Annotated in this window: 224 protein-coding genes, 1 tRNA gene, 9 pseudogenes and 1 riboswitch; of the genes and pseudogenes, 98 read left to right on the top strand and 136 right to left on the bottom strand. The window is 70.0% G+C overall.

Annotated features, from left to right (window positions below; genetic code table 11):
• Positions 1-42 precede the first annotated feature (42 nt).
• The 6 genes from J7E88_RS13660 to J7E88_RS13635 form a co-directional block, all read right to left on the bottom strand.
• Positions 43-732 (bottom strand): hypothetical protein, encoded by a 690-nt coding sequence (locus J7E88_RS13660; protein ID WP_215180592.1) that lies wholly within the window; start codon positions 730-732, stop codon positions 43-45.
• 86 nt (positions 733-818) lie between these two features.
• Entirely contained in the window at positions 819-2,891 is a 2,073-nt protein-coding gene (locus J7E88_RS13655; RefSeq protein ID WP_251022563.1) for an RICIN domain-containing protein, read from the bottom strand.
• 353 nt (positions 2,892-3,244) lie between these two features.
• A complete protein-coding gene (locus tag J7E88_RS13650) occupies positions 3,245-3,895 on the bottom strand; it encodes a hypothetical protein (RefSeq protein ID WP_215180590.1) in 651 nt (216 codons plus the stop codon).
• 10 nt (positions 3,896-3,905) lie between these two features.
• The gene (locus J7E88_RS13645; protein ID WP_215180588.1) at positions 3,906-4,292 is read right to left on the bottom strand and encodes a hypothetical protein; all 387 of its coding nucleotides are present in this window, start codon (positions 4,290-4,292) and stop codon (positions 3,906-3,908) included.
• Entirely contained in the window at positions 4,292-4,540 is a 249-nt protein-coding gene (locus tag J7E88_RS13640; RefSeq protein ID WP_215180586.1) for a DUF397 domain-containing protein, read from the bottom strand. Before J7E88_RS13640 ends, J7E88_RS13645 begins: the two co-directional genes overlap by 1 nt.
• Positions 4,515-5,357 (bottom strand): helix-turn-helix transcriptional regulator, encoded by an 843-nt coding sequence (locus J7E88_RS13635; protein WP_215180584.1) that lies wholly within the window; start codon positions 5,355-5,357, stop codon positions 4,515-4,517. The genes J7E88_RS13640 and J7E88_RS13635 overlap by 26 nt, the downstream gene beginning before the upstream one ends.
• A gap of 91 nt (positions 5,358-5,448) precedes the next feature.
• On the opposite strand from J7E88_RS13635, the gene J7E88_RS13630 reads away from it, so the two are divergent.
• Complete coding sequence (locus tag J7E88_RS13630) at positions 5,449-5,880, top strand: ATP-binding protein (RefSeq protein ID WP_308307492.1); 432 nt, start codon at positions 5,449-5,451, stop codon at positions 5,878-5,880.
• Positions 5,881-5,935: 55 nt separating this feature from the next.
• On the opposite strand, the gene J7E88_RS13625 is transcribed toward J7E88_RS13630, so the two are convergent.
• Complete coding sequence (locus tag J7E88_RS13625) at positions 5,936-7,951, bottom strand: bifunctional glycosyltransferase 87/phosphatase PAP2 family protein (RefSeq protein WP_215180582.1); 2,016 nt, start codon at positions 7,949-7,951, stop codon at positions 5,936-5,938.
• A 222-nt stretch (positions 7,952-8,173) separates the two neighbouring features.
• Between J7E88_RS13625 and J7E88_RS13620 the strand changes: the two genes are divergently transcribed.
• From J7E88_RS13620 to J7E88_RS13605, 4 genes are all read left to right on the top strand, one after another.
• The gene (locus J7E88_RS13620) at positions 8,174-9,298 is read left to right on the top strand and encodes a DUF2330 domain-containing protein (RefSeq protein WP_215180580.1); all 1,125 of its coding nucleotides are present in this window, start codon (positions 8,174-8,176) and stop codon (positions 9,296-9,298) included.
• Positions 9,299-9,312: 14 nt separating this feature from the next.
• A complete protein-coding gene (locus J7E88_RS13615) occupies positions 9,313-10,008 on the top strand; it encodes an O-methyltransferase (RefSeq protein WP_215180578.1) in 696 nt (231 codons plus the stop codon).
• 354 nt (positions 10,009-10,362) lie between these two features.
• Positions 10,363-10,686, top strand: coding sequence for an antibiotic biosynthesis monooxygenase (locus J7E88_RS13610; protein ID WP_215180576.1), 324 nt, complete (start codon positions 10,363-10,365; stop codon positions 10,684-10,686).
• Positions 10,687-10,792: 106 nt separating this feature from the next.
• Positions 10,793-11,272 (top strand): GNAT family N-acetyltransferase, encoded by a 480-nt coding sequence (locus J7E88_RS13605; protein ID WP_215180574.1) that lies wholly within the window; start codon positions 10,793-10,795, stop codon positions 11,270-11,272.
• A 16-nt stretch (positions 11,273-11,288) separates the two neighbouring features.
• Here the strand turns inward: J7E88_RS13605 and J7E88_RS13600 are convergent, their stop codons facing one another.
• Positions 11,289-13,361 (bottom strand): MFS transporter, encoded by a 2,073-nt coding sequence (locus tag J7E88_RS13600; protein WP_215180572.1) that lies wholly within the window; start codon positions 13,359-13,361, stop codon positions 11,289-11,291.
• 153 nt (positions 13,362-13,514) lie between these two features.
• Here J7E88_RS13600 and J7E88_RS36790 point away from each other — a divergent pair, with 153 nt between their 5' ends.
• Both J7E88_RS36790 and J7E88_RS13590 read left to right on the top strand, forming a co-directional pair.
• Complete coding sequence (locus J7E88_RS36790; protein ID WP_215180570.1) at positions 13,515-15,245, top strand: peptidoglycan-binding protein; 1,731 nt, start codon at positions 13,515-13,517, stop codon at positions 15,243-15,245.
• 137 nt (positions 15,246-15,382) lie between these two features.
• Positions 15,383-16,078: an HAD-IA family hydrolase gene (locus J7E88_RS13590; RefSeq protein WP_215180568.1), complete on the top strand. Its 696-nt coding sequence runs from the start codon at positions 15,383-15,385 to the stop codon at positions 16,076-16,078.
• A gap of 134 nt (positions 16,079-16,212) precedes the next feature.
• On the opposite strand, the gene J7E88_RS13585 is transcribed toward J7E88_RS13590, so the two are convergent.
• Positions 16,213-16,797: a TMEM165/GDT1 family protein gene (locus tag J7E88_RS13585; protein ID WP_215180566.1), complete on the bottom strand. Its 585-nt coding sequence runs from the start codon at positions 16,795-16,797 to the stop codon at positions 16,213-16,215.
• Between the two features lie 340 nt (positions 16,798-17,137).
• Complete coding sequence (locus tag J7E88_RS13580; RefSeq protein ID WP_215180564.1) at positions 17,138-17,899, bottom strand: ABC transporter permease; 762 nt, start codon at positions 17,897-17,899, stop codon at positions 17,138-17,140.
• A 194-nt stretch (positions 17,900-18,093) separates the two neighbouring features.
• On the opposite strand from J7E88_RS13580, the gene J7E88_RS13575 reads away from it, so the two are divergent.
• The 5 genes from J7E88_RS13575 (at position 18,094) to J7E88_RS13555 (ending at position 24,274) form a co-directional block, all read left to right on the top strand.
• Entirely contained in the window at positions 18,094-18,747 is a 654-nt protein-coding gene (locus J7E88_RS13575; protein WP_215180562.1) for an HNH endonuclease family protein, read from the top strand.
• A 169-nt stretch (positions 18,748-18,916) separates the two neighbouring features.
• Complete coding sequence (locus J7E88_RS13570) at positions 18,917-20,596, top strand: alkaline phosphatase D family protein (RefSeq protein ID WP_215180560.1); 1,680 nt, start codon at positions 18,917-18,919, stop codon at positions 20,594-20,596.
• A 120-nt stretch (positions 20,597-20,716) separates the two neighbouring features.
• Complete coding sequence (locus J7E88_RS13565; protein ID WP_215180558.1) at positions 20,717-22,819, top strand: FAD/NAD(P)-binding protein; 2,103 nt, start codon at positions 20,717-20,719, stop codon at positions 22,817-22,819.
• 56 nt (positions 22,820-22,875) lie between these two features.
• Positions 22,876-23,343, top strand: a complete 468-nt coding sequence (locus J7E88_RS13560) for a DoxX family protein (protein WP_215180556.1) — start codon at positions 22,876-22,878, stop codon at positions 23,341-23,343.
• A 289-nt stretch (positions 23,344-23,632) separates the two neighbouring features.
• Positions 23,633-24,274, top strand: coding sequence for a VTT domain-containing protein (locus tag J7E88_RS13555; RefSeq protein ID WP_308307491.1), 642 nt, complete (start codon positions 23,633-23,635; stop codon positions 24,272-24,274).
• Between the two features lie 69 nt (positions 24,275-24,343).
• Here the strand turns inward: J7E88_RS13555 and J7E88_RS13550 are convergent, their stop codons facing one another.
• Complete coding sequence (locus tag J7E88_RS13550) at positions 24,344-24,583, bottom strand: DUF2277 domain-containing protein (RefSeq protein WP_215180554.1); 240 nt, start codon at positions 24,581-24,583, stop codon at positions 24,344-24,346.
• 596 nt (positions 24,584-25,179) lie between these two features.
• On the opposite strand from J7E88_RS13550, the gene cbiE reads away from it, so the two are divergent.
• Positions 25,180-26,415: a precorrin-6y C5,15-methyltransferase (decarboxylating) subunit CbiE gene (cbiE, locus tag J7E88_RS13545; protein ID WP_215180552.1), complete on the top strand. Its 1,236-nt coding sequence runs from the start codon at positions 25,180-25,182 to the stop codon at positions 26,413-26,415.
• The gene (gene cobM, locus J7E88_RS13540; protein ID WP_215180550.1) at positions 26,412-27,161 is read left to right on the top strand and encodes a precorrin-4 C(11)-methyltransferase; all 750 of its coding nucleotides are present in this window, start codon (positions 26,412-26,414) and stop codon (positions 27,159-27,161) included. The genes cbiE and cobM overlap by 4 nt, the downstream gene beginning before the upstream one ends.
• Positions 27,162-28,058: 897 nt before the next feature.
• On the opposite strand, the gene J7E88_RS13535 is transcribed toward cobM, so the two are convergent.
• Positions 28,059-29,177, bottom strand: coding sequence for a cobalt-precorrin-5B (C(1))-methyltransferase (locus J7E88_RS13535; protein ID WP_215180548.1), 1,119 nt, complete (start codon positions 29,175-29,177; stop codon positions 28,059-28,061).
• 12 nt (positions 29,178-29,189) lie between these two features.
• Between J7E88_RS13535 and J7E88_RS13530 the strand changes: the two genes are divergently transcribed.
• Positions 29,190-29,912, top strand: a complete 723-nt coding sequence (locus J7E88_RS13530; protein ID WP_215180546.1) for a cobalt-precorrin-6A reductase — start codon at positions 29,190-29,192, stop codon at positions 29,910-29,912.
• 197 nt (positions 29,913-30,109) lie between these two features.
• Here the strand turns inward: J7E88_RS13530 and J7E88_RS13525 are convergent, their stop codons facing one another.
• The 3 genes from J7E88_RS13525 to J7E88_RS37415 are packed head-to-tail and all read right to left on the bottom strand — an operon-like array spanning position 30,110 to position 34,379.
• Entirely contained in the window at positions 30,110-31,609 is a 1,500-nt protein-coding gene (locus J7E88_RS13525; RefSeq protein WP_215180544.1) for a precorrin-2 C(20)-methyltransferase, read from the bottom strand.
• Entirely contained in the window at positions 31,609-32,235 is a 627-nt protein-coding gene (locus J7E88_RS13520; protein WP_215181489.1) for a precorrin-8X methylmutase, read from the bottom strand. The genes J7E88_RS13525 and J7E88_RS13520 overlap by 1 nt, the downstream gene beginning before the upstream one ends.
• A gap of 11 nt (positions 32,236-32,246) precedes the next feature.
• Positions 32,247-34,379, bottom strand: a complete 2,133-nt coding sequence (locus tag J7E88_RS37415) for a hypothetical protein (protein ID WP_374196273.1) — start codon at positions 34,377-34,379, stop codon at positions 32,247-32,249.
• 113 nt (positions 34,380-34,492) lie between these two features.
• Positions 34,493-34,583: riboswitch (cobalamin riboswitch) on the top strand.
• Between the two features lie 55 nt (positions 34,584-34,638).
• Here J7E88_RS37415 and cobN point away from each other — a divergent pair.
• Positions 34,639-38,271 carry a cobaltochelatase subunit CobN gene (cobN, locus tag J7E88_RS13505; protein ID WP_215180542.1) on the top strand — a complete coding sequence of 1,211 codons (3,633 nt, stop codon included), beginning with the start codon at positions 34,639-34,641 and terminating at the stop codon, positions 38,269-38,271.
• 57 nt (positions 38,272-38,328) lie between these two features.
• Positions 38,329-38,475 (top strand): annotated as a pseudogene (locus J7E88_RS13500) (VOC family protein); the annotation flags it as partial.
• Between the two features lie 116 nt (positions 38,476-38,591).
• Here J7E88_RS13500 and J7E88_RS13495 read toward each other — a convergent pair.
• Together J7E88_RS13495 and J7E88_RS13490 are read right to left on the bottom strand one after the other, a co-directional pair.
• Positions 38,592-38,888, bottom strand: a complete 297-nt coding sequence (locus J7E88_RS13495; protein ID WP_215180540.1) for a DUF3303 family protein — start codon at positions 38,886-38,888, stop codon at positions 38,592-38,594.
• Positions 38,889-39,289: 401 nt separating this feature from the next.
• The gene (locus J7E88_RS13490; protein WP_251022561.1) at positions 39,290-39,790 is read right to left on the bottom strand and encodes a hypothetical protein; all 501 of its coding nucleotides are present in this window, start codon (positions 39,788-39,790) and stop codon (positions 39,290-39,292) included.
• A 941-nt stretch (positions 39,791-40,731) separates the two neighbouring features.
• On the opposite strand from J7E88_RS13490, the gene J7E88_RS13485 reads away from it, so the two are divergent.
• Positions 40,732-41,259, top strand: a complete 528-nt coding sequence (locus J7E88_RS13485) for a hypothetical protein (protein ID WP_215180536.1) — start codon at positions 40,732-40,734, stop codon at positions 41,257-41,259.
• A gap of 484 nt (positions 41,260-41,743) precedes the next feature.
• Here the strand turns inward: J7E88_RS13485 and J7E88_RS13480 are convergent, their stop codons facing one another.
• Positions 41,744-42,724, bottom strand: coding sequence for an asparaginase (locus tag J7E88_RS13480; protein WP_215180534.1), 981 nt, complete (start codon positions 42,722-42,724; stop codon positions 41,744-41,746).
• Positions 42,725-43,582: 858 nt separating this feature from the next.
• Here J7E88_RS13480 and J7E88_RS13475 point away from each other — a divergent pair.
• The 4 genes and pseudogenes from J7E88_RS13475 to J7E88_RS13460 all read left to right on the top strand — a co-directional run bounded on the left by J7E88_RS13475 (position 43,583) and on the right by J7E88_RS13460 (position 46,750).
• Complete coding sequence (locus J7E88_RS13475; protein ID WP_215181485.1) at positions 43,583-44,764, top strand: serine hydrolase; 1,182 nt, start codon at positions 43,583-43,585, stop codon at positions 44,762-44,764.
• A 483-nt stretch (positions 44,765-45,247) separates the two neighbouring features.
• Positions 45,248-45,545, top strand: a pseudogene (locus tag J7E88_RS13470) (hypothetical protein).
• Positions 45,546-45,686: 141 nt separating this feature from the next.
• A pseudogene (locus J7E88_RS13465) lies at positions 45,687-46,226 on the top strand (winged helix-turn-helix domain-containing protein).
• Positions 46,223-46,750, top strand: coding sequence for a transposase (locus J7E88_RS13460; RefSeq protein ID WP_251022560.1), 528 nt, complete (start codon positions 46,223-46,225; stop codon positions 46,748-46,750). Before J7E88_RS13465 ends, J7E88_RS13460 begins: the two are co-directional and overlap by 4 nt.
• A 22-nt stretch (positions 46,751-46,772) precedes the next feature.
• On the opposite strand, the gene J7E88_RS13455 is transcribed toward J7E88_RS13460, so the two are convergent.
• On the bottom strand, positions 46,773-47,186 hold the full coding sequence (locus tag J7E88_RS13455) for a hypothetical protein (RefSeq protein WP_215180532.1): 414 nt from the start codon (positions 47,184-47,186) through the stop codon (positions 46,773-46,775).
• A gap of 771 nt (positions 47,187-47,957) precedes the next feature.
• Here J7E88_RS13455 and J7E88_RS35830 point away from each other — a divergent pair.
• A complete protein-coding gene (locus J7E88_RS35830; protein ID WP_251022559.1) occupies positions 47,958-48,422 on the top strand; it encodes a hypothetical protein in 465 nt (154 codons plus the stop codon).
• Between the two features lie 171 nt (positions 48,423-48,593).
• Here the strand turns inward: J7E88_RS35830 and J7E88_RS13445 are convergent, their stop codons facing one another.
• The 5 genes from J7E88_RS13445 to J7E88_RS13425 form a co-directional block, all read right to left on the bottom strand.
• Positions 48,594-50,375, bottom strand: a complete 1,782-nt coding sequence (locus tag J7E88_RS13445) for an ATP-dependent endonuclease (protein WP_215180530.1) — start codon at positions 50,373-50,375, stop codon at positions 48,594-48,596.
• Between the two features lie 452 nt (positions 50,376-50,827).
• A complete protein-coding gene (lepB, locus tag J7E88_RS13440; protein WP_215180528.1) occupies positions 50,828-51,493 on the bottom strand; it encodes a signal peptidase I in 666 nt (221 codons plus the stop codon).
• Between the two features lie 705 nt (positions 51,494-52,198).
• On the bottom strand, positions 52,199-52,432 hold the full coding sequence (locus J7E88_RS13435; protein ID WP_251022558.1) for a hypothetical protein: 234 nt from the start codon (positions 52,430-52,432) through the stop codon (positions 52,199-52,201).
• Between the two features lie 150 nt (positions 52,433-52,582).
• Positions 52,583-53,032 (bottom strand): hypothetical protein, encoded by a 450-nt coding sequence (locus tag J7E88_RS13430; RefSeq protein WP_215180526.1) that lies wholly within the window; start codon positions 53,030-53,032, stop codon positions 52,583-52,585.
• 244 nt (positions 53,033-53,276) lie between these two features.
• Complete coding sequence (locus J7E88_RS13425; protein ID WP_215180524.1) at positions 53,277-53,624, bottom strand: DUF4145 domain-containing protein; 348 nt, start codon at positions 53,622-53,624, stop codon at positions 53,277-53,279.
• 508 nt (positions 53,625-54,132) lie between these two features.
• Between J7E88_RS13425 and J7E88_RS37040 the strand changes: the two are divergent.
• The 5 genes and pseudogenes from J7E88_RS37040 to J7E88_RS13410 form a co-directional block, all read left to right on the top strand.
• A pseudogene (locus J7E88_RS37040) lies at positions 54,133-54,413 on the top strand (N-acetyltransferase); the annotation flags it as partial.
• 201 nt (positions 54,414-54,614) lie between these two features.
• The gene (locus J7E88_RS37035) at positions 54,615-55,094 is read left to right on the top strand and encodes a hypothetical protein (RefSeq protein WP_308307490.1); all 480 of its coding nucleotides are present in this window, start codon (positions 54,615-54,617) and stop codon (positions 55,092-55,094) included.
• A 540-nt stretch (positions 55,095-55,634) separates the two neighbouring features.
• Positions 55,635-55,766, top strand: coding sequence for a hypothetical protein (locus tag J7E88_RS36780; RefSeq protein ID WP_285427543.1), 132 nt, complete (start codon positions 55,635-55,637; stop codon positions 55,764-55,766).
• Positions 55,763-56,032, top strand: coding sequence for a hypothetical protein (locus tag J7E88_RS13415; protein WP_215180522.1), 270 nt, complete (start codon positions 55,763-55,765; stop codon positions 56,030-56,032). The genes J7E88_RS36780 and J7E88_RS13415 overlap by 4 nt, the downstream gene beginning before the upstream one ends.
• A 156-nt stretch (positions 56,033-56,188) precedes the next feature.
• Positions 56,189-56,527, top strand: coding sequence for a DUF397 domain-containing protein (locus J7E88_RS13410; RefSeq protein WP_215180520.1), 339 nt, complete (start codon positions 56,189-56,191; stop codon positions 56,525-56,527).
• Positions 56,528-56,773: 246 nt separating this feature from the next.
• On the opposite strand, the gene J7E88_RS13405 is transcribed toward J7E88_RS13410, so the two are convergent.
• The 4 genes from J7E88_RS13405 to J7E88_RS13390 all read right to left on the bottom strand — a co-directional run bounded on the left by J7E88_RS13405 (position 56,774) and on the right by J7E88_RS13390 (position 61,424).
• Positions 56,774-57,013: a helix-turn-helix domain-containing protein gene (locus J7E88_RS13405; protein ID WP_215180518.1), complete on the bottom strand. Its 240-nt coding sequence runs from the start codon at positions 57,011-57,013 to the stop codon at positions 56,774-56,776.
• Positions 57,014-58,004: 991 nt separating this feature from the next.
• Positions 58,005-59,159, bottom strand: a complete 1,155-nt coding sequence (locus J7E88_RS13400) for a YncE family protein (RefSeq protein ID WP_308307489.1) — start codon at positions 59,157-59,159, stop codon at positions 58,005-58,007.
• A gap of 934 nt (positions 59,160-60,093) precedes the next feature.
• Complete coding sequence (locus J7E88_RS13395; protein ID WP_215180516.1) at positions 60,094-60,627, bottom strand: GNAT family N-acetyltransferase; 534 nt, start codon at positions 60,625-60,627, stop codon at positions 60,094-60,096.
• 23 nt (positions 60,628-60,650) lie between these two features.
• The gene (locus J7E88_RS13390; RefSeq protein ID WP_215180513.1) at positions 60,651-61,424 is read right to left on the bottom strand and encodes a GntR family transcriptional regulator; all 774 of its coding nucleotides are present in this window, start codon (positions 61,422-61,424) and stop codon (positions 60,651-60,653) included.
• A 165-nt stretch (positions 61,425-61,589) separates the two neighbouring features.
• Between J7E88_RS13390 and J7E88_RS13385 the strand changes: the two genes are divergently transcribed.
• The 12 genes from J7E88_RS13385 (at position 61,590) to J7E88_RS13330 (ending at position 69,830) form a co-directional block, all read left to right on the top strand.
• The gene (locus J7E88_RS13385; RefSeq protein ID WP_215180512.1) at positions 61,590-61,931 is read left to right on the top strand and encodes a hypothetical protein; all 342 of its coding nucleotides are present in this window, start codon (positions 61,590-61,592) and stop codon (positions 61,929-61,931) included.
• Between the two features lie 8 nt (positions 61,932-61,939).
• A complete protein-coding gene (locus J7E88_RS13380; protein WP_215181479.1) occupies positions 61,940-63,295 on the top strand; it encodes an FtsK/SpoIIIE domain-containing protein in 1,356 nt (451 codons plus the stop codon).
• Between the two features lie 81 nt (positions 63,296-63,376).
• Positions 63,377-63,559 (top strand): hypothetical protein, encoded by a 183-nt coding sequence (locus J7E88_RS13375; RefSeq protein WP_215180511.1) that lies wholly within the window; start codon positions 63,377-63,379, stop codon positions 63,557-63,559.
• A 79-nt stretch (positions 63,560-63,638) separates the two neighbouring features.
• On the top strand, positions 63,639-64,322 hold the full coding sequence (locus tag J7E88_RS13370) for a DUF2637 domain-containing protein (RefSeq protein WP_215180509.1): 684 nt from the start codon (positions 63,639-63,641) through the stop codon (positions 64,320-64,322).
• A 6-nt stretch (positions 64,323-64,328) separates the two neighbouring features.
• Positions 64,329-64,523, top strand: a complete 195-nt coding sequence (locus J7E88_RS13365) for a hypothetical protein (protein WP_215180507.1) — start codon at positions 64,329-64,331, stop codon at positions 64,521-64,523.
• A gap of 24 nt (positions 64,524-64,547) precedes the next feature.
• Positions 64,548-64,856 carry a hypothetical protein gene (locus J7E88_RS13360; protein WP_215180505.1) on the top strand — a complete coding sequence of 103 codons (309 nt, stop codon included), beginning with the start codon at positions 64,548-64,550 and terminating at the stop codon, positions 64,854-64,856.
• A gap of 90 nt (positions 64,857-64,946) precedes the next feature.
• Complete coding sequence (locus J7E88_RS13355) at positions 64,947-65,183, top strand: hypothetical protein (protein WP_215181593.1); 237 nt, start codon at positions 64,947-64,949, stop codon at positions 65,181-65,183.
• The gene (locus J7E88_RS13350) at positions 65,180-66,691 is read left to right on the top strand and encodes a DNA cytosine methyltransferase (RefSeq protein ID WP_215180503.1); all 1,512 of its coding nucleotides are present in this window, start codon (positions 65,180-65,182) and stop codon (positions 66,689-66,691) included. Before J7E88_RS13355 ends, J7E88_RS13350 begins: the two co-directional genes overlap by 4 nt.
• Positions 66,691-67,128 carry an ASCH domain-containing protein gene (locus J7E88_RS13345; RefSeq protein WP_215180501.1) on the top strand — a complete coding sequence of 146 codons (438 nt, stop codon included), beginning with the start codon at positions 66,691-66,693 and terminating at the stop codon, positions 67,126-67,128. Before J7E88_RS13350 ends, J7E88_RS13345 begins: the two co-directional genes overlap by 1 nt.
• Positions 67,121-68,488, top strand: coding sequence for a replication initiator protein RepSA (gene repSA / locus J7E88_RS13340; RefSeq protein WP_215180499.1), 1,368 nt, complete (start codon positions 67,121-67,123; stop codon positions 68,486-68,488). The genes J7E88_RS13345 and repSA overlap by 8 nt, the downstream gene beginning before the upstream one ends.
• Entirely contained in the window at positions 68,485-68,694 is a 210-nt protein-coding gene (locus J7E88_RS13335; protein ID WP_215180497.1) for an excisionase family DNA-binding protein, read from the top strand. The genes repSA and J7E88_RS13335 overlap by 4 nt, the downstream gene beginning before the upstream one ends.
• Complete coding sequence (locus tag J7E88_RS13330) at positions 68,694-69,830, top strand: site-specific integrase (RefSeq protein ID WP_215180495.1); 1,137 nt, start codon at positions 68,694-68,696, stop codon at positions 69,828-69,830. The genes J7E88_RS13335 and J7E88_RS13330 overlap by 1 nt, the downstream gene beginning before the upstream one ends.
• 100 nt (positions 69,831-69,930) lie before the next feature.
• Here the strand turns inward: J7E88_RS13330 and J7E88_RS13325 are convergent.
• Positions 69,931-70,005 (bottom strand) — tRNA-Val (locus tag J7E88_RS13325).
• A 186-nt stretch (positions 70,006-70,191) separates the two neighbouring features.
• Between J7E88_RS13325 and J7E88_RS13320 the strand changes: the two genes are divergently transcribed.
• From J7E88_RS13320 to J7E88_RS13305, 4 genes are all read left to right on the top strand, one after another.
• The gene (locus J7E88_RS13320; protein WP_215180493.1) at positions 70,192-70,980 is read left to right on the top strand and encodes a DUF4097 family beta strand repeat-containing protein; all 789 of its coding nucleotides are present in this window, start codon (positions 70,192-70,194) and stop codon (positions 70,978-70,980) included.
• A 75-nt stretch (positions 70,981-71,055) separates the two neighbouring features.
• Positions 71,056-72,444, top strand: coding sequence for a hypothetical protein (locus tag J7E88_RS13315; protein ID WP_215180491.1), 1,389 nt, complete (start codon positions 71,056-71,058; stop codon positions 72,442-72,444).
• Between the two features lie 113 nt (positions 72,445-72,557).
• Entirely contained in the window at positions 72,558-73,148 is a 591-nt protein-coding gene (locus J7E88_RS13310) for a DUF4383 domain-containing protein (RefSeq protein WP_215180489.1), read from the top strand.
• 9 nt (positions 73,149-73,157) lie between these two features.
• Positions 73,158-73,382, top strand: coding sequence for a zinc ribbon domain-containing protein (locus J7E88_RS13305; RefSeq protein WP_215180487.1), 225 nt, complete (start codon positions 73,158-73,160; stop codon positions 73,380-73,382).
• A gap of 399 nt (positions 73,383-73,781) precedes the next feature.
• Here the strand turns inward: J7E88_RS13305 and J7E88_RS13300 are convergent, their stop codons facing one another.
• From J7E88_RS13300 to J7E88_RS13290, 3 genes are read right to left on the bottom strand one after another with little or no spacing between them, the layout of a single operon-like run.
• Positions 73,782-74,585, bottom strand: a complete 804-nt coding sequence (locus tag J7E88_RS13300) for an HAD family hydrolase (RefSeq protein ID WP_215180485.1) — start codon at positions 74,583-74,585, stop codon at positions 73,782-73,784.
• Positions 74,582-77,041 (bottom strand): phosphoribosyltransferase, encoded by a 2,460-nt coding sequence (locus tag J7E88_RS13295; RefSeq protein WP_215180483.1) that lies wholly within the window; start codon positions 77,039-77,041, stop codon positions 74,582-74,584. Before J7E88_RS13295 ends, J7E88_RS13300 begins: the two co-directional genes overlap by 4 nt.
• Complete coding sequence (locus J7E88_RS13290) at positions 77,041-78,204, bottom strand: HpcH/HpaI aldolase/citrate lyase family protein (protein ID WP_215180482.1); 1,164 nt, start codon at positions 78,202-78,204, stop codon at positions 77,041-77,043. The genes J7E88_RS13295 and J7E88_RS13290 overlap by 1 nt, the downstream gene beginning before the upstream one ends.
• 211 nt (positions 78,205-78,415) lie before the next feature.
• Between J7E88_RS13290 and J7E88_RS13285 the strand changes: the two genes are divergently transcribed.
• Positions 78,416-79,246 (top strand): TerD family protein, encoded by an 831-nt coding sequence (locus tag J7E88_RS13285; protein ID WP_215180480.1) that lies wholly within the window; start codon positions 78,416-78,418, stop codon positions 79,244-79,246.
• A 52-nt stretch (positions 79,247-79,298) separates the two neighbouring features.
• On the opposite strand, the gene J7E88_RS13280 is transcribed toward J7E88_RS13285, so the two are convergent.
• The 6 genes from J7E88_RS13280 to J7E88_RS13255 all read right to left on the bottom strand — a co-directional run bounded on the left by J7E88_RS13280 (position 79,299) and on the right by J7E88_RS13255 (position 83,806).
• Complete coding sequence (locus J7E88_RS13280) at positions 79,299-80,036, bottom strand: Tellurium resistance (RefSeq protein ID WP_215180478.1); 738 nt, start codon at positions 80,034-80,036, stop codon at positions 79,299-79,301.
• 110 nt (positions 80,037-80,146) lie between these two features.
• The gene (locus J7E88_RS13275) at positions 80,147-81,295 is read right to left on the bottom strand and encodes a DUF475 domain-containing protein (RefSeq protein ID WP_215180476.1); all 1,149 of its coding nucleotides are present in this window, start codon (positions 81,293-81,295) and stop codon (positions 80,147-80,149) included.
• 71 nt (positions 81,296-81,366) lie between these two features.
• Entirely contained in the window at positions 81,367-81,942 is a 576-nt protein-coding gene (locus J7E88_RS13270) for a TerD family protein (RefSeq protein WP_215180474.1), read from the bottom strand.
• 93 nt (positions 81,943-82,035) lie between these two features.
• Positions 82,036-82,611 carry a TerD family protein gene (locus J7E88_RS13265; protein ID WP_215180472.1) on the bottom strand — a complete coding sequence of 192 codons (576 nt, stop codon included), beginning with the start codon at positions 82,609-82,611 and terminating at the stop codon, positions 82,036-82,038.
• Between the two features lie 159 nt (positions 82,612-82,770).
• Positions 82,771-83,229: a peroxiredoxin gene (locus J7E88_RS13260; RefSeq protein WP_215180470.1), complete on the bottom strand. Its 459-nt coding sequence runs from the start codon at positions 83,227-83,229 to the stop codon at positions 82,771-82,773.
• Between the two features lie 136 nt (positions 83,230-83,365).
• Positions 83,366-83,806: a DUF3052 domain-containing protein gene (locus J7E88_RS13255; RefSeq protein ID WP_215180468.1), complete on the bottom strand. Its 441-nt coding sequence runs from the start codon at positions 83,804-83,806 to the stop codon at positions 83,366-83,368.
• Between the two features lie 473 nt (positions 83,807-84,279).
• Between J7E88_RS13255 and aceE the strand changes: the two genes are divergently transcribed.
• Positions 84,280-87,027: a pyruvate dehydrogenase (acetyl-transferring), homodimeric type gene (gene aceE / locus J7E88_RS13250; RefSeq protein ID WP_215180466.1), complete on the top strand. Its 2,748-nt coding sequence runs from the start codon at positions 84,280-84,282 to the stop codon at positions 87,025-87,027.
• A gap of 62 nt (positions 87,028-87,089) precedes the next feature.
• Complete coding sequence (locus J7E88_RS13245) at positions 87,090-87,947, top strand: potassium channel family protein (protein WP_215180464.1); 858 nt, start codon at positions 87,090-87,092, stop codon at positions 87,945-87,947.
• Between the two features lie 131 nt (positions 87,948-88,078).
• Here J7E88_RS13245 and J7E88_RS13240 read toward each other — a convergent pair whose 3' ends face one another.
• Positions 88,079-88,450 carry a peptidase inhibitor family I36 protein gene (locus tag J7E88_RS13240; protein WP_215180462.1) on the bottom strand — a complete coding sequence of 124 codons (372 nt, stop codon included), beginning with the start codon at positions 88,448-88,450 and terminating at the stop codon, positions 88,079-88,081.
• A gap of 166 nt (positions 88,451-88,616) precedes the next feature.
• Positions 88,617-90,239 carry an MFS transporter gene (locus J7E88_RS13235; protein ID WP_215180460.1) on the bottom strand — a complete coding sequence of 541 codons (1,623 nt, stop codon included), beginning with the start codon at positions 90,237-90,239 and terminating at the stop codon, positions 88,617-88,619.
• 116 nt (positions 90,240-90,355) lie between these two features.
• On the opposite strand from J7E88_RS13235, the gene J7E88_RS13230 reads away from it, so the two are divergent.
• The 3 genes from J7E88_RS13230 (at position 90,356) to J7E88_RS13220 (ending at position 93,974) form a co-directional block, all read left to right on the top strand.
• Positions 90,356-91,018, top strand: coding sequence for a TetR/AcrR family transcriptional regulator (locus tag J7E88_RS13230; RefSeq protein WP_215180458.1), 663 nt, complete (start codon positions 90,356-90,358; stop codon positions 91,016-91,018).
• 811 nt (positions 91,019-91,829) lie between these two features.
• The gene (locus J7E88_RS13225; protein ID WP_215180456.1) at positions 91,830-93,050 is read left to right on the top strand and encodes an alpha/beta hydrolase; all 1,221 of its coding nucleotides are present in this window, start codon (positions 91,830-91,832) and stop codon (positions 93,048-93,050) included.
• 66 nt (positions 93,051-93,116) lie between these two features.
• Positions 93,117-93,974 (top strand): DUF4429 domain-containing protein, encoded by an 858-nt coding sequence (locus tag J7E88_RS13220; protein WP_215180454.1) that lies wholly within the window; start codon positions 93,117-93,119, stop codon positions 93,972-93,974.
• A gap of 22 nt (positions 93,975-93,996) precedes the next feature.
• Here the strand turns inward: J7E88_RS13220 and J7E88_RS13215 are convergent, their stop codons facing one another.
• Together J7E88_RS13215 and J7E88_RS13210 are read right to left on the bottom strand one after the other, a co-directional pair.
• Positions 93,997-95,010: an aldo/keto reductase gene (locus tag J7E88_RS13215; protein WP_215180452.1), complete on the bottom strand. Its 1,014-nt coding sequence runs from the start codon at positions 95,008-95,010 to the stop codon at positions 93,997-93,999.
• A 5-nt stretch (positions 95,011-95,015) separates the two neighbouring features.
• Positions 95,016-95,471 (bottom strand): MerR family transcriptional regulator, encoded by a 456-nt coding sequence (locus J7E88_RS13210; protein WP_215180450.1) that lies wholly within the window; start codon positions 95,469-95,471, stop codon positions 95,016-95,018.
• An 87-nt stretch (positions 95,472-95,558) separates the two neighbouring features.
• On the opposite strand from J7E88_RS13210, the gene J7E88_RS13205 reads away from it, so the two are divergent.
• Together J7E88_RS13205 and J7E88_RS13200 are read left to right on the top strand one after the other, a co-directional pair.
• The gene (locus J7E88_RS13205) at positions 95,559-96,023 is read left to right on the top strand and encodes a GNAT family N-acetyltransferase (protein WP_215180448.1); all 465 of its coding nucleotides are present in this window, start codon (positions 95,559-95,561) and stop codon (positions 96,021-96,023) included.
• A 20-nt stretch (positions 96,024-96,043) separates the two neighbouring features.
• Positions 96,044-96,859 carry a serine hydrolase gene (locus tag J7E88_RS13200; protein ID WP_215180446.1) on the top strand — a complete coding sequence of 272 codons (816 nt, stop codon included), beginning with the start codon at positions 96,044-96,046 and terminating at the stop codon, positions 96,857-96,859.
• A gap of 95 nt (positions 96,860-96,954) precedes the next feature.
• Here the strand turns inward: J7E88_RS13200 and J7E88_RS13195 are convergent, their stop codons facing one another.
• Positions 96,955-97,629, bottom strand: a complete 675-nt coding sequence (locus J7E88_RS13195) for a pirin family protein (RefSeq protein ID WP_308307488.1) — start codon at positions 97,627-97,629, stop codon at positions 96,955-96,957.
• A gap of 91 nt (positions 97,630-97,720) precedes the next feature.
• Here J7E88_RS13195 and J7E88_RS13190 point away from each other — a divergent pair, with 91 nt between their 5' ends.
• From J7E88_RS13190 to J7E88_RS13170, 5 genes are all read left to right on the top strand, one after another.
• Positions 97,721-98,905, top strand: a complete 1,185-nt coding sequence (locus tag J7E88_RS13190; protein WP_215180444.1) for a CdaR family transcriptional regulator — start codon at positions 97,721-97,723, stop codon at positions 98,903-98,905.
• A gap of 89 nt (positions 98,906-98,994) precedes the next feature.
• The gene (locus J7E88_RS13185; RefSeq protein WP_215180442.1) at positions 98,995-99,912 is read left to right on the top strand and encodes an ACP S-malonyltransferase; all 918 of its coding nucleotides are present in this window, start codon (positions 98,995-98,997) and stop codon (positions 99,910-99,912) included.
• A 16-nt stretch (positions 99,913-99,928) separates the two neighbouring features.
• Positions 99,929-100,930, top strand: coding sequence for a ketoacyl-ACP synthase III (locus tag J7E88_RS13180; RefSeq protein ID WP_215180440.1), 1,002 nt, complete (start codon positions 99,929-99,931; stop codon positions 100,928-100,930).
• Between the two features lie 66 nt (positions 100,931-100,996).
• The gene (locus J7E88_RS13175) at positions 100,997-101,245 is read left to right on the top strand and encodes an acyl carrier protein (RefSeq protein WP_215180438.1); all 249 of its coding nucleotides are present in this window, start codon (positions 100,997-100,999) and stop codon (positions 101,243-101,245) included.
• 76 nt (positions 101,246-101,321) lie between these two features.
• Positions 101,322-102,584, top strand: coding sequence for a beta-ketoacyl synthase (locus J7E88_RS13170; protein ID WP_215180437.1), 1,263 nt, complete (start codon positions 101,322-101,324; stop codon positions 102,582-102,584).
• Positions 102,585-103,018: 434 nt separating this feature from the next.
• Here the strand turns inward: J7E88_RS13170 and J7E88_RS13165 are convergent, their stop codons facing one another.
• Positions 103,019-103,513, bottom strand: coding sequence for a DUF3145 domain-containing protein (locus J7E88_RS13165; protein ID WP_215180435.1), 495 nt, complete (start codon positions 103,511-103,513; stop codon positions 103,019-103,021).
• A gap of 260 nt (positions 103,514-103,773) precedes the next feature.
• Between J7E88_RS13165 and J7E88_RS13160 the strand changes: the two genes are divergently transcribed.
• Entirely contained in the window at positions 103,774-104,688 is a 915-nt protein-coding gene (locus J7E88_RS13160; RefSeq protein WP_251022553.1) for a GDSL-type esterase/lipase family protein, read from the top strand.
• A 687-nt stretch (positions 104,689-105,375) separates the two neighbouring features.
• On the opposite strand, the gene J7E88_RS13155 is transcribed toward J7E88_RS13160, so the two are convergent.
• Positions 105,376-105,987 carry a LysE family translocator gene (locus tag J7E88_RS13155; protein ID WP_215180433.1) on the bottom strand — a complete coding sequence of 204 codons (612 nt, stop codon included), beginning with the start codon at positions 105,985-105,987 and terminating at the stop codon, positions 105,376-105,378.
• A gap of 83 nt (positions 105,988-106,070) precedes the next feature.
• On the opposite strand from J7E88_RS13155, the gene J7E88_RS13150 reads away from it, so the two are divergent.
• Positions 106,071-106,790 carry a carbon-nitrogen hydrolase family protein gene (locus J7E88_RS13150; RefSeq protein WP_215180431.1) on the top strand — a complete coding sequence of 240 codons (720 nt, stop codon included), beginning with the start codon at positions 106,071-106,073 and terminating at the stop codon, positions 106,788-106,790.
• 63 nt (positions 106,791-106,853) lie between these two features.
• Here the strand turns inward: J7E88_RS13150 and J7E88_RS13145 are convergent, their stop codons facing one another.
• On the bottom strand, positions 106,854-107,663 hold the full coding sequence (locus tag J7E88_RS13145; protein ID WP_215180429.1) for an EI24 domain-containing protein: 810 nt from the start codon (positions 107,661-107,663) through the stop codon (positions 106,854-106,856).
• A gap of 107 nt (positions 107,664-107,770) precedes the next feature.
• Here J7E88_RS13145 and J7E88_RS13140 point away from each other — a divergent pair, with 107 nt between their 5' ends.
• Positions 107,771-110,314 (top strand): M14 family zinc carboxypeptidase, encoded by a 2,544-nt coding sequence (locus J7E88_RS13140; RefSeq protein ID WP_215180426.1) that lies wholly within the window; start codon positions 107,771-107,773, stop codon positions 110,312-110,314.
• A gap of 75 nt (positions 110,315-110,389) precedes the next feature.
• Here J7E88_RS13140 and J7E88_RS13135 read toward each other — a convergent pair whose 3' ends face one another.
• Positions 110,390-110,812 (bottom strand): organic hydroperoxide resistance protein, encoded by a 423-nt coding sequence (locus J7E88_RS13135; protein ID WP_215180424.1) that lies wholly within the window; start codon positions 110,810-110,812, stop codon positions 110,390-110,392.
• 78 nt (positions 110,813-110,890) lie between these two features.
• Complete coding sequence (locus J7E88_RS13130; protein WP_215180422.1) at positions 110,891-111,907, bottom strand: NADP-dependent oxidoreductase; 1,017 nt, start codon at positions 111,905-111,907, stop codon at positions 110,891-110,893.
• 90 nt (positions 111,908-111,997) lie between these two features.
• Between J7E88_RS13130 and J7E88_RS13125 the strand changes: the two genes are divergently transcribed.
• The gene (locus J7E88_RS13125) at positions 111,998-112,447 is read left to right on the top strand and encodes a MarR family winged helix-turn-helix transcriptional regulator (RefSeq protein WP_215180421.1); all 450 of its coding nucleotides are present in this window, start codon (positions 111,998-112,000) and stop codon (positions 112,445-112,447) included.
• 109 nt (positions 112,448-112,556) lie between these two features.
• On the opposite strand, the gene J7E88_RS13120 is transcribed toward J7E88_RS13125, so the two are convergent.
• The gene (locus tag J7E88_RS13120; protein WP_215180419.1) at positions 112,557-113,309 is read right to left on the bottom strand and encodes a hypothetical protein; all 753 of its coding nucleotides are present in this window, start codon (positions 113,307-113,309) and stop codon (positions 112,557-112,559) included.
• 131 nt (positions 113,310-113,440) lie between these two features.
• On the opposite strand from J7E88_RS13120, the gene J7E88_RS13115 reads away from it, so the two are divergent.
• Together J7E88_RS13115 and J7E88_RS13110 are read left to right on the top strand one after the other, a co-directional pair.
• Positions 113,441-113,998: a hypothetical protein gene (locus J7E88_RS13115; protein ID WP_215180417.1), complete on the top strand. Its 558-nt coding sequence runs from the start codon at positions 113,441-113,443 to the stop codon at positions 113,996-113,998.
• A gap of 300 nt (positions 113,999-114,298) precedes the next feature.
• Positions 114,299-115,327: pseudogene (locus J7E88_RS13110) on the top strand (rod shape-determining protein); the annotation flags it as partial.
• A 452-nt stretch (positions 115,328-115,779) separates the two neighbouring features.
• Here the strand turns inward: J7E88_RS13110 and J7E88_RS13105 are convergent.
• On the bottom strand, positions 115,780-116,232 hold the full coding sequence (locus tag J7E88_RS13105; RefSeq protein WP_215180415.1) for an Lrp/AsnC family transcriptional regulator: 453 nt from the start codon (positions 116,230-116,232) through the stop codon (positions 115,780-115,782).
• Positions 116,233-116,301: 69 nt separating this feature from the next.
• On the opposite strand from J7E88_RS13105, the gene J7E88_RS36775 reads away from it, so the two are divergent.
• From J7E88_RS36775 to J7E88_RS13090, 3 genes are all read left to right on the top strand, one after another.
• A complete protein-coding gene (locus J7E88_RS36775) occupies positions 116,302-117,195 on the top strand; it encodes a hypothetical protein (RefSeq protein WP_215180413.1) in 894 nt (297 codons plus the stop codon).
• A 132-nt stretch (positions 117,196-117,327) separates the two neighbouring features.
• Positions 117,328-118,791 carry an acyl-CoA synthetase gene (locus J7E88_RS13095; protein WP_215180411.1) on the top strand — a complete coding sequence of 488 codons (1,464 nt, stop codon included), beginning with the start codon at positions 117,328-117,330 and terminating at the stop codon, positions 118,789-118,791.
• Positions 118,784-120,127: a carboxyl transferase domain-containing protein gene (locus tag J7E88_RS13090; protein ID WP_215180409.1), complete on the top strand. Its 1,344-nt coding sequence runs from the start codon at positions 118,784-118,786 to the stop codon at positions 120,125-120,127. The genes J7E88_RS13095 and J7E88_RS13090 overlap by 8 nt, the downstream gene beginning before the upstream one ends.
• 495 nt (positions 120,128-120,622) lie before the next feature.
• Here J7E88_RS13090 and J7E88_RS13085 read toward each other — a convergent pair whose 3' ends face one another.
• On the bottom strand, positions 120,623-122,554 hold the full coding sequence (locus J7E88_RS13085; RefSeq protein WP_215180407.1) for a ricin-type beta-trefoil lectin domain protein: 1,932 nt from the start codon (positions 122,552-122,554) through the stop codon (positions 120,623-120,625).
• A gap of 537 nt (positions 122,555-123,091) precedes the next feature.
• Here J7E88_RS13085 and J7E88_RS13080 point away from each other — a divergent pair.
• The 7 genes from J7E88_RS13080 to J7E88_RS13050 all read left to right on the top strand — a co-directional run bounded on the left by J7E88_RS13080 (position 123,092) and on the right by J7E88_RS13050 (position 131,119).
• A complete protein-coding gene (locus J7E88_RS13080) occupies positions 123,092-123,508 on the top strand; it encodes a VOC family protein (protein ID WP_215180405.1) in 417 nt (138 codons plus the stop codon).
• Between the two features lie 768 nt (positions 123,509-124,276).
• Entirely contained in the window at positions 124,277-125,485 is a 1,209-nt protein-coding gene (locus J7E88_RS13075) for an IS110 family transposase (protein WP_215180403.1), read from the top strand.
• Positions 125,486-126,180: 695 nt separating this feature from the next.
• Positions 126,181-126,612 (top strand): MauE/DoxX family redox-associated membrane protein, encoded by a 432-nt coding sequence (locus J7E88_RS13070; RefSeq protein WP_251022552.1) that lies wholly within the window; start codon positions 126,181-126,183, stop codon positions 126,610-126,612.
• A gap of 330 nt (positions 126,613-126,942) precedes the next feature.
• A complete protein-coding gene (locus J7E88_RS13065) occupies positions 126,943-128,526 on the top strand; it encodes a radical SAM protein (RefSeq protein ID WP_215180401.1) in 1,584 nt (527 codons plus the stop codon).
• Positions 128,523-129,341, top strand: coding sequence for a class I SAM-dependent methyltransferase (locus J7E88_RS13060; RefSeq protein ID WP_215180399.1), 819 nt, complete (start codon positions 128,523-128,525; stop codon positions 129,339-129,341). The genes J7E88_RS13065 and J7E88_RS13060 overlap by 4 nt, the downstream gene beginning before the upstream one ends.
• A 93-nt stretch (positions 129,342-129,434) precedes the next feature.
• Positions 129,435-130,091, top strand: coding sequence for a hypothetical protein (locus J7E88_RS13055; RefSeq protein WP_215180397.1), 657 nt, complete (start codon positions 129,435-129,437; stop codon positions 130,089-130,091).
• Positions 130,092-130,270: 179 nt separating this feature from the next.
• On the top strand, positions 130,271-131,119 hold the full coding sequence (locus J7E88_RS13050; protein WP_215180395.1) for a GNAT family N-acetyltransferase: 849 nt from the start codon (positions 130,271-130,273) through the stop codon (positions 131,117-131,119).
• A gap of 572 nt (positions 131,120-131,691) precedes the next feature.
• On the opposite strand, the gene J7E88_RS13045 is transcribed toward J7E88_RS13050, so the two are convergent.
• Positions 131,692-134,280 carry a tetratricopeptide repeat protein gene (locus J7E88_RS13045; protein WP_215180393.1) on the bottom strand — a complete coding sequence of 863 codons (2,589 nt, stop codon included), beginning with the start codon at positions 134,278-134,280 and terminating at the stop codon, positions 131,692-131,694.
• Between the two features lie 32 nt (positions 134,281-134,312).
• Positions 134,313-134,684 carry a hypothetical protein gene (locus J7E88_RS13040; protein ID WP_251022551.1) on the bottom strand — a complete coding sequence of 124 codons (372 nt, stop codon included), beginning with the start codon at positions 134,682-134,684 and terminating at the stop codon, positions 134,313-134,315.
• A gap of 894 nt (positions 134,685-135,578) precedes the next feature.
• Here J7E88_RS13040 and J7E88_RS13035 point away from each other — a divergent pair.
• Together J7E88_RS13035 and J7E88_RS13030 are read left to right on the top strand one after the other, a co-directional pair.
• A pseudogene (locus J7E88_RS13035) lies at positions 135,579-136,435 on the top strand (transposase).
• 629 nt (positions 136,436-137,064) lie between these two features.
• Positions 137,065-138,843 carry a hypothetical protein gene (locus J7E88_RS13030; protein WP_215180390.1) on the top strand — a complete coding sequence of 593 codons (1,779 nt, stop codon included), beginning with the start codon at positions 137,065-137,067 and terminating at the stop codon, positions 138,841-138,843.
• Positions 138,844-138,899: 56 nt separating this feature from the next.
• Here J7E88_RS13030 and J7E88_RS13025 read toward each other — a convergent pair whose 3' ends face one another.
• The 50 genes from J7E88_RS13025 to J7E88_RS12780 form a co-directional block, all read right to left on the bottom strand.
• Positions 138,900-139,499: a hypothetical protein gene (locus J7E88_RS13025; RefSeq protein ID WP_215180388.1), complete on the bottom strand. Its 600-nt coding sequence runs from the start codon at positions 139,497-139,499 to the stop codon at positions 138,900-138,902.
• A 1,555-nt stretch (positions 139,500-141,054) separates the two neighbouring features.
• Positions 141,055-141,573, bottom strand: coding sequence for a hypothetical protein (locus J7E88_RS13020; protein ID WP_215180386.1), 519 nt, complete (start codon positions 141,571-141,573; stop codon positions 141,055-141,057).
• Between the two features lie 5 nt (positions 141,574-141,578).
• Entirely contained in the window at positions 141,579-142,160 is a 582-nt protein-coding gene (locus J7E88_RS13015; RefSeq protein WP_215180385.1) for a DUF6349 family protein, read from the bottom strand.
• A gap of 79 nt (positions 142,161-142,239) precedes the next feature.
• A complete protein-coding gene (locus J7E88_RS13010; RefSeq protein ID WP_215180383.1) occupies positions 142,240-143,325 on the bottom strand; it encodes a DUF4192 domain-containing protein in 1,086 nt (361 codons plus the stop codon).
• On the bottom strand, positions 143,322-143,879 hold the full coding sequence (locus J7E88_RS13005; protein WP_215180381.1) for a hypothetical protein: 558 nt from the start codon (positions 143,877-143,879) through the stop codon (positions 143,322-143,324). The genes J7E88_RS13010 and J7E88_RS13005 overlap by 4 nt, the downstream gene beginning before the upstream one ends.
• Positions 143,876-144,913 (bottom strand): N-6 DNA methylase, encoded by a 1,038-nt coding sequence (locus J7E88_RS37030; protein ID WP_215180379.1) that lies wholly within the window; start codon positions 144,911-144,913, stop codon positions 143,876-143,878. Before J7E88_RS37030 ends, J7E88_RS13005 begins: the two co-directional genes overlap by 4 nt.
• Positions 144,914-144,994: 81 nt before the next feature.
• Entirely contained in the window at positions 144,995-145,294 is a 300-nt protein-coding gene (locus tag J7E88_RS12995; protein ID WP_215180377.1) for a hypothetical protein, read from the bottom strand.
• Between the two features lie 67 nt (positions 145,295-145,361).
• Positions 145,362-145,991 carry a hypothetical protein gene (locus J7E88_RS12990; RefSeq protein WP_215180375.1) on the bottom strand — a complete coding sequence of 210 codons (630 nt, stop codon included), beginning with the start codon at positions 145,989-145,991 and terminating at the stop codon, positions 145,362-145,364.
• 88 nt (positions 145,992-146,079) lie between these two features.
• The gene (locus tag J7E88_RS12985; RefSeq protein WP_215180374.1) at positions 146,080-146,367 is read right to left on the bottom strand and encodes a hypothetical protein; all 288 of its coding nucleotides are present in this window, start codon (positions 146,365-146,367) and stop codon (positions 146,080-146,082) included.
• A gap of 121 nt (positions 146,368-146,488) precedes the next feature.
• Positions 146,489-147,118: a hypothetical protein gene (locus tag J7E88_RS12980; RefSeq protein ID WP_251022550.1), complete on the bottom strand. Its 630-nt coding sequence runs from the start codon at positions 147,116-147,118 to the stop codon at positions 146,489-146,491.
• Positions 147,115-147,264, bottom strand: coding sequence for a hypothetical protein (locus tag J7E88_RS12975; RefSeq protein WP_215180372.1), 150 nt, complete (start codon positions 147,262-147,264; stop codon positions 147,115-147,117). Before J7E88_RS12975 ends, J7E88_RS12980 begins: the two co-directional genes overlap by 4 nt.
• Positions 147,261-147,857 carry a hypothetical protein gene (locus J7E88_RS12970; protein WP_215180370.1) on the bottom strand — a complete coding sequence of 199 codons (597 nt, stop codon included), beginning with the start codon at positions 147,855-147,857 and terminating at the stop codon, positions 147,261-147,263. The genes J7E88_RS12975 and J7E88_RS12970 overlap by 4 nt, the downstream gene beginning before the upstream one ends.
• Before the next feature lie 60 nt (positions 147,858-147,917).
• On the bottom strand, positions 147,918-148,250 hold the full coding sequence (locus tag J7E88_RS12965) for an HU family DNA-binding protein (RefSeq protein ID WP_215180368.1): 333 nt from the start codon (positions 148,248-148,250) through the stop codon (positions 147,918-147,920).
• Positions 148,251-148,435: 185 nt separating this feature from the next.
• Entirely contained in the window at positions 148,436-149,230 is a 795-nt protein-coding gene (locus J7E88_RS12960) for a hypothetical protein (protein ID WP_215180365.1), read from the bottom strand.
• Between the two features lie 33 nt (positions 149,231-149,263).
• On the bottom strand, positions 149,264-149,671 hold the full coding sequence (locus J7E88_RS12955; RefSeq protein WP_215180363.1) for a hypothetical protein: 408 nt from the start codon (positions 149,669-149,671) through the stop codon (positions 149,264-149,266).
• 23 nt (positions 149,672-149,694) lie between these two features.
• Complete coding sequence (locus J7E88_RS12950) at positions 149,695-150,417, bottom strand: hypothetical protein (protein ID WP_215180361.1); 723 nt, start codon at positions 150,415-150,417, stop codon at positions 149,695-149,697.
• 29 nt (positions 150,418-150,446) lie between these two features.
• A complete protein-coding gene (locus J7E88_RS12945) occupies positions 150,447-151,946 on the bottom strand; it encodes a DNA cytosine methyltransferase (protein ID WP_215180359.1) in 1,500 nt (499 codons plus the stop codon).
• Between the two features lie 210 nt (positions 151,947-152,156).
• The gene (locus J7E88_RS12940) at positions 152,157-152,762 is read right to left on the bottom strand and encodes a hypothetical protein (RefSeq protein WP_215180357.1); all 606 of its coding nucleotides are present in this window, start codon (positions 152,760-152,762) and stop codon (positions 152,157-152,159) included.
• 83 nt (positions 152,763-152,845) lie between these two features.
• Complete coding sequence (locus tag J7E88_RS12935; protein WP_215180355.1) at positions 152,846-153,124, bottom strand: hypothetical protein; 279 nt, start codon at positions 153,122-153,124, stop codon at positions 152,846-152,848.
• Positions 153,125-153,222: 98 nt separating this feature from the next.
• A complete protein-coding gene (locus tag J7E88_RS12930; RefSeq protein WP_215180353.1) occupies positions 153,223-154,131 on the bottom strand; it encodes a helix-turn-helix domain-containing protein in 909 nt (302 codons plus the stop codon).
• Between the two features lie 11 nt (positions 154,132-154,142).
• On the bottom strand, positions 154,143-154,454 hold the full coding sequence (locus J7E88_RS12925) for a hypothetical protein (protein WP_215180351.1): 312 nt from the start codon (positions 154,452-154,454) through the stop codon (positions 154,143-154,145).
• Between the two features lie 157 nt (positions 154,455-154,611).
• A complete protein-coding gene (locus J7E88_RS12920) occupies positions 154,612-155,745 on the bottom strand; it encodes a PD-(D/E)XK nuclease family protein (RefSeq protein ID WP_251022548.1) in 1,134 nt (377 codons plus the stop codon).
• Positions 155,746-155,814: 69 nt separating this feature from the next.
• Positions 155,815-156,789 (bottom strand): recombinase RecT, encoded by a 975-nt coding sequence (locus tag J7E88_RS12915; protein WP_215180349.1) that lies wholly within the window; start codon positions 156,787-156,789, stop codon positions 155,815-155,817.
• A 20-nt stretch (positions 156,790-156,809) separates the two neighbouring features.
• Positions 156,810-157,154, bottom strand: a complete 345-nt coding sequence (locus J7E88_RS12910) for a hypothetical protein (protein ID WP_215094035.1) — start codon at positions 157,152-157,154, stop codon at positions 156,810-156,812.
• Positions 157,155-157,258: 104 nt separating this feature from the next.
• Entirely contained in the window at positions 157,259-157,465 is a 207-nt protein-coding gene (locus tag J7E88_RS12905; protein WP_215180347.1) for a hypothetical protein, read from the bottom strand.
• An 87-nt stretch (positions 157,466-157,552) separates the two neighbouring features.
• On the bottom strand, positions 157,553-158,122 hold the full coding sequence (locus J7E88_RS12900; RefSeq protein ID WP_215180345.1) for a hypothetical protein: 570 nt from the start codon (positions 158,120-158,122) through the stop codon (positions 157,553-157,555).
• Positions 158,123-158,290: 168 nt separating this feature from the next.
• Positions 158,291-158,728: a hypothetical protein gene (locus J7E88_RS12895; RefSeq protein WP_215094029.1), complete on the bottom strand. Its 438-nt coding sequence runs from the start codon at positions 158,726-158,728 to the stop codon at positions 158,291-158,293.
• Positions 158,729-158,839: 111 nt separating this feature from the next.
• Entirely contained in the window at positions 158,840-159,085 is a 246-nt protein-coding gene (locus J7E88_RS12890; protein ID WP_215094027.1) for a hypothetical protein, read from the bottom strand.
• A gap of 26 nt (positions 159,086-159,111) precedes the next feature.
• A complete protein-coding gene (locus tag J7E88_RS12885) occupies positions 159,112-160,287 on the bottom strand; it encodes a peptidoglycan-binding protein (protein ID WP_308307487.1) in 1,176 nt (391 codons plus the stop codon).
• A 181-nt stretch (positions 160,288-160,468) separates the two neighbouring features.
• Positions 160,469-160,909: a hypothetical protein gene (locus tag J7E88_RS12880; protein WP_215180341.1), complete on the bottom strand. Its 441-nt coding sequence runs from the start codon at positions 160,907-160,909 to the stop codon at positions 160,469-160,471.
• Positions 160,909-162,012 carry a hypothetical protein gene (locus J7E88_RS12875; RefSeq protein WP_215180339.1) on the bottom strand — a complete coding sequence of 368 codons (1,104 nt, stop codon included), beginning with the start codon at positions 162,010-162,012 and terminating at the stop codon, positions 160,909-160,911. Before J7E88_RS12875 ends, J7E88_RS12880 begins: the two co-directional genes overlap by 1 nt.
• Entirely contained in the window at positions 162,012-162,941 is a 930-nt protein-coding gene (locus tag J7E88_RS12870; RefSeq protein ID WP_215180337.1) for a hypothetical protein, read from the bottom strand. Before J7E88_RS12870 ends, J7E88_RS12875 begins: the two co-directional genes overlap by 1 nt.
• Positions 162,942-162,952: 11 nt before the next feature.
• The gene (locus J7E88_RS12865) at positions 162,953-163,894 is read right to left on the bottom strand and encodes a phage tail domain-containing protein (protein ID WP_215180335.1); all 942 of its coding nucleotides are present in this window, start codon (positions 163,892-163,894) and stop codon (positions 162,953-162,955) included.
• On the bottom strand, positions 163,894-168,162 hold the full coding sequence (locus tag J7E88_RS12860) for a phage tail tape measure protein (RefSeq protein ID WP_215180333.1): 4,269 nt from the start codon (positions 168,160-168,162) through the stop codon (positions 163,894-163,896). Before J7E88_RS12860 ends, J7E88_RS12865 begins: the two co-directional genes overlap by 1 nt.
• Positions 168,163-168,195: 33 nt before the next feature.
• Positions 168,196-168,594, bottom strand: coding sequence for a hypothetical protein (locus J7E88_RS12855; protein WP_215180331.1), 399 nt, complete (start codon positions 168,592-168,594; stop codon positions 168,196-168,198).
• The gene (locus J7E88_RS12850) at positions 168,537-169,091 is read right to left on the bottom strand and encodes a hypothetical protein (protein WP_215180329.1); all 555 of its coding nucleotides are present in this window, start codon (positions 169,089-169,091) and stop codon (positions 168,537-168,539) included. Before J7E88_RS12850 ends, J7E88_RS12855 begins: the two co-directional genes overlap by 58 nt.
• Before the next feature lie 2 nt (positions 169,092-169,093).
• Positions 169,094-169,738 (bottom strand): hypothetical protein, encoded by a 645-nt coding sequence (locus J7E88_RS12845; RefSeq protein WP_215180327.1) that lies wholly within the window; start codon positions 169,736-169,738, stop codon positions 169,094-169,096.
• A gap of 131 nt (positions 169,739-169,869) precedes the next feature.
• Positions 169,870-170,313 (bottom strand): hypothetical protein, encoded by a 444-nt coding sequence (locus J7E88_RS12840; protein WP_215180325.1) that lies wholly within the window; start codon positions 170,311-170,313, stop codon positions 169,870-169,872.
• A complete protein-coding gene (locus tag J7E88_RS12835; RefSeq protein WP_215180324.1) occupies positions 170,310-170,738 on the bottom strand; it encodes an HK97 gp10 family phage protein in 429 nt (142 codons plus the stop codon). The genes J7E88_RS12840 and J7E88_RS12835 overlap by 4 nt, the downstream gene beginning before the upstream one ends.
• Entirely contained in the window at positions 170,738-171,169 is a 432-nt protein-coding gene (locus tag J7E88_RS12830) for a DUF6093 family protein (RefSeq protein ID WP_215180322.1), read from the bottom strand. The genes J7E88_RS12835 and J7E88_RS12830 overlap by 1 nt, the downstream gene beginning before the upstream one ends.
• Positions 171,159-171,530: a hypothetical protein gene (locus tag J7E88_RS12825; RefSeq protein WP_215180320.1), complete on the bottom strand. Its 372-nt coding sequence runs from the start codon at positions 171,528-171,530 to the stop codon at positions 171,159-171,161. The genes J7E88_RS12830 and J7E88_RS12825 overlap by 11 nt, the downstream gene beginning before the upstream one ends.
• A 130-nt stretch (positions 171,531-171,660) precedes the next feature.
• Positions 171,661-173,556 carry an ABC transporter ATP-binding protein gene (locus J7E88_RS12820; protein WP_215180318.1) on the bottom strand — a complete coding sequence of 632 codons (1,896 nt, stop codon included), beginning with the start codon at positions 173,554-173,556 and terminating at the stop codon, positions 171,661-171,663.
• A gap of 314 nt (positions 173,557-173,870) precedes the next feature.
• Positions 173,871-174,611: a methyltransferase domain-containing protein gene (locus tag J7E88_RS12815; protein WP_215180316.1), complete on the bottom strand. Its 741-nt coding sequence runs from the start codon at positions 174,609-174,611 to the stop codon at positions 173,871-173,873.
• Positions 174,612-174,627: 16 nt separating this feature from the next.
• Positions 174,628-176,019 carry a hypothetical protein gene (locus J7E88_RS12810; RefSeq protein ID WP_215180314.1) on the bottom strand — a complete coding sequence of 464 codons (1,392 nt, stop codon included), beginning with the start codon at positions 176,017-176,019 and terminating at the stop codon, positions 174,628-174,630.
• Complete coding sequence (locus J7E88_RS12805) at positions 176,019-176,786, bottom strand: hypothetical protein (protein ID WP_215180312.1); 768 nt, start codon at positions 176,784-176,786, stop codon at positions 176,019-176,021. The genes J7E88_RS12810 and J7E88_RS12805 overlap by 1 nt, the downstream gene beginning before the upstream one ends.
• Positions 176,787-176,822: 36 nt before the next feature.
• Positions 176,823-177,407 (bottom strand): CYTH domain-containing protein, encoded by a 585-nt coding sequence (locus J7E88_RS12800; RefSeq protein WP_215180310.1) that lies wholly within the window; start codon positions 177,405-177,407, stop codon positions 176,823-176,825.
• A gap of 158 nt (positions 177,408-177,565) precedes the next feature.
• Positions 177,566-177,865: a hypothetical protein gene (locus J7E88_RS12795; protein WP_215180308.1), complete on the bottom strand. Its 300-nt coding sequence runs from the start codon at positions 177,863-177,865 to the stop codon at positions 177,566-177,568.
• A 73-nt stretch (positions 177,866-177,938) separates the two neighbouring features.
• Positions 177,939-178,448, bottom strand: a complete 510-nt coding sequence (locus J7E88_RS12790) for a nucleoside-diphosphate kinase (protein WP_215180306.1) — start codon at positions 178,446-178,448, stop codon at positions 177,939-177,941.
• Positions 178,449-178,549: 101 nt separating this feature from the next.
• Positions 178,550-178,921 (bottom strand): hypothetical protein, encoded by a 372-nt coding sequence (locus tag J7E88_RS12785; protein ID WP_215180304.1) that lies wholly within the window; start codon positions 178,919-178,921, stop codon positions 178,550-178,552.
• Positions 178,918-179,217 (bottom strand): hypothetical protein, encoded by a 300-nt coding sequence (locus J7E88_RS12780; RefSeq protein WP_215180302.1) that lies wholly within the window; start codon positions 179,215-179,217, stop codon positions 178,918-178,920. Before J7E88_RS12780 ends, J7E88_RS12785 begins: the two co-directional genes overlap by 4 nt.
• Positions 179,218-179,610: 393 nt before the next feature.
• Here J7E88_RS12780 and J7E88_RS12775 point away from each other — a divergent pair, with 393 nt between their 5' ends.
• On the top strand, positions 179,611-180,273 hold the full coding sequence (locus tag J7E88_RS12775) for an NUDIX hydrolase (protein ID WP_215180300.1): 663 nt from the start codon (positions 179,611-179,613) through the stop codon (positions 180,271-180,273).
• Positions 180,270-180,689: an NUDIX hydrolase gene (locus tag J7E88_RS12770; protein ID WP_215180298.1), complete on the top strand. Its 420-nt coding sequence runs from the start codon at positions 180,270-180,272 to the stop codon at positions 180,687-180,689. Before J7E88_RS12775 ends, J7E88_RS12770 begins: the two co-directional genes overlap by 4 nt.
• A gap of 80 nt (positions 180,690-180,769) precedes the next feature.
• On the opposite strand, the gene J7E88_RS35800 is transcribed toward J7E88_RS12770, so the two are convergent.
• The 5 genes from J7E88_RS35800 to J7E88_RS12750 all read right to left on the bottom strand — a co-directional run bounded on the left by J7E88_RS35800 (position 180,770) and on the right by J7E88_RS12750 (position 183,159).
• Positions 180,770-180,976, bottom strand: a complete 207-nt coding sequence (locus J7E88_RS35800) for a DUF5999 family protein (protein ID WP_251022607.1) — start codon at positions 180,974-180,976, stop codon at positions 180,770-180,772.
• Between the two features lie 211 nt (positions 180,977-181,187).
• Positions 181,188-181,778, bottom strand: a complete 591-nt coding sequence (locus J7E88_RS12765; RefSeq protein ID WP_215180296.1) for a DUF6624 domain-containing protein — start codon at positions 181,776-181,778, stop codon at positions 181,188-181,190.
• 57 nt (positions 181,779-181,835) lie between these two features.
• Positions 181,836-182,225: a hypothetical protein gene (locus J7E88_RS12760; RefSeq protein WP_215180295.1), complete on the bottom strand. Its 390-nt coding sequence runs from the start codon at positions 182,223-182,225 to the stop codon at positions 181,836-181,838.
• Positions 182,222-182,761 (bottom strand): hypothetical protein, encoded by a 540-nt coding sequence (locus tag J7E88_RS12755; RefSeq protein ID WP_215180293.1) that lies wholly within the window; start codon positions 182,759-182,761, stop codon positions 182,222-182,224. Before J7E88_RS12755 ends, J7E88_RS12760 begins: the two co-directional genes overlap by 4 nt.
• Positions 182,758-183,159, bottom strand: a complete 402-nt coding sequence (locus J7E88_RS12750) for an ATP-binding protein (protein WP_251022547.1) — start codon at positions 183,157-183,159, stop codon at positions 182,758-182,760. The genes J7E88_RS12755 and J7E88_RS12750 overlap by 4 nt, the downstream gene beginning before the upstream one ends.
• Before the next feature lie 215 nt (positions 183,160-183,374).
• Here J7E88_RS12750 and J7E88_RS12745 point away from each other — a divergent pair, with 215 nt between their 5' ends.
• The 4 genes and pseudogenes from J7E88_RS12745 to J7E88_RS35795 all read left to right on the top strand — a co-directional run.
• Positions 183,375-184,268 (top strand): helix-turn-helix transcriptional regulator, encoded by an 894-nt coding sequence (locus J7E88_RS12745; protein ID WP_308307486.1) that lies wholly within the window; start codon positions 183,375-183,377, stop codon positions 184,266-184,268.
• A gap of 12 nt (positions 184,269-184,280) precedes the next feature.
• On the top strand, positions 184,281-184,484 hold the full coding sequence (locus J7E88_RS12740; protein WP_215180287.1) for a DUF397 domain-containing protein: 204 nt from the start codon (positions 184,281-184,283) through the stop codon (positions 184,482-184,484).
• 1 nt (position 184,485) lies between these two features.
• The gene (locus J7E88_RS12735; RefSeq protein ID WP_215180285.1) at positions 184,486-184,719 is read left to right on the top strand and encodes a DUF397 domain-containing protein; all 234 of its coding nucleotides are present in this window, start codon (positions 184,486-184,488) and stop codon (positions 184,717-184,719) included.
• 80 nt (positions 184,720-184,799) lie between these two features.
• Positions 184,800-184,955, top strand: a pseudogene (locus tag J7E88_RS35795) (DUF397 domain-containing protein); the annotation flags it as partial.
• An 83-nt stretch (positions 184,956-185,038) separates the two neighbouring features.
• Here the strand turns inward: J7E88_RS35795 and J7E88_RS12725 are convergent.
• From J7E88_RS12725 to J7E88_RS12665, 14 genes and pseudogenes are all read right to left on the bottom strand, one after another.
• On the bottom strand, positions 185,039-185,650 hold the full coding sequence (locus J7E88_RS12725; RefSeq protein ID WP_215180283.1) for a hypothetical protein: 612 nt from the start codon (positions 185,648-185,650) through the stop codon (positions 185,039-185,041).
• A gap of 44 nt (positions 185,651-185,694) precedes the next feature.
• On the bottom strand, positions 185,695-187,023 hold the full coding sequence (hisS, locus tag J7E88_RS12720) for a histidine--tRNA ligase (RefSeq protein WP_215180280.1): 1,329 nt from the start codon (positions 187,021-187,023) through the stop codon (positions 185,695-185,697).
• An 88-nt stretch (positions 187,024-187,111) separates the two neighbouring features.
• Positions 187,112-187,441: a hypothetical protein gene (locus tag J7E88_RS12715; RefSeq protein ID WP_215180279.1), complete on the bottom strand. Its 330-nt coding sequence runs from the start codon at positions 187,439-187,441 to the stop codon at positions 187,112-187,114.
• Between the two features lie 78 nt (positions 187,442-187,519).
• Positions 187,520-187,804, bottom strand: coding sequence for a hypothetical protein (locus tag J7E88_RS12710; RefSeq protein WP_215180277.1), 285 nt, complete (start codon positions 187,802-187,804; stop codon positions 187,520-187,522).
• Positions 187,804-188,853 carry a major capsid protein gene (locus J7E88_RS12705; protein WP_215180275.1) on the bottom strand — a complete coding sequence of 350 codons (1,050 nt, stop codon included), beginning with the start codon at positions 188,851-188,853 and terminating at the stop codon, positions 187,804-187,806. The genes J7E88_RS12710 and J7E88_RS12705 overlap by 1 nt, the downstream gene beginning before the upstream one ends.
• Positions 188,854-188,868: 15 nt before the next feature.
• The gene (locus tag J7E88_RS12700) at positions 188,869-189,285 is read right to left on the bottom strand and encodes a head decoration protein (protein WP_215180273.1); all 417 of its coding nucleotides are present in this window, start codon (positions 189,283-189,285) and stop codon (positions 188,869-188,871) included.
• 102 nt (positions 189,286-189,387) lie between these two features.
• Positions 189,388-190,098 carry a hypothetical protein gene (locus tag J7E88_RS12695; protein ID WP_215180271.1) on the bottom strand — a complete coding sequence of 237 codons (711 nt, stop codon included), beginning with the start codon at positions 190,096-190,098 and terminating at the stop codon, positions 189,388-189,390.
• Between the two features lie 229 nt (positions 190,099-190,327).
• Complete coding sequence (locus J7E88_RS12690; RefSeq protein ID WP_215180269.1) at positions 190,328-191,179, bottom strand: relaxase domain-containing protein; 852 nt, start codon at positions 191,177-191,179, stop codon at positions 190,328-190,330.
• 96 nt (positions 191,180-191,275) lie between these two features.
• On the bottom strand, positions 191,276-193,000 hold the full coding sequence (locus J7E88_RS12685; protein WP_215180267.1) for a phage portal protein: 1,725 nt from the start codon (positions 192,998-193,000) through the stop codon (positions 191,276-191,278).
• Positions 193,001-193,590: 590 nt separating this feature from the next.
• A complete protein-coding gene (locus tag J7E88_RS12680) occupies positions 193,591-195,084 on the bottom strand; it encodes a terminase large subunit domain-containing protein (RefSeq protein ID WP_215180265.1) in 1,494 nt (497 codons plus the stop codon).
• Entirely contained in the window at positions 195,081-195,617 is a 537-nt protein-coding gene (locus tag J7E88_RS12675; RefSeq protein WP_215180263.1) for a hypothetical protein, read from the bottom strand. Before J7E88_RS12675 ends, J7E88_RS12680 begins: the two co-directional genes overlap by 4 nt.
• Positions 195,618-196,232: 615 nt before the next feature.
• Positions 196,233-197,105 (bottom strand): MFS transporter, encoded by an 873-nt coding sequence (locus J7E88_RS12670; RefSeq protein WP_251022546.1) that lies wholly within the window; start codon positions 197,103-197,105, stop codon positions 196,233-196,235.
• 86 nt (positions 197,106-197,191) lie between these two features.
• Positions 197,192-197,350: pseudogene (locus tag J7E88_RS37410) on the bottom strand (MFS transporter); the annotation flags it as partial.
• A gap of 330 nt (positions 197,351-197,680) precedes the next feature.
• Entirely contained in the window at positions 197,681-199,183 is a 1,503-nt protein-coding gene (locus J7E88_RS12665) for a SulP family inorganic anion transporter (RefSeq protein WP_215180261.1), read from the bottom strand.
• Positions 199,184-199,586: 403 nt separating this feature from the next.
• Between J7E88_RS12665 and J7E88_RS12660 the strand changes: the two genes are divergently transcribed.
• Positions 199,587-199,988, top strand: a complete 402-nt coding sequence (locus J7E88_RS12660; RefSeq protein ID WP_215181473.1) for a MerR family transcriptional regulator — start codon at positions 199,587-199,589, stop codon at positions 199,986-199,988.
• A gap of 54 nt (positions 199,989-200,042) precedes the next feature.
• On the opposite strand, the gene J7E88_RS12655 is transcribed toward J7E88_RS12660, so the two are convergent.
• From J7E88_RS12655 to J7E88_RS12620, 8 genes are all read right to left on the bottom strand, one after another.
• The gene (locus J7E88_RS12655) at positions 200,043-200,441 is read right to left on the bottom strand and encodes a VOC family protein (RefSeq protein WP_215180253.1); all 399 of its coding nucleotides are present in this window, start codon (positions 200,439-200,441) and stop codon (positions 200,043-200,045) included.
• Between the two features lie 161 nt (positions 200,442-200,602).
• Complete coding sequence (locus J7E88_RS12650; RefSeq protein WP_215180251.1) at positions 200,603-200,842, bottom strand: hypothetical protein; 240 nt, start codon at positions 200,840-200,842, stop codon at positions 200,603-200,605.
• Positions 200,843-200,897: 55 nt separating this feature from the next.
• Positions 200,898-201,134 (bottom strand): hypothetical protein, encoded by a 237-nt coding sequence (locus J7E88_RS12645; protein ID WP_215180249.1) that lies wholly within the window; start codon positions 201,132-201,134, stop codon positions 200,898-200,900.
• Between the two features lie 18 nt (positions 201,135-201,152).
• Complete coding sequence (locus J7E88_RS12640) at positions 201,153-201,359, bottom strand: hypothetical protein (RefSeq protein ID WP_215180247.1); 207 nt, start codon at positions 201,357-201,359, stop codon at positions 201,153-201,155.
• Between the two features lie 421 nt (positions 201,360-201,780).
• Entirely contained in the window at positions 201,781-202,533 is a 753-nt protein-coding gene (locus J7E88_RS12635; RefSeq protein ID WP_215180245.1) for a hypothetical protein, read from the bottom strand.
• A 408-nt stretch (positions 202,534-202,941) separates the two neighbouring features.
• Entirely contained in the window at positions 202,942-203,730 is a 789-nt protein-coding gene (locus J7E88_RS12630) for a hypothetical protein (protein ID WP_215180243.1), read from the bottom strand.
• Between the two features lie 279 nt (positions 203,731-204,009).
• The gene (locus tag J7E88_RS12625; RefSeq protein WP_215180241.1) at positions 204,010-205,611 is read right to left on the bottom strand and encodes a peptide chain release factor 3; all 1,602 of its coding nucleotides are present in this window, start codon (positions 205,609-205,611) and stop codon (positions 204,010-204,012) included.
• The gene (locus J7E88_RS12620) at positions 205,608-206,051 is read right to left on the bottom strand and encodes a MerR family transcriptional regulator (RefSeq protein WP_215180239.1); all 444 of its coding nucleotides are present in this window, start codon (positions 206,049-206,051) and stop codon (positions 205,608-205,610) included. The genes J7E88_RS12625 and J7E88_RS12620 overlap by 4 nt, the downstream gene beginning before the upstream one ends.
• A 250-nt stretch (positions 206,052-206,301) precedes the next feature.
• Between J7E88_RS12620 and J7E88_RS12615 the strand changes: the two are divergent.
• The 5 genes and pseudogenes from J7E88_RS12615 to J7E88_RS36770 all read left to right on the top strand — a co-directional run.
• A pseudogene (locus J7E88_RS12615) lies at positions 206,302-206,475 on the top strand (6-phosphofructokinase); the annotation flags it as partial.
• Between the two features lie 207 nt (positions 206,476-206,682).
• On the top strand, positions 206,683-207,189 hold the full coding sequence (locus J7E88_RS12610; protein WP_215180237.1) for an antibiotic biosynthesis monooxygenase: 507 nt from the start codon (positions 206,683-206,685) through the stop codon (positions 207,187-207,189).
• A gap of 144 nt (positions 207,190-207,333) precedes the next feature.
• Positions 207,334-209,019: a ribonuclease J gene (locus J7E88_RS12605; RefSeq protein WP_215180235.1), complete on the top strand. Its 1,686-nt coding sequence runs from the start codon at positions 207,334-207,336 to the stop codon at positions 209,017-209,019.
• Between the two features lie 66 nt (positions 209,020-209,085).
• Complete coding sequence (locus J7E88_RS12600) at positions 209,086-209,802, top strand: spermidine synthase (protein WP_215180233.1); 717 nt, start codon at positions 209,086-209,088, stop codon at positions 209,800-209,802.
• 205 nt (positions 209,803-210,007) lie between these two features.
• Positions 210,008-210,130 (top strand): hypothetical protein, encoded by a 123-nt coding sequence (locus J7E88_RS36770; RefSeq protein ID WP_285427542.1) that lies wholly within the window; start codon positions 210,008-210,010, stop codon positions 210,128-210,130.
• A gap of 18 nt (positions 210,131-210,148) precedes the next feature.
• On the opposite strand, the gene J7E88_RS12595 is transcribed toward J7E88_RS36770, so the two are convergent.
• Positions 210,149-210,496: a hypothetical protein gene (locus tag J7E88_RS12595; RefSeq protein ID WP_215180231.1), complete on the bottom strand. Its 348-nt coding sequence runs from the start codon at positions 210,494-210,496 to the stop codon at positions 210,149-210,151.
• Positions 210,497-210,587: 91 nt separating this feature from the next.
• Between J7E88_RS12595 and J7E88_RS12590 the strand changes: the two genes are divergently transcribed.
• Positions 210,588-211,004, top strand: a complete 417-nt coding sequence (locus tag J7E88_RS12590; RefSeq protein ID WP_215180229.1) for a heavy metal-responsive transcriptional regulator — start codon at positions 210,588-210,590, stop codon at positions 211,002-211,004.
• A gap of 86 nt (positions 211,005-211,090) precedes the next feature.
• Positions 211,091-211,411, top strand: a complete 321-nt coding sequence (locus J7E88_RS12585; protein WP_215180227.1) for a DUF427 domain-containing protein — start codon at positions 211,091-211,093, stop codon at positions 211,409-211,411.
• A 9-nt stretch (positions 211,412-211,420) separates the two neighbouring features.
• On the opposite strand, the gene J7E88_RS12580 is transcribed toward J7E88_RS12585, so the two are convergent.
• Positions 211,421-212,092, bottom strand: coding sequence for a CDP-alcohol phosphatidyltransferase family protein (locus J7E88_RS12580; protein ID WP_215180225.1), 672 nt, complete (start codon positions 212,090-212,092; stop codon positions 211,421-211,423).
• 145 nt (positions 212,093-212,237) lie between these two features.
• On the opposite strand from J7E88_RS12580, the gene J7E88_RS12575 reads away from it, so the two are divergent.
• Positions 212,238-212,807 carry an SRPBCC family protein gene (locus J7E88_RS12575; RefSeq protein ID WP_215180223.1) on the top strand — a complete coding sequence of 190 codons (570 nt, stop codon included), beginning with the start codon at positions 212,238-212,240 and terminating at the stop codon, positions 212,805-212,807.
• A gap of 88 nt (positions 212,808-212,895) precedes the next feature.
• Positions 212,896-213,183, top strand: coding sequence for a hypothetical protein (locus tag J7E88_RS12570; protein WP_215180222.1), 288 nt, complete (start codon positions 212,896-212,898; stop codon positions 213,181-213,183).
• A gap of 85 nt (positions 213,184-213,268) precedes the next feature.
• Here the strand turns inward: J7E88_RS12570 and J7E88_RS12565 are convergent, their stop codons facing one another.
• Genes J7E88_RS12565 through J7E88_RS12555 form a run of 3 tightly spaced genes read right to left on the bottom strand, consistent with a single transcriptional unit; the run spans position 213,269 to position 216,413 of the window.
• The gene (locus J7E88_RS12565) at positions 213,269-214,639 is read right to left on the bottom strand and encodes an NAD(P)/FAD-dependent oxidoreductase (protein ID WP_215180220.1); all 1,371 of its coding nucleotides are present in this window, start codon (positions 214,637-214,639) and stop codon (positions 213,269-213,271) included.
• 41 nt (positions 214,640-214,680) lie between these two features.
• Positions 214,681-215,382 carry a hypothetical protein gene (locus tag J7E88_RS12560; RefSeq protein ID WP_215180218.1) on the bottom strand — a complete coding sequence of 234 codons (702 nt, stop codon included), beginning with the start codon at positions 215,380-215,382 and terminating at the stop codon, positions 214,681-214,683.
• Positions 215,379-216,413 carry a DUF3179 domain-containing protein gene (locus tag J7E88_RS12555; RefSeq protein ID WP_308307485.1) on the bottom strand — a complete coding sequence of 345 codons (1,035 nt, stop codon included), beginning with the start codon at positions 216,411-216,413 and terminating at the stop codon, positions 215,379-215,381. Before J7E88_RS12555 ends, J7E88_RS12560 begins: the two co-directional genes overlap by 4 nt.
• Positions 216,414-216,557: 144 nt before the next feature.
• Between J7E88_RS12555 and J7E88_RS12550 the strand changes: the two genes are divergently transcribed.
• The 7 genes from J7E88_RS12550 (at position 216,558) to J7E88_RS12520 (ending at position 222,679) form a co-directional block, all read left to right on the top strand.
• Positions 216,558-217,013: a MauE/DoxX family redox-associated membrane protein gene (locus J7E88_RS12550; protein ID WP_215180216.1), complete on the top strand. Its 456-nt coding sequence runs from the start codon at positions 216,558-216,560 to the stop codon at positions 217,011-217,013.
• A complete protein-coding gene (locus J7E88_RS12545) occupies positions 216,997-217,305 on the top strand; it encodes a mercury transporter (protein ID WP_215180213.1) in 309 nt (102 codons plus the stop codon). Before J7E88_RS12550 ends, J7E88_RS12545 begins: the two co-directional genes overlap by 17 nt.
• A 31-nt stretch (positions 217,306-217,336) precedes the next feature.
• Positions 217,337-218,920, top strand: a complete 1,584-nt coding sequence (locus J7E88_RS12540; RefSeq protein ID WP_215180211.1) for a radical SAM protein — start codon at positions 217,337-217,339, stop codon at positions 218,918-218,920.
• Positions 218,917-219,735 (top strand): class I SAM-dependent methyltransferase, encoded by an 819-nt coding sequence (locus tag J7E88_RS12535; protein WP_215180209.1) that lies wholly within the window; start codon positions 218,917-218,919, stop codon positions 219,733-219,735. Before J7E88_RS12540 ends, J7E88_RS12535 begins: the two co-directional genes overlap by 4 nt.
• 112 nt (positions 219,736-219,847) lie before the next feature.
• Positions 219,848-220,333 carry a hypothetical protein gene (locus J7E88_RS12530; protein ID WP_215180207.1) on the top strand — a complete coding sequence of 162 codons (486 nt, stop codon included), beginning with the start codon at positions 219,848-219,850 and terminating at the stop codon, positions 220,331-220,333.
• A gap of 86 nt (positions 220,334-220,419) precedes the next feature.
• Positions 220,420-221,232 (top strand): Crp/Fnr family transcriptional regulator, encoded by an 813-nt coding sequence (locus J7E88_RS12525; RefSeq protein ID WP_215180205.1) that lies wholly within the window; start codon positions 220,420-220,422, stop codon positions 221,230-221,232.
• A 472-nt stretch (positions 221,233-221,704) separates the two neighbouring features.
• Positions 221,705-222,679, top strand: a complete 975-nt coding sequence (locus tag J7E88_RS12520; protein ID WP_215180203.1) for an L-threonylcarbamoyladenylate synthase — start codon at positions 221,705-221,707, stop codon at positions 222,677-222,679.
• A 111-nt stretch (positions 222,680-222,790) separates the two neighbouring features.
• Here J7E88_RS12520 and J7E88_RS12515 read toward each other — a convergent pair whose 3' ends face one another.
• A complete protein-coding gene (locus tag J7E88_RS12515) occupies positions 222,791-223,432 on the bottom strand; it encodes a carbonic anhydrase (RefSeq protein WP_215180201.1) in 642 nt (213 codons plus the stop codon).
• Positions 223,433-224,255 lie beyond the last annotated feature (823 nt).

Genomic DNA, 224,255 nt, shown 5'->3' with positions numbered 1-224,255 from the left:
ATCCCCCGCGCCCCGCCCTCGTCCCCCGCCGGGGCCCACAGGTCAGCGGGCGCCCCGCGCCCCGGCGCGGCGGATGCGCCAGACGACGCCGGCACCGGCCGCACATGCCAACAGGGCTCCCCCTGCCACCAGGAGGGTGCCGGTTCCCCCTGTACCGGAACGGGCGGCTGCGCCAGGGGAGGCAGCCGCGGTGGTCCGCCCCCTGCCGTCGCGTCCCGCGGACTCGGCGGGCGTGCCGGACTCGGGCTGTGCCGTACCTTCTCCGGCCGTGGGCCGCACCGTGCCGGGTCCGGCCGTGGGGCGTACCGTGCCCGGTCCGGCCGTGGGCGAGGCAGGGGTCCCGGGAGAGACCGTGATCTCCTCCTCGTCCCGGCCGAGCCCCGGATGGCCCGCCTCCACAGTGACCTTCCAGCGCCCGGGGGGCAGCGCCTCCGCGGTGGAGTAACCGATCGCCGAGGCGGGGTCGCGGACGAGCTTCCAGGGGCCGAGGGACCTGCTCCCGTCGGCGCTGACCGCGTTCACCGTGGCGGCGACCCGCTCGTCCACCGGGTCGTCGTCGTTCTCCCAGGTGACGGTCGTCCGCACGCGACCGAAGTCGTGTCCGGTGATCTCCACCTTCAGGGTGTCACCGTGGGCCAGGGCGCCGGTGGCGGTGGTCAGGGACAGGGCCGCGCCCGCCAACGCGGTGGCGACGGCCGGGACGAGGGCTCGGCGCATGACGATGTCCTCCATGGATGAGATGTGGGGAGTGGAATGGGGACGGCCGGCGGGCCACAGGCCCGCCGGCCGTCATCGGAACTGATGCGGGGTCCTCAGGCTCAGGCGGCCTTCTGGACCGTCCACACCTGGGCCGGCGCGCCCGCCGCGTGCTGCAGCTCGATCAGCCACGACCCGTAGTACGGGCGGTTGCTGACGCCGAGGACGTAGCGGCTGTCACCGGCCGTCACCGTCACACCGTTGCCGCTCTGGGCGATCCTCCACCGCTGGGCAGCGGTGTCGGCGCACGGCTGCTGCGCCACATACATGCCGGCGGAGGGGGTGCCGCCGACCTGGAGGCACTTGCCGGATACGGCGGAACGGATACGGGAGTAGCCGTTGCCCGCGCTGTCGAAGTACCACTGCTGCTGGGCGTATCCGTTGCGCTGCGAGCCGACGAGGACGGTGCCGTCGCCGCTCCTGCCGCCCCAGATCTCGGCGGCGTTCCCGGTCGCGCCGTTGGTCAGCAGATGGCGGGTGTTGGGCGTGGGGGTCGTCCCACCGCCGTCACCACCGCCCGAGGTGCGGAACGAGGCCGCCTTGCCCCGACCGCTGTCGCGGCCCGAGGAGTCACGCACCGAGACGGAGACGGTGTAGTTCGTTCCCGGCTTCAGGTTGTAGACACGGGCGCTGGTCCCCTGCACCCAGCCGATGGCCTGGTCGTTCAGGAAGATCTGGTACCAGGCCGCACCGCTGACCGCGCTCCAGCTCGCGACTGCCGAGTCCGGGCCGATCTGTCCGACGGTGACGGCGGGCCCGGTGCCGGAGCCGTTCGTCGGGGTGGGCTTGGGCGTCGGGGTCGTCGGCGTCGGACTGGGGTTCGGGTTGGGGCCGCTGGTGTTGCCCTTGATCAGGAACTGGTTGTCCGCCATGTTCCAGTGCGTGGCGAGATAGCTGCCCTGCCTGGGGTTGGTGTGGAAGTAGTCGTCGTGGTTGCAGTCCAGACGGTTCTCGTACTCCTGGCCCTGGCAGACGTAACGCATCTTCGGGTAGTACGGGGTGTCCGAGTAACACATGACGTCGTACTCGTCCGTGCAGTGCGCACCGCGGCTGGTGTTGGGTGCGCTGTTGTTCACCGCGCCGAGGTTGTGGCCCAGTTCGTGCGCCGCGGTGTGTCCGCCCCAGCAACCGGTGTCGGTACGGCCGTACGACGGGCCGAAGTTGCTGAGGTTGTTCTGACCGGGACGCTCGTCCCCGGCGAAGCTGCCGATGCCGCAATAGACCTGCGTGTCCGCGAAGATCATGTACTTGCGGTCACGGCGGTCGAGGCCCTTGGCCGCGAGCGCCCGGTTCGTGGCGCTGAACTCGGACAGCGCGGAGGCCGGGAGCTCGATGTTGAGCACGGTCGGCGTGCAGTCGGCGGCCGTCACATAGCGGATGTTCCGCACACCGCCGGTGTCCTTGGCGCTTTCCGAGTAGATGAGGTCCGCGTCGGCGGCCCACTTGCGGAACGACGGGAAGTACTGCGCGTACCGGTCTCGTCCGGGGGCGTGCACGTACACCACCTGGACACGGTTGCCGCTGTTGCCGTCGCCGTCGCAGCGCACGGTCTGCCCGGCGGGCCCGTTCGCCGCGGGGGTCTGCGAGTCGGAACTCCCGGCAGCGGGAGGGCTGCTCGCCTCACTGGCCGGGGTCGCGCCGTCGAGTGCGGGTGCGGCGGTGCGCGGAAGCTCTCCCCCGGAAGGCTTCGTGCTCTCCGTCTTGGTCGGATCCTCCGCGGGTGCGGCGGCCTTCACCGCGGGCGGGGTGTCCTTCTTGATGTCGACGCCCTTCGGAGGGGCGTCAGGGCCATGAGTGCAGTGACCGCCGGTTGTGCGGTACACACCCGCGCACGGATCCCCCTCGTGCGCGGGCTTCAGCCCTTCGTAGACCATGCCCCGCTTGGGCTCGCTCTTGGGCACTTCCTTGAGCGGCTCGGGGTCCTTGTCGCGAGCCGGCTCCTTGGCCGGCTCCGGGGTCGCTGCGAGCGCCTCCCCCTGGGCGAGCGACAGCGGTCGGGTTGCGTCCGACCCCGGCTGTGTCGCCTGGTAGGCCACTCCGGCCATGACCGCCATGACGGCGACCGCGGCCGTGCCGAGTATGAGTCGACGGGACTTGCGACGCGCAGGCTTCTTGAGTCTTCTGCGTCTGGACAAACTGCACCTCTTCCTTGGTCAGGGGATGGGTGCGCGAAAGCTTGCCAGACCAAAAGAGCGGAAAATTCAGACAATTGGGATCGACTTTTCCGAAGTCGTTCTGTTATCAACGCTCTTGAATTGATGATCAGTCAACTTGCCTCGCACGCAAGGGAGTTACGCGCGTTGAGCCACTGTGGTCTAGTCCCATTTAAGGATGTCGTAATCTGATCGAAATATGGGTCGACCCTTTTTGAATTTCTGTCAACTCGGTTTCTCACGCGGCGAATTGATGCGATCACAAACAGTGCGGCCCCCTTCCCGTCGAGGGAAGGAGGCCGCCGTCCTCGCGATTACGCGGAATAACCGATCCGCTACTGCTCCGGAACTATCTGCGTGAGTGTCCACGTCCCGTGCGCCCGCACCTGGTAGAAACCCGGCCCGGGCCAACGCAACTCGACGTCCCCGTCGCCATTGCCCTCGGCGAGCTTCACCCACTCCTTCAGGTCCCAGTCCAGCGCCTGCAGCAGGAACGCGCCCCGCCCCCGGTGCCGCAGCACCCCCGGCCCCGGCTCCCCGAGGTAGCGCACGACGTCGAAGCCCCGTCCCTCCGTGTACGCGTCGAACCCGGGCACCAGGTCGACCAGCTCCGTACGGGCCTCCCAGGCCACCTGGGCCCGGTCCCGGAACGTCAGCTGGAAGCGGACCACTTGGTGGTCCCCGGCCCGCGCGAGTGGCACGCGGGCCTCGACGGGCCGCTCGCCACCGGTGAGCGTGTAGCCCCTCTCCCGCTTGCCGGGAGCGTGGCGCGGCAGGGTCACATGGGCGGGCTCGGCCGTGCGGAAGACCAGCACAGCCGGCTTTCGTACGACCGGCAGTCTCACCGTGTGGCGGCCGCCGCCCCCGCCTTTGCCACTCACATGCCGCTCGGCGACCCGGGGTTCCTGGTCCCTGCGCGCGGGGGCGACCCGCTCCCTGCGCGGGGCGATCGGCGCTCGGCGAGCCGTACGGCGTCGGCGGCGCACACCGCGATCGTCAGCACCGCGCCGTCGTCGGGCGCCCAGCGGACCTCGGCCGTGGACGGCCCGTGACGGCGGTCGAAGAAGCACAGCGGCAGCCTCGGGGGCAGCGGCCGGCCGGCCAGGCTCGCGTCCAGACACGCGAGCGCGTGGCGCCCCCGTCCAGCGCCCGCAGCGCATCGAGCGCGTCCTCCCGGTCCCGGTCGCCGACGAACGCCCGCTTGGCCTCGTCGTACGCGTCGAGCGCGCGCTCGAGATCGGCGCGCATCTCATCGGTGGCGTCGGGCTGTCCGGGTGCGAAGGGGTGCTCATCGAGGGCGACTCCGAACGCGGTGATCTCCGCCTCGATCTCGGCGAGTTCACGCTCCCGGCGGCGTCGCCCGCGCCCGAAGAGCTCCCGCATCACCGCAAGGAGTCGACGAACGCGGCGAACGCGACGGGGGTGAGGTGAAGGGCCGGGCGCGTGATGTCCTTGGAGTCGCGCACGACGACGGCGTGGGTGAGCGGCGCGCATTCGACGCACTCGCCGCCCTTGTCGTCGCTGTAGCTGGACTTGCGCCAGGCGGCGCCGCCGAGGGGCGCGCACTCGACGCACTCGCCCCCCTTGTCGTCGCTGTAACTCGACTTACGCCACCGCGTCTTGCTTCCCATAGCGTTCCTCCATCACGTGGCGAATCAGTTCAGCCGAGTCCTCGACGGAGAGTGCGGCGGCTTGCAGGCGAGCGTAACGGAGGGACAGCTCCTCGACCTGCTGCGCGTCGATGGAGGAATGACCGGACCGGTAATCCTCCATGTAGGCCATGTCCGGGTCACGGTGGAAGCGGAACACCGTGAACGCCCCGGAGAATCCGGCGTACGCACCTGCGTCGAACTGCAGGATCTGGACGTTGGCCCGTGAGCCCTCCCGGTAGGTCAACAGATGGGCCAGTTGAGCATGCATGACCGCCGTGCCTCCGAGCCGCTGGTACAGCACCGCTTCACTCATCACGATCCACAACAGCGGCGGCCTGTCTCGGTCCAGGATTCGCTGGCGCGCCACCCTCGCCGCCGCCTTCTCCTCGACGCCGGCAGTGGTCATGACGCCCAGGACGGCGTGCGCGTAGGCCTCCGTCTGCAGGAGCCCATGCACGAGCTGCGGCTGAAAGGCATAAATCTGCCGTGCAGTGGCTTCGATCTCTGCGTATCCCTGGAACCACACCGGCAGCTGGTACCGCAGTACCAGCGGCAGCAGCCGGATGAGCGCGCCCCCCGCCCCGAGCGCGGCATCCACCCGTTCGGTGAACTCACGCGTCGGGAGCTTCCGGGCCGTCTCCACCTGGCCCACCAGCGAGCCCGTGTAGTTGACGATTCCGCCGAGCTGTTTCTGCGTCAGGCCCGCCGTCTCGCGGTAGCGGCGCAGCTCGTAGCCGTAGTAGTCGAGCGGCGAGGCGCTCGGATCGAGTGCGTTGATGTGTCGGACGTCGGGCATGGCGGGACCCCCTTGCTCAACTGCCGCAACCGAAAAGCACGTTGCGTACGTTCGGTAGCCCAGCGTAGTCGTCGCAGGCCACGCTCGTGGCGTGAACGAAGACATTCCCCAGTACGGTATGCGCCTCACCGCAGGCGCCCACTCCGCGCGGCACGTCCGGCGGATCGTCCGCTGTTACCTGACGCTGTGGAAACTGCGCGAGCTCGCAGACTCCGTCGAACTCGCGGTCACCGAGCTGCTGGCCAATGTGGTGCGGCATGTGCCGGGGCGGCACTGCGCGTTGCTGATCATGCGGCATCCCGGCGGCGTACGCGTCGAGGTGTCGGACGGCGTCGACCGGCTGCCCGTCCTGCGGCACGCAGGTGAGGACGACGAGGGCGGCCGCGGGCTGGCGCTGCTCGACGCCGTCGTCGACAAGTGGGGCGTGGACAGCCGGAGGCAGGGCGGCAAGACGGTCTGGTTCGAGGTCGCCCCGGCCGTCGCTCAAGTGGCGGAACCGGCCGAGGTGTCGGACGATGGCTGAACGCGACGATCCACACCCCGGTGGGTGCGGCACACCTGTCCCGCACCCACCGGGATCACGCACGTGTGGTGGCGACTTCCTTGGTCTCGGCCGCCCGTGCGGGGGGCACCGCATGCGCCGGGATCTGGAGCTCGCGGCGTCCGGCGAGGACATAGGTGAGGCCGAAGCCCGCGCCGACGACGGCCGCGCCGCCCACCGCGTCCAGCACCCAGTGGTTGGCGGTGGCGACGATGGCGCACACCGTGAACAGCGGATGCAGGAGCGCGAGGAGCTTCATCCACAGCCTGGGCGCGAGCACCAGCACGACCAGGCCGCACCACAGCGACCAGCCGAAGTGCAGCGACGGCATGGCCGCGTACTGGTTGGTGACGGCCGTCATCGCACCGTAGTCGGGATGGGCCAGATCCTGCGGTCCGTGCACGGTGTCGATGAAGCCCATGCCCGGCATCAGGCGCGGCGGCGCGAGCGGGTACATCCAGAATCCCAGCAGGGCGAGCACGGTCGCGAAGGCCAGCGAGGAACGGGCCCAGCGGTAGTCGGACGGGCGGCGGACGTACAGGACCGCGAGGATGCCCAGCGGGACCACGAAGTGGAAGGACGTGTAGTAGAAGTCGAAGAAGGCTTCGGCCCAGTCCGTCCGTACGACCGCCTGGTTGACCCGGTGTTCGATGTCTATGCCGAGGGCGCTCTCGACGGAGTGGATCTGCCGGGCGTGCGACTCCGCCGCGTCCACGCTGCCGGTCGCGGCGGCGCGGATGTGCGAGTACACCGAGTAGCCGGCCCGTGTCACCAACAGTTCGAGAAGGAGGTTCGGTCGGCTCAGGACCCGCCGCCAGAAGGGCAGCAGCGGCACGTGGCGCAGGCGCGCGGGGACCGGCCGGGCGTATCGGGTGGGCACGGGGCGGCGGAAGTACGGCGATTCGAGCGACAGGAACGGCACCGCGCAGGCCGCCGCGACCGCGGCGATGAGCAGCGCGTTGTCGCGGATCGGGTGCAGCACCGTCATGTTGGGCAGGAGCATCGTGCCGGGGAGCGTCATCACCAGAACGACGAGAACCGGCCACAGCAGGCGGTCGCCGGCGCGGTTGCCGACCCGGCCGACGACGGCGAGGAGCACCCACAGCAGTTGGTGCTGCCAGGCGGTCGGGGAGACGGCGACGGCGACGCAGCCGGTCAGCGCGACGGCCAGGAGGAGCTGGCCGTCACGGGCGTGGCGAACGGCACGGCGCAGGCCTAGTAACGCGACGGCGGCGGCGAGCAACAGATAGAGGGCGATCTCCAGCGGGCCCTCGAGACCGAAGCGGAGCAGTGCGCCGTGCAAGGACTGGTTGGCCATGCTGTCCGGGCGGCCGCCGAGCCCCGCGCCGGCGACGTGGTGCACCCAGTACGTCCACGAGTCGCCGGGCAGCGCTGCCCAGGCGAGCACGGAGAGGGCGGCGAAGGCGCCTGTGGCGCTCGCGGCGGCTTGCCGGCGGCCGGTGAACCACAGCAGTGGCGCGAAGAGCAGGACGGTGGGCTGGAGGGCCGCGCCGAAGCCGATGAGCAGGCCGGACGATCTCTCACCGCGCGCGGTGAAGCAGCCGAGGAGGACGAGCAGGACGGGGATGATGCTGGTCTGGCCCAGGTGGAAGCTGTTGCGCACAGGCAGGGACAGCATCAGCAGGCTGATGGCGACGGGGGCGGCGAGCAGGGTGCTGCGGCGCGACACGGGCACGGGCAGGGCGCGGGAGACGACGAGGCCGAGGGCGACGACGAGCAGCAGTGTGCCGAAGGTCCAGGCGATGCCGAGGCTCTGCTCGGCGGAGTGGGCGAACGGTTTGAGCACGAGGCCGGCGAACGGTGTGCCGGTGAACCGGTCGGTGTCGTAGAGCCCGCCCGTCACGTGCAGCACCCCACTGGGGCCGATCCAGGTCTCCAGGTCGGTGAGCCGATCGCCGGGCGGCTGCCGCAGCACCGCCGCCGTCTGCCGTACGGCGAGGACGGCGGCGACGAGCCACAGCGCCGCCCTGGCCGCGCCGACCCTCGAACCCGTCGCCGTGCTGCCGGGCACGCTGCCTTCCGCGTTCGCCACGTCGCGCCGCGCCTCCCCACCGTTGTGTCGTCCCGGTCCTGCTCTGTGCTCCTGCTCCACTGGGCGTCGCTACGGCGACGCACTGCCCCGTTGGAGAGACTCAGGCAACCCCCTCTTCGCCTGACTGTCACCCCGTTGCTGTCAGATTCTTGCTGTCCGGCCGCACCCAGAAGGCTCTGACCAGCCGGAACCGCCGAGGCACCCGACATCGTCACAGGAGGTATGCGGGGGAACATACAAGAACGCGGGGCACACGCGCGCACGTTCGTCATCCTGTCGGCGCTGCTCATGCTCCAGCTGGGGACACTGATCGCACCGGCGCACGCCTGCGGCTGCGGGGCGATGGTGCCCGATCCGAACGCGCGCATCGCCGTGGGCCGGGAGACCTCGGTCGTCGACTGGGACGGCAGCACCGAGCAGATCGTCATGCGCTTCACGGTCACGTCGGACACGCCGCGGGCGGCGTGGATCATGCCGGTGCCGGGGCGGGCCACCGTGGAGCTCGCCGACGGCGCGCTCTTCGACGAGCTGGTGCGGATCGCCGCGCCCGAGCACCGCGAGCGGCACTACTTCTGGCCCCGGGGCGGTGACTGGCCGTTCGACGACGTGGACGGGGCGGGCGCGCCGCCCCCGGACGCGGCGGCCGGAGGCGGCGTGGGCGTGGTCGGCCGCGAACGGCTCGGGGACTTCGACGTCGCCCGGCTGACGGCAACCGACCCGGCCGCGCTCGGCGACTGGCTGGACGAGAACGGCTTCGAGATGCCGGCCGGCCTCGACGAGGACCTGCGGCCGTACGTCGAGCGGGGCTGGGAGTACGTGGCCGTACGACTCGCGCCGCGCGAGAAGGGCGCGGTGCTGACGGGCACGCTCAACCCCCTGCGGCTGCGGTTCGCGAGCGACGAACTCGTCTATCCGATGCGGCTGTCCAGGCGGGCGGAGACCTCCCAGTCCCTCGGTCTGTTCGTGCTGGCCGAGCACCGCATGGAGCCGCGCTCGGCGATCGGCGGCAGCGAGCCGGAGGTGACATACGCGGGGAAGGTGACTTCCGCCGAAGGTGAGCTGGGCCGCCTCACCGGCGGGAAGGAACGCTTCCTCACCGTGCTCGACCAGGAGTTTCCCGACCCGGCCCGGATCGACGGGGACCACGAGCTGCGGGCGACCGCCGAGGACACACCCTTTCGGCGGGTGGTGTGGGAGGACGAGTTGCTGACGCTCGGCGGCGTACCGGCGTGGGTGCTGACGCTGGGCTCGGCCACGGCGGCCGCCGCGCTGTGGGCGGTACGGGCCCGGCGGCGCAGGCGGATCGTGCCTCCTGCGCCGATCCATGTGCCGCCGCCGGCCGCCTGAAATAGCGTGGCCGTATGACTGAGGACGCTGCTGAGGACCATGCGCAGGACCGGTGGAACGCCGTCGACCACTACATCGACGACCTTCTCGTCCCCGAGGACGACGCGCTGACGTCGGCGCTCTCGGCGAGCGAGGCGGCCGGGCTCCCGGCGATCAGCGTCGCCCCGAACCAGGGCAAGCTGCTGCATCTGCTGGCCCGGATCCAGGGCGCGCGCACTGCGCTGGAGATCGGCACGCTGGGCGGCTACAGCACGATCTGGCTGGCCCGCGCGCTGCCCGCCGACGGTCGGCTGATCTCAATCGAATACGACCCGGCCCACGCGGACGTGGCCCGCGCCAACCTGGCCCGGGCGGGCTGCGAAAAGGTCGCCGAAGTCAGGACGGGCGCGGCCCTGGACCTGCTGCCCCGCCTGGCGGCGGAACCGGGCGCGGGCCCGTTCGACCTGGTCTTCATCGACGCCGACAAGGCCAACAACGCGCGGTACGTGGAATGGGCACTGCGCCTGACGCGCCCGGGGAGCGTGATCGTGGTGGACAACGTGGTCCGCGGCGGCCGGGTCGTGGACGCGTCGGCCGACGACCCGGCGACCAACGGGACGCGCGAGATGTACCGGCTGGTGTCGGAGGAGCCGCGGTTGGACGCGACGGTGGTGCAGACGGTGGGCACGAAGGGCTGGGACGGGCTGCTGGTGGCGCGGGTGGTGAGCTGACGTTCCCGTAACCGGAGGCTCCGCCCCCGGCCCCCGCACCCCGGCGCCCTGCGGGCGCGGGCGTCGTGGCTTCGCGCGCGTCGCCCCGCCCGGGGCGTCGGCGCGTACGCCGGGTGCCGGGCACGGCCCTCGCACCCCGGCGCCCTGCGGGCGGTGGCGTCGGGTCGGCGAGGGCGAGCGCGGCACGGAGGCGCGGGCGGAGCCCCGACAAGCGCGTCACCCACAAGCAGCCCCGTCGACGATCGAGGCACGGGGCTCGGAGTGGAGCCCCGACGAGTGCGTCGCGCACAAGCGCCGCGGGGCCCGGGGCACGCCCGGCACGGCGGCATCGGTGTCGTGCGGCAGGATGGGCGCATGAGCATCGTGAAGATCAACGTCCTCTCCGTCCCCGCCGAGCAGCGCGAGACCCTTGAGAAGCGCTTCGCCTCCCGCGCCGGTGCCGTCGAGTCGTCCGACGGGTTCGAGTGGTTCGAGCTGCTGCGGCCCGTCGAGGGCACCGACCAGTACCTCGTGTACACCCGCTGGCGCGACGAGGAGTCGTTCCAGGCGTGGATGGAGGGCCCCATGAAGGCGGCCCACCAGGGTGGTGGCGAGGGCGGCGAGCGTCCCAGGCCGGCCGCGAGCGGGTCCACCGTGTGGTCCTTCGAGGTGATCCAGCAGGCCGCTCCCAAGGTCTGACACCCGCCGGCCGCGGGCCCGGGCCCGTGAGCGCCGGGGGCGTCGGCGCTGCTCCGGCGCCGTAATTCGCTGGCGGGACGGGCCCGTCCGGGGATACAGAGTCCCTATGACCGAGTGGACCCTCGCCCCCGAGGCCGTCGACACCGACGACGCCTACGCCCTGCGCCGCGCCTACTACGGCGATGTCGCCGGCAGCTACTGGAAGCGCGCGGCGACCGAGGCCGAGATCGACGAGGGGCTGGCCGGGGACGACGCCGAGCGGCTCGTCCCGCCCACGGGCCAGTTCGTCGTCGGCCGGTACGGGGACGAGCCCGCCGCCTGCGGCGGGGTGCTGATGCTGGACGCGGAACGGGCCGAGCTGACCCGCGTGTTCGTACGTCCCGCCTTCCGCGGCCGTAAGGGCGCGGGGCTCCTGATGGACCTGCTGGAGCACGAGGCCCGCGCGCTCGGCGCGCGCCGTATGGTGCTCAACACCCGCCTGGACCTGGTGCAGGCCCGGGCGCTGTACCTCCGGCACGGGTACGCGGAGATCCCGGCGTACTGCTCCGGCCCGTACATGGAGATCTGGTACGGCAAGGACCTGTAGCCCCGCACCCGGCCGCTCAGTGCCGGTGGGGGTACTCCACCGCCGGCCGCTCGTGGTCGCCGCGCGGCTCGCTGTACGGGCGTTCCGCGTCCGATCCGCACAACTCGCCGGTGAGCTCGCGCACCAGCTGGATCAGGTCCGTCGGCCGGTCCGGCCCCCACCAGTCGCCCAGCAGATCCGCCAGTGACTCCTCACGGGCCTGCGACAGCCGGGCCGCCGCCTCCGCCCCCGCGTCGGTGAGCAGCAGGTCCAGCCCCACCCGGCGGGCCAGGCCCCGCCCTTCGACCTCACGGGCCGCCTCGGTGACGGCCCGCAGGGGCACGGGGGTCGTCTCGGCGAGGCGGGCCGGTTCGACCATGCCCTGCCGTTTGATCCGCAGCAGCAGCCAGCTGGACGCGGGCAGCAGGTCGTACCCGGCGCGCGCGGTGATCTTCTCGTAGATGTGCCGGCGGCCCTCGCGGGAACCCAGGACGGACAGGGCACGGGCGCACTCGTCGTGCGAGGAGCGTTCGACCGGGTTGGAGGCGAGGGTCTGGCTCGGGTCGGGCGCGGTGACCGAGCCGCGCAGCGTGTCCTCCTTGAGGAACCAGGCGACGAGGAACGCGAGGACGACGACGGGCGCGGCGTAGAGGAAGACGTCCGTGATGGACGTGGCGTACGCGTGGAGCACGGGAGGGCGCAGCTGCGAGGGGAGTTCGGCGATGGCGCGCGGGTCGGCGGCGAGTTCGGACGCGCCCGCGCCCGGCGGCACCTGCTGTCCGGCGAGCGCGTCGGTGAGCTTGTTCTCCAGCCGGCCCGCGAAGACGGTGCCGAAGACGGCGACGCCGAACGACGCCCCGATGGACCGGAAGAACGTCGCGCCGGACGTGGCGACGCCCAGGTCCTCGTAGGTGACCGCGTTCTGGACGACGAGCACCAGCACCTGCATGACCAGGCCCAGTCCGGCGCCGAAGACGAAGAAGATCGCGCTCATCTGCCAGGTGGAGCTGGACTCCTTGAGCTGATGCAGCAGGACGAGCCCGATGGCCGTGACGGCCGTGCCGGCGAGCGGGAACACCTTCCAACGGCCGGTACGGCTGACGATCTGGCCCGACCCCGTCGAGGTGATCAGCATGCCGAGCACCATCGGCAGCATGTGCACACCGGACATGGTCGGCGACACACCCTGCACGACCTGGAGGAACGTCGGCAGGTACGTCATCGCCCCGAACATCGCGAAGCCGATGACGAAGCTGATGACGGCGACGAGGCTGAACGTCCTGATGCGGAACAGCTTCAGCGGCAGCACCGGCTCGGCGGCGCGCCGCTCCACGGCCACGAACGCCACCAGCAGGACGACGCCGAGCACCGCGAGGCCGACGATCTGCGCCGAGCCCCAGGCCCAGGTGGTGCCGCCGAGGGAGGCGACGAGGACGAGGCAGGTGGCGACGGAGGCGATGAGGAACGTGCCGAGGTAGTCGATGGTGTGCCGGGTCGCGCGGACCGGGATGTGCAGGACGGCGGCGATGACGAGCAGCGCGACGACGCCGATGGGCAGGTTGATGTAGAACACCCAGCGCCAGCTGAGGTGTTCGGTGAAGAATCCGCCCAGCAGCGGCCCGAGGACGCTGGTGGCGCCGAAGACGGCACCGAACAGGCCCTGGTAGCGGCCGCGTTCGCGGGGCGCGACGATGTCGCCGACGATCGCCATGGACAACACCATGAGCCCGCCGCCGCCGAGGCCCTGGAGGGCACGGAAGAGGATGAGCTGGGGCATGTTCTGGGCGATGCCGCACAGGGCGGAGCCGATGAGGAAGATGACGATGGCGGCCTGGAAGAGCTTCTTGCGGCCGTACTGGTCGCCGAGTTTGCCCCACAGGGGGGTCGCGGCGGTGGAGGCCAGCATGTAGGCGGTGACCACCCAGGAGAGATGGTCCATGCCGCCCAATTCGCTGACGATGGTGGGCAGCGCGGTGGCGACGATGGTCTGGTCGAGTGCGGCGAGCAGCATGCCCAGCAGCAGGGCTCCGATGGCGACGAGCACCGTCCGGCGGCTCTGTCCCTCCCCCGGGGCCGGGTGCGCCTGCGCGGTGCTCACTTCCTGGGCCATACGGATCTCCTTTGCGCTCCCCTCCATCGTGGTGGGTGTGTCCGGTTATGGCCTGCCGAGCGGCGGGCGCGGGGTGGCACCTGCTGGACTGCTGTGCGGTGCGGCACCGGTCGTCTGGATAATCGGCGGCATTCCAAGGGGAGGGGACCGGCCATGACCGGAAACAGCTGCACCGAGTGCGGCAGACCGCTGCGCGCGGACGGCGGCGCGGGGCTCGGATGCGACTGCGCGCGGAGGGCGGCTGAGGCGCTGCATGCGGAGCGCCAGGCGCACGTGGCGGCGGAGGACTTCGACCCGCTGCGGATACGTCCGTACGTGACTCTCCCCGAGCCGGACCTCCCGCCCACGGGCCCCCCGCCCCTCACGCTGCCGCCACAGGCGGGAATGACGCCGGAGGCAGGCGGGGTGGGCTTCGGGGCGGCCCCGATGCCCGCGGAGTCGGGCGCCGCTGGGCTGGTGCCCCCCGGTCCCGCGACGGAGCGGCCGGCCGCGGCGGGCCCGGTCCCGGTGGGCTCTCCGGGCCCACTGCCCCAAGAGGCGGGCGCGGGGTCGGTGCCCCAGGAGGCGGGCGCGGCCGGTCACGGGCAGGGCCCGGTTCCGCCAGGGCAGGGCGCGGCCGGTCCGATGACGGACGCCCCCCAAGCCGTCGGGCAGGTGACCGGCAGGCTAGGGCTCGCGAGCGGCGGCGGCCGCATACCGCAGGTGCCGGGCGCGGCCGGTCACGGGCCGAGCGCGGTTCCGCCAGGGCAGGGCGCGGCCGGTCCGGGAGCGGACGACCCCTGGATGGTCGGGCAGGTGGCCGGCGGCGTATCGCAGGGGCCGGTGGGCCCCGGGGTGGACCCCGGGATCGCGGCGCCACCTGCCTCCGGCCCCGCTGCGCCCGCCGCAGAAACGGCGACGCCCGGCCCGGCGGCCCAGGGGCAGGGCGCGACTGATCCAGGACCGGGGGGCTCCGGTGTCCCGGACGGTCCCCGGACCGTCGGGCAGGTGGCCGGCGGGCTGGGGCTCGTGGCCGGGCCGGTCGGCGGGGGCGTACCGCAGGGGACCGTTCCGCAGCCCGGACCCGGTGCGATGCCCGATCTCGCCGAGACCGTCGCACACGGGCGGGGCCCGGTCGGCGGGATCGTACGGCTCCCGGGGGCGAGCGGGAGGGGGCCCGTGCCCAGGGACGTCGCCGCGTTCGCGGAAAGAGAGGACGACGACACCCACGAGCTGGCGCCGCTCAACGGTCACGCCCCCGGCGCCGTGCACCCCGACCGGCGCAGGCCGCGGCGGCGCGGGCCGGTCGCCGTCCTCGTCGGTGCGGCCGTCATCGCCGTGGTGGCGACAGTCGCGTTCGCCGGCGGCCTGTTCTCCGGCGACGACGAACGGGACCGCGTGTCCATGCCCGACCGGGACACCACCGGTCCCAGCCTCAACGTCGGCCCCGACGGGCCCTCCGCTCCACCGTCCGTGACCGGCACGCCGTCCGCTTCCGCCGCCGCTTCGGCGTCCGCCTCCGCGGCGCCCTCCGCGTCGTCCTCCGCGTCGGCACGGCCCTCGGTCTCCGCCGCGGTGGGCACGGAGTCGTCCGGGCCGGCGTCGGCAGCCCCGAGCGCGCCGCCGTCGACCGCCGCGGCCACCGGCAGCGTGGCGGAGGAGCCGCCCGGGCGGTCCTCGACAAGGACGCTGCGGGAGGGCGACAGCGGCCCGGCGGTGACCGAGCTCCAACTGCGACTCGCGGAGATCCGGCTGTACGAGGGCCCCGCGGACGGGAATTACGACGAGACGGTCGAGGACGCGGTGGCGCGGTTCCAGTCGGCCCGTGGCATCAAGGGGGACCCGCTCGGCGTCTACGGGTCCAAGACGCGAAAGGCCCTGGAGTCGGAGACGAGCGAGCCGTGACGGGACCGATGCGGCGGCGGGGTGGCGTTCACCCGCCCTCGTTTTGTATCGTGTAGGAACAAAGTGGTTCCGCCCGTGTTCCCTGACCGGCGGGCGGAACCGCTCTGTCTCCCTCCCCCCGCCCTGGAGCCATGCCGATGCCGGCCACCGCCACGTCCGTCCTGACCGCCCGTGCCCTGCTACTCGACATGGACGGCACCCTCGTCGACTCGGACGCCGTGGTCGAACGCTGCTGGCGCGCCTGGGCCCTCGACCACGGACTGGATCCGGACGAGGTGCTCAAGGTGGTCCACGGCCGCCAGGGCTACGCGACCATGGCCGTGCTCCTCCCCGACCGGCCCATGGAGCAGAACCACGCCGACAACCGCGTCCTCCTCGCCCAGGAGACCGCCGACACCGACGGCGTGGTGCCCGTCGCGGGCGCGCCCGCGTTCCTGGCCGCCGTCGCGCACCACCCCCACGCCCTGGTGACCTCGGCCGACCAGGCCCTCGCCACCGCCCGGATGAACGCGGCCGGCCTGCCGATGCCCGAGGTCCGCGTGACCGCCGAGTGCGTGGGCGCGAGCAAGCCGGATCCGGAAGGCTTCCTCAAGGGCGCGGCCGAACTGGGCCACGACCCGGCCGACTGCGTGGCGTTCGAGGACTCCGAGGCCGGGATCACGTCGGCCCGCGCGGCGGGCATGCGCGTGGTCGGTGTCGGCCCGCGCGCGGCGGCCTTCGCCCCGGACCTGTACGTACCGGACCTCACGCACCTCAGCGTCACGACCCGCACCGACGGAACGATCGAGCTCGGCATCCGCGAGAACCGGCCCGCCGACGCCCACCAGGGCTGACCCCGCCGTCCCCAGCAGCCGACAGGCCCGCACGCCGCCCGCGCTCGACCTGCCCTCCCCCGTCTTCCCGCCGAACGAGCACGCCCGGCAGGTCCTGGGCCGGCTCCAGGACAACCGGCGCAGCGCAGGGCCGGTCAGCCGGCGAGGGCCTCGTACAGGCTGAACCCGGCGAGGGCCAGCATCAGCACGGCGGCGACCCTGGTGATCAGGCGCAGCGGCACGTACCGCATCAGGGTCCGGCCGCCCAGGATGCCGATGGCGGCGACGGCCCACAGGGCCAGTACCGCGCCGAGGCCGACGGAGACGGGGTTGTCGTAGCGGGCCGCGAGGTTGGCGGTCATGATCTGGGTCAGGTCGCCGAACTCGGCGACCAGGATGAGCATGAAACCCGCGCCCGAGACCTTCCAGAAGGACTGGTCGGCCGGGGCCTTGATCTCCTCCCCCGCGCCGTCGTCCTTCTTCATGAGCAGCATCAGCGCGCCCGCGAGGAAGAGGAGGCCGACGACGGCCTGCACCAGCCGGTGCGGCAGCAGGGTCAGCACGCTGCCCGCCGCGATGGCGAGCGCGACATGGACGGCGAAGGCGGCGGCGACACCTGCGAAGACGAAGGAGGCGCGGTAGCGGGCGCCGAGCATCAGACCCGCCAGCGCGGTCTTGTCGGGCAGCTCGGCGAGGAAGACGACGCCGAACGTGATCGCCATGACGGTGAAGCTGATCATGGATGGGAACCTCAATCGGTCGGGCGCCGCCCTGCCGAGAGTCCTGAGCGTTTCAGGGGTCGCTTCGGCACGGCAGCGCCATGAATGCATACATGGACACTGCGGCCGAAGGTCTCGCTGGCGGTCTCCTACGAGTACGAGACCGCCTCCGGGCGCCGGCCGGGCACGAGGCCCGGCAGTATGTCGACGTTCCGGCGAAGAGCTACTCCCCTTCTGCCCTACAGCCTACGCGACCCCCCGGCCGGCCCCGTCAGGGACCTGGGTCCCGCGGTCCACGCCCCCCAGGCCCGACCCCGTCGCCCCCACGCCTCCCCAGGACCCCGGCCGCGCCCCCACGTCCCTAGGATCCCGGCGCCCCGGACTTCGCACCGTCCCGGTGCAGCCGCCCCCGTGCGACGAGCTCCAGCACCACCGCCACCGCGACGGCCTGGACGGCCATCAGGGCGACGAGCACGAACAGTTGCACCGCACCCGCCTCCACCGGTGACGCGCCGCCGAGCAGCATGCCGACGAACGCCCCCGGGAGTGTGACGAGCCCCACGGTCCGGGTCTGGTCGAGGCCGGGCAGCAGGGCGTCGGAGGCGGGCAGGCGCGCCACTTCCATGCGGGCGTCCCGGTCCAGCAGGCCGAGGGCGAGGCCCGCCTCCACCTCGCCGCGGCGCTGGGCCAGTTCGTCCAGCGCGCGGCGGCCGCCGAGGACGGTCGCGGTGAGCGCGCCGCCGATGAGGATGCCGGTCACGGGGACGAGCGTGATGCCCTTCACCGGGACGAGTCCGGTCAGCAGCAGGGCCATGACCACGGGGAGGACGCCGGCGGCGATGGGGAGTGCGGCCCACCACCAGGTGGCGTTGGCGGTGATGCGCCGCCCGGCGGTGCGCACGGCGACCGCGTACATCAGCAGCAGGAAGGCCAGGAGCAGCGGTACGGCTTCGACGACCCAGCCGATGGCGAGCGAGACGACGGCGAGTTGGGCCGCGGCGCGCACGCCGGCGACGGCGATGGCGCGGGACCGGCCCAGGTGGGCGACGGCGGCGACGGTCGCCGCGACGGCGAGCAGGACGGCCAGTACGGCCCCGAGCGTGAGGTTGACCGGCAGCAGCACGCGGCAACCCTAGCCCCAAGCACGGAGGGTGTCGGTGCGTCAGAACACTTGATGTGACGTGCCCATGTCGTCACTCTGTTACCTGGCGCCCACCCCCAAGAAACCTGGCGCCGCCAGCATGGCCACGCCTGGGCCCCCTCCCGCACCGAAGGGCGCAGGGGTGGCCACGTTCCCCCCACTCAGAAGGAGTTCGTATGTCTGGTGTCTACGCGCGTCATGCCCGCCGCATAGCCGTGCTCGCCGCAGCCTCCGCCGTCGCGGCCACCGGCCTGCTGGCCACCGCTCCCGCCGCGCAGGCCGCCCCGCCCACTCCCGTCAGCGCGTCCACCGCCCGCAGCTACCTCAGCCAGCTGACCGTCTCCCCCGAGGGATCGTCCACGGGCTACAGCCGTGACCTGTTCCCGCACTGGATCACCCAGTCGGGCGCGTGCAACACACGCGAGGTCGTCCTCAAGCGCGACGGTTCCAACGTGGTCCAGGACTCCAGCTGCGCGGCCGTCAGCGGCAGTTGGCACTCCCCGTACGACGGCGCCACCTGGTACGCGGCCTCCGACGTGGACATCGACCACATCGTCCCGCTGGCCGAGGCGTGGCGATCCGGCGCCAACAGCTGGACCACCTCCAAGCGTCAGCAGTTCGCCAACGACCTCACGCGCCCGCAGCTGATCGCGGTCACCGACAACGTCAACCAGGCCAAGGGCGATCAGGACCCGGCCGAGTGGCTGCCCTCGGTCACTTCCTACCGCTGCATGTACGCCCGCATGTGGGTGCACACGAAGTACTACTGGAACCTGAAGGTGGACTCCGCCGAGAAGAGCGCGCTGCAGTCGATCCTGAACGGCTGCTGACGGCCGCCACCACGAGGAATCCGGCCGCATGAACCGGGCCGCAGGGAACCGGGCCGGAAAGAAGCGGATCGTAGGCAGCCGGCCGTGAGGAACCAGGCCGTCCCTCCCGTCGTTCCGTACCGTACGGAGGCTCGTTCCGTACCGTGCGGGGCGACCGGAAGGGGCACACATGGCCGGGCTGCGCCTGGGACCGCTGCTGCGGTACGTGGACTGGGACACGGGCACCGGCGCGACCGTCTGGGCCGAGGCGGACCGCCCGTGCACGGTCGAGGTGCGCTGCGAAAGCGGCGCCCACGGCTCCTCGCGCACCTTCCGTATCGCGGACCATCACTATGCGCTGGTCCAGGTGACCGGTCTCACGCCGGGCACGGCCACGGCCTACGAGGTGCTGCTCGACGGCGAGCGGGTGTGGCCGCTGCCCGACTCGCCCTTCCCGCCCAGCACGATCCGTACGCCCGAGGTGCCCGCGGCGGCCGTCACCGTCGCCTTCGGCTCGTGCCGCTGGGCCGCGCCGCCCGCCGGCGGGCACGACCCGGTGGGTCCCGACGCCCTGGACACCCTCGCGGCCGCTCTCGCCGCCGACCCCGGCCTTCCGCGCCCGGACGTGCTGCTCCTGCTCGGCGACCAGGTGTACGCGGACGAGACGTCGGACCCGACACGGCGGTGGATCGCGGACCGGCGGGCCGCGTCGGGCGCGGGCCGCACGGCGCCCGCGGACCAGGTCGCGGACTTCGAGGAGTACACCCGGCTGTACGACGAGTCCTGGCTCGATCCCCTGCTGCGCTGGCTGCTGTCGACCGTGCCGAGCTGCATGATCTTCGACGACCACGACCTCGTCGACGACTGGAACACCAGCGCGGCCTGGCTCGCGGACATGCGGACGAAGCCCTGGTGGCAGGAGCGGGTTACCGGCGGGCTCATGTCGTACTGGGTGTACCAGCACCTGGGCAACCTCTCCCCCGCCGAACTGGACGCGGACGAGCTGTACGGGCGGGTGCGGGCGGCCGGGGACGGGACCGAGGCGCTGCGGGAGTTCGCGCTGCGGGCCGCTGCCGATCCGGCCACGGTCCGCTGGAGCTACCGCCGTGACTTCGGCCGCACCCGGCTGCTGATGGTGGACACGCGGGCCGGCCGGGTGCTGGCGGAGCACGAGCGGGCGATGCTCGACCCGCAGGAGGCGGCGTGGCTGCGCGACCAGGCACTCGCCGACCGCGGCTCGCTGGACCATCTGCTCGTGGGCAGCTCGCTGCCGTGGCTGCTGCCGCCGCTGATCCACGACGCGGAGGAGTGGAACGCGGCGCTGTGCCGGGGCGAGCGCGGCGCGCGCTGGGCGCGTTTCGCGGAGCGGGTGCGCAGGGGCGCGGATCTGGAGCACTGGGCGGCGTTCCCGGCCTCGTTCGAGAAGCTGACGCGCATGATCGCGGAGGCGGGCGCCGGTGAGGACGCCCCGGCGAGCGTGTGCGTGCTCTCCGGGGACGTGCATCACGCCTATGTGGCGGAGCCGGTGTGGCCGGCGGCCGGGCGGCCGGTGGCGCGGGTGCTCCAGCTGACGTGCTCACCGCTGCACAACTCGGTGCCCGCGGCGCTGCGGGTCGGATTCCGTTTCGGCTGGAGCCGGTTCGCGAGGCGACTGGGCCGTGCGCTGGCGCGGCACGGCCGCACGGGCGCGCCGACCGTGGACTGGAAGCGTACGGGCGGGCCGTGGTTCGGAAACCAGCTGATGACGCTGACGCTGCGGGGCCGCTCCGCCGCGCTGCGCCTGCAGCGGGTGAAGGGCGGGGAAAAGGCGCACGGTGGAGCGGCGCGGCTGACGACCGTGCTGGAGCGGAGCCTGACGGACGGTCCGTGACCGGGCGTCGGGTTCCGGCCGCATATGGGGACAACGCCGACCCGGCCCGGCGGCGTGCGGCGTCGCAACGGCATGATGAGGCGGACGGTCCGCTTCCAGCGGCCGTCAGGCACCCCCCACATGCCCCGGGAGCACGTGTTGTCCGCAGGTACCGCGCAATCGTCCCTTCCCTCCGCGATAGCCCTCGTCGGCGCAGGTCCCCGCGGCACCTGTCTCCTCGAACGGCTCTGCGCCTCGGTCCCCGAACTCGCCCCGGACACACCGCTGACCGTCCATGTCGTCGACCCCGCGCCGCCCGGCGCCGGGCGTGTGTGGCGCACCGATCAGAGCGCCGAGCTGCTGATGAACACCGTGGCCTCGCAGGTGACCGTTTTCACGGACGACAGCGTCGGCTGCGAGGGGCCGTTGTGCCCGGGGCCGAGCCTGTACGAGTGGGCCGCCGACCGACCCGGCGAGCGGCTCGGCCCTGACGAGTACCCCACCCGCGCCTGTTACGGGCGTTATCTGGAATGGGCGTTCGCCCGTGTCGTGGACTCCGCCCCGGGGACGGTGGAGGTACGGGTGCACCGGGCCCTCGCCGTACGGCTGGAGGACGACCGGGACGCTCCGCCGGACGCAAGGGACCCGCTGCAGTCGCTCCGGCTCGACGACGGCACGCTGTTGTCCGGGCTGAGCGTGGTCGTGCTCGCGCAGGGCCACTTGCCGGTCGCTTCAGGCCAGTCCACCACTCAGCTCGCCGACTACGCGGCCCGGCGGCCCGGACTGCGCCACTTCCCGCCCGCCAATCCCGCCGATCTCGACCTGTCGGTGATCGCCGCCGGAGAGCGGGTGCTGCTGCGCGGTCTGGGACTGACCTTCTTCGACCACCTGGCCCTGCTGACGACCGGCCGCGGTGGCTCGTTCGTGGCGGACGGTGAGCGCGGGCTGGTCTACCGGCCGTCCGGACGCGAGCCGAAGCTGTACGCGGGCTCGCGGCGCGGGGTGCCGTACCAGGCGCGCGGGGACAACGCGAAGGGGCCGTCGGGGCGCCATGAGCCGCTGGTCCTGACACCGGAAGTGATCGCCCGCTTCCGTCGCCGCGCCGACGCCGGTGAGCCCGCCGACTTCCTCGCGGAGATCTGGCCGCTCGTCGCCAAGGAGGTGGAGACGGTCTACTACGAGGCGCTGCCGGCGGTTCGCAAGCGGGATGCCGCGGGCGTCCGTGACGGCAGCGCGGGCTCCTTCCATGCGGACGGCGCGAGGTCCCTCCCTGCCGACAGCGCGGGGTCCTTGCATGCGGACGGCGCGGGGTCCTTCCGCGAGCGGTTCCTGGCAGCCGGACACGGCAGGCCGGACGAGGCCGCGGTGCTGGAGGCGTTCGGCGTCACGGCAGCCGACCGCTGGTCGTGGGAGCGCATCGCGCGCCCGCACGGCGGCGAGGTCTTCACCTCCCCCGGCCACCACCGGGCCTGGCTGCTCGCGCATCTGCGCGACGATGCGGCGCACGCGGCGCTCGGCAATGTCGCGGGCCCGGTGAAGGCAGCGCTCGACGTCCTGCGCGACATCCGCAACGAGCTGCGTCTGATCGTCGACCACGGCGGTCTGACCGGTACGTCCCGCCGCGACCATCTCGACCGCTGGTACACGCCGTTGAACGCGTTCTTGTCCATCGGCCCGCCGCGGCGCCGGATCGAGGAGATGACGGCGCTGATCGAAGCGGGCGTCCTGGAGGTCGTCGGCCCCCGGATGACAGTGGGCACCGAGAACGGGCTGTTCACGGCCGAGTCGCCCGACGTGCCGGGCTCGGCCGTGACGTGCACCACACTGATCGAGGCACGGCTGCCGGAACCGGATCTGCGCAGGACACACGACGAACTGCTCGGCCGGCTGTTGAAAACAGGCCAGTGCCGCCCGCACGCCATCGACGGTTACGAAACCGGCGGCCTGGATGTAACGCCGCGCCCGTACCGTCTGGTGAACCGTCAGGGCCGGGCGCATCCGCGCCGTTTCGCGTTCGGCGTCCCGACCGAGGGCGTGCACTGGGTGACCGCGGCGGGAGCCCGGCCGGGCGTGGACTCGGTGACGCTGTCGGATGCGGACGCGGTCGCGCGGGCAGCTCTGCGCTCGCTCGCCCCGGGTCCTGCCCCGGCGCTCGGGGGTCCGGGGAGGGCGCCGGGCGCGGAAGCGGAATCCAGGACGGAAATGGGGCGGCGGCCAAATGTTGAACTTGCAAGTATGAATTAGGTCCGCCTAACCTGGGCCTCCTCATCGGTTCCGTCCCCATGACCGAAGGAGTCCCCATGACCACCCCCACACTTCCCGGACGGCTGCATCAGGCCCAGCCGTACGCGCTCGGGCTGTTCCGCATCGTCGTCGGCCTGCTGTTCCTGTGCCACGGCGCCGCCTCGCTCTTCGGCGTGCTCGGCGGGATGAACGGCACCACCGTCGAGACGGGCGCCTGGCCCGGCTGGTACGCCGCGGTCATCCAGCTCGTCGCCGGCGGGCTGGTGCTGCTCGGCATCGGCACCCGCAGCGCCGCGGCCCTCGCCTCCGGCTCGATGGCGTACGCCTACTTCACCGTGCACCAGCCGGAGTCGCTGTTCCCGCTGCAGAACGGCGGTGAGGCGTCGGCCATTTTCTGCTGGGCGTTCCTGCTGCTCGTCTTCACCGGCCCCGGAGCGCTCGCCCTCGACGGCCTGTTCGGCGCACGCCGCGCCGACCAGGAGGGCGAGGACGCGGGCAAGGAGCGGACGGCCGTGACCGCCTGACCCAACGGCCGCGGCTTGGGCCGCAGCAGGCCCGGCGAGGGCCCTGCCGCCCGCCGTACGCCCGTAGTTCAGCGGTGCCCGGCCCCTCGACGCGAGGGGCCGGGCGCTTCGCGTCGCGCGTGCATCCCGTGCACATTCGCGGTATTCGGGCGGCGTACGACATCCGGACACCCTGCCGACCCCTGCCGATCTCCGCGCGTCACCCGGGCGTACGCTGTACAGCTGTCAAGCCGCCCCTGGCGCCCACGCGACACAGCGGCCTTGTCACCGAAAACGGGGAGAGAACAAGGTGCTGGAGAGTCTGGAGAGCGTGGGGTCGCTGACCGGCAGCCCATGGATCTACGCCGTCGTGGCCCTGTCCGTTCTCCTCGACGTCTTCCTGCCCGTGCTGCCGAGCGGTGTGCTCGTCATCACGGCCGCGACCGCTGCGGCCGCCGGCTCCACGGCGGACACCGTCGCCGGCGCGGCGGGGCAGGTCCAGCGCGAAGTCCCCTCCCTGCTGGTCCTCGTGCTCTGCGCGGCGACCGCCTCCGTGCTCGGCGACCTGGTGGCCTACCGGCTCGCCTGGCGCGGCGGTGCCCGTTTCGACCGGGCCGTGGCCCGCTCCCGCCGCCTGGCCAGGGCGCAGGAACGTCTCGGCGCCGCGCTCAGCCGCGGCGGCGGAGCACTCGTCGTCATCGCCCGCTTCGCACCCGCCGGACGGTCGGTCGTCTCCCTGGGCGCGGGTGCCGCGCACCGCAACGTCAGGGAATTCCTGCCGTGGTCGGCCCTGGCGGGTGTGGCCTGGGCCGGCTACAGCGTCGGCCTCGGCTACTTCGGCGGCCAGTGGCTGGGGGCGAGCTGGATCGGCGCGGCGGTGTCGGTGCTCGCGCTGTTCGCGGCCGGATCGCTGGCCGCCTACGTCATGCGACGCCCGGCCCCGACCGCCTAGCGGCCCGCGAGCCGGGTCGGCGCGGCGGTGCAGGCGGGGGTCGCCGACCGCCCGTGTCATGCGGCTGTGTCATGCCGCGTCCGACACCGACCGCCTGGCGGCCCCGCGCACCTCGAGACCGTCGAGGAGCCTGCGGGTGGCCTCGGTGATCTCGTCGACGGCCTGCTCGAACACCTCCCGGTTGTGCGCGGCGGGCGCCCGGAAGCCGGACACCTTGCGCACGTACTGCAGGGCGGCGGCGCGCATGTCCTCCTCGGTGGCTTCCTCGGGGAGCACGGGCGGACGAAGGGTCTTGATACTGCGGCACATGCGTCCAGTGTGCCGCGCACCACTGACACGAGGCGAGCGTTCGGGGGCGACGCCGCCGCCGAGCCCATGGGAGCGGCTGGCTCGGCCCGGGGCGTGGCGATTGTGACGCACTCGGACCGCGCCGGCCGCCGCGGGGGGACGGGGGCCGCCGGCGCCACTCCTGCCACGGGACGGCGGGCCACCGGTGCAGCCTCGCCGGGCGGCGCCCCAGCCGGGAAGCCGGGGGGCGGCGTGGGCCGGACGCGGCCGAGCCGTCCGAGCGCCCCACGGACGGGACCGGGCACCCGATCTGCGCCGGACGCAACCGCCGCAGGAACAGGCGCGGACCGCTGACAACTGCCAGGCCCGTGCAGCCGCGCGCCCGGCACGGAACGCGGCCGAGCCGTCCGCAGGCACTCCCCGGCACCGGTCCGGTGATCGGCGGGCCGGCGAAACGGCCCCCGGACGGCAGGCCGTCGGCGTCCGCCACGCCGGTGCCGCCGCACGCACGGTCGGGGTGCGGGGGCCAACCGGCGGGGGCCCTCAAGAGGGCCGGGCCCGTGGACAGTAGAGTGCGGCAGCGTCCCCCTCCCCCGCTTCCCGAGGTACCCGACTCCGTGACCCCCGCACCACGCCCACCTGCAGTGACCGTCGTCGGGATCGGCGCGGACGGTTGGGCGGGGCTCGCCCCCGCCTCACGGGACGCCCTGCGCGGGGCCGACGTGATCATCGGCGGTACGCGGCAGCTTGCGCTCCTGCCCGTCGAGTGCGGCGGCGAACGGGTGCCGTGGCCCAGCCCGCTGCGCCCCGCGGTCCCGGGCCTCCTCGCCGCGCATGCCGGCCGCCGTATCGCCGTCCTTGCCAGCGGTGACCCCCTGTTCCACGGCATCGGGCGCGCGCTGGCCGAGGAGCTCGGCCCGGACGCGCTGCGCGTGCTGCCGCATCCGTCATCCGTGTCGTACGCCTGCGCCCGGCTCGGCTGGCCCGTGGAGGACGTCGGCGTCGTCACCCTCGTCGGCCGCCCGGCGGCCCGTCTCGCCGCCGCACTGCACGACGGGCGCCGCCTGCTGGTGCTCAGCGCGGGCGCGGACACCCCGGCCGAGGTGGCGGCTCTGCTGCGGGACCGCGGATACGGGCCGAGCAGGATGCGCGTCCTCCAGCGGCTCGGCTCCCCCGCGGAACGGCAGGCCGACGGCACCGCCGACACATGGTCCGCCGCCGTGGACCCGCTGAACGTCATCGCCCTCGACTGCCGGCGCGCCCCCGGCACGCTGCGGCTGTCCGCCGCGCCCGGTCTGCCGGACGAGGCGTACGAGCACGACGGCCAGCTCACCAAGCGCCATGTACGCGCCGCCACCCTCGCCGCGCTCGCCCCCGCGCCCGGCGAACTCCTGTGGGACATCGGCGGAGGCTCGGGGTCGATCGCCATCGAATGGATGCGCACACATCCCTCGTGCCGCGCCGTCACCGTCGAACGCGACACCACGCGCGCCGAGCGCATCGCGCGCAACGCCGACACCCTCGGCGTACCCGCCCTGCGCGTCGTGCGCGGCGCGGCGCCCGAAGCGCTGGCCGGGCTGCCCACGCCCGACGCGGTGTTCATCGGCGGTGGGCTGACCGCACCCGGCCTGCTGGACGCCTGCTTCGACGCGCTGCCGCCCGGCGGTCGGCTGGTCGCCAACACCGTGACGCTGGAGTCCGAGGCGCTGCTCGCCGAGCGGTACCGCGCGCTGGGCGGCGAACTGGTGCGGCTCGCCGTCGCGCACGCCGTGCCCGTCGGCGGTTTCACCGGCTGGCGCCAGGCGATGCCCGTCACCCAATGGTCCGTCACCAAGACTGGAGAGCTGTCATGACCGTGTACTTCATCGGTGCGGGCCCCGGTGCCGCCGACCTGATCACCGTCCGCGGCGCGCGCACGCTGGCGTCGTGCCGGGTGTGCCTGTACGCCGGCTCCCTCGTCCCGACCGAGCTGCTGGCCGAATGCCCGCCGGACGCCCGCCTGGTGGACACGGCCCGGATGGACCTGGACGCCATCACGGCCGAACTCGTCCGCGCCCACGAGGAGGGCCACGACGTGGCCCGGCTGCACTCGGGCGACCCGTCCGTCTTCAGCGCGGTCGCCGAGCAGATGCGGCGGCTGGACGCGGCCGGGGTGCCGTACGAAGTGGTTCCCGGCGTACCTGCGTTCGCGGCGGCGGCCGCGGCGCTGAAGCGGGAGCTCACGGTCCCGACCGTGGGCCAGACGGTGATCCTGACGCGTATCTCCCAGCAGGCGACGCCGATGCCGGAGGGCGAGGACCTCGCGACGCTGGGCAGGAGCGGGGCGCTGCTGGTGCTGCACCTGGCGGCACGCTATGTGGACCGGGTGGTCGACGAGCTGGTCCCGAACTACGGCAAGGACTGCCCGGCGGCGGTGGTCGCGATGGCGAGCCGCCCGGACGAGCTGGTCCTGAGGGGCACGCTGGAGGACATCGCGGACCAGGTGAAGTCGGCGGGGGTGACGCGCACGGCGGTGATCCTGGTGGGCCGCACGCTGGCGGCGACGCAGTTCCGCGACAGCCACCTGTACTCGGCGGAGCGCGACCGGCACGTTTGCTGACGGGGGTCGCGGCGCGCCTCGGGCACGGTACGGACGGAGTCCCGCGCCCTCATCCGGTCCGTCGCGACCACCAGGCCGACGGGCACGGCGCACGGCTCCCGGGGGGCGAGCGGCCCCGAACCGCGCGGCGTCCCCGTGGTGTTGTGCGGAACGATTGCCCACCCAACGAGTGGCCCCCAGCCCCCACGGCGAAGCACACGCCCCCAGCCAAGAGGCACGCCCGCGGCAAAGCCCGTGCGCCCTCACCCGGTCCGGACACGACCACCACGCCCACGGGCACGGCGCAGAGGCTTCCCCGGGGGCGAGCGGCCCCGAACCGCGCGGCGTCCCCGTGGTGTTGTGCGGAACGATTGCCCACCCAACGAGTGGCCCCCAGCCCCCACGGCGAAGCACACGCCCCCAGCCAAGAGGCACGCCCGCGGCAAAGCCCGTGCGCCCTCACCCGGTCCGGACACGACCACCACGCCCACGGGCACGGCCCATGGCTTCCCCGGGCGAGCGGCCCCGAACAGTGCTACGCCCCAGGCGTTGTGCGGAACGATTGCCCACGCATCGGGTGACCCTCAGCCCCGCACGGCGAAGCACGCGCCCCCAGCCCGGAGGCGGCAGGGGGACTTCCCCCGGGCGAGCGCCCCGGAGGGCGCGGCGTCCCCGTGGTGTTGTGCCCTCCCTCCCCAGACTCCGTCCGGGGCACCGCCGTCGCCCTGCGGAACAGTCGCCCACAACAGTGGTCCGGAACTCCGCGCGGCGAAGCCCGCGCAGACGGCCGGGCGCCAGTGCCCGGGCGGCGCGGCCCGCGCGCACGGGGTCCGGGGCGGAGCCCCGGGTCTCGTCAGAGTTTCGGGGAGGGGCGGGGTGGGGGAAAATCACCCCGCCCGGGCACGCCCTCGGGCACGCTCACGGACCCTTCGGGGCCGCGCGGCCCACCACCGTGCCCGCGCGGTCGATGCACACCACATCCACCCACACCGGCGCGCCCCGCAGGACCGACAGGGCCTCGTCGCGGGCCGTCGCCGCGACCAGGTCGCCGAGCGGGACGCCCGCCGCCTCGCAGAGGCGGAGGGCCGCCAGGCCCGTGTTGGCCGTGGCGATCTCCGTGGCAAGGGACTCGGACGCGCCGCCCGCGCGGGCCAGGCCGGCGAGGAAGACCTTGTCGACCTGGGAGCGGGCCGAGTGGAGGTCCAGGTGGCCCGCCGCCAGCTTGGAGAGCTTGGCGAAGCCGCCGCAGATCGTGAGGCGGTCGACCGGGTGGCGTCGGATGTACTTGAGGACCGCTCCCGCGAAGTCGCCCATGTCGAGCAGGGCGATCTCCGGTAGGTCGTAGAGCGTCGTCACCGTCTTCTCGGAGGTCGAGCCGGTGCAGCCGGCCACGTGCGTGAGGCCCGCCGCGCGGGCCACGTCCACACCGCGGCGGATGGAGTCGATCCAGGCCGAGCAGGAGTACGGGACGACGATGCCGGTCGTCCCCAGGACGGACAGGCCGCCGAGGATGCCGATCCGCGGGTTCCACGTGGAGCGGGCGATCTCCTCGCCGTCGTCGACGGAGACCGTGATCTCGACGTCCCCCGTGCCGCCGTGCAGGCCCGCCACGAGCGCGACGTGCTCGCGCATCATCCGGCGCGGGACCGGGTTGATCGCCGGTTCACCGACCTCCAGGGGCAGGCCGGGCAGCGTGACCGTGCCGACGCCGGGCCCGGCACGGAAGACGACGCCGGAGCCGGCCGGGAGGATCCGTACCGTCGAGCGGACCAGCGCGCCGTGCGTGACGTCCGGGTCGTCGCCCGCGTCCTTGACGATCCCGGCCATGGCCGCGCCGGCCGACAGGGACTCGGCCGCCAGCGCGAACGCCGGCGTCTGCCCCTTCGGCAGAGTGACCGTCACCGGGTCCGGGAACTCCCCGGTCAGCAGCGCCGTGTACGCGGCCGTCGTCGCCGCCGTCGCACAGGCACCCGTGGTCCAGCCCGGGCGCAGCCCCGTGTGCTTGAGTTGGGCGTCGCGCCCGCCGCCTGGACTCATGAAAGGACTCCCGTGCACATACTCGTTCTGGGCGGGACCGCCGAGGCCCGCGCCCTCGCCGCGGCCCTGCACCCCGAGGTCCGCGTCACCAGCTCCCTCGCCGGGCGCGTCGCGAGCCCCCGGCTGCCGGCCGGCACCGTACGGATCGGCGGGTTCGGCGGCGTGGAGGGGCTCGTGGACTGGGTGCGCGCGCACCAGGTGGACGCGGTCATCGACGCCACCCATCCCTTCGCCGAGCGGATCAGCTTCAACGCGGCCCGGGCGGCCGCCACCACCCATGTTCCCCTGCTGGCGCTGCGCCGCCCCGGCTGGGTCCCGGTCGAGGGCGACGACTGGCACCCGGTCGACTCCCTGGGGGAGGCGGCCCGCGCACTGGACGGCCTGGGAGAGCGGGTGTTCCTGACGACCGGACGGATGGGGCTCGCCGCCTTCGCGGACTGCCCGCAGTGGTTCCTCGTACGGTCGGTGGACGCGCCCGAGGCCCCGATGCCGGCCCGCGCCGAAGTCCTCCTGGACCGGGGACCCTTCACCCTCGACGGCGAGCGCGGGCTGTTGCGCGCCCACCGCGTCGATGTCCTCGTGACGAAGGACAGCGGCGGCGCGGCAACCGCCCCGAAGCTCCGCGCGGCCCGCGAGGCGGGCATCCCGGTGGTGGTCGTGCGCAGGCCGCCGGTGCCGGAGGGCGTGCGGGTGGCGGCGACGGTCGAGGAAGCGGCGGCCTGGGTCCACGGCTGAAGCCGCCGCCCGTCGGGGTGCGGCGGCCTCGGTCGCGTGCGGCGGGGGACGGTGTTCCGCCGGAAGGGGGCTGTACAGCCCTGTTCCGCTCCGCACGGCACACGGCCGATCCGGGCGTCGAATCGATCCGTTGGAGCCGGGTCGTCGCGGGGAGGCCGTCCGCGTCCCGCGACGGGACGCGGACGGCCTCGATGCCTTCACTCGTAGCGGCGCGGCGTCCAGGTGATCGTCCGGCCGTCGCCGCGCTCGACCGCCCGTGTCCGGGACGAGCCGATCAGCAGCAGCGTGCGCATGTCGACTTCGGAGGGCTCCAGCGTCTTCAGGGTCACCACCCGCACCGACTGCTCCGGGCCGCCCACGTCCCGCGCCACGACCACCGGGGTCTCGGGCGAGCGGAGTTCGAGCAGCAGGTCACGGGCTGCCGCCACCTGGTGGGTACGGGAGCGGGAGCCCGGGTTGTAGATCGCCAGGACCAGGTCCGCCTCCGCCGCCGCCCGCAGCCTGGTCTCGATGACCTCCCAGGGCTTGAGCCGGTCGGACAGGGAGATCGTGGCGTAGTCGTGGCCGAGCGGGGCGCCCGCCGCGGCCGCCGCCGCGTTCGCCGCGGTCACGCCGGGCAGGACGCGCACGGGCACGTGCGTGTACTGCGGCTCGGAGGCCACTTCCAGTACCGCCGTCGCCATGGCGAAGACGCCCGGGTCGCCGCCGGAGACGACCGCCACGCGCCGCCCGCGCCGCGCGAGATCGAGGGCGAACTCGGCGCGTTCGGACTCCACCTTGTTGTCGGAGCCGTGCCGGATCTGGCCGGGCCGGTGCGGGACGCGGTCCACGTACGTGGTGTAGCCGACGATCTCGTCGGCGTCGGCGAGCGCGCGGCGCGTCTCGGGGGTCAGCCACAGGGGCCCGGCGGGCCCGGTGCCGACGACCACGACTTCGCCGCTCTGCGGTTCCGGCCGCGGATTGGCGATACGGCTCGGCACGACGGCGACGGAGAAGTACGGCACTGAGTCCGGGTCGATGTCGGCCAGTGGGCCGGTCCGTTCGCCGCTCATGGTGGCACGTTCGACGTACCGGGCCTCGTCCAGCCGGCCTGAGGTCTCCATGGCGCGGCGCACCGCGGGGAAGGTACGGCCGAGCTTCATCACCACGGCGGAGTCGGTCGCGGCGAGACGTGCGCTCAGCTCGTCCTCCGGCAACGTGCCGGGAATGACGGTGAGGACCTCCTCCGCCTCGCACAGCGGCGTCCCGAGGCGGGCCGCGGCGGCGCTGATGGAGGTGACGCCGGGGACGACCTCGGTCGGGTAGCGGTGCGCGAGCCGCTTGTGCATGTGCTGGTAGGAACCGTAGAAGAACGGGTCGCCCTCGGCGAGGACGGCCACCGTCCGCCCGGCGTCGAGGTGTTCGGCGAGGCGGGCTGCCGCCTCCTCGTAGAAGTCGTCGAGCGCGCCGCGGTAGCCGCCGGGGTGGTCGGTGGTCTCCACGGTGATCGGGTACATCAGGCGCTCCTCGATGTGGTCGGGGCGCAGGTGCGGTGCGGCGATCGAGCGGGCGATGGAACGGCCGTGGCGGGCGCAGTGGTACGCGATCACATCCGCCTCGGCGATGACGCGCGCGGCGCGCAGGGTCATCAGTTCCGGATCGCCGGGGCCGAGCCCGACGCCGTACAGACGCCCTGTCGTCTTCTGGTCGGCGCTCACTACTCCACCTCGCTCGCGATGGCGTTGACCGCGGCGGCGGCCATGGCGCTGCCGCCGCGGCGGCCGCGCACCACGAGGTGTTCGAGGCCCAGGGGGTGGGCGGCCAGGGCGTCCTTCGACTCGGCGGCGCCGATGAAGCCGACGGGCATGCCGATGACGGCGGCGGGGCGGGGGGCGCCGTGTTCGATCATTTCCAGGAGCCGGAACAGCGCGGTGGGGGCGTTGCCGACGGCGACGACGGAGCCCTCGAGACGGTCGCGCCACAGTTCGAGTGCGGCGGCGCTGCGGGTGGTGCCCAGCTCGGCTGCGAGCGCGGGCACGGAGGGGTCGGAGAGGGTGCAGATCACCTCGTTGTCGGCGGGCAGCCGCTTGCGGGTGACACCGCTCGCCACCATCTGTGCGTCGCACAGGATCGGCGCACCGGCGCGCAGGGCGGCGCGGGCGTGCAGGACGACGTCCGGGGAGTAGGCGAGGTCGCGGACGAGGTCGACCATCCCGCAGGCGTGAATCATGCGGACCGCGACCTGGGAGACCTCGGCGGGCAGCCCGGCGAGGTCCGCCTCGGCGCGGATCGTGGCAAAGGACTGGCGGTAGATCTCCGCGCCGTCCTTCTCGTACTCGAACACTGTGCTCTCGCTCACTTCGTCGGTCGGTCGGTGGGGTGGTCAGGCGTACGCGCCGCCGCGAGGGCGTCGGCGAGGTCGGAAACGGGCACGGTGTGCCGCGGGGTGCCGGGGGCGGTCAGCGCGTAGTGACCGTCGCCGGTCGCGACGACGTCCACCCAGGCGCCCCTGGGGTGCCCGCAACGGCGTTCGCAGCCGGACCAGTACACGGGCAGCCCGCCCGCGCCGGCGGCGATGCGGGCGGTGGCGTCGGCCCGTACGTCGGCGAGGGACTTGGCGCACCCGGGCCGCCCGGTGCAGGCGCCGACGCCGAGCCAGGGCGAGTCGGGCGAGGTGACGAGTCCGGCGTCGGCGAGGGCGGGCAGGAGGGCGCCGGGAACGCCGGGCAGGACGACGCCGCGCCACGGCGTGACGCGCAACTCACCGGTGCCGTGCGCCTCGGCGGTCCGGGCGAGCAGCCGCCACTGGCCGGCCCGCATCCGCCCGAGCGCGACGACCACGTACACGCCGGCGCCGTCGCCTCCCGGCAAGGGGCCGGGCACGGGCGGCGCTGCCGCGCGCTCGCCGTGACCGGCGTCGGCCGCGGTGCCAGCCGCACGGGTACGCCCGGCATCCGGCCCTGTGCCGCCGTCACCCTCTCGGTCACCGTCTCCGGGAGCCACCGGCCAGGCAGTGGCTCCACCGGCCGACCCGTTACCGGCCTCCGGCCCCGCTGAACCCGCGGCGGCGTGTGCCGAACCGGCCGGGAGGGCCAGGTCCACTGGGGCCGCCGCATGGGCCAGCTCCGCCGGGCCGGCCGCGTGAGCCAACCCCGCAGGGTCCGCCGATCCGGCCGCCGCCGCATGGCCCGGGTCCACCGGGCCCACCGCGTGGGCCAGCCCCGCCAGGTCCACCGCGTGGGCCAGCTCCGCCGGGCCCGCCGCGTGAGCCAACCCCGCAGGGTCCGCCGATCCGGCCGCCGCCACGTGGGCCGAGTCCGCCAGGTCCGCCGCGTGAGCCAACCCCGCAGGGTCCGCCGATCCGGCCGCCGCCGCGTGGCCCGGGTCCGCCGGGCCCGCCGCGTGAGCCAACCCCGCAGGGTCCGCCGATCCGGCCGCCGCCGCGTGGGCCGAGTCCGCCAGGTCCGCCGCGTGAGCCAACCCCGCAGGGTCCGCCGATCCGGCCGCCGCCGCGTGGGCCAGCTCCGCCGGGCCCGCCGCGCGTACCGGCCCCGCCGAACCCGTGGCGGCGTCTGCCGCATCCACCGAACCGGCCGGGACGGCCAGGTCCACCGAGTGCGCCGAGAGGCCCGGGGCCGCCGGGCCCGCCGCGCATGCGGGCCCCATCGACCCGGCCGGGTCCACCACGTGGCCCAGGTCCACGAGATCCACCGACCCCTCCGGCCCCGCCGGCCCCGCAGACATCCCGGTCGGCCTCGCCGGCACCCCCGCCGCCGCCAACCGTCCCGCCAGTTCCGCCGCCGACACTCCGTATCCCTGCGGCAGTTCACGTACCCGCCACGCCTTCGTGCCGACGGCCGACGCCGCGTCCAGGAACGCCTCCGCCGCGAGCAGCAGCGCACGGGCGCCGTCCGCCGCGCGGACCGTCACCGCCTGCTCGCCGAGCAGGATCCGTACCCGCTCCCCGCCCTGCTCTGCGAGCAACATCACATCCGCGCCCAGCCCCGCCATGTCCCCGCGCCCGTCGTCCAGCGCGAACAGGAACCGCCCCGACAGCGCCGTCGCCCGCCGGCTCGCGCACAGCAGCGCGTCCAGGTCGCGTACGAGTGGTTGCACGTCCAGGTGCCCGCGGCCGTCCAGGCCGGACAGCGGCGAGGCGACGACGTTGCGGACGCGCTCGTGGGCGGGCGCGGGCAGCAGACCCGCCGCGTCGAGCAGCGACGCCAACTCCCCGCCGCAGCCCCCGCCGAGGCCCCTGAGCTGAAGGTTGCCGCGGGAGGTGATGTCAAGCGCGCCGTCGCCGAGCCGCTCGGCCGCGTCGGCCAGCGCGTACGCCTGCCGCGCGCTCAGCACACCCGCGGGCACGCGGACGCGCGCCAGCGCACCGTCGTCCGCGGTGTGCAGTCGCAGTGCGCCGGGGCAGGCATCACCGCGGTCCCGTACGGGAGTTTCGTCCCGGTCCGGGCGGTTCGAGGGGGCCGAAGGCATGGCGGCGAGCATACCGACCATCACACAGGCCACCTGATGCCGGAGACGTGATGGCCCTTACTATGCTGATCGGCGGACCACACGGTCCGTCACCGCCGAAGACGGCGTCAGGGGAGGAAGCCCGGTGGAATTCCGGCGCGGTCCCGCCACTGTGAGCCCGGCCGCAGCGCAGCACGCGCACGCCGCCGGGTGAGCCAGGAACTCCCGCCGTCCTCACACCGCCCGGGGCGCGGAAACCCCGAGGAAGGCCAGACGCCGCATGCAGCAAACATCGGGGGCGCACTCCCCGCAGGCCCGCATCCTGCTCCTGTCGACGTCCGACACCGACCTGCTCAGCGCACGCGCGGCAGCCGGACCGGTCGCCTACCGCTTCGGGAACCCCTCACGCCTTCCGATCGATGACCTCCCCGCCCTCCTGGAGGGCACTGACCTGGTCGTCGTGCGCCTCCTCGGCGGGTTGCGCGCCTGGCAGGAGGGCATCGACCTGCTGCTCGCCCAGGACCGCCCCGTCGTCGTCCTGACCGGCGAACAAGCCCCCGACGCCCAGCTGATGGAGGCCTCCACGGTCCCGATCGGCATCGCGGCCGAGGCCCACGCCTACCTCGCGCACGGCGGCCCGGCCAACCTGGAGCAGCTCGCCCGCTTCCTGTCCGACACCGTGCTGCTCACCGGCCACGGCTTCGAGCCTCCGTCGGCGGCGCCCACCTGGGGCCGGCTGGCGCGCACACCCCGCCGGGAGAGCGACGACCCGCTGATCGCCGTGCTCTACTACCGCGCCCACCACATGAGCGGCAACACCGCGTTCGTGGACACCCTGTGCGGCGCGATCGAGGACGCCGGCGGCCGGGCGCTTCCGTTGTACGTGGCCTCCCTTCGCGCCCCCGAGCCCGACCTGCTGGAGCAACTGCGCGACGCGGACGCCCTGGTGACCACGGTGCTCGCGGCGGGCGGCACACGCCCGGCCGACGCGTCGGCGGGCGGCGACGACGAGTCGTGGGACGCGGGCGCGCTCGCGGCCCTGGACGTACCCATCCTCCAGGCGCTGTGCCTGACGGGGCCGCGCTCGGTGTGGGAGGAGAACGACGAGGGCCTGTCCCCGCTGGACGCGGCGAGCCAGGTCGCGGTGCCGGAGTTCGACGGCCGGCTGATCACCGTCCCGTTCTCCTTCAAGGAGATCGACGAGGACGGGCTTCCGGCGTACGTCGCCGACCCCGAGCGCGCCGCCCGCGTCGCCGGGACCGCCGTGCGCCACGCCCGTCTGCGCCACATCCCCAACGCGCGCAAGCGGGTCGCACTGGTCCTTTCCGCCTACCCGACCAAGCACTCCCGTATCGGCAACGCCGTCGGCCTGGACACCCCCGCGTCCGCCGTCGCCCTGCTGCGCCGGCTGCGCGCGGAGGGCTACGACTTCGGGCCCGAAGGCGACATCCCCGGCCTGGTGTCCGGCGACGGCGACGAGCTGATCCACGCGCTGATCGAGGCCGGCGGCCACGACCGGGACTGGCTGACCGAGGAGCAGCTCGCCCGCAACCCGGTGCGCATCCCGGCGGCGGACTACAAGCGCTGGTACGCGCAGCTGCCGGCGGAACTGCGCGAGTCGGTGGAGGAGCACTGGGGGCCCGCGCCGGGCGAGATGTTCCTGGACCGCTCCCGCAACCCTGAGGGCGACATCGTGCTGGCGGCCCTGCGCCGCGGCAATCTGCTCGTGCTCATCCAGCCGCCGCGCGGTTTCGGCGAGAACCCGATCGCGATCTACCACGACCCCGATCTGCCGCCCTCGCACCACTACTTGGCGGCCTACCGCTGGATCTCCGCCTCGGCGGACGACGGCGGTTTCGGCGCGGACGCGATGATCCACCTCGGCAAGCACGGCAACCTGGAGTGGCTGCCGGGCAAGAACGCCGGCCTGTCGGCGTCCTGCGCGCCGGACGCAGCCCTCGGTGACCTGCCGCTGGTCTACCCCTTCCTGGTCAACGACCCGGGCGAAGGCACCCAGGCCAAGCGCCGCGTGCACGCCACGCTCGTCGACCACCTGGTGCCGCCGATGGCGCGGGCGGAGTCGTACGGCGACATCGCGCGCCTGGAACAACTCCTGGACGAGTACGCCCAGATCTCGTCCATGGACCCGTCCAAGCTGCCCGCGATCCGCGCCCAGATCTGGACGCTGATCCAGGCGGCGAAGCTGGACCACGACCTGGGCCTGGACGACCGGCCGGACGACGACGGCTTCGACGACTTCCTGCTGCATGTCGACGGCTGGCTGTGCGAGGTGAAGGACGCGCAGATCCGCGACGGTCTGCATGTGCTGGGCGGCGCGCCGACCGGCCCCGAGCGGGTCAACCTGGTGCTGTCGATCCTGCGCGCCCGCCAGATCTGGGGCGGCACGACGTCGCTGCCGGGCCTGCGGGAGGCGCTGGGCCTGGACGAGTCCGCGGCGACCCGTACGACGGCCGATGAGGCGGAGGCCACGGCCCGCGAACTGGTCGAGGCGATGGAGGCGGCGGACTGGGACCCGGCCGCGGTCCCCACCTCCCACGGTGAGCAGGTCGAGGCGATCCTGCGCTTCGCCGCCCTCGAAGTGGTCCCGCGCCTGTCCCGCACGACGGACGAGATCACCCACGCGGTCCACGCGCTGAACGGCGGCTTCGTCCCGGCGGGCCCCTCGGGCTCGCCGCTGCGCGGCCTGGTCAACGTGCTGCCGACGGGCCGGAACTTCTATTCGGTCGACCCGAAGGCCGTCCCGTCGCGCCTGGCATGGGAGACCGGCCAGGCGCTCGCCGACTCCCTCCTGGAGCGCTACCGCGCGGACAACGGCGCATGGCCCACGTCCGTCGGACTGTCCCTGTGGGGCACGAGCGCGATGCGGACGGCGGGCGACGACATCGCCGAAGCCCTCGCCCTGCTGGGCATCCGCCCGGTCTGGGACGACGCGTCGCGCCGTGTGACGGGCCTGGAGCCGATCCCGCTCGCCGAGCTGGGCCGACCGCGCGTGGACGTCACCCTGCGCATCTCGGGCTTCTTCCGCGACGCGTTCCCGCACACGATCGGCCTGCTGGACGACGCGGTCCGCCTGGCCGCCTCCCTGGACGAGCCGGCCGCCGAGAACCACGTCCGTGCCCACGCCCAGGCCGACCTGGCCGAGCACGGCGACGAACGGCGTGCCACGACCCGTATCTTCGGCTCCCGCCCGGGCACGTACGGCGCGGGCATCCTCCAGCTGATCGACTCCCGCGACTGGCGCACGGACGCGGACCTGGCGGAGGTGTACACGGTGTGGGGCGGTTACGCGTACGGCCGCGGCCTGGAGGGCCGCCCGGCGCGTGACGAGATGGAGACGGCGTACAAGCGGATCGCGGTCGCGGCGAAGAACACGGACACGCGCGAGCACGACATCGCGGACTCCGACGACTACTTCCAGTACCACGGCGGCATGGTGGCCACGGTCCGCGCCCTGCGCGGCACGGCCCCGGAGGCGTACATCGGCGACTCCACCCGCCCGGAGACGATCCGCACCCGCACCCTGGTCGAGGAGACGTCCCGCGTCTTCCGCGCCCGCGTGGTCAACCCCCGCTGGATCGAGGCGATGCGCCGCCACGGCTACAAGGGCGCGTTCGAACTGGCGGCGACGGTCGACTACCTCTTCGGCTATGACGCGACGACGGGCGTGGTCGCGGACTGGATGTACGACAAGCTCACGGAGACGTACGTCCTGGACCCGACGAACCGCGCCTTCCTCCAGGAGGCCAACCCCTGGGCGCTCCACGGCATCGCGGAACGCCTCCTGGAAGCGGAATCCCGCGGCATGTGGGAGAAGCCGGACCCGGCGGTGCTGGAGGGGTTGCGTCGGGTCTTCCTGGAGACGGAGGGGGAGTTGGAGGAGGGGGACGAGTAGGTCCGTTCCGGGGCGGGCGCCACGCAGCTGCCCGCCCGCACGGCACGCTGTCGTGCGGTGGGTGCCGGTGGGCCGCAGTACGGTCCTGTCAACGCAGCCGGAATCGACCTGACACTCGACTGCGCGGACGCGCGGCTCCTCGCCCAGTTCTGGAAGACGGCGCTGGGATACATCGACGAGCCGCCGCCCGCGCCCTTCACTACCCTCCCCCTGGGCCCTGCGGCCCGGGAGATGCCCCCAGCGTGGCTCGCCTGCCGCGTGCCACGACAGCCGCGCCGGATGAAGCGGGAACGGTGGCAAGCGTCGGAAGGTGGCTGCGGTCAGCTCTGCTTCTGCAGGGCCGCAAGACCCTTCTGCAGGTCGTCGAGGTTCATCACCGGCTCGAAGGTGACCTCCGCGCCCATCTCCTGGAAGAAGGGATCGGCGATGGAGGGCAGTTGTGCGGTGTCCTGCATGTCGAAAACGAGGATCATGGTGCGCCCACCCTCGGGCGTGAAGTAGGCGGCCTCCGGCTTCAGCCGTTCGATGGTCGACCGCACCGACATCGGCATCGCTCCGCCCTTGGTCACCTGATTCGACATCTGGGTGTCCATGCGAGCCTTCATCATCATCCTCATCGCACGCTCTCCTCTCGCACCGAGACCTGCGCGGTCCGGCCGCGCCAGCGGGGATCCAGTGCGTCCCGATCAGCCTCACGTCCGCGATCGTCTGCCGCAACATCTCCTGCTCCGTGCGAGACGCCCGGGCAGGCAGACGTGCCGATCAGCGGGACGCGAAGGATGCCTCGTCGCATGCGGAGAAGGATGCCGGCATGAGAGCGCCAAGGCCGGCGGTGCGCTCTGAGCTCGGGAGTCACGGCTCGTTCGACACGCTGTCTGGCCGTGAACCGGGCGGACGGCCCGTTGTAGACCTGGCCGGGGAATCGTCGGATGCTCCGGCTTCACCGTGGCCGGTTGATGCGGCACGCATCTGGCACGGCGACTCGGAGAAGGTGCCGCTCCCGGGTCCCTGGTGCCGGTCAGATCTCGTCGCTCTTACAGCACCCATACCCGTTCACCCAGCAGTAGTAGTGACCGCGCAACAGCCTTTGGTTGCAGTCAGGACACACAGTGACTTGGACCGGATTCACGCGAATGACGGACGTGTCCTTCAACTCCAGGACCGCTCCCACCGCCTCTCGCCCGTGCTCACGAATCCCCTGCTGCACAAACTCAAACGCGCCGTAGACGCGTCCGCATTCACATGGGATCCGGTTCGAGAACAGAGCTCCGGTTTCCTTGACCCCCAACTCCGCCTCAATCCTTGCCTTTTCCTCTTTGGAAACGGCCTCCACTTCCGTTTCCCTGATTCGCTTTGGTGTCCAGTACCAGGAGTTCACCGCTGCCGCTTGGGCATGAGTGACGTAGAACGTCGCAGACCCGCCCTTCCTGAGGGTCTCTTGCACAGCGGCGACGATGCTGCTGTCATCCGCGGAAATCACAGCCTTGCCACTGGACACGACGGCCTCGATGGCGGACAACGAGGAGCTTTCCATGCAACATACCTCCGGACACAAAAGAGAGGACCGATCCATCCACCCGGGTAGCGCCTGTTCTCGTATCTGATCCTCAGAGAATGAATCACCCTCCGCTACCCAGGGCCGCCATCGGGATGAACGTCAATCAGGGTGTACGGACCTGACTCGCCTGAGCCTCAGGTGTGGCCACGCCGGAGTCCGCCTCCCAGGTCATCAAGAGGTGGGCACAAGCCAACGATCAGGCCAACGCGCAGGTGGTTCACCGTCTTTGGGCGCGAGCTGCCAGGGGACAAGAGATCGGGCCCGTGAGATTGCCGCGACTCGGGCAGTCTGTGGACCTGACCGCTCAAGCCCGATGCCGCCGAGTACATCCGTAGCTGCGTGGTCCATCGCCATTGACCCAGATGCAGATGTCAGCTGTCGAGCAGATCAGGGTACGGGCAAGGCTCCAACGGCGCGCGCGGACGGTCGGCCCACCTCCACCAGACGTGTTCGCTGGAGCAGCCCCAGACCATGCGGCAGGTGCGCCGGTCGTCGTCCTCGCGGTGGCAGAGCACCATCGCGCCGGCCTTCAGTGGGCCGTCGCACCGGGGACAGGCAGGCGCGGAGTCGCGCAAGGTAGCGCGATCGTGGAGTCGCCCGGACCGGCCGTGCCGTTCCGCCGGTTCCGGCCGGACCGCACCGCGCCATACGTCCGAGCGCTCAGCCGTCGCTCCCCAGCGGTCGGTGCGTCACTGATCTGCACGACAAGGGGGCCACGCGGTTCGAAGGGGGCTTCTGGGCTGTTGACCTGCGGCTCTCGCAGAGTGTGGCCTCAACGGCCCACGATACGGACGGTAGTCGCGGTTGCACGAAGAGTCAGAGTGGGTTCTCTGGAACTCGAGCGCCCCATCCGGAGCGGCTCGTCTCATCTCGCATCAGAGTGCATTGAGGAGAAGCACGAGATGATATCTGTCAAGATCCGCGGCTCGATCATGGCCGTCACAGCGGCGGTCGCCGCCGCCACCGTGTTCATGGCCCCCACAGTCTCGGCCGACACGAAGCCCACCCGGTCCGCCGCGGTCGTCGCAGACAAGGGCGACGAAAAGGACAAGGATAAGGGCAGGGACAAGGACAAGGACGACGAGAGGGAGAACTGCGGGCCGATTCTCATGCAGCTGGACAGCCGGCTGCAGTTGGCGGCCGATTCGCTCGACAGCACGACTCCGCTGATCCCGACCGCGCGCACCGCTCTGGAGCAGGCCGACCGTAGGGTGACGGCGCTGGAGGACAGCAAGTGCCTGTGCGCGGAGGAAGCCGACCTGCTGAGGGACCTGCTGGACGCCGTGTTCGCCCCCCTCAACGCCACCCCGCCGAGCGTGCCCGAGGCGCGGGAACGCCTGGCTCACCTGATCCTGGCGGTCGACGTGTTTCAGGCCACGTTCAAGTGCGACAACGGAAAGTGCGGCGGCGACGACATGATCAACGGCTGAGCCCACTGCGAGGCTGACGGACGGCTCCTGCGGCATCGTCAGCCAAACGAAGAGCAGCGCCCTTCGACCGACGTCATGGCGGCCGAAGGGCGCTGCTGGCGTACGCGCCCGCCTGCGTCCCTCTGGACTGACCCTCGGTGCTGTACCCCGGCATGATTCGAGCATCGAAGCGAGCGCGGACAGGGCGATGGTGCCGGTGACGCACCTGCGACACCTGTGGACGCCGTTGCTCCGGGCCATTGACGGTGAGGCGGACGCCTCCGTCCAAACAGGCAATCCGCTGAGCACCGCATGCACAGCTGTCCTGCTCGCGTGTGGTGCTGACCCACTACGCGCTTCAAGGGACGGACTCACCCCGTATCACCTGGCGTTCCAAGTGCGCCACGAGATGACTGTGCGACCGCTCCATGCTCACGGCGGCGAGCCGCAGCTGAACGGCTGCAGCCGGTGGACCGGCTTTGGGCGGGACGGATGTGGGCCTCGGTCAGTGGATGCGGCTCAGATGCTCTGCGATACCGTCGCGATCGGCACCGTGCATCAACAGGAGCTGGAGAAGAACTCGCGCCTTGATCGGCCCGAGAGTGTTTGCTGCGAGGAGCCCACGCGACAGCAGATCGGCTTCCGATCCGGGGAATCCGTAGGTGTGGGTCAGGACGGGTCCGGCCCCGGTGCGCGTCGCCAGGACCACCGGCATCTCTTGGGCAAGGTCAGCCAGCGCATCGACGCACCCCATGGGCACGTGCCCGACGCCCAACGCGGCAACGACCAAGCCATCGACCTGCCCCCCGATGGCACGCAGCACGACCCCATCATCTCCAAGTCCGATCTGCGCCACCGCGGTCCGGGCGTCGTTGCTGAGTTGCCGGCGCGGGATCTTCGGCTCTTCGGTCGGCCGGCTCCAGATCCGTACTCTGTCCTCGGCGATGTAACCGATCGGTCCCGGGTAGGACGTGAACGCCGTGGGGCTGGTGGCGTGAGCCTTGCGCACCCAGCGGGCGGCGTGAATCTCTTCGCCGAACACGACCACGGCCCCGATCCCCCGGGCCTCGATGCAGTCAGCGACACGGACGGCAGCAAGCACATTGGCCGGCCCGTCGGCGCCCGCCATGCTCGCGTTGCGCATCGCTCCTGTGACCACGATCGGCATCTCGGCCGAGTACACGAGGTCGATCAGATACGAGGTCTCTTCGATGGTGTCCGTGCCCTGCGTGATCACCACGCCGTCCACATCGAGCGTTTCGATTTCCGCGACGAGATCGAGGAGGTCGCGGAAGGCCAGCGATGCACCGGGCACTCGTCGGAAGTCGTGGACCTCGATCACGACACCGGTCTCGGCAAGACCTGGTACGGCTGCCACGAGATCAGCGGCTGAGAGCGTCGGGGTCGCACCCCCCTCGTCCTGCGAGGTCATCGCGATCGTGCCACCGAGTGAGAACACTGCAACGCGTCGAGGCGTGTCCGTCATCTGAGTCTTCCTTTTCGTGCTGTGCGGCTTGCAGGTTAGCTGTCGTTCGGCAGCGCGCCGACGTACGAACAGGGCGTATCGAAGCGGGCTGCTGGTACAAGTCGGCTTCGGGACTGGATCAGGCCCGATGTCCCGTACTTGCCGGGCTGGGCGAATCGATGGATCAGCCAGGTCCGAGGCAGTTCGAGGTAGCGCACCAGAGCGCGCAGACGTCCCGTTCGAGACCCTGCCGACCGACGGCAAGCGCGTGCGGGGCAAGCTGGTCTTCACGGGTATCCGGGGGTGCCCCTGCGGGCCACGGCCCGGCCGACGAACACCGCGCTGTAGGGGAGTTGCTTCCCGCAGGCGAAACATGAACTCCGGGCGGGGCGTTGGCCCGGACGGTGTGCAGCAGTCGAATCAACGGACATACAGCACCATCGGTCCACGCCCCTCGATCAGCACTCCTGCCCCCGAGTCACCGCGGTTCACCGGTCGATCTGGCACGGACTGGAACAACTCTCGTGCCAGCCGGCGCATTCGGGCGTGCCCACCATCCACTCCGCTGGAAATGGCTCTCCGGCGCGGCCAAACGGCCACTTCAGGTCGGCCTGAGCGAGTTGACGGCGCGAACCGCGACCGGAGACCTCCCGGCGCCGTCCACGGCGTGCACGCCGTACCCACACGGCCCGGACCGGCACGGTTTCGCGACATCTGCAACCCGGCGCCGCCATGCGGAGGCCCCCCGGCGGCCCTAGCGTAAAGGGAGAGTGACCCTGTCCGGACGTCCCCGGACGTCCTCGTCTGGCAGGAGGTCTGCCCGTGAGGTACTCGCAGATTCGTTGGCGCAGGGCATGCGTAGGACTGGCCGTGACCGCGATGCTGGCCGTACCGGTATCGACGGGAAGCGCGTACGGCGTCACACCGGCCCCGGGGTCGTCCCTCTCCGCGTCGGCCTTCCAGGACAACGACTTCCCCGAGCTCACCCCGGCCGTCGCTGAACGTCTGGACACCGCCGTCCGGCAGGTCATGCGCGAGGCAGGCGTGCCCGGCGTCATGGTCAGTCTGTCGGCACCTGGCAAGGGCAGTTACATCCGTACCTTCGGCGTCGCCGACAAGGCCAGCGGTGCCCCCATGGAGCCGAATCTGTATATGCGGATCGGCAGCGAGACCAAGACCTTCATCGTGAGCGCGCTGCTCGAACTGGTCGACGAGGGCAAGGTGGGTCTGGACGATCCGATCGAGAAGTACATCAAGGGAGTACCCAACGGAGACAAGATCACCCTGAGCAACCTGGCGAGCATGCGCAGCGGGCTGTTCAACTACTCCATGGACGAGGACTTCGTCAAAGCACTGGTCTCCGACCCGCGGAAGCCCTTCACTCCCCAGCAGTTGCTGGACTACGCCTTCAAACACCCGGTGCAGTTCCAGCCCGGTGAGGAATTCGAGTACTCCAACACCAACCTGATCCTGCTCGGCCTGGTCGTGGAAAAGGCCGGCGGTATGCCACTGCACGAGTTCATCGACCAGAAGGTCGTGAAGCCGGCGGGGCTGCGCCACACCATCTTCCCGACCGGCGCCGAGTTCCCGAGCCCGCACGCCCACGGCTACACCAACCAGACCGCCTCAGGAAAGGTCGAGGACTCCACGGACTGGGATCCCTCCTGGGGCTGGGCGGCCGGCGCGATGATCTCCGACCTGCGGGACATGCGCAGTTGGGCCCGTACTCTCGCCACCGGCACCCTGCTGTCCCCCGAGACGCAGGCCAAGCGCCTCAAGATGCAGCCGACGGGTATTCCGGGCACCGGCTACGGACTGGGCATCTTCAACATCCAGGGGTGGATCGGCCACAACGGCTCGCTGCCGGGCTACGAGTCCCTCACCGTGTATCTGCCCGAGTCGCAGGCCACGCTGGTCGTGCTCCTCAATACGGACATCCTCCACGATCAGACGGAGCCCAGTACCCTCTTCGGCCAGGCGATCACCCGCATCGTGACCCCGGCGCACGTCTTCGACATCCCGGTCACGGGTGCCCGGCCGTCGCCTCAGCCGACCTCATAGCGACGGCATACCGCTTGGTCGCCCAACGGCGATCAAGCGGCCTGGGTCCGGCTCCCGCCCCAGGGCCCTGCCGCCTACCGCGGAAAGGCGCCATCACGCAGGTTCGCGCGGTCGACTTGCTCCCCCGCCGGGTCAGACTGCTGCGACCACAGGTGAACCCTCATCGGTCGCGGCGAGCCACCTGAACCGCCCAGCAGACTTCAGCGACCGCCCCGCCGATGGTTCGCATCGAGGTGTCGTCTCGCGCCAAGGTCCGCGAGCGTCGGGCAATCACCGGCCGCCGGCGCGGCTGACCGACTGAAAAACGACCGTCTGAGAACTGGCCGACGAGGCGCGGCGGCTACCACATCCACGGCGGCACGGACGGAGGACAAGATGTTGCTGCCCTGATCACTCAAGGTGAGGTCGAGCGGGACGTCACCGGGTCTCAGCGAGCGCGAACGGGAACCGCGCCGGTCGTGGTGGGCGGAAGGAGCGGGTGCAATGAGGGTCACGTTGAGAGCGCATCTGGACACCCAGGTCTCGAATGAGGCACTCAAGAACGGCACGCTGCCGAAACTCATCCAGTCGATGACGGAACGGCTCAAGCCTGAGGCGGCCTACTTCGGCCCCAGCGAGGGTGGGCGGGCCTGCACCTTCGTCTTCGACATGCAGGACAGTTCACAGCTGCCCACCATCGCGGAGCTGCTCTTCGAGGGGACTCGGCGCGAAGATCGAGATCCAGCCGGTGATGAACAGCGACGACTTGCAGAAGGGTCTTGCCGCCCTGCAACAGGGCTGACCTCTTGGCTCCACGCGGTTCCCCGCATGATCGGGCCCGGTCGGCACGGACGACTTCTGGTCCGGAGCGCTACTGAACTTGATTGGGTGATGTCGGGATGCTGCCTGACGCCGGCCTGTCGGCTGCGGTAGCTGTGGGGCTGTGAGGTACGCGCAGGGCGGCGGGCTGACCGACGCCGAGAGGGCCGCGCGGGAGCGGATCCGGCTGCAGGCCGTGGAACGCTTCGAGGGCGGGGTGAAGAACCGGGAGATTGCTGCCGCGCTGCGGGTGAGCGAGCGGTCGGTGGAGCGGTGGCGGCGGGCCTGGCGCGAGCGAGGCGAGACCGGGATCCTGTCGAAGGGATCTCCGGGACGCCCCCGGCTCAACCCGACTCAGATTGCGAGACTAGAGCGGGAGTTGGAGCGTGGACCGCTCGTCCACGGCTGGGCCTATCAGCGGTAAACGCTGGCGCGGGTCAAGATGCTGATCGGTCGACTGTTCCACGTTTCGTACACGGTGGAGGGCACGTGGCGGCTGCTGAAGCGGCACGGCTGGTCGTGGCAGCAGCCCACCCGCCGGGCGATCGAGCGCGACGATGCGGCGGTTGAGCTCTGGAAGAAGGAGGTCTGGCCGCGGGTAAAAGCTGTGCGGCGGCGTACAACGGCAGGATCGTCTTCGAGGATGAGGCCGGCCAGTCGATGACGCCGCCGCGCTCTAGAACCTGGGGGCGGATCGGCCGGACCCCGGTCGTCCGGGTTCGCGGCCGGGGCTCCGGACGGGTGTCGATGGCGGGTATGACCTGCTACAAGCCGGGCGCGCGGTCCCGGCTGATCTACGCCATCCGCGAGTACCGAGGGCGCAAGGGCGAGCCGAAGGGCTTCGGCTGGCGGGACTTCCGCGACCTCTTGGCGCGTGCCCGCATCCAGCTCGGTGGACCGATCGTGCTGGTCTGGGACAACGTCCGCCTCCACCTGACCGCTGGGATGCGGGAGTTCATCGCCGCGAATGCCGCGTGGCTCACCGTGTTCCAGCTGCCCACCTACGCGCCGGACCTGAACCCGCAGGAGGGCATCTGGTCGCTGGTCAAGCGCGACATCGGCAACCTCGCCGCAGCCGACCTGGGCCAGATCACCAAGGCCATGAAGCGCAGGCTCAAGCAGATCCAGTACCGCCCGGACTTCGTCGACAGCTGCCTTGCGGGCCCCGGCCTCATCACGGACGACTGAGCGGCGCTGCGCTGCAGAATCGTCAGTCGCCGTAGTACCGGTCGTAGGAGGCGGAGCGCTCCTCCACTGAAAAGCTCTCGAATTCACCGTCCGCCTCGAGCTCGCGCAGTCGATCCAGCGCCGCCGCCGCAGCAGGTGCACGGTTGGCCGAGAGGTGGGCCTTCGTCGCGTCGAGCCCGTGCCCAAGCAGGAATTCGATGTCGATCGAGCACGCTGCGTCGAAGCTGGCTTGCTTCGCACTCCAGACCAGGAGCACGTCGTCGACGTCGCCGCTGTTGAACAGCTGGAAGCAGCAGAGCCTCATCAGCTCGGTGTCGCCCTCGCCCTGGGCGCGTCGCTCACGCGCCGTGTGCTCTCTGAGGAGTGCGCGGACCTCGTCGAGATCCGCGCCGACGGGGCGAAGCCCGTAGCGGCGCAAGCTTTCCTTGACATCCATCGCTGGTCTCCTTGATCGTCCGGCCCGGCCCGTGGCCTATCGGCCCCGCCCATCGCCGTTCAGTCGGACGACAGCCTCTCTGCCGGTCACAGCATGCACACCGAGGGCCGGCCCATAGGGGTCGGCGGCCATCGGCGCAGGTGACCGGGCCCACGCTACCCGACATTACCCAATCAAGTTGAAAGTAGCCGGATCGGTCATCGGTGCTCAAACGGGTCGCCGTTGGATTGCTGAGGCTTACTCATGTCGCCTGTGGCCGGAGGGAATTGCTGTACTTCGCTTCTGTACTGCGACGGGCTCCGGATATTTCGCGAGCCCGTGCGGCAAGAGCTGGGGGTGTGATGAGGCGGCCGTCGCTGTGTGGGGTTGTCGGTGGCACGTACTAACGTGCCCGCAGCGTTCCGTCGATGTTTGTACGCCTTGAGGAGCCACGATGCCCGGAGACACAACCGAGCTGCCCGCGGAGGATCTGCGCACCCTGATACCGGAGTACGCGGGCCTTGCCCGGGAAACCACTCTCCTCAACCCGGAGCCCGGCGACCCTGGCGTGCGGGAGAGCTCGCTGGGAGGCGAGTTGCTGTGGCCCGCGGACGAGCCGTGGCCGTACTGCGCGCAGGAAGACCACTGGACGTACCGGGTCCGACTGGCGCAACGGCACCGAGATTGTCCCGGGCGCGGTGCCGATGGTGCCGATCCTCCAGCTGTTCGCCCGGGACGGGGTTGGAGTTCCCGGAGGGGAAGGATTTGCTGCAGCTGGTGTGGTGTGCGCTGATGCATGAGCAGGATCCCGGGCCGGTGATGCCGCGGCTGTACTGGCGCAACGAGGCGGAGGTCGTGGCTGGAGGGCTGCTGTCCGAGATCCCCGGGGTGAGCGAGGGGGAGTACGACGAGGACAACATGCCGGAACCGTCGACGTTGTCCCCGACTACCGCGGAGGACTATCCGAGGTGGCTTGATCTACCCAAGGACATGTGGGAGACCTGGGAACCTCCTCTCCGGTTGCCGACGGGCCACTCCGTGTGGCCACCCGACTCCAACGTCATCGGGACGAAGGTCGGCGGCTGGCCCGCCTGGACGCAGCCTGCCAAGTGGCCGAACTGCGAGAGCGGACACCGCATGGAGCACCTTCTGACCATCACCGGCGACATACAGTTGGGCGACTGCGGCGGCGTCTACTTCTTCCATTGCCGCCAGTGCCCCGGCCTCCCGTGGGACTGGCGCTTCGACTGCCACTGACAGCTGATGTGGGTGGAGTCTTGGAGTAGGGCCGCTGAACCTACTGGTGCACGCAGGCGTGCACAGAGGAGTGTCAGGTCGGGGAGAGCCCCACACGGAACCCCCACGGGTGAGGAGACACAGGGTCCTCGGCAAGACTTGGACGCGCGCGTCGGCAGCCAGGTGCCGGCGCTAGACGCGCGGTGCGTCAACCTTCCCGAGGGCAGCTCCTTGCTGGGCCAGTCTGTCGATCCGGGTCAACACTTCGACCATTTCGTCGGGGACTTCCTCCCTACGGATATGCCTGGCCAGAGCATCGAAGGAAACCGCCTTGGATTTGTTGCTCTGCAAATACTCGTTTAGACGTGACAAGACGTCCTTAGGTGGACACACCGACCGCCTATATTCGGCGTCAGCCCACTTCGGTGCGAAGTCTGCAAGGGTAGAAGCTGTGATGTTCACTTCATGCTGTTTAGCTGAACGTTCGGTGGCTTGACGCTCGCAATTGATCTTCGCGAACACATCGCCGTACATGTCCGCCATGATTGCATCCATAGCCTGTTCCACCTCCGAGCGCGGGCACCCGGACAGCCTGGAGATGGCAGCTGGTGAAATCAGGTAGCTTTCCAGCTCTTTCTTGCTCCACACGTGACAATGCAGGCCCGCTTCTGCGAGCTTGGCCGTTACGGCATCGACCTGTTTCTGTGTCCTGTAGTCACGGTCAAGGATGATTGTTGATCCGATTGAACCTTTCAGAAAGTCCTTGACCAGCCATCCGAAAGCTTCAGCGCTGCCCCAGTGCGAGTACCCGTTGATCGGTACTACGGCCAGTTCCATGTCTGCCACAATGTTGGTGAATCCCAGGTTCTTGGCCAGAATCCTCAGAGTCCGCAGATCCTTCCCTTCTACGAAGACCACCCCCTTCGCGCGAAGGGCCTTCGCCATGCCCAGATTGAAAGCAGTTCCGAGCGCGGAGCTAAGGGTCTCCATGCCCTCCTTTCGTGGAGCGCGGATGGCGCTCTTCTTTGACTTGTCAATCCAAACGATTGCCTTACTGTCGGCCTCGGCCAGCACTTCGCTCGAGTGCGTCGCCAGCACGACTTGGATTCCCAGAGAGTCGATCAGCCGTACCAGTCGACGTTGCAAGTCTGCGTGCAGAAATACCTCAGGTTCGTCGAGTACTAGTGTGGGTGAATCCTTCAAACGGTAAATGTGCAAGAGGAGTTGCAGCCAAATCTGAACGCCATCGCCCGCCCAGACAAGCTCCTTCTCCTTTTCGCTACCAGGTTCTGTATAGAAGACGTCAATACTTGTGGTAGGGCCGTACTGAACTACGGGAGCTGATATTTCCATGCCGCCCATCCAGGGTTCGGCGAAGTCAAGGAAATCGTTCCAGCTCTCGTAATCTTCACTCAGGATCTTTAGCTGATTCCTGAAGTGTCGACTGCTCAGCCTGGACGCCTGATTCTTCCTCACGTAGTCCGGCGTGAGGATTTCTTCTTCGTGCTCCAGCGGGGTGAGTGCGGGAATGATTCCGATCGGGGAGTAGTCATCCCTCACTTGCTTCGGAGTCTTGGGGATGCGACCGAGGCTGTCCAGGAGATAGAAGTAAGGAGTATCATCTTCATCTGAAGAATTATCCGGCCATACAGCCCGCAACTTGCAGCCGTTCTGCCAGATCAATTCGAGGCTTGTTTCGTTGCTCTCTCTGAATTCATGACGGACGCTCTCGTTAAGAAGCTCGAAATCCTTTATGGGGATTGAGTACCCCTGGATCCATGAACTTCCATGCCTGCGACTCAAAGAGAATCTGACTCGCTTTGCGTTGCGCAAGCATGCTTCGGCAAACTTGAGAGACGACAAAATGGTGCTTTTACCGGCACTGTTCGGCCCGACAAGAAGCGATGATTCTTTGAGCGTGATCGAGAAATTCTCGAAGGCTTTGAAATTTCGAAGTTTGATTGACTTGATCATCGCATCCTCCCTGCGGCGAGCCGCGAGCCGAGATGGCCCCGCCGAGCTTGTCAAGTGATCATAGGAGAGGCGCGGGGGCGCTGAGAAGCTTTTGGTGCTTTACGTGCGACACTCAAGGGAATAATCGATCGGCGTTCGAAATAGAGGCGTGGCCGCTGACCACCGCCTCAGGAGTTCGATCTCCGTCGCGTCTGGCACTCCGACTGTGGGCAAATTCAGGCCCTCGGCGGCCGCTGACACTGCGGCTGTCCATGCCCGTTGATGCCACCGAGGGGGTCAGCGCAGGGCCGCACCCTGCGGCCAGTCCGGCGATCAGGTTGCGCTGGTGGGGCGATTTGGCACCTCTGTCGTACCAAGCGCCAGGGATGCCCCGGTAGTCCCGGTACCACAGCGCCCCTGACGCGCCGACCCGCCGCGCTCACGCCAGCCACAACATGAATACCCCAGATCCCTTAGACCACGGGCCACGGCGGCACAGCCGCGAGCGGCCGCCGGGCCCTCCGTCCGGCCGCGTACCCCCCGATCCCCAGGCCGATCCCGCCCAGGGTCAGCACGATCCCGAGCAATCCGAGCGCCACCCACACCGCCGGCACAGTGAAACCCCTCTGCACTCGCCCGAGCACCCCGGAGGCCGCGACGCTGCCCGACTGCTCGTCGAGGAAGAACCGCGAGTCGTTCGAGTTCCCCCGGTGGTCGCCCAGCAGGAACAACCGCCCGTCCGGCACCTTCACGTCGTACGGTCCGGTTGCCGGGTTCACTTCGCCGCGCATCACATACGGTTCGTCGACCGGCCTCCCGTTCACCGTGATCCGTTTTCCGTCGCAGACCACGTGATCGCCGCCCATCCCGATGACCCGCTGCAGGACCGGTCTGCCCTGATAGCGATCGGGCACATGAACGAGTACGACATCACCCCTGCGTATCTCGCCCGTGTCGATGCGCTCGATGACCAGCCGCTCGCCTGGGCGGTACGTGGGCTCCATCGCCTCGCTCATGACGGTGGCCCCCTGGTAATTCGTGAGGAAGTATCCGATACCCCCCAGCGCCAGGACCAGCCCGAGTGGCACCAGTACCCAGGCCGCGGCTCTCAACCCGCTGCCCACTCCGCGCTGCTGCATGGACACCCCTCCTTGAACCGCCCGAGGCCGGGCGAACCAGCAGAGGCTAAGCGGTCGCGGGGCAGGACGGCACCTCGCCCCCAAGGCCGCATAGGTTGGTGGAGTCTTCGGCCCATACAAGTGCTGACGCAGGGGCCTTGGAGCAGCAGTTCGGAAGACCCCGGATGTGAATGGCTGCTGAGCTGCGGTGGCGCTGACCTGCGGACGAGTGGCGCTGGCACCCCTGTTCCCCGCGGCTCCCCCTTCGCTCCTGCCCCGTCGGGCACGTAGCAGGCAAGGGTCAGGACTTTCCGCCGGTAGACGTCCCCTGAGCGGTACCGGGCACGAGCCGACTCGTGAACCCCTGAGCACACAGACGGCCGTAGGCATCCAAAACGTCCTGCGGCACCTCTTGGCTGATCACCCTGAGAGGCGTGAGTGACTGCCCCGTTGATGTCAGATGTGGATGTCAAAGACCCCCAGCCGTGATCGGCTGGGGGCCTTCGCACTGGTGGGCGCGGACGGTTTCGAACCGCCGACATCTGCTTTGTAAACCTGGCGCTGATCCCTGAGGCATCTGCCCAGCTCACCCCCATCTGGAAGCCGCGACGGCCGTTGCGAGCGTGTGGACCCCGTGGTCGCTCTCGATTGGCCGCGGCTGACTGCTGGATCTGGCACGGATCTGGCACGCGGGCTCAAAGCTCGATGCGGTCTTCCGCGACGTTGTCAGAAGGCCATCCCTACCGCAGCACGACGTGCGCCGGGCCGAAACGGGAGCGCACGTGGACCAGGCTCCATCACCCCGTAAAGGGCGTCCGCATCGCGGCCGTAGGCAAAGAGCACAGCCTCACCCGCACCGAACTCGTTGCCGTCGACCTCACCGATACCGGCGGCCTTTGACCACAGCTCCCAGGGACCGTTCGGCTTCGAAGACCAGGGACCATTGATCAGGTTCGCCAAGGTCGTCACCACCGAGATGGAAGCGAGCGATCACGGCGTGCTCCGGGGGCGGCTCCGGCAAGAGGAAGAGTGTGTCCTGCATGGCAGCACCATCCCACCGGCCTCTGACACCCTGCATTGGGGCTCACCCATAGGGCACCACCAGCCTGGCTACCATGACAGTTTCGGGTCCTGCTCGTGCTCGGGAGAGTGCGTGGGCAGCGCCTCTGCGTCCGGTCCGTCCGTCCGCCACAGGGATCCCGGGAGCGGGCTGTCGTCCCACCACGACGGCGGCGGGACGTGGACCCGCTGTGTGCGCGGTATCGACACCTCGACCAGCGCGCCGTCCTGGAACATCCACAGCCCGAAGCAATCATCGTCTTCGTCGTGGAGCATGACCTGGACGCACTCCGGCCGGTTCCACGGCAGCGCCTCCAGGTCTGCGAGGACCCCGCGGCGCTGGCTCTCCCGGTTGAACTCGAGGTACCACCCGCCGACGAACCAGTTGGGTATCCGCTCGAAACTGCCGCGCCAGGTGCGCGCCTCGTCGGACCGCGTCAGCGGCTCCATCACCTCGTCCTCGTACTGTGCCAGGACGAGGACCTGCGCCATTCTGCTCATGAGCGCATGTCATCCTGTGGAGCCTCCTCTGGCAAATCCGTTTCGACGCACGACTGTTATCCGACACCGTCGCCCCGTCTTACGGGACAACACTCAGCATCCAGCACTTGGGCTGCGACACCCGCTGTGCAAGTTCGATCCGAGTCTGCTCCGGCTGCTGCCGTCGACTGGCGCGGCAGCCGGACAGAGACGCCGACGTACGCCTCTGTCTGGCGTCGTTGATCTCAGCTGTGGATGTCAGAACTCAGCGTGCTGGCACCTGCCTACGGTTCTGAAATTCCTCGTACTTGGCTGTGAAGACGTAGATGTAGTTCAGTAGAGCCTCGGCAAGAGACAACGCATCCGCTGCGTCTTCCCTGCTCACCGATTCCTCACTGAAGTGCGCGCCTTGGTTGCCTAGCACTCGCAACGCCTGTGCCCAGTCGAAGAGGCGGCCCTCGATCTTCCCGTTATCGCGGAGTTCCTGGAGTGCCTGGAAGAGGGCTTTCTTCTGCGTGCCCTGCTCGATGCACATGCCTTCCAGTGTGCGGCGGACCATGACGGCAGCTGCCGTGTACAGGTTGGCATCGAAGCATGCACGCGCTTCCACCATCTCGCGCGCTATCGATGCTGGGATGCCCTGAGCCAGTGCGGCGCCCTGGGGCCACAATCGTTGATCTTCGAGCTCGTTCCAGAGTTGGGGCTGTCCGCACGCTAGGCAACCCCAGAGCTTGAAGTCAGCTGGGCGGCCAGCTTGGTCTGGTGGCCCGTTGCGACGTATGACCCATTCGTCAAAAAGAGATATTTTTTCGCACTGTGGACACTCAAGTAACCGACTAACTTGGCTCATACATGCCCCCGGATTCGGCGTGACCAGCTGCTGAGCCTAGCGCGCACCAGGTCGGTGGAGCGGCATTGGGCGGGAGCTGCCATGGGGCGAGGGATCGGGGCCCGTAAGCTTGCCGCGACTCGGGCAGTCTCCTGATCTGCCCGCTAAAGCCCGATGTGGGCCCCGGTCTTACTGATCGTTTCAGAATGAAGCGCTTGGCCAGAAGTTTCGGCTCCTGCGGCTCGCATAGGCTGGCCGGTCTCATCCGACGCACCGCGACGAGGATCAGCCCATGCACAACAGCACCAGGATCCGCCTGATCGAGCCCATCGACGCCGCCCCGATCGCCGCGCATCGAGTGCGGGACTTCGAGGCTTTCCGGCCGTGGGAACCGGCCCAGCCAGCCGACTTCTTCACCCCGGTGGGCCAGGCGGAGCGGATCGACAAGCTGCTGGCCGGATACCGGGCCGGCACGGTCTGGCCGGGCGTGGTACTCGCCGACGACCAGGTGATCGGGCAGATAACCGTCGGAGGCATACTCCGCAGCCGCACCTGCGCCGCGGTTCCGTCGGATAAGACCTGCGACCACAGGGCACCCGCTTCGACACCGAGACCGAGGCGTCCGTAGCAGGTGGCACGCTGCACTTCGAGATACCCGGGAGTACGGCGGCAGGCGTTGCCCCACGGCAGGTCATCGTCAACGCGCGGCAGCAGCCCGTCCGCCTCGTCGATGAGCCGGTCAACCGCGCTCCGGTCCCCGGTCAGACTCGCGCCATGGGCCTGCTGCTGCATGGCCATGATGCGGACCTTTGGCACTACGCGGTCGGCGTCGTCGAGCGCGGCCTCGCACAGGTCGATGACCGCACGACCGTCGCCCAAGTCGGTGCGCACCATGGCCTGGTTGACGAGGCTGTACCCGATGAGGTGCGGGTCGCGGGACCGCATCGCTATCTCCTGCGTCACGCCGCGCCAGAAGGCGGCCCCGTCCATGTCGCCAGCGTCCTGATAGAGCCAGCCCACGAGCGCGGCGTAGGCGGCGCCGACGCGCAGCAGGCCGCGGCGGGTCTCGCCCTGCGCCGAACGGATCAGCTTGTCGATCAGCTGGTACTGGGCGGACACGGTGCCGATGAGGTCATGCGGGCCCAGGAGCATGTCGGCCCGGTAGTGCCCTTAGATCTGCTGCTGGAAGCAGTCGATGAGCGCAGGGTCGACGTGCTGCGGGGCGACCGGCCCGGCGACGAGCCGCCGCCGTGACGGAGACGAAGGCGCGTCGGTTCACATCGTCCTCGCGGTGGTGCTCGGGCCGGATCCATCCCGGCGGGGTGGTGAAGCCGAGGTCTTCGGGCCAGCGGCCGAGCGCGTCATGCAGCACGATCGCCGTCTGCTCGGCCGGCCATCCAGGGCGCTCCCCTTCCCAGCGCCGCCAGGTCCTCGCAGAGACGGTGAACTGACGGTCGTCCAAGAGTCGTTGCCCGTGCTCCTGCAGACCGGCTGCGGCTGCCTCGATCGTTCGTCAGCCCTTGCGTAACCGCGCTGCCCGCAGCGCATCGTTGCGGCCCGTCCGCCCAGTGTCGGGTGTCATCGCTCGCGCCTTCGGCCGTGGCCGCAGCGTGGCCGCACGTGGCCACTGCTCGGCCTATTTCCTTCCCGCCGTGCCCGCCCATCATCCTCCTGTGACTACCGAACGTGCACGAAACGCGACAAGACCTGCCGCCGAGCAGGGCGAGGGGACGCTGCACGAGCAGCCTCGTCGCCGCCACTGCACGTACTGCCCCGAGAGCCGGGCGCAGACGTATGCGTCCGCACCGTGACCACGAACTCGGGCCCGACCGGGCGGTCGACGTGCACCGGGCATGCGCCGAGGAGCGCAGAGTGCCGGTCCTGTTCGAGCACCTCGGCACGATCCGAGCGGAGCACGTCGGATGAGCGCACGCACCATCATCGCGGCCGTCGACTGGCACCTCGGGCTGGACACCGAGGAAGGCGCCCCGCAGCAGCCGATGCACGAGGCCGAGTGCACGACGTGCGGCGAGAAGTCCGGTGCCACCGAAGGCCGGCGACTGCCCGCCGAGACGTGGGCGCTGAAGCACACCGGCGAGCGGCCCGGTCACCGATCCTTCCGCGCTACCGCGACGTCCTTCTGGCGCGTCACGCCCGCACCGGGCAACCCCTACGCCGAGGTGACGCCGTGACGTGTGCCTCCGCCTCGAACGCGGGCATCGCATTGGCCGTACACAAGGGCACCTGCCCTCCGGCGCACTGACTCCGCCTCGGCCGAATTCCCTGGCAGGACCGCGGCCGGGGCGGTTGCAAGGACAGTCACGTCCCAACTGAGAGGACACACCATCATGGGCACCATCAGCAATGGGCTTGCCAGCAAGCCGTACGAGAACACGAACGCCGTCGGTCTGGACTGGCGCAAGTCGAGCCGGACGGACCTGGACCCGATCCTCAAGGACTGCGTGATCCTGGCCGCGGCCGACGACGCGCAGGGACACCCGCACTTCAGCATCCCGGACGGCACCCGCATGGTCGCCCTCTCGGACGACAAGGACCCGTCCAGCCCGGTCCTGTACTTCAGCCGCGCGGAGCTGCGGAAGTTCTTCGAGGGCGTGAAGGCCGGCGAGTTCGACGACCTCATGGCCACCGACGAAGAGATGGAGCAGGCCGCCGCCGTGGCCGCCTGACGTGGATGCCGCTCAGGTCACCCGCGCATTCACGTGGGCTGAGCAGAGGTACTCGCGCTCGCCGTGCCACGAGTGCTCCGGCCGGAACACCAGCGCCCTGATCTACGAGGGCGTCGTCATGGTCTCGTGCGAGGACTGCGGCGGAGCGACCCGCAAGGGCCGGCTCACCCGTCGCTCCCCTAACAGAGCCTAGGTACCACGGCCGCCCCGGTCGGTCTGCGTCCCCCGTCGCAGGCCGGCCGGGGCTCACTCGCGGACGAGGTCGGCGAGGGGTACGCCGATCGCGTCGGCGATGCGGAGCAGGGAGTCGAGCGTCGGGCTGACGGTGCCGTGCTCAATCTTCTGGAAGCCGGATCGGTCCATGCCGGACCGCTCGGCGACGGCCTGCTGTGTGAGGTTGGCGTACAGCCGGGCCGCCCGTATCCGGTCGCCGACGCGTCTGCGCCGGGCGAGGAGCTGCGGGTCGGGCGGTGGGACGCGTGGCACGGGTCCACGCTGAACGTTTCATGATCACGTTTATGCAGACTCTAATCGGCATTGTTTGATCAGAGTGAGGCGGTGCATCACCACAATCTGCCGCGCTGGCACGCATGCCAGCGGGCACCACAGCGGCCGACTGGCGTACACGTCTCCGCCAGACACCGGCCGTTATTGGCCTCGATCATGGAAGCGGCCCCCCGGTCGATCAAGACCGGAGGGCCGAACCCTGCTGCTACCAGCAGCTATCCCCTGTGGGCGCGGACGGTTTCGAACCGCCGACATCTGCTTTGTAAGCCTGGCACCCCTCGCGAGCGGGTCTTCGCTGGTCACCCCGTCTGTGGCGCCAATGAGCCTGTCGGCTGGCTTCTCCACCGCTATGGACTCTGAGTGACCGTGGTTGGCCGCTCCATCTGGCACGGATATGGCACGTCCGCCGGCCCCAGCGCTTCGCTCCGATTTCCCGAGCCCTGTGCCCGCCAGATCAGCGCGAGGCCAGGCAGCATTAGCAGGCTCGAGCCATGGACGGGCACCAGCCATGCCGTCGTGCAGCTCGCCGCAATCAGCAACGCCCCAGCACCCCATACGCGAGGCTGTTTCACACTCCGACGCAGCCAAGGGAGTGCGAGGCACCCAGTCACCATGGCTATTACACCTGCCACACCCAGTGTCAACGCCACCATGAGGCTGATGACAAGAAAGACAGGCGACACAGGCCCCTCCCCTGGCACCTGCTCTTAGGCGCTCTCCGTAATGATCTCAGTGCTCAGCAACGGGCACAATGCCGGAACCTGGCGGCGCGCAACCCCGCCCTGGAGACCGCGAATGCCCGTGGCCCGGACCACCGCTTTAGGAGCGAGGTGGGGCTAGTTGGGGCCTGACCTGCGGGACGCCGACATTGGCGTCTGCTGGGTGTCGCCCCCGGTGGCATCCGCAGTTCCCCGTGAGTCTCCGCTCCATCTGGCGCGGTTGCGGCACAGGGAATGATCGTTGGGCGGTTTCAGGAGGTTGTTGGCGTCATGATCAGGTTGAGGATGTCGGTTGCGGTGGACAGCTGCCGTGTGCGCCGACCGTCCTTGCCCTTGTCGTGCTCACCGATGGTCCCGATCGCTACCAGCGCCGGGAAGTCGCCCACCTGTAGGGCGATGATGACGGCGTTGAGTTTGGTGTTGATCACCGACACGGTGTCGTCAGCGCGGTTGGTGACGTAGGCGTGGCGACCGTCCGGGGTGATGGCCACGCCGGTGGGCTCGTTGCCGACGGGGATGGTGGTGGTGACGGCGTTGAGTTTGGTGTTGATCACCGACACGGTGTCGTCACCGCGGTTGGCGACGTAGACGCGGCGACCGTCCGGGGTGATGGCCAGGCCGGCGGGCGCGTCGCCGACGGGGATGGTGGTGGTGACGGTGTTGGTCTTGGTGTTGATCACCGACACGGTGTCGCCGAGGGCGTTGGTGACGTAGGCGCGGCGACCGTCCGGGGTGATGGCCACGCTGGTGGGCGCGTCGCCGACGGGGATGGTGGTGGTGACCGTGTTGGTAGTGGTGTTGATCACCGACACGGTGTCGTCACCGCGATTGGCGACGTAGACGCGGCGACCGTCCGGGGTGATGGCCACGCCGACGGGCTCGTCGCCGACGGGGATGGTGGTGGTGACGGTGTTGGTCTTGGTGTTGATCACCGACACGGTGTCGCCGAGGGCGTTGGTGACGAAGGCGCGGCGACCGTCCGGGGTGATGGCCACAATGATGGGGTTGTCGCCGACGGGGATGGTGGTGATGACGGTGTTGGTCTTGGTGTTGATCACCGACACGGTGTCGTCGCCGACGTTGGTGACGTAGACGCGGCGACCGTCCGGGGTGATGGCCACGCCGGAGGGCGCGTCGCCGACGGGGATCGTGGTGATGACGGTCTTGGTTTTGGTGTTGATCACCGACACGGTGTCGTCGCCGAAGTTGGCGACATAGGCGAGGGTCTGGGCTCGCCCGTCAGCAGCGGCGGGCGTTGCCGCGGCGAGCGGGACCGTCAGGCCCGCCAGCACCGCCAATCCCGCCACCCAGGCCCGCACCACCATCCACCACGAGCGCTCACCGCCGTGGCGTCGCCCGGTGCTTCCCTGTTCTGCTGTTCCCTGTACTACTGCGATAGCCGACACAAAGACCTCCTGCAGTGCACTCGATACGGAGCTGACGATCGCTGCAGCGACGCTAGATGCCGGTATCTCCCGAATGATCAGACATCGCACGAATGGGGCCATACGGACGATCTGAATCCCCCTTTGGCCACCCGTCGGCAGCATCGGGCGCCGGACCCCGACGCGACGCGTGGCCCTGCCCCAAGTTTGTCCCAGCCCGGGGCGGCCAGGCGTCCCGAAGAGCGGGGCGGCCACTCCACCGGAGCCACCGGGGGCAAGCGACTTTAGAGCCACACCCCACTCTTCCGGACCGCCAAACAACTTACGGAACGGCTTTGGCCGGTGTCCTGCACGGTTTGGGGTCGTGCATGATCAGGGGGCCGTACGCTTGCCGGCTACTCGGGCAGGCTGTCCCCTGCCCGCAATGTGTCCGAGTGGCCCCCTGGTCTTGCTCGACGCGGGTCCCGGATCGGGGAGGTGGGTAAAGCCGTGGAGCCGTCCGTCCCCACCCCCGGCCTGGTTCTTTTCGCCCCCTTGTGGGCGCGGGCGGGCGACGACGTGCGGCCCCGGTGGCGTAGACATTGAGGGGCAAGCGCGGCGGCGTCCGGCCGGCGCCGCCGCGCCTTGGCGCGGCACCTCTGATCTCTGATCAGACTGCTACCGCAGTTCAGGAGGCCGGGAATGCAGACGTTCGATGCGTCAAATGTGGTGTTCTCCCGAGCGTTTGTCTCTTCCCCCGGGCCTGGTGCGCTGGTGTCTTTGTCGTCTGCTGGGGGCCACTCGGGCGCATGGCGGCATGGGAGAGAGCCGGCCCGTGTGGCTGGGCTGCGTGTGGGGGCTGGGGTGGCAACGATCCTTGCTCGCTGCCCGAACGCCGGTCGGGCAGCGAGCGCAGCGAGCCTTGATGACGTAGGGAAACTCTGTCCGCGCTGCCGCTGATTGCTCGCGCTGCTGGTCAGTCGGTGGGTGCGACGAAGCAGAGAGCGGATGTCTGTTGGCCGTCGCCGTAGGTGTGGATGGTGCTTCCGATGATCTGGCAGCCGAGCCGCTCATAGAGGCGGATCGCGGCAGCGTCCTTGGTCATGACATCGCCGACGAGGGCGAGGTTACGCCTTTGGGCGTACGAGGCGGCTTCCCGGGTGAGACCTTCACCGACAGCCTTCCGTCGCGCCTGTGGCAATACGAAGAGCCTTGCAAGGACGCCGACTTGATCCTCTGATACCTGGGCCTGCTTCAGGTAAAGCGAGACGGCTTCTTCGCCCTGCGGCCGGCTGACCGCGACATGGCCGACGACTTGTCCCGCCATCTCGGCTACCCACGCTTCGAGCAGCCCCGGCGGACTCAGCCATCCCTGAGGGTCGTCCACACCCTCTACGGGGTAACCGTCGGCGGCATGAACTGTCACGAGCCCGGCGGCAGCGGCGGGGAGATCCTCGTCAGTGCGAGTCCGGATGATCACGTTCGGCTCGGTTGTTGCGTCAGCATTCACGGCGAACTCCTATGCTCGACTTCTCATTCGACCGGGACGTTGTAACTGAGTCCGTTCATGTCGGCACGCATCACGAACCTGGTCACCTCGTAAGGTTCGCCGTCCTGGTCGATGCTGGTATGCATCAACTCGATGACGGGCACGCCGGGAGACAGGCTCAGGCGTCCGACTTCCTCCGGTGTGGGCATGCGTGCCGTGATCTCATCGTTGATACGGGCCATCACGTGGCCCTTGTCCTCGAAGATCCCGTGGATTCCGTACTGGTGAGGGACCTCCACTTGAAGGAGGTCCGTTCCCTGCGCGATGCGCCATGGGATCCACGTCGTCACGCGATAGACCGGGTCTGCATCCGCGTAGAACACATTCTCTCGACGCACTACGGACTTGGTCTTGTCGGAGACCTTGAGCTGGTCCGCTAGGGCCTTGTCCGGCTTGATGCGCTCGATGCTGAGGACTTCGAACTTTCCTACCTTGCCCTGCTTCGCGCACTCCACAAGGAACGGCGACAGTCCTGATTCGCGGTACTTCGGTGAGTATCTATCGCTGCCCAGGCGAATGAGGGGCTGCTTCACGCGAACGAACACGCCCCGACCATGCTCAGCGACCACCAGCCCTTCTTGGGCAAGGATCTTCAGGGCTTCGTCGACTGTGTTGCGGACGGCCCCGAACCGCTCCGCAAGCTTGCGCTGGGACGGGAGCTTCGCTCCGGGCACATGCTGCCCGCTTTCGATCTCATTGCGAAGTTGATCCGCAATCCGTCGACTCAGCGGCCTTCGATCTTCGGCCTGGTCGCTCATCGCTACCTCTCCTAGTGGCTGGCGCCAGTTTACGCCCTGGCTTGAGCCAGTTCCACGAAGAGGGTTGACGCAACTGGCTTGAGCCAGTTCTACTGGTGCAAGCCAGTTCAACTGGCGTGCGCCACTTGCCAGTTGGATCAACCCTCCGAGCAAGGAGTAAGACTCATGCGCAGGATCCCCGTGAAGACCGAAGCCATGACGGTGATGTTGATCCAGGCTCCGGAGAAGAAGGTCAAGAACCGGGAGACCGGTGAGGTCGCGGTCGACAAGACGGGCAAGGTGCAGTTCAACGTGAATGTGGCCGTGGTCGTGGATGGTCGGCCGGACGCTGTGACCGTCGTGGTGACCGAGGACGGTGTGCAGCCGGACCTGTTCCCTGGTATGCCGGTGGCGCTGCCGGGTCTGGTGGCCACTCCGTGGGAGAACGACTTCGGGCACGGCATCAGCTTCAAGGCGACCGCGGTGATGGCCGCGCAGGTTCCGGCGGCTGCGAACGGCAAGGGCTGATCGCCGTGATGGAACTGCTGCTGCTCATAGGCGCGTTAGCCGTCTTTGCGCTGATCGTTCGGGTCAAGGCTCCGGCCGTGTACTGGGTGCTGTTCGGTCTTCCGGCCGCGCTCTACCGGATCCTCTCCTCTTACCGTCCGACGATGGAGGCGTGTGAGCTGACGGTGGCTCCGCCGTGGTGGAAGGTCTTCGCCAAGAAGCTGTCCGCCGGTGAGCAGCCAGCCCGCCCTGGTGTTCCGAAGTTGCGGGGGATGCGCCCGACCCGCACCGGTCTGGTGCTGCGCCTGCGGCTGGCTGCGGGCCTGGCCCCGGACGATGTGGTCAAGTCGGCTGAGCGGCTGCGGCACGCGTGGGGTGTGTACTCGGTGCACGTCTTCGAGATCAGGCCGGGTGTGGTCGATCTGCGGATGACCGGCTTCGACATTCTCGACCGTGTGCGGATGCCGCGCCGTCTGGCTGCGGGGCCGCTGTCCGCGACGGTTGCGCTGCGGGAGGATGGCCGGCCGTATGTGCGTGACTATCAGGAGATCCCGCACGGGCTGACGCTGGGTGCGAACAAGTCGGGCAAGTCGATGCATCAACGCTGCCTGATCAAGGCTCTCGCGCCGCAGAGTGTCGCGCTGGTGGGCATCGACTGCAAGCGCGGTGTGGAACAGGGGCCGTTCGCCCCGCGGCTGTCGGCGTTGGCCATCACCCCTGATCAGGCCGAGGGGCTGCTGGACGCGCTGGTCGTCGAGATGGAGGACCGCTTCGACTTGCTGTGCCTGCATCAGGGCATCGCTCCGGGAACACCGCTGGAGGACATCACCTCCGACGTCTGGGGTCTGCCGAAGAAGCTGCGCCCGGTCCCGATCGTGGTCCTGATCGATGAGATCGCCGAACTGTTCCTGGTCGCCTCCAAGGCGGACACGGCACGCCGGGACCACATGGTCACGCAGCTGGTGCGGCTGGCTCAGCTGGCCCGCGCGGTCGGCATCTACCTGGAGGTGTGCGGGCAGCGCTTCGGCTCCGAGCTCGGCAAGGGCGCAACCGCGCTGCGTGCCCAGCTCACTGGCCGTGTGGTGCATCGCTGCAACGACAAGCAGACCGCCGAAATGGGTCTGGCGGACGTCAACGAACTCGCCGTCGCCGCTGCGACCAGCATCGCTCCGGAGCGGGCCGGTACCGCGATTGTCGGTGACTCCTCCGGCAACTGGACGCGCATCCGCACTCCGAAGACGTCGCTGGGTGAAGTCGCCGCGGTGTGCCGCGAGTTCGCGCACCTGACGCCCGACATTCCGGCCCTGGCCCCGTTCCGCCCGCCTACCGGCGTCCCGGCACCGGCCCCGGCTGCGACGCCTTCGATCGCGTCGGGCACTGCGTAGCCCCCATCGCTCCATCCGGTCGGCGTGACCATCTCGCGCCAGGTCCCTACCCCCGCCATGCCCGAAACGAGGAGGTCAGCCATGGCCCCACGCAAGGCGAGCACCACCAGCAAGGCAGCGAAGAGCAAGCCGTGTCCGGACTGCGCCACCGGTCAGGTCTCCGAGTCCTTCCAGGTCGGCGGTCGGCACAAGCGCGAAAGCAGTGACCGGCAGGAAGCCCTGTGCCTGACCTGCTTCGGCACCGGCCACGCACCCACCGACTGATCCCCGCCGGGTGCCGGGCGGCAGGACGTATGAGCCCCGCCCGGCACCTGGCCCCAACACCCCGAGGAGGTGAAGACCGGTGAGCCGCAAGATCCGTCTGGATGCCGTGCTGGTGCAAGCCGTGATCGCCGGTGCTCTGTCCTTCGCCCACCTGCATGACATCGCCGTCGCCGCGGGACAGGACGGCTGGAAAGCCTGGGCCTACCCGGTCTCCGTGGATCTGCTCCTGGTCGCCGCCTGGCGACGTCTGCGCATCCTCCGGGCTGCCGGTGAGCCCGCGCGTGCTGCATGGACTTGGTTCGCCGTCGCTCTCGCTGCCTCGCTCGGCGCGAATGTCGCCACCGCGGGACTGCTCGACCTGAACAACGTTCCTGCCTGGCTGCGGATCCTGGTGGCCGGCTGGCCCGCGCTCGCGTTCCTCGGCGGCACCCTGCTCGTCCACACCCCCGCACACCAGGCCACTGACACGACCCCGGCCCCGGCCCCAGCTGCCGAACCGGAGGCGGATGTCGCGCTCACCCTCGAGACACCCAGCGCCGCCGCGGTCCCGGCACCCGAGCCCGCGCCGGAGATCGATTCGATTCCGGCTCTGCCGCCCTCCGTCGCGGTGCCTGCCGCGCTCCTGGCGCATGCCCGGAAGGTTGCCGACGCGCACCGCACCGCCACCGGCGCTCCGATCGACCCGGACACCCTACGTGCCCGTCTCGGTGTGCCCGGCCCGATGGCCGATGCCCTCGCCCTCCAGCTCACCGGAAAGGACTGACCGGCTGTGAACGTCGAACTTCCGCTGATCTTCCTCGTGGCCATCTTCGGCTACTTCGGGATCAAGTTCATGCGCCCGCCAACCTGGCTGATCGTCGTGCTCCTCCTCGGCGGCTTCCTCCTCGCCGACACCTTCCTTGCCCCGGCGATCGAGTCCGGCACCAAGGCCGGAGTCGACTCCGTCAACGGCACCACCAAATAGCCCAGCCCGGAAGGGAGAACCGTCGTGATCCGCCCCGAGGACCAACTGCGCCACGGTCACATCCCGGCCGACCTGATTCCCCCGGGCACTGACCCGCGATCGGTCGTCATCGTCCACACCACGCCCCGCTCATGGACCGGCCCACTGGTCTTGATCCTCGTGGCCACGGTCGGCATCTGCGGCCTGGTCTACCTCACCACCATCGCCGTGCTGTCCCTGGTCCAAGTCGCCGCCACCACAGCGACAGCGATCAAGGCCGCGATTCCCACGCTGATCGGCGGTGGCGGCCTGATCACCCTCGCCCTGAAGGTGCCCAAAGCCCCGTCCAAGTGACCGGCCCCCGGAGCGGCTTCAACCGCCAAGTTTCGCCCGTTCCGGGAGCCGTGCCCCCACCCGATCTCACAACCGGAGGGAACTCCCATCATGACCCACCCCAAGCGCCCCGCAGCGACCGATCGGATCTGCCCGAACTGCGACGGCTTCCCGTCCGTCGCCATTACCCTCGGCGGCCGCAATCGCTCCGGACACCTGCGCACCATCACCGCGCACTGCCCGGCCTGCCACGGCACCGGCACCGCACCGCTCTGGCTCGTCACCACGCGCCGCCCGGCTGTCGGCCGGCTCGGTGTGACCTCCTCCGGGCGGGAGGCGGGCCGATGACGCGCCGTTCCGCCACTTCCCGCGCCACCTCGATCCATCTGTTCTGCGGTGCCGGCGGGGACTCCGACGGGTTCCGCCGTGCCGGGTTCGACGTGGTGCTTGGGGCCAACCACTGGGACCGCGCGGTCGAGACCCACGCGGCCAACTTCCCCGAGGCGGAACACCTCTGCGTGGACCTGGACCACTACGACATGCGGCGTCTGCCCAAGGCCCGCGTCCTGGTCGGTTCCCCGATCTGCACCGAGGGCAGCCCCGCAGACGGCATCAGCCGCCCCAAGCCCCCGCCCACCCCGGGACAACTCGACCTGCTGGAAGAAGGACCGATCCAGGACGCCGCATGGGAGCGGACCAGGGCCACCGCCTATGACATCCTGCGCGCTGCCGAGGTCCACAACTTCGACGCCGTCGTGTGCGAGAACGTCCCCCGCTTCGCCACCGCCTGGCCGCTGTTCTCCTGGTGGCTCCACGCCTGGGAGATCCTGGGCTTCCGCCACCAGATCGTCTCGGTCACCGCCGCCCACATCGGCGCCGACGACAACCCGCACGCCCCGCAGTGGCGGGACCGCATCTTCATCGTCTTCACCCGCCGCGAGATGCGGGCACCCAACCTCGATGTCCGCCCGCCTGCCTGGTGCCCGGCCTGCGAACGGGACGTATTAGCGGTCCAGTCCTGGCGCAACGGCCGGAAGATCGGCAAGTACCGGCAGCAGTACGACTTCCGCTGCCCCAACCCCGGCTGCCGTCACCGGATCGTCGAACCGTACGTACGCCCCGCCGCCAGCGCGATCAACTGGTCCGATCCCGGTATCCGCATCGGCGACCGGCCCGCCAAGGGAATGAAACCCCTGGCTGCCTCCACCCTGCGCAAGATCCGGCTCGGGCTGGAGAAGCACCGGGTACCGTCCGTGGTCACCGTCAACCACGCCGACCAGGGCGACGGCCGCGCCTTCCCGGCATGGGCCGCTCCTCTGCCCACCCGCACGGTACGGATCGGCGACGGGATCGCCATCCCGCCCCTGCTCGTCCCGACCGGCGGCAGCTGGAACACCGACGCCGCCGCCGTCACCGTGCCGATGCGCACCCGCACCACCCGCGAGAGCGAAGCCCTGCTGCTGCCCGCTCCGTTCATCACCGAGCACCGCGGCGGCGGCTCCACCACCCGGGGCATCAGTGACCCGCTCGCGGCGATCACTGCCGGAGGCAATCACCACGGGCTGGTCATCCCCTACCGCAAGGGCAGTCCGACCACGACCAGGACGCCGCTGCACACCATTGCCACCCGCGAGTCAGCCGGCTTAGTCCTCGGTGCCGACAGCACCCCCGAGCAGATCGACGTGGAGGACTGCTACTTCCGCATGCTGTCCGCCCGCGAGCACCTGCGCGCCCAGCGCTTCACCGACGACTACACCGTCCTGGGCCACGGGGGAGAGCAGACCAAGCAGGCCGGAAACGCCGTGCCCGCCAACGTCGCCCAATGGATCGCCTCCGCCCTGCTGGAGGTGCTCTGATGCCCCACTCCATCGAAACCGGTACCAGCCCTGTCCTGGCGCTGACGCTGCGACAGCCCTGGGCGAGCGCGATCGCCTACGGCACCAAGCGGATCGAGAACCGCACCTGGCCGACCGATCACCGCGGCCTGGTCCTCATCCACGCCGGCCGCACCACCGACCCGAACGCGAAAGACGCCCCGCTCGCGCGGCCGTTCCTGCGTCGCCCCTTCCCGCGGGGCGCGATCGTCGCCGTTGCCCGTCTGGACGACTGCCACACCGATGACGGCTGGTGCACCTTGTGGTCCGCCCCCGGACGCTGGCACTGGCGACTGACCGACGTGACCCCGCTCGCCGCGCCACTGTCCTGGCCCGGCTCACGCGGTCTGTGGACCCCGCCGCCCGGACTGCTCGCCTCCCCGCTACTGACCGAGGCTCTGGGGGCTGCCCGTGGCTGACACGCTCGATCCGACCACCCTGGGCGACCTGCTCAGGGTGGCCTCGGCCCCCGACTTCGACCGCTGGCAAGACCAGATCCGCAAGACAGGCGGATGCGCACAGCCCATCCACCTCACCGGCTGGTCCCTCACCCGCGACAAGAACACCGGGCGGGTCCTGCACACCTACTCCACCCAGGACGAGCCCGGCGGCCGGCTGCGCATCGCCTGCGGCAACCGCCGCGCCTCCCGCTGCCAGCCCTGCGCCTACCTCTACGCGGGCGACGCCTACCGCCTCGTGCGCGCGGGCCTCTCCGGCGACGAAGCCATGAACATCCCTGCCGCAGTGCGCGAGCGCCCCAGGGTCTTCGCCACCCTGACCGCCCCGTCCTTCGGCCGCGTGCACAATATCCCCGATGCTGGACGCTGCCGCTGCGGCACCCGCCACTCCGAGGACGATCCCGCCCTCGGCACGGCCCTCGACCCGAGTACGTACGACTACGCGGGCGCGGTCCTGTTCAACAACCACGCAGGCGAGTTGTGGCACCGGTTCGTCAACCGGCTCCGCCGCGAACTCGCCGCAACCGCCGGACTCACGCAGAAAGCATTCAAGGAGTCGGCCCGCCTGTCGTTCAACAAGGTCGCGGAGTTCCAAAAGCGGGGTGCGATCCACTTCCACGCCGTGATCCGCATCGACGGACCCGACGGGCCCGACAGCACGCCCCCGGCGTGGGCCACGCTCGACCTGCTCACCGAGGCGATCCACGAGGCTCGCAAGCACCCGTACACCACGGTGACCGTGCCCGCTGTCGACGACCAGCCCGCACGCACGCTGGGCTGGGGCGAGAAACTCGACGTCCGGCCCATCACGGCGTTCGACTCGGACGACATCACAGAGCAGAAGGTCGCCGCCTACGTCGCCAAGTACGCCACCAAGGCAGCCGAGACCACCGGCGCGCTCGACCGCCGCATCGGTGAACTCGCCGAACTCGACCAACACCGTGTACCCGACCACGCACGTCAGCTCATCCGCGCCTGCTGGGACCTCGATCCCCTCTACCCGGACCGCAAGCTCTGGGCCTGGGCACACATGCTCGGCTTCCGCGGCCACTTCCTCACCAAATCCCGCCGCTACTCCTCCACCTTCACCGAACGCCGCCAAGTCCGCGCCAACTACCGCGCAGCCGAACAACGCCGAACCCTCGGCCTGCCCGACCCCGACACCACACTCGTCCTCGCCGACTGGCGATACGCCGGACACGGCCACACCCCAGGCGAATCCGCCCTCGCCGCCTCCATCGCCGAAGACATCCGCATCAACCGAGAAACCGCCCGCGAAGCCCTGCAAGACCTACCGGCCCTGGAAGGAGCAACAGCATGAGAGACCGCCTGCTGACCGTGGGCCAGGCTGCCGAGATTCTGGGCACCACCGAGAGGTTCCCTCGGCGACTCATCGCCGAGCGCCGCATCGCCTTCGTGAAAGTCGGGCGTCATGTGCGCATCCCTGAGAGCGCGTTGGCAAGCTTCGTGGATGCGCACACGGTGCAGCCGATCACGACTCGCCCCCGCTTCAGGGCGGTGGCCTGATGGCGAACAGCAAGGGGAAGCGGCGCCGCTTCGGTGCAGTACGCAAGCTGCCGTCGGGACGCTTTCAGGCCCGATACCAGGGGCCGGACGGGCTGACGCGCTCGGCGCCCGAGACATTTGCTTCGCAGACCGACGCCGACCGGTGGCTCGTCCGTAAGGAAACCGAGATCCTCGACGGCCGGTGGAAGAACCCGGACGACAAGGTTCTCTTCGGGGTCTACGCCGACGCCTGGTTCAAAGAGCGCGACTACGCCGCGACCACCCGCGAGCGCAACGGCAGCGCGCTGCGGCTTCACATCCTGCCGACGTTCGCGGACGTGGTGCTTAGTGAGATCACGACGCCGCAGATCCGACGCTGGCGTGCCGGGCTGCTGGAGTCCGGTGTGGGTGAGCCGACGGTCGCCAAGGCGTATCAGGTTCTCCGCGCCATCATGAACACTGCGGTTGACGACGAGGTGATCCAGCGCAACCCCTGTCGGATCAAGGGCGCTGGGGCGGCCAAGACGGCGGAGCGACCGTTCCTCGACGTTTCCGAGGTCTTTCAGCTCGCCGAAGCGGTGCCGGCGCGCTTTCGGGTGCTCATCCTCCTGGCGGCGTTCACCGGCCTGCGGTTCGGGGAGCTGGCCGCGCTCCAGCGCCATGACATCGACCTCGAACGCCGAACCGTCGCTGTGCGGCGTGCGCTCGCGGAGACCCGCACAGACGGCATCCTGCTGAAGACACCCAAGAGCGCGGCCGGTGTGCGCACCGTGGCCTTCCCGGCCTCGCTGACGGCGGACCTGGCCGCTCATCTCGACGCGTACGCCGAGCCGGGCCGCACCGGGTTGGTGTTCACCGGGGCACGGGGCGGGCAGCTTCGCCGGAACAACTTCCGGCGCCTGTGGCTGCGGACCCTGGAGACGACCGGCCTCGGAGACGTGCACTTCCACGATCTGCGCCATACCGGGAACACCCTCGCCGCGACCGGCGGTGCCACGACACGCGAGCTGATGCAGCGCATGGGGCACTCCTCGGTGCGTGCCGCGCTGATCTACCAGCACCTCGTGAACGGCCGCGACCACGCCATCGCCGCGCACGTCGATGAGCAGATCAGGAAGGTCCGGCCGGCAGAGTCCGACGAGGCATCTGGCACGTAACTGGCACGACGCCTCTCCCCCGCCTCCGCGGCCGAGGAACGAACAAGGCCCAGGCTCCCGGTTCGGTACCGGTGGCCTGGGTCTTTCTCGTGCTTCCTACTGGTGGGCGCGGACGGTTTCGAACCGCCGACATCTGCTTTGTAAGAGCAGCGCTCTACCCCTGAGCTACGCACCCGTGGATGAGGCCACAGCCTACATTGCGCATACCCCCCACCTCCAAACCGTTCCCAGCCGGGGGCCGAGGACGTCGGCTGCCCGGAGGCTGGCCACGGCGGTGAGGCGGTGGGCTGCCGCATCGAAACCCGTACCGGTGCTCGTAGCTGGGCGGCTTCAGCCGGAGCCAGCTGGGGGAACGATCGCCATGGCCGTCAGCCGTCACCGCCGTCACCGCCTCGTGCCCGCCGCCGCAGTCGTCGTCGCCGTTCTCGGGGTCGGCGGGTGCGGGCGCGCCGACGCGCGGGAGGCTTCCGTGGAGCGGAAGGCGTTCGCGTTCAGTGGCACGGCGCTGACCGTCGACGCCGACGGCTCCGCCCTCGAGATCGTGCCCGACTGCATCGAGGACGTGCAGGTCACCCGGCAGATCGACGGGTGGGTGGTGCTCGGCAGCGGGCCCGAGGCGTCGTGGGTGACGCGGGACGGGACCCTGACCCTCGAGGTGGCGTGCGAGGCCGTCGCCTCCGACTGCGAGGCGCGGCACACCGTCAAGGTGCCCCGCGACGTCGCCGTCACCGTCGTCGACGACAAGGGGAGCGTCACCGCCGAGGGCTTCACGGCCGCCCTGAAGATCACCTCGGACAGCGGGAGCGTGCCCGTACGCGACTCCAGCGGGCCGCTCCGGCTCGCCTGCGACAACGGCAGGATCGTCGCCGAACGCATCACATCCAGGACCGTCACCGCCACCTCCGCCAACGGATCCGTACGGCTCGGCCTTACCGCCGTGCCGGACCGGGTCGAGACCGTGAGCGACAACGGTCGGATCCACATCGAGCTGCCCGCCTCCCGCGCGCCGTACGCCGTCAGTGCCGAGAGCGGCGATGCCGACGTCGGCAACGGCGACGTCGGCATCGCCGTGCCGACGGACGACGACAGTGCACCCATCGTCACGGCACGCAGTGACAACGGCGAAGTCGTGGTGCGCAGCGCGAACTAACAGGCCCGTGTGTTCGTCCTTCTGGTGGGAGTATTGACCGGAACGGGCACGGCGGACACGGCACGGGAGAGGCATGTGACGGCGAGACACGCGCGGCCGCACCGCAAGGCGCGAGCGAACGCCGTCCGGGGGGTGCGGGACACGCTCACGCTGATGCTCCTTCCGCTGCCGCTCCTCGCCGCCGCCCTGCCGGCCGCCGTCGCCGGGGGCGGGACGCGGCGCTGGTTCGGCGGGCGTGGCGAGAGCCAGCGCGCCGACGCGCAGGCCGCGAAGGACGCGGCCGCCGCCGCGTTCTACGAGCTGGACACGGCGCAGCGCGATCTGCGGATCTCGATCGAGACGATCAGCGCCGTGGACAGTTCGCCCGCCGCCCGCCACGCCGTGGACGACTTCGCCGCTCTGGGCCGCCGTATCGACGAGGTGAGCCACGCGTACATCACCGCCGTCGACGCGCACGATCTCGACCGGGACGATCTGGAGGCGTCGGTCGCCGCCCAGGCGCGTACGCAGCTCCACCGGGCCAAGGACGAGCTCGTACGGGTCAAGGGCGAACTGGACCGGTTCGCGCAGGGGCTCGGGCCGCTTCTCGACAAGGCGGAGACGCAGCTCGCCCGGCTCGCGCCCGCCGTGGAGCGGGCGCGACAGGCACTCCTCGGCGCGAGCAATGCTCTCGATTCGGTGCGCAGCTCCGGATTGAGAGCGGATGATCTTGCCGGTCGGCTCGCCGCCCTCGGCCCCGAGCTCACCAGGCTCAACGAGGGTGCCGGCCGGCACGGCGTCACCGAGACGCTGCACCGCGCGGACCGGGTGCTCCGCGACGCCGAGGCCGTACGGGCGGAGGCCGAGCGGCTGCCCGAGCGGGCCGCCGAGATCGACCGGCGCCTGGTGTCCCTGCGCACCCGCGCCCAGGCCCTGAGCAATCGCGCCGGTGGTGTCGAGCCCGTCCTCAGCGAGCTGCGCCGCCGTTTCACGGCGGCGTGCTGGCAGGACCTGCAGCCCGTTCCGGAGCAGGCCGCGGTCGGCGTGCGCCGGGCGGAGGAGAAGCTGAAGGAGGCCGGGAAGGCGCGCGAGGAGCAGCGCTGGCCCGACGCCACCGCTCTGCTCAGCACGGTCCGGGCGCTGCTGAACGCCACCGACGAGGCCGTCTCCGCGGCCGGCGGCCGGCTCCAGCGGCTCAATGCCGTCGCCAAAGATCCGCAGCAGGAGATCGAACGGACCCGGTTCGCCATCCGTGATGCCCAGCGGCTCGCCATGGCCGGTCGCAGCACCCCCGACCCGCGTCATGCCCGCCCCCTGGACGACTCCGTCGCGCGCCTGCAGCGGGCGGTCACCGGGCTGGAGGGCCGACACCCCGACTACTGGCACTTCCTGCAGGAGACGGAGGCGGTGCGGCGTACGGTCGCGCGCGTGGTCGAGCAGATCCGCGAGGAGCGTGGCGGCGGCGCCCCCGGCCGGCGCCCCTGAACACCGAGGGCGTCACGCACGCACACGCGCCGGCGCCGAGCCCGGGCTTGTAGCGCCCGCGCGTGCGGCGGATCCTGAAAGCCGGAGTACGCGTACGTACGAAGGAGGCCGTGATGGCCGGACACGTACCGCATACGAGAGCCGGAGCCCGGGCCCGCCGGCGCACCCGCATCACCCTCGACGAGCATCTGCCCATCGACCACCGCCTGAGCCGCTTCTACCGCATCGGCGCCGGTCTCATGGGTCTGCTGCTGGTCGCCTTCGGCGTGCTGGGGCTGATCGACCGGATCGGCTTCTTCGACACCCGCGGGGACACCGTCGCCGGTCTGAACACCAACGGCGCGCTGAGCGTCCTGTCCATCGGCGTCGGGCTGCTGCTCTTCGTCGGCATGGTCATCGGCGGCAATTTCGCCTCGACCCTCAACATGGTCCTCGGCGTGCTCTTCATCGCCAGTGGATTCGTGAACCTCGCCCTGCTGGACCGCAGTTTCAACCCGCTCGCCTTCCGCATCCAGAATGTGCTGTTCAGCTTCGTGGTGGGCGTGATGCTGATGTTCTTCGGGATGTACGGCAGAGTCAGCGCGACCCTGCCCCACGACAACCCGTACTGGAAGGCCCGCCACCCGGAGGAGGCCGCACGCGAGCAGCGTGCCCGGCGGCGGCGTGAATACGCGGCCCGGCAGCCGCTGCCGCCGCCCCGGTAGCCTGAGCGCATGCCACGTTACGAATTCCGCTGCCGGTCCTGCGACGACACGTTCGAAGTGAGCCGGCCGATGGCCGAATCGTCCGCGCCCGCGAGCTGTCCGGCCGGGCACGACGACACCGTGAAGCTGCTGTCCGCCGTCGCGGTGGGCGGCACGAGCTCCGCGGGCCCGGCGCCGAGCGCCGGTGGCGGCGGCGGTGGCGGTGGGTGCTGCGGCGGAGGCTGCTGCGGCTGACGCCCGCTGCGACCCGGCCCGGCTGGAAGCCCAGGTACCGCGGCACCGTCAGCACCCGACGGGGAGTACCCGACCGCCCCGGTCAGGTCCCGCTCGTCGAAGACCGCGTCAATGAGTTCCTCGACCGCGCTCTGCGACACGTGCAGGCACCGGTGACGGCCGCGTTCGTGCGTTGCTGCGCCATCCCCGAGAGCACGTCCCGCTCCCGAGGCGCGAGCCGTGCCGGCGCGTCGTGCGCTGCGCGAGAACTGGGCGGACGTCACGCGCCGCGTGTCGGCCCCTTCGTAGGTGCTTGCCAGGGGTGACGCCGCCGGCGGTCCGCGCGGTGCGGCCGGAGGCCGGGGGCGGGGGCCGGGGGCGTGCAGGAGTGACGTTCCCCTTGCGCGCCCCCGCACCCGATCACGCCTCTGCCGCGCCGAAGCGGCGGAGGATCTCCTCGCCCGCCGCCACGCCCACGTGGGGAAGCGTCTCCACGTGGGGGGCCGTCCAGCCCGCCTCGGCCAGTTCGCCGTGGGAGGGGCGCCAGGCCCGGTCCGCGCACATCAGCAGGTCCGCGTCGAGCAGGGAGTCACCCGCGGCCAGGGTCAGGCCGGCTCCGGTGCGGCGGGCCACCTCGCGGACCGCCGCACTCTTGGTGAGCGGCTCGGGGACCGCGTAGATCTTGCGGCCCTGGAGGGACACGGACCAGCCCCGTTCCTCCGCCCAGCCGCTCAGGTCCTTGACCCAGCTCTCGGGCAGCAGCGCGCGCTCGACGACGAGATACGCGAACAGGTCCTCGGCGACCCTTTCCTTGCGGAGCCAGGTCGGGTCGGACACGGCCGACAGGTGGGCACGGATCTCGGCCAGCGGCGCGCATGCGTCGGCGAGCCGGGCGGTGACGTGCTGGTGCCAGTCGTGGTCGGTGACGCCGTCGACGAGCAGATGCCCGCCGTTGGCGCAGATCGCGTACCGTGGCGCGGCGCCGGGGAGGCTGATGCGCTGGTACTGCTTGCGGGTGCGGGTGGTCGTGGGGACGAAGACGGCGGCCTCGGTGAGGCGGGCCAGGAGATCTGCCGCCGTCTCGGTCATGTACGACAGGGGCTTGCGCTCGTGCACCTCGACGCAGAGCAGCCGGGGCGCCTGCGCGTCGGGCATGGACAGCGCGAGGGCCGCGGTGGAGTAGATCAGCGTACGGTCGAGGTCGCTGGCGACGAGCACGGTCATGAGGACACCGCCCTGCCGTCGGCGCCGGTGGCGCCCCGCGTGTACTGGGGGTGGATCAATCCCACGCATGTGTAAGGGAGTTCGTCGACCTCCTCGACGGGTACGCCTCTCTGCTCGGCGAGCAGCCGTACGTGGTCGAGGTCGGCGCCCGCGCCGCGCTTGGCGAGGATCTTCCACGGGACGCGGCGCAGCAGGACACGCGTGGTCTCGCCGACACCCGGCTTGACCAGGTTCACGTCGTGGATGCCGTACTCCTCGCTGATCCGCTCGACGGCGGCCCAGCCCTCCCAGGTGGGCGCGCGGTCGGCGGCCAGCAGTTCCTTGACGTCGGTGTGCACCGCGTCGGCCACCTCGTCGAAGCGGGCGGCGACGGTGTCGAGGAAGTGTCCGGAGACGTCGGCGGAGGCCAGTTCGCGGTAGAACTTCGCGCCGTGGAAGTCGTCCGGTCCCACCAGGTCCGTGCGGAGCACGGTGCGGGATATGAGGCCGGAGACGGTGGAGTTGAGGCAGGCGGAGGGGATGAGGAAGTCCTCGCGGGTGCCGTAGGTGCGCACACAGCCGCCGGGGTCGGCGAGCACCGCGATCTCGGGGTCGAAGCCGTCGAACGCGCGCAGTGCCTCGGCCAGTTCCCGGGTGATGGCGCCCTTGCCGGTCCAGCCGTCGACGAAGACGATGTCGGCGGGGTCGTGGTGGGCGGCGAGCCAGCGCAGCGCGTTGGCGTCGATGCCGCGGCCGCGCACGATGGACACGGCGTAGTGCGGGAGTTCGAGGCCGTGCCGGTGCTGGGCCCAGCGGCGCATCAGTACGCCGACGGGTGTGCCGGCGCGGGCGAGGGAGACCAGGACCGGGCGGGGCGACCGCTCGGCGAGGACGATCTCGGTGACGGCGCCGACCGCCCGCGCGATCCGGGCGGCGGACGTCTCGAGCGCGGCCTTGAACAGCGCCTGGTACTGCTCGCTCGGCTGGTACTCCACCGGCAGCGACTCCGCGTAGTGCGCGCCGCCGCTCTGGATGGCCTCTTCGCGCTCCTCGGTGGGCGCTTCCAGCTCGACGTCCGACAGGTCCTGGAGCAGCCAGCCGACCTCCTCGGGGGCGTAGGAGGAGAAGTCGGGTCCGCGGAGCGGCTCGGGCAGCATGGAGGCCCTTTCGGGTGCCGGGGTTGCCGGGAGTATCGGGGGTGCCGGGGGGACGTAGGAGGGGACCACGGCGAGCAGCACGTGCGGTGTGTGGTCCGCGAGCCGGGCGAGCAGGCCGTCGGGGCCGTGCAGTTCGGCGGTGTCGGCGGTGGAGTCGACCACCACGACGACGGCGTCGAAGCCGCCGCCCGCGACGTTGTAGGCGTAGCGCTCGCCCGGGCCGTCGGCGGGGTCGTCGTGGGCGGGGAAGACGAGCCGGGTACGTATGGCATAGCCGGGGTCGTCGACGGCGAGGACGGGTGAGCGGGTGGTGGTGGAGTAGTACACCTCCGCCTCGGTCCGCCGGTCCAGTGCGACGCCGATCCGCAGCGGCGCGTACATCAGCTCCTCGAAGCCGAGGACGAGCACGCGGCGGTCCTGCGCGGTCGCTTCGCCGAGCGTGTCGGCGATCCGTTCCGCCATGGCGGGGAGCGCGGCCTCCAGGGCGCGGCGGTGCTCGGGCGTGAAGCCGTGGCGCCCGCCGTCGGGCACGCCCGCCGGCCAGTCGAGGTCGACCCGGGTGCGGCGGCCGGCGGGCGTCGGGGCCGGGGCGTGCGCCGTGGGCTCGTGCTCGGCGACGAGCGCCTGTCCCTTCTCCAGGACGCCCTCCGGCAGGCGTACGGTGCCCGAGGCGAGGGACACGAGGTCGACGCGCGCGCCGATCTCGTCGGCGAAGGCGGTGAACCGCTGCCGGTCCTGCTCGGCACGCATGTCGACGAGCGCGACGATCACATACCGCTTGCGCGGGAAGCGCTCGTGCAGGTCGCGGATGGTGTTGAGCACGGTGTTGCCGGTGGAGAACTCGTCGTCGACGAGGATCAGCGGCCCCTCGCCCGCCAGCAGCCGGGGGTCCTCGGGAAGCAGCAGGTGCGTCGTGGCGTGCGAGTGGGACTCCTCGAAGCCTCCGGCGCGGGCGACGCCGTCGACCGGTCGGCGGGTGGAGTGCAGATAGGGGGCGAGGGCCACGCCGTCCGCGACGGAGTGGCCGAGACCGGTCGCGGTCTCCGCGTAGCCGAGGACGACCGCGCTGCGCGCCGCGGCGTCGCCGAGCAGTTCGCGCACGCGGCGGCCGAGGTCGTAGCCGCACTGCCAGACCACCCAGGGGCGCTGCGGCACATGCTTGCCCAGCACGTTGGACACCAGCAGGTGGGACCGCTTGGGGTTGCGGCGCAGGGCGAGGCCCAGCAGCTCGGGAAGCCGTTCGTCACCGTCGAGTCCGACTCCGAGCCGTTTCGCGACCCAGCTTCCCGACCACTCCACGCTGTCCGTCTCCTTTGTCATCAGTCGGCGATGCCCGCCCGCAGCAGGTCCACGAAGCCGATGTCCTCTTTGGCGACGCCGAAGACCTCGGCGCGCTGGAGGGTCCGCTCCGCCCAGGCGCGGTGCGGCTTCACCTCGTTCATCTTGTTCGTGTACGCGGAGCGCAGCACCCCGCCGCCACCGCGCTCGGGCCGCAGGATGTCCTGCGCGTCGCTGTACTCCTCGTGGCTGACCACCGACAGGGCGTGGACGGGCAGCACATGGGAGGGGTGGATGCAGGTCTTGCCGAGCAGCCCATTGGCGCGGTCGAGCTCGATCTCGCGCAGCAGGCCGTCCATGTCGTGCTCGATGAGCGCGGTGCGCAGCTCCTCGGCGCGCCCTTCGAGGAAGGGGCTGTGGCGCAGCTGGGGCTTGAACATGCGCTCCTGGGTGGGGAAGTACTCCCACACCGGGCCGGTGATCGTGAAGCCGGTCCCGTCGGAGCGGCCGAGCACATTGACCACGTCGGCGATCACGGAGGTGACGATCCGGACGTCGTACGCCGTCATGTCGGGCGAGCGACGCAGCCCGTAGGCGGAGCAGAAGTCGGTGACTCCGAGGCGCAGGGCGAGGACGCGCTCGCGGTACTTGTCGACGGTGCGGGCGATGCCGGTGAGCGTCTCGGTCCTGGTCTCCAGGTACAGCAGCTCGGGCGACTCCAGGACGGGCATGGCGAACAGCCGCCGGCCGCCGACGGCCTCGGCGGTGGTGAGCGCCTCCAGGAACGGCACGCCGCGTTCCTCGGTGAACTTGGGCAGTACGAATCCGGACAGCAGCCGTCCCGCGGGCCCCAGACGCTTCACGAGGTCGGGAATCTGTTCCGGGTGGCGGACCCGGATGAACAGCAGGGGCAGTTCGCCGCCGCGTGCGTCGAGGTCGGCGAACTGGCGGACGAGGTTGTCCTCGGCCGGCTCCACATCGGCATCGCCGATGGAGTCCTCCAGGCACAGCACCATCGACACGACGCCGCGCCCGGCCTGCTTGACCACGTCGTCGGCGAGCCGGGGACGGGTGGCCGGGCTGTAGAGCGTGGCACCGAGGGCGGCGGCGAGCATCCTGGCCGGGGAGCCGGCGTCGAACTCGCTCGGCTGCCGGTGGAACAGCCTGTCCTGGGTCGCGGGCGGGATGTGCCCGAAGTGACGCATTCATATCCCCCGTACTGCCTCGACGGCCCCGACAACATATGGCCGGTAATAGTACGTAGGGGCGGGTGTCAAGAGTTCCCCATGTGCATGAAATCCAGGTAACTCGTCCACATCGCACCCATGTCGCCCGACCTGCCGGACACCGGCGCGCCGGGGTCCGGACGGGGACCCGCGTTGTCCCCGGCCCCCTGGGCCAGGCAGGATGACGGGCATGACGCACGCGATGCTGAAGGGCTCGAACGTCCCTCTCGATGCCACGGCCGTACGGGCCGTGCTGCGCTGGACCCCGGGCGCCCAGGTCCCCGATGTGGACGCATCGGCACTGCTGCTCGGCCCGAACGGCCGTGTGCGCTCCGACGAGGACTTCGTCTTCTACAACCAGCCGCGCCACCCTTCGGGCCTGGTGCGACGACTGCCGAAGCAGCGGATCGCCGAGCACCTGACGGACACCGTCGAGGCGGATCTGGGGGCATTGGACTCCTCCGTCGATCAGGTCGTGATCGCCGCCTCCTCGGACGGCGGCACCTTCGAGCATGTACGGGATCTGCGCATACTGCTCCACGACGCCGCCGTGCCCGGGGACGAGCCGCTGGCCGTGTTCGACGTGAAGCCGGAGACCGGCGAGGAGACGGCGATCATCTGCGGCGAACTGTACCGGCGCGGGGACGGCTGGAAGTTCCGCGCGGTGGCGCAGGGCTACCCGACCGGGCTCGTGGGGCTGGCGACCGCGTTCGGCATCTCGGTGGACGAGGCGGAGGCCGCCGCCGAGCCGTCCGGAGAGCCCGAGCCGCAGCCTCAGGCGGCCCCGCCCCTGCCCGCGCAGCCGGCTCCCGCTCCCGCCTACGGCTATCCGCAGTCGGACGCGACCCGGCCCGCGTACGGCTACCCGCACACGGCGCCGCCCGCCCCCCGGACCGTCCCGCCGGTGCCCCAGACCGCCCCACCCGCCTCGGGATACGGCTATCCGCAGCCTGTGGCCGCGCACATGCCCGACCCTGCCTTCCGGCTGCCTCCGATGGGCCCGCAGTTCCTGCGGCCCTGACCACGGGCCCTGTCCCGGGCCCTGTCCCGACGCGCCCGCAGGGCGCCCGCGCTCAGACCCGGCTCTTGTAGCCCCGGCCCCATTGCAGCCCCCAGCCATAAAGCCGGTCCAGCTCTGCCTGGAAGCCGTACACGAACTTCACCTCGCGGCGCACGGTCAGCTCTCCCTTGATGTTCTCCACGGAGAACACCGCGCAGGAGCGGGCCTGGGGGGCGCGCTCGTCGAGCTCTATCTCCACGCGCGGGCCGTTGCTCGGGTAGAGCGTGCAGTGTGCGTGGGTGCGGTCGAAGGCAGGCGTCTGGTCGTAGATGTAGACGAAGAAGAGCAGGCGCTTGATCTTGTCGCGGTGATCGAGGTTGACGAAGATCGTCTCGCCGGAGGGCGCGCCGAACCGGTCGTCGCCGCTGAGGCGTACGTACGGCGCCTCGTTCAGGCTGCCGAAGAAGCTGCCCAGCGGCTGCACCACGCCCTTGCTGCCATCCGTCAGCTCGTACAGACAGCCGAGGTCAAGGTCCACATTGACCACACCCTGGGTGTGGGCCTGGACCACATCGGGCTGGAAGAGCTTGAAGGGGTGGCGCAGCAACCGGCCGCTCTGGCGTGAGCGCCCCTCGATGTCGGAGGTGCGCATGCGCCAGGAGAGGTTGACCCGGAGATTGCCGGTGGCCGCGCCTTGTTTGGTGAGCGAGACCGTCGGGCGCCGTTTGGTCAGCTCTATCGAGTTCGTGGCGGCGCTGCCGGAATCGAACTGTGCCGCGCTCCCCCGAAACAGGTTGTCCCAGAAAGCCATGCCCCACCCCACACACTCGGTCCGTCGTCCCCGCCATGCCGCGGGGCGGTCACGAGGCTCGAGAACCTCGTGACCGCCCCGTTCAGAGCGTTCCCTCCTCGCGGAGGGTGTCACACCCCGGACGACACTCCGGCTTTGCCGTCCGAGGCGTCAGCTTTTCCCTCGGCCACCGCCTCGAGCGCCTTGTTGCGCCGGATCGAGGACCAGAAGGACGCGGCGATCAGGACCACGCCGATGAGGCCGGTGATGATCTCGCTGATCTCGTGCTGGATGGTGATGAGCAGGATGACGGCGAGGGCGCCGATCGCGTAGTGCGCGCCGTGCTCCAGGTAGACGTAGTCGTCCAGGGTGCCCTGGCGGACCAGGTAGACCGTGAGCGACCGGACGTACATGGCGCCGATGCCGAGGCCGAGCGCCATCCAGAAGATGTGGTTGGTGATGGCGAACGCGCCGATCACTCCGTCGAAGGAGAAGGATGCGTCCAGCACCTCGAGGTACAGGAAGAGGAAGAACGCGGCCTTGCCGGCCAGGCCGACGGCGGAGACCTGCTTGCCCTCGCGCTTGGCCTGTTCCTCTTCCTCGTGCTCGCGCTCCTCCTCTTCCTCGAGCTTGTCCTCGAAGTAGCCGGAGAGGCCGCCGACGACCAGGTACGTGATCAGGCCGGCGACGCCGGAGAGGAGCACGGTGGCCGACTTGTCGGCATGCCCTGTGCTGGTGTGCGCCTGGGTGGCGAAAGTGACCGCGGAGATCAGCAGGACGATGAGCGCGATGCAGACCGACAGCATGTCGACCTTGCCGAGCTTGGCCAGCGGCCGCTCCAGCCACGCGAGCCACTTGTGCTCACGCTCCTCGAACATGAAGTCAAGGAAGATCATCAGCAGGAACATACCGCCGAACGCGGCGATGGCGGCGTGCGCGTCCGTGACCAGGTCCTCGTACTGACCGGGCTGGTCCAGGGCGAGCTGGACCGCTTCGATCGGCCCGACCTTGGCGCTGATGGCGACGATCACGACGGGGAAGACCAGTCGCATACCGAAGACGGCGATCAGAATGCCGATCGTCAGGAAGATCTTCTGCCAGAAGGCGTTCATCTTCTTGAGGATTCCGGCATTGACGACCGCGTTGTCGAAGGACAGCGAGATCTCGAGGATCGACAGGATCAGTACGATCCCGAACGCCTCCCAGCCCCACTGCCAGGCGGCGAATGCGAGGCCGAGCGCCGTGACGGCGAACGACCAGCCGAAGGTTTTCAGAACCACTGGCTACCCAATCGTGTAATTGTCCCCCGGGCGATGCCTGAGGGAGGGTCTCCCCCGCGCCGCACGCGGCTTTACGAAACGTTGACCCCGAAGTCTAGAGCGATGCCCCTCAGCCCCGACGCGTACCCCTGGCCTACGGCCCGGAACTTCCACTCGACCCCGTACCGGTAGAGCTCCCCGAAGATCATCGCGGTCTCCGTGGAGGCGTCCTCACTGAGGTCGTAGCGCGCGAGCTCCTGGCCGTCGGCCTGGTTGACCACGCGGATGAAGGCGTTGCTGACCTGGCCGAAGGTCTGGCCGCGGTTGTCCGCGTCGTGGATGGAGACCGGGAAAACGATCTTGTCCACCGTGGCCGGCACCTTGGAGAGGTCCACCAGGAGCGACTCGTCGTCACCGTCGCCCTCGCCGGTGAGGTTGTCACCGGTGTGCTCGACGGAGCCGTCGGGGCTCGTGAGCTGGTTGTAGAAGATGAACCACTCGTCGCCGAGGACGCGTCCGTTCTGGCAGAGCAGGGCGCTGGCGTCGAGGTCGAAGGGCGCTCCGGTGGTGGAGCGTGCGTCCCAGCCGAGCCCGACGAGGACCTGGGTGAGATTGGGTGCGGCCTTGGAGAGGGAGACATTGCCTCCCTTGGCGAGCGTGACGCCCATGATGGTGAGTCCTCCCCTGGGTGTGCATGGTTGTGAGGCACGTCCGGCGCCGCACAGAAGGAGTGCGGCGCCGGACATGGGACGTGCGGTGGCTCAGACGTTGACACCGAAGTCCTGCGCGATGCCGCGCAGGCCGGAGGCGTAACCCTGGCCGATGGCACGGAACTTCCACTCCGGGCCGTTGCGGTAGAGCTCGCCGAAGACCATCGCGGTCTCCGTCGAGGCGTCCTCACTGAGGTCGTAGCGGGCGAGCTCGTTGCCGTCGGCCTGGTTGACGACGCGGATGAACGCGTTGCGCACCTGGCCGAAGGACTGCTGGCGGCCCTCGGCCTCGTAGATCGAGACCGGGAAGACGATCTTCTGGACGTCGGCGGGGACCCCGGCCAGGTTGACCTTGATCTGCTCGTCGTCGCCCTCGCCCTCACCGGTGAGGTTGTCACCGGTGTGCTCGACGGAGCCGTCCGGGCTCTTGAGGTTGTTGAAGAAGACGAAGTTGCCGTCGGCGGCGACCTTGCCCTCGGCGTTGGTCAGCAGGGCGCTGGCGTCGAGGTCGAAGTCGGTGCCGGTGGTGGTCCGGACATCCCAGCCCAGACCCACGGTGACCGCGGTCAGATTCGGCGCGGCCTTGGTCAGCGAGACGTTGCCGCCCTTGCTGAGGCTGACTCCCACGAGTCCCTCCATTGGTGTTCAGGGGCAGCGCCCCCGTCGTGCGTTGCTGTTGGGATCAACGAAAGGATCCTAGTGACCGGTTCCCGGCCGCTGCGCTATTTCCGGGCGATCCCAGGGAAACCCCTCAGGGCCGCGGCGCGGCGCACCGAGCGGTCCGGCTCAGAGAGCGTCGAGAGCCTTGACGTAGTCGTTCAGGTCGCGGGCGTCGGGCAGGCCGTTGACCACGGTCCAGCGCACGATGCCCTCCTTGTCGATGATGAAGGTGCCGCGCACGGCGCAGCCCTTCTCCTCGTCGAAGACGCCGTAGGCGCGCGAGGTGTCTCCGTGCGGCCAGAAGTCGGACAGCAGCGGGTACTCGAGACCCTCCTGCTCGGCGAAGACGCGCAGGGTGTGGATGGAGTCGCTGGAGACCGCGAGCAGCTGGGTGTCGTCGTTGACGAACGCCGGCAGCTCGTCGCGCAGGGCGCACAGCTCGCCCGTGCACACGCCGGTGAAGGCGAAGGGGTAGAAGAGGAGCACCACGTTCTTCTCACCGCGGAACTCGGAGAGCGTGACGGTGCGGCCGTGGTTGTCCTTGAGCGCGAACTCCGGAGCCTTGTCACCGACCTCGATGGCCATGGAAAACGCATCCCTTCTGTGAGCCGGTCAGGTGAACGCCCACCCTACGCAGAAGGCGTCCGCCACAGACAGACGCCCCATGCAGAAGGCCCCCGCCGACACAATGTCGGCGGGGGCCTCACGGCGGTTCGGCGGCTCAGCGCTTACCGGACTTGGCCCCCTTGGGGGTGACCAGCCGGCTGCCGCTCCAGTCCTTGCCGGCGTTGATGCTCTTGGTCTGCGACAGGCCCGCCGTCTGGGCGGCCTCGTTGATGTCGCTGGGCTCGACATAGCCTTCACGGCCGGTCTTGGGAGTCATCAGCCAGACGACCCCGCCCTCGTCGATCAGACCGATGGCGTCCACCAGTGCGTCCGTGAGGTCGCCGTCCTCGTCCCGGAACCACAGGACGACGACGTCGGCCACGTCGTCGTACTCCTCGTCGACGAGTTCCTGGCCGGTGACGGCCTCGATCCCTTCACGGAGCTCCTGCTCGACGTCGTCGTCGTAGCCGATCTCCTGGACCACCTGTCCGGGCTCGAACCCCAGCCTTGCCGCCGGGTTGGTCCGCTCCTCCGCGTGGTCCGCGGTCGCGCTCACGGCTTGCCTCCTGATCGTTTTCGGAAAATGCTTCGGCCGCGCGCGTACGCGTGGCATTGGCCGTAGTCCACACGGGCGGGACGGATCGCGCAAGTACCCGGCCGTACGGACCGCCGAAACGGTGACGTTTGCGGCCGTCTCGGCGCAACTCCAGGCAGCGTCCGATGACCTCTGCGTTAAGGAGGCCACACCTTTCGGCCACACTTGCGGCATATCTACCCTCGATCCCTCAATCGGAACCGAACGGCCGAACGAAACGCATGGACGGGTTGGGCGTATGGTTGCGATTTGACCATGGTGCTACGCGCAGTTCCGGCCCGATGTCACGAAGTCCGAGGGTTACCCCTCGGTAGAGGTGACGTACGCCTCCCTGCGGTACACGATGGAGGCGGTGCGACAGCTTGCCCGACATCACGTCAGCGCGTCTTCCCGTCATCACGTCGCGGCAGACCCCCGAACAGCGAAGGAACAGCGTGGCTTCCGGATCCGATCGCAACCCGATCATCATTGGCGGCCTTCCCAGCCAGGTCCCGGACTTCGATCCTGAAGAGACCAAGGAGTGGCTGGACTCCCTCGACGCAGCCGTCGACGAGCGGGGCCGCGAGCGCGCCCGCTATCTGATGCTCCGCCTCATCGAGCGGGCCCGCGAGAAGCGCGTCGCCGTGCCCGAGATGCGCAGCACGGACTACGTCAACACCATCGCCACCAAGGACGAGCCGTTCTTCCCCGGCAACGAGGAGATCGAGCGCAAGGTCCTCAACGCCACCCGGTGGAACGCCGCGGTGATGGTCTCGCGTGCGCAGCGCCCCGGCATCGGCGTCGGCGGCCACATCGCCACGTTCGCCTCCTCCGCCTCTCTGTACGACGTGGGCTTCAACCACTTCTTCCGCGGCAAGGACGACGGCAAGGGCGGCGACCAGATCTTCTTCCAGGGGCACGCCTCCCCGGGTATCTACGCCCGCGCGTTCCTGCTGGACCGGCTCTCCGAGCAGCAGCTCGACGGCTTCCGCCAGGAGAAGTCGAAGGCGCCGTACGGCCTGTCCAGCTATCCGCACCCGCGGCTGATGCCGGACTTCTGGGAGTTCCCCACCGTCTCGATGGGCCTCGGCCCGCTCGGCGCGATCTTCCAGGCGCGGATGAACCGCTACATGCAGGCCCGCGGCATCGCGGACACCTCCGACTCGCATGTGTGGGCCTACCTCGGCGACGGCGAGATGGACGAGCCCGAGTCGCTGGGCCAGCTGTCCATCGCCGCCCGTGAGGGCCTGGACAACCTCACCTTCGTCGTCAACTGCAACCTGCAGCGCCTCGACGGCCCGGTCCGCGGCAACGGCAAGATCATCCAGGAGCTGGAGTCGCAGTTCCGCGGCGCCGGCTGGAACGTGATCAAGCTGGTCTGGGACCGCACCTGGGACCCGCTGCTCGCGCAGGACCGCGACGGCGTGCTGGTCAACAAGCTGAACACCACGCCGGACGGCCAGTTCCAGACGTACGCCACCGAGACCGGCGCGTACATCCGCAAGCACTTCTTCGGCGACGACCACCGGCTGCGCGCCATGGTCGAGAACATGACCGACGAGCAGATCCTGCACCTGGGCCGCGGTGGTCACGACCACAAGAAGATCTTCGCCGCGTACTCGGCGGCCCGCGCCCACAAGGGCCAGCCGACCGTGATCCTCGCGCAGACGGTCAAGGGCTGGACGCTCGGCCCGAACTTCGAGGGCCGCAACGCCACGCACCAGATGAAGAAGCTGACGGTCGACGACCTCAAGCGCTTCCGCGACCGCCTGCACATCCCGATCTCCGACGCCCAGCTGGAGTCCGGCCCGCCGCCGTACTACCACCCGGGCCGTGACTCGGAGGAGATCCAGTACATGCACGACCGCCGCAAGTCGCTCGGCGGTTATGTGCCCACCCGCGTCGTGCGGTCCGAGCCGCTCGTCCTGCCGGACGAGAAGACGTACGCGTCCGTGAAGAAGGGCTCCGGTCAGCAGTCGATCGCCACCACCATGGCGTTCGTCCGGCTGCTGAAGGACCTCATGCGGGACAAGGAGATCGGCAAGAGGTTCGTACTGATCGCGCCCGACGAGTACCGCACCTTCGGCATGGACTCGTTCTTCCCCAGTGCGAAGATCTACAACCCGCTCGGCCAGCAGTACGAGGCCGTCGACCGTGAGCTGCTGCTCGCGTACAAGGAGTCGCCGACCGGGCAGATGCTGCACGACGGCATCTCGGAGGCGGGCTGCACGGCCTCGCTGATCGCGGCCGGTTCGGCGTACGCGACGCACGGCGAGCCGCTGATCCCGGTCTACGTCTTCTACTCGATGTTCGGCTTCCAGCGCACCGGTGACCAGTTCTGGCAGATGGCCGACCAGCTGGCGCGCGGCTTCGTGCTCGGAGCGACGGCCGGCCGCACCACACTGACCGGTGAGGGCCTGCAGCACGCGGACGGCCACTCGCAGCTGCTCGCCTCGACCAACCCGGGCTGCGTCGCCTACGACCCGGCGTTCGGCTTCGAGATCGCGCACATCGTCAAGGACGGACTGCGCCGGATGTACGGCGGCGACGCCGAGCACCCGCACGGCGAGGACGTCTTCTACTACCTCACCGTCTACAACGAGCCCATCCAGCACCCGGCCGAGCCGGCCGACGTGGACGTGGACGGCATCCTCAAGGGCATCCACCGCTTCCGGCGGGGCGAGCAGGGCTCGATCCCGGCGCAGATCATGGCCTCGGGCGTGGCCGTGCCGTGGGCCGTCGAGGCGCAGAGGATCCTCGCCGAGGAGTGGAACGTATGCGCCGACGTGTGGTCGGCGACCTCGTGGAACGAGCTGCGGCGCGACGCCGTCGCGGCCGAGGAGCACAACCTGCTCCACCCCGAGGAGGAGCAGCGGGTTCCGTACGTGACGCAGAAGCTTTCGGGGGCCGAGGGCCCGTTCGTCGCCGTGTCCGACTGGATGCGTTCGGTGCCCGACCAGATCTCCCGCTGGGTGCCGGGCACCTACTCCTCGCTGGGCGCCGACGGCTTCGGCTTCGCGGACACGCGCGGTGCCGCCCGCCGCTACTTCCACATCGACGCGCAGTCGATCGTGCTGGCGGTGCTCACCGAGCTGGCGCGTGAGGGCAAGGTGGACCGCAGCGTGCTGAAGCAGGCGGTGGACCGCTACCAGCTGCTCGACGTGGCGGCGGCGGACCCGGGCGCGGCCGGCGGCGACGCATAGCCGCTCCGATACGCAGGGGGTGTGCGGGGTTCGTCCCCGCACACCCCCTTTACGATGCGGCCATGAAGGAACGAACGGCGCAGATGCGCTGGGAGGCGCGCACCCAGGGGCCGTTGCTGGGACTCGCAATGGCGTTCGCCGTCGCGTATGCGGTGCCGATCGTGGCACCCGGCGCGCAGGCATGGGTGATCAACTCGTGCACGGTGACCGAGTGGGCGGTGTGGGCGGCGTTCGCCGTGGACTATCTCGTACGGCTGGCCCTGGCACCGGGCAAGTGGCTGTTCGTCCGCAGCCATCCGCTGGATCTGTGCGCCGTCATCCTGCCGCTGGTGCAGCCGCTTCGCCTGCTGCGGCTGGTGTCGACCCTGATGCTGGTGGGGCGGCGGGCCCGGATGGCCACGCAGATCACGCTGACGACGTACGTCGGCGGCGCGGTGGTGGGGCTGATGATGTTCGGTTCGCTGGCGGTGCTCCAGGTGGAGCGCGACGCGCCCGGCGGGAACATCAAGACGCTGGGCGACGCGGTGTGGTGGTCGTTCACGACGATGACGACGGTCGGCTACGGGGACCACTCGCCGACGACGGGTCTCGGCCGACTGCTGGCGGTCGGGCTGATGATCTCGGGCATCGCACTGCTCGGTGTGGTGACGGCGAACATCGCCGCCTGGTTCATCTCCCGCTTCGAGCGGGACGACGAAGCCGAGCGCCGTCAGACCGCCCTGCTGGAGGCGCTGACCGCAGAGGTGAAGCAGCTGCGGCGGGAGGTGTCGCGACTGTCGGGTACAGCGCCGGCGGCCGGGAGCGGGCCAGGGACGGTGCCCCATCAGGGGGCCGGGGTCGCGAGCCGGGCATCGGAAGGGCCGGTGGGACCGGTCGCGGTCGGCGAAGTGGTCGGCGGGCCGGGCGGGGACACCGCGTAGAGCCGTGGGCTGCGGCTGCGCAGGGGAGCACGGCCGGCGCGGTCGGGGCGCTCAAGGGCGCCCGGACCGGCAGTGTGCGTCACGTCCGCCGGGCTCCCCGGGGGTGCACCCGGAGAGCCCTGGCCGCGGCCTCAGTTCTCCCAGATCTTGAACGCCCGCACCCGGTAGGGCGATTCGGGCACCCAGGTGCCGCCGCCGGGATAGGTCTCGAACTCGCCTGTCTCCGCGCACTCCGTGGACTGGTACGTCGTCACGGGCCGTCCCGTCCGGTTGGCGAGCGATGCCGCGCTCGTGCCGCCGGGCAGCGGAAGGCAGCTGTCGATGTCGGTGCCCGAGAGCTCGTGCACCTGGGGGGTGCCCTGGAAGTCCGGCTTCTGCCACAGGCACAGTTCCCCCGGCGCGCAGGCCCCCAGGCGCGGCTGCGGGGAGGCCGCGGACGCGGCGGCGGGTGCGAGCAGGGCGGTGGCGGCCAGCGCGGCCGCCGCGAACACAGTCGTACGCATGACGGATCGTCCCCCGATGTCGTGTGGATCATGCCGTGTGGATCACTTGATCGCAGCCTGACCTGCGGTGACGTACCCGCGTAAGGGGGCCATGGGTGGATCACCCGGATAGGTGAGAGCCCCGCCCGGGGTGGCCGGCGGGGCTCTGCCGTGCACGCGGTTGACGTCAGATGTGGGCGCCGCCCGCACCGGCCTCCGCGTTGTCTCCGCGCTTGGTGAGCGTGGCGACCAGGGCGGCGACGACCGCGACGACACCGGCGACGGTGAACGCCAGGCCCATGCCGGACATGAACGTGTCATGGATGACGTCACCGATCCTGGTGACGAGATCGGGCGTCATGCCCGGTGCCCCGGCCAACTCCTCGGGGACCGCGCCGAACTCGGCGGCCTCCTCCAGCCGCGGGTCGGGCGGGACGGGAATGCCCGCGGCCTGCCAGTTGTCCGCGAATTCGGCGCTCACCTTGGAGGACATAACGGCGCCCAGCACGGCCGTGCCGAGCGCGCCGCCGACCTGCATCGCGGCCTGCTGGAGGCCGCCGGCGACACCGGAGAGCTCCAGCGGGGCGTTGCCGACGATGACCTCGGTGGCGCCCACCATGACCGGCGCGAGACCGAGGCCGAGCAGGGCGAACCACAGGGACATCACCAGGGTGTCCGTGCCCTCGGTGAGGGCCGTCATCCCGAACATGGCGACCGCCGTGCAGACCATGCCGCCGACGAGGGGGACACGCGGTCCGAACTTGGTGATCAGGGCGCCCGCCAGTGGCGAGGACACGATCATCATGGCCGTCAGCGGCAGTAGCCGCAGACCGCTGTCGACGGGGCTGAGGCCCTTCACGCCCTGGAGGTAGAAGGTCACGAAGAACAGGCCGCCCATGAAGGCGAAGGCCATCAGGACCATCAGGACCGTGCCCGCGGAGAGCGGGACGGAGCGGAAGAGGCCGAGCGGGATCAGCGGCTCCCTGACCTTCGTCTCCCAGAAGGCGAAGAGCACGAAGAGGACGATCGCGGCGCCGAGGCAGAGCCAGGTGCGTCCGCCGCCCCAGCCCCAGGACTCGCCCGCCTTGATCAGGCCGTAGACGAGCGCGCCCATGGCACCCGACAGCAGCACGATGCCGGGGATGTCGAACGAACGCGGCGCGTTCTCCGCGCGGTGGTCCTTGAGGATCACCAGGCCGAAGACGAGGGCGACAACGCCGACGGGCACGTTGATGAAGAACACCGACTGCCAGCTGACGTGCTCCACGAGCAGGCCGCCGAGGATCGGGCCGCCCGCGGTGGAGGCACCGATGACCATGCCCCAGATCCCGATGGCCATGTTCAGCTTCTCGGCGGGGAACGTGGCGCGCAGCAGGCCGAGGGCGGCCGGCATGAGCAGCGCGCCGAACAGGCCCTGGAACACGCGGAAGACGACGACGAGGGCGATGGAGTCGGACAGACCGATCGCCGCGGAGGCCGCGGCGAAGCCCGCGATGCCTGTCAGGAACGTCTGGCGGTGGCCGAAGCGGTCACCGAGCTTGCCCGCCGTGATCAGGGCGACGGCGAGGGCGAGCAGGTAGCCGTTGGTGATCCACTGGACCTCGGAGAGGGTAGCGCCGAGGTCCTTCTGGATCGCGGGGTTGGCGATCGCGACGATCGTGCCGTCGAGCGCGACCATCATCACACCGATGGCGACGGCGAACAGGGTCAGCCAGGGGTGGCCGCGCAGCCCCTTGACCGGCACCGGGGCGGAGTCCTGGGGACCTCCGGAATCTCTCGGCACCTTATCGACGGTGGTCTGACTAGTCATACGGCGAGGCTAATGTCAGCGACTGACAGTTGACAAACGAGTTCACTAGTCGGTAGCTGTCACATCGCTCACAGGTACGCTGAGCTGGACGAACGCAGGCGAAAGAGGACGATGACGTGACGGTCGAGCCGCCCGGACTGCGTGCCCGCAAGAAGCAGCGCACCCGTGACGCGCTGGTGCGTGCGGCACTGGAGCTGTTCACCACCCAGGGGTACGAACGGACGACGGTCGACGAGATCGTCGACGCGGTCGAGGTCTCCCAGCGCACTTTTTTCCGGTACTTCGCCAGCAAGGAGGAGGTCGCGTTCGCCGTCCAGGAGCTGGCGGAGTCGCACTACATCGCCGCGCTGCGCCAGCGTCCGGCCGGGGAAGGCCCTTTCGAGGCGTTGCGCAACGCCGTCTCCGCCTCCTGGGACACGATCGAGGTCGCCATCGAGGAGATCGTCCCGCTCGACCTCCATATGCGCAGCTTCCTCATGATCGAGTCGACCCCCGCACTGCTCGCCGCGCACATGCGGCGCTCCGCGGAGATGGAGGACCTGCTCGCCGGCCTGATCGCCGAGCGCGAGGGACTGGATGTGGACGCCGATCCCCGGCCGCGGGTTGCTGTCGCCGCGTTCGGCGGCGTCATGCGAGTGGCCGGCCGGCTGTGGGGACAGGGCGACGACCCGAGCGTGGAGGCGATCCGGGCGTTGATGGAGACCTGTCTCGACCACCTGGGCCCGGCCCTGGCCGGGGACTGGCACGCGGGCGGCCGGGGCGGCCGCGACGACCACTGAGGCCCGGCCCCCGGGCGGCGGGCGTCCTGACGGCCGCGGCGACCGCTGGGATCCAGGCCCCGGGGCGGGGAAGGTCCGCAAGTCCGCCGCACGGCCCTCAGCGGCACCGGGTGCGGCAGGGGCGGCAGGGGCGGCAGCCGAGATAGCCCCTTGGCGGACCAACCGAGCTGGCCGCAAGACCGCCGCACGCCGTCAGCGGCACCAGGACGACACACCGCGACGACCACTGAGAGGCCCGACCCCCAGGCTGGCGCGCCGACGACCCCGGCGACCGCTGGAATCCAGGGCCCCCGGGCGGGAAGGTCCGCAAGAACGCCGCGCACTGTCGAGGGCCGCGACGACCACTGAGACCGGCCCCCGGGCGGCGGGCGTCCGGACGGCCGCGACGACCGCCGCGGCACCCCGGGCTTCCGGGCGGGAAGGTCCGCAACACCGCCGCACCGCCCTCAGCGGCACCAGGGGCGGCAGGGGCGGCAGGGGCGGCAGGGGCGGCAGGGGCGGCCGACGAAGCCGGCAAGACGGGCGGGTTGGTGGGCCGCCGAGCGCGCGGGGCCTGCGGCAGATGAGGGGCCGTCACGGGCATGCGGGCAGCCGAGGCCGAAGCGCCGCAGGGCGCACGGTGGCAGGTCCGCGCTGCGGGCGTGCGGCGGGCGCAGAGACCGTCAACGTCACGCGCGGGCGCGGAGGTTACGCCGATACGTACGCCGCGCGCACGGAACGTCACCCTCGTGCCCCTTCATTCCCCCCTTCACACGTGATCTGCCTCACCCTCTTCGCGTGCGCGCCCACCCGTCTCCTAGGGTGTCCCGCAGTGACTTCTTTCGACTCATCCCCCGCCCCGGCCGTCTGGCGCGCCCTGCTCGCCCTCGCGGTGGTCTTCATGATGCTGGCCACCACCGGGTGGACCGCCATACGGGATCAGGGCGGTCCGCGCACCGCGCTGGCCGCGGAACTGGCGGGGTGGCGCAAGGCCCGGATCGGAGCCGAGGCGCTGCCCGCGCCCGACGCGGCGCCCACCCGGCTCGCCGCGTTCTTCGCAGCGATCGGCAGCGCCCGGGGCAAGCGGCTGGCCACCGACTTCCCCCACGTCGTGGGCAACCTCAACGGCGCGCCCGTCGCCCTGCGCTACCGGGCCAACCGGCACGCGCTCGCGGAGTCGCTGGCGGCCGAGCGGCGACGGGTCGCCGACGCCGACCTCACCGCGGACGGCCATCACGAGGCGGTCCGGCGGATGCACCGCTTCCAGGCGCTGATGGAGCCGGACCGGCAGATCCTCTCCTTCGACCCGACGGGCCCCGGCCGGGTCGCCGAGGTGTTCGGCGACCTCGACCGCGCCGAGCGGGTGTCGGTGATCGTCCCCGGCGTCGACACCAACCTGCTCACGTTCCAGAAGACGGCCCGCAAGTACACCGCGCCGGTCGGCATGGCGCAGTCCCTGTACGCCTCCGAACGGGCCGCCGCGCCCCGGACCCGTACCGCCGTCATCGCCTGGGCCGACTACACCTCGCCGGTCGGTGTCGGCATGGATTCGGCGATCGGCCGGCTCGCCGAGGACGGCGCGGTGCGGCTGGGCGCACTCACCGAGGCGCTGCCCGGGAACTCCAAGATCGCACTGTTCTGCCACAGTTACGGCTCCGTGGTCTGCGGCGTCGCCGCCCGGCGGCTGCCCGCCCGGGTCGAGGACATCGCGGTCGCCGGCAGCCCGGGGATGCGCGCGGAGAGCGTCGCCGAACTCGGCACCACCGCCCGGGTCTGGGCCACGCGCGACGGTGACGACTGGATCCAGGACGTGCCGCACCTGGCGGTCGGCGGGCTGGGGCACGGCGAGGACCCGGTGACGCCGGAGTTCGGTGCGCGGATCGTCTCCGCGGAGCGCGCGATCGGCCATGCAGGCTATTTCGAGCCGGGTACCGAAAGCGTCCGCAACTTTGCCGAGATCGGCGTCGGCTCGTACGAGGACATCAGCTGTGCGGGCGACACCGACACGTGCCGCAGCGGTATTTACGGCGAGGACGCGGACCAACGCGCGTAGAGCTTCGAGGAACGGGCTTGCCGCCGAGGGGCGACGGACCGGCGTCGGCCGCATACGATGAGGCACATGGGTGATGTGCTGGCCGGAATTCAAGCCACCTGGGAGTTCGAGACCGACTCCGTGCTCATCCGCTTCGATCGGGGGGTCCGCAGGCCGAAGCTCTTCTCGGCCCTGCGTGAACGGCGCGTCCCCCACGAAGCGTTTGCCGCGGTGACACTCTCCCCGGGCAAGCCCGGGACCGTTGTGCTGCACGCCGTGCCGAGACCGGGAGCCGACCCGCTGATGGACGCGGCGGCGGGACAGCTCAGAGAGGCCTGCGACCCGTACCGGCTGGTGCTGCCCGTGGATCGCGAGACGCTCGCCGAGTACTACGCGGACGCGCTGCGCGACATGCTCGGCCCGGACGCCGACCGGCCGGCCGAACGGTACGCGGTCGCCGCGCCCCCCGCGCCGCTCGGCTTCAAGGCGTACGACGGGAAGGCGTCCTTCGACGGCTCGCGCGTGCGGTTCCGCTGGTCCCGCACGGCGGCGTCGACCGCCAAGTGGAATGCGGGTGACCAGAGTTGGCCGGTGTCCGAACTGACCGGGGTCGAGTGGCGTTCCCCGGAGGCGTTCGACGGCTATCTGCGCCTGCTGCCGCGCGCAGGCGCATGCGCGCCCGCGCCGCAGGCGGACCAGGATCCGGCGGCGGTGGTGTTCGGCCTCGGCTACGGCCCGGTGCACGAGTCGCTGCCGTTCGCGGCGGCGGTCCTGGAGGCCGTACGCGCCCAGTCACCCGCCCCGGCCCTGACGGCACCCCCCGCCCGCCGCGACCCCGCGGACATCGCGGACCGGATACGGCACTTGGGGGATCTGCATCTGGCGGGGCTGGTGACGGACGAGGAATTCACGAAGAAGAAGGCGGAGCTGCTGGCGGAGCTGTGAGGTCTCCCCACCCCGCCACCCCTTACTCCCGCGCCGCCGCCGTCGACGACATGTCCGGGTAGCGGTCGCCCGCCACCCGGGCCGCGATCGGCTCCAGTTCCGCCAGCTCCTCGGCGCTCAGCGTCAGTCGCGTCGCCGCCACGTTCTCCAGCAGGCGGGTGGCCTTGCGGGTGCCGGGGATCGGTATCACCGTCAGGCCGTGGACCTCGGCGCGCCGGTGGACCCAGGCCAGGGCGACCTGCGCCGCCGTCACCCCGTGCGTGGCGGCGATTTTGTGCACGGGCTCCAGCAGCGCCGCGTTCGCCCGCGCGTTCTCGCCGGTGAAGCGCGGCTGGTGGCGGCGGAAGTCGCCCTCTGACAGGTCCTTGCCCGCGTCCGTGAACGCGCCCGTGAGGAAGCCCCGTCCGAGCGGGGAGTACGGCACGAACGCCACGCCCAGTTCGGCGGCCGCGCCGACCGCGCTGCGTTCGACGTCCCGGCTGAACAGCGACCACTCGGACTGGAGAGCGGCGATGGGGTGCACCGCATGCGCCTCGCGCAGCTCGGCGCCGGTGACCTCGCTCAGGCCGAGGTGCCTGACGAGGCCCCGCTGGACCAGTTCGGCCATCGCGCCGACCGATTCGGCGAGCGGCACGGCCGGGTCGCGGCGGTGCATGTAGTAGAGGTCGATGACGTCGGTGCCCAGCCGCCGCAGGCTGCCCTCGACGGCCTGCCGGATGTACGCGGGGTCGTTGCGCAGGCCCCGGTAGTGCGGATGGTCGGTGCGCTCGATGGCGAACTTCGTGGCCAGTGTGATCTCGTCGCGGTGCTCGGCCACGAACGGCGCGAGGAACTCCTCGTTGGCGCCCCGCCCGTACACGTCCGCCGTGTCGAAGAGCGTGACGCCCTCGGCGAGCGCCGCCCGAAGGGTGTGCCTCGCCGCGGTCTCGTCGGTGTCGCCGTAGAACTCGCTCATGCCCATGCAGCCGAGGCCCTGGACCCCGACGAGGGGGCCCTCCGTGCCGAGGCGCACCTGTGCGATCTTGCTGTCGTTCATCAGAGTCAGGACCTCTCCGACGCCCGGCGGGCGTCCGCGTAAAACTCGATCTTGTGGTCCAGCACGGCAAGCGTGTCCTGGAGTTCGGCGATCCGGTCGAGGACGTCGCGCCGGGTGCGCTGCAGCAGTTCCGCGCGGGCCTCGAAGGTGTGCTCGCCCTCGCGCACCATCTCGGCGTACGTGACCATGTCCGCGACGGACATCCCCGTCAGCCGGAGCTTGCCGACGAAGGCGAGCCAGTCCAGGTCGCGGTTGGTGAACCGCCGCTGCCCAGTATGCGAGCGGTCGACGTGCGGCATCAGCCCGATCCGCTCGTACCAGCGCAGGGTGTGCGCGCTGAGGCCGGTGCAGGCGACGACCTCGCTGATCGTGTAGCGGTCCTGGCCCTCGGGGCGCGGATGCGTGGGGGGCGCGGCCTTGCACAGATCGGTCCGGGCGGTCGTGTTCTCGATCACCGTCATGCGTTCCACGCTAGAACCTTGAAGTGCACTCCAAGCAAGGGCAATCCTGTGGCGATCGCCATCCGGCCCGATCTACGCTGCCTGGCCATGAGCACCCCACGCCGCGCCGTCCCCGCCGACGCCGAAGAGCTGGTCCGCCTCCGCAAGGTGATGCAGGACTCCTGCCACGGCCCGAACCCCGATGTCAGCTGGCAGCCCGCCGCGGTGGCGACACTGCGGGACCGGCTGGCGGACCCGTCCGGCGACCTGGCGGCGTACGTCGTCGAGCGGCCCGGCGGCGGGCTCGCGGCCTGCGCGGTGGGCACGATCGAGTACCGGCTGGGCGGCCCGGGCAACCCGCGCGGCACGACCGGCTACGTGTTCAGCGTCGCCACCGACGAGGACATGCGACGCAGCGGCCTTTCGCGCGCCTGCATGGAGGGCCTGCTCGGCTGGTTCCGCGAGCGGGACGTGCGCAGGATCGACCTGCGGGCCTCCGAGGACGGCGAGCCGCTGTACGCGTCCCTGGGCTTCGTCCGCACTCCGGACCCGGCCATGCGGCTCAGTCTGTAGCACCGTCTAGGCTCGTACGCATGCAGAGCCTGGCGATGATCGAGAACTGGCCGGTACCGACCGCGGCGGCCGCCGTCGTGCGCGCGGACGGGACCATCGCCGGTTCCCACGGCCCGACAGCCCACCGCTTCCCGCTCGCCTCCGTCACCAAGCCCCTCGCGGCTTACGCGGCGCTGGTGGCGTACGAGGAGGGCGCGATCGAGTTCGACGAGCCGGCCGGACCCGAGGGCGCGACCGTCCGCCATCTCCTCGCCCACACCTCGGGGCTCGCCTTCGACGAACACCGGGTGATGGCCGCGCCGGGCACGCGCCGGCTCTATTCGAACGCGGGTTTCGAGGCGCTCGGCGACCACATCGCCAAGGCGACCGAGATCCCGTTCGCCGACTATCTGCACCAGGCGGTGCTGGAGCCGCTCGGGATGACGTCGACCACGCTGGACGGCTCCCCGGCCAAGGACGGCGTCTCGACGGTCGAGGACCTGGTGCGGTTCGCGGCCGAGGTGCAGGCGCCGCGGCTGCTGGATCCGCGTACGGTGCTGGAGGCCATGTCCGTCGTGCACCCGGGTCTGTCCGGCATCCTGCCCGGGTACGGCCATCAGAAGCCCAACGACTGGGGTCTCGGCTTCGAGATCAGGGATGCCAAGTCCCCGCATTGGACGGGGGCTTCGTCCTCGCCGCGGACCTTCGGCCACTTCGGCCAGTCCGGCACGTTCCTGTGGATCGACCCGGACGCGCAGGCGGCGTGCGTGGCGCTCACGGACAGGGCGTTCGGGCCGTGGGCGATCGAGGCGTGGCCGCCGTTCACGGACGCGGTGCTCGCGGAACTCGGCCGCTGACTCTCCCGGGCGACGCCGAGGGCGGGTCACCTCGCACGTCCTCCCGGGAGGCAACGGCGAGGGACGCCACGTCCACGGTGCTGTGCGCGCATGGGTCAGGGCGCTTCGCGCATCTCCCAGAGCAGCAGCTCGGCCGGCTGCCCGGCCAGAAGCTCGACATCCTTCGCCCCGGTGATCCGCGCCGCATCGCCGGCGGCCAAGTCCTCGCCGTCCAGGCGCACATGTCCGCGTACGACATGCACGTACACGAAGGGCGCGTCCGGCACCGCCGTCCGCTCACCCGCACCGAGGCGCCGGACGTGGAGCATCGCGCCCGCCTCCGGGAGCGCGTACGGCGTGGAGTCGGCGATCCCGCTGACGATCTCGTACGACGGTTCGCCGCCGGGATCCTTGGGGGCGAGCCACATCTGCACGAAGACCAAGGGGTCCGGGCCGTCGTTGCGTTCGACGTGCCGTACGCCGCCCGCCGAGCTGAGACGCTGGACGTCGCCCGGGCGCACGAGCGTGGCGTGGCCCGCGGAGTCGCGGTGGGTCAGCTCGCCCTCGACGACCCAGGTGACGATCTCGGTGTGGCTGTGCGGGTGCTCGTCGAACCCGGCGCCGGGCGCGAGGCGCTCCTCGTTGCAGGCGAGGATCGCGCCGAAGCGCAGATTGTCGGGGTCGTAGTGGCGCCCGAAGGAGAAGGCGTGCAGGGACTCGATCCCGGCCGCCGGGTCGCCTCCCGGGTAGCGGTCGGCGGAGCGCCGGATGGAGGTCCGGATGGCAGTCACCGGACCACCGTAGCCCGGCCGCGGCGGTACACGCGGCGATGAGGGAACCCCGGCACTTAGCCCTCGCGTCCTGATAAGGCAGTCTTGTCCCGTGCCCGAACCTGCAGCGAACGCCTCCCATCCACATTCCGCGACCCTGCGTCGCCTTGAGCAGTCCTCCGGCCGGCTGGCCGCGAACGCCATCGCGCGCATGGACGAGTCGCTGCCCTGGTACCGGGCCATGCCCCCGGAGAACCGGTCGTGGATCGGACTGGTCGCGCAGGCCGGTATCGCCGCGTTCACCGAGTGGTTCCGGCATCCGGAGACGCCGCAGGCGATCTCGACCGACGTCTTCGGCACGGCTCCCCGCGAGCTGACCCGGGCGATCACACTGCGCCAGACCGTGGAGATGGTGCGCACCACCATCGAGGTCATGGAAGCGGCGATCGAGGAGGTCGCGGCCCCCGGCGACGAGTCGGTGCTGCGCGAGGCGCTGCTGGTGTACGCCCGGGAGATCGCGTTCGCGACCGCGCAGGTGTACGCCCAGGCCGCGGAGGCCCGCGGCGCCTGGGACGCCCGCCTGGAGTCGCTGGTGGTCAACGCGGTGCTGTCCGGCGAGGCCGACGAGGGCGCCGTGTCCCGGGCGGCCGCCCTCGGCTGGAACTCCCCCGAGCACGTGTGCGTGATCCTCGGCACCGCCCCCGACGGGGACAGCGAACTGACGGTGGAGGCGATCCGCCGGGCCGCCCGGCACGCCAAGCTCCAGGTGCTTACCGGTGTGCTCGGCGACCGGCTCGTCGTCATCGCGGGCGGCAGCGACAACCCGCTGCATGTCGCGAAGGCCCTGATCGGCCCGTATGCGGCCGGTCCCGTCGTCGCCGGGCCCATCGTGCCCGACCTGCTGGCCGCGACGCGGTCGGCGCAGGCCGCCGCCGCGGGCCTCAAGGCGTGTTCCGCCTGGCAGGACGCGCCGCGGCCGGTGCTCGCGGACGATCTGCTGCCGGAGCGGGCGATCGCCTCGGACCCTGCGGCGCGCGAGCAGTTGGTGGAGGAGATCTACAGACCGCTGGAGGAGGCAGGCTCGGCGCTGCTGGAGACTCTGAGTGTGTATCTGGAGCAGGCCAGCAGCCTCGAAGGCGCCGCACGGATGTTGTTCGTCCATCCCAACACCGTGCGCTACCGGCTCCGACGTGTGACGGACGTCACCGGCTGGTCACCCTCCGATGTCCGCTCGGCGTTCACTCTGCGGATCGCCCTGATTCTCGGGCGTCTGGCCGACGGAGACAGCCAGCTCTAGACTTTTGTGGAACACCGACAATTCCCCTGACGGTTCTTCGTCCTTGTCCTCACGGGCGGGCCGAGCCGTCCACAAGAGAGAGTGTGAGGGTGCTCGTACTCGTCGCTCCCGGCCAAGGCGCTCAGACGCCCGGCTTCCTTGCCCCCTGGCTCGACCTCCCCGGTGCCGCCGACCGCATCGCCGCCTGGTCGGACGCCATCGGCCTCGACCTTGCCCACTACGGCACGAAGGCCGACGCGGACGAGATCCGCGACACGGCCGTGGCCCAGCCGCTGCTGGTGGCGGCGGGCCTGCTGTCCGCTTCCGCCCTCGGTGACGTGACGCCCGGCGCGGTCGCCGGCCACAGCGTCGGCGAGATCACCGCGGCCGCGTTCGCCCGCGTCATCGACGACACCGCCGCGCTGCGACTCGTACGGGCCCGGGGCCTGGCGATGGCCGAGGCCGCCGCGGTGACCAGGACCGGCATGTCGGCGCTGCTCGGCGGCGACCCCGACGTGACGGTCCCGCACCTGGAGAAGCTCGGCCTGACCCCGGCGAACGTCAACGGCGCCGGCCAGATCGTCGCCGCCGGCACCATGGAGCAACTGGCCGCGCTGGAGGCGGACAAGCCGGAAGGCGTCCGCAAGGTCGTGGCGCTGCAGGTGGCCGGCGCGTTCCACACGCATCACATGGCGCCCGCGGTCGCGAAGCTCCAGGAGGCCGCGCAGGGCCTCGACCCGGCCGACCCCGCCGTCCCGTACGTCTCCAACAAGGACGGGCGCACCGTCGCCACCGGTGCCGAGGTCGTCTCGCGCCTGGTCGGCCAGGTCGCCAACCCGGTGCGCTGGGACCTGTGCATGGAGACGTTCGCCGCGCTCGGCGCGACCGCCCTCATCGAGGTGTGCCCGGGCGGTACGCTCACCGGTCTCGCCAAGCGCGCCCTCAAGGGCGTCCAGACACTCGCGCTGAAGACCCCTGACGACCTCGACGCGGCCCGCACGCTCGTCGCCGAGCACCAAGCAGCCTGACAAGGAGCCGTAGCGCATGTCGAAGATCAAGCCCAGTCAGGGCGCCCCGTACGCACGCATCATGGGTGTCGGCGGCTACCGTCCGACCCGCGTCGTGCCCAACGAGGTGATCCTCGAGACGATCGACTCCTCCGACGAGTGGATCCGCTCGCGCTCGGGCATCGCCACGCGCCACTGGGCCTCGCCCGAGGAGACCGTGACCGCGATGTCGGTCGAGGCGTCGGGCAAGGCGATCGCCGATGCGGGGATCACCCCGGAGCAGATCGGCGGCGTGATCGTCTCCACCGTGTCGCACTTCAAGCAGACCCCGGCCGTCGCCACGGAGATCGCCGACCGGATCGGCGCCGTCAAGCCGGCCGCGTTCGACATCTCCGCGGGCTGCGCGGGCTTCGGGTACGGGCTCACGCTCGCCAAGGGCATGGTGGTGGAAGGTTCCGCCGAGTACGTGCTCGTGATCGGCGTGGAGCGCCTCAGCGACCTCACCGACCTGGAGGACCGTGCGACGGCCTTCCTGTTCGGCGACGGCGCGGGAGCGGTCGTCGTGGGCCCCGCGAAGGAGCCGGGGATCGGCCCGACCGTGTGGGGCTCGGAGGGCGACAAGTCCGAGACCATCAAGCAGACCGTGCCGTGGACGGACTACCGCGAGGGGTCCGTCGACAAGTTCCCCGCCATCACGCAGGAGGGCCAGGCGGTGTTCCGCTGGGCCGTCTTCGAGATGGCGAAGGTCGCCCAGCAGGCGCTCGACGCGGCCGGCATCCCGGCGGCCGACCTGGACGTCTTCATCCCGCACCAGGCCAATATGCGGATCATCGACTCGATGGTGAAGACGCTGAAGCTGCCGGAGCACGTCACGGTCGCCCGTGACGTGGAGACCACCGGCAACACCTCGGCCGCCTCGATTCCGCTCGCCATGGAGCGGCTCCTGGCGACCGGACAGGCGAAGAGCGGCGACACCGCGCTCGTCATCGGCTTCGGGGCGGGTCTCGTCTACGCCGCGACGGTCGTTACCCTCCCCTAGGCACCCGTACGGATCTTCCGGACGGCTACAGCCACACCCTCTGATACACACCGAAGGAGCGCCAACATGGCCGCCACGCAGGAAGAGATCGTTTCGGGTCTCGCCGACATCGTCAACGAGATCGCCGGTATCCCGGTCGAGGACGTCCAGCTGGACAAGTCCTTCACCGACGACCTGGACGTCGACTCGCTGTCCATGGTCGAGGTCGTCGTCGCCGCCGAAGAGCGCTTCGACGTCAAGATCCCGGACGAGGACGTGAAGAACCTGAAGACCGTCGGCGACGCCGCGGACTACATCCTCAAGCACCAGGCCTGAGACTGACGCGCTCGTCGCCGCCCAGCGGTGGCGCCGTGCACATTCCGCACCCCCTACACGTGGAGAAAGAATTCCTGTGAACTCGACCAATCGCACCGTGGTCGTCACCGGTATCGGCGCAACCACACCGTTGGGTGGCGACAGCGCATCGACCTGGGAAGGCATGATCGCCGGGCGTTCCGGAGTCCGGCTCCTGGAGGGCGAGCGCTTCGCCGAGCTCCCGGTGCGCATCGCCGCGCCGGCCGCGGTCGACCCGGGCGAGGTGCTGCCGCGCCCGCTGGCCCGCAAGCTGGACCGCTCCGCGCAGTTCGCCGTGATCGCGGCGCGCGAGGCGTGGACCGACGCCGGCTTCACCGCCCCCGCGGGCGAGGACGACGCCGTCGCCCCCGCGCGGCTGGGCACGGTGATCGCCTCCGGCATCGGCGGCGTGACGACCCTGCTCGACCAGTACGACGTGCTCAAGGAGAAGGGCGTACGCCGCGTCTCCCCGCACACCGTCCCCATGCTGATGCCGAACGGCCCTTCCGCCAACGTCGGCCTGGAGGTGAACGCCCAGGCGGGCGTGCACACCCCGGTCTCGGCGTGCGCGTCGGGCGCCGAGGCGATCGGCTACGCCGTCGAGATGATCCGCACCGGCCGTGCCGATGTGGTCGTCGCGGGCGGCACCGAGGCGGCGATCCACCCGCTGCCGATCGCCGCGTTCGCCAACATGATGGCGATGTCCAAGAACAACGACGAGCCGACGAAGGCCTCGCGGCCCTACGACACGGCACGCGACGGTTTCGTCCTCGGCGAGGGCGCGGGCGTCGTGGTCCTCGAGTCGGCGGAGCACGCGGCCGCGCGCGGCGCGAAGGTCTACTGCGAGGTGCTGGGCCAGGGCCTGTCCGCGGACAGCCACCACATCGCGCAGCCGGAGCCGACGGGCCGCGGTATCGCCTCCGCGCTGCGGCACCTGCTGGAGACGACGGACCTCAAGCCGTCCGAGGTCGTGCACCTGAACGCGCACGCGACCTCGACACCGCAGGGTGACGTCGCGGAGATCAAGGCGCTGCGCAGCGTCCTCGGCGACGACCTGGACCATGTCGCGGTGTCCGCGACGAAGTCGATGACCGGTCACCTGCTGGGTGGCGCGGGCGGTATCGAGACGGTGGCGACGGTGCTCGCGCTGCACCACCGCACGGCCCCGCCGACGATCAACATCGACGACCTCGACGAGACGGTGGACGCGGACATCGTCCGCGGTGAACCGCGCGCGCTGCCGGAGGGCACGATCGCGGCGATCAACAACTCGTTCGGCTTCGGCGGCCACAACGTGGTGCTGGCGTTCCGGACGGTCTGATTCTTCGAACGAGGCCCGCGCCCCCCGGTGGGGGCGCGGGCCTCGTCGCGTTCCCCGCCCCGCCCGGCTTTACCGGGGCGCTCCGCCCCCCGTACCCCCCGCGCTTCAAACGCCGAACGGGCTGACAAAGTCAGCCCGTTCGGGGGAACGTCCTACGGCCGGCAGGCCGTAGGAGGAGTGTGAGGACAGCGCGCGAAGCGCGGCACGGGTCCAGGGAGAGCCCGGCCACGCGCGGAGCCGCACATCGGTACAGCGGGGACGGGGGTACCACCCACGCCGCCCGGCCCAGGGGGAGGGCGGGTAGGGGAACAGCCCCGCGCAGCGGCCCACCCGTCTCCAACAACGGCGCCCGCACCGCACGCGCACACTGCCGGACGCGGAGACGCCCCGGGCCGGCAACGCCGGCGGGCCCCGGGTGGAGCCGGGGGCCGGGGTCAGACGACCTGGTGCAGCCAGCGGACCGGCGCGCCCTCGCCCGCGTAGCGGAAGGGCTCCAGTTCGTCGTCCCAGGGCTTGCCGAGCAGCTTCGCGATCTCGGCCTCCAGGTCGGTCTCCCCCTGGGACGACCGCGCCAGCGCGGCGCGCAGGCGGTCCTCGGGGACCAGGATGTCGCCGTGCATGCCCGTCACCGCATGGAAGATGCCCAGCTCGGGAGTCGCGCTGTAGCGTTCGCCCTCCGCCGTCGCGCACGGCTCCGCCGTCACCTCGAAGCGCAGCAGATGCCAGCCGCGCAGCGCCGACGCCAGCTTGGAGGCCGTCCCGGCCTCGCCGCGCCAGGAGAACTCCGCTCTCCAGGTGCCTGGCGATGCGGGCTGGCGGATCCAGTCCAGCTGGACGCGCACACCGAGCACTCCCGCGACCGCCCACTCGACGTGCGGGCACAGCGCGCGCGGTGCGGAGTGAACGTACAGAACACCACGTGTCGTCACCGGGACCTCCAGTGTGGGACGAGGATCACCTTCCCAGCGGCCTCAGTAAACAGCATCGGGGGCAGAACTCCGCAAAAGGGACAGCATCTGACGTGATGTAATTTACTGGCGCCGATGGGCGGGGTGCCTCTGGGGCGACGGGAAAACGCTACCGTGCGGGGGGCTGCCAGGGGTGACGTACTGTCGGTCCCGGGCCCGTACGCACGAAGCTTTCACTCGGCAGGAGTCGGACCGCCGGGTCAGGTGAGGAGAATCAGGGGATGCGGCAGCGCGAGAGGACGCACCGCAGGCGCGGGGCGGGGATGATCGCCGTCGTGCTCGCCGGCCTTTGCGCCGCCTCACTGACTGCATGTGACTCATCGTCACCGAACGGTGCACGTCCTGGTTCCGCGACCTCCCGTCCCTCGCCGAGCACCACCCCCCTCTGGGACCGCACGCCGCACTCGCTCGCCGCGGTCGGCGACTCCATCACCCGGGGTTTCGACGCCTGCGCCGTGCTCACCGACTGCCCGGAGGTGTCCTGGGCCACGGGCACGGACGCCGCGGTGAACAGCCTCGCGCTGCGCCTGCTCGGGCCGTCCGGCATCGCGTCCCGCAGCTGGAACCACGCCCGCTCCGGCGCCGATGTCGCCGACCTGCCAGCGCAGATGGCCGCGGCGGCCGCGCACGAGCCGGACCTGGTCACCGTGATGGTCGGCGCGAACGACGCCTGCGCCGACACGGCGGAGCGGATGACCCCTGTCGACGCGTTCCGTACGTCGTTCGAGGCATCGATGGCCCGGCTGCGCAAGGACGCGCCCAAGGCCCAGGTGTATGTGTCGAGCGTGCCGGACCTCAAGCGCCTGTGGTCGACGGGCCGCGCCGATCCGCTCGGCCGGCAGATCTGGAGGCTCGGCATCTGTTCGTCGATGCTGGGTGAGGCGGAGGACACCAGTCCGGCGGCAGAGCAGCGCCGGGACGCGGTGCGGCAGCGGATCGTCGCGTACAACACGGTCATGAAGGACGTCTGCGCCGAGGACGAACGCTGTCGTTACGACGGCGGTGCCGTGTTCGACTTCCGGTTCAGCGGTGAGCAGTTGAGCCGGTGGGACTGGTTCCATCCCAGCCGTGACGGGCAGGGGCGGCTCGCCGAGATCGCGTACCGCAACATCACGGCGGCCGAGCCACCGGCCTGACGCGGCAGGCGGCACAGCCTCCGGCTCCGTCTCACTCCGGCACGTTGCTCCGGCACGATCAGGACGGCGTCCGGCTGGACGTGGCGCGGGGCTTCGGCGGCGGCATCCACACACCGGGCGGCCCGGTCAGGGTGCCGTGCATGCGCCCGTGCGTCCGGGCGGCGCGGGGTCCAGGGGGCCGTCCCAGGCCCGGGCCGGTCTGGCGGGCGGGCGGGCGCCCGACAGCACTTGCCGCAGCGCGTGGCCACGATCTCGAACGGCGTTCCCCGCGGCGACATCGGGCGCTTGGAGGCGGAACTCTCCGTCGTCCGCCGACGTGAGGCGGGTCGGCCGCGCCGGTGTGCCACGCGGGTCCGCCCGGCGGTACGGGCCCGGGGCGGGACTCGGCGACCCGACGGACGTCGAGGCCGCGGCGCGCGCAGTGATGAGGAGCGGCGGACCGTGAGCGCCTGCCGTACGGGCGGGATGGGTGTTCCTCGCGACGTACTCCAGCCTCCATGCGGCGAGCGGCTGCGCACAGCGCGGCTTCGGCCTCGCCGCGTACGCGGGACAGACGGTGACGCTCTCGTTCACCGGCACCGAGGGCTCCCGGCTGCGGACGTCGTTTCGTGATCGACGGCACGGCGCTCCGGGTCGGCTGACGCCCCGTGATGGCCCCGTCCGGGAGTCCAGGCGTGGCCGACGCGTTCAGCGGGCGAAACCCAGAGTGACGCCGAGACCCACGAGCACGGACCCGATCGCCCGGTTGAGGGCACGCTGGCGCCGCAGCAGGGCGGCACGCAGCCGGGACTGCGAGAAGAACAGGGCGACGAGCCCGAACCAGCCGAGGTGTGCCACCGACATGAACAGCCCGTAGCCGGCCTGCTGCCAGGACGCGGTGTCCGGTCCGACGACCTGCGTGAAGGTGGAGACGACGAAGAGGGTCGTCTTCGGGTTGAGGACATTGGTCAGGAAGCCGCCGCGCAGCGCACCCAGCGGGGTCAGCCCCTGCGTGTTCCGCTCCAGGTCGACGGTGACCTCGGTCCGGGCGGTGAAGGTGCGCAGGCCGATGTAGACGAGATAGGCGGCGCCCGCGATCTTGATGGCGGTGAACAGCTCGGTGGACGAGGCGATCAGCAGTCCGACGCCGAGCATCGTGTACGTGACGTGCACGAGCACGCCCGCCGCGACCCCGGCGGCGGCGAACATGCCCGTCGTGCGGCCGTACAGGCAACTGTTGCGCACCACCATGGCGAAGTCGGCGCCGGGGCTGATGACGGCGAGGACGGTGATGACGGCAACTGCGATCACTTCGGTCATACGGTGATGCTGGCGAGGAGTCGCTCCGCGTTCAACCGGTTTGTGGTTTTCTCCCTGATGACGAGACGGCGATGATGGGCGGCATGAGGATCGCAGCAGCGCAGTTCCCGTCCGTTCCCGGCGACATCGAAGCCAATGTCGGCAGCATGGCCGCCCTGGTCCACGAAGCGGGCGCGCGGGGCGCGCGGTTCGTGGCGTTCTGCGAGCTCGCTGCCCAGAGCTACGCCCTGGCTCCGATCGCCGCGGACCCCGGCATGTGGCTGGCCGAGGACGATCCCCGGCTGGAGCCGGTGCGGGAGGCGTGCCGTACGACCGCGACCGCGGCCCTGGTCGGCTGCGCGGCCCGCGCGGACGGCGACCGGCCGACGATCTCGGCGCTGGTGATCGGTCCGGACGGCGGACTGCTCGCCCGCTACGACAAGACGCATCTGTACGGCGCGGAATCGGAGGTGTTCACCGCGGGCGCCGAGGAGGGCCGTTTCGAGCTCGGCGGGGTCCGCTTCTCGGTCGCGATCTGCTACGACAACCGGTTCCCCGAGCTCGCCGGGCGCGCGAAGGCGGACGACTGCCGTGTGTACGTGGCAAGTTCGGTCCTGGCCGTGGACAACGACTCGTTCGAGAAGGTGTATCCGGCGCGCGCCCGGGACAACGGCCTGTACGTCCTCCTCGCCAACCAGATCGGCACCGGCGACGAGGGCGAGTGCCGGGGCGGCAGCGCGGTCTGGGGCCCGGACGGCACTCTGCTCGCGGACGCGGGGCGGAGCGCGGCGGGCGTCGCGGTCGTGGAGCTGGCCGCGGGCTGACGTACCGCCTGGGGGTGTCTGACGGATCTCGGCCGGGCCATGACGCGTGACGCCCCTGGCGGCTCAGCCCTTGCGGAATCCGTACGGGGCCTGGCCGGGGTGGGCCTGGCCCGCGAGGGCAGGGCCGTCCTCGTCCGGCGGGGACACCAGGTCGCGTGCCATCAAGGTCGCGCCCGCGACCGCGCCCGGCATCAGGAACACCGCCACGAACGGGACGAGGAACGCCAGCGTGAGCGGCACCCCGAAGCCGAGGACGAGCAGCCGCCGGCCGCGCAACAGCCGCAGCCGCTCCTTCAGTTCGACGCCGCGCCGCTGGAGCGCGACCGCGGTCAGCTCCTCGGTGAGGAAGAAGCCGGAGACGCAGAAGCCGACCACGGGCACGACGGTCTGGCCGACGACCGGGATGAAGCCACAGGCGAAGAGCAGCACGCCGTAGCAGACGACGCGCACCAGGATGCGCACCGAGTCGCGTGCGGAGATCCACAGTTCACGCCACAGCGGCAGACCGGAGCTGGGGACGTCGCCGCCCTCGGTGCGGTCGACGTGTTCGGACAGGGACTCGTAGAAGGGCTGGCCGACCAGCAGGGTCACCGCCGTGAAGGTGATCACCGCGAGGAACAGGCCGAAGACGAAGGCGAACGCCGTCAGCGTGCCCCGCAGGACGCCCTGCCACGGAGAGGACCAGTCGTCGGCGAACGGCGTCGCCCACGCGACGAGGTCGCCGGCGCCCCAGGCGAGACCGGCGAGCGCCGCCGCGTACAGCACGAGGGTGACCAGGCCGGGCAGCAGTCCGAAGCCGAACCAGCGTCCATGCCTGCCGACCCACCGCTGGCCCTGCATCAGATAACCGAAACCCGCCCCGAGATCACGCATGCGCACAGCTTATCGGTGGTGCTCTTGTTGTTCGGGAGCCGAACCGGTAGACCTCGCCTAACTGATCGTCAACCGATTCCTTCCGGCGTTCGAAAGGTCCGTACCGCATGGGATCATCCCGACCCGTTCTGATCACCGCCACTCTCGCGGCCGCACTCGCGGGTGCCGCGCTCTTAACCCCGGCCGCGACCGCGGCCCCGGGCCGGGACGAGCCCCGGCCGCACCCCGTGCGGGAGGGCGGCGGACGTGACACCGGGCCGGCCAGGGCTCCCGCGTCGACCGCCGCCAACGCGCTCGACACGGCGTCCGACCGGCAGGCGAGGACCGGCGGCTATCCGCGCGAGACGACGCTCGACGTCCCGCCGGTGAACCCGGACGACAAGTCCATCAAGCTGGGACTGGCCCCGTACCACTCTCTCGCGCCGCGGCTCAACGCCCTGCAGCAGCTGGGCGACCGGGTCAGCGTCGAGGTCGCGGGCCATTCGGCGAGCGGGCACGAGCTGTATCTCGTCACCGTGACCGCCCCGGAGAGCGCCGCCCAGGCCCGTGAGCAGGAGCGGATGCGGGAGCGGATCGAGAACGCGCCGGCGGCCGCGGCCGGGGACCGGCGCATCGCCGCCGCGTACAAGACTCCCGTGTTCATCAACAACAACATCCACGGCAACGAGTGGGAGGGCACGGACGCCGCGCTGAAGCTCATCGAGGAGCTGGCGAAGGCGAACGACGCCCGGACCGCCGACCTGCTCGCGAAGAACCGCATCCATCTGAACGTGACCGCCAATCCGGACGGCCGGATCGCGGGCACCCGCGCCAACGCGGGCGGCTTCGACCTGAACCGGGACTTCATCACCGCGACCCAGCCCGAGACCCGTGCCATCCGGCGGATCGCGATCGAGAAGCAGCCGGCGGTGATGCTGGATCTGCACGGCTATGTCAACGGCACGCTGATCGAGCCGACGACCCCGCCGCACGGCGAGAACTACGAGTACGACCTCTTCCTGAAGAACGCCTACGCCAACGCCCTCGGCATGGAGAAGGCCGTCAACGGCCTCGGCTACACCCCCGACAAGGACGGGGTGCGGCCGGCTGTCATCCCGTTCCGGGACGAGAAGGAGGGCTGGGACGACTGGCCGCCCATCTTCACCCCGCAGTACATGCCGTTCCACGGCGCGGTGGCCTCCCACACGATCGAGTTCCCGATGCGGGTCAACAACCGTGACTACGACGCGCTGCCGGCCGCGGAGCTGCGCCGCCGGGCCGCCGTCAACACGGACATCGCGGGCGCCGCGATGCGGGCGACGCTCGACTACACGCACACGCACCGCACGTCGGTGATCGCCGATCAGATCGAGACGTTCCGGCGGGGCGCCGCGGGCGAGGCGCAGCGGCCGGTGTCGGAGGAGACCGTGCCGGGCGTGCCGGGCATCGGACCCGAGGACGTGTACACGGCGACCTTCCCGCGCGCCTATGTGATCCCGGCCGGACGCTCCCAGAGGTCGGCGGTGGCGGCGGCCCGACTGGTCGACCACCTCCTCGCCAACGACGTCCGCGTGGAGCAGGCCCGTACGCCCTTCCGGCTTCAGGGGCGCGCGTACCCGGCCGGTTCGTACGTCGTCGACATGCACCAGCCCAAGCGCGGTCTGGCCAATGTGATCCTTGCCGACGGTCGTGACATCAGTGCGGATGTCTCGGTCATGTACGACATCTCGGGCTGGAGCCTCGGCCGGCTGTGGGGCGCGACCGTGGCCACGTCCGTCTCTGCCGCGCCGCGGGTGCCCACCCGCACGGTGCACGCCGCTTCGCCGACCGGCCGGGTCGCCCCGTACGGCGACCTGCGGCTGCGCCTCGACGACCCGAAGGAGATCGCGGCCCTCAACTCCCTGCTGGCGCAGGGTGTCCGGGTACGGCGGGCGAACGACGGTTCGGCGGTCGTGCCCGGCTCGGCGCGGGGTGCGGCACGAGTGCTGGCGGACCGGCTCGGGGTCGCGTTCGACCGGGTGGACGGCCACGGCACGACGGCGCTGCACCGCACCAGGGTCGCCGCGGCCGTCACTCCGGGAGAGCTGTTCGCGCTGCGGGAGATGGGCTTCGCGGTGGTGCCCGTCTCGACGGACGTGCTCAACGCGGGCTTCGACTGGTCCTCGGTGGACGCTCTGTTCGTCTCCTCCGACCTGGACCACGCGAAGCTGACACCGGCGGCCCGGGCGGCATTCGACGCGAGTGGTGTCACGGTGGTCGGACTCGGCGGGCAGGGTGCGGCGTTCAACGCGGCCGCGTCGCTGCTGGAAGTGACCGCGGTGGCGGGCAACGGCGACGCCAACGGCGTGGTGCGGGTGGCCAACGCCGGCGGGCCGATCACGGGCGGCGCCCCTGCGCACACGTTCGTCTACTCGCCGGGCTGGTTCACCGGCCTGGGCAGCGGTGTGCGGGCGGAGCAGTCGTACGGCTCCGGGAACCCGCTGGTGTCCGGGCACTGGCGCGCGGCCGATGACGGCAAGGGCGGCCCGACGGACGCGGCGGGCCGGGCGTCGATCGTCTCGGGTACGTCGAAGGCCGGAGCACCGGTGGTGCTGTTCGGCACGGAGCCGCTGTTCCGGGCGCACCCGAAGGGTGTGTTCGCGCAGATCGGCCGGGCGCTGCTGACCCGCTGAACGGCTGCTGACCCGCTGAACATGCGACGAGGGCCGTACCCCGCTCGGGGGTACGGCCCTTTGCCGTCGGTCGTGTCAGACGGCGAGGTCGACCGTGATGTTGCCGCGGGTCGCCTTGGAGTACGGGCAGACCTGGTGGGCCTTCTCGATGAGGTCCTTGGCCGTGGTGGCGTCCACGTTCGGGATGCTCGCGGACAGCTTGACGATCAGGCCGAAGCCGTCGTCGTTCTTGCCCAGTCCGACCTCGGCGGTGACCGTCGATCCGGAGATGTCCGCCTTCTCCTGGCGGGCGACGACGACGAGGGCCTGCTGGAAGCAGGCGCTGTAACCGGCGGCGAACAGCTGCTCCGGGTTGGTCCCGGTGCCGCTGCCGCCCAGCTCCTTGGGCGGGGTCACGACGAAGTCGAGGGTGCCGTCGTGCGTGGCGACGCGGCCGTCTCGGCCGTTCTCCGCGGTGGCGACAGCGGTGTAGAGCACCTCGGACTGCGAGATGGACATGACGTCTTCCTCCTGCTGGTTCGCCGCGACTCGCGCCCACGATCGCGACGGCTGGGGAAGAGCCTAACGGGTGACGTGTCAGGCGAGAGAAACGATCATCTTTCCGGTGTTCTCGCCGCGCAGCAGACCGGTGAAGGCGTCGTAGCCGTTCTCGATGCCCTCGACGACGGTCTCGTCGTACTTCAGCTCGCCGGAGGCGATCCAGCCCGCGACGTCCTGGACGAACTGCGGCTGGAGCGCGGAGTGGTCGTTCACCAGCATGCCCTGCAGGCGCAGCCGCTTGCCGATGATCAGAGCGAGGTTGCGCGGTCCGGGGGCCGGCTCCGTGTCGTTGTACTGGGCGATCATTCCGCAGATGGTCGCCCTGCCCCCGACGTTGAAGGAGGAGATGGCGGCCTCCAGGTGGTCCCCGCCGACGTTGTCGAAGTAGACGTCGATGCCGTCGGGGGCGGCCTGCTTCAGCTGCTGGGCCACCGGGCCGTCCTTGTAGTTGAACGCGGCGTCGAACCCGTACTCCTCGATCAGGCGCTTGACCTTCTCGAAGGAGCCGGCCGAGCCGATGACACGCGCGGCTCCCTTGATCCGGGCCATCTGGCCGACCTGGCTGCCCACGGCCCCGGCGGCGCCGGAGACGAAGACCGTGTCGCCCTCCTTGAAGGACGCCACCTCGAACAGGCCCGCGTAGGCGGTCAGACCGGTCATGCCGAGCACGCCGAGGTACGCGGAGAGCGGTGCCAGCGACGCGTCGACCTTGACGGCGTGCTGCGCGGGCACGCTCGCGTACTCCCGCCAGCCGAGGCCGTGCAGCACGTGGTCGCCGACCGCGAAGCCCTCGGCGTTCGACGCGACGACCTCGCCGACAGCGCCGCCCTCCATGGGGTGGTCGAGCTGGAACGGCGGGACGTAGGACTTCACGTCGTTCATCCGGCCCCGCATGTACGGGTCGACCGAGAAGTACAGATTGCGCACGAGGACCCGGCCCTCACCCGGCTCGGTGACCTCCGCCTCACGCAGGGCGAAGTCTTCGGGCTTGGGCCAGCCATGCGGGCGGGCGACGAGGTGCCATTCACGGCCGGACGCGGGAAGAGCGGACATGCCGGTTGCCTCCAAAGAATGCTTCAGTAACTGAAACAACCATGCGCCTGAATATTTTAGACTGTCAAGTATCTGGGTATCCTGGCACCTATGGCCCCCCATGGAACAGACCCCCTCACCCTCGAAGTCATCGAGCTCATCGGCTCCGTCGTGGCCCGTTACCACGACGAGTACGAGCAGGCGGCGGCCGAGCACTCCCTCACCGGCGCGCAGGCCCGCGTGCTGGGGCTGCTGACCCTGGAGCCGCTGCCCATGCGCCGTATCGCGCAGAAGCTGAAGTGCGAGCCGTCGAACATCACGGGCATCGTGGACCGGCTGGAGGCCCGCGGCCTGGTGGAGCGGCGCCCCGACCCGGGCGACCGCAGGGTGAAGCTGGCCGCGGCCACCCAGGAAGGGCGCGGCACGGCACGACAGCTGCGCTCGTCGCTGGACTTCGCACGCGAACCGCTGGCTGAGCTGTCCGCCGAGGAGCGGACGGCGCTGAGGGACCTGCTCAGGCGGATGCTGGGCGAGCGCGACGACGACCGGCCCCAGGACTGAAGAGCCGGCGGACCGGCCCCGCGGACCAGACCCAAGGCTCAGGAGCCGGCGGACCGGCCCCTGGACTGAAGCAGCCCAGGAAGCAAGGGGCACGCCGGTCCCGCCGGCGTCAGACGCACCACCACAGGAAGCGTTCGCAGGTCTCCGAGGGCGAGGGCTCCGGTGGCGGCGGTTCCTGCTGCGGCGGCTCCGGGTTTCCCGTACCGGAGGACGGCCCATCGCTCGCCGAGGGGTCGTCGTCGTCTCGAGGACCGTCCGTCGCGGAGGGAGAGGCGCCGTCACCGGCCGACTCGGACGCGGAGGGCTCAGGGCCGGCTCCGCCGTCACCGTCACCGACGTCACCGGTCTGTCCGGCGGCGGGCGCGCCGGTGCCCTTGCCGGACCCGGTGGCGCTCCTGGCCGGTCGCGGGGAGCCGGAGGACGTCACCGGCTGCTCGCTCACCTCGCCCGGACCGTCCGGGGTGTCCTCCAGGGCCGACGGCTCGATCGTCTCCGTCTCGACGACATCCTGTTCCTTCACCGTGGTGGCCGCCCCGTCGTCGCCGGACCCCTCGATCGCGAGCTCCGCGAGGCTCAGCGCCCCCGCCGCCAGCACCAGCCCGAACGTCCCCATGATCACCTTGCGCCCGCGCTTCTTGCGCGCCCGGCGTCCGGTGGGCACGGGCTTGCGGCGCGACTGCGCCTGGCGGCGCGCCGCACGCGGCCCGGGGTGCGCCGGCTCGGGCTCCACGTCGAGCTCGTAGACGTGGCCCGGGTCGGGCGCGCTGGTGGTGTGGCGGCGAAGCTCCTCGACGGGGGTGCCGCACCCGGCACAGGCCAGCGCGCCGTTGAGGTGCCGTCCGCACGGGTGGCAGTAATCCATGGCTTCCGGAGAGTATGCGGCACCAGAGGACGGGCGGTGGGTAAGACTGTGAGGATCTTGTGTGGAATCTTCACTTCCCCGGCGAGCCCTCTCGCACGTGCCGTCGCGTCCTGGGCGGCAGGATGTCGGGCATGAGTACAGGTGCCCCCTTCGGACCGCTCGACTTCCAGCTCGTACTGCTGCGCCGGATGGCCGACCATCAGCCGGACCTCGTCGACGATGCCCGGCGCACGCTCGGCGTCCCACAGGCGCGGATGCGGGAGGCGAACCGCCGCTGGCAGGCCATGGTCCGCGCACCCCGTGGACGCGGTGCCCTGACTCGGTACCGCTCGGTGCTCGGCGAACCCGAGTCGGTCGAGCACCGGCGGATCGGCGACCTCGAGTGCGACGCGCTGCTGTGGCCCCTCCCGCTCTGGCCCGACCTGCGCTTCGAGGTCCTGGCCGCGGACAAGGGCGCGGTGTGGAACGAGTGGCTCGTACGGGCACCGGGGGCGGCCGGCCCCGAGCTGCGGACGACGGCGGATCTGACGCCCTGGTCGTGCACGGTCGACGAGGTGGCGAGGGCGTTCGCACCGGTCCGCCCCCTGGAGGGGTCGGCGCCGACGCGATGGCGGCTGGCCTTCACCCCGCCCGGCGAGGGCGAGCAAATCGCCGAGTTCACCTGGGGACTGCTGCAGCGCCTCATCTGACGGAACGACAGCAGCGACCGGGCCGGTGCCGACGGCCCCTTCCTGCGCCCCACCTGACGGAGCGACAACAACGTTCCCTCCTCTCGTAATCGGGCCGGCCCCGACCTCCGGTTCTGCGCCCCGTCCGACGGAACGACAACAGCGGGCCCGCTCCCGTGACCGGGCCGGACCCGACCCCCGGTCCTGCCCCCGTCCGGCTGAGCGTCGGACCGGTACGCCCCCGACCGGCGCAGCCCAGCGCGCGCACGTCCCCGTGCGATCGGACGATACGAACAAGTACCGCACTCGGGAGGATCTGCCGTGACCGTCAGCCTTGACCAGCTGCGCCGTTGCCATGTCGCCGTCGACCTGGGGGCCGCCAGGACCCGCGTCTTCGTGAAGGGCCGGGGTCTTGTCGTCGACGAGCCCAGCGTCGCCGCCGTGAACACCCGTACCGGCGCGCTGATCGCGGTCGGTACGCTCGCCGAGAAGATGACGGGCCGCACACCCGACTACATCCGCGTCGCCCGGCCCGTGACCGGGGGAACCGTCGTCGACATCGAGATGGCCCAGCGAATGCTGCGCCATCTGCTGGGCGAGAAGCTCCGCCGCCAGCTTCGCCGCAAGCCCCGGCTGCGTGCCGCCGCGAGCACTCCGCACGACTCCGACCCGCTGGCGCAGCGCGCCACTGTCGAGACGCTGGTCGGTCTCGGCGCGCGCCGTGTCGAGCTCGTGGACACGCTGATCGCCGCGGCCGTGGGCTGCGGGCTGCCGGTCGAGCAGCCCACCGCGACCATGATCATGGTGTGCGGGGCGGCGACCACCCAGATCGCGGTCCTGTCACTCGGCTCCATCGTCACGGCCGAGCGCGTCCCGGTCGGCGGCAACGCCGTCGACTACGCGGTGATCCAGCACCTGCGCCACCGGCACGAGCTGATGCTGCCCAGCCAGTCCGTACGCCCCCTTCAACTGGCGCTGCGCGGCAACGGCCTCACGCCGCAGGGCCCGGCGTCCACCGAGATCCACGGCCGGGACGTGGCCACCGGGCTCGCCCGCTCGGTGCGCGTCGACACCGCCGCCGTACGGGAGGCCATCCACACGCCCCTCACCTCGGTCCTCGACGGCATCGGCAAGGTGCTGCGCAACTGCCCACCGGACCTGGTCGCCGACCTCGTCGACCGCGGCATCATGATGGTCGGCGGCAGTGCGCTGCTGCCGGGCCTCGACCAGATGCTGCACGAGGCGACCGGCATGTCGGTGCAGATCGCCGAGCGTCCCGACGCCTGCACGATCCTTGGCCTCGGCGCGATGCTGGAGGGCAAGATCCAGCCCCTCGTGCTGGACCCCCTCACCGATTACTCCGACCGCTCCGACCGCGACATCGGTCCGAGCTCCGGTCTCGGCTCCGACGGCACGGATTCCTACGCGCACGGCCTGCCGTCTGTCAGCGCCGCGTCCGCCTCCCCTTCCTCCTCCCCTTCCTCCTCCGCTGCGGACCTCCGGGACGACGGCGTCGCTGACGAGCTCCCCGCCGTCGAGGGCCACTGAGGAGCGGCCCATGAGCCCGGTGGCGGCGACGTCCCGGCCCGGGCCGGGGCCGACGACGCCTGGTGCGGCGCCGGTCAACGAGCGGCTGCTCTCGGCGCTGCGCGGCGCGCCGGCCGCCGCGCACCGGCGGCCGGACGTCTCGGGGGTCGACGGGGAGGTCGACGCGACCGGGTCGCTCGCCGACAGCGTGCCCGGGGTGCGGCTGCGGGTCACGGACGACAGGCTCCGCGAGGACGGCGGCCGGCCCACCGCTCTCACCCGGTACTCGCCCCGGCAGCGGAGGCCCGGGCGTCCCGCAGGGCGATACGGGTGCTGGACTGGGCGACTCCGGCCTCCCGCTTGAGGGTGCGCAGCAGCATGTCGAGCTCGGCCGCGTCTGCGGCCGTGGCCCGTACGAGATAGTCGTGCGCGCCGGTGACATGGACGACCTCGGTGATGCCCGGCAGTTTGAGCACGGCCTGCTCGAACTCCTCGTTCGTCGTGTCCAGGCGCAGGGTGATGTCGATGAAGACGACGAGACCGGGCCGCGGGCCGGCCGTCGGGTCGACGATCGTGGTGAAGCCGCGGATGACCCCGTCGCGGACCATCCGGCGCACCCGGTCGGCGGCGGCGTTGGCGCTCAGCCCGACACGGACGCCGAGATCGCGGTAGGAGATCCGCGCATCCTTCCGCAGCACCCCGAGGATTTCGCTGTCGAGACCGTCCATACCGCGATTGTCGCAGCCGAGGCCGATATACGACCGCGGGAGCGTCGGCCGACGCATCACGGTGTGCCCATGACGGACATCTGGACGACGGCCGCGGCGGGCGCGGTGGCCGGACTGGGAGTGGCGGTACCGGTTGGCGCGATCGGCGTGCTGCTGGTCCAGGAGTCGATGCGCAGCCGCGGCACCGCGATGGCCGCGGCGTCGGCGGTGGCGGTGGTCGACATGGCGTACGCGGCGCTGGCCACGGCGCTGGGCCCACTGGTGGCATCGGCGCTGTCGGGCGTGGAGGCATGGGTACGGCTGGCGTCGGCCCTGATCCTGGCGGGCATCGCGGCGCACGGCCTGTGGTCCTCGGTGCGCGGGCGCGGTGCTCCGGCGGGGGCGGAGAGCGGGCAGCACCTCCGGCCGGCGAACCCGGGCCGGGCCGCGGAGGCGCTCCAGCAGCCGGACCCGGGCCGAGACACGGAGACGGGCCTGGGCACGGACGCGGGCCGGCCGGGTCCGTACGTCGCACCGACGGAGTCGGGCCGCGACGTGGCAGCGGCGGGGCGGGCAGACGCGGAGAGCCTGGTGCCGCCTCTCGGCGGGCAGGCCGGGGCTGTGCGTTTCCCGCACGGTCCCGTCACCGCAGGCCGGCTCGCCGGGCGGGCCGAGCCGGTCGCGCGGCCGCGGCCCGGCCGGGTGTTCGCCCAATTCGCCGCGCTCACGGCCGTCAATCCCACGACCGCGCTGTACTTCGCCGCCCTCACCACCGCGCAGGGAGCGGCCCTCCAAAACGGCGCGGCCGGTGCCGTGTTCGTCGGGGGCGTCCTGGTCGCCTCGCTCGCCTGGCAACAGTTCCTCGTGGCGGCCGGTGGATACGCCGGTGCCCGTATCTCCGACACCGCCCGTGCGTGGACCTTCCGGATCGGTTTCGGACTCGTCGCCGTCTACGCCGTGAACATCGCGCTTCCTCTTCCCTGAGCCCCGCACCCACGACCCGGCGTGGCAGTGACCGGTTCCGGTGCCTCCCCTCGCCGGGGAGACAATGATGCGACGGGAAGCACTGCCATGAGCCTGCCGTGTGTGCGGCACGCGACACCAGGAGGTCGACGAGTGAGTTACCTGTTCCCGGCGCTGACGCCGACGGCCGACGGCCCTGACCACGGCGACCGGGTCGCCCTGCGGTTCGGGGAACGCTCCCTGACCTACGGACAGCTGGCCGGTGCCGCCGGGGCCCTCGCGGCCCGGATCGGCCCGGCCGCGGACGGCGGGCGGGTCGCACTGTGGGCCACGCCGTCGCTGGAGACCGCGGTCGGCACGGTCGCGGCGCTGCTCGCCGGTGTACCCGTCGTACCGCTGAACCCGAGGACCGGTGAGCGGGAGCTTGCGCACATCCTGTCCGACAGTGCGCCGTCACTGCTGCTGGCCGCGCCGGGTGACGAACTGCCCGCCGGTGTCGGCTCGTTGGAGCGCGTCGACGTACCCGTGGCGGGCGAAGGGCAGGCACCGGCCGGCGAACCGGGGCCCGGCGCACCCGCTTTCGTCGTCTACACCTCGGGCACGACCGGCCCGCCCAAGGGCGCCGTACTGCCGCGCCGCGCGGTCGCCACGACACTGGACGCGCTCCAGGACGCCTGGCAGTGGAGCGCGGACGACGTACTGGTGCACGCGCTGCCGCTGTTCCATGTGCACGGCCTGATCCTCGGCATCGTCGGCCCGTTGCGTCGCGGCGGCGAGGTACGGCACCTGGGCAGGTTCACTCCCGAAGGCGTGGCCCGTGAACTCCGCCGGGGCGGCACGATGCTGTTCGGCGTACCGACGATGTACCACCGGCTCGCAGAGGCGCTCGACGACGACGCGGAGCTCATGAAGGCGCTGGCCGGCGCACGGCTGCTGGTGTCCGGGTCGGCCGCGCTGCCGCTGCCGGACCACGAGCGGATCGCCGCGGCGACCGGGCGGCGGGTGATCGAGCGGTACGGCATGACCGAGACGCTGATGAACACGAGCGTGCGGGTGGACGGGCAGGCACGGCCCGGCACGGTCGGCGTACCCCTGCGCGGAGTCTCGCTGCGGCTGGTCGACGAGGACGGCACACAGATCACGGCGTGGGACGGGGAGACGATCGGCGAGATCCAGGTGCGGGGCGACCATCTGTTCACCGAGTACCTGAACCGGCCCGACGCGACGGCGGCCGCCTTCGACGGGGACTGGTTCCGCACGGGGGACATGGCGGTGCGCGACGCGGACGGGTACGTGCGGATCGTGGGGCGCAAGGCGACCGACCTGATCAAGAGCGGCGGTTACAAGATCGGCGCCGGGGAGATCGAGAACGTCCTCCTCGACCACCCCTCGGTGAGAGAGGCCGCGGTCACCGGTGCGCCGGACGCGGATCTGGGCGAGCGGATCGTCGCGTGGATCGTGGCGGCCGACCCCCAGGCACCCCCCTCCGCCGAGGATGTGACCGCGCATGTGGCGGCGCAGCTGGCCCCGCACAAACGTCCGCGCGAGGTGCGGTTCCTCGACGTCCTCCCCCGCAATGACATGGGCAAGATCATGAAGCGAGCGCTCCATGGCTGAGCGGATGACCGCCCGTGCGGCGATCGCGCTGGTCTGCGACGACTTCACCGAGCACGAGATCGCCGAGCCGCCCGGCACGGGCGACGGCCCGCTGGACTGGGAGGGCTACGGCGCGGCACGCGAACGGGCGGCGCTGCGCACCGGCTCGGCCGAGTCCGTCGTCCACGGCGAGGCGACGCTCGGCGACCGCCCCTGCGTCGTCGTCTCCTTCGAATTCGGCTTTCTCGGCGGTTCGTTGAGCGAGCGCGCCGGGGACCGGCTTCAGGCCGCGTATGCCTTGGCCCGCGAGAACCGGCGGCCGCTGGTGTCGCTGATCGCTACGGGCGGCAGCCGGATGCAGGAGGGGATGATCGCGCTGGCCCAGCTCCAGCGGGTGGCGCGCGCGGCCGTGCTGCTGCGCGAGGCCGGTGTGCCGCACATCGCCGTGCTGCGTGATCCGACGACGGGCGGCGGTTGGGCGACCCTCGGGGCGGGCGCAGACGTGATCCTCGCCCTGCCCGGCGCACAGGTCGGCTTCGCGGGCTCGCGCATACGGCCGCCGGACGCGGACCCGGAGGCGTACACGGCCGAGGGGCAGCTCGCTGCGGGTCAGATCGACGCGGTCGTACGGCCCGAGGCGCTGCGCGACACGGTCGCCTTCTGGGCGGCGGCACTGGGATCGGACGGCCCGGCGCAGGCCGCCGCCCCGCCGCGGGCCCTGGGCGACGCGGGGCAGCTGCCGCGCTCCGGCTGGGATGCGGTGCGGGCGGCCCGGGAGCCGGACCGGCCGCGGGCCGGCGCGTACCTCGACGACTACTTCAACCGGCGCGAACCGCTGCGCGGTGACCGGTGCGGCGGCGACGACCCCGGGATGCTGTGCGGGGTCGGGCTGCGTGAGGGCCGGCCGGTGGCGTACGTGGCCCAGACGGGGACGGCGACCCGCCCGGCCGGTTACCGTACGGCCGCGCGGGTGGTGCGGCTGGCGGACCGCTTCGGGCTGCCGGTGCTGACGCTGGTGGACACGCCCGGCGCGGCCAACGACGCCGAGGCGGAACGGGCGGGCGCGGGCGCGGCGATCGCGGACCTGTTCACGGCGATGGCCGCGGCGCGCACCCCGCTGACGAGCCTGCTGATCGGCGAGGGCGGCTCGGGGGGCGCGCTGGCGCTGGCGACCCCGGACAACACGTGGGCGACGCCGAACAGCTACTTCTCGGTGATCGCTCCGGAACTCGCCGCGGCGATCCTCAAGCGCCCTGCGGCCCACGCCCCCCAGACGGCCGCCCAACTCCGCCTCCGCCCCCAGGACCTCGCGGAACTGGGCGTGATCCGCGGCATCGTGGGCCCGTCGCCGAGGTAGGGCGTTCCGGGAGGGCGGGGCCGGTCATGGGGTGCGCCGGGCCGCGCGGGCGTCCAGGCCTGGGCAGGGGCATGGGGTGCGCCGGGCCGCGCGGGGCCACCGGCCGCGCGGGCACCCGGGCATGGGCATGGGCATGGGCGTAGCGCCGGGCCGCGCGGGACCCACCGGGCCCGGGGCCGGCTGTCGGGTGGGCCCGGGTGGATCCCCGGCCGGTGACAGCCATGTCGCCGCTCTTCGGCGCGGGGTGCCTCCCCGCCGGGCCGGAGGTGCCTGGCCACTCGTCCGGCGCGGTGACCCCGCGCGCCGCCGGCACAGGACCGGCGGGACGGCACCTGGGCACCAGCGAGTCGGAGATGCTGTTCCGTCTCCGACCGCATTCGTGCCGCGCGCCGGGGGCGGAAACCCGAGGTGACAATCCTGCTGCCGCCCGCCCCGGAGGCGACCGGCCCGCCACCCGCAGCCCGCCCGCCCAGCGCCGGCAAGGGGACCGCTCCCCTATTCCACCGCGAGTGCCGACAGTGCCGGGCGACGGGGGATCTGAGGGGCGGGGCTGAGCAGCAAGGGGGTCAGCGTCGACGGGCCGGTGAGCGGCTGGGTCTCCTGGGTGGCCGACGGGTCGTCGCTCACGCGGCGCAGGCTGCCCTCGGAGCTCCTCTCCGGCGTGGCGGACGGCCGCGAGGCCGGCGGCTGTGCGTCGTCCTTCCCCGCCGGCGAGGGCGGCTCGCAGGTCTCCGGGACGCACCGCTCCCTGTCCGGCGGCGGGCCGCCCACCTCCTCCGTGTAGGGAGCAGACTGCTGCGTCGGGCCCGAGCGGACAGCGTCCGTCGCCCAGACCTGGCCCGGCGAGTCGTCGCGTACCTTCACGACCAAGGGCGACCCCGGGTCGGTGGAGGCGGGCAGGACGGCGAGCCGTTCGTTCCAGCGCGGGACGACATGGCCCTGGATGGTCAGGTCGTACCGGACGTCGCCGGAGTCGGGCGCGCTGCGCCCCGTGCAGTCGCCGGCGACAACGATTCCATCGAGCCCGTGGGAGTTCAGGCACAGTTCGGGTGCGGCCGAGCTGCGCAGGCGGCCGTCGTTCTCGTAGACCCACTGCTGGGTCGGGGCCGTCGAGCACGCCGCCATCAGGATGTCCACCTCCTTCTTCGCCTTCCCGCCGGCGAAATCGACGCAGAGGTCGGCCTCGACGTTGCGCAGCCGCGTGGTCAGCGGACCGCTCGGGTGGCCGGCCGACGTGGCCGAGGGCTGCGGCGCCTCGGCCGGCGGCGGGGACGCGGACGGCGTCGGCACGGACGGCGCCTGTCCGCTCGCGCCCGGCGCGGGCGGGGCGGGCGGGGCGGCGGGCCGGCCGGGCGGGGCCGTGCCGGTGACCGCCCCGCTGGGGACGGTCGGTCCCGCGTGGTCGCCTTCGTCGGACCACAGCACGGCCAGGAGGGCGACGGCCAGCACCCCGGTGGCGGCAACGGCGGCGCCGAGCCCGAGCGCGGCCGGTGTCGCCTTCTCCACGGCGGCACGCCTGCCCCGCAGGACCAGGGCGGGCAGGGCGGGCAGGGCGGCCCGGGCGCGGCCACGCCGGGAGTGCCGGCCGGTCCCCCGGCCCCCGGGCGCCCCGGGCTGTCCCGGCCGGCCTTCCTTCAGACGGGCCTGGCGACGGCGTCCCGGCCGGGACGCGAGGTAGGACTCCGCGGCGCCGCCGAGGAGAGCCTCGGCGAGCAGGACACCGAGCCGCCCTTGCGACTGCCGCAGTTGGTCGGCGGCGTAGCGGCAGTATGCGCACTCGGACAGATGCACCTGGATGTCGGGGATCAGCGCCCCGCCCCGGCGCAGGGATATGTCGAGGAGGCGGTTGTAGTGGCGGCATTCCCCGGTGGGTGCGTACTCACGATGCACGCGTACACAGGTCTGCCGGAACTGTTCGCGCGCGTGCGCGAGTTGATCGGACGCGGCGCGCGGATCAATACCCAGCAAACCGGCGGGGACGGATATGCCCTCGGCCTCCGCTTCGGCATGCCAGAGCAGCACTTGGGCCGTCATCGGCATTGCGTGGAAAGCCCGGGACACCAGCTGTCTATTCTCGGCGGGCGGTTCGGGAATCGACAGCCCCGGCAGCATGGGGGTGATCCGCTGGTCACCCGCCCAGCCCTTGGCCATATGACGGGTGGTGACCAGCAGATGGGGGCGCAGCGCGCCGGCCGAGCCGTTGCGCGCGAGATTCTCCAGGAGCTGCGCGAATGCGGCCGTCGCCAGCATCGAGGCGATTTTCGGCGAGGGCGCGCAGAGGGAGGCGTAGTCGAACACGGACTGCCAGTGCCTGGCCAGCAGCGTGCTGACGGGGTAGGCATCCTGACCTGCTCCCCCGTCGTTCAGCGCGGCGGCGAGCTCCTCGTCGGAGACCCCGGGTATGCGGCCGGCCTGCGGAGAAGACACGTTTCCGGGCGTGCTGGGGTGCTGCATAGACGTCTTTCCATCCATGGCATTGCGGTGGGGGGTTGCTGAGGGGCCATCGGCTCCGGTCGAGGGGTGCCGACAGTCGGTCGACAAGGAGCGGGACCTGTTGGTCCATACCATCCGGTGGCGATACCGCTTCTTTTGGGAGAGGCTCGCCCGCAGAGAATTCGAACGGTTGATCAGAATGGCGTTTGTTCGGGAGTGAGGGAGCTCACCCTTGCACAACTTCCCTGCGTGGAACAAGAGTTCCAGGATCGCCCGCCATTAACGACGCCCAAGTCAGGCCATCTCCCGCTCGGGCGACACCGCTTTCTGGAACATGAGTAAGTACAACAATGGCCGTCCATTGCCGCGCCACTCCTTGACGCGTGCCCGAAATCGGTCCGCCCCGGCCCCCTTACCGCGCGAAACCCGACACCATCCGAACATCCCCGGACACGCGCGGTTCCCCACTGCCGTGCGGCCGCCGCAAGGCTACTCTGCACACCTGACAAACCGTCATGAAGGGATCATGCAGTGGCCTCTCGTCTCAATCCGTACATCAGCTTCACCGGTGACGCGAAGCAAGCCATGGAGTTCTACAAGGGCGTCTTCGGCGGCAATCTGTCGGTGCACACCTACGGCGACTTCGGGTCCGAGGCGCCTCCCGGATACGCCGACAAGGTCATGCACAGCATGCTCGAGACGGACAACGGCTTCACGCTGATGTGCTCCGACAACCCGCCCGGCATGGAGTACAAGCCGGGCAACAACTTCGCCGTGAGCGTGAGCGGGAACGACGCCGACGAGTTGCGCGGCTACTGGGACAAGCTGTCCGCAGGCGGCAATGTCTCGGTCCCGCTGGAGAAGCAGATGTGGGGCGATGTCTTCGGCATGTGCACGGACAAGTACGGCGTCGCCTGGATGATCAACATCACCCCGGCCGAGGGCTGACACGTTGAGCCCTCGGCCCGCGAAGGCCCCGACCCCTCCCGGGCCCCCGTCCTGCCGGGACCTTGGTTTCCGGGGGTGTTCGTCGGTCGTCGACCCGGGCGGCGATGCCGCCGGTGCGGGTATCGGCCGCGTCAATGCCGAAGCAACCGCCCTGGTACGTCGCATGCGTGCTGACGCGGTGACGACTCGTTCCCACGCATGACCACAGGCGGCGGGCTTCGAGGTCCCGCCGCCTCGGCGCGGATCCGCTCGCCCGCCACGCACACGCCTGGTACTCCCCACGCCCACCCAGTGCGATGGGCCGCCTGGCCGGGAGAGCGCGGTCCACCCGGCCCGAGCGGGTCGGCTTCCCTCCTGTACGCGGCCCGGTGCCGCACGTCGTCGAGGCGTTCGTCCTGAGCGACCACGAGTCCGGCACGCGGGCGGCGTGGAAGCGGAGCCAAGAGCCCACCCCGACGACCTGTGGCCTGCAGGAAAGCTTCGTCATCGGCCTCCAGCACGCCGCCCCCGTTATGTTCTTCGCGGTCCTGCAAGAGGGCTGCTGGCCTCCGGGCCCGGCATGACTGTGTCCCCCTGTCGGAGGCATGACCTGGGGGGTGGTGTCACCGGGCCCGGGAGGTGCCGTCGGAGACGCTGATGAGAGGTCCGGCCACCGTCCGGTCCGGCGCAATGCCGGACAGCTCGCGGGCGGCAGGTCTGCATAACGTGGATGCGCGCGTACGACACCGACGCCGAGGCCGGCACCGGCAACTCTCCTGGAAGGGTGCGATGTTCGACACCGAAGACGTGGGCGTGTTCCTCGGCCTGGACGTCGGAAAGACCGCTCATCACGGGCACGGACTGACCCCGGCCGGCAAGAAGGTCTTCGACAAATCCCTGCCCAACAGCGAGCCGAAACTGCGGGCCGTCTTCGACAAGCTGACCGCGAAGTTCGGCACCGTCCTCGTCGTGGTCGACCAGCCCGCCTCCATCGGCGCTCTGCCACTGACCGTCGCCCGCGACGCGGGCTGCAACGTCGCCTACCTGCCGGGACTGGCGATGCGGCGGATCGCCGACCTCTACCCGGGCGAGGCGAAGACCGACGCGAAGGACGCCGCGGTGATCGCGGACGCCGCCCGCACCATGCCCCACACCCTGCGCTCGCTGGAACTCACCGACGAGATCACCGCCGAGCTGACCGTGCTGGTCGGCTTCGACCAGGACCTCGCTGCCGAGGCCACCCGCACCTCGAACCGGATACGCGGCCTGCTCACCCAGTTCCACCCCAGCCTGGAGCGCGTCCTCGGACCGCGCATGGACCACCAGGCCGTCACCTGGCTGCTCGAGCGATACGGATCCCCGGCCGCCCTACGAAAGGCCGGCCGCCGCAGGCTCGTGGAAGTGATCCGGCCCAAGGCCCCGCGCATGGCCGCCCGGCTGATCGACGACGTCTTCGACGCCCTGGACGAACAGACCGTCGTCGTTCCCGGGACCGGCACCCTGGACATGGTCATCCCATCCCTGGCCCGATCGCTCGCGGCCGTCCACGAACAGCGCCGGGCCCTGGAAGCCCAGATCCAGGCCCTGCTGGAGGCCCACCCTCTTGCCCCGGTCCTGACCTCGATGCCCGGAGTCGCGGTCAGGACCGCCGCCGTCCTGCTGGTCACCGTCGGCGACGGCACCAGCTTCCCCACCGCCGCCCATCTCGCCTCCTACGCCGGCCTCGCCCCCACGACCAAGTCGTCGGGAACCTCGATCCACGGCGAACACGCACCCCGAGGCGGAAACCGGCAGCTCAAACGGGCGATGTTCCTCTCCGCGTTCGCCGCCCTGCACGACCCCGCCTCCCGCACCTACTACGACCGATGCCGGACCCGAGGCAAAACCCACACACAGGCCCTCCTCCGCCTCGCCCGCCACCGCATCAGCGTGCTCTTCGCGATGCTCCGCGACGGCACTTTCTACGAACCCCGCGTCCCCCGGGTGACCGTTGCCTGAACCAGCCCACAGGCAGTTCGACTCACATCAACACCTTGCGTCCTCTGTCCACGCCAAAATCTCCGCGGCTCCCCGACGGACAGCTGCTTCCGGGGCCCGGGCGAGCTGCCCGCAGACTGCTGGGACGTCCGGCATACTGTCCGGTCCCGCGAGCGCGTCATGCACCCCGGTCTGCATCCAGTCGGCATGGCTGTCATCGGCCTCGGCAACCGCCAGAGCGATGAGCCTCACGGCGGCCACCGTCCCCACCCGGGCCAGGGCCTCTGCCGTCTGCCGAGTCACCGCCGTGTCCGCGACGTCCAGCAGCAGACCCACCAACGCTTCCGCAGCCTCAGGAACATCAGCGAAGGAAGCAAGGTCACGCCCGGCACGGACACGTTGCGACCACGAAGGAGACGAAGCCTCAGCCAAGGCCGCCTGCAACCCACTCACCGTCTCTGACACAACCAGACAGTCTCATGCTCCACGAAGAAGATCGAGCCCGGACCGAAGCTGCCCTACGCGCTTGACGAAGAACATAGAGGCCCCCCCCCGCCATGCCCGCACCCCGGTCTCGCGCATGAGGTGCTGGTTCGGTGAGCGCGCTTACAGTTCTCGGCTTCCCGCGCGGCTTACGTTCGGAGCATGGTGCTGCGGATCGTGCTGGGTGCGGTGTACACGGCGATGGCGGTCGCCAGCTCGCCTCCTTCGGGCACATGCCCGGGATTCTGGCCGGCTACGGGCTGGTCGGCGGCGCAGCCGCGACCACGTCGGCCGTGGCACTGATCGTGGGCGAGCTGGTGTGCGGCGTCTGGTTCCTGGCCCGCCCGCGGTCGCGGACGGTCGCGCCGGTGTGGGTGGTCACGGCCGTCTCGGCGATGTGGGCGTTCCTCGCCGCGCAGGCGTACACACGCGGGCTCACCGTGACCAACTGCGGCTGCTTCGGGGTCTACCTGTCCCAGCGGCTGAGCTGGTTCGTGCTCGCCCAGGACGCTGTGACGCTGCTCTACGCGGGGCTGCTGCTACGCGGAGCCCGCCGGGCTCCTGCCGCGCCGGCCCCGGGAGCCCTCTTCGGCCAGGGCTCCGAGCAGGACGAGACCGCTGCGCACGCGGGATCCCCGCCCGCGGTGGAGAAGAGCGGTCCCTGATGTCCGCATCCCGTGAACGCTTCCGCCTGCGCGGCATGACGGCTGTCGCGGGGCGCGCCGGGCCGCTCTTGGTGCTGTGCCGCACGGGACCGCTTCTGCCGGCCGGCGACACGCTCGGCGCTGTCGGGAGCACTCCGCAATCCGTGGCTGATCGCCGTCGGCGTGGTCGTGGTGGTCGTCGTGGTGCGAACCGCCGTCGTCCATGCCCCGCGGTGCCGGGTCCGCCTCCGCCGTCGTGCCGAACCGGAGGAGTGCTGCCCGTCCGTGTCTGTCCCGTCCGATGCCGCAGACCAAGACCGAGCCGGTTTCACCTGAGTGGAGGATCCCCTGATGACCCAAGCCCCCGCGCCACGCGCCAAAGTGGACCGCGACGAGGTGTTCGTGGAGTTCACCAAGTCGATCTGCCCGCTGTGCAAGACGCCGGTCGACGCCCAGGTCAACATCCGTGAGAACAAGGTCTACCTGCGTAAGCGCTGCCGCGAGCACGGCGAGTTCGAGGCCCTGGTGTACGGGGACGCCGAGGAGTACCTGTCCTCGGCCCGGTTCAACAAGCCCGGCACCGTCCCCCTGGTGTTCCAGACCGAGGTGCGGGACGGCTGCCCCAGTGACTGCGGGCTGTGCCCGGAGCACAAGCAGCACGCCTGCCTGGGCATCATCGAGGTCAACACCGGCTGCAATCTCGATTGTCCGATCTGCTTCGCCGACTCCGGTCACCAGAGCGACGGCTATTCGATCACGCACGAGCAGTGCGAACGGATGCTGGATGCCTTCGTGGAGTCCGAGGGCGAGGCGGAGGTGGTGATGTTCTCCGGCGGCGAGCCGACCATCCACCAGCACATCCTGGACTTCATCGACCTCGCGCAGGACCGGCCGATCAGATCCGTCAACCTCAACACCAACGGCATCCGGCTCGCCTCCGACACACGGTTTGTCACCGAGCTCGGCCAACGCAACCAGGTTCCGGGCAGATCGGTGAACATCTATCTCCAGTTCGACGGCTTCGACGAGCGCACCCACCGGGAGATCCGCGGCCGCGACCTGCGGACGTTCAAGCAGCGTGCGCTGGACAACTGCGCCGACGCAGGGCTCACCGTCACCCTGGTCGCCGCCGTCGAGCGCGGCCTGAACGAACACGAAGTCGGAGCGATCATCGAGTACGGCATCGACCACCCCGCCGTCCGGTCAGTGGCGTTTCAGCCCGTCACCCACTCCGGCCGCCACGTCGAGTTCGATCCGCTGAACCGGCTCACCAACCCCGACGTCATCAAATTGATCAACGCCCAGCGACCCCAGTGGTTCCAGAAGGGCGACTTCTTCCCCGTCCCTTGCTGCTTCCCCACCTGCCGCTCGATCACCTACCTGCTGGTGGACGGCGAGCCGGGCGACCGGACCGTGGTGCCCATCCCGCGGCTGCTCCAGATCGAGGACTACCTCGACTACGTGGCCAACCGCGTGATGCCCGATGCAGGGATCCGCGAGGCGCTGGAGAAACTCTGGTCGGCGTCCGCGTTCATGGGAACGGAGACGACCGAGGAGAAGCTGCGGGCCACCGCCGAGGCTCTGGACTGCGCGGACTCCTGCGGCATCGACCTGCCCCAGGCCGTCAAGGACCTGAACGACAAGGCGTTCATGATCGTGGTGCAGGACTTCCAGGACCCCTACACCCTCAACGTCAAGCAACTGATGAAGTGCTGCGTCGAGGAGATCACCCCCGACGGACGTCTCATCCCCTTCTGCGCCTACAACTCCGTCGGCTACCGCGAACAGGTCCGCGCCCAGATGTCCGGCGTCCCGGTCGCCGACGTGGTGCCCAACGCAACTCCGCTCGCCGGACGGCTCACCGACACCCCCTACGGCTCCAAGACCGCCCGCGGCATGGCACCCCGGCCGACCGCCGAGGAGGGCGCGCGATGACCCACCAGAACGCCCACTCGCCTGCCGCGACCGGCGATGAACTCAAAGCCTGCTGCGCCGCCGCGTACTCCTCCGATGTGGTCGCTCTGCTGCTGGGCGATGCCTACCACCCCGGCGGCACCGCCCTGACCCGCCGCCTTGCCGACGGGCTCCGTCTGGCGCAGGACTGCCGCGTTCTCGATGTGGCCTCGGGCCGCGGCACCACCGCCCTCCTCCTCGCCGACCTCCACGGCGTGACGGTGGACGGGGTGGACTACTCACCGGCCAACACCGCCCTCGCCCAAGGAGCCGCCGCGGCCGCGGGACTCGGAGACCGGGCAGTGTTCACCACCGGGGATGCCGAGCACCTGCCCTACCCGGACAGCGTGTTCGACGCGGTGGTGTGCGAGTGCGCCCTGTGCACCTTCCCCGACAAGGACCAAGCCGCCGCCGAGTTCTCCCGTGTCCTGCGTCCCGGTGGACGGGTCGGCATCACCGACGTCACCGCCACCCCCGACCGGCTCCCGCCCGAACTGACCGGCCTCGCCGCGCGGATCGCCTGCATCGCCGACGCCCGCCCCCCGGCCGAGTACGCCGAGATCCTGACCGCCGCCGGGCTGCGCACCATCCGCACCGAACGCCACGATGCGGCCATGACCCGCATGATCGACCAGATCGAGGCACGACTGAACCTGCTGCGATTGACCGCCGCGTCCGAACTCAGCGACGGCGGCGTGGACCTGGAGGCGGCCCCGGCCGTCCTGGCCGCTGCCCGCAGGGCCGTCGCGGACGGTGTCCTCGGCTACGCCTTGCTCATCGCCGAGAAATCCCCCTGACGGCCGCACGATCCACCTGCCCGCACGTAAGTGCGCTCACATACCGACGAGCCGGATACCGCCAGGGCGGCCCGGCGGCCCGGACCTGCCGTCGTGGTCTCCGCGTTCCGCAGCGGCTCCAAGGCGAAGGGGTTCCTTCTGTTCGCGGCGTACGCCGCCGGAATGCCAGTGACCGTCGGCGCTGCTGCCCTCTCGGTGGCGCTGACCCGTACCGCCCGCGTGCAACGCCTGCGCCGCCTCGGCGGCGGCCTGCTGTTCCTGGTCGGCGCGTATGTGGCGTACTACGGCCGGTACGAGATCCGCGTGCTGCGTGGATCATCCGCCGGAGACCCCGTGATCGACGCGACGACCACCATGCGGCGATGGATCGCCGAAACCCTCGACGCCATCGGCGTACCCCTGGTCGCGGCACTGTTCGCGGGACTGCTCCTCGCGACGCTGCCACTTCGCCGCCGCCGCCACGACCGGACGCGGGACGAGCCCGGATGTGACAACAGCCCCACGCCGGGGCGCGCTCAGGGATCTCCCGGAGTCCTGGGCGGTGGGAGGCGGTTTCTGCTGGACGGGGAACCTGCCGCCCTCGCGACGTGCTCCGTCACCTGCGACGTGAATCCCGCGGTCAAGCGGGCCTTCGCCGCCATCAACGACGTTTTGCTCTGGCTGCGCGCGGCAGGAGCAGGACCACCGCGACACCAACCGCCGCGACACCAACCGCCGCGAAGACGGCGCCGAGCGCGAACACGAGGGTGAACGCGCCTTGGCCCGGCAGGGTGGAGCCCGTGACCGAGCCGCTTGTGGCCATGGCCCGGTACGAAGCGACCATGCCGGGGGTAGACCGGTATCCGAAGTTCCCCGGCGAAGCGCCACATCCTTGGCATGCTCATCACGCCGGGGGGTGGCCCCACTTGACGACGTTTCTGGAGTGAGCAGTGCCCAAATTTGAGATCACTGTCGCGAGCGCCGACGACATCGCACGAATGGGAGATTGGGCCGACGCCGAAGGCTGGAACCCGGGCCGTACCGATGGCCATGCCTTCTTCGCCACCGATCCGCACGGCTTCCTGATCGGGCGGCTCGACGGTGAGCCCGTCGCCTGCATCTCGGTCGTACGCTATGGCACCGACTCCGGGTTCCTGGGCTTTTACATCACCCGCCCACCGCTGCGTGGCCAGGGCTATGGAATCCAGTTGTGGCACGCCGGCATGGCACGACTCGCTGGTCGCAATGTCGGGCTCGACGGAGTGGTCGCCCAACAGGGCAACTACCGCACATCCGGTTTTCGGACCGCCTGGAACAACATTCGCTACGAAGGCACGCCGACCGCCGAGACCACGACGCCGACCGGGGTCACCCTGGTCGACGCCCGCACCCTGCCCTTCGACCAACTCGCAGCCTACGACCGCCGCTTCTTCCCGGCCGCGCGCGACAGTTTCCTGGCGCCCTGGATCGCCGCACCGCAGCGCCGCGCCCTGGCCGCGATGCACAACGGAGAATTGCGGGGCTTGGCCGTCATGCGGGCCTGCCGCACGGCCTCGCGCATCGGGCCGCTCTATGCCGCCTCGCCCGATGTGGCCGCTGCGCTGGTGGCAGAGCTCTCGGCCACCACACCGGGCAAGCCCGTGGCGATCGATGTGCCCGACTTCAACACGGCTGCCGTGCACCTCATGGAGCAACTCGGCCTCGCGCCGTCCTTCGAGACCGCACGCATGTACACGGGCCCGGCCCCGCGGATCGACCACTCCGGGCTGTTCGGCATCACCAGCCTCGAACTGGGCTGACCTCCCCGGCCGCGCGGACCGCACCAGCACAACATGATGGACGATCCTGGCTCGGCACACCCGAGTGGACCTGGCAGCCCCCGCCCGGGGGCCGCTCCCGCTGGCCGACCTGGCGGGATGGATGGCCTGCCGTCGGCGCTCGCCGTCTGGCTCTGCTCGTGCAGGATCCGGTACATCGTCGAGACAGAGCAGTGATAGCGCCCGGCATCCAGCTCGCGGGCCCGGATCTACGCGGGCGCGGCGTACTCGTCGCCGTTCATCAACTCCAGTACCGCAGCCCGCGCTTCGGCCGTCAGGGCCGACGGCTGCACCTGCGGGGCACGTGCTCTGCACGGTGGTGTCGGCCGGAGCCGGCGGTAGCACGTGGCGCGGGAGCGAGAGCGGGTGCCCGTTGTACGGGATCGGTGGACGTCCTGACTACCTGGTCGGGCGGCGCCTTGAGCGAGTGGTCGCGTCGTGGCGCCGGTACGGCACGGATGCCTCGCTGGACGTGTGGCTGATCGATGGCACAAAGGTCGCCATCCACGTGACAGCCGCGTCGGACAGTTGAACTCCAGTAGAACATAATTGGATCATTTGCCGCGTTCGTTATACAGGCCGGGCAGGAGGTCGGCGAGTTCACGCTCGATATTCTTGGCTTCGGCCGCGCCGATACGCTCGAGAATCGCACAAGCCTTCCGGAAATGATCGATCGCAACCACGGTTTCGCCTTCGTAGTGGGCGTGGCGACCGATCCCGGCGAGCGCGAGGGCTTCTTCAAACGGACTATCGAGGGAGCGCGCCAGAGAAAGTGCCGACTCGTGATGTTCAAGGGCCTCGGTATGCCGGCCCGAAGCGAACAACGACTTCCCGATCTCGTTGAGGGTGGCGGCTTCCCCGAGGCTGTTCTCCATCTCGCGATACAGGGTCAGCGACTGGTCAAGGAGTTCGGCGGCAAGAGTGGGATCGCCGGTACGGACGTGCGCGGAGCCGAGGGCATAGAGCACATCCGCCTCGCCGAGGGGGCTGTCCACGCATCGGCACACGACCAGGGCTTCTTCCAGGCACTTCACCGCCGCGTCATATTCCTCGGCGCACAAGAGTGTGAAGCCCAAGTTGTAAAGCGCCTCCGACTCGTTAAACCGACTGCCCATCTCGCGGAAGACGGTCAGGGCCTCTGATTGCGCCTCGGCGGCGGCCTCATACCTGCCGGTGGTACACCACACGGCGCCCAGCCAGTTCTGGGCTTCCGCCATGCCGATGCGATTGCCGAGATCACGGTGAAGAGCCATCGCCTTCTCGAGCACCTCGGCCGCCACCGGGTAGTCATCGAGAAGCCAACGGACGAGGCCCAGATGATGCAAAGCATTGGCCTGTCCAAGCAGATTCTCCACATCGCGGTAGAGCTTCAACGCCTGCTCCAGCAACTGCGATGCGCCCGGATAGTCGGACTGCCAGTACCGCACGATTCCGAGATGGGTGAGGGCGTCGGCCTGCCCCTCCTGGTCGCCAAGATGGCGATACAGCGAAAGTGATCGCTCCAGGGCCTGCGTGGAAACTTCATGTTCGTTGGTCAGCTTATGGATAATGCCCAGATGGCAGAGAGCGGACGCCTGCCCTGAGAGAGCATTGACATCACGATAGAGCCCGAGCGCGCAGTTCACCGCTTCACGTGCTTGCGGATAATCACCACTCAGGTACTGCACGGTCGCCAGTCGGATGAGGGCACCTGCCTGTTCGGGCGGGTCGGCGCTGCGCTGTGCTGCCGCCGTCGCGGCGCGGTGGATCTCGATGGCCCGGTCCCACGGGCCTGCCTGCTGGAGATACCTGGCCATCGCCTCGGCGAATCGCACGACCCTCGGATGCTGACCGTGCTGGATGGTGCGCTGAGCACAGGCCAGAAGGTTGGCGCGTTCGCTCTCCATCCACTTCAACGCTTCGGTGCGGGTCGCCAGATCGGGACAGCTCGACACTCCGGAGATTGACGGGATTCCCGTCCGGAGGGCATGGCTCAGCTGCCGGTCAGCGAGAGAGGCGGTTCGCTGATAGTAATCGAACAGATGGCCCATTGCCTCTTCGTTGCCGGCTTCCCCGTCCGCGTCGGCGAGAGCGCGGGTGTAGTCACGAATCAGATCGTGCATGTGATAGCGCCCATGGCGCAGTTCGTCGATCAAGTGGTCGTCGTACAGGGCGGCCAGATGACTGCGGGCTTGCCTACGGGGGACGCCCACCAGCGCCGCTGCGGCCCAGTCGTCGATCTCCTCGCCCGGATGCAATCCCAACCGTCGGAAGAAGAGCTTCCGATCGTCCGGGAGGTCCCGGTAGGACAGTTCGAATGCAGCGGCCACTGCGCTGTCCTCCGCCCGCAGTTCATCGAGCCTCGTCTGCGCATCCGCCATGTCCTCGATGAGGTCTCCGAGCAGCCACGAAGGATGGTGACGAAGCCTGCCGGCCAGCATTGAGACGGCCAAAGGAAGGCAGCCGCAGAGACGAACGAGGGCGTCGGCGGCGGCCTCCTCGCACGAGACGTCCCGGCCCGACAATGTGCTCAGCAAGTTAATGGCTTCGTCGGGCGCGAGAGTGCCGAGTGAGATCGGGACCGCCCCATCCAGGGCGCTGAGCCGCCGTCGGCTGGTCACGAGGATCAGGCAGTCATCGGTGCCGGGGAGCAACGGCTCGACATGATGGTGGCCAGCCGCGTTATCCAGAATGAGTAGTACCCGCTTGCTGGCGAGCCGGTCGCGCCACATCGCGGCACGAGCGTCCAACCCGGCAGGGATGTACTGCGCGGCCACCCCGGCGATGCTCAATAGCGAACCGAGCACGTCGACCGGCTCGACCGGAAGTTGTCCTGCGCTGTGGGCGTGCAGGTTCACGAACAACGTCCCGTCAGGGAAGGCATCAGCCAGCAAATGTGCTGCTCGGACCGCGAAGGCAGTCTTTCCAACCCCTGGCATTCCATCGATCGCATAAACCGGAAGCGGCCCTCTGGACGCCGACGGGTGGCGCACGGCGTCGACGAGCTTCTGCAACTCCCCGTCACGGCCCTCGAATGCAAACGTATCCCGCGGGAGTGTATTGGTGACTGAGGCGGGCGCTACCGGCAGGCCTTCGTAGATGTACTGGTCGCCGACCGCCTGGTAGATCCGGCTGCCATCATCGGCGCGCGCTCGCAGGCTCACCTCCGGCTGGTCCTGACTGCCCCTCCCGCCGTTCACCGTTCGGTGATGTGCTGATCGCGTCCTGCCTGGTAGACCCGGCCGTGGCCACGTGCAGCGGCCTTCAACTCGATGGAGGTGACCCGTTCCCGTTCCTCGGGTGCCAAATGCGGCGTGAGCGTCTCGTCTAACAGTCGCCGCAGCTCAGGCGCCAGCTCCGGGTTGGCACGCACCAGTTGCTGCATGCGCACCCGCCACACCCCCGCAAGCGCCTCCTCGGTCGCGTCGTCGCCTTCCTCGCGCGCCGCCAGCACTTCTGTCCGGGCCTGCGCCAGGTCGGCCTGCACCATCTCTTCCTGATCAAGGCGACCACGCCGCCACAGCGCAACGACGCCCGCACGGGCCTGTTGCCAGGCGTCGGTGGCCATCGCCCCTACCAGCGCCGTTCCAGCCGCCACCACAACCGGGTCCATTGCACCCCCACAATCACCAGGCCGGTTCCTTGCCCCCAGACGCAGAGTACACAGCGATGCACGCTGGGCTGCCGCATTCGAGGTATTGGCAGACGCAACCGGACTCCGATCTTCTCGGCGTGATCACCTTGGCCGGCCTGGGTCAGGACGATGCCGCCAACGCGGCCGTGAAGTGTGTACGGAATTACTGCACCGCAAACAACCTTGAACTGGTCCGGGTCGAGAACTTCAACGACTGGTACCCGGAGGAGCAGCGAGCGGACTTCGCGCTCACGCGCTTCACGATCGCCCGCTCCGAGTACCCGGGCCTGGATATCACGCCGCCTCCGGTGCCCTTTCGAGGCCCGGCGGGTGGCTCTTCCGGGGCCTTCCGTCGTGTCCACTGGTTGCCACTGAGAGCCCTACCAGCGGACGCACTTGAGGATGCCCGCCTGGATCGACGCAGGTTGAGCGTTGGGGAAGTCGAGGTCTCGAAGTCGCGCGCAGCGGAGTGCCTTGCCGATGAGAAGGGCCCCGCCCTCTTCGTTCGAGGGTGGAGCCGCGCGGCTTTCCACAGGTCAGCAGCGCAGGGCGCCTTCGGCGCGCGCCGGGCGCGTGGTAGATGCCGTTGCGCGCGCCGGGGGTGCTTCTGTCTGCCCTGACGTCGGCTGCTTCGGGTCCGGGACGCTGGCGGGGTTCGTTCCGGCCGAAACCGAGGTCTCTGCCGGTGAGCTCGCAGGTCAGCATGGTGCCGAGGGCCGTCCACGGGAACCGTGGAGTGTTGCTGTGAGCACGTGCGTCAGCATCCCTGATCCACCCTGGCCCGTCCCGGAACGGCGTACCGCTCAGCCGTTGAGGGGGGCTCTGGGCATGGACGTACTGCACGAACGCTGCGCCGGTGTGGACATCAGCCAGAAGGACGCCAAGGCGTGCATCCGCACCCCGAGTACAAAACGGCGCGGGTCGCTCACGAACCAGACCACGACCTGGGGCGCGACGACGAACGCCGTGCTCGCCCTGCGCGAGCACCTGCTCGCTGCCCAGGTCACCCCGGTGGTGAACAGAGGCGACCTCGGACTATTGGAAGCCCTTCTACTACCTGCTGGCCGACGAGTTGAACGTGATCCTGGTCAACGCGCGGCAGGTCAAAAACCTGCCCTGCCGCAAGACAGACCACTACGACCAGCTCACCGGCGCGATCCGGCAGTTGGACGCACGGATCGAGGAGGCGATGGCCTCCTTTCGCCCCGCCCTGGAGATGCTCGACACCAGTCCCGGGATCAACCGGGCGGTCGCCGAGGTGATCGTCGCGGAGACCGGCGGCGGCATGGCCCAGTTCGCCTCCGCCAAGCCCCTCGCCTCCTGGGCGGGTTTGGCCACCACGAGTCCGCCGGCCGCCCCAAGAACGCCAAGGTCCGGCCCGGCAACCCCTACCTCAAGGGTGCCCTCGGCCTGGCCGCCTTCGGCGCGGTGCGAACCAAGGACACCTGCCTGCAGGCCCGCTACAAACGCCTGACCTCACGCCGCGGCCCGCTGCGGGCCCTGGTCGCCGTCGAGCACTCGATGATCACCGCGATCTGGCACATGCTCACCGACAACGTCCCCTACCACGAGCTCGGCGGCATCCACTTCACCCAGCGCGCCCCCGCAACGCGCCACGCGTGATCAACGAGCTCAACCAGCTCGGCTACACCGTCATCCTCAACCCGAGGGAGCACGCAGCCTGACCGATAACCCCGGACACCCGGCGACCCGAAGGCCACCGGGCGTCCAGTGCTTCCCACACCCATCCTGACCTCCTGCTATACACGTCAGAGGCCAAACGGCCCCCGCCTCGGCGGGGCCGTGTGCGTTGCCGCGCACTCCAAGCGGTCTTCCCCTCGGACTGGTAGGCGGCGGAGCTGAGCCCGGCAGCGCCCCGCTCCTTCCTCTGCCGTGTGAACCGCCCCGCGTGGACGGTGCGCCCCCCCAGTCGCTCACTGGAAGGCGGTCGCCACCTCGGCCTTGCTCAGCCGCCGCCCTCGCAGAGTGAACAGCAGTCAGGTCGACTCGGACCATTTTCGCCGTGCGACTGCATGAGTGCAGCGTGTGCGAAGTGGCGAATTCTCCTCTGTGTCACGGGAGTTGACCGTGATGGGGTTGTGTCGAACATACGTACCCTTAAGGGGGATCGTTGAGACGCACACGCATAGGGACGGCGCTGCGCTGCATGGCAGCCGGTGCCGTCCTCACAGTTTTAGCCGGGCCGGGAACGGCTTCCGCAGCTGACTCACCAAATGCACCTGATCCATTGGCTGCGCCGCCCCAGGTCCACGGCCCAGAAGAAAAGGGTCTGGCCGCGGCAGGGTCACGGCCGGTGTCCGGCCGTACCCCCGAGGCGGGGCTGCCGTTCAAGAGTGCGAGCGGCAAGTGGCAGGTCAACACCATCACGCCGACGCTGCGCAACACAGTGACGGACGCGGACGGCGACAAGGTCAACCTGACGTTCGAGGTGTGGACGGCCAAAGCCGACGGCACTCCCGGCACCAAGGTCAAGCTGACCGACGACAACGAGTACGGGGTGCTGGTCTCCCCCTACGTGAACTCGGGGCAGAAAGCCCAGGTCAAGGTCCCGGCCGGCCGTCTGAAGAACAACACGACCTACATGTTCCACACCAACGCCTACGACGGGTCCCTGTACGAGACGACCTGGTCTCCGTGGGCGACGTTCACGGTACGGGCCGGGATCGACCTGACCCTTCCCGCTCGGGACAGCACCAGCCCGAACCCCAACCAGACCATCCAGAAACCAAGCAGTTCCCCGGAGAAGCCGCTAGTCGTTAACAGCTCGTCGCTGTCGGCTCAGCCCGACAGCGACAGCGGCGGCGGCGGCGGCAAGGAACAGTGCGGACCGGTCGGCAAGGACGGGGCACAGGTTTGCTTCGGTAAGCCGGTGCCTGCGGACAAGGGTCCCAAGATGCCGTCGACCCTGGCCCCGCCGGAACCCGGTGGCGCTGCCGGGGTGGCCGACTGGTGCGACGACGATCTGACACTGGTCCGCGCCACCCGAACCCTCGTCTGTGAGAACCGCAAGGTGCCCGCCTACTACCGCAAGGACGGCCAGGTCCAGGCCACCGCCTGGTTCCTGTTCCAGCGGCTCATCAGCCTGGACGGGGTAAACAGCTTCAGCGAGACGCTGACCGTCAAGCCGATCGGCATCCCCGCCGACTTCTACAGGATCCAGCTCGGCATCTACCAGCACCTGTGCGAAGACGGCTGTGACCCCGTCGAAGCCGATCCCTCCGCCTGGAAGGGCAAACCCGACTGGACCGCCGGGGACACCCACATCGCCTACATCACCTCCAGCTATCTGTGGGATGACTCCACCGCCGACAAGCAGTACACGTTCAAGCCGGACGTGCAGATCAACGGCATCATCGACCCGGTCGGTGAAGAGACCATCCAGACCATCGGGTACCAATGGAGCCTGGGCGGTGTCAGCGACTTCGACGAGGTGCGCTGCGACACCAAGGCGCAGTCCACCAAGGCGGGCTGCGTGATCCCCGCCTACGCGCCCACGTACACGTTCAATGCAGGCAAGAACCCGCAGGCAGCGGCGCACGCCTGGCTGATCCAGCAGGCCACGCCCAAGACCCCCGGCGTGCAGAGCGCGGGCACGCCGCTGTACTACCTGCCCGGCGGCCGCGACGGCAAGAACCGCGCCGTCATCTGCGACGAAGACAGCTGGGCGAGGAACAACCACGACGCGGACGCGATGAACAGCAGCACCGACACTCCGGACTGCGACGAGTTCACCTTCAACGCGACGTACAACAGCGGCGGCATGCCCGCCAACCTAGGCGGATTGAACCCGGTGTCGTCCGGGTCCAAGTGCATCCAGTCCTACGCGACCAAGGTCGATGGAGTGATCCACCTGCGCAACCTCCCTGGCGCCCTGACGACCTTCAAGGAAGTCTGCGGGCGGTCCGCTATCTCCGGCAGCCAGAACCGTGGATCGATGGGCGCGTTCTCCGCCGGCTTCGTGAACAACATGCGACTGATGGACAAGGATGCCTACTGGCTGGAGACCAACATCACCGGCAACTGCACCAGCGCGAACAGTGACGCCTGGCGCTGCAAGATGACCCTCAAGTAGCCGTCACACCCACGACTGCGGGGCGGCACGGAACCCATCCGCGCCGCCCCGCAGCGTTACGTATAGGGGCCGGTCAGCCTGGCCGCGGGCAGGAGACCTTGCTCCACCTCTGCCCGGGGGATGCCGATGCCCAGGGTGTCGCCGACGGCCTGCCACACGACGCCGTGCAGACCCCCCGGCTGCGCGTCGAGAAGGGCATGCCACTGGGGGATGGTGTAACCCTCCGGGCAGGTGGCCCCAGCGGCTTTCAGGCCCTCGCCCAGGGCGGCCAGCTTGCTGCCTTCTACCGCCTGCGGGCGGTCCGTCAGATCGTCGCCGAAGTTGTTCAGGTACACGTTCCCGTCACCGGGCGCGTAGACGAGATAGCTCGGATTGACCGCTACGTTCGCGTTCAGGCAGATCAGCTCGACCCCGGCCGCGGGGGTCATCTTGTCCTCGTCCTCGAAGAACCATTCGCACCAGGTGCACGACCCTCGGTCCTCCAGCACGTACGCCCACTCACCGGACGTGCCGTACATGCAGGGTGCGTCCCGGGTCGGGTGGAAGTTCCGGTACGGCATACCGCGCGCTATCTCCTCCTCATCCGCGCCCAGCCTGAGCAGCAGGTCACGGACGGGGACCCCGCGCATCGCGGTCATGGAGATCCCGCCGAGCATCCCGTGAGCCGAAGGTTTATCGAATGTGTGCTGCCCAATCCACTTCAAGCCTTCCGTCACTGCGCTGCACCTCCTCGGTGCCGTTGGGTACCGACCGTCATGATGCCCCGGCTTCCAGCCCGAGGCCGGGGCATCATGACGATGGGTCTGATGCACGATCGGTGTCATCTGAACTGGCTTGCCCTGTGGGCCGGTCTCAGGCCGGCCAGAGTCCGCGGCAGCCACGTCGCGATCATCATCAGCGCCTTCCTATGGGCCACGATGACCACAGGACATCTCGTGGACTCGCCTCCCGATCCGTGGGAAGCCGTCCTATGGGTGACTCTCCAGTCCGCCGCCGCGACCGGCGTATCGCTCCTGCAAGCCAGGCTCATGCCCGCCAGCACACAGCCTAAGGAGCGATTGTCCTGACCCGGCGACCGGTGAGAATCCTCGTTCTGCGCGCTGTGACGTGGCCGTTCCTCGCCACGTTCAATGTCGCGGCCCGCGTGTGGACGATCCTCGGCTCGACCAGCCATCGCAGAGCCCGCCGCCTCGCGGACAGCGACACCGCCCGCCAGGCCGGGCAGGCGGCCGAGGCAAGGCTGCGTGCCACCGCCCACGCCTACACGGAGGGCACCCCACTGGAGTTGCGTCTCCTGATCGTCGAGGACCATTTCACCCGCGGAGTGGCGGGCTGGGACCTGTTCACTCCGACATCCCCCGCCTATCGGGTGTCCTGCTGGATGAGTCCGACCGCTGACTACAGCTCCTCGCTGCCGTCGGCCGAGACCATTTTGGGTACGGGATCACTGCACCGCGAACGGCCTGGAACTGGTCCGGGTCGAGAACTTCAACGACCGGTACCCGGAGGAGCAGCGAGCGGACTTCTCGCTCACGCGCTTCACGATCGCCCGCTCCAAGGCTCCGGAGGTGGCGGGCTGGGCTTTGCCGCAGGGAATGCCGCCCACGGCGGAAAAGCCGGCCCGGCGTGCACCGAGGCGTCGGAAGGCCACGTGAAGCTGCCTCGTCCCCCGGATCGGGCCGCGTGTCCCCTGCGTGTCCCCTGGATCTTGGTCCGAGGGGGTGAACGAGGGTCGCCGCGTCCGCGTGGTGGCCCTCGCTCTAGCGTCGCCGCAGGTAGAAACGGTTCCGTCCCGGAGGATTGCGGTGGGGCGGGTGGGACTCGAACCCACGGCCGACGGATTATGAGTCCTCTAGGAATCGTCCGTGATCTTCCCGGCCCTGCCTCACCTTTCCCGTTTCCGCAGGTCAGAGCCCTTTTCCTGTCCGGCCCCGCCATGCTTCTTTCCTGATCCTTCCCGGCCCTTCCGGCCACCTCCGGGCCACTGGGGCCACCTGCGGGCCACGTGGGGCCACTCGATGGCCACCAGGCAGGGGCACTCGGTGGGCGACGAAGAACCCCGGACTATGACGGTGCAGGTCAATGCCGTGGTGGATACGCGGGATCGAACCGGCGAGCAACGGAGTGCCTTACCGATGAAAAGGGCCCCGCCCTCTTCGCCCGAGGGTGGAGCCACGCGGCTTCTTCGCAGGTCAGCCGCCTTTGTGCAGACTACCCCGCCACGTCTCCGTCCGCCGGTGCTGTGGGGTCAGCACGTGATGTTTCTTCCGTGTGTTCGAGGCGGTGCACTGCGTCGACCTCGGCGGCGAGCCCCCGCCGGGCTCGTTTGAGGCGTTCGCGGTGCTTCCTCAATGCCTGCCGGGTGTTCGCGAGGGCCGTTGCTTGTCGTGCCTCCAGCTCAATGAGCCTGGCTATCTGCCGTTCGGAGTGAGCAATCTCGTCCGCTCGGAGGCGGGTAGTGGGCCGACGGGACGCCGGTTTGCGGGCAGGGGTGCGCTTCTTGTTCAGCTGCGTGAGCGCGAAGGCGATGAACTCGTCGCGGGGGACGTACTTCATGCGCCTGTCGCCGATGCCGGTCAGCAATGCGATCCTCGGGAAGTTGGCGTGGCGCTTGGCCCAGTTGCTGACGGCGGAGCGGGTGACGCCTACGAGGTCGGCTCCGGCTGCGAGGTTGACCAATTCGTCTTCGCGACCCTTGAACTCGGGGCGAAGCCACGTGATCGAGTCCACGTGAATCACGCTGCTTCGGCTGCGTCGGCGTCCAGCGGAAGAGTCTCGGTGATCTCCATACGGCGTTCCCGCTTTCTGGGCACCACGGCGAGGTCGTAGCCGCCGCCCGGTGCGCCGCCGGGCCGGTGCTGCTTCTCGATTCCTGTACGGATGGTGCGGACCGGTCCGCCGTTGTCGAACCACCCCTCGGGGTAGAGGTGTGTGGCGTGGGTGAGCCAGTGCCGGCCGCGCCGTTCGGGGAGCGGCGGCACGGTCCGCCACTTCGGGTGGGTGTGGTCGTGAGCGTCCTCTACCGCTTCGTCTGTCCGTCGGCGGTCCGGGCCTTCCCAGGTACAGCCGAGGCAGGTCCCGCGGTGGAGGTAGGCCCAGGTCTCCTCGGGATGTTGGGGAGCGGGTTGGTTCCATCGACGGGTGATGACGGTGGGCTGGTGGTCGGCGGTGGGCTCGGGCGGGGTGTGGAGGGTGAAGCCGGGGTGGCCATAGTCGATAGACCAGACGTCCCGGACGTCCTGGGTCTTGTCCCAGAACCGAGGAAGGTAGGCGGTGTGCCGTGCGACTGCACCGACGGGTTCGGTGGGTGTGGTCATGCTCTGGTCTCTCTGATCGGAGCGGCCCCGGCAGATACCGGGGCCGCTGTGCTGTTCAGTGCGCGCGGGCGTCCGGCACTCAGACGCGCTTGAGTCGCTCGGCTCGCTCGGCTCGCTCGGCTCGGACGATGTCGAGGAGAGCGAGTGGGTCGGCTCCCTCGTTGATGGCGATGTGGAGCATGTCCGCCATGGCGTAGTGCGGCGACGTGGTCAGGGCCTGGCGGAGGGCGAGGCGGGCGGTGATCTTGTCGCCCTGCCTCCAGGCGACCCAGGCCAGGGTGGTGAGGAGGGGTACTGCGTTGTCGGTGTACGGGTGCACGCAGCGGCGGGCGAGGTAGGTCCAGAGGCGTCGGGCGTGTGGGAGGTCGTCGTCCTCGGCGAACTCGAAGGCGTGGTCGCGTGCGTAGTTGTCCTGGAGTCCGTGGATGAGCCGGGCGGCTATGTCATCGGCGAGTTCGGTGGAGCCGTTGCGGAAGTCGCGGATGGCGCCTTCGAGGAGGACGCGGGTGGCGGCGAGTGCCGAGTCTTCGTCTCCGGGGTGGGCGTGCTGGCGGGAGTAGTTGTCTCCTTCGTTCTTGAGGGCCTGGAGCAGGCGCGGGGCGGACGCGGGGTCGATGGGCTGGAAATCTTGGACGATGTCGCTGGTGCGGCGTCCGGGCGAGTAGCCGAGCCGGATCAACTGGGCGGTGATGCTGGTGGGGTCGTCGAGGGCGGGCAGCGGTTCGCCTTCGCAGCATCCGGGCAGGTCGCATGCGTAGGCCCACCAGCGTCCTGCGACGAGGCCGAGGGTCTGCTGGGGGACGCCGCGGTGTTCGCTGAGCGCGTCGACGAGCCTGTCGGCCACGGGCCGAAGGAGGTCGGCGGTCTCCTCGGCACTCTGGCCGGGGCGCGGCTCGCGGCAGAGGTAGATGACGATGTTGCAGTCGGGGCCGTGGCCCTTGTCCTGGGCGTAGTGGATGAAGTTGCACGCTGCGCCTTCAGCGACCTGCTGCCAGGTGGCGGGGTCCTCGGGCAGGGGGCAGGTCATGCTCGGCCCGTCGACGAAGTTGGGGCCGGGGCAGTGCAGGACGATGCTGTCGTCGGGGTAGTGGCCGAGCATGAACGGCAGGATCTCGGCGAGATTGGCCAAGCTGTTGATGGTGAGCTTGTTCTCGGGGATGTTCACTTCTGGGTTCCCTTCTTGGCGGTCGTGCGACGCTTTTTGGCCGCTGGTTTCGTGGGCTCGGGCTCGGGCTTGGTGTCGGGGGCGGGTATTGGGCTGGCCACACGCTTGGGCTTGTTGGAGAGCGCGGGGATGAGCTGGTGGCGCACCACGGCGCCGAGGAGCCCTCGGACGTAATCGGGGTGGCGGGTGGTGACGGTCGCGTGCCAGGTGCGTCCGGGCTGGAGGCGGGCGTCGTTGGCGGCCTGCGCTTCCGCCTGTTCCTCGTCGGTGCCGTCGGGGATCGGCGGCAGGTCGGGGCCTGCGGCGATCCAGGTCTGGATGGTCAGGTCTCCGGGTTGCACCCGCAGGCCGATGCGGTGGCCTTCGGGGTGGGTGTAGAGGGTGGTTCGGTCGGGGGTCTCGGTGTCCTGTTTGAGCCAGGGCGCTTCGAGGTCGGGGGCGAGTTCGTTGAGTGGGTGTGCGGTGCCCGTGTCCTTGGGCGCGGCGAACGAGGGCCTGCGGGTGCGTCGTATGGGGGTGGCACGGGGTCGTGCGAGGTCGTGCTCATCGGTCATGCGACGGCCGTCTCCTTGCTGGCCATGAGTTCGTCCACGAGGCGGAAGGCGCGACGGGAGGCGACGATGGCGCTCGCGGTGTCCACGTAGTTGTCGCGTTGTTTGAAGGCGTCTTGGGCTTCGGCGAGCGTCTTGGCGTAGCCGCCGTCCTCGGTGGCGAGGGAGTCGGCGCAGCCGATGAGGCATTGCGGTCCGAGGTCCCAGATGATCGCGTTGACGGAGGCGCAGGCGGCCGAGAGTGAGTCGATGTCGTTGCCGTACCAGCGGTAGTCGTGCGGGTTGAGGCCGAGGTCGCGCAGCCGCTGTGCGGTAGAGCGGAACATGGTGCCCGAGCCGACCGCGTGTTCCCAGATGGACTTGTTGGGGCCGCCGAAGTCCTTGTCGACGAGCATGTTCGCCAGCAAGTCGGTGACACAGGCCGGCGTGTGGTACTCGCCGCGCCATTTCTTGTCGCTCCTGTGCCGAAGGCCGGTCAGGAGCGGGCTGAGGACGTCGACTTCGGCGCGCATGTGGGGGTCGTCGTGGCCGGTGAGGTCCAGCAGGCCCTGGTTGATGGCGCGGTGGGTGACGGCGTGGACGGCGCGGAGCTGCTGGGTGTCAGGGTCGGGGTTCCAGGCCCAGTCGTGCAGGCGTATCGCGCGGTTGATCAGGTCGGGGCGTTTGACCCAGTGGCCGAGGTAGATCTCCTTGAACAGCTGGGGCAGTTCGTGGGGCTGGCGCTGGAGTATCCAGTCGGCCAGGCCGTTGCCGACATCTTCGGGCTGGCGCAGGAGGGCGAGCGCCGCGATGGTGCCGATGGGGACGTCGATGCTGTTGCCGCCGTAGTTCTGGTACCAGGCGTCGATGACGTTCTCGGCGATCTTGCGGGCGTGCTCGTGCGGGTCACGCGGGGCGAGGATCTTTCGCCAGGTGCTCTTGGCGGGGGTACGTACGGCTGCCTTCGACTTGGGTGGGTTCTTCTTCGCCCAGGCTGGGGCCGGTCGTTGTGTCGCTGTGGTGTCGGTCCGTGGCAGGAACATCTCGTCGTCGGACACGGGCATCTCCTTTCTGCGCGCATGGCGCCGCCCCGGTGCGCGGTGCGCGGCCGGGGCGGCTGTGGTGCGTGGGGCGTGGGGTCAGTTGTCGGTTCGGGCTTGGAATTGGGCGACGAGCCCGCGCACCTCCACGGCGTGGGCGGCCTCGGGGTGTCCGGCGTGGCGTAGGCCGGTTGCCAGGAACATCAGGGCGAGTTCATCGACGTCCATGTCCGCAGTCAGTTCCTCGAAGGACAGGTGGCGCAGGGCGAGCGGGCGGTAGGTGTAGCCCGTGCGGAGCGTTTTCTCGATGTCTTCGAGCGTGGCGGTCTTCTGCTCGTCACTGAGGCCGAGGAGGGCGGACCAGGCGCTGAGCGTTTCGTCGTCTACCGGGAACTTCACTGTGCTGATGGCCTTTCTCGGGTGGGCCGCCCCGGCCCGCTGGTGGGCGGGCCGGGGGCGGGTGCGGTCAGGAGGGGAAGGGGTTGTTCCGGTAGTCGGGGTGGCAGGCGGCCCACAGGCCGCCGGGCAGGGGTTCGGTGATGACGCCCCATCCGGCCCAGCGCATGACGGCGAGGTAGCCGAGTCGGCCGCCGGCGAAGCCGGTGCGGTGCTCGGCGTCGGGGTCGGGCTGGATGAAGACCCAGCCGGGCATTTCGTCTTCGCAGCCGGGGTCGACCTGGAAGCCGGGGGCGAGTTCGCGGGTGCCGTCGGTGTGGATGGGCGGCAGGTCGGCGGCCTGGAGGATGCGGATGACCTGCTGCACGCGGGGGTGATTGTGGAACTGGGGCAGGGTGCCGACGCCTTCGCGGATCACGGGGCGGTGGACGGTGGCGCCGACGCTGGCCTTGTAGACGTCCATGAGCAGGTGGGCGTCCTCGATGCGGCCCGCGAGGCGCATGGCGAGGTTGCCGACGATGGCGACGGTGTAGTGGTCGTTGTCGATCAGGCGGCGGAACTGCTCGGCGGTCAGCTGGCCGTAGCGGGTGGCCTGGATGGCGGCGTGGGTGCGGGTCGCGATGCGCAGGGCGCGGGCGACGTGGTCGGGCTCGACGCCGATCTGTTCGGAGAGGAGTTGGACTCCTCGGCCGTAGGTCATGGTGATGTTCTCCAAGAGACGCTTGCGCGTATGGGTGCGCCCCCCGGCGGTGGGCCGGGGGGCGCGGTTGCAGGGATGAGGTTTCGGGTTACGGGACCGTGTGGAATTGCACGACTTTGGCGAACATGGCGTGGGTGAGCGGGCGGTCGATGATGCGGGTGATCGGGTATCCGCTGTTGTTCTCGTCAGCGGTGACGGTGGAGATGAGGTCGAAGTTGACCACCGTCCAGCTCACGCCCTGGTGGGTGAGAGTGCAGAACCGCTCGGCCGCTGAGATGTCGTAGGTGATCTCGCTGTCGGCGAAGGCTGCGATCAGGACCTGCTCATCGACGGCCGCCCGGCCGTTGTCGAGCTGCCGATAGGGAAGGTGCCCCATTCCGAAACCCTTTCCGTTTAGTTCGGCGTTTCCGAACTTCTTATTTATATCTTAATCGCAAATACCCCAAAAGCAAGGTTTGCCCAATTGAATTCGAATTGATTTTCCGCAATTCAATTCCCTAATCCGCAGCGGCCGGAATGAGGGCGGGCCACCGCACCGCCTCCAGCGCCCGCCGGTGGGTGTCCGGCACCGGGACCGTGGGGTAGCCGAGCCAGTCCAGGCCCATCGCCGCGAGGATCGTGGCGTCAGCTTGGTCGTAGCGGCCGGGCCCCTCGCACTCGACGCCGTACCGCTCGACGGCCGCGCTGCGCACCATCCCCTTGGCCACCCTGGACCGCTCCTTGCGCGGCAGGTGCTGGGCAGGGTTCGCGCGGCCGGTGGCGTAGATCGTGCGGTGATGAGGGTTGGCCACGGCGTACGGGATGCGGTGGCGCCACAGGTACTGCGTCACCAGCCACCACAGGCCGGCCAGTTCATGGTGCCCGGCCTGGCCGCCCTGCGCGTACGCCGCGCCCTCGACCACCACCAGGTCGGCACCGTCCTTCACGCACAGGCCGATGGCACTCACGAGCCAGTCCAGCCTCTCGTGGCTGCGCCGCTTGCCAGGGCGGGCGGCCAATGCCCAGTCCGTGCCCGCAATGCCGGTGGAGGTCAAGGAGAGGTCCAGCCCGATCACGCGGGGCTGCCACTCCCCTTTCTCCTGGACGCTGGGCAGGGTGACGGGCGCGCTTTGCAGCAGCGCCGTCATGCGGCTGTCCCTGCGCGATCGATGACCTCGGCCATCGCCAAGTCGCGGCGGAACGGCTCGCCCATCTCGCCTTCCAGGTCCGCGTATTCCTCGGCCAGCTCGGGCCGCAGCCGCGCGGCGCAGGTCAGTTCGAGCTGGGCGGTCACCGCTTCGCCTCCGCCACGGCAGCCAGGTGCTTGGTGATGAGCCGGTCGGCCTCCGTCATCGCGGGCACCTTGAGCTGCGCGACCCACTCGCCGAAGTAGCTCTCCGCAGGGCCCCAGAGGTACCAGCCGCTGTCGTGGTACCCGTCCTTACTGTTCTTCTTGCGGTAGGCCAGCTCCCACCAGCCTTCGCGCCAGCGCCACATACGCCGCGCCTCCGAATCGGGCACCCATCCGGCGCGCTCGGCCAAGACCTGAAGGCGCGCCATGTCCGTGCGCAGCATCGCGTTGGTACGGGTGTGCTCCTCGTTGAGCGCCATAAGACGGCGCACGTCCTCCCCCAGCAACTCCTGCATGCCGTTGGCCACCTGGGCCAGCCGCTCGGCAGTCGCGTTGGCTTCGCGAGCGCGCTGACGAGCGGAGTGCCACGCCAGGCGGTAACGGTTGGCGGTGGTGCGACGGTAGGCCGACAGCTGCGCGCGGGCCTGGTCGCGCTGGCGGGCGACGCGGCGCAGGACGGTGGCGGCGCCGGGCGCGGCGTGTTCCTCCAGCCACTTCGCGGTGGCTTCTATCTCGGTTCCCAAAGGGTGATGCATCTTGGTTCCTTCGGCAGTGCCGCCCCAGCACAGGCTGGGGCGGCACCTGGTGTGCGGCGGTTACGGGCGGGGCGTCTTGGGGGCCTTCTGGATGCAGTTGCCGAAGGCGGGCATGGGGGAGCGGCCGGAGACGAGGTCACGGAAACGCGTGCCGGGCCGGAACCTGATGACGCGGGAGGCAGGCACCTTCACCTCGTCACCGGTCTGCGGGTTGCGCCCAACGCGGGCCGGGCTGGCCTTGGGCACGAGGGTGCCGAACCCGGTGACCGAGACCGCCTCACCGGCGGCGACGGTGCGCACGATGACGTCGAGCACGGTCTCTACCGCGAGGGTCGCTTGGGCACGGCCACCGGTCTTGGCGGCGACGGCTTCGATGAGCTGGGCCTTGTTCACAGTGTTCCTCTCACTTCGTGCGCCGTACGGGTCGGGAGTGCGGGTCGGGGCGCGCCACGCGGCCGGGAGCGGGTTGAGGCCGATGCCGGAGTCGCCCTCGGGCCCGGCACCGGAATGCGGGCCTTCTCCGCCGCCAGCGATCAACACTGCCAGTTTCAAAAATGTCATCTATATGGCGGCCTTGCTTACGCCGGGAGGCGCAGCAGGCTTCCGCCGACCGCGAGCACGGCGGTCAGCGGGAGGACGACGCCGGAGCGGTCCGCCACCACGACGACCGGCTCCTCGCCGGGCGCGGGCCGCGCGGGCATCAGCCACTGGCACCCGAACCGGTCGGCGTAGCGGGCTCCGACCTCGTAGGACACGCCCTCGTGCAGGAAGCATTGCGCCCGCAGCGAGGCAGCCCATCCAGCCAGTGCCTCTCCCTCGCGGGCGCCGGGGCGCGGCATCTGCAAGCCGATGAAGTTGGTCCCCCTGACCACGAGTGCCGCCCGCATGGCGCCGTGACGGATGTCGACCTCCTCGCCGGCGTGCTCCCACAGGGCGAGGTCGGCCGCGCTCAGCCGGACGGCAGCGCGAGCGTAGGAGGTCGGCTGGGCCTCGGCGCGCAGCAGCTCGCGCCAGGGCAAGTCGGCCGCGTACGTGGCGATCGGCACCGTGATCTGCGCCGCGCCTTCGGAAAAACGCAGCCGGGGAAGGCCGCTGTCCAGCAGGTTCTCCACCCGGACGTGGCGGGAGGACTCCAGCCAGCCGCGCAGGGCCGAGATCTCGTCGAAGGCCACGGGGGCTATCCAGTGCGCGGCGCCGTCCACACGGGTGCGGGCGACCGCCAGCGTGCGGTCTCCACCGGCGGCGACGTGCAGCCAGCGCCGGGTGCAGTCGAGGACGACCACGTCCAGGTGGTCCATGTCGGGTCCGGCCGGGCGATGTGGGGTGACCTTGTCGAGGATGGCGGCCAGCTTGACCGCCTCGATGGTGAACATGTCGCTCCTAGGGGCGTGTTGGGTGTGTGGGAGTCAGGTGCGTGGCGCTCGCTTCTGCTCGCGTCGGCGGGCTTGGGCGAGCCGCCCCGCTTCCCGGCACAGGGAGCAGGCTGATTCCCCGCGCCGGTTGTGGGCGCGGGCTCCGGCCTCGGTGCCGTGGGTGATGGGGGCGCTGCCTTCCTCGAGTTCGTCGGAATGAGCGCCCTTGCAGGTGTCGCGGATCTTGCCGTCCAGCCACAGGCGTCCGCCGCAGATCCCGTCGAAGCGGGAGCGGCGCGGCATGACCAGGGCGATGCACCGCGATCGGAACGGGCACTCCTGGCACACGACCAGGAGGGCTCGTGTCTGCGGCGTCCTGAGCGAGTCCGCGGTCGCGTCGTCGGGGGTGAAGCGCGTGTCCCCCGTGCACGGTGCCTCGCTGATCCACCAGGTGCCGCTCATCAGATGCTCTCCGGCAACGGCGGCTACGCGGTCGGCGGCAGCGTCATCAGGCGTACGAGATCGCTGCTGGTGCCGTAGGGGTGCCGGTAGTCGTAGAGCGGGGTGAGGTGGCGGCCAGCCAGGGCCGGTATGGCGAAGAGCTGGCCCACCAGCCGCGTGAGGACGTCGTCGCATTCGCCCGTCCAGCGGCGCTGGGTGGTGAGGTTCTGGGTGCCGTCCTCGGCGGCGCCTTCGACGATCTCGATGATGCGGCCCCCGGCGCTGTGTCCGTCCACGATGATGGCGGTGGCCTCGGGGTGGTGCTCGTGCACCAGTTGGGCGATGCGCGCGGCGCGGTCGGGCGGGGGCAGCTCCAGCAGCCAGCTGTTGCCGTCGCTCGCCGTGTTGCGCCTGACCGTGGCCCAGACCGGGGAGTCGTACGGCGCGAGCGCGCTTTGCACGTCGAGTTCGATCTCCTCGGCGATGCCGGCGAGCGGGTGCTCCTCGTTGCTGACGTCCCACAGTTCGGGGCAGGTGCCCAGCGGGCTGGGCTGTGCGCCGAGCACTCCGTGCACGTCCAGGGTCCGTGTGTTGCCGTAGTAGGCGAAGGCGACGTACACGGCCTCCGGGCACAGGGCGCGGATCTGAGCGGCGATGTGGTCGAGGACGGCCAGGCAGTGCGCCTTCTCGATGCGCCGCCGCTCGGCGTCCAGCTCGTCGCGCTGTTGGGCGAGGATGGCCAGGTGGTCGGCCGTGGCAGGGGACATGGTGCTGTGGTCCTTTCGTGGGGTCAGGGTCAGGCCAGGACGGGCTTGAGGCGTTCGCCGATCCAGCGGGCGACGTTGACGCTCACGGCGTTGCCGGCCTGCTGGGTCTGGGCGGCCTTGGAGCCGACGACCTGGTACGTCTCGGGGAACCGCTGCGCCGAGAGCTGCTCGCGGGGCTGGAGCATGCGGAAGAAGCAGTCCTCGATGGCGGGCGCGGTGCGCACCAGGGCCGCCGAGTCACGGGTGGCCAGGGTGTGCAGGGGCTCGGCCGCCGTCTTTGGGGCGCTCTTGCGGTACGGGATGACCAGCGTGTTGCGGGCCCGGTCGCGAGCCGCGCCGTCGGGCACCACCAGGCCGTGGTGGCGTGCCGTGCTGATCGTGCTGAGCGGGTTGTCCACCGGCGCCGCGTCACAGTGGTTGCGGAACTCCACGATGAACGGGGCCGGATCGATCGTGACCAGGGCCTCGCTCTCGCGCGTCGTGCGGGTGCGCATGGGCACGCCGACCGAGGACGGGGTGTCATTCCACGAGCCGCCGACCGGCACGAGCAGGGCTTCGCCGAGCTTGGCCGTGCGGGTCGGCAGCGGCCTCGTGTACGGGGCGAAGGCGCGGTCAGTGCCGTCCTTGCCGTGGGTGAGGGTGACAACGCTGGGCTCGAACGGGAACTTGACCAGCCCAGCTTCGATACGCCGCATCGTGTTCGGCACCAGCGGCCGGGTGCGGTCGCCGATGCGCTGGCCGATGTCGTCCCACATGATCACGTCGGACGCGGGACGCACGTACGGCTCCACCAGGGCGTGGCCGCAGCGCGTGTGGGGGCACCGGTAGTCGTACTGCTGCTGGTACTTGCCGACGCGGACCTTCGAATTCCGCCAGCTCTGCCGGGCCTTCACGTCCTGGCCGCACTCGACGCAGTACGCGAGCGGACGCGGGCTCAAGTCGGGACGGCGCACACCGGTCAGGGTGAAAACTACGTAAATCCTGTCGCGCCACTGCGGCGCGTACGGGTTGGTCTCCGAGCCGACGTGCGCGGAGGACACCGAGACGATCTGGACGCGGTAGCCCAGCTTCTTCATGGCCCTGATCCACTCGGGGAACAAGATCCAGTCGGTGATGAACTCCACCACGTTCTCGACGACCACGCAGGGGAACCGTTTGGCCTCGGCGGCGCGCAACACGCACCACGCGGTCACCCGGGTCTGCTCGAAGGCTTCCGGCGGCAGCTCCCGCCACTGCTCCTCTTCCTCGAAGAGGGCTTCCTGCGCGGGGTCAGCCTGGCGCTTCTTGCCGCCGGCGGGGCTGATCTCGGTGCAGATGACACTGGCCCACAAGATGAGGGCCTGCGGCAGCCAGCGCATGGGGTAGTTCTGGATGTCGGCGCAGCGCGCGGCGGCGGTGGGGTGGTTGAGCGCGAATGTATCGACGGCGGGTTGCCAGTGGTTGATGCCGAGGATCGGCTCGTATCCGGCTTCCTTCAGGCCGGTGGCGTCTCCGCCTGCTCCACAGAGCAGGGATATGGCACGGGGCAAGTCGGTGGTCTCCAAGATGCGGGGCCGCCCGGCCCGGTAGAGCGGGCCGGGCGGCCGTGGTCAGGATTCGTCGGGTGCGCGTAACGCGCGGTGGTGGCGGCTGTCCTCGATCCCGAGGGCGGTGAACGCCGCGAGGCCGAGGAGGCAAGCGATCAGCAGCCAGATCACCGGCCCATGCCCCCGGTGGGGCGCGGGGCGCGGCACGGCCGGTCAGTCATCGCTGCGCGTGATGCGGACAGTGGTGATGTGGCCGACGCGCTCGAACAGCGCCAGCGGAAGGCCGTCCCGCTCCGGGCGCTCCCACACCTGGCGGTAGCCCTCTGCGGTGACCAGGCGCCGGGACCACTCGAAGAAGCGGGCCACGGCCGTTCCGGGGGCCTCGATGCCGCCGGTCTGGTTGTGGTTGGCGCCGTAGGGGGCGGTGTGCGTGGCCGAGACGATCAGCCGCGTCGTGGCCTTGGGGACCTTCAGCTCGTCGATGCGCGCGAACATCGGGGTGAGGCTGGTGCCGTGGTGGCTCTGAGGGCCGTCGGGGGTGGAGTCGTACAGGGCGGTGTGCACGCCGGGGTCGTCGATGTTCTGGCGCAGCACCGTCCAGCCGTCCACCTCGCTGGGATCGGTGGGCAGCTCGTGTGTTGCGGCGATGACCAGCTCGGTGCCGTCGCCGAGGTCGGCGCGGATACGGCCGTCCAGGTCGACGTCGGTGGTCCAGCCGTTGTGGCGCAGGGGGGTGATGACGTGGCGGTAGCCGTGGAACAGCTTCAGCCACAGCGGGTCGGTGAGGTTGTTGTGGTCGGGCAGTGCCGCGATGGTCATGTCTCTCTCCAAGAGCGATGGGGCAGGCGGGCGCCCATCGGGCGCCCGCCATTGAAAAATGTCACCTATCTCTAGGTGTGCGTTCAGCCTGCGGTAGGCAGTTCGTGCGAGGCGAGGACCTGCACCACCCACATTTGCCCGCCTCGGGTGACGGAGCAGCCGACGGGGCGGCCCTTGTGCCAGAGGACGAACGCCGAGCCGCGCTCACGCTCGCCGATCGAAACGGTCAGCTCGCGCACCCCGTCGGCGGCGCACTCGATGGAGCAGAACAGCCCCTCGGCGAGGACGGGTGTGGCGTGCGGGCCGTGGATGACTTCGCCGATGACGACGTAGGCGGCGGGGTCGAGAGTCGCGACGGTCATGAGAGCTCCAAGAGGTCGGGTTCGAAGGGGTTTCGAACTTGTCCTTATATCTTAATCGTATACACCGGGGCGTCAATGTTTGTGATCTTGCAAATGGCCTATCTGTCAGCTGAGTTGGATGGGGGCATGCGCCCCCTGCGGGCCAGCTCCTTCGTGCGCTGACGGGCCATCGCCAACGCTGCCGGGTCCGCCTCGGCAACCCGGCGCTCCTGCTCGGCGAGGAACTCCCTCAGCCACTGCTGCTGCGAGGCGTGCTCGTTCTCGGCGGCCTCGCGCCGGGCCTGTTCACGACCGGCCCGCGGGTTGGTGCCGCACCCCCGGCAGTTGCCGACCGGCTGCGGGTGCTTGGAACAGCCGGTCGGCGGCTGTTGTTCACCGGCCCGGTTCGGCTCCCCCGCGGCGTCAGCCGTGGGGGTAGGGGGGAAAGGAAGGACAGAGGAAGGACAAAGGAAGGAAGGGGTTTCACCGGTGAAACCCCCGGGGTTCCACTCGTGGAACCCTCGGGGTTCCACCGGTGAAACCCTGAGGGAGTCCTCATCAGGGTTTCGCGGGTGAAACCCTGGGCCGCTGCCCTGCTCTGTTCCGTGTGGGGTGCGCGGAGCGGTGCGCGCTTCAATGTCCTCGTGGGTCATGGCGGGTTTCGACGGCGCGGCACGCTTGATTCCGAGGCGTGCCTTGCGCGGGTTCTTCGGCGCGGCCTGCTCCAGCTCCCTGCGGGATTGCAACTCGTCCTTGGCCGGGACTGGCGGTACGCCCAGCGGGAACACCCGGTACTCGGCCGCGCGGCCGGCCCTGCCCGTCTCGATGCGTTCCACGAGCCCCTTCGCGACCAGCTCGGTCACGATGGTCACCGCCCGCTTGTCCGACACCCCTACCCACGCGGCCAGACGCGCCAGCCCCGGCCGGGACCTGCGGGTCTCGTCGTCGGCGGAATCACACATCTTCATCAAGGCCAGCTTCTGGCTCTGATTGACCACACCAGCAGGCAGATAGCCCGCCGCCACCATCAAGTGAATGCTCATGACAGGGCCTTGTCGCCGCAGCCGGGCATGGTGGGCACGCCGAGCGGGAACACCCGGTACTCGACCGTACGGCCGGCCCTGCCCGTCTCGATGCGTTCAACGAGCTCCTTGGCGACCAGCTCGGTGACGATGCTCGCCGCCCGCGTCTCCGAGACTCCCGCCCACGCGGCCAGGCCCGCCAGAGCGGGATCGGTCTTGCAGGTCTCGTCGTCGGCGGAATCGCACATCTTCATCAAGGTCAGCTTCTGGCTCTGGTTGACCACACCAGCGGGCAAGTTGGCGGCCAGCAGCATCAATTGGGCACTCATCGAAACCTCTTCGGGTTGTGTGGGCATTTCGGTGATGGTGCGGAGGACGGCGGTTGCCGTGCTCCACACCGGGGTCTGTTCTGGGTCACGTCCGGTTCAGGCCGCACTGAGGTAGGGGCAGGACCAGCAGCGGTCCTGCCCCTCTCGGGGTGCGGGGTCAGGGCTTCTTGCGCAGGGCGACGTTGATGCTCACCGACGTGCGCCGGTCGAGGTCGAGCCGGACGGGCACGGGTATGTTCGCGGCCTTGAGCTGCGCCCTCATCGCCGATGCGTCCGGTGCCATCGGCACCTCAAGGCCGGCACGCCGGTACAGCGCGACCATGGCGTCCACGTCATCGACCTTGGTCGGATTGCCGCCGCTCCACGTCAGGACGTTCTCGCCGTAGACACCCGCATCGGAGCCGTCCAGCTTGTGCCGCAGGAACTTCAGGCGGTCCTTGAGCGGCTTCATGTCCGCGGTGACCTCGACGTACTCCGTCAGCGCCGCTTCCCGGTCGGCATCGTCCTGGATGAGGATGCTCTGCGGACGGCGGCCGGCTGCGACAGACCCCCAGCAGGCGGTCTTGAAGGGGCAGTGGTCGCAGATCGCCGACAGGCCCGGCCCCTCGAATGTGCGGGGCAGCTCCTCCGGCGTGCTGGCGGCCCTGACCTGCTGTACCCACCAGCGTGCGCCGGTGGCACGCTCGGCGTTGAACGCCATCTCCTGAATGTGGTCGTCGCCGTTGTCGCGGTTGATGAACCGGAAGCGGATACGGCCGACGTTCACCGGACCGAGGCGGGCGAGCTGCCGCTGTCCCTCGACATTCGCGAAGCCCTCGCTGCGCAGCAGGTCCGCGTACAGCAGCACTTGGCGGATCTCCGCGTCGCTGGCCCCGTAGCGCAGGACGTTGTCCCACTGGTAGGTGCTCTTGGTCTTCACGTCCTCGACGGTCGTCTCCTCGGCCGGGAGGTTCGGGCGCAGCCGCCTCGGCAGGCGGGCGGCGGTGTCGCCGTCGAGCTGGACGGCGTCGATGTGGCCCCGGATCGTGTCGTCCTCGACGCGGCGCTCGATGATCCACCCGTGCTCTTCGCGGGCGGCGGCCAGGATTCCGGCGTGCAGCCAGGTCCCGAGGATCGCCTTGCGCTTCTCGCCGCCGTCGGTGGGTGTGCGGCCGTGCAGGAGGTATCCGGCGCGGCGCGCGCACACGGTGTCGCTGGCGCCGATCTTGGTTTGCTGGGAGCGGGGGCGGCGTGCGTCAGCGGCGTGGGCTGCGGGCCACAGGCTGACGGGCCGCTCGGCCGTGATGGTCAATTCGGTCTCCAGGAACAGGGGGTGCCGCCCGCCGCGATGCGGGCGGCACCCGTGCGGATGGGGGGAAGGTCAGGAGGCGGCGGCGTCCTTGGCCGGTGTGGTCCGCTTCTTGGGAGCGGCCCGCCGACGCGCGGACGGGGCCTCATCGGCGCCCTCGGGCTGCTCCGGTTGCGGCGTGGTCCGCTTCTTCGGCGCGGGCTTCTGCTTCGCCGGCGCCTTCCTGCTGGCAGGAGCGGCGGCAGGCTCGTCGGCACTGCTGGCGCTCTCGTCGCTGTGCTGTTCGCCGTTTTCCAGGCCCGCGGCGGCCCGCAGGCGCTGGGCGGCGTCTTCGGCGATCCCGACGACGGCCTCGGCGTCGGCCTGCTCCATCTCCTCGTCCACGTACACACCGGAGAGGTCCTGCGGAGCGGCCATCCTCAAGGACCCGGCCTCGGAGCACTTGCGCAGCATGTGGGCGGGCATCTGCTGCCACATCTTCGCCACCACGTACATGCTGTTCTTGCGGTCGTAGTACGTGGGGGCGAACTCGTCCCACTTGGCGATGAAGGGGAACCGGGCACTCCCGCGCAGGACGGTGACTTTGACGGCGGCCGGGTACGCCTTCGAGAGCCACACGTCGTGGGCCTTGCCTTCGGAGTCGTAGTAGACGGTGTCCTCGTAGGAGATCGTCTCCCCGACCCTGGCTGCGGCCCTGTGGGCGACCGTCCGGAAGCCGTCGATGCCGGTCTGGATGGTCCACGTCTTGTCGGGCTCGTCGGGGTTGTCGGCGGCCTTCCAGTTCGTGCGCCCGATCATGTAGATCTGCCGGGCGAAAGGATCCAGACCGGTCCTGACGCAGTAGTGGAAGAACATCGCCAGGTGCCCGCGGGGAGCATGGGCCAGCCCGGGGCTGATCAGGGCGAGGGTGCTCAACTGCTTGTGGTCGAACTCTTGCTGGTCGCCACGCAGGACGATGGCGCTGGTTCCGCTGGAGGTCGACTTGGCGGGTGCCTCCATGACGGTGCCTTCAACGGCCTGGTTCTCGCTGGGTTGCTCGTCGTTCAACGTTTCTCCAAGAGCTTCGGTCAGTCGGTCCGCAAGGCGCGGACCTCGAATGCGGGGGCCCACTCCGGGTGGCGCTCGATGAGCAGCCGGACGTACCGGGAGCGGAAGTTGTTGTTGAGGCGGAACTCGTCGCCTTCGGTGGCGGTGGCGTAGCGCCAGCGCAGGACCTCGAAGAGCATCCCGATGCCGACGCGTCCGCCGCTGCGCTTGAGGTAGTCGGCGGTCAGGCTCTCCAGGGCTCGCAGGACCCATGGATTGAGCTGATGGAATGCCTCGAACTGCGCCTGGATCGTGGCCGCCTGACCGTCCGGCTGCCGCACGGCGTGGATCACCAGACCAGGAATCTCGTCCTGGACGGCTGCCATACCCCACCCCCTGATGACCAATTTCAAGAATGTCACCCATCTTGAGGGATGGGGGCCGGATGATCAACCCCACCGGCGGTGAGCGCGACTTCGCCCCGCCAAGGTCAGGCCGAGGTCACGCTCTCGGCCGCCTCCTCCATGGCCGCTTCCCGCTCCTCGTTGACCCGTGAGACATCGGCGAGCATGCGGACGGCGAGATTGGAGTCCGGGTGCTCCAGCACGTAGAGCGACAAAGCGGACTCGATCACCAGGACTTCTTTCGCCCCCATGACGGCGACGCCATCACCGGCAGACGTGTGCAGGATCTGCACGATTGCCTCCTTTGCGAATTGACCAACCCGAATGGGCATACGTTTATCTTATTCGCATTTCGGCTCTACGTACAGTGTTTACGCAGGTCAGAGGCCCTTTCGCGCATGTCGTCCCCGCGTGAGGACTTTCGATCCGGGACCGTCGTAGGTGCCGTCGCGCAGCGCGGCGACGACGGCCTCGTCCACCTCCCACGGCAGGCTGCGGGCGCTGGCGCGGAGCTCGGGCACCGCGTCGAGCACCGTGTCCAGCAGCCACAGCGGCGATCCCGACAGCAGCCAGTCATGGGGAGGGAACCGGCCGGTGGTGATCGCCGTGGCGAGATTGCCCTGCGAGGGCAGGTGGAAGATCTGGATGATCTCCTGCTGCCCGACGATCGCGGGCAGTTCCTCGCCGAGGTCCGCTTCCCAGCCCTCGCCCTGCTCGGCGATGAGCCGTTCTTTCACGCGTATGTCGACCTGCTTGAACCGCGTGGTGGTCGTGCCGTAGCGGACCGCGAAGCCCAACGGCCAGTAGCGGACACCCGAGACGACCATGGCCGTGGCCGGGTCCAGGGTGCGCCTGCTCGGGCTCAGCCACTGCCCGACCATCTGCGGCTCCACCCCGTACAGGGCAGCAAACTCCTGATGCCCCACCAGATACGGCTTGAGCCGATCCATCGCCCCGTCCTTCGCTCTCTCGCCTCGCGCGTGCCGACGGAAGAGTAACCGCACCGTGCCGCCGGCCTTCGGGCGGACGCTGCTATTGTGGGCGACGGTCTTTCTCCAAGAGGCCCCGATGGCCCCCGCTCCGGCGGGGGCCGTCTACTTTCTCGCGGTACTGCCCGGCTACGCGGGCTCCGCTGCCTCCTTAACGGGCGCGGCACGTTCGACGAGCTGGGGGCGGGCGTTGCCCCGGTGGCGCCGGGCCTGCCTGGTGAAGCGCAGCGCGTGCACGCTCTTGCCGGTGATTTCCCTAAAGCGCGCCGCGGCCTCTTCTTTCCGTAGCCGTCGCGTCCCCATGGTGAACACCGGTCCGCTCGGCCGCGAGCCGATCAGCTCGGCCAGCTGATGGGCGGTAGCGGAGGTGATCCCCGCCTCGTAGGTGCCGCCCTCCTTGGTGTCGTGGAAGACGATGAGGCGATCAGCGAGTTCCACATCCGGCACGTCCAGGGCGATCGCTTCGTCCAGTCGTACGTCGGACTCCGACAGGAGCTGCCAGACGGCGCGGACGGCGAGCGGGACCGACAGGTCCGCGAGCGCGGTGTCCACCTCCAAGTCGGTCACGATCAGATGCTCTGTGTTCACGAAGACCCCCAGGCCGCAGGAAGACACAAATGGTGCCCTCACGCTATCCGCAGAGTCGGACAACACCGGATCGGCCAGGGGTACTTCGTCTCAGCCGCGCATCACACCGAACACGGTCAGCGCCACCGCGGTGATGCTCGCGAGTACAGCGATGGTCGGCAGCGGCCACCGCGACCTCTCCAGCGAGGCGACCCGCTCCTCCAGGTCGTCTACCGCCTTGTCGGTCTGGTCGCTGCGCTGCACCAGTAGCGCGAGCTGCCCGTCGATGCGGGCGAGCCCCACTTCCAGGGCGCTGCGCAGCTCGGCCAGGGCCAGTGCGACCTCTCCCTCCGGCACGGGACTCTCCTTCCCTCCGGTTGAGGTCAGTGCTTGGGCGTGGCCGGGTCGCGCTTGAGCGGAAGCCAGGAAGCGGTGCCGGGCCGCCCGAGTACGGTGCCGAGGGTGGACTTCAGCGCCGACAGCGCCGCGGGTATCGCCGAGACGGCCGCGGCCTGCCACGCGGACAGCGACACCATGTCGGTCGTGCTGGAGGCTGCCATCAGCCCCAGCACCGACTGGAAGTAGGTGGCGATGGTCCGTTCGGCGACATCGGCGAGAGCCTGGGGCATGGGGTCGTTCTCCTGGTCGGGCTTGTTCGGGGTCGGTTCGGCTGCGCTGGCCTGGTGGAGGACACGCAGCTTGGCCCAGGTCTCTTGGCCCGGGATGCCGTCGGCGGCGGCGCCGTGGTGGCCTGCCTTGATCTGGTAGGCGGCGTAGGAGCGGCGGTGCGCGTCGTTCCACACCGGGCTGGGCGGGGCGTCGTAGCTGTCGCAGCCCTCTGCGATCAGCCGCTTCGCCATCGCCGTGATCACCGGTGAGGAGCGCCCAGCGCGGAAGAAGTCCTTGCCGGGATAGGCGGCGTACTTCGGCACGGGCTTCGGACCCGGCTTCGGGCCCGGCTCCGGCTTGGGATCGGGCTTCGGCTTGTCGGGAGCTTTGCCGTCGTTCTTGATGTGCCGGGCGACACGGGCGCGGAAGTCGTCCATGTCGATGCCAGCGGGGTCGGGCTTGGAGGGCTTCCACTCCTTGTGGCCGATGACGCTGTGCTCGTTCCATCCGTGGGCACGGCAGATCGCAGCGGCGGCGCGAGCCATGGCGTCGAGCTGCGCGGAGGGCCACGGCTGGCTGCCGGTGTTGATGCACTCGAAGCCGTAGAAGTGCCGGTTGCCGTCCGTGTCCTCCTCGTTGTCGCGCGGGAGCTTGTTCTTCTCCGCGATGACGGCGAGCAGCACGTCCGTATCGCCCATGCCCGCATGGTTCGCTCGGCCGTAGCCGACCAGGTGCACCGCGCCGGAGCGGTCGATCACGCCATGGCACAGCGGCCCGGGTAGGTCCTGGTAGCCGACACGGCACAGCTCCACCATGTCCGATTCGGACGAATAGGGCCCGGTGTGATGGATCATGACCCCGTTCACGGGGCCCCAGTTGCCATGGGTATTGCGGTTGTGGGCACGCCACTTGCCGTGCTCAACGACGCCAAGGCCCGCGTGCTTCAGCACGGACAAGAGCTTGTCCGCGCTCAACGGAGTTGCCACGCTCGCTTCGCATTTCTCCCCTGCGCCGTCTGGCATTCGACCAGGCCCGTCGGTGCGGGCCGGTCCCTCGGGAGTTGGCTGCGAAGCGTCGGGTGGAGGGTCACCCAGCCGTCATGGTACCCAGCGGTGCGTACTCGGGCGGGGCCTACTCCTCGGCGTCGCCATCGATGCGGCATGAGGCGCTGTCGAGGCTGAGCCAGGTGGCTTTCACGCTGCCGCCGTCCTGCACCCGCAGCGTCACTCCGCCCTTGGGGTCGAGGTCGAGATGGAGCTCACGGCGGTTCGCGTCGGAGGCCACCGGAATCGTGCGGGGCACGGAGGGCCAGTAGCCCTCCGGCAACAGGGCGATGGCCGCCCCGTCCGCCGCCCGGCCGCCCGTCAGTCCGATACGGCCGCTGAACTCCAGCGTGTCCCACAGGTTGGCGCGCATCTGGGGTGGCTGTGCAGGATCGGGCACGGCGGTGTCGCCGGTCAGCGGGAGGTCGCGCCACGGCGGGTACGGCGCGCGCCGGGCCCGCTCCAGGGCGGTCACCCGCCGCTCCAGACGAGCCAGGCGTCGCGCGAGCGCGGCGATCGTGTCGGGCATTACTTCTCCTCCGCCTGATCGCCGCTCTCCTCGGGCTTGACCGTGCGCTCCAGCTTCAGTGTCACGCGCTCGGGCGTCTCGCCGTCGCCGGGCCGTACGGTCCAACCGACAATGCGGTTCCAGCCGTCGTAGGTGGTGTGGGGTTCGTGTAGCCGGATACGGACGTCGTCTCCGATGCGCAGCGACTCGATCGGCGCGGCCGGGTGGTTGGTGATCTCCAGCTCGGTGAGCGTCGGCAGGATCTGCCGGGCCATGCGTTCACGCCGGGTGCGCTGCTTGACCTTGGTCTCGTCCTTCTCGCTGGTCTCCAACTTGTGCTCCAGGCGCAGCCGCCCGTTGCGGGCCCCATCGATGACGACCTTGCGCCTCTTGCCCTCGCCCGCGCCCAGCCCGATGACCCACTGGGCATACTCGTCGGCGTCCTCGATCACGTGTGGTTCGCCGACGACGTTGGCGCCGGTGGTGAACGTCAGGTCCTCGCGCCGCCGGCCGAGCTTGGGGGCGCCGAGGATGATGCGCCGCTCGAAGCGGCGCCCGCGCCAGGTGACGGTCTCGGACCACTCCAGGCCGTCATCGATCTCGGCCATCTCGTCCACGATCTCGCCCAGGTTGCGGGCGTCCCACTTGTGGGTGGTGTAAGGGTCCTTCGCGGTGCCGGCTGTGGCCTTCGACTTCGTGTCGTCCACCACGACCTCGAGGTCGCCGTCCGGCTGCTCCTGCGCGTACGCCCACACATCGCGGATCACCTGGCATGGGTCCGCCTCCACGTACGGGCCGCGCCCGCCGAGGTTGCCGTGCAGGTCGAAGCGGCGGTGCAGATAGCTGGTGAACCCGGAGGCTTCGACGGGGAGCTTGGGCCCCTGCGGTTCGGCTCGCCAGATGAGCCCACCCCACAGGAGCTTGGAGTTCCGCTCGGCGTAGATCACGGCGTTCCCGGCGTCGAGCATGTCGCCCAGTGAGCGGGCGAACGTGGGGGCCAAGGTGGCGCTGAGCGAGCCGGGCCCGGATATCTCCGGTCCGAACTCGACCTCGGTCAGCGGCAGGTTCCAGTGCAGGACCTCGCCGGTCGCGGCGCGGGCGACGATGTAGCGGTAGTCGGGCATCACACCGGGCTTTCCGTGAACTCGATGTCGGCGGTCACCGTGGTGCCCTTGGCCACGGACAGATCGCCGTCGCCATACTTGTCGATCTGGTTGATCTGCACCGCCAGGTGCTGCCGCGTACCGCGGTAAGCGGGCGGCACGGCGAGGGTGTCGGCAAGCACGACAGTGGCTCGGCGCGTGGTGGTGCCGTCGTCGTCAACCACGGTGGGCTTGGAGCTGCGCTCGCCCAGGCGCATGCGCAGCTCGGCGTAGATGGGGCCGGCCTCGGCGCGCAGGCCCGAGAGGGTGACCACGACGGTGGTCTTGGTCGCCCAGGCCGGAACGTCCACATCCCAGGCCGCGTCCTTGGGCCAGGCCGCCCAATGGCCATGCTTGGCGGGAACCTTCTCGGTGCTGTCGGGGTGCACGGTGCGCAGGGTCCGCTCGGTGCGCGGGTTGGCCAAGCGCCGCAGGTCGGTGATCATCTCGGCGGTGATCGCTGCGGTGTTGCGGGGGATGGTGATGCGCGCCAGGGGTATCGCGGTCATCTCCCGCACCATGGCCGTGTCGCGGCTGTCGATGCCCTGAATGAGGTGGAAATAGCCGATGTCCTCGCGGCGCGGGTCGCGCTCACCCTCGAACTCCGGGTCCTCGACCCGCAGAACAAGCAGGTCGGTGCGGGCGAACGGCCCGGTGGGCGGGACGTCGACCACGGCGTCGCCGATGTTGCTCTGGGTGTAGGCGCCCTGCCAGGGGCGTGCACCGTGAATGAGGGCGGAGCCGTCGCCGACACGGACACCGGCGCCGGGCGCCTCCAGAGGCCGGACCTTCAGGTCCCCGGCTTCGGCGATGCCCTGCCGGCCGCGCGCCAGGTCGCGGATCATCAGGCGCATCGCGCGGGCGTGGTGCTTCCCGCCGTTCACCATCATCGGGGGCTGGACAAGGGTCACTGCTGCTCCGTTCACAGGGCGGTGTACGCCGACCGCCACGACACGTCGAGTCGGCAGGTGCCGGTGGGATCCTCCGCGCTCCACGCGATCTCCGAGCGGCCCTTGGGGATGGCGAACATGTCGAGCCGCGACGCGGGCGTGAGGTCGTTTGCGACGTTGACGGTGCCGTTGCGCAGGGCCCAGCGGGTGCCGGGCCGGGTCTCCATGTCCACCCACTCCCCGGTGCGCAGCGACAGGCCGAGTTCGAGGACACGGCCGGTGACGGTGTTCCAGATCCGCGGATTGGTGACCGGGCCGTGGACGCGGATGCTGGGCCACGATGAGACGTTGCCCCGGTTGGTGATCCAGCCGGGCCGGTCGCCCGGGTCCGCGCTGCCGCATTCTGCGGGTGCGCACAGCGGCACGCTGGCCTGGCGGTCGTCGGGTTTGTGGTCGGCGGCCTGGTCGAGGCGGAGCGTCAGCTGTGACAGCTCGTCGGCGTACCAGCGCGGGTCGAGACCGGCGAACTCGATGTCCAGCGGTATCCACCCGTTGATCGCGTTGGCGGTGCTGGTGGCCTCCATGCGGCGCAGCCGCCCATACAGGCGGCGTATGCCGTGTCCGGGCCACCGGCCGCGCAGAACGGCCCGCCCCTCGGGACGGGTTCGGGCGGCCGGATCATCGACGGCCAGCTCCAGGCGGGCGAGCAGGTCGGCCGCCGCCACCGGGTCGCCGGGCGTCTTGATGCCGGCTTCCATGCGGATGGTGCGCGGGCCGTAGAAGTCCTGGCCCGGGTAGGTTCCGTCGCCGGTCGGGTTGTCCACATCCTGGGGACGAGTGGCGGGCGACCCGAGCCCTTCGACGTTCCCGACCGGGATGCGGGTGCCCGTACCGAGGACGACGCCGCCGATCTCGAACTGCCACGGGGCCAGCTCGATTTCGAGAGGTGGGGCCGTCGTGGTTGGTGTGCTCATCAAACCCTCCCGCCACGCTGGGCGTTGCGCAGGTTGCGCATCATTTCGGTGCCGATCTGCTCGGGGGACGCGCCGCTGTCGGTGACGGTGACCGGCATGGTGCCGATCAGCGGCTGCTGCTCGCGCACGACCACGACCTGGACGCGTCCGCCCGCGCGGGCATCGACCACGCGGCTACGGGCGCGGTCGGTCCCGGTGCGGATGTCGAAGGCGCGGACGACGCCGGCCATGACCTCCGCGTTCTTGGTCCTCTTGAACGAGCTGGCCATCACAGGGCTGTAGTCGCGGCTGGCGCGCTTGGTGACGCCTCCGTTGGCGAACCACTCCACCTGGCCGCCGAAGCGGCCGACCACGTCCTCGACAACTGCTTTACTGCGTTCCCGCTTTGCAGGCGAAAGCGGTACATATGCCTCGCCCAAAGTCTCTGGCTCACCCCATATGCGCCACGATCCGGCCGGAGCGATCTGCGCAACGTGCTGCTCGCGGCGGCGCCGACCGGCCGCTCCTTCCCGGACACCGCCGTTGGCGTAGTACTCGACCACCCCACCGTTGGCCTGGTTGAACCCCTTGTAGTTGGGGTTCTGGATCATGTCGGGGATGCCGTTGGCGTCCTTGTCATGCGACGAGGGCTTTCGGATCAGCGAGGTGAAGATCGGGATCGTCCTGCCGCGCAGCGCGTTGATGCGGCCCTGAATGTCCTCGGCCGCCTTCCGCGCGCCGCCCGTCGGGACGGTGACCTTGACGTTCTTGGAGCCGGGCACCTTCTCGATCCGGAATCCGAGCGCCTCCAGCTCCTTGCGGGCCTGCCCGGTTGGGGCGCGGACCGTGACCGACTTCGCACCCGGCGTCGCCCGGATCTTCACCTGCACCGCCTCCAGGCTCTTGATCGCAGCCCCGGTCGGCGCCGACACCCGCACGTTCTTCGAGTTCGGCGTCCGGCCGAGCTTGTCGATCAGCCCGTCCAGGTTCTTCTTCGCCCCGGCGGTCGGCGCGGTGATCTTGATCTGCCGGGTGCCCGGCACCGTCTTCACCGTGAAGCCGAGGGAGCGGAGCTTCTTCTGCGCGCCGTCGCTCAGCGAGTCGACCTTGATGGTCCGCTGCTTCGGCAACCGGTGGAACTCGGCCTGCACCGCGATCAGGTTCGCCAGCGTGCTGTCCATGCCCTTCGTCTGGAGCAGCAGCGACACCTTGGAGGGCAGCAGACCGAGGCTGTCGGCGACGCCCTCGGCCTGAGCCTTGGTCAGCCCGTAGCTGCGCGCGGCCCGGATCGCCTCGGCGCGCGCCCGGCTCATCTCGCCGCGGGCCTTCGCCAGCGCGGTCGGCAGGGCTTCGCCGTTGCGCTGGGCCAGGTCGTAGGTGGCCACTGAGGCGTCGGCCGCTGCGTCGGACAGGGCGGTGAGCTGGGTGTAGAGCTGCTGCCCGTTCCTGGTCGTGGTGTTGAGGGTCTTGTCCTGGTTGACCAGCTGCTTGCCGCCGTAGCCCTCCTTCTGGTTGACGTTTTTGCCGCCCTCCTTCAGGTCCAGGACGGCGCTGTTGACCTTCGCCTTCGCGGCCTGGAGGGAGATCTGGCCGCCCGACAGCAGGTCGAGGGCGCTCTTGAGCGAGCGGGTGCGGGTGTCGGCGTCAGCCGTCTCGTCGGCCAGGCCGCCGACCGCGGTCTTGAGCCGGTCGTAGGCGGAAGTGCCGTCCCCGGCGCCCTTCGTGGCCTTGGCCAGCTCCTTCGCGTTCTTCATCGCCCCGGCCATCTCGCCCTTCACGGATCCGAGCGCGTCGGCCGCGTCCTTGTACTGCTGCCCGAGCGGCGAGTAGTCCTGGATGGTCGCCTTGCCTCCGGCGATGTTCTTCCACACCTTGTGCCTGTCAGCCGTGGCCTGGAGCTTCTTCTGCAGCGCGTCCAGGGACGTGCCCTGGCCGAGGTAGGCGTCCGTGAGGGACGCGAGCGGCACGCCGGCCTCCTCCATGACCTTGGTGAGCTGCCCCTGCTCCGTTTTCGTGTCCAGCAGCGCCTGGGCGGCCTGGTTGCGGACGTTGCTGTCGATCTGCCCGCCGGACTCCCGAAGCGCGGAGGTCAGCGTGGAGACGCGCTGCTGGTGCTCGGCGGCGGCTTGCGCGGCCTTCTGCTGTCGCGCGGCGAGCAGCCCCAGGCCAACGGAGACACCGGCCATGGCGAGACCAAAAGGCCCGCCCAGCGCCCCGGAGATGCCGGACATGGCCGAGCGCAGACCCGAACCAGCCGCGCGCGTAACGCCGTTCATCGTCCCCATGAACGTCACGCCCGCGCCGTTCGCGCTGCGGAACGCGGCCGTCATGCTGCCGAGAAACCCCACCCGCGCCTGCACCGTGGCCCACGCTGCCCCGTACCGGGTCAGCGATCCACCGGTTGCGGCGGCGAGGGTCTGCTGTACCCGCATCTGCTGGGCAAAGGACTGGAAACCTGACCGGACAGGGCCGGTAACCGTGTTGGCGAGGCTGGTCAGGCCGGGCTGCGCCCTGCGGAACAGCAGCATCGCCAGGGCCGCCGACTGGATGGGCGCGGGCAGCGCACCGAAGGCGCTGACAAGCCCGCCCACCACGTGCCCGACCGGGACCAGGACGGCGGACAGGCCCGACACCGCATCCATGGCCACGTTCGCGACGGTGGCGATGATGTCGAGCGTGCCAGCCGCGGCACCGCCGTCCTTCCCCAGACCCGAGAGCGCGGACACGATGGGCTCGGCACCGTCGGCCGCGTTGCGCAGGACGTCGCCCAGCGTGCGAGCGGCATTGATCAGCAGGTTCAGACCCGTGGCAAGGGTGTGCTCGCCCAGCTCCTTGAGCGGCCCCAGCAGCCCCCGGGCCTCATCTATCAGACCGCCCAGGCCGGAGCCCGCCTTCGCCTTCAGCTCCGGCCCGTACAGGATCGCCAGGTTGCGGCCGTACTCCAGCGCGGTGGTCAGGTACGGCGTCGCCCCCGCCATCCCGCGCGTCAGCAGCCGGGTCACGTACTCCAGACCGGGAGCCATGCCCTCGTACAGCGCCAACCCGGTCTGCTTGGCCTGGGTACGCAGCTGCGTCATGGCACCGGTCAGGCCCTGACCGCGCGATGCGGTGATGGACGCGGCGGCCCCGGTCTGGCGCACCGCCACCGACAGCGCATCGAACGACTCGGTCCCCTGATGCGCCAACGCCGCCGCCCCGGACAGCGCAGGTTTACCGAACGCCCGGGTGACGCCGGCGGCGAAGTCCTTCTGGGACATCCGGTGTTCGGCCTTCGACAGGCCGTCGATCACCACGCGAAGGCCCCGGAACTGCCCCTGGGCGGTCCAGGCGTCGATCCCCAGGTCCTTCAGCGCGCCCCGCATCTGCGGCGTCGGCGCGGCCAGGTTCGCGAAAATGCCCCTGAGCGATGTGCCCGCCGTCTGCCCGAGGATGCCGCTCTTGCCGAGCATGCCGACCGCGGCAGCCGTGTCCTGCAACGAGACGCCGAGCGCGTTCGCAACCGGTCCGGCATACCGCATCGAGTAGTAGATGTCGGTAATCGAGCCGGAGGCATTGTTCGCGGTGGCGGCCAGCGTGTCCGAGGCCCGCGAAGCCTGATCAGCACCCAGACCGAATTGGTCCATGATGTCGCCCAAGTACTTCGCCGACGTTGCGGCGTTGACATCGGCAGCTGCGGAGAGCTGAAGCGAGGCACGTACGGCGTCGATGGACTGGTCCGCGCGGAAACCCGCCTTCGACAGCTCGACCATGCCCTCGGCCGCATCGGCCGCGGTCGAACCCGGAAGGCTCAGGTCGTTGCCGAGTTCCTGCGCGACGGCCGAGGCGCGCTTCATCTGTCCCGCGGTGGCCGAGGTGACCGCCCGGAACAGATTCATCTGCTTCTGGTAGCGGTTGCCTTCCTGGATCATCTCGCCCGCGCCCAGGAGCAGGCCGCCACCGGCGAGCATGTTGGTGGCGGACATGCCCCGCCTGCCCGCTCCAGCCGTGGCGCGCTGGAGCCGGGTCATGGAGCGGGCTCCGTCGTCCCCGGCCGCGCGCAGGCTGGCGCGGGCGGCTGCGGCGCGGGCGGAGATCCGGTTCAGTTCACCGACGGCAGCGCGGGTGGACCGGTTCAGCGCGGCGAACTGGCCTGCGAGGCGGGCCCCGTTCGCGTCGAGCCGGGCCAGGGACCGGTTCGCCGCGTCGGTGCGGGCGGCCAGGGTCCGCATCTGGCCGGAGGCAGCGCGAGTTCCCGCGATCAGGTCGCGGACCTCGGCGCGCATCGCGACCGTGAGGGTGAACCCGGCCACCGCGGCGGCCTCCTTACGTGGTGCGGGGGTGGATCAGGGGCGCTGTTCGTACTGCTCGCGCGGGAGGAGCTGGATCTTCACGCCGTAGCCGGACCGGTCCTGGGGGACGTGGTCGCGTTCCTGCTCGATCAGCTCGCAGCCGGGGCAGCGCAGGGTGTCGGTGACGTAGGCGTGGGGGTCGCCGCCGCGTGCGCGGTCCCACTCCTCCAGCCGGGTGCGGCACTCCGGGCACACCGACCGCTGCCACTCCGACCAGGCCAGGGCCTTCGCGCGGTCGAGGTCGGACCAGCGGCCATCGCCGCCGAGGAACTGCGAGTGCGGGATCTGGAACCGCTCGCACAGCTCCAGCTCCGCGCGCAGGCCGGCGTCACGGCTCAGCCTTTTCCCAGCTCGACCCGGCTCTCCTGCTGGATCTGCCAGGCCGCGTCCCACAGCGCGTTCGCATCCGGCGCCGACCAGCCGTCCAGCAGTTCCTCGGCCTCCTCACGGCTCATGCCGTCCACGGAGGCCGCCGAGACCAGAGCGGCGGGGAAAGTGTCGGCGTTGAAGATCGCCCCTTCCTCCGTCTGCTGTTCGGTGGGCGGGTGCTCGGAGATCAGTTCCTCCAGCACCGGGCGCGGCAGGGCGCGGAAGGTCAGGAACTCCGACGCTGCGTCCAGCGCGGCGAGTGCCTGGTCCCGCGCCGAGTCGGCTTCGGCGTACTGGCTCGTGGCCAGCTCGTCGCCCGGGTTGGCCTCGGCGACGAACCGCGCACGGCGGGCTGCCTGTTCGGCGTCTTCGTGCCGCTGGCGCAGCTCGTTGTCGTCGCAGACGCGCAGGCGGTTCTGGGGCCGGGCTCGGCGGCGGAGGCGATCCATCTTGGCCGACCACGCCCCCTCCACCGGTGTGGTGGAGGGGGACGGGCGCTTGGCCTGTACGGGGCGCGACACGATCAGCCCTCGTCGTCGTCGTGCTCGCGGACCGTCGCCTCGGTCTTGGTCTTGGTGGTGCTGACCACGGTCACATCGACGTGATCACCGTCGTGGTCGTGCTGCCCGTGGTCGTGGTCGTCGTCGCAGTTGTCGTCCGGCTGCGGGCGGTGCTGTGCCTGCGGCACCGGGCGGTCGAGCGACGGCTCGTCGATGATCGTGAAGTCCACCTTGAACTTGGCCGCCTCGTTGCCGGTGGAGTAGGTCGCGGCGCGGGTGGCGACCTGGGTCGGGAACACGTCGACCGAGCGGGAGCCGGGCAGGTCGCCCTTGCGCAGGAGGACGACATAGCCCTTCGCGCCCTTGGGGAGCTGCTGCTCGATCGCGTCGGAGAACCGGTCCTCGTAGAACGTCAGGCTGGAGTTCTCCGCCTTGTCGTTGCCCGGGATCGAGGAGTTGAAGGTCGAGCCCATGTCGGGGGTCTCGATGGGGTCGTTCTCCAGGGCCCAGCCCTCGATGTCCGAGACGGCATCGGTCACGGCGAAGGCGCTGGTGATCTCCCGGCGGCTGGGGTACTTCGGGTCGTTGAGATCCGGCACCCAGAGGATCTTGGAGATGCCGCGCCGCAGAAATCGGGTCTGGGTGGTCTTCTTCGTGCTCGTGGACACAGGTCCGCTCCCACTTCTGGGGCAGCGTCCCGTGCCGAGGCCCTGCCCCTTGATGATCAAAGGGGGTTCGCCTGGCCTGGGGCCTAGCGTCCGCGCGGGCCTCCGCGGTGAGGATCAGAAGAAACGTTTCTTCATGCAGGGGTCACGGTGATCGTGAACCGCTGCACGTAGGACACGATAGCGCCTGCCGCCGACACAGAGGGGTCTCCTCCAGCGTCGTAGGTCAACTCCCGGTCGATGACTCGGGCGTCGGGAACGCGCAGGTCATGGGTCCAGCGGCCGTCGGTCCGGCCGACGACGCCGGCGCGCACGCGGTCGGCCAGCCACTCCACCTGATCTCCCCGTTCCCCGACCGAGGTGACCTGGTAGGACCAAGCCACGTCCGCGTGCCAGTCCCACAGCGGCGGCCCGCTGAACTCGGCGGGCAGCGAGTCGAGGATCGTGTACGGGGCGACTGCCGGTTCCCATCCGGATTTCCCCTGCACGCGCGGGAGTTCACCGGTGCCGCACGGGCGGCCGGTGGCGTGCTCGACCAATGCGGCGAGTGCCCGGGTGACTGGCAGGCGGGCGGTCACGGCAGGACCCCGTCCGCCAGGGCCTGGATGAACGCCGGTTCGGTCTGCCGGAACGCGGGCTCGACGTGCGGGAACGGCGGCTGCCGGTAGTGCCGTCCGATCGAGTCCACGCCCACGAACCCGTATTCCAGCCGTCTGGCCTGCGGCGCGTCGGAGAACACCTCGGCGGTGACCTCGCCACCACCGGTTCGCATCCGTACGTCCCACGACGCCCGGTACTGCCCGGTGATCACGTTCGGTCCGGGCCTGCCGCTCGCGTTCCGCTGGATGCGGACCCGCAGCAGCATGGCGTGGTGCCGGGTGATCGTCCGGGTGCGGGCGCGGGTCGCCGGGCCCATCCGGGCCAGCGCGGCGGCCAGCGCGATCGGGTCGCGGAAGGCAGTGGCGTCCGGGTGAGCGTTGGGGTGCAGGTTGACCGTGGCCATCAGTCGATCACCTGGACTCGGACGATGCGCACCACGCTGTAGGTGCCCACCGCTTTGTCGGAGACACGGAACCGGCGGCCGACCAACTGCGGATCGCGCGGGCCTTCGGGGCGGATGGATCCGGCAACGCGGATCACGTCGTCGCGACGCAGCGCCGGGGCGCCGACCGGCAGCACGGCCTGGTAGTCGGTGGTCGGCGGCTCCTGCGCGACCGCACCGCCCAGCGGCTTAGTGATCGCCGGGCGGCCCAGCGGCATCACCGCGCCAAGCCCGTCCCAGATCAGCACCTCGTCCGGTGCGGGCGGCACCAGCTTCCCCGTCGCCTCGTCCAGGTAGTCGTCCGCGCGGCCCGCGCTGTCGCGCCACGCCTCCAGCTTGTCGTCCAGGATGCGGCCGACGACGCGCCGCGCCCCATCCACGTCAAACACCACGGGCCCACTCCCCGAGCTGAGTGAGCATCGCCTGCGTCAGCGAGTGCGGCCCGGTGCCGAGGTCGGACCGGGCCAGCGCCGCGCGCTCAAGGGCTTCAGCGTCGATGGCGTCGAGGAACGCAGCAGCAGCCGGGCCAGGGTCGGGAACCTCGGCGACGGAGACGCGCGCCATCCCCGACCACTGGGTGCTTCCGCGATCGGTGACGTGCAGGAGGACGTGCGCGGGTTCGCCCGTGATCTGGCTGATGGTGTAAGCGCCGACGGCGCGCGGGTCTACCCGCTTGCCGTCGATCTCGATGTCGGCCCGGTCACCGCGAGCCCTGATCTGGACGTGGTGACGGGCGGAGTCGTTGTGATCCATTCACTCGACGCTAGGGCGGCTGTCGGACAGCACGCGGTAATCAAGATCGTTCTTGCCCAATTGTGCAAGCTCGGGTGGGCGACCCATCCGCCGCCCACCCTCACGCTCCTTCGTCAGCCCTGTGTATCTGTCACCGGTCCTTGGCGAGGGCGACGAGCTCGGCGAAGAGGCCATCGGCATTCACGAGGTCGTCGTACCGGCCCTGCTCGATGATGCGGCCGTTCTGCATGACGAGGATCCTGTCTGCGAGCCGGGTGTTCTCAAGCTGGTGCGTGACGACGATGGTCATGCGCTGTGCGGCGATGCTTTTGATCTCCAGGAAGATCTGATGCTCGCCGCGCGGGTCCATCTGCGACGTCGGTTCGTCCAGGATCAACAAGGGCGTTTGGCGGTACAGGGCTCGACCGCAGACCAGGCGCTGCCACTGTCCGCCGGACAGCTCGGCTCCGCCGAAGAGCTCGCGGGCAAGCAGAGTGTCGAGCTGCTTGGGTAGCTTCTCGATCGCCTCCCGCATGCCCACGGCGTCGATGGCTTCCCACACCGGGGCGTCGTCGAAGGTCTTGGGCTGGCCGAGGGTGATGTTCTCCCGTGCGCGAAGCGGCCAGCAGGCGAAGTTTTGCGGCACCAGTGCGGTCCGCTCCCAGACGGAATCGGGTTGGGCCTGCGCCAGGTCGGTGTCGTCCCACAGGACGCGGCCCTTGTCTGGGAGGAGGATGCCGGTGATGAGCTTGGTCAGCGTGGACTTGCCCGAGCCGTTCTCGCCCACGATCGCCAGGATCTCACCGCGGTGCAAGGTAAGGGAGACACCATCAACGGCAGGTTCGTCTTTGCCGGGGTACTGGTAGACGATCTCGTCGAGCTGAATCTCGTCTACGTGCTCGGGGATGGCCAGCTCCCCGCGCTTCGGGGCCCGTTCGGCCGCCATGTCGAGGAACGACCGCATGTCGGCTAGGTAGAGCGAGGTGTGGAACATCGCGGCCCCGTACGTAACGAGCTGGGAAAGCGCGCCCAAGGCGGTCTGTACGGCGACGACTGCCGTGGCGGCGACGGGCAAGGCGACGCGCCCGGTGATGGCGAGCCAGGCGAGGGCGGCCCAGGTGACGAGCAAGAACACCCCGCCGAGGGCCGAGGTCGCCAGAACGATACGGAGCATGCGGGGCGCCGCGGTCAGCGTGCGCTGATCGATGCGCTCGGACAGAGCGCGGTACCAGTAGACGAGGTAGCCGGTCATCCCGTTGGCGCGGACCTCGTCGCCGTAGCGCGGGTACGTGGCCCACCAACGCATCATGCCGCGTACGTTGCGGTCGCCGACGTTGGCGTAATGCGTCTCGTAGTCGACGCGGGCGGACAGCACGGCACCCATGCCGGCAGGCAACACAGCGAGCATCAGCAGCGGGAGCATCAGCCAGTGAAGTGCGGTGATGACACCTCCTGCAGCGATCATGCGGATGAGGGCGGCCATGAACCGCTGTGCGTCCTTGACCATCATCGTGGTACGTGTGACGCCGACCTCGGCGGCCTCCTGGCGGTCGGCGAACCCGTCCTCGCCGTAGGCGGACGCTTCCACGCGGCAGACGGCGGAGACGAGCGCGACGTCGGCCTCTGTCACCAGGCGTGGGGTGATCCGCCCGTCGGCGTAGGAGGCGAGGGCGCTGCTGATTCGGCCAACCGCCGCTGCGGCCGTGACGACCACGAGGGCGGGCAGGGCCGCGTGCAGACGTTCGGATACCGCGCCGACGCCAAGGATGTGTGTCATGGCCTTCGCGGTGAAGCCGAGGACGACGGCGGCCGCGACGCCGGTGAGGATCTGGCAGGCGAGCAGCAGGATGGCCGCGGGCCGGTCGACAGCCCAGGCCATGCGCGCGGTGCTTCCGAGCACAGAAGGCAGGCGCGCGCACATCTTCCCGAAACTGGCTTCTTCGAGCGGGTTCTTCCCCCACTTTCCCTCGTAGTTGATGACGGCCGGCGGTGGAGGGGGAGGCGTCTGGGAGCTTTCAGTCGAGGCGTCGGTCACGGTCACCTGCATGCTCCTTCGGGTCTGCGCCGCACCTGGTTGGTCCGGCGGTGCCAGGTTCAACGAGGCTGCGAGCGAATCGAACGCGCTCGATTCCGGACGAAGCACAGGCCCGGAATCTGGGCGCGTCGAACGCGTAGTCGTAGTGCTGTACGGCTTCTAGTGCGGCCGTAATTGGCCGAAACGCCGGTTCTTGTGGCGGGTGCGGCGTATGAGGTTTCCGACTGGGTCGGACCCGTCCCGTCGCCCTACGGCCGGGTGGCCAGGGTGAGGGTCATGGCAGGGTGGTCGGCCAGTGCGGCGGATGTTCTCGGGGCGCCAGTCGGCTATTTCGTAGCGATGACATAGACGCTGCCCCACTGCCGCTTCGGGTTGGCGATCGTGGGGTCGAAGTCCCACGGTTCCACGGTCCGGAAGCCTGCCTCGGTGAACATCTGTGTCAGCTTCTCGCGGTCGTATGCCCAGAGGTGCGGCGTGTAGGTGGGGTCGTCGTCCTGGTCACGGAAGACGTAGTTGATCAGGTCGACGAAGGTGTTGATATCGCCGAGGCAGTCGCGCTTGGCGTACCACCGTTTGACCATCTCCTCCGAGAGGGTCGGATTGTCCGGGTAGTGACGGAGTACGAACGCGGCGTCGGGAACGCCCGTGATGATCTGGCCGCCTGGGGCGAGCACGCGGTGCGCTTCGCGGGCGTAGTGCTTCGCGGAGCGCGGGTAGTCGATGTGCTCCAGGAAGTGCTCGGAGAATAGGAAGCGGACGCTGCCGTCCGGCAGCGGGATGCCCTCGCGGATATCCCAGAGGAGGTCGGCGGGCGGTACGGCGTCGATGTTGTAGAAGCCGTCGATGCGGTGGGCGCCACCCCCGATTTGCACCTTCTCGGGGGCTATGTCGATGGGTCCGTTCGGACACGCCCGGCTGCTGGACCGGTGGTGGCGGCTGACCTCGATCTCCTTGGCGGTGGCACGGAGCGTGCGGGCGAGCCCGTGGCCGGTCGAGGGTTCCGTGAGGAGGGCGGCGATCTGCTCGGCGAGAAGTTCGAGCGAGGGCGCGGACAGGTGCGCGGTCATCTGGGCTCCCTGTGGGTCAGCTGACTGAGGGCTCGGGGACTGACCATTTGTTGTTGCGCATGAGCGTGTATTTGATGTCCACGAGACGCGGTGTGATGGTCAGGTTCAGTTGCTCGACGGGGTGGACGCGGCCGGCGTCGTCCTGCTCGGCCCGCCAGATGCGGTACTCGAGGTCGGGGTAGGCCGGGTTGATGCCGACCTCGCCCTTGGGCATCGTGCCGTTGAAGGGCGCGAAGACGTCCATGTGGTTCCAGTAGTTCCACGCCTGGAGCGCCTTGTGCTGGTCGAAGTAGAAGTAGAAGTCCGGGTAGCGGCCGAAGGTCCGCAGTTCGCGGTGGATGAGGTGGCCGAGTAGCGGGCCCAGGTGGGCGGCAAGGCTGTCGAACTCCCAGCGGGTGTGGTGCCAGGACTCCGGTACCTGCCCGGGAGTGAAGAGCCTCGCTGCGACGAGGTAGCTGATCCGGTCACGCAGATACGCGCGGGCATGAGCGGCGTCCACGGTGGCGTCCACGCGGGCCAGGAGCGCGTCGAACGCCATCGGGGCCGGGCGGAACTTCGCCAGGTCGAACTTGCCCGCCATGTCCAGGGTGACGAACAGCATGTCCTTGTAGAGCCAGTTGTTGAACTCGCTGCGCTCGGCGAGCCGTTGGGTCTGCTGGCTGGTGGAGTGAAGCATCAGGTACTCGGCCAGGACCTCGAAGTACAGGTAGCCGAGAATCGGCAGGCGCGGGATCGTCTCGTCCAGCAGCTCCAGGAACACGGCTGGCGCGACGTCGGCGCCTTCGAAGACGATCGCTGCCGCGAGGGCGAGGAACGCGGTGGAGTTCTTGGTGCGGCTGACGACGGTCTCGCGTAGCTCGTACCGCTCGGCGGTGGAAAGCAGGTATTCGAGATGGCTGTAGATGCTGAGGTGGATCGAGCCGAGCCGAAGGTAGTCCACTCCTGCGAGCCCACGATAGGCACGTCGGGGCCGAGTGATCTCGAAGATCAGCGGAGTTGGCGTCCGGCCTGAGTCCCCGACCTTGGCCACAAAAGCGGGCGCTTCCTTGTTCAGGACGTACTCGGCCAGGTTGTGCATGCGAAACCCGCTGCCGCTGGCGGTCAGCGGTGCGCAGTAGATACTGCCGACCAGGCACCCGCCGGAGGGGTAGAGGAAGCCGTGCTGGCTGATTTCCTCCAGGGCGTGGGTGACGTGCAGCAGGTGAAGCGGGCCGTCCCCGTTCAGGGCATCGAACAGGGCGTTGCTGCGCAGCAGGCCCCCGTTGGGGGTGTCCTCTGCCAACCGGGACTCCCACGCGGCGGTCTGCTGCCCCAGCGGGTCGGCGTGATCGGTAGTGCCGGGTATCAGAGGGGAGTCGAAGAAGGCGTGGGCGTCAGCCCACAGGTGGTATCCGTCGTGGGTGCCCATCAGCTGATTAACCCCCGCTGCTCCAGTGCCTTGAACACCGAATCGGCGCTCTCGAAGCCAGCGAGGTGGGCTGCCTCGGACGCCACGACGAGTTCGAAGGCTGTGGACCGGAGTGCGTCGAAGGCAGGCGTGCGTACGAGGGAGCTGTCGGGCCACCAGGACAGCTTTGGCAGGCGGTAGCGGTCGAGTGCGTCGGCGGCCTTGAGTAGGTCGGTGATGTGCAGGGCGCGGGCGTGGTCGGCCGCATCGTCCGGCGCGAATGCGTCGTAGGGAACTTCGTGCAGGCGCACGGCAGTGGCTGCGGCGTCGATGCGCTGGGGTGTGGCTGTCAGATGGAAGTGAGCCCATACGGTGTCGGCGTTGTCCGTTAGCCACACGGCTGCGCGGGCGCCGTGACCGCGGTCGTCCTTGTCGTGCAGGCGACGGCAGTCGTGGAAGGCGGCTGCCAGGACAAGCGTGGCCGTGTCGTCCTGGGGCAGGCCGGTGGCTTCAGCGAGGAGTGCGGCCAGCGTGGCGGTACGCATGGCGTGGCGGATGCCGTGCAAGGAGTCGGCGAGCTTCGGTTCGGCCATCCAGGTGACGGGGATGGCCGACCGGTACAGAAGCCGCTGGGAGGTGACCCGAAGCTCGTGCGCCGGAGCCTCCGGGAAGTCCGGCCGGTTGGCCTCGATCCATCGCACGGTGGCGTGGTCTGTGTACTGGTGGTGCGGAAGCTGCTTGCGTGCAGCCAGCTCGACCAGGCTGTCGGCCGGCGGGGTGGTGCTCATCGGGCCTACCCCCTCGGTGGCGAAAAAGGATGATGCTCAGGTCTGGGGTTCGATCTCCGCAGGGATGGCCTTCCGGGCCTGCTCGGCAGCCTCGAACGCGGCGGTGAAGTCGGCGAGCTGCTGCTCGGTCATTAGCGTTACGCCCAGTTCTTTGGCCACTGCGACGATGCGGTCAGTGGCCTCCCGCTGGGCGGCGTCACTCGCGTTGTCGTCCAGCAGCACTTCGAATTCGGCGTGATGTCCCCACGCCTCGCTCCACTTGACGGCGATCTCCACCCCGCGGAAGCGGTAGTTGTGGCGCCGGTTGAACGCCTGATGCATCTGCGATTCGAAGCCCAGGGCGTTGAAGACCCGCACGGCTGCGGGTACGTCCTCGCGGGCGATGGCGATCTCGGTCTCGGGGAACGCGACGCCTTGGCCGATCTTGCTGTGCTTGAGCGTGATCTTCGCCGACCCGGCGGCGGTGTTGTCGGTGACCTTCAGGAGCTTGTCCGGCAGGACGTAGAAGTAGATGCGCTTGTCGTCGCAGCCCAGGTCGCTGCCCTCCTGCTCCAGGCGGTCGACCAGGCGGTCGTGGGCCTCTTCGTCGAATCGTGCGCGCATTTCGATCTCTACGGGCAACGGTCTGGTCCCTTCTTCGGGCATGGCTGATCCGGCCGAACCCGCGCAGGAGGGGGCCTGGCTGGTTCGGGTAGGTGTGCTGTGTGAGGTTGTCCACGGGCGGCGGTGCGGTCAGCGTGAGTGCAGTCGCACCGCCGCCTCAGCGGTGCACGGGGAGGTCAGGCGAGTTCGCCGAAGCGGTCACGCACGACACCCTCGTGGAGGTAGTTCGGCAGTGCGACGCCGCCGACGGAAGTGCGGGTGGTGGCCACCTGCTCCATCGTGTCGGCGGGGAAGCCGTCAAGGAGCTCAAGGCACTGCTTCACCCACTCGCGGGACTTTCCCCAGTCCCCCTCGTCCCGGTAGCGGGAGGCCAGCGCGTAGGCGCTCTCTGTCGCCGCCCATCGGTCGGTCGCCAGCTCCTGCTGGAAGATTGACTCCAGCTCCAGGACGGATGCGGCGCGGGTCTGGTTGGTCATGGTGCCCTCTCTGCTAACGGTGGTGCCGGGTGGTGCTCAACGCGTCGAAGCCCCAGTGGTGACGTCGCCATGCTCAGTAGGTGAAGATCTCTGAGAGCGTGCGGTAGTCGTGCAGTTCGTCCTTGTCGAACCACAGCTCCACCTCCTGCTGGGCCTCCTCCGCGTTGCCGGAGGCGTGCACGAGGTTCGCCACCGCCTTGCCCGAGGCCACGCTGGCCCCCTTGCTGTAGTGCGAGAAGTCGCCCCGGATCGTGCCGGCCGGAGCCTCGTTCGGGTACGTGCCGCCAACGATCTTGCGGACGGTGGCGATGGCGTCGAAGCCTTCGAGTGCAAAGGCGATGACCGGCCCCTGCTGCATGAACCGGGCGGTGAACTCATACACCTCGGCACCTAGCCGCTCTTCGAGGTCGAAGTAGTGGCGCCGGGTGAATTCGGCGTCCATCTGCTTCATCTTGACCCCGACGATCTTGAGCGCCGCGTCCTCGAATCGGGCGATGATCTTCCCGGCGAAGCCCCGCACGAGTGCGTCGGGCTTGAGGAGCACAAGTGTGCGCTCCACCTTCTGTTCCTGCTCCTGCGCCATGGGTTCCCTTTCAACTCTCACGCGGGTGATATGACGGACGTTCAGCGCGTCAGGACTGAGGTTACCTGCGCCGGATAGGCCGATCTTGCCTGGCAGTTGGGCTACGACTGGCGGTGCTGACCCACCCCTCTCACGCATGCATTCGACAGTCGAAAAACAGTGCTCCACTGGGCCACTGAGCGGCGGCGCCTGCGGGACGGCCGACCGCGATCTGTCGACGGCTGGTGCAGCGGGGGCGTCCTCGCAACGGATGCTGCCTCCGGCAGACGGGTTGAGGTCTGGTGCTGGCGCTCGGAGAGCGTCCAGTGCAGCTGCTCCAGATGGAACACGCAGCGGCGGCACGCGGTGATCAGCACGTCGATGCCTCGTGCGCTGATCGACCCGATGACCGCGACCTCGGTGTCCTGCCCGTCGCAGCGGAAGCAGGAGCCCGTGGCCCACTCGAAGCGTCCCCACAAGGTGAGCGGCTTCATGCTGCCGCTCCGCCGCCGTTGTCGGGGCAGGGGCTGAGGTCGGCGATCTTCGGCGTCCACTCGCATCCGCCGCGCACCGGGCGGAGCCAGGCACGTTTCGGAGGCCGGTGGGTTGGCGCCACGACGGCCACATCTTGCACGACACCCTTGCGGCCGGTGGCGCCGTCGATGACTTCGACTCCGCGCCGGAGCCACCGGGGCGGCTCGGCCGGAGCGTCCGAAGCTGCGGCGTGGAAGGCGTGCGCGACCGCGGTAGGACTGACGTCCGTGGGGCCCATGTCTGCGGTGGCCTCCATGCCGTCCTCCCTCCGTTGGTGTCTGGATGCTGGGTGCCGGCCCGTGCCCGACGGGGGTCAGGCACGGGCCGACTGCCGCCCGGGGCTCAGAGCGTGACGTCACGCCCAGGGCGGCGGATCAGGGTGTGCGCGCCAACAAGGGGCGCACATCAGGCCAAGACCGCATGCGCACCGCCAACTCGCTGATCTTCAAAAGGATTTCCTCTAACATGCTCGGGCGGCTGCACGCTCACCACTCGGGCATCCGTACGAGGCGGGCGGTGCGGTCTTGGGGCGGCACGCCTAAGAGTCAACCGGTGTTCGGCCCGCCCCACCATGAACTGCCAGTGCAACAAGCGTGCATCTACGGCACATTGACCATGCACCTTGCCGACCCGATGCGTGAGGTCCGCGATGGAAGTGATCGACGTCTGGACCGGCCACCGTGCATGCATGCTCCAATCCGCTCTCCGCTTGACCCGCGAGGCATTCGCCGACCGACTGGGGATCTCGCCCCGTACGGTCGCCACCTGGCACTCCGACCCGGACGTGACACCGCGCTCGGAGATGCAGCAGCTGCTCGACTCCGTCTTCGAGAGCGCACCGGCCACTGTCCGCCAACGGTTCGCCCTGCTGGTCGCTGGTTCCGACAGCAGGGGGACAGAGGCTCTGGGCCCGCAGGCGCAAGCCCTACGCGTCGCGATTGCCGTGGTCGTCCGCGAAGATGAGGTCCTTCTGGTCTGCCGCCGCGGCGACGATGCATCGGGGATCACCTGGCAGTTCCCCGCAGGCGTCATCAAGCCGGGCGTCAAGCCGGAGACCGCGACGGTCCGCGAGACGTTGGACGAGACGGGCGTGCACTGCGCTGTCCGACGAAGTCTCGGTGAGCGTGTCCACCCAGTAACAGGCGTGCATTGCGTGTACTTCCTGTGCGAGTACCTGGCTGGGGACGCGACGAACAGTGACGTCGTGGAGAACGTGGATGTGACGTGGGCACCTAAGAGTGCAGTAGGCCGCTTCATTTCCGCTGACACGATCTACCCGCCGATTCTGGCAGCACTGGAGGAAGACGCATGACCGAGCAGACGGCAGCAGAGCGACCGGGCATCGCCGCCGCGATCGTGGTCCAGGACGGTGGCGTGCTCATGGTCCGACGCCGTGTTGCGGAAGGCCAGCTGTCCTGGCAGTTCCCCGCCGGCGAGATCGAGGCAGGTGAGACCTCGGAGCAGGCAGCCGTGCGCGAGACGCGCGAAGAGGTCGGCATGCAGGTGACTGCCCTCAAGGTCCTCGGCGAACGAGTGCACCCCAAGACGGGCCGGAGCATGTCGTACGTCGCTTGCGCCGTGGAGTCCGGGACTGCATACGTCGCGGACGACGACGAGCTGGCCGAAGTTGCGTGGGTCAGGCTCGCCGAAATTCCCGAGTACGTGCCGTACGGCCTCTTTGAACCGGTGCAGGCGTACCTCGACAGCGCGCTGAGCTCGGGCGCGTGATCGGGACCAAGTTCCGATCAAACTGGTGCTGCTGGACCACTGTGGCGAGGGGAAAGCCGTCAGCACCTGAGTCCGCGGTGTCATACGGCCGCTCCCAGCTCGACGATGGCCGGGCGGTGCGGTGCGACGACCTGGCCATCGGGTAGCAGTTCCCCCGTGTCCTCGAAGAGCAGGACGCCGTTGCACAATAGGCTCCAGCCCTGCTCAGGGTGATGTGCAACGAGGCGGGCCGCCTCCCGGTCTGCGGAGTCGGCTGGCGGACAGGGCGGCTGGTGCTGCTGGCACATGCGGTTCCTCATCGACGGTTGTGTGGACGAAGGGAGGCCCCTCTCCGGCCTGCCTCGACACTGCGGGGGAACAGCGCGTGGCTGGCCGGAGAGGGAGTTTGGAGCACCGCCCATTGGCGGAAGGAGCAGGCCGTCTACGTGGCGGTGGTGCGCAGCGCGAGGCAGGCTAGCGGGCCTCGCAGGTCGTAGCGGACGAGGCTGCCGGCCGTGGTCATGCAGCACTCCCGAGAAGTTCGGCCGTCGCGGAGTCGTCGTCCCGGGCCTGCTCGGTCTCCGGCTCGCGGGCGTGGCGGCGTCGCAGGGCTTCGTACGCGGCCGCGGACGGTGGCAGGCTGACACTGGCGCGGCGCGCGTCGAGGCGTTCCGGCTCCCGGACCGGCAGGGCCTCCACTCCGTTGGGGCCGATGCGGTACTGCGTGCCGTAGGTCTGCGCGGTGCCGGAGTTGATGCTGCACCGGTCGTGGAGATGCGCCCACTGCTGGATGGTCGCCTCTCCGCGTTCTACGGCGGTGACCATCATCCGGAGCGCCAGGCGCTGGAAGTCCGGGAGGTGATCGGCGTGCAATACGATCTGCCATGCCGCGTCGGCAGCGTCCTCGCCGACCAGACTCCGGCCGGGCCACCCGTGATCGGCTACGACACGGCGCAGGACCTGAGCGTTGGCGTGGTCGCCGTGTCGGCCCATGCTGATCTCGGCTTGGCTGAGCTGGTCACGGGATCGCTTGCTCCGGAACTCGCGTGCCTTCTCGGCGCGGTCGAGGAGGTCGCTGGCGATGTCCTGCCGCTGAGGTTCAGTTGTCATGGTCAGGCTCCGTACTGGCGGTCGTTCGCGAACGGTGGGGACGAGGGCGGTCACACGTCACGGAGGGCCACCGATCGCACCGGCCGGCGCTAACTCCCGGATCATGAGCGAGGAGTTGGAGCAAGAGTCGATGACCGTGAGGACGGCGACGGGATACGCGCTCCAGCTCCAGCGGCCGACGGCCGTCTTCAGGGAGAAGGTGTAGGGGCGCCCCTGCCGCAGTTCTTGGACGGCAGCTCCCGCCGCCTGGTGGTTGCCGAGCCACGCCCAGGCGATTCCGAACGTCGGGCGGTCGAGCTCGGTCAGGACTTCGCGGACCGACTCGCGCATCCAGACGATGGCCCGGCCCGGGAACGGTGTGGTGGCGCTCAGGGGTTCGAGGAGTTCTCGGCCAGGGCCGTCGTAGTCCCGGTGGCACCCGTAGGTTCGGAGCAACGGCTGAGTCAAGCTGACCACCTGCCCTGGCCCGGATCGGCCGAGCCGAAGGTCGGCACCGGTTCGTCGTCATCGATGGCCAGTTGGTCGAGCAGGTCCAGAGTGGTCATGGCCAGGCGCCGCAGGTGTGCTTGATCGACCGTGTCTTCGGCTACCGAGCGAGCGTGGAAGAGGCTTGCTTCCCTGATGGCCTTGTCCAGTTCGAGGCTGGGCGCTCTGCCAGCTCGCTGCTGGGCGATGGTCACGAGCTGGCCCAGCGTCCGAGTCAGATGCTCGGCACGTTTGAACACCTCGGACTGCCCGTCGCTGGGAGGCTCGTCGATTCTGCGGCGAACGATCCCTAAGAGCTGACCCAACAACCGACGCCGGGGAGGCCGTCGTTGGCGACTGCCGGCGACTCCTGTCGGTCCCGCCGGTGCGCCGAGGATCGCGTCCAGGTCGTCGTCCAGGTTCTCCGCGAGGAAGTTGTCGTGCAGCCTGGCCAGGACGCTGGACATGGTGTCGACGCTGTTATCAGCGCGCCCGGCGCGAAGAGCTGATGTGCTCATACGGCAACCTCCTCGGCGCGAAACTCGACCCACACGTCCTTGCCGTTGCCGGTCGGCGCGGCACCCCAGGCGTCGGCGGTCGCGGCGAGGAGGAACATCCCTCGCCCGTTCTCGCTGCTCCAGTCCGGCTCGCGCACCACGGGGAGCGCCGGACTGTCGTCACTGACGACGATCCGCACTCCGGACGCTGACGATTGAAGGAGGAGTACGCACTCGTTGGAGTCGGCGTGTTTGCTCACGTTGGACAGCAGCTCCGTCACACACATGACCGCCACGTCCACCATCGGGGCCCAACCCCAAGACCGCACATGTGCACTGACGATCCGTCGTACGCGGCCGAGCTGCTTCAGGTCGACGGTCAACTCTTGCCTGTACTGCTTCGTGCCTACCTCTGCCATGACGGTCATGGCTCCTCCAGCGCCCTGAACAGCGCATAGCGATGGGCCGACGCTCTGTGACCCCCCAAGCGCCATGTGTAACGCACAACAGAGTGGACCCGCCTATGCTGTTATCGCAACCCGTTCAGCTACACAGTTGCAGATTCTCAAGAAGCGGCCTAACTCACTGGCATATGACAACTGTTGGAGGGGCCGTGGCTCCATACGACACACTGGTGCCCATCACGTCCGGGAAGGGAGCCAAGTTGCCCAGTCATCCACGGCCCACGGTCCGACGCCGCAGGCTCGGCGGCGAACTCAGAAGGATGCGCGAAGCCGCCGGGGTCTCGACGGAACAGGCAGCCGATCGCATCGGCGGCGACAAGTCGAAAATCTCTCGACAGGAGAATGGTCGACAGGGCGTCAGCAAGCTGGAGATCGAAGCCCTGTTCGGGCTCTACGGCGTCGAGGACGAGAAGCTCAAGACCGCGCTCATCACCTTGGCGCGCGAAGGGCGGCGTAAGAGCTGGTGGGCGCAGTACAGCGACACGCTTCAGGAGATGTTCCAGGAGCAACTGAGCATCGAGTCGGACGCGGTCCGCATCCTCCTCTTCCAGCCCCTACTCATCCCCGGACTGTTCCAGACGCGCGAGTACGCCGAGGAGTCCATCCGCGGGGTGGAGAAGACGGCATCCGATGAGCAGATCGAGTCGTACGTCTCCGTAAGGATGGGTCGACAGGACATACTGCGAGAGAACGCACCGCAGGTAGTCTGCGTCCTGGACGAGGCAGTTCTGCGGCGCATCATCGGCGGCCCGAAGATCATGGCGGGCCAACTCCAGCGGCTGATCGAGCTGAACAACCCGCCCCGGCTCTCAATCCAGGTCATCCCCTTCGGACAGGGATGGCACGCGGGCCTCGACGGCGCCTTCAGCATCTTCAGCTACCCCGACCCCATGGATCTGGATGTGGTCAGGCAGGAGTACCTCGACGGGGCCCTTTATCTGGAGGAGGATGGTCCTGTCGAGCGGTACCAGCTAGCTTTTGACCAACTCCGAGCTTCAGCTCTACCGTCACGACAATCCATGGATCTGATCTCGCAAACGGCGCGAGATCTGAACAAGACTTGAGGCAGGCACCAGATGATGCGGCACGACCTCCCCGAGGACAGGTGGCACAAGTCCTCCTACAGCACCGATAACGGGGGGAATTGCGTCCAGAAGCAGAAGACCGCCGATGGCTACGTCGCCGCTGGCGACAGCAAGAACCGCCAGCTGGGAGCTCACGCGTTCGCTCCGGCCGTGTGGCAGGAGTTCGTGACGGCCGTAGCGGACGGCAAGCTCTAGCGTGAGCAGCGATTCCCCCGACAAGTCCGCCCTCTACTCACTCGACCTGAGCGACGTCGAGTGGCTGGGTGCTCCAGGCAGCGACCCGCACGACCGTGTCGAGATCGCACGCCTGCCCCATGGCGCGGTGGCCATGCGGAACGCGGCCTGCCCGGAGGACCCACCGCTCCGTTACACGGCAGCTGAGTGGAAGGCGTTCACCCTCGGCGTCCGCGACGGCGAGTTCGACGTATAGCCGCTCCACGGACGACGTGCGAAGGAGAGCCTATGACTGATATCCGAGAGCTGGACGGCGCGCTCTAGCACAAGAGCAGCCACAGCGGCACCGACAACGGCTGCGTCGAGCGCGGCAAGCTCCGCTCCGGCCGACAGGCCGTACGAGACACCAAGGCGCGCGAACGAGGAGCCCTGGTCTTCGACGCGGACATCTGGCAGAACTTCGTCAACGGCGAGCGAAACGGCGTGGTCTGATAGCACTCCATGCTGCTGCGCCCCCGCTCCGATTGCTTCGGAGTCGGGGGCGCATTGCGTCAGCTAGCGGGGCCCTCCTTGAACTACTCGTCGAGGTATAGCAGCGCCGTGATCGTCTTCTTGCACACGTCGCAATGCATCGGTGCCTCGATGCTGGCCAGGTCGCATTCGATGGACGTGATCCGGTCCACGACCCCGGTTTCGACCTCACCGCGCCAGGCGTCCTGCCACCGGTCGGTGTTCTCCTGGAGACGCGAGACGTAGCCGCGCGTCATCTCGTAGAACGCCCGGACGCCGTGCTCCTTCATGTAGCCCCAGTTGAACTCCAGGCTTCGGAGCACGACGGGGAAGGGGTGGAGTGCCTGGGTGCGGCCCCAGGTCTCCAGCACGTCCGCGACATCGAGCCTGCCGGCCCGCTCGTCCAGGACGGTCCACATGCCGGAGGCGTCGTAGTCGCCGAGCACCTGATCGAGGATCCCGGCGCAGCGGCGAAGGTTCGCCTTCTTCGCCTGGAAGACCCGAGCGGCCTCGGTACGCGCCTCGGACGTGGATTCCTTGCGGGCCTTGCTGATCGCCCGGGTTAACTCCGTGCTGAGAGCCGCCTCGTCACACAGTGAGTCCCCGAAGCTGAGCCACGGGTCCGGAAACCCACGCTCAGCCGTCACCTCGAAGATCCGATCGCCTTGCGTTCCCATCCGCTCCTCCTCGAAAGTCGGCAGCGGACAGGGCCCGCTGCGCGTCAACTGGATGGTGCGCACCGCCGCGCGAGTTCCGCAGCAGCCTGATCAAGCGGGACCTGGACCTGCTCGCCGCTGTCCATGTCCCGCAGCGTGACCGTTCCGGCATCGCGCTCCGCCTTGCCGTAGATCACGCAGAAGCGGGCCCCTTGATCGCTGGCCCACTTCATCTGCTTGGCGAACTTCCCACTGGACCCGAGGTAAACACCTGTTCGAACCCCGGCGCGGCGGATTTCAGCCGCCACCCGGAAGCTGTCCGCTGCCAGGTCCTCGCCCATGACCGTGACGGCCACGTCGATCTGCGAGTAGCTGCCCTCGTCGGCCTGTTCGAGGAGCGGCAGGATGCGTTCGATGCCCAGCGAGCCGCCACAGGCGGGTGAGTCCTTGCCCCCGAGCCGAGCGATGAGTCCGTCGTACCGGCCACCGGACGCGATCGACCCCGGCATGCCCGGGGCGACCACCTCGAAGATGATCCCCGTGTAGTAGTCGAGGCCGCGCACGAGGTTTGGCGTGAACCCGATGCGCTCGGCGGGGATGGCGTCCTTCGTCAGCTCCAGCAGCCGGTCCACCTCCGCAAGGCCCGCCTGACCGATCTCGCTGGACTTCAGCTCTCCCCGGATCCGCTCGACCGCGTCCGGCGAGGTGAGGTCGTCCACCAGGCCCCGCGCCACCTCGGACGACAGCCCACGGTTGGAGACCAGCTCGTCGACGACGGCTTCTGGTGAGAGCTTGTCGAGCTTGTCGAGGGTGATCAGCACGCCGGAGCCGAGGTCCGCGGGAACGTTGTACGCCTCCAGCAGGCCGAACAGCACGTGCCGGGAGTTCAGCAGGAACCGGAACTCCGGCACTCCGAGCGCGGCCAAAGCGTCGTGGAGGGCCAGAACGACCTCGGCGTCGGACAGCGGCGAGGAGGACCCCACGACGTCCAGGTCACACTGCACGAACTCGCGGAAGCGCCCCTTGCCCGGCCGGTCGGCACGCCACACCGGAGCGATGGCGTACCGCTTGTACGGAGAGGGCAGCTGACTGCCGTAGGCAGCCGCCGCGCGAGCCAGCGGCACCGTGAGGTCGTAGCGCAGAGCAAGATCAGCCTCACCGGTCGCCTCATGCTCGCCCCGGCGGAGGATCTTGAAGATCAGCTTGTCGCCCTCGTCGCCGTACTTGCCGGTAAGGACGTCCAGCCGCTCGAACGCCGGCGTCTGGAGGGGCTGGAAACCGTAGCGGGCGAACACTTCCCGGATCGTCGCGAACGCGCGCTCCCGCCTCTCATGCTCTGCGGCGAGGAAATCACGAGTGCCGGACGCGGGCTCAAACTGCTTCAACGAGGCCATGCCGTCATAGTCCCGGAATCCAGGGGCCGGGAGCAAAACACATCGAGCGGTGTCTCAAGGATCAGTCGCCCGTCTCCGGACCCAGGACCTACCGGTAGCGGCGCACGGGCACCAACCATGTCACCGCCAGCGCCTCATCCACCTCGTCCCCATCCTCCGGATCATCCGGCGCAGGAGCCTGGCGGACCTGCTCGATCTGCCGCTCGATGCCACGCAGATTCTCCTGCAAGTCCATGGTCACCACGCCATCCACGGTGACCTTCAGCGGATCGGCGAGGAGCTTCGCGCGCCGCTCGCCCAGGACCTCCAGCGCGACCGCCCGAGCCGACCGCAGCCGGAAGAACCGGCGCTCCAGGTCGGCAGGGTCCGTGTCCGGGCCGAGCTGCGCCAGCAGCCACGACCTCTGGAACTCGTCCACGAGGGACTCCTTCGTCGAACGAAGTACGACCCGTCACCAGACGGGGGATGCTGGTGACGGGCCGTACGGACAACATATCTACGATCCGGACGAGCGGGAACGCCGGGCTTGCGGCTTCTTCGCCCCGCCGCCGGCCTCCGCTCCCGCCGCCTCCGAGGCGCTGTCCTTCTCGGTGGGCTCCGGCTCGCCGACCGCGATCGGCTCCGGTTCGCTCTCCTCGAGTACCGCATCCCACGCGTCCGGGTTGGTGATGAGTTCGGCCACCTCCGGGTCCGGGGACTCGCCCGGCAGCAGGATCAGCTCCTCCCGGGTGGCCGGGTCCTGTACGTACACCGCGGCCTTCAGCCGCCCGCGGCCCGCCATCACAGGACCTTCGCCACGATGTGCGCGTCCGGGGTGTGCATGACCGGCATCGCGACCCCGGCCCCCTTGGTCCAGATCTGCACCGGGTCATCCTGAACACCACGGGTGATGATCAGGCCGGGAGCGTCCTCACGCAGGATCTCCGGGTTCGACCCGCGCGACAGCACCAGGCCCTCCGCCGTCACCCCATACATGGTCTGCGCCCACTTCTCCCGCTCCGGCGGCACCAGAATCCACCGGTCCTCCGGCAGCACCTTGCGGGGCTTGCCGTCGACGCGGACCTGGGCCTTGTAGAACTGGATCGGCGGCAGCGAGTAGTTTCCGCGCACCACGTTGATCTGCTGTGGGGTGAGCGTCGCCGTCGGCGTGGTCGACGGGTTCACGCTGCCGTAGTACGCCGCCCTGTAGCTGTTGTTCGCCGCGAGGTAGCTGAACGCCTTGCGGCTGGTGATCACCAGCTCGGGCTCCGGGGCGCCGATGTCATCCAGGTGCTGGATCCACCGCAGCTCGTCCGCGATCGGGTCGGAGGCCGGGTCCGACCACGGCCGCGAGGCGACCGGCATGTTCTCGGCGGGAACGTTCCAGTCCACCTCCAGCGTCAGCCCGTTCTCCTGCTCCAGCGTGAACCGGCCGTCCAGGAGGACATCGCCGGCCGCCAGTTCCAGCCGGGACCGGATCGCCTCGACGTGCCGTTCCACATCGTCATACAGCAGCTCGATCAGCCGGTCCTGATCCGAGCCGTGCGACGCCTCCAGCAGGATCTGCTCCTGCTCGGAGACGACGAGCTTCTGACCCAGCGCGGGCAGCGCACCCTCACGGGACGTCTGCCACGCCTCACGCGTCGCGAACGGCACGCTCGCGTTGAACGCGCGGTATTTCGCGACGTTGACGTACCGGCCGGAGTCCTTCGTACGCCACTTCACCTCCCGCATCTCCACGTTCGGGAAGATCGACTGGGTGAGAAGGAAGTCCTTCGGGGACGGGATGGCCCTGGCGAACGTCGTCAGGTCCATCACCGAGACGTCCTTGAGCAAGTCCTGAATCGTCACAGCTCAGACCGCCGCTCAGACGAAACGGATCTGCGCGGCACGCGGGTGCCACACCAGCTCGGACACATCGATGCCGCCCGGCACCTTCGACGCGCGCACCGCGCCGTGCCACAGCAGCGCGGCCGGAACCCGCGTCTGCCCCGGAGCGAACGGCGCCTCCGCGATCACGAAGCCGCGCAGGATCTGACGGCCGCAGTGCGCCTCCGGGTCGTACGGGCCGTACAGGCCGGACTCCGCGACCCTGCCGACCGGCACACCGGACAGCACCCGGCCGTACGGCTCGCACCCGTCGCCGCACACGTAGTGCGTGCCCTCGCAGAACAGGTTGAGGTCGAGGGTGATCGTGTCGACAGAGTCGGTGCCGTGCAGGGACGCCAGCCACTCGCGGTTGGCGGTCGTGTACTCGGACTTGGATACGGGCTGGATGGACATGTGTGTCTCCATGGACGCTGCGGTCAGAATCCGCACACCGCCCACGGAGGCGATGCCGTCCACGAAGTCGAAGGGGCGTGGTCCCCAAGATCTGGGCCCGGACTACTGGGCAGGTGCCTCGCGGAACTCGGGGATCAGGCCCCGCCGTTTGGCCATCTCCAGCCCGGCTGAACCAGGCTTCGACACCGGGTTCGTGCGGGTGGGGCCGCGCCCGGCCGGTGCGCCCGCAGGAGCCGCCGGCACCGCCGTGCGGACCTCCCCGAACAGCTCCGGACGGCGCGCTCGAAGCGCCTCGGCCGCCGACTGGATGTGCGCCTCGTCCGCGTCCTCGTCCTCCATGGTCAGTAGACGCTCCGCGTCCACCAGGTCATCGCCCTCCGCGCCGAGCGCCACCAAAGCGGCTCGGCGAAGCGCGGCCCGCTCCCGCTCGGCAGCCAACTCCTCCCGGCGCGCAGCCTGCAACTCTCGCTCCTGGGCTACCTGTTCCCGGCGCTCCACCTCCGACAGCGCGGCCTGCTCGGCCTCCCGCTGCGTGGACACGAACTCGGACAGGGCCTTCGGGGTGTCGAACCCGAGTGTGGACAACAGGCGCTTGATCGCGGCTCGTTCACCCTGGGCCTTTTCCCGCGTCAGCAGCTTCCCCAGACGGTCCTGGGTCACAGTGACCTGCTGATCCGAGCCACCCGCGTCGGTGCCCTCATCCAGCTGCTGGTCGTTCGTCTCGTCCTCCGAAGAGGCACCGAGAATCGGGTAGATCGGCCGCCCATCACGGCGAAAGCCCACAGGACGGCGAGGCGGCAGGGGCCGGACCATACATCTCCTCCAGAGCGCGCCCCCGCGCTGCCGATCAGTGTAGCCATCGCCGCCGACAGTCGAGCATCCATCTACAACCTGCCCGTACACAGATTCTTCACCTGGGGTGATGGCCAGGCAGGCCCCTAGCGAGCAAGCCCGGTCGGTGACCGGGCCAGCCGTCCGACGGGACCACGATCAGGCCATGCAGTACTGAGGCACCGGACGCCGACACCGACCAGATACGTCGTCAGCGGTTGCGCCACGGGCCGCTCTCCCATGGATCGGTCTCCCACGGGTCACTGTCCCCGAGATCGCTCTCCCACGGATCACGGTCGGTCTCCTGCCCCAAACCCGCACAGCCCTTATCCGCCGAGTCCCCCACCCGCAGCAGTCCTTCGGGCACGCCCGAAATCTCGAAGGAGAGGCTGCCGTCGCGGCCGCTAACCACCTCCGTACCGAACCCGAGCCCACGCAGGTCCTCGGCCAGCTTCGCCCGGCCAAAGGCACCACTCGCGAGGAGCACATCGTCCTCGAACAGCGACGACCGCCGTGGGCCGCGCAGTTCCCCGAACTCGTCAAGGACACCGACCAGATAGCTATGCACATGCAGCAACGGCGGTGGCGGCGCCTGGGGCCGGGGCTGCCCGACCGCGTGGAGCGCCACAGCAGCGGCAAACCCGGGGACAGACGCGCCGTTGTCGCCGCGCAGCTTCCAGATCAGGTACTGAAGGGAGTGGTAGGCGGCGTCAACGACCGCCTTCTCCACCCTGACGCGCAGATCCGCTCTTGCCTGAGCCCAGACCCAGGACACCGATGGCGGCACCAGAAACGTCAGGTCGAACGCCGCACCGTCCCCGCGAACCTGCGCCCCACTGATGGTGTGCCGCCCTGCTATCGCCGCGGCCAGGGCCCCGGTCGTTGCCTCGGTGCCCGCCTTGAGTCCCAGGCACCCCAATGCCTCGACCGCACCCACCCACATCGTGTTCGCCAGTCGGTCCGGCGGATCCTCCGGCCTGACGAACGCCCCCGGCGCCGCCAAGGGCTCCACAGCCCGCCTTGCCTCGTCCTTAGCTACCCGAAGCGTGCGAACCGTCAGCACAGAACGCCCCTCTCGCTGCACCAGTTGAAACCATCACAGCGGTAGTCCGGCCCAACTGGCAATCGAACACGGAAGGATCCGACCCAGGTCGGACGATCAATGCGTAGCCCCAGTCGACAACACCTGTGTGGCCCTCTCGCCGTCGGCCTGTTGGCCGTTCCCGTCCTCTGGAGCCTGCGCACCCCGCCTCGCTGCGGCGTCCTGCTCCGCCTTCGCCCTGATCCGCTCTACCTCCTGCGACGCATCCTTGATCGGATACCCGGCCTCCAGCAGCATCATCACGGCCGTCTCCAGCGACAACACCCCCGCCCCGTACGCCTTGACGACCTCCTCCAGCACCGCGCCCCGGTCGGTCGGCGTGTGCGGCGCCCACGACAGCCGCGCCGGCAGCGTCTCCCCGGCCGTCCAGCCCTCCGCCCGCCCGGCCTGATAGAGCCGCTGCACCATCTTGAACAGCAGCCGGTACTTGTGCTCCCGCGCGAGCCGCATCATGCCGATCAGCGCGTCCAGCGGCCCCAGCGCCAACTTCAGCGCATACCCGGACGGCACCTCCGTGGCGTCCAGCGTCCCCAGCCCGGCCGCCGTCACCCGCGAGTTCGCCGCGATCCGCTCCAGCAGGTGATCCACCCGCGCCCGCAGCTCAGCCAACTGCGGTGACGTGTCCAGCGCGTCCATCCGCCCCGTCTCGCCGAGCTGCCACACCGCACCGGCCTTCACCTCAAGCTCCTGCGGCCTGCCCGTCGCCCGGTCCACGGGCAACCGCGCACCCGCGAGCCCGATGATCGGCGTGCCCGTCGTCGCGGACGCCGCCGAGCTGTCGGAGTCTGTGGCCGCGAGCTCATCCAGCGCCTGCAGAACCCGCGCGAGCACCGACCGGCCCCAGTGCTCGCCGCCGTCCGGGATCGTGTTCGCGATGTGCACAACCGGCACGAAGTCGATCATCAGGTCCAGCCTGTTCAGCTCCGTGCCGTCCGCCCGCACCCGAAAGCTCGCCTTTCCCATCGGCAGACGGTCCAGCGCCTCCCCGTTCTTCAGATCATCCAGCAGCCATTCCGCATCGGTGAGGTAGCACGTCACGTTGGACACCCGGCCCGGCTCCCACGGATACGTGCGCCCCGCCACGCTGCCGCCGTCCCCGTCCTCCCCGCCGTCCTCGGATATCGGCCCCAGCTCGTACGTCACCCGACGCACCCGGGCCTTCAACCCGGCATCGTCATCCGCCGGCAGGTCCCACGCCAGATGCACCTGCGTGGGAAAGTCGTCGTCCTCGTCGTCCCACTGCGGGAAGAAGAACCCCGGATCGTAGGCGCGCAGCGTCGGCCGCTGCTTCTGCGGGTTCCACGCCAGCGCCATCACGCTGTCCCCGAGCAGCACCGCCGCCCGCTCCGCCTGCTGGACACGGAACGTCAGCAGCTCCTTGTCCGCCCACTTCCTGAGCCGCTCCTGCACCGCGGCGGCCTCCGCCGCACCCGGCGTCGGCGTCGCCTCATCCGCATGCTCCGCCCCCTCGACGGCGACCTTCTGCTCCGAGCCGAGGAGGTAACCGAGCGCGGTGTCCACCAGGTTCGCCGCGTCACCCAGCTCCCGGCGCTCCAGTGCGCCCGCATCGCCACCAGCCGCCGCGAGCTGCCCCGCCTGGTTAGAGTCGTACGACGCGAGCACCTTGTACGCGGCCAACCGCCGCAACTCATGCGGCGGCACCCACGTCTTGGCCAGCTCCGGAAACGCGCGGCTGCCCGGACGCCCGGCATCCGCCATCACTGGCTTGTAGTTCAGCCACGACCACGCATCGATCACGAGCTGGCGCAGGCCCACATCCACTCCCGGAAGGTCGGCCCCGCGCCACCGTCAGCCTAATCGTCGCTATAGAGCCGAGTCGTCCAGCACCGCAAGAGCCCAGTCCAGTGGCACGCCCTTCTCCATGAACTCGTGCAGATCACGCAGCCGAGTAAGGCACTCTCCACTCCACCCTCGGGATAGCTCAACCACCGGTCGCAAGCTCACCACTCGCTCAACCCGACCCGAGTGGGTTCCCCCCGAATCGAGGAGCACGAACCCCGCGTGCACCACCCGCTTCCCCGACGGCCGCCATCGGGGCAAGTCGGTCACGCAACCGATATCCAAAAGCAAACCCGCCCAGACCATCGGCCACCCGGAGCGCGAGTCATCCCATACCGCAGCAGGCTGAAACTCCATCAGGTCGTCCAAGTCCTCGTCGAAGAGGCACTCAGCGACCAAGCACCGGACCCGCTCATCTCGGTCACTATCGCTGTCAAACAGCAGCGCCTTCTTCTCGGCCTCATCGACCGCAACTCCGAAGACCCGTCGCGCTACGCCCTCCGGCCAGTGATATCGGTGCATACCTCCACCCCGCCGCCCCTTCAACACCAGCCACATTACGCCTCGTTGATCTAGCGCCGACCACTCAATCGCTGATCATCACCCCCACGCGGTGGTGGCATCGTCGGATCCAGGAACAGATCCCACAGCGCCCACACCGCCGAGTCCAGCAAGTCCGGCGAGTCCTCCGTCTCACCCTGACCCACGAACGTCGTCATCTGCTCCTCCAACTCCGCGAACACCCGCGCCGCCCCCACGTGATGCACCCGCGTCTGCTCGTACAACTGCGCCACCGGAGCAGCCCGCGCCCTCTTCCCTCGCGTCGCATGAACAATGCGCCAGTTCACCGTCGGGTCCACCTGCTCCAGCAGCGCAGGCAGGTAGTCACCGCCGTTGTTCGCCTCGATGACCACGCAGTCCGCACGATGCTCGTGGTACAGCGCAGCGGCCCGCTTCATCGCCTGCGTCGGCGTATGCCGATCCTGCTCGCAGTGCAGCAGATACCCGCGGGGCCGGTCGTCCCCGAACATCGACTCCACCGGAAAGCCGCGCCCCGCCACCGTGAACGCCGTCATGTCCGCGTTCTCGTGGCTCTTGGTCGCCGGGTCCACAGCCACCACCACCCGCTGAAGGTCCGGCAGATGCTCGGGCCTCCACCGAAAGCCCTCCACCTCCAGCATCCAGCCCTGCCAAAGCGCGCCCTCCACGTCCTCGAGTAGCTCGCCCGACAGCTCCTGCCGACCCAACCTGGTGCCGGCGTACTCCTCCTCCAGCTCCTCCCGCGCCGCCATACTCAGGTTCGCGTCGTTCTCCCGCATGTGCCCGCGCGTCAGCACCACCCGAGGCGGAGCACCACCCTCCCGGTGCGCCTTCTCCTGCGCCCGGCCACGCTCCACCAGCCTCTTGACGTGCGGGAGCGGCTTCGGCGTCGTGGAGATCACGACCTGCGGGGTGTCCGCCTCACGCAGGCAGAACCACAGCATGTCGTAGACCTCTTGCGCCGTGTGCCGCGACCAGGCCGCGTACTCATCCGCCCACGCCTTGTCGAACGCCCAGCCACGCAGGTTGTCCGGCGTCTCCGCACCAAAGCCACGGATCAGCGTGCCGTTCTTCAGCCGCAGCGTCGTCTCGCCCAGCGACGAGGTGTACTTCGCGATCTCCTCCGGCGGGAACACCGACAACAGCCCAGACTTCTGGGACTCAAAGCAGATGTCCCGCACGAGCGTCGCGTTCTTCGCCACCACCGCGATCTGCTGCCCCGGTGTCTGCGCCCAATCCCGCACCGCCTCCGCCGCCGTCCGCGACTTCCCCCAGCCACGGCCGGTGAGCAGCATCCACACCGTCCACAGCCACAACGGCCGCCGCTGCGCCGCACGGGCATGGTGATGCAGCCACCCCGCGTGAGGCAGCCCGTCGCAGTCCGGGACCTCGCACGCCCACCGCCGCGCCGACAGCTCATCAGCCCGCACCAGCGCCGCGACCTCGGCCCGAAGCTGCTCCTCGCTCATCACCGACGGGTCCGCGAACCCCTCGACCAAGCCGCGCTTGGCCCGACCCCGGCTCACTTCCCACCCTCCGACAGCCGCCGCTCCAACTCCCGGCGCAGCTGGTCCATCCGGGCCCGGCGCTCCTCATCCGACAGCGCCGCCACGTCCGCGCCCTGGTCCCGGTCCTCGACCGCCCCGGCCACCGGGGCCTCACCCACGGCCCGCCGTTCGATCTCCGCCGCGACCTGGATGTAGCGCAGCAACTCGGATGGCGACAGTTCCCGCGGGTCGAGTGTCTGGAGCCGCGCGACTGCCTTGCTCTGCACGGCCTGCGCCAACTTCGCATGCCTACGGGCGATGTCCCGCCGCGCCTGCGCCTGCTCCGCGAGGAACAAACGGTCCTGCTCCCGGTCGTAGGCCGTAGCCCGCATCACCCATGCGAACTGCCGCGACCACCGGCCCATCAGCGCACGGGATTTATCCAACTCCCGTGCCACCTTCGTGACACTCCGCACCGGGCCAAAGTCGCGGTACGCCGCAAACGCCTCGAACGCCTGGGGAGACTCGTACGCCTGCCGTTCCCAGGGATCGACGACTCCCCGGTCATTCACCGGTCAGCCTTCCTTCTCCCCATGCGCCATGAAGCTCCAGGGCACAAGAGTAGACATCGGCACCACCCTCACGGCCGACGCCCACGAGGAGGTGGGGGTTGTTGGCGGCGATCCGGGCGACGTCCTCGCGCAGCTCAGGGGTGCCCTCGGACGGCGCCTGGGTGTGAGTGAGCCGCTTGCGCTGGCGCGTGGTCCGGAAACCGCACTCGGCGCCGCGGGGAAGGCCCGGTCGGGACTGTCGAGGCGCCGCACGCGCAGCTCGTACCGCCGGGGCCCTTGATGTTCGGCGAAGTGCCGCAAGTACATCTGGAGAACGGTGTGGTCCCGCGTCCTGCCCGTTCTGGCCGCCTTCTTTCCTGTGGACGCTTTGCCCACGTGCGGCTCCCTCCCCGCGAGCCGAAGCCTCCCTGTCAGTAAACAGCGCAGCGTGCTCGGGCGGAGAGGAGAAGCGGCAGGGGCGTTTGATCCTGCCGACTTCACTGTGATTCAGGCCCGGCTGGACGGCGTGGTGGCGTCGTTCTCACGCCGGGCGCCGACGAGACCCACGCCGCAGCCGAGGCCGCCACTGCCAGGCGACGCACGTGACAGGGGTCTCCATCCCCGGCAGTGACCGGGTCAGCCGTGGTCTGCCGAGCGCGGTGTACGGACCAGCAGGGCGGCGAGTGCTGCGGCGGCGGGGAGGCCGGCGAGGGCGATGAGGGCGGTGCCGTATCGGCCGGTGAGGTCGTGGCCGACGGAGATGGCGAGGGGGCCGAATGCGCTGGCGGCGATGGTGATGGTGTGGGCGCTGCCGCGGATGGCGCCGAGGTGGGCGGTGCCGAAGTAGCGGGGCAGGGTGGCGGATTCGACGGCGCGGAGCAGGCCGCCCGAGGCGCCGAGCAGGAGGCCGTAGCCGATGGCGGTCCAGCCGGGTTCGACGAGGCGGGCGGAGAGCACGGCGCAGGCCAGGATAGTCATGGCGGCGGTGAGGACGGTTTTGGGCGGCAGGCGGTCGATGAGGGCGCCGGCGGCGAGGGCGGCGAGCAGGGCGGCGGCGGTCTGGGGCAGGAAGTTGGCGGCGGCTTCCACCGGGGTGAGGCCGCGTTCGCCGAGCAGGGCGATCTGGTGGAAGTTCAGGCCGGTGGTGAGCATGCTGCTGGCGGCCAGGCAGGCGGCGACGGCCCAGAACGCGCCGGTGCGCAGGGCCCGGCGCAGGGGCCAGCCGGTCAGCGGTGCGTCGACTGCGGCGCCGGTGAGCGGGGTGATGCCGTCGACGTGCTGACCGAGGTCGGCGGGCCTGTTGCGGATGCCGAAGAGTGCGAGGGGGATGACGATCAGCCAGACAGCGATGCCTTCGATGGCCCACGCCTGGCGCCAGCCGTACGTGGAGACCAGGCGTTCGACGAGGAGCGGGGCGAGGGAGATGCCGGCTGTGCCCACCGCGCTGGTGATGCCGAGGGCCAGGCCGCGTCGCTTGTCGAACCAGTACGCGACGGTGGTGGTCGCCACCAGGGACAGCGCCCCTGTCCGGCCATGCGGATGCCGACGAACCCGGCGGTCAGGCCGGCGATCCCGGTGATGAAGGACAGGGAGATCAGGATCGCGCCGAAGGCGGCTCCGACGGCTGCGATCACCCGTCTCGGGCCGTGGCGGTCGATGGCGCGGCCGACCAGCGGCATCGCGCAGGCGCCGACGAGTGTTCCGGCCAGGTAGGCGGTGGAGACCTGGGTGCGGTTGATGCCGAGGTCCGTGATGAGCGGGTCGATGAAGACCGAGACGCCGGTGGTCTGGCCCGGCGCGGTCATCGCCATGGCCAGGGCGCTGTAGCCGACGATGCGCCAGCCGTGGAAACGCCCGCCGGGCAAAGGCCCGGCAGGCGTGGTGGGATCGGCTTCGGAACGGAAGGGCTCGGTGACGCGGCTCAGTGTTCCTCCTCCCCGGCTGCCCCGTCGTCCCGAGGGGGCAGGTGACGCGGGCCGGGTTCCGGGATCGTCAGGGCATTGTCCCGGACCCGGCCCGCGCGCAGAAGGCCGCCTGCGCCCGCGGTCCGTGGGTCCGTGGTCCGCGGCGAGAGGCGGCCGGTGTCAGTGGCCGGCGGTGAGCTGGCCGGCGAGGCGTTCGTGCATGTCCGCGCTGGGCTCGTTCAGGCCGATGATGGTGACCTTCTTGCCGCGCTGCTTGTACTTGGTTTCGATGGCGTCAAGGGCGGCCACCGAGGAGGCGTCCCAGATGTGGGCGTCGGTGAGGTCTATGACGACGTCGTCCGGGTCGTCCTTGTAGTTGAACTGGTAGACGAGGTCGTTGGAGGAGGCGAAGAACAGCTCGCCGGTGACCGCGTAGACGACCTGGTTGCCGTCGGGGTCGACGACGCCGGAGACCTGGGCGAGGTGGGCGACACGCTTGGCGAAGATCACCATGGCGGTGATGGAGCCGAGGACGACGCCGATGGCGAGGTTGTGGGTGGCGACCACGGCGGCGACGGTGACGACCATCACGGTGGTCTCGCCCAGCGGCATCCGCTTGAGGGTCCCCGGCTGGATGGAGTGCCAGTCGAAGGTGGCGACCGAGACCAGGATCATGACGGCGACCAGGGCGGCCATGGGGATGTCGGAGACGACCGGTCCGAAGGCGATGCACAGCACCATCAGGAAGGCCCCGGCGAGGAACGTCGAGAGCCGGGTGCGGGCGCCGGACGTCTTCACGTTGATCATCGTCTGGCCGATCATGGCGCAGCCGCCCATGCCGCCGAAGAAGCCGGTGACGATGTTGGCGATGCCCTGGCCGATGGACTCGCGGGTCTTGTTGGAGTGGGTGTCGGTGATGTCGTCGACGAGCTTGGCGGTCATCAGCGATTCCATCAGCCCCACCAGCGCGAAGGCGAAGGCGTAGGGGGCGATGGTGGTCAGGGTGTCCATGGTGAAGGGCACGTCGGGCAGGCCCGGCACCGGCAGGGAGGAGGGCAGGTCGCCCTTGTCGCCCACGGTCGGTACGGCGATGCCGGCGGCGATGGTGATGACGGTCAGGATGACGATGGAGACCAGCGGTGCCGGGATCACGGTGGTGATCTTCGGGAAGAACACCATGAGCGCCAGGCCGCCGATGATCAGCGGGTAGACAGGCCAGGGCACGTCGTGCATCTCGGGTACCTGGGCCATGAAGATCAGGATGGCGAGGGCGTTGACGAAGCCGACCATGACACTGCGCGGGACGAAGCGCATCAGCTTCGCCACGCCGAGCGCGCCGAGCAGGATCTGGATGAGGCCGCCGAGGATGACGGCGGCGATCAGGTAGCCGAGGCCGTACTCGTGGTTGAGCGGGGCGATGACCAGGGCCATGGCGCCGGTGGCGGCGGAGATCATGGCCTTGCGGCCGCCGACGACCGAGATCACCACGGCCATGGTGAAGGACGCGAACAGGCCGACGGCCGGGTCGACGCCGGCGATGATCGAGAACGAGATGGCCTCGGGGATCAGGGCCAGCGCCACCACCAGGCCGGCCAGCACCTCGGTGCGGAAGACCTTCGGGGAGGCGAGCCAGTCGGGCTTGGACATGCGCATCTTGGGGACTGCGGACAGCGGTGAGGACATGCAACCGTTTCTGTTCGGGCGCGTGCGTCCACCTGCTGGACGCGCGCGCGTCGTACTCGACTCCGCACAAGGGGCGGAAGTCCCCGGCGGCCCGGCCTCGATGGGGGCCCTGCCGGTGGGAGTGGCAGCCTTGGTGGCTGCCGGTCGGGCATCATTGCCCGGAAGTCCGTGGGTGCCGGCGAGGGGCCTGGTCGTGGCTCACGCGCTGGCGGGGCGGCCTCGGCTGCGCCTTTACAGCGTGGCTGCCCTCGATCAAGACTCTACCCTGACGTGAGGTGAGAGTGCGACCTGTGGCTTGTGAAGTGCAGGTAAACAAGCCCTCGGATCATGTGATTCCAGACACGTATGCTGGATCACTTCGAACGTTCGAATGCGGCGGTACGCAGAAGGAGAAGGCGTGACGATGACTGAGCGGCAGATGCAGATCGGCGAGGTGGCCGAGCGGACCGGTCTGTCGCTGCGCACGATCCGTCACTACGAGGAAGTCGGTCTTGTGGCCCCCTCCGCGCGCAGCAAGGGCGGCTTCCGTCTCTACACCGAGGCTGACGTCGAGCGTCTGATGGTGATCCGCCGGATGAAGCCGCTGGACTTCTCGCTGGAGGAGATGCGGGACCTGCTGGAGATCACGGACAAGATCGCCGCCACCGACGATCCTCCGGCGGGCGAGGAGAAGGAGCGGCTGCGTGAGCGCCTCGACTCCTACCGCAAGGTGGCCGACGCCCGCTGCGAGACGCTGCGCGCCCAGCTGATGGCCGCCGAGGACTTCGCCGCCACACTCCGCCGCAGGATGGACGCGGGGAAGTGACAGCGGCGCGCGAGGGGAGGTTCTCCTCACGCGCCGCTCGGCCGGCCGGTCCGGTTATGACGCGATCGGCTCACCGCTGCCGTAGGGGCGGGTGATGACCTCCATGCCGTGTCCGGCGGGGTCCATGAAGTACATGCCGCGCCCGCCGTCGTTGCGGTTGATCTCACCGGGCTGCTTGCCGTGCGGATCGGCCCAGTACGTGATCTTGGCGTCCTGGATGCGCCGGAAGATCTGGTCGAACTCTTCCTCGGTGACGAGGAAGGCGTAGTGCTGCATGACGATCGCCTCCGCGGGGATCGCGGCGAAGTCCAGGGTGACGCCGTTGCTCAGCACGACGGGGATGAACGGGCCCCACTCGGTTCCGACTTCAAGGTCGAGGAAGTGCGCGAGGAACTCGGCGGACTCCCGGTTGTCCCGGGCGTGGACGATGGTGTGATTCAACTCGACTGACACGGTGGAATGCCTCCGTAAGGCAATCTCACGGGCACCTCCATGCCTCACCCAGGCGGTGACCGACACGCGATGCCGTGCCCTCATCGTAGACAGCCAAGTGCCCGCCGTCCCAGGGGGATTCGTCGAGCATCGCATGCTCATGCGCGGGCGAGCGCCAGCCTTCAGTACACCCACCAGCGGCCCGAGCCGCTTTGCTGTACCCATCGTGCGATGCCGTCCTCGCCGATCTTCCGTGCGTGGGTGCTGTCGAGCCGGTCGGCCTTGATGGTGCAGGTGCGGGACCAGTTGCCGCGGGCGTCCATGTCCTCGAAGGCCACGTCCCCGTCGTCGGTGCGGGTGGCCCGCCCGGCGGTGAGGATCATCTCGGAGCCGTCGGTCAGTTTCACCATGAACGTTCCCATCGGGTGTCCCTCTCTCTCGGCGTGGACGGCCTGCCGCGGCGGGCACGGGGGTGCTTCAGTAGCACCACCAGGTGCCGTTGGACGGCTGGGGCAGCCAGGTGTAGCCGCCGTCGGCCGGTCCGCGTCGGAAGACCGCCGTCACCGCGTCGGCCTGGTAGGTGTGCACCCGCTCGGCCTTGCCGTTGTGGTCGGTGCGTTCCAGCACGATCTCGCCTGCCGCGGTGCGTCCGGCGGCGTCCGCTTCGATCACGGCGTCTTCACCGTGGGCCAGTTGCAGCATGAAAAGGGCCATCGCCGGTACTCCTTGCTCTCACAGTCCGACGGGGATCGCGGGGAGGTCCTCCCAGACCTGTCGCAGGTCCGTGTAGCGGCGGTCGGGCAGCTGCTCAAGCACCGCCCGGACCTCGGAGCGGGCGCCGACGGCTGCGATGAGCAGGTCACTTCGGCCCACCCCGCCGTTCGCGAAGAGACCGGACAGATGATCGGCGATCTCGATACGGGTGACGTCGTCAGCCACGCAGACTCCCAGCGTGTGAGCGCGCGCGGGAACGGGCCGCTGCGCGGTGAATGTCAGGGCAGCCCCGACGGGCGGCTCCTCCGCCGCCCCCGGGCCGCGGTCGGGGTTCTTGGCTCTACCGCGGCCCGGGAACGGCTTGGAAGCAGGCCGACCAGGTCGGCGAGCAACACTACTCTAACGAAAGGGTAGAGTGAGAACGCAAGCCACCTCCGCCAGCCCCGCGGGCAACAACAGCCCGATCGCGTATGCCGAGGAATGACGGAGGGGCCTCTTCGAGGCGTTCACCCTCACGCAACGTGAGGGTAGGCTCGGGTCCGCCGGCGCAGTGGAGTGGACTGGTGAGGCGTCGGCTCGGCGGTCCCGGTGCGGTCCTCCGGCCGGGCCGGGGCCGCACCTGCCGGTCGCCGTCGGCCGTCTCGATTCAGGGGTGGAGCAGGTGCAGGCGGCCGGGCATGGGTTCCAGGCGCAGCGGGGCGCGTACGTCGTGTGCGGGGGTGCCGTCGATGTCCAGCCGGTAGACGCCCCAGGGTCGTTCGTAGCGCAGCCGCCGGACGCGGCGGGTGGCGAAGGCGTCGCTGCGCACCTCGAGGGTGCCGTCCGCCGTCAGGCCGACCTGCAGGGGCCGGGCCGCGGGGGCGGTGAGCTTCTCGTTGTCCAGGAGGAGATAGGCGCTGCCCGGGTGGGGCTGCAGACAGGTGATGGTCGCCTGGCGGACGGCGATGTCGAGGGCGCCGCCGGGGAGGTGGACGCCGATGACGGGGCGCCGGTGGGCGCCGAAGCTGGTCAGCGCGCCGGGTTCCTCACGGGACGGGCGCTCGATGAGCAGGGGCAGGTCCCACAGGGCCGCGGCCCGCAGCGCCTGGTCGTACTGAGAGCGGTCGGCGTGCAGCAGGAGGCCGACGCGAGGGCGCTGCCGGCCCTGCGGCCCGCGGTGGCGTTCGCCGGCCTCGGGCACGGCGCTGAGCTCGATGCAGTGGATGCCGTGATGGGCCAGGCGTTCACGCAGCAGCCGCGCCCGGTCGCGATCGGTGCGGCCCCAGCCGCGCAGTATCCCCAGCCGCCGGGCGGTGGGCAGTTCACCGGCGAGCCGTACGGCGGCGGACAGCAGGCGCTCCTGGCCGGTGTCGCTGTCCGTACGGTCGGCGCCGGAGGAGGAGGGCGTGCGGGGCGGCATACAGGACTCCTTGCGTACGTCACGGAAGGCGGGTGCCCCGACGCGGAGGAATGGCGAGGACGCGCTCCCGCAGAGGAGGGAGAGGCTCCCGCGAGCCGGTACCGGGTCAGGGCAGGACGCCGGTCTCGCGGGCGGCGGCGACATGGCCGCCCCAGGTGTGCCGCAGTGCCCCGCCCGAGTGGCCCGGGGCGGGACTCGTTGCGACTCTCCCGACCTCGCATCCCTAACCTAGCGCGAGAGTTGCCCGCTTGGGAATTCCAGTTTCACCAAGGCAATGGAGTTGCAGACTCTCACGTTGAGATAGGGTTCGTCGCGCCGGTCGATCCACTGGACAGGTCCGGTCGGCTCGGCGGCCCCGATAGGTCCTCCACCCGACGGTGGTCGGGGCCGCCATCCCCCTTCGCCGCCTCAGCCGCCCGCTCGGCGGAGCTTCGCGGCGGGGTCGGAGGCGAGCCAGCCCCGGGCGCCCCAGAAGTCGACGGCCCGCAGGATGGTACTCACGGCGCGCTGCGCGCCTGCGCCGTTGCAGTCTCCCCAGTGCCCCTCACACCAGGCGGCCAGCGCGTCGGCGGCGTCGGGTGCGTCCAGGACGCCGAGGCGCTCGTACGAGCCCAGGTGGGTGCCGAGCAGCAGCATGGCGGTGTGGTCGACCTCGCCTGAGGCTTCGGCAAGGAAGGCGGCGATCGCCTGCCGCACGGTCGGCACCGCGGAGGGTGCCGGGCGGGGGCGGCTGCGCTCGGCCCGGGGCCCCGCGGGCACGGCGGCCGGCTGCCGCGGACTCTCCCGGGGGCTGGGCGCCGGGGCGGATGGCGGTGACGGTGGGCGTGCCGGTGCGGGAGGTGGCGCCGACTGCGGCACGGCGGGCCGCTCGCCGCTGCCGTACAGGCAGTTGGAGACGTAGTCACCGGGTACCGGCGTGTTCTGGGCGATGGAGGTTTCCAGGACTTCGGCGTCGCAGGTCCGACACAGCGGCACCTCCCGCCAGCCGATGATCGAGAGCTGCGTGCCCCGCGAATGACGGGTCATCGACTGCGGCCGCTGCACGATGTCCTGGCCACCGCAGCCCGCACAGCGCGGAGCACCCCTCATCCACTGGGCCCCACACGACAGGCAGGTGACCCGGATGTCGCCCGCGCAGGGCTCCCCGCGCAGTTCCTCGTCCTCCCCGCACGACGGACACTCCGCCACACCCGCCATCGGTCTCCCCTCCCGTCCGCCTCATCCGACCGAGCAAGCCACTCAAATCTACCTTCACGTGAGGGTAGGTTCTTGCGGGATGGCCGGAGGGCAGCCCTGGAGGGGCTGTCCGGCCAGGTGCGGCTGTGTGCGCTCCCTGATCTGTGGCACCTGCTGCCCGACCTCCCGGACGGCCGGCTGACCCGGATGCGGCTCGGGCGGCACGGCGGGTGGCGGGCATCCGCACTCGCCGTCATGCGCCCGGGTGCGGCACCGGCCTCCGAGCCGGTTGCGGCACGTCTATTCGTGCGCGGCCAGGAGGTGTTCGAGGCGCGCACCGGGAAACTCCCGCTCGAAGGAGCCCGCCTGCCAGCGGTCCGGGAACAGGGCGAGGTGGGCCTTGTCCCGGATGCGGGTCAGGGCTTCGCCCTTGACCAGACGGGAGCTGTTGAGTGCCTCGGCCCCGGCCGCGTCGGTTGCCCGCGCCAGGTGGTAGGGGAGCGTCTCCAGCCGTACGGGAGCGGAGAACTCGCCCGCCATCCGCGCGGCGACGACGTCGAACTGCATCGGCCCGACCGCCGCCAGCACCGGCGCCTGGTCCCCGCGCACGTCGGAGACCAGCACCTGCACCACGCCCTCCTCGTCCAGCTGGGCGATACCGCGCCGGAACTGCTTGGAGCGGCCGATGTCGACGGGGCGCACGACCGCGAAGTGCTCGGGCGCGAACGTCGGCATGGGCGGGAAGAGGGCGGGCTGCCCGTCGTAGAGGGTGTCGCCCACGCGCAGGGCGGCGGCGTTGACCAGGCCGACCACGTCGCCGGGGTAGGCGGTGTCGACCATGGAGCGGTCCTGGCCGAAGACGCTGTGCGCGTATTTGGTGGCGAACGGCTTTCCGGTGGCGGCGCGGGTGACGGTCGCGCCGCGTTCGAAGATGCCGGAGCAGACCCGCAGGAAGGCGATCCGGTCACGGTGGGAGGGGTCCATGTTGGCCTGCACCTTGAACACCAGCCCCGAGAACGGCGCGTCCACCGGTCGGCTGCCGCCGCCCTCCAGCTCCCGCGGGCCCGGCGGCGGGGCCAGGTCCACGACGGCGTCGAGCAGCAGGCGTACGCCGATGTTGGAGATCGCGGCGCCGAAGAACACCGGTGTGGAGGTGCCCGCCAGGAACGACGGACGGTCGAACTCGGCCCCGTCCGCCTGCAACAGCTGGAGTTCCTCGGTGGCCCGCTCCCAGTCGGCGCCCTCCTCGAAGGCGGCCTGCTCGACGGGAACCGGCTCCTCGATCGCCTCGTGGGCCCCGCCCGGTGCGCGGGTGTAGCGCAGCATCCGGCCGGGTTCGCGTACGTCGACCAGCCCGCGCAGGTATCCGGCATCGCCGACCGGCCAGGTGACCGGGGTGGGCTTGAGACGGAACTCGCGCTCGATCTCGTCCAGCAGCTCCAGCGCCTCGCGGCCGGGACGGTCCCACTTGTTGACGAACGTGATGACCGGGATGCCACGGTGCCGACACACGTCGAAGAGCTTGCGGGTCTGCTCCTCCAGCCCTTTGGCCGCGTCGATGAGCATCACCGCGCAGTCGACGGCCGCCAGCACCCGGTAGGTGTCCTCGGAGAAGTCCGCGTGGCCGGGAGTGTCCAGAAGGTTGAGCACAAAGCCCCGGTGTGCGAACTGCAGCACCGCCGAGGTGACGGAGATGCCACGGGCCTTCTCCATCTCCATCCAGTCCGACGCCACACCCCGGCGGCCGGACTTGCCGTGCACCGCGCCCGCCGACGTTATCGCGTGCGCGTGCAGGGCCAGGGCTTCCGTCAGCGTGGACTTGCCCGCATCCGGGTGGCTGATCACGGCGAACGTCCGCCGCCGGGCCGCCTCGTCGGCCGCCCACTGACTCGTGGCGCTCACCGGACCGCCTTCACGCCCGCCACAGGGGCATCCAGCAGCTGAGAGAGATGCCCGTGCAGGGAACGGGCAAACTCCTCCGCCGACGACAGCTCCCGGCGCAGGTCCTCACACCGCGCGTCGGCCTGCACCCAGTACTTCCGCAACCTCGCCACCAGTTCCTCGTGCGTTCCCTCGTCGGTCTCGGGCCAGGCTCCGCCCGTGTCGGGCAGCCGCTCCAGGACGTCCAGCAGCGCCCGTACGTCCTCCAGACAGAAGCCGAGCGGCCGCATCCGGCGCACCAGCGCCAGCCTGCGCACCTCCGCCTCCGTATAGAGGCGGAAACCACCCAGGCTGCGTTCGCTGGGAGCCACCACGCCGACGTCCTCGTAGTGCCGGATGGTGCGCAGGGACAGCCCCGTCCGCTCGGACACCTCGCCGATCTGCATCAGCTTTCCGCCCACGGCTCCACCACCTCGCGTCGCCAGCCCGGCACCCCTGCCGACCTACAAACCTACCCTGACGTTAGGGTAGATTGGCAATCGCTGCAACGAGGGCGGCCCGACAGGCTGCCGTCGTCGTCAGGCGGCGCCGCCCTCATTCCCCCGAGGGGCGGCACCGCCGACCGCCCGATCCCGCTCAGGAGTCAGTACCGCAATGCGTCTTGGTGTGCTCACCTCCGGCGGCGACCGCCCCGGCCTGAACGCCGTCATGGTCCTCGCCACCCGGTTCGGCTGGCACGCAGTAGAGGCCGTGCACCGCGGCGAGTCCGGCCAGATGACCGCGCTGCGCGGCACCGAGATCGTCATGGTGCCGCTCGCTGAGGCCGTCGAGATGCTCAAGACCGTCCCGCAGGGGCGGTACGCCGAGGCAGAGACGGTCCTGTGATCCGATGAGCCACGTACCGCTTTCGCCGCATCCCCTGGGGCTCCGTAAAGCAGTTGCGGGACCGCTCCGCCAGGCGACAACACTCGGCACAGCACGCGCCCCAGCCCTTGGAGGAGAGCAGTATGACCAGCCCCGCCTTCCCGGACATCACCCGGCCCGACGCCCATCGCCACCCGGTACGCAGGTGATCGGGAACGGCAGGTGCGGATGGCCGACACCGACATCGGCGAATACGACCGCGGCCCCTGGGTGCGCGGGATCGCCGCGCTGTCCTGGTTCCTCAGCACCGACCAAGAGACGGTGCTGACCTGTGCACAGTGGACCAGCGCCACCGCCCACGACGCGTACCTGCGGGACAGCGGAACCGCGGCCGCGCTCGCCGGACCGCCCCGCTACCGCCTGTACCGCAGCCTCGCCCAAGCCGACGAGACCCGCCCGCCCGGCTGCCTGGTCACCGCCGCCTTCGACGTCGACGGGCCCGCATGCCAGCGCCACTTCGTCGACACCCTCACCGCCGCCCTGCCCACCGAAGGAAGCCACCCCGGGGCCCTCTCGGCCCACTTGCTGCTGAGCGCCGACGGCACCCGCGTCCTCAACTACACCGAGTGGACCAGCGCCGAGGCCCACCAGGAGGCAGCCGAATCCGGGCTCCACGACAAGGTCCACGAGATCTTCTCCCACACGCCTGGCGTACGGCTCACCCACGGCAGGTGATACCACCTTCACCGCTCCCTGCGGCCGTCGGCGTAAGCCGACCGGCCCAGGGGCACCCATCACGGGGAACACCCGTCCGTCGAGAAGCAGAGAGATCGCGCAGGCAATGGATCACCCCTTCCAACTCTCCGGTAACGTCAAGGTATGAGTCATCCGCATCCAGAGCTGAAAGCTGCCCCGCCGCTGCCCGAGGGAGGGCTGCGGGTCGTCGCCCTGGGCGGTCTGGGTGAGATCGGCCGCAACATGACCGTCTTCGAGCACGCCGGCAAGCTGCTCATCGTCGACTGCGGCGTGCTGTTCCCCGAGGAGACCCAGCCCGGCGTGGACGTGATCCTGCCGGACTTCACCTCGATCCGGGACCGCCTGGACGACGTCGTGGCCGTGGTGCTCACCCACGGGCACGAGGACCACATCGGGGGCGTGCCGTACCTGCTGCGCGAGCGGTCCGATATTCCCGTCGTCGGCTCGAAACTGACGCTGGCGTTCCTGGAGGCCAAGCTCAAGGAACACGGCATCCGGCCGCGCACCGTGCGGGTGCGCGAGGGCGACCGGCGCGGGTTCGGCCCCTTCGACTGCGAGTTCGTGGCGGTCAACCACTCCATCCCGGACGGCCTCGCGGTCGCCATCCGCACCGGCGCCGGACTGGTGCTGCACACCGGCGACTTCAAGATGGACCAGTTCCCGCTGGACGACCGCATCACCGACCTGCGCGCCTTCGCCCGCCTCGGCGAGGAGGGCGTCGACCTGTTCCTCACCGACTCCACCAACGCCGAAGTACCCGGCTTCACCACCTCCGAACGCGAGCTGAACCCCGCGATCGAGCAGGTCATGCGCACCGCGCCCCGGCGGGTCATCGTCTCCAGCTTCGCCAGCCATGTGCACCGCATCCAGCAGGTCCTGGACGCCGCGCACCAGTACGGCCGCAAGGTCGCCTTCGTGGGCCGGTCGATGGTCCGCAACATGGGCATCGCCCGCGATCTCGGCTATCTGAAGGTGCCGCCCGGCCTGGTGGTCAACGTCAAGGAACTGGAGAACCTGCCCGACCACCAGATCACCCTGGTGTGCACCGGCTCCCAGGGCGAACCGATGGCCGCGCTGTCCCGGATGGCCAACCGCGACCACCAGATCCGCATCGGCAAGGGCGACACCGTCCTCCTCGCCAGCTCCCTCATCCCCGGCAACGAGAGCGCCATCTACCGCGTCATCAACGGCCTGACCCGGTGGGGCGCCAACGTCGTCCACAAGGGCAACGCCAAGGTGCACGTCTCCGGCCACGCCAGCGCCGGCGAACTCGTGTACTGCTACAACATCGTCCAGCCCCGCAACGTCATGCCCGTGCACGGCGAGTTCAAGCACCTGCGGGCCAACGCCGACCTGGCCATCCGCACCGGAGTCGACCCCGACCGGGTCGTCATCGCCGAGGACGGCGTCGTCGTCGATCTCGTGGACGGCCGCGCGTCCATCACCGGGAAGGTTCCGGCGGGCAACGTCTACGTGGACGGGATGGAGGTCGGCGGCGTCACCGAAGCCTCCCTCAAGGACCGCCGCACTCTCGCGGAGGAGGGCGTGGTCACGGTGGTGGCGATCGTCGACGCAGACACCGGCGCCCTCGCCGAAGCCCCCGACTTCCTGGCCCGCGGCTTCGTCCACGACGACACCACCTTCGAGCCAGTCGTCCCCGTGATCGAGAAGACCCTGGCCACCGCGGCCGAGGAAGGTGTCGGGGACGCACACCAGCTCGAACAGCTCATCGCCCGCGCCGTGGCGAACTGGGCGTTCCGCACCCACCGCCGCAAGCCCCTCATCATCCCCGTCATCATCGACGCCTGAGTTCACAGCCGGGCAGAAGACCCCGAACTCACCGGCGGACAGCCATCAGCAGCGAAAGGTGCATGGATGAGCGCGCGCTTCGAAGAGATCGACTGGCACCCGACCCCGCTGGGGGACATCAGCCTGCGGCGCCGGCGGTTTCCGGGGTCGGACACCGACGTGTACGAGGTGAAACTCGGCGACGAGTTCCTGATGTCCAGCCTCTTCACGGCCGGAGAGATCGCGCTCGCGCGACTGGGGCTGGCGGGGCTGTCCGGTGCCGAGCTGGACGTCGCGGTGGGCGGGCTCGGCCTCGGCTACACCGCCCGGACCGCCCTGGACGACCCACGTGTCCGCTCCCTGACCGTCATCGAGGCCCTCGGCGAGGTGATCGACTGGCACCAACGGCACCTGGTCCCGCTCGGCGCACGCCTGGCCGAGGACCCCCGCTGCCGACTGGTCCAAGGCGACTTCTTCACAGCGGTCGGGGATCCCGCCGGCCTGGATCCGCAGTTACCGGGACGCCGCTTCCACGCCATCCTGCTGGACATCGACCACTCGCCGCGCCACGTGCTGCATCCACGCCACGCCGCTCTCTACCAGCCTCCGGGGCTTCGGGCGCTCGCCGATCATCTCCAGCCCGACGGCGTCTTCGCCCTGTGGTCCAACGACCCACCGGACGAGCAGTTCACGTCCGCTCTCGCGGACGTCTTCGCCGCGCCCGAAGCCCACGTCGTCGACTTCGACAACCCGCTCCAGGGCGGCAGCGCGACCAACACCGTCTACGTGGCGCGCAAGAAGTAGGGGCGAACCGACTCGCAAACTGGGGCGCCTGCCGGCAGCTGGGGCGTACGGGCATCGGCGGGGCGCGACCTGCGAACCATGCGATCCGTCTGGCCGCTTGAGCCCGGGTCCGCAAGTTTCCGCAATCCCGTCAACACCCCGCCGCTGACGTGCGCGCTCGGTGACCCGTGGCCGGAGAAGCAAGAGGCCCTGCTGGAACGTGTCCGTGGATACGAGCAGGGCGCTGCGGGGCAGGCGGCCAAGCTGCGTTCAGCTGGCGCGGGCCGAGGAGTTCGCACGGACGCTGCGCGAGCGGGTGGAGCAGAACCAGGGCGCCGCTGTCCGGTAGGAAGAACGGGGCGGTGTCTCACCCCTTCCCGGTGGCTTCGGACGGACCGCTCGCGGTCAGGGCGCGACGCAGGTCAGCGACGGCCGGGGCGCCGTCGGTGGTGCCATCAGCATGGCGGTAGAGCCGGCAGGACAGACTCGGCGTGGCGCCGTCATGGGCGAACGGGTCGATGCCGTCCAGCAGGAGAGTGGGCGAACCGGTCATCCCCTGCCGGGTGGCCTCGTCCGCGTCGTTCACCTCGATCCATTTCACCGGTAGGGACCGGCCTTCGAGAGCTTCGGCGATCCGCTCACGGACGAGCCGGTCGTTCGGGCAGTCCGGCACGGTCAGTACCGCGATGCGTGTCGTGGTCTCCGCCTGGTTCATGGCGGACCCCTTCCATTTCCGGCGGTTCTTCGTCTGTGCCTGGACGGTAGACCTTCCAGTGCGCTGGAAGGTCAAGGGCTAGTCTGGAGGTATGCGCATCGGTGACCTCGCCGCCGTCAGCGGGGTGACGGCGAAGACCCTCCGGTTCTACGAGCAGGCCGGGCTGCTGCCCGCGCCTGCGCGTACCGCGGGCGGCTACCGCAACTACCCGGAGCAGGCCGTGAAGCGGCTTGCGTTCATCCGCGACGCCCAGGGCGCGGGGATGAGCCTGGCCGAGATCCGTTCCGTGCTCGCTCTGCGCGATGCCGGCGTGTCCCCCTGCGCCCACGTCGCCGCACTCGTCGACGGGCACCTTGAGGACATCGACCGGCGCCTGGCTGAGCTCCAGGCCACGAAGGCGGTCCTCCAAGGGTTGGCGGAGCGGGCCGCCGCGGCCGATCCTGCCGACTGCACGGACGCCGAGGTATGCCGCATCCTCACAGGCGCGAACAGCTCTCGCGGACGGTGAGCACCGTCACTGAAGGGGCCGGCCGAGCCCGCCTAACGTGAAGGCTCCCAGGGGCATCGTCCCCGTTCACGGTGAGGAGCAAGGCCATGCTGCGTGCGGTGTGGAACGGCACGGTGATCGCGGAGACCCCGCGCACGGTGATTGTCGAGGGCAGCCACTACTTCCCGCCCGAGTCACTGCACCGGCAGTACTTCACGCCGAGCAGGACCCGGTCACTGTGCTTCTGGAAGGGGGTGGCCCGCTACTACAGTCTTGAGGTCGACGGGCTGAGGAATCCGGATGCCGCCTGGTACTACCCCAAGCCGAGCCCACTGGCCCGGAAGGTCAAGGACCATGTGGCGTTCTGGCGGGGCGTACGGGTGGAGGGCACACCGGAGCCGGACCAGCCGGCAGACAACAAGGAATGACGGGGCCGGTCAGCGGCGGGTGAGGTGCCGGAGCGCGACGACGGCCTGAAGGGTGGCGGCCGGCCTCAGCAGGACGGGGCGTGGCCGCTCGGGCATGGTGCCGCAGCGCAGCGCGAGGCCGGTGACGGCGACGACGGGAAGCGCCCAGGTGGCGACCGCCGCCACCTGGACGGTGCGGCTCGGTTCGTGACGCAGGGTGAACCACATCCAGTACGCGGCATCGGCGAAGGTGTCGGCGTACTCCCCGAAGGGGGAGTTTGTGCCCTGATGGCGGGCGAGGCGTCCGTCGGCGAGATCGAGGCCGATCGCCAGCACCCCGGAGATGCGACCGCCTCCGCCGGGCAGGGCTGGGAGGTTGGCGCGCATCAGCGTCAACGCGTCAGCGGTAGTGAGGCAAGTGCGCTGTTCCAGCAGACCCAGGTGCAGTACGGCGAGGGCCCAGCTGGTGGTCACCCAGCGTCGTCCGGGCCGTCGGCCGGAGGCCACGGCGTACAGGGCGCCGTGCAGGGCGGTGAGCTCGGCCAGGGCCCGCGGTCGTCGGGCGGCCTGGCGCAGTGACCGGCGGGCAGCGCGCCCGAGGAAGCGCACGACGGCAGCCGGGACGAGGTGCCCTTCACGCAGTTCGGCCAGCAGCACGTTCGTAGCGGCGCGGCTGTCGGCCATCTCGGATACGGACTCCACGCTCCTCCGTCCTCCACAGGGTGATGGCGCTGAGAGTAGAGGCCGACGCGCCCGGAGGAAGGTGAGCGCGCTCACTGATCGGCGGGGTTAACCGGCCTAGCGTCGGTCAGGAGACGGGACGGACACGCGTGGAAAGGTCTGGGCGATGGTGTGGATCGGTGCTCTGGCAGGGGCGGTAGTGGCGGGCACGGGTGCGGCAGCCGGGTATCTGGGGCTGGTGACCGGGGCGCTTCCCCTGGACGTCGGAGTCGGACGGCGTAGCCGGCCGCTGGGGCCCCAGGCCATCGACATCGCAGCCCCGCCGGAGGTGGTGTTCGACGTCATCGCCCAGCCGTATCAGGGGCGGGCCACGCGGGCGATGCGCGAGAAGGTGCTGGTGCTGGAGCGGGGCTCCGACATGGTGCTCGCCGCCCACCACACCCCGGTCGCGGGCGGACGGCTGACGGCGACGACGGTGGAGACGGTGCGGTTCACCCGCCCGCAGCGGGTCGACTTCCGCCTGGTGCGCGGGCCGGTGCCCGCCGTCACCGAGTCGTTCACCCTCACCGAGCACGATCCCGGTACGCGGCTGGTGTACGAGGGCGAGCTCGCCACGGACCTGTGGCGAGCCGGGCAGTGGTGGGGCGACCTGGTCGCCCCACGATGGGAGGCGACGGTTGCCGCGTCCCTGGCAAAGGTCCGGCAGGAGGCCGAGCGGCGCGCGACCTTGCCGTGAACGGCTCGCCGTACCACGGCAGCCGGACGTTGGCGGTGGGTGCGGGTGGCGCAGCCGTGTGCATCCCGTCGGAAGGAGGCAGTTGGTCATGGTGGCGAAGCGGAAAGGCCCCTCTGAACGGGAGCAGGCCATGGAGCACCGGTATGCCGATAGCCACCTGGACGAGCGCGGGCTCGAGGACCCAGCCGGGCTGGTCCGGCGGGCCGGGACGCAGGAAGAGCCGGGTGAAGTGCTGGTCGGCTCGCCGACGCCTGCGGATGCGGCCCCGTCCCGGGGTGTCCCGGATCAGGTGCGGGTGCGTGATCGTGTGGGCGGCTGGCTGGTCAGGGCGCTCAAGCGCGCGGTGTTCTGCTGGCTGCCTCCTCCTCGTAGCTGATCGCCCCGGAAATGGCGGCCGACCGTTGACCGGTCGACCGTGCGGACCGTCCGCTCTGCCGCAGTGGTGCGCTTCGCGTGTGCGGTCAGTCTTGGCCCAGGTCGGTCAGGGCGTCCTCCACGGCGCGGTGGAAAGTGGGGTAGCCGAACATCATGTGGCGAAGCCGCTCGACGGGAATCTCGCTCTGCACGGCGATGGCTAGGCCGTAGAGGACTTCACCACCCGCCGGGCCGGCGGAGGTGGCCCCGACCAGGACGCCGCGGTCGGTGTCCGCGACGAGTTTGATCAGGCCGTCGTTGCCGGCCTTGTGGATCCAGCCGCGTGCCGAGGACGGCACCCGCGCGACGCCCGTCCGTACCCGCACCCCCTGCTCGCGGGCGGTCTGTTCGGTCAGGCCCACGGAGCCGACCTCGGGGTCGGTGAAGGTGACGCGGGGCAGGGCCTGGTAGTCGGCGTCCGGTCCTGGCCGGCCGAGGATGTCGCGGACGGCGATCTCGGCCTGGTACATCGCCACGTGGGTGAACAGTCCTCGGCCGGTAACGTCACCGACACCCCAAACGCCCTGTGCCGCCCGCATCTGCCCGTCCACGGCCAGGGCGCGGGCGTCGGGATCGAGCCCGACGGTCTCCAGGCCGAGCCCAGTCAGATGGGGTCGGCGTCCGGTGGCCACCAACAGGTGCTGCCCGGCGACCTCCTCCCCGCTTTCCAGGGTGAGGCGGAAGGCGTGATCTACGAGCCGTACTCCGGTGGCGCGTGCACCGGTGCGTACGGTGATGCCTTCCTCTGCCAGCACAACGGCCAGCAGTGTGCCGACTTCGGGTTCCTCCGCGGGAAGCAGCCGCTCCATCGCCTCCACGACGGTCACCGCGGTGCCGAAGCGGGCGAACGCCTGCACCAGCTCCACGCCGACGGCGCCGCCGCCCAGCACGAGCAGCGAGGCCGGCGGCTCCTTGACCGAGACCGCCTGCCGGTTCGTCCAGTACGGCACGTCCTCCAGTCCGGGGACGGGCGGGATCTGCGGGCGGCTGCCGGTGGCCAGCACCACCGCGCGCCGGACGGCGAACACCTGGCCATTGGCCTCCACACGGCCGGGGCCAGCCAGGCGGGCACGGCCGCGGACGAAGCGCCCGCCCTTGCGGGTGAACCGGTCGACGGCCACCTGGTCGTTCCAGTTATCGGTGGCCTCATCCCGGATCCGGGCCGCGACCGGCGCGAAATCCGCAACCACCTGGGCATCTCCGGCCATACCGGGAACGCGCCGCGCGCCGGCGAGCAGATTCCCAGCGCGGATCATCATCTTGCTCGGGATGCACGCCCAGTACGGGCACTCCCCGCCGACCAGTTCCGCCTCCACCCCGACCACGTCCAGCCCGTCCCCGGCCAGCCGCTCGGCGGCATGCTCACCGCCCACCCCCATGCCGATCACCACCGCATCGACTTCCTGCACCCGCGCCATGAGGATCCTCCTTGATCAACCGCGCCCGAGGGACTTGGTCATTACGTATCCGGGACGGCAGAGGGTGTCTGCGCCGCCGCGTCGCCGGTGTCACCCGCCTGGCGGGTGCGCCGCCCGGATCGGCCCGTCCTCGATGTGCCCCACACCAGCGTGCCGGTCAGCATCAACAGCGTGAGCGGATAGAAGACCGGGCGCAGCGGCATCAGGACCGGCAGCAGTGCGGCGGCGGTGCTCGCGCCGAGGACAAGCAGAAACGTCGGCACGCAGCAGGCGAATCCGAGCAGGAACGCCGGGAGCACGCCCAGCAGCCGGGCGTAGCGGGTGCGCCGGCAGGAGGCGGCCTGCCGGGCGGCGTGGGCGGCGACGGCGATGTTGCAGCCGACGAGCACCGCCACGACGGAGCCGAGCATCAGGTTGACCGGGCTGAGGAAGACCGCGAGGTGGCGGGTGGGGTACCAGGCGAGGACCGGCTCGAACAGATACGGCCCGCGGACCTCCAGCAACTGTCCGGGAGCGGCCTGGAACACGGGTGCGCCGGTGAACCGGCCAGAGGCCGAAACGACGAGGTCCCCGAGGGAGAACAGATACACCAACAGGGTGACGCTCGCGACGATCAGCGCCGTCCTGCGGTGGCGGCGTGCGGCGAGGGCGGCACGCACCCGCCCGGGCGTGGCCTTGATCGCGAGGACGGTGGCGTCCCAGGCGTCGCCCGTCCTGGCGAGCACGGTCAACAGCCTGCTCATGTCCGCACCTGGCTGTTGGGATAGAAGGCGTACCAGGCGAACCACATGGCGTCGAGGAAGTCCGCCGGTTCCCACCGATCCCCGACCTGCTGCACGACGCGGGCGGTGCCAAGTTGGTCGTCCCAGCGCGCCTCCACCCGCGTGCCGCCGACCTCCGCCCGCACGATCCGGTTCGTCCGGACAAGGTCCTTGTGGATGGCCAGCCGCTCACTGCCGACCCGCACGCCGATGACGACGTCCTTGTCGGCGAAGCGGTCACTCGTGGCCAGGACGGGGAAGATCGGCCGACCCTTCGCGTAGTAGCCGCCCCGGTCCGGATAGGAGTCGTAGGAGCCGTACGGGTCGCTGCCGTACGAGCGCAGTGCGCCGGTATCGGTGGACAGCACCGCCGTGTCGGGGTGCGCGGTGCGCCACTGCTTCCACGTCGTCCACACCAAAGGGACGGTGTCCAGCCGGGTGCCCTTGAGCGGGCCGCTCACCGCCTGACCGAGCAGCTGCGGCCACTGGGATCCGGTCTGCCGGTCGTACATCAGGAGGTTGGAGTTGACGAGTTTGCCGGTGGTGCCGAACGTCAGGTCCTGGACGCCGGGCGGGGCGGAGAATCCGATGACCGTGCCGGTCAGCGGGCAGTAGGTGACCGCGAGCGGTTCGCCGCCGACGGTGTCGTTGACGATCTCGTGCCACACCAGGACCAGCTGGGGGTAGGCCCTCACCTGGCCGTGGTACTCCAGCCCGAAGACCGGATCGTCGTCGTCGAGGAAGTCGGCCTCGCTCGCCGACACGAGCCGGGGCGTGTCTATGGAGGGGATGCCGTCCTTGCCCGGCCCGCCGGACAACGCCGAATCGGCGAGCGCCTCCAACGACGGATCCTGGCCCGCCTGCACGGCCGTCACCGGCGCGGACGGCCGATCGGCGAGGGTCTGCCAGCCGATCACACCCCCGCCCACGAGCAGAACGACGACGCCCCCGATCACTCCGGCACCCTTGATGGCCTGCCGCCGTGACGGGCGGGGGGACTGTGGACCGTTCACCTGGCACCTCCCGAAACGGCTCGGGACACCGGCTCGCACGGCGGGAGAACACCGCTTCACACCTCTGATCGTGCCCGGATCGGGGGGACGGTTCGGTGAGCGCGCTTACAGTTCTCGCTCTCTGTGGCGGCCTACGGTCGGATCATGGTGCTCAGGATCGTGCTCGGGACGGTATACACGGCGATGGCCCTCGGCCAGCTCGCCTCCTTCGAGCACATGCCGCGCATTCTGGCCGCGTACGGGCTGCCGGCCGATGGCGCCGCGACCGTGCTGGCCGCGGCGCTGATCGCGGGGGAGCTGGTGTGCGGGATCTGGTTCCTGGGCCGCCCGCGATCCAAGGCCCTGGCGCCGGTGTGGGTGTACGCGGGCGTGTCTCTGGTGTGGTCGCTGCTGGCTGTGCAGGCGTACGCGCGGGGACTGGGGGTGGACAACTGCGGCTGCTTCGGCATCTACCTCACGCAGCGGCTGAGCTGGTTTGTGCTGTTCCAGGACGCCCTGACCTTGCTGTACGCCGCCGTGCTGATCCACTCCGCCCGCCGGGCGCCCGCTCCTTCGCACACCGACCGGGAGGAGGCGAGCCGCGGTGTCGGTGTCCCGTGAACGTTCCGGTCTCGGCGGCATGGCGGCGGCCGTAGGTGCCGGACTGGTGATGGTGGTGTGCTGCGCGGGCCCGCTGCTCGTGGCCGGCGGGGCACTCGGCACCGTCGGCGGGGCGCTGGCCAACCCGTGGGTGATCGCCGTCGGCGCGGTGATACTCCTCGCCGGCACCGGCTACGCCCTGCGCTGCCGGGCCCGTGGCCGCAGGGGCGCCGGACCGGACGACTGCTGCCCGACCGTACCGGCCGAGCCCCAGCCACGCGAAGAAGTCGATCCGGCCGGTGACCACCGCTGAACGGCTGCCCCTACGGGAGAGGAGTTCCTCGATGACCCAGGCACCAGCGCCCCGGCGCAAGGCGGACCGGGACGAGGTGTTCGTCGAGTTCACCAAGTCGATCTGCCCGATGTGCAAGACGCCCGTCGACGCGCAGGTCAACATCCGTGACAACAAGGTCTATCTGCGCAAACGGTGCCGCGAGCACGGCGAATTCGAGGCCCTGGTGTACGGGGATGCCGAGGAGTACCTGTCCTCGGCCCGCTTCAACAAGCCCGGCACGATCCCCCTCACCTTCCAGACCGAGGTGAAGGACGGCTGCCCCTCGGACTGCGGACTGTGCCCGGAGCACAAGCAGCACGCCTGCCTGGGCATCATCGAGGTCAACACCGGCTGCAACCTGGACTGTCCGATCTGCTTCGCCGACTCCGGCCACCAGAGCGACGGCTACGCCATCACCCACGAGCAGTGCGAGCGGATGCTCGACGCCTTCGTCGCCTCCGAGGGCGAGCCGGAGGTGGTGATGTTCTCCGGCGGAGAACCCACCATCCACAAGTACATCCTCGACTTCATCGACCTCGCCCAGGCCCGCCCGATCAAGAACGTCAACCTCAACACCAACGGCATCCGCCTGGCCACCGACAAGAACTTCGTCGCCGAGCTGGGCAAACGCAACCAGGTGCCGGGCCGGTCGGTGAACGTCTACCTCCAGTTCGACGGCTTCGACGAGCGCACCCACCTTGAGATCCGCGGCCGCGATCTGCGCACGTTCAAGCAGCGGGCCCTGGACAACTGCGCGGAGGCCGGCCTGACCGTCACCCTCGTCGCGGCCGTCGAACGCGGCCTGAACGAGCACGAGCTCGGGGCGATCATCGAGTACGGCATCGACCACCCCGCCGTGCGCTCGGTGGCATTCCAGCCGGTCACCCACTCGGGCCGTCACGTGGAGTTCGACCCCCTGCAGCGGCTCACCAACCCAGACGTCATCCGGCTGATCAACGAGCAGCGGCCCGCCTGGTTCCAGAAGGGCGACTTCTTCCCCGTCCCATGCTGCTTCCCGACCTGTCGCTCCATCACCTACCTGCTGGTGGACGGCGCACCGGGCAACCGCACCGTCGTGCCGATCCCACGGCTGCTGAACGTGGAGGACTACCTCGACTACGTCACCAACCGCGTCATGCCTGACGCCGGGATCCGCGAGGCCCTGGAGAAGCTGTGGTCGGCCTCCGCCTTCATGGGAACGGAGACCACCGAGGAGAAACTGCGGGCGACCGCTGAGGCGTTGGACTGCGCGGACGCCTGCGGGATCGACCTGCCCGAGGCGGTGAAGCAGCTGAACGACAAGGCGTTCATGATCGTCGTGCAGGACTTCCAGGACCCCTACACCCTCAACGTCAAGCAGCTGATGAAATGTTGCGTCGAGGAGATCACCCCCGACGGACGGCTCATCCCGTTCTGCGCCTACAACTCCGTCGGCTACCGCGAACAGATCCGCGCCGAGATGTCCGGCGTCCCCGTCGCGGACGTGGTGCCCAACGCGACTCCGCTCGCCGGACGGCTCACCGACACTCCCTACGGCTCCAAGACCCCCCGCAGCACAAAGCCCCAGCCGACCGCCGAGGAGGGCGCACGATGACCGATCAGAACGCCCGCCCGCCCGTCGCGACCGGTGATGAACTCAAAGCCTGCTGTGCCGCCGCGTACTCCTTGGATGTGGTCGCTCTGCTGCTGGGCGACGCCTACCATCCGGGTGGCACCGCCCTGACCCGCCGCCTTACCGATGGGCTCGGCCTGGCGGAGGACTGCCGTGTTCTTGATGTGGCCTCGGGCCGCGGTACCACCGCTCTCCTCCTCGCCGACGTCTACGGTGTGCGGGTGGACGGTGTGGACTACTCCCCGGCTAACACCGCCCTCGCCCAAGGAGCCGCCGCAGCCGCGGGGTTCGGGGAGCGGGTCATGTTCACCACCGGGGATGCCGAGCGCCTGCCCTACCCGGGCGGCGTGTTCGACGCGGTGGTGTGCGAGTGCGCCCTGTGCACCTTCCCCGACAAGGCCCAGGCCGCAGCCGAGTTCTCCCGTGTCGTGCGGCCCGGTGGACGGGTCGGCATCACCGACGTCACCGCCACCCCCGACCGACTCCCACCCGAGCTGACCGGCCTTGCCGCGCGGATCGCCTGCATCGCCGACGCCCGCCCGCTGGCCCAGTACGCCGAGATCCTGGCCGCCGCCGGACTGCGCACCATCCGCACCGAACGCCACGACCAGGCGATGACCCGCATGATCGACCAGATCGAGGCGAGGCTGAACCTGCTGCGCCTGACCGCCGCGTCCAAGCTCACCGACGCCGGCATGGACCTGGAAGTGGCCCCAGCCGTCCTCGCCGCAGCCCGCGCCGCCGTGGGGGACGGCACCCTCGGCTACGGCCTGCTGATCGCCGAGAATTCCCCCTGACGGCCGCACGATCTACCGGCCCGTACGTAAGCGTGCTCACATACCCGCACCGTCACCGCTCCTAGCGTCGGCGCTGAAGCAAACATCCCGCGCAGGAGAGGACTTGACGATCATGACAGCCACCGTGCAGGTATCCCCGAGAACCGCTGCCATCCCGGTCTATGCGGCCTACGGGGCCGCGGCCGGTGTGGTCGGCGGGATCGGGTTCGGCATCTGGATGTCGGTCTCCCGGCCGATGATGGACACCGCGATGATCACTATGGTCGCCGGTCTCCTCGGATCGACCAACGCCTTCGCCGGGTGGCTGATCCACCTGGGCATCGCGGTCTTCGCCGGCATCGCCTTCGGTGCCATCCTGGGGCAGTTCGCCCGGAAGATGGCACCCGCGGTCATGCTAGGGCTGGCCTACGGCGCCGTGTGGTGGTTCATCGGCGCGCTGTGGATCATGCCTGCCAACATGGGCATGCCGGTCTTCGAATGGAACAACGTCACCAGCTCCAGCCTCGGCGGCCACCTAGTCTTCGGGCTGCTCGCTGGTCTGACCTTCTCCTGCATCGCTCAGGTGGTGGGCAAGCGGACGGGCCCGGCCGCCAGATGAGCCGGATACCGCCCGCGTCAACCAATGACCCGGGTATGCCGCCGCGGGGTGCTGCACTGCGCGGCAGCACCCCAGGCGGCGCGGCGATGCCCTACTGTCTGGGCGAGGGCGCCGACGCGCTGGCCCGCCCGGCATGGGGAGCCGCGCCCCCGCCCTGGGCACCGGGACGACGCGAGGAGACACATCACATGATCGACGCCGGTCCAGACGCCGAGCGGACCTGGTGCCTGGCCGAGGTCGACATCTTCTGCGACCTGTCCGAGCAGGAAATGGAGGCCATCGCCGCCGCGGCACCCATGAAGACCTACACGGCCGGGGAAATGCTGTACTCCCCGACCCAGCCGTGCGAGGTGCTGTTCATCCTCAAGAAGGGCCGGGTACGGATCTTCCGGGTCTCCGCCGACGGCCGGGCGCTGACCACCGCGATCATCACCCCGGGCACCATCTTCGGCGAGATGGTCCTCCTCGGGCAGCGCATGTACGACAACTACGCCGAGGCCCTCGACGACGCGGTCGTGTGCGTCATGAGCCGCGCTGATGTGCACAGGTTCCTGCTGTCCGATGCGCGGATCTCCGCCCGCATCACCGCGATCCTCGGCCGCCGTCTGGCCGACCTCGAACAGCGCCTGTCCGACAGCGTCTTCAAATCCGTCGCGCAGCGCATCGCCACCACCTTGACCACCCTCACCACCGCCCAGCCCCAGCCGGGACCGTTGCGGCCCGGCGCCCGCCACCCGCAGATCGCCCTCACCCATGAACAACTCGCGGCGCTGGCCGGTACCTCCCGCGAGACCTGCACCAAGGTCCTCCGCGAGTTCACCGACCATGGCCTGATCCGGCTCGCCCGCGGACGCATCACCGTCCTGGACCCCGAACGGCTCAAAGACGCATCGGGATAGCCGTACGGCGTCACACCTCGAACGGCTGGAAGAAGAGCTCGCCGGGCGAATCGGCCAGCCAGCGGTTGAGGCGCTGCGGGCCGTCTTGGAGACCTCATGGGGCGCGCCGCCTGTCTACAGTCACCCCCAGTCAGGCCGGCAGGCACCTTGCCGGCACTAGCGAAGGCGCGCGGTGCCATGGCTGCCGCGTGGGCCAGCGCGGCGACAGGCAAGGCCGGGGAGTCAAGCCGTCGCCGGAGGCGATCGCCGAGGTCACCAGCCTGCTCGCACCAGGCGATGACCGGCGCTAACCGGCCAGCCGGGGTAGGGCCTGCGGGTTCTACGCTGAGCTGCGCCGGCCTGGCGGTGTTCCGCCGTGCCCCGTGACGGCTTTCATGCGTCCGGGCTCACGCGGTGCCGTCGGCTTCGGTCCGTCGTTTTGCGCCTATGGGACCACGGATTGTGGGGAGCAAAGCAGTGAGAGGATGCGAGGGTGTCGGCAAGAAGCAGTGACGTCGAGAAGGCAGCCGGTGTGCTGCGTGCCGGGGGCCTGGTGGCCTTCCCGACCGAGACCGTCTACGGTCTGGGCGCCAACGCCGAGGATCCCGCCGCGGTCGCGCGTATCTTCCAGGTCAAGGGGCGCCCGCCCTCCCACCCGCTGATCGTCCACATCGGCGGCGCTGAGCTGTTGGGCGACTGGGTCGAGGACGTGCCCACAACCGCGCGCCTGTTGGCCGAACGCTTCTGGCCGGGGCCATTGACGCTGGTCCTGCGGCGCGGTCGCCGGGTGCCCCTCGAAGCAACTGGTGGCCTGGAGACGGTGGCCGTGCGCGTGCCCGACCACCCCATCGCACTCGCGCTGCTGTCGGCCTTCGGCGGCGGTGTGGCGGCCCCGTCCGCGAACCGCTTCGGCTCGGTCAGCCCCACAACGGCGGACCACGTCCGTGCGGAGCTGGGTGATGCCGTCGACTTCGTGCTGGACGGCGGCCCCTGTGAGGTCGGCGTCGAGTCGACCATCGTCGACGCCACGGGCGATGCCCCGAGCGTCCTTCGGCCTGGCGGGGTGACGCGCGAGGACCTTGAAGCGGTGCTGGGGTGCCCCCTTGCGGTCCACTCCACGAGCCGCGTTCGGGTGCCGGGCCAGCATCCGTCACACTACGCGCCGCGGGCGCGGGTCGTCCTCGTCGAGCCCGAGAAGGTCGTCGCCGAAGCGGAGCTCGCGCAGGAGCTAGGGCACCAGGTCGGTGTTCTCCTTCCCCCCTCCTTCGCCGGCGCCCCGGTGAAGGCGCACGCCGTGGTGGAGGTCCCCGGTTCGATGGCCCCCTACGCGCGCGGGCTGTACGGGTTCCTGCGCGAGCTCGATCAGCGGGGGTGCGACGTCATCGTCGCGTCCCTTCCGGTGGAGGAGGGGCTGGGAGTGGCGATCGCCAACCGGCTCCGCCGCGCCGCGGGGCCCCGGCCCTCTTAAGCGACCAGCGCCGACGCCGTTCGATGGTCCTGCTGGAGCGCCCACCGGATGCCGTCCGACCCCGGTTGCGCGAGGTCGTGCCGGACCTTCAGGAACGCGGAACATCCGGTATCACGAAACCGCGTCTGCGGGTACCTCCAGGCCGCGGGCGGTGACCAGGCGGGCCGTGCCGTCGGCCAGCCGGTACGACAGTCCCACCACGGCGGCCTGCCCGGCTTCGACCGCCTGCGCCAGGACGCGGGAGCGGTCCAGCAGCAGGTCGATGGTGTGCCGGATGTGCTCGGCGATGAAATCGGCGTCCTCGGTGTGCCCGGCGGCGCGGGCGGCCAGCACGCTGGGGGTCACCCGCTCGATCACGTCCCGCACGTAGCCGCCGGCCGGCGTCCCGTCCTCGACGGCGGAGCGGGTGGCTGCGACCGCGCCGCACGCATCGTGACCGAGCACCACCACCAGCGGGGCGCCGAGCACGCCCACCCCGTACTCGATACTGCCCAACACCTCCGAGCCCGCGACGTGTCCGGCGGTGCGGACCACAAACAGGTCACCCAGCCCACGGTCGAAAATGATCTCAGCCGCCAGGCGGGAGTCGGAGCAGCCGAAGAGCACGGCGAACGGGTTCTGGGCCGGGACGACCTCAGTACGGCGAGCGGCGTCCTGGTTCGGGTGCTCCGGCGAACCGGCGACGAACCGCTGGTTGCCGACCATCAGCATCTCGAAGGCGTCACGGGGCATAAGTGTCTGTGTATCGGCCATGGGAAGCAGACTACGGCCAGAGCCCGGGCACGACGCAGCCGGGCCAGGCTGTGGCTGAGACGTCGGGCGGGGCCACGGACCGAGGCGGCGGCACGCCCAGCCGCCGGGCGATCGCGTCTTCAGCCCGACTCCTCAGCATGCGGCGGAGCTGGTCGCCCCCGTACGCCCAGCCCACACCGTGGACCAGCGCCGCCCCAGGGCCAACGCGATCGTCAACCCGCTGCTCACCATCCGCCATCACACACGTACAACGAAGGCGCACTTCGACACGTCGTACACCAGACGAGGGAACGTGCATGCTTTGGCCGTCACGGCGTGGGGGCGGCCCGGTCCGCTGCCCGCAGGCCGGGAAATCAGGGACGACTTTCGTAGATCAGGGCTCACTCGGCGCCGTCGGCCGCGCCGTCGTCGGCGAGGATGCGGTAGACGGTGGCGACCGAGGGGCACTCACCCCTTGCCCGAGGTAATCACGAGTTTCTGAGCGAGCTACGGGACGGGAACAGCGTTGGCCCGCGTAGGCGGCCATGTCGTCGTCGGCGACCTTGGGGCATCCGCCGTGACGGCCGCGCTCGCGGGCGGATGCCTGGCCTTGGAGGGAAGCGCCTCAGACGCCGAACTCGTTGGCCGCGTCGCGCAACGACGCCGTGCCATCCTCTTGGACGGGTGCCGAGGTGACCAGCCGATCAACGAGCTTCAGTGTCACGTCTCCGGTGGCTCAGCTGCTGCTCCTGATGTCTGGTCGGCCTGATGGTCAGACCTCGCGCCTGCCAGCCCGGCGAACCACCGTTTAGTACGACCCGATTAGGGCCTGTGTGATGTCGTG

Origin of the sequence: Streptomyces sp. ISL-10 (assembly GCF_018614575.1) — a bacterium.
Classification (GTDB): Bacteria; Actinomycetota; Actinomycetes; order Streptomycetales; family Streptomycetaceae; genus Streptomyces.
The sequence above is the reverse complement of the archived record's forward strand: the minus strand, read 5'-3'. Positions and strand labels throughout refer to the sequence as shown.

Bases quoted from the DNA above. Each gene is read 5' to 3' on its own strand.
- J7E88_RS13660 (WP_215180592.1), bottom strand. From the start codon at position 732: ATGGAGGACATCGTCATGCGCCGAGCCCTCGTCCCGGCCGTCGCCACC.
- J7E88_RS13645 (WP_215180588.1), bottom strand. From the start codon at position 4,292: ATGCGGGAGCTCTTCGGGCGCGGGCGACGCCGCCGGGAGCGTGAACTC.
- J7E88_RS13640 (WP_215180586.1), bottom strand. From the start codon at position 4,540: ATGGGAAGCAAGACGCGGTGGCGTAAGTCGAGTTACAGCGACGACAAG.
- J7E88_RS13635 (WP_215180584.1), bottom strand. From the start codon at position 5,357: ATGCCCGACGTCCGACACATCAACGCACTCGATCCGAGCGCCTCGCCG.
- J7E88_RS13620 (WP_215180580.1), top strand. From the start codon at position 8,174: ATGCGGGGGAACATACAAGAACGCGGGGCACACGCGCGCACGTTCGTC.
- J7E88_RS13615 (WP_215180578.1), top strand. From the start codon at position 9,313: ATGACTGAGGACGCTGCTGAGGACCATGCGCAGGACCGGTGGAACGCC.
- J7E88_RS13610 (WP_215180576.1), top strand. From the start codon at position 10,363: ATGAGCATCGTGAAGATCAACGTCCTCTCCGTCCCCGCCGAGCAGCGC.
- J7E88_RS13605 (WP_215180574.1), top strand. From the start codon at position 10,793: ATGACCGAGTGGACCCTCGCCCCCGAGGCCGTCGACACCGACGACGCC.
- J7E88_RS13600 (WP_215180572.1), bottom strand. From the start codon at position 13,361: ATGGCCCAGGAAGTGAGCACCGCGCAGGCGCACCCGGCCCCGGGGGAG.
- J7E88_RS36790 (WP_215180570.1), top strand. From the start codon at position 13,515: ATGACCGGAAACAGCTGCACCGAGTGCGGCAGACCGCTGCGCGCGGAC.
- J7E88_RS13590 (WP_215180568.1), top strand. From the start codon at position 15,383: ATGCCGGCCACCGCCACGTCCGTCCTGACCGCCCGTGCCCTGCTACTC.
- J7E88_RS13585 (WP_215180566.1), bottom strand. From the start codon at position 16,797: ATGATCAGCTTCACCGTCATGGCGATCACGTTCGGCGTCGTCTTCCTC.
- J7E88_RS13575 (WP_215180562.1), top strand. From the start codon at position 18,094: ATGTCTGGTGTCTACGCGCGTCATGCCCGCCGCATAGCCGTGCTCGCC.
- J7E88_RS13570 (WP_215180560.1), top strand. From the start codon at position 18,917: ATGGCCGGGCTGCGCCTGGGACCGCTGCTGCGGTACGTGGACTGGGAC.
- J7E88_RS13565 (WP_215180558.1), top strand. From the start codon at position 20,717: ATGCCCCGGGAGCACGTGTTGTCCGCAGGTACCGCGCAATCGTCCCTT.
- J7E88_RS13560 (WP_215180556.1), top strand. From the start codon at position 22,876: ATGACCACCCCCACACTTCCCGGACGGCTGCATCAGGCCCAGCCGTAC.
- J7E88_RS13550 (WP_215180554.1), bottom strand. From the start codon at position 24,583: ATGTGCCGCAGTATCAAGACCCTTCGTCCGCCCGTGCTCCCCGAGGAA.
- cobM (WP_215180550.1), top strand. From the start codon at position 26,412: ATGACCGTGTACTTCATCGGTGCGGGCCCCGGTGCCGCCGACCTGATC.
- J7E88_RS13535 (WP_215180548.1), bottom strand. From the start codon at position 29,177: ATGAGTCCAGGCGGCGGGCGCGACGCCCAACTCAAGCACACGGGGCTG.
- J7E88_RS37415 (WP_374196273.1), bottom strand. From the start codon at position 34,379: ATGCCTTCGGCCCCCTCGAACCGCCCGGACCGGGACGAAACTCCCGTA.
- cobN (WP_215180542.1), top strand. From the start codon at position 34,639: ATGCAGCAAACATCGGGGGCGCACTCCCCGCAGGCCCGCATCCTGCTC.
- J7E88_RS13495 (WP_215180540.1), bottom strand. From the start codon at position 38,888: ATGAGGATGATGATGAAGGCTCGCATGGACACCCAGATGTCGAATCAG.
- J7E88_RS13485 (WP_215180536.1), top strand. From the start codon at position 40,732: ATGATATCTGTCAAGATCCGCGGCTCGATCATGGCCGTCACAGCGGCG.
- J7E88_RS13480 (WP_215180534.1), bottom strand. From the start codon at position 42,724: ATGACGGACACGCCTCGACGCGTTGCAGTGTTCTCACTCGGTGGCACG.
- J7E88_RS13475 (WP_215181485.1), top strand. From the start codon at position 43,583: ATGCTGGCCGTACCGGTATCGACGGGAAGCGCGTACGGCGTCACACCG.
- J7E88_RS13460 (WP_251022560.1), top strand. From the start codon at position 46,223: ATGACGCCGCCGCGCTCTAGAACCTGGGGGCGGATCGGCCGGACCCCG.
- J7E88_RS13455 (WP_215180532.1), bottom strand. From the start codon at position 47,186: ATGGATGTCAAGGAAAGCTTGCGCCGCTACGGGCTTCGCCCCGTCGGC.
- J7E88_RS35830 (WP_251022559.1), top strand. From the start codon at position 47,958: ATGCATGAGCAGGATCCCGGGCCGGTGATGCCGCGGCTGTACTGGCGC.
- J7E88_RS13445 (WP_215180530.1), bottom strand. From the start codon at position 50,375: ATGATCAAGTCAATCAAACTTCGAAATTTCAAAGCCTTCGAGAATTTC.
- lepB (WP_215180528.1), bottom strand. From the start codon at position 51,493: ATGCAGCAGCGCGGAGTGGGCAGCGGGTTGAGAGCCGCGGCCTGGGTA.
- J7E88_RS13430 (WP_215180526.1), bottom strand. From the start codon at position 53,032: ATGAGCAGAATGGCGCAGGTCCTCGTCCTGGCACAGTACGAGGACGAG.
- J7E88_RS13425 (WP_215180524.1), bottom strand. From the start codon at position 53,624: ATGGTGGAAGCGCGTGCATGCTTCGATGCCAACCTGTACACGGCAGCT.
- J7E88_RS37035 (WP_308307490.1), top strand. From the start codon at position 54,615: ATGGGCCTGCTGCTGCATGGCCATGATGCGGACCTTTGGCACTACGCG.
- J7E88_RS36780 (WP_285427543.1), top strand. From the start codon at position 55,635: ATGCGTCCGCACCGTGACCACGAACTCGGGCCCGACCGGGCGGTCGAC.
- J7E88_RS13415 (WP_215180522.1), top strand. From the start codon at position 55,763: ATGAGCGCACGCACCATCATCGCGGCCGTCGACTGGCACCTCGGGCTG.
- J7E88_RS13410 (WP_215180520.1), top strand. From the start codon at position 56,189: ATGGGCACCATCAGCAATGGGCTTGCCAGCAAGCCGTACGAGAACACG.
- J7E88_RS13390 (WP_215180513.1), bottom strand. From the start codon at position 61,424: ATGAGCGACCAGGCCGAAGATCGAAGGCCGCTGAGTCGACGGATTGCG.
- J7E88_RS13385 (WP_215180512.1), top strand. From the start codon at position 61,590: ATGCGCAGGATCCCCGTGAAGACCGAAGCCATGACGGTGATGTTGATC.
- J7E88_RS13380 (WP_215181479.1), top strand. From the start codon at position 61,940: ATGGAACTGCTGCTGCTCATAGGCGCGTTAGCCGTCTTTGCGCTGATC.
- J7E88_RS13375 (WP_215180511.1), top strand. From the start codon at position 63,377: ATGGCCCCACGCAAGGCGAGCACCACCAGCAAGGCAGCGAAGAGCAAG.
- J7E88_RS13355 (WP_215181593.1), top strand. From the start codon at position 64,947: ATGACCCACCCCAAGCGCCCCGCAGCGACCGATCGGATCTGCCCGAAC.
- J7E88_RS13350 (WP_215180503.1), top strand. From the start codon at position 65,180: ATGACGCGCCGTTCCGCCACTTCCCGCGCCACCTCGATCCATCTGTTC.
- J7E88_RS13345 (WP_215180501.1), top strand. From the start codon at position 66,691: ATGCCCCACTCCATCGAAACCGGTACCAGCCCTGTCCTGGCGCTGACG.
- J7E88_RS13335 (WP_215180497.1), top strand. From the start codon at position 68,485: ATGAGAGACCGCCTGCTGACCGTGGGCCAGGCTGCCGAGATTCTGGGC.
- J7E88_RS13330 (WP_215180495.1), top strand. From the start codon at position 68,694: ATGGCGAACAGCAAGGGGAAGCGGCGCCGCTTCGGTGCAGTACGCAAG.
- J7E88_RS13320 (WP_215180493.1), top strand. From the start codon at position 70,192: ATGGCCGTCAGCCGTCACCGCCGTCACCGCCTCGTGCCCGCCGCCGCA.
- J7E88_RS13310 (WP_215180489.1), top strand. From the start codon at position 72,558: ATGGCCGGACACGTACCGCATACGAGAGCCGGAGCCCGGGCCCGCCGG.
- J7E88_RS13305 (WP_215180487.1), top strand. From the start codon at position 73,158: ATGCCACGTTACGAATTCCGCTGCCGGTCCTGCGACGACACGTTCGAA.
- J7E88_RS13300 (WP_215180485.1), bottom strand. From the start codon at position 74,585: ATGACCGTGCTCGTCGCCAGCGACCTCGACCGTACGCTGATCTACTCC.
- J7E88_RS13295 (WP_215180483.1), bottom strand. From the start codon at position 77,041: ATGACAAAGGAGACGGACAGCGTGGAGTGGTCGGGAAGCTGGGTCGCG.
- J7E88_RS13290 (WP_215180482.1), bottom strand. From the start codon at position 78,204: ATGCGTCACTTCGGGCACATCCCGCCCGCGACCCAGGACAGGCTGTTC.
- J7E88_RS13285 (WP_215180480.1), top strand. From the start codon at position 78,416: ATGACGCACGCGATGCTGAAGGGCTCGAACGTCCCTCTCGATGCCACG.
- J7E88_RS13280 (WP_215180478.1), bottom strand. From the start codon at position 80,036: ATGGCTTTCTGGGACAACCTGTTTCGGGGGAGCGCGGCACAGTTCGAT.
- J7E88_RS13270 (WP_215180474.1), bottom strand. From the start codon at position 81,942: ATGGGCGTCACGCTCGCCAAGGGAGGCAATGTCTCCCTCTCCAAGGCC.
- J7E88_RS13260 (WP_215180470.1), bottom strand. From the start codon at position 83,229: ATGGCCATCGAGGTCGGTGACAAGGCTCCGGAGTTCGCGCTCAAGGAC.
- J7E88_RS13245 (WP_215180464.1), top strand. From the start codon at position 87,090: ATGAAGGAACGAACGGCGCAGATGCGCTGGGAGGCGCGCACCCAGGGG.
- J7E88_RS13240 (WP_215180462.1), bottom strand. From the start codon at position 88,450: ATGCGTACGACTGTGTTCGCGGCGGCCGCGCTGGCCGCCACCGCCCTG.
- J7E88_RS13235 (WP_215180460.1), bottom strand. From the start codon at position 90,239: ATGACTAGTCAGACCACCGTCGATAAGGTGCCGAGAGATTCCGGAGGT.
- J7E88_RS13220 (WP_215180454.1), top strand. From the start codon at position 93,117: ATGGGTGATGTGCTGGCCGGAATTCAAGCCACCTGGGAGTTCGAGACC.
- J7E88_RS13215 (WP_215180452.1), bottom strand. From the start codon at position 95,010: ATGAACGACAGCAAGATCGCACAGGTGCGCCTCGGCACGGAGGGCCCC.
- J7E88_RS13210 (WP_215180450.1), bottom strand. From the start codon at position 95,471: ATGACGGTGATCGAGAACACGACCGCCCGGACCGATCTGTGCAAGGCC.
- J7E88_RS13205 (WP_215180448.1), top strand. From the start codon at position 95,559: ATGAGCACCCCACGCCGCGCCGTCCCCGCCGACGCCGAAGAGCTGGTC.
- J7E88_RS13200 (WP_215180446.1), top strand. From the start codon at position 96,044: ATGCAGAGCCTGGCGATGATCGAGAACTGGCCGGTACCGACCGCGGCG.
- J7E88_RS13180 (WP_215180440.1), top strand. From the start codon at position 99,929: ATGTCGAAGATCAAGCCCAGTCAGGGCGCCCCGTACGCACGCATCATG.
- J7E88_RS13175 (WP_215180438.1), top strand. From the start codon at position 100,997: ATGGCCGCCACGCAGGAAGAGATCGTTTCGGGTCTCGCCGACATCGTC.
- J7E88_RS13160 (WP_251022553.1), top strand. From the start codon at position 103,774: ATGCGGCAGCGCGAGAGGACGCACCGCAGGCGCGGGGCGGGGATGATC.
- J7E88_RS13155 (WP_215180433.1), bottom strand. From the start codon at position 105,987: ATGACCGAAGTGATCGCAGTTGCCGTCATCACCGTCCTCGCCGTCATC.
- J7E88_RS13150 (WP_215180431.1), top strand. From the start codon at position 106,071: ATGAGGATCGCAGCAGCGCAGTTCCCGTCCGTTCCCGGCGACATCGAA.
- J7E88_RS13145 (WP_215180429.1), bottom strand. From the start codon at position 107,663: ATGCGTGATCTCGGGGCGGGTTTCGGTTATCTGATGCAGGGCCAGCGG.
- J7E88_RS13140 (WP_215180426.1), top strand. From the start codon at position 107,771: ATGGGATCATCCCGACCCGTTCTGATCACCGCCACTCTCGCGGCCGCA.
- J7E88_RS13135 (WP_215180424.1), bottom strand. From the start codon at position 110,812: ATGTCCATCTCGCAGTCCGAGGTGCTCTACACCGCTGTCGCCACCGCG.
- J7E88_RS13130 (WP_215180422.1), bottom strand. From the start codon at position 111,907: ATGTCCGCTCTTCCCGCGTCCGGCCGTGAATGGCACCTCGTCGCCCGC.
- J7E88_RS13125 (WP_215180421.1), top strand. From the start codon at position 111,998: ATGGCCCCCCATGGAACAGACCCCCTCACCCTCGAAGTCATCGAGCTC.
- J7E88_RS13120 (WP_215180419.1), bottom strand. From the start codon at position 113,309: ATGGATTACTGCCACCCGTGCGGACGGCACCTCAACGGCGCGCTGGCC.
- J7E88_RS13115 (WP_215180417.1), top strand. From the start codon at position 113,441: ATGAGTACAGGTGCCCCCTTCGGACCGCTCGACTTCCAGCTCGTACTG.
- J7E88_RS13105 (WP_215180415.1), bottom strand. From the start codon at position 116,232: ATGGACGGTCTCGACAGCGAAATCCTCGGGGTGCTGCGGAAGGATGCG.
- J7E88_RS36775 (WP_215180413.1), top strand. From the start codon at position 116,302: ATGACGGACATCTGGACGACGGCCGCGGCGGGCGCGGTGGCCGGACTG.
- J7E88_RS13090 (WP_215180409.1), top strand. From the start codon at position 118,784: ATGGCTGAGCGGATGACCGCCCGTGCGGCGATCGCGCTGGTCTGCGAC.
- J7E88_RS13075 (WP_215180403.1), top strand. From the start codon at position 124,277: ATGTTCGACACCGAAGACGTGGGCGTGTTCCTCGGCCTGGACGTCGGA.
- J7E88_RS13070 (WP_251022552.1), top strand. From the start codon at position 126,181: ATGCCCGGGATTCTGGCCGGCTACGGGCTGGTCGGCGGCGCAGCCGCG.
- J7E88_RS13065 (WP_215180401.1), top strand. From the start codon at position 126,943: ATGACCCAAGCCCCCGCGCCACGCGCCAAAGTGGACCGCGACGAGGTG.
- J7E88_RS13060 (WP_215180399.1), top strand. From the start codon at position 128,523: ATGACCCACCAGAACGCCCACTCGCCTGCCGCGACCGGCGATGAACTC.
- J7E88_RS13040 (WP_251022551.1), bottom strand. From the start codon at position 134,684: ATGGCCACCGACGCCTGGCAACAGGCCCGTGCGGGCGTCGTTGCGCTG.
- J7E88_RS13025 (WP_215180388.1), bottom strand. From the start codon at position 139,499: ATGCTCGGCGGGATCTCCATGACCGCGATGCGCGGGGTCCCCGTCCGT.
- J7E88_RS13015 (WP_215180385.1), bottom strand. From the start codon at position 142,160: ATGACCACACCCACCGAACCCGTCGGTGCAGTCGCACGGCACACCGCC.
- J7E88_RS13005 (WP_215180381.1), bottom strand. From the start codon at position 143,879: ATGACCGATGAGCACGACCTCGCACGACCCCGTGCCACCCCCATACGA.
- J7E88_RS12990 (WP_215180375.1), bottom strand. From the start codon at position 145,991: ATGACCTACGGCCGAGGAGTCCAACTCCTCTCCGAACAGATCGGCGTC.
- J7E88_RS12985 (WP_215180374.1), bottom strand. From the start codon at position 146,367: ATGGGGCACCTTCCCTATCGGCAGCTCGACAACGGCCGGGCGGCCGTC.
- J7E88_RS12980 (WP_251022550.1), bottom strand. From the start codon at position 147,118: ATGACGGCGCTGCTGCAAAGCGCGCCCGTCACCCTGCCCAGCGTCCAG.
- J7E88_RS12970 (WP_215180370.1), bottom strand. From the start codon at position 147,857: ATGCATCACCCTTTGGGAACCGAGATAGAAGCCACCGCGAAGTGGCTG.
- J7E88_RS12960 (WP_215180365.1), bottom strand. From the start codon at position 149,230: ATGTTCACCATCGAGGCGGTCAAGCTGGCCGCCATCCTCGACAAGGTC.
- J7E88_RS12955 (WP_215180363.1), bottom strand. From the start codon at position 149,671: ATGAGCGGCACCTGGTGGATCAGCGAGGCACCGTGCACGGGGGACACG.
- J7E88_RS12950 (WP_215180361.1), bottom strand. From the start codon at position 150,417: ATGTCCCCTGCCACGGCCGACCACCTGGCCATCCTCGCCCAACAGCGC.
- J7E88_RS12940 (WP_215180357.1), bottom strand. From the start codon at position 152,762: ATGACCATCGCGGCACTGCCCGACCACAACAACCTCACCGACCCGCTG.
- J7E88_RS12935 (WP_215180355.1), bottom strand. From the start codon at position 153,124: ATGACCGTCGCGACTCTCGACCCCGCCGCCTACGTCGTCATCGGCGAA.
- J7E88_RS12930 (WP_215180353.1), bottom strand. From the start codon at position 154,131: ATGGTGGCGGCGGGCTATCTGCCTGCTGGTGTGGTCAATCAGAGCCAG.
- J7E88_RS12925 (WP_215180351.1), bottom strand. From the start codon at position 154,454: ATGAGTGCCCAATTGATGCTGCTGGCCGCCAACTTGCCCGCTGGTGTG.
- J7E88_RS12910 (WP_215094035.1), bottom strand. From the start codon at position 157,154: ATGGCAGCCGTCCAGGACGAGATTCCTGGTCTGGTGATCCACGCCGTG.
- J7E88_RS12900 (WP_215180345.1), bottom strand. From the start codon at position 158,122: ATGGATCGGCTCAAGCCGTATCTGGTGGGGCATCAGGAGTTTGCTGCC.
- J7E88_RS12880 (WP_215180341.1), bottom strand. From the start codon at position 160,909: ATGCCCGACACGATCGCCGCGCTCGCGCGACGCCTGGCTCGTCTGGAG.
- J7E88_RS12875 (WP_215180339.1), bottom strand. From the start codon at position 162,012: ATGCCCGACTACCGCTACATCGTCGCCCGCGCCGCGACCGGCGAGGTC.
- J7E88_RS12865 (WP_215180335.1), bottom strand. From the start codon at position 163,894: ATGAGCACACCAACCACGACGGCCCCACCTCTCGAAATCGAGCTGGCC.
- J7E88_RS12835 (WP_215180324.1), bottom strand. From the start codon at position 170,738: ATGGCCACGGTCAACCTGCACCCCAACGCTCACCCGGACGCCACTGCC.
- J7E88_RS12825 (WP_215180320.1), bottom strand. From the start codon at position 171,530: ATGGATCACAACGACTCCGCCCGTCACCACGTCCAGATCAGGGCTCGC.
- J7E88_RS12820 (WP_215180318.1), bottom strand. From the start codon at position 173,556: ATGCAGGTGACCGTGACCGACGCCTCGACTGAAAGCTCCCAGACGCCT.
- J7E88_RS12815 (WP_215180316.1), bottom strand. From the start codon at position 174,611: ATGACCGCGCACCTGTCCGCGCCCTCGCTCGAACTTCTCGCCGAGCAG.
- J7E88_RS12810 (WP_215180314.1), bottom strand. From the start codon at position 176,019: ATGGGCACCCACGACGGATACCACCTGTGGGCTGACGCCCACGCCTTC.
- J7E88_RS12805 (WP_215180312.1), bottom strand. From the start codon at position 176,786: ATGAGCACCACCCCGCCGGCCGACAGCCTGGTCGAGCTGGCTGCACGC.
- J7E88_RS12795 (WP_215180308.1), bottom strand. From the start codon at position 177,865: ATGACCAACCAGACCCGCGCCGCATCCGTCCTGGAGCTGGAGTCAATC.
- J7E88_RS12790 (WP_215180306.1), bottom strand. From the start codon at position 178,448: ATGGCGCAGGAGCAGGAACAGAAGGTGGAGCGCACACTTGTGCTCCTC.
- J7E88_RS12785 (WP_215180304.1), bottom strand. From the start codon at position 178,921: ATGAAGCCGCTCACCTTGTGGGGACGCTTCGAGTGGGCCACGGGCTCC.
- J7E88_RS12780 (WP_215180302.1), bottom strand. From the start codon at position 179,217: ATGGAGGCCACCGCAGACATGGGCCCCACGGACGTCAGTCCTACCGCG.
- J7E88_RS12775 (WP_215180300.1), top strand. From the start codon at position 179,611: ATGGAAGTGATCGACGTCTGGACCGGCCACCGTGCATGCATGCTCCAA.
- J7E88_RS12770 (WP_215180298.1), top strand. From the start codon at position 180,270: ATGACCGAGCAGACGGCAGCAGAGCGACCGGGCATCGCCGCCGCGATC.
- J7E88_RS35800 (WP_251022607.1), bottom strand. From the start codon at position 180,976: ATGTGCCAGCAGCACCAGCCGCCCTGTCCGCCAGCCGACTCCGCAGAC.
- J7E88_RS12765 (WP_215180296.1), bottom strand. From the start codon at position 181,778: ATGACAACTGAACCTCAGCGGCAGGACATCGCCAGCGACCTCCTCGAC.
- J7E88_RS12755 (WP_215180293.1), bottom strand. From the start codon at position 182,761: ATGAGCACATCAGCTCTTCGCGCCGGGCGCGCTGATAACAGCGTCGAC.
- J7E88_RS12750 (WP_251022547.1), bottom strand. From the start codon at position 183,159: ATGGCAGAGGTAGGCACGAAGCAGTACAGGCAAGAGTTGACCGTCGAC.
- J7E88_RS12740 (WP_215180287.1), top strand. From the start codon at position 184,281: ATGATGCGGCACGACCTCCCCGAGGACAGGTGGCACAAGTCCTCCTAC.
- J7E88_RS12725 (WP_215180283.1), bottom strand. From the start codon at position 185,650: ATGGGAACGCAAGGCGATCGGATCTTCGAGGTGACGGCTGAGCGTGGG.
- hisS (WP_215180280.1), bottom strand. From the start codon at position 187,023: ATGGCCTCGTTGAAGCAGTTTGAGCCCGCGTCCGGCACTCGTGATTTC.
- J7E88_RS12710 (WP_215180277.1), bottom strand. From the start codon at position 187,804: ATGGCGGGCCGCGGGCGGCTGAAGGCCGCGGTGTACGTACAGGACCCG.
- J7E88_RS12700 (WP_215180273.1), bottom strand. From the start codon at position 189,285: ATGTCCATCCAGCCCGTATCCAAGTCCGAGTACACGACCGCCAACCGC.
- J7E88_RS12695 (WP_215180271.1), bottom strand. From the start codon at position 190,098: ATGGTCCGGCCCCTGCCGCCTCGCCGTCCTGTGGGCTTTCGCCGTGAT.
- J7E88_RS12665 (WP_215180261.1), bottom strand. From the start codon at position 199,183: ATGTCCTCACCGCTGTCCGCAGTCCCCAAGATGCGCATGTCCAAGCCC.
- J7E88_RS12660 (WP_215181473.1), top strand. From the start codon at position 199,587: ATGACTGAGCGGCAGATGCAGATCGGCGAGGTGGCCGAGCGGACCGGT.
- J7E88_RS12650 (WP_215180251.1), bottom strand. From the start codon at position 200,842: ATGGGAACGTTCATGGTGAAACTGACCGACGGCTCCGAGATGATCCTC.
- J7E88_RS12645 (WP_215180249.1), bottom strand. From the start codon at position 201,134: ATGGCCCTTTTCATGCTGCAACTGGCCCACGGTGAAGACGCCGTGATC.
- J7E88_RS12635 (WP_215180245.1), bottom strand. From the start codon at position 202,533: ATGCCGCCCCGCACGCCCTCCTCCTCCGGCGCCGACCGTACGGACAGC.
- J7E88_RS12630 (WP_215180243.1), bottom strand. From the start codon at position 203,730: ATGGCGGGTGTGGCGGAGTGTCCGTCGTGCGGGGAGGACGAGGAACTG.
- J7E88_RS12610 (WP_215180237.1), top strand. From the start codon at position 206,683: ATGGCCGACACCGACATCGGCGAATACGACCGCGGCCCCTGGGTGCGC.
- J7E88_RS12605 (WP_215180235.1), top strand. From the start codon at position 207,334: ATGAGTCATCCGCATCCAGAGCTGAAAGCTGCCCCGCCGCTGCCCGAG.
- J7E88_RS12600 (WP_215180233.1), top strand. From the start codon at position 209,086: ATGAGCGCGCGCTTCGAAGAGATCGACTGGCACCCGACCCCGCTGGGG.
- J7E88_RS12595 (WP_215180231.1), bottom strand. From the start codon at position 210,496: ATGAACCAGGCGGAGACCACGACACGCATCGCGGTACTGACCGTGCCG.
- J7E88_RS12590 (WP_215180229.1), top strand. From the start codon at position 210,588: ATGCGCATCGGTGACCTCGCCGCCGTCAGCGGGGTGACGGCGAAGACC.
- J7E88_RS12585 (WP_215180227.1), top strand. From the start codon at position 211,091: ATGCTGCGTGCGGTGTGGAACGGCACGGTGATCGCGGAGACCCCGCGC.
- J7E88_RS12575 (WP_215180223.1), top strand. From the start codon at position 212,238: ATGGTGTGGATCGGTGCTCTGGCAGGGGCGGTAGTGGCGGGCACGGGT.
- J7E88_RS12570 (WP_215180222.1), top strand. From the start codon at position 212,896: ATGGTGGCGAAGCGGAAAGGCCCCTCTGAACGGGAGCAGGCCATGGAG.
- J7E88_RS12565 (WP_215180220.1), bottom strand. From the start codon at position 214,639: ATGGCGCGGGTGCAGGAAGTCGATGCGGTGGTGATCGGCATGGGGGTG.
- J7E88_RS12560 (WP_215180218.1), bottom strand. From the start codon at position 215,382: ATGAGCAGGCTGTTGACCGTGCTCGCCAGGACGGGCGACGCCTGGGAC.
- J7E88_RS12550 (WP_215180216.1), top strand. From the start codon at position 216,558: ATGGTGCTCAGGATCGTGCTCGGGACGGTATACACGGCGATGGCCCTC.
- J7E88_RS12540 (WP_215180211.1), top strand. From the start codon at position 217,337: ATGACCCAGGCACCAGCGCCCCGGCGCAAGGCGGACCGGGACGAGGTG.
- J7E88_RS12535 (WP_215180209.1), top strand. From the start codon at position 218,917: ATGACCGATCAGAACGCCCGCCCGCCCGTCGCGACCGGTGATGAACTC.
- J7E88_RS12530 (WP_215180207.1), top strand. From the start codon at position 219,848: ATGACAGCCACCGTGCAGGTATCCCCGAGAACCGCTGCCATCCCGGTC.
- J7E88_RS12525 (WP_215180205.1), top strand. From the start codon at position 220,420: ATGCCCTACTGTCTGGGCGAGGGCGCCGACGCGCTGGCCCGCCCGGCA.
- J7E88_RS12515 (WP_215180201.1), bottom strand. From the start codon at position 223,432: ATGGCCGATACACAGACACTTATGCCCCGTGACGCCTTCGAGATGCTG.